This is a genomic window from Pseudomonas sp. IT-P4 (assembly GCF_949767755.1).
In the GTDB taxonomy this organism is placed as follows: Bacteria; Pseudomonadota; Gammaproteobacteria; order Pseudomonadales; family Pseudomonadaceae; genus Aquipseudomonas; species Aquipseudomonas monachiensis.
On the sequence record NZ_CATKPX010000023.1, the window covers coordinates 222,607 to 445,263 of the forward strand.

The 222,657-nt window shown below is 60.4% G+C and carries 210 protein-coding genes, 1 other RNA gene and 4 pseudogenes (1 of these 215 only partly in view); 123 read left to right on the forward strand and 92 right to left on the reverse strand.

Translation table 11 applies throughout. From position 1 onward, the window contains the following. Positions 1-839: the 3' portion of an SDR family oxidoreductase gene (locus ACM6IT_RS07540; RefSeq protein WP_056726847.1), read on the forward strand. The gene continues 19 nt to the left of window position 1, outside the view; 839 of the gene's 858 nt are visible here — the last part of the coding sequence; its start codon lies beyond the left edge, outside the window; its stop codon occupies positions 837-839. A gap of 88 nt (positions 840-927) precedes the next feature. Here the strand turns inward: ACM6IT_RS07540 and ACM6IT_RS07545 are convergent, their stop codons facing one another. From ACM6IT_RS07545 to ACM6IT_RS07570, 6 genes are all read right to left on the reverse strand, one after another. Then, on the reverse strand, positions 928-1,668 hold the full coding sequence (locus ACM6IT_RS07545) for a hypothetical protein (protein ID WP_056726848.1): 741 nt from the start codon (positions 1,666-1,668) through the stop codon (positions 928-930). A 69-nt stretch (positions 1,669-1,737) separates the two neighbouring features. Continuing rightward, on the reverse strand, positions 1,738-2,118 hold the full coding sequence (locus ACM6IT_RS07550; protein ID WP_003229509.1) for a RidA family protein: 381 nt from the start codon (positions 2,116-2,118) through the stop codon (positions 1,738-1,740). A gap of 37 nt (positions 2,119-2,155) precedes the next feature. Beyond that, positions 2,156-4,261, reverse strand: a complete 2,106-nt coding sequence (spoT, locus tag ACM6IT_RS07555; RefSeq protein WP_223541286.1) for a bifunctional GTP diphosphokinase/guanosine-3',5'-bis pyrophosphate 3'-pyrophosphohydrolase — start codon at positions 4,259-4,261, stop codon at positions 2,156-2,158. Positions 4,262-4,318: 57 nt separating this feature from the next. Further along, positions 4,319-4,582: a DNA-directed RNA polymerase subunit omega gene (gene rpoZ, locus ACM6IT_RS07560; protein WP_007921129.1), complete on the reverse strand. Its 264-nt coding sequence runs from the start codon at positions 4,580-4,582 to the stop codon at positions 4,319-4,321. A 167-nt stretch (positions 4,583-4,749) separates the two neighbouring features. Continuing rightward, on the reverse strand, positions 4,750-5,370 hold the full coding sequence (gene gmk, locus ACM6IT_RS07565; protein WP_046038947.1) for a guanylate kinase: 621 nt from the start codon (positions 5,368-5,370) through the stop codon (positions 4,750-4,752). 13 nt (positions 5,371-5,383) lie between these two features. Beyond that, entirely contained in the window at positions 5,384-6,247 is an 864-nt protein-coding gene (locus tag ACM6IT_RS07570) for a YicC/YloC family endoribonuclease (protein ID WP_008047081.1), read from the reverse strand. Between the two features lie 267 nt (positions 6,248-6,514). On the opposite strand from ACM6IT_RS07570, the gene rph reads away from it, so the two are divergent. From rph to gltS, 3 genes are all read left to right on the forward strand, one after another. Continuing rightward, a complete protein-coding gene (gene rph, locus ACM6IT_RS07575; protein WP_056726850.1) occupies positions 6,515-7,237 on the forward strand; it encodes a ribonuclease PH in 723 nt (240 codons plus the stop codon). Between the two features lie 28 nt (positions 7,238-7,265). Further along, positions 7,266-7,634 carry a DUF4870 domain-containing protein gene (locus ACM6IT_RS07580; RefSeq protein ID WP_056726851.1) on the forward strand — a complete coding sequence of 123 codons (369 nt, stop codon included), beginning with the start codon at positions 7,266-7,268 and terminating at the stop codon, positions 7,632-7,634. A 383-nt stretch (positions 7,635-8,017) separates the two neighbouring features. Continuing rightward, complete coding sequence (gene gltS / locus ACM6IT_RS07585) at positions 8,018-9,223, forward strand: sodium/glutamate symporter (protein ID WP_056726852.1); 1,206 nt, start codon at positions 8,018-8,020, stop codon at positions 9,221-9,223. Positions 9,224-9,329: 106 nt separating this feature from the next. Here gltS and ACM6IT_RS07590 read toward each other — a convergent pair whose 3' ends face one another. Next, positions 9,330-10,109: an exodeoxyribonuclease III gene (locus ACM6IT_RS07590; protein ID WP_003176915.1), complete on the reverse strand. Its 780-nt coding sequence runs from the start codon at positions 10,107-10,109 to the stop codon at positions 9,330-9,332. A gap of 80 nt (positions 10,110-10,189) precedes the next feature. Between ACM6IT_RS07590 and pyrE the strand changes: the two genes are divergently transcribed. Further along, on the forward strand, positions 10,190-10,834 hold the full coding sequence (gene pyrE / locus ACM6IT_RS07595; protein ID WP_011336558.1) for an orotate phosphoribosyltransferase: 645 nt from the start codon (positions 10,190-10,192) through the stop codon (positions 10,832-10,834). A gap of 184 nt (positions 10,835-11,018) precedes the next feature. On the opposite strand, the gene argB is transcribed toward pyrE, so the two are convergent. The 4 genes and pseudogenes from argB to coaBC all read right to left on the reverse strand — a co-directional run bounded on the left by argB (position 11,019) and on the right by coaBC (position 15,252). Continuing rightward, positions 11,019-11,924, reverse strand: coding sequence for an acetylglutamate kinase (gene argB / locus ACM6IT_RS07600; RefSeq protein ID WP_008047078.1), 906 nt, complete (start codon positions 11,922-11,924; stop codon positions 11,019-11,021). A 17-nt stretch (positions 11,925-11,941) separates the two neighbouring features. Beyond that, positions 11,942-13,318, reverse strand: a pseudogene (locus tag ACM6IT_RS07605) (phosphomannomutase/phosphoglucomutase); the annotation flags it as partial. A gap of 264 nt (positions 13,319-13,582) precedes the next feature. Further along, positions 13,583-14,038: a dUTP diphosphatase gene (gene dut / locus ACM6IT_RS07610; protein WP_414913546.1), complete on the reverse strand. Its 456-nt coding sequence runs from the start codon at positions 14,036-14,038 to the stop codon at positions 13,583-13,585. Positions 14,039-14,043: 5 nt separating this feature from the next. Next, positions 14,044-15,252, reverse strand: coding sequence for a bifunctional phosphopantothenoylcysteine decarboxylase/phosphopantothenate--cysteine ligase CoaBC (gene coaBC, locus ACM6IT_RS07615; RefSeq protein WP_056726854.1), 1,209 nt, complete (start codon positions 15,250-15,252; stop codon positions 14,044-14,046). Between the two features lie 135 nt (positions 15,253-15,387). Between coaBC and radC the strand changes: the two genes are divergently transcribed. Then, positions 15,388-16,062: a RadC family protein gene (gene radC / locus ACM6IT_RS07620; protein ID WP_414913545.1), complete on the forward strand. Its 675-nt coding sequence runs from the start codon at positions 15,388-15,390 to the stop codon at positions 16,060-16,062. Positions 16,063-16,209: 147 nt separating this feature from the next. Here radC and ACM6IT_RS07625 read toward each other — a convergent pair whose 3' ends face one another. Further along, positions 16,210-17,796: an ABC transporter substrate-binding protein gene (locus ACM6IT_RS07625; RefSeq protein ID WP_414917771.1), complete on the reverse strand. Its 1,587-nt coding sequence runs from the start codon at positions 17,794-17,796 to the stop codon at positions 16,210-16,212. A gap of 445 nt (positions 17,797-18,241) precedes the next feature. Here ACM6IT_RS07625 and rpmB point away from each other — a divergent pair, with 445 nt between their 5' ends. Continuing rightward, entirely contained in the window at positions 18,242-18,475 is a 234-nt protein-coding gene (gene rpmB, locus ACM6IT_RS07630; RefSeq protein ID WP_007975166.1) for a 50S ribosomal protein L28, read from the forward strand. An 11-nt stretch (positions 18,476-18,486) separates the two neighbouring features. Next, positions 18,487-18,642: a 50S ribosomal protein L33 gene (rpmG, locus tag ACM6IT_RS07635; protein WP_003177274.1), complete on the forward strand. Its 156-nt coding sequence runs from the start codon at positions 18,487-18,489 to the stop codon at positions 18,640-18,642. Between the two features lie 111 nt (positions 18,643-18,753). On the opposite strand, the gene ACM6IT_RS07640 is transcribed toward rpmG, so the two are convergent. Further along, on the reverse strand, positions 18,754-19,116 hold the full coding sequence (locus ACM6IT_RS07640; RefSeq protein WP_056726857.1) for a cupin domain-containing protein: 363 nt from the start codon (positions 19,114-19,116) through the stop codon (positions 18,754-18,756). A gap of 224 nt (positions 19,117-19,340) precedes the next feature. On the opposite strand from ACM6IT_RS07640, the gene ACM6IT_RS07645 reads away from it, so the two are divergent. After that, on the forward strand, positions 19,341-20,834 hold the full coding sequence (locus ACM6IT_RS07645) for an aldehyde dehydrogenase (RefSeq protein WP_414917772.1): 1,494 nt from the start codon (positions 19,341-19,343) through the stop codon (positions 20,832-20,834). A 189-nt stretch (positions 20,835-21,023) separates the two neighbouring features. Continuing rightward, the gene (locus ACM6IT_RS07650; protein WP_414917773.1) at positions 21,024-22,166 is read left to right on the forward strand and encodes an MFS transporter; all 1,143 of its coding nucleotides are present in this window, start codon (positions 21,024-21,026) and stop codon (positions 22,164-22,166) included. Between the two features lie 30 nt (positions 22,167-22,196). Here ACM6IT_RS07650 and ACM6IT_RS07655 read toward each other — a convergent pair whose 3' ends face one another. Beyond that, entirely contained in the window at positions 22,197-23,771 is a 1,575-nt protein-coding gene (locus tag ACM6IT_RS07655; protein ID WP_414917774.1) for a phospholipase D family protein, read from the reverse strand. 60 nt (positions 23,772-23,831) lie between these two features. Next, positions 23,832-25,265, reverse strand: a complete 1,434-nt coding sequence (locus tag ACM6IT_RS07660; RefSeq protein ID WP_414917775.1) for a PLP-dependent aminotransferase family protein — start codon at positions 25,263-25,265, stop codon at positions 23,832-23,834. Positions 25,266-25,444: 179 nt separating this feature from the next. On the opposite strand from ACM6IT_RS07660, the gene ACM6IT_RS07665 reads away from it, so the two are divergent. Then, positions 25,445-25,690, forward strand: a complete 246-nt coding sequence (locus tag ACM6IT_RS07665) for a DUF1127 domain-containing protein (RefSeq protein WP_056726862.1) — start codon at positions 25,445-25,447, stop codon at positions 25,688-25,690. Between the two features lie 127 nt (positions 25,691-25,817). Here the strand turns inward: ACM6IT_RS07665 and ACM6IT_RS07670 are convergent, their stop codons facing one another. Next, positions 25,818-27,125: an NAD(P)/FAD-dependent oxidoreductase gene (locus ACM6IT_RS07670; protein WP_414917776.1), complete on the reverse strand. Its 1,308-nt coding sequence runs from the start codon at positions 27,123-27,125 to the stop codon at positions 25,818-25,820. A 147-nt stretch (positions 27,126-27,272) separates the two neighbouring features. Here ACM6IT_RS07670 and ACM6IT_RS07675 point away from each other — a divergent pair, with 147 nt between their 5' ends. After that, complete coding sequence (locus ACM6IT_RS07675) at positions 27,273-27,626, forward strand: YkgJ family cysteine cluster protein (RefSeq protein ID WP_056726864.1); 354 nt, start codon at positions 27,273-27,275, stop codon at positions 27,624-27,626. A gap of 80 nt (positions 27,627-27,706) precedes the next feature. On the opposite strand, the gene ACM6IT_RS07680 is transcribed toward ACM6IT_RS07675, so the two are convergent. Beyond that, entirely contained in the window at positions 27,707-28,195 is a 489-nt protein-coding gene (locus ACM6IT_RS07680; RefSeq protein ID WP_007975155.1) for an Lrp/AsnC ligand binding domain-containing protein, read from the reverse strand. Between the two features lie 157 nt (positions 28,196-28,352). On the opposite strand from ACM6IT_RS07680, the gene dadA reads away from it, so the two are divergent. From dadA to ACM6IT_RS07710, 6 genes are all read left to right on the forward strand, one after another. After that, the gene (gene dadA / locus ACM6IT_RS07685; RefSeq protein WP_223541288.1) at positions 28,353-29,657 is read left to right on the forward strand and encodes a D-amino acid dehydrogenase; all 1,305 of its coding nucleotides are present in this window, start codon (positions 28,353-28,355) and stop codon (positions 29,655-29,657) included. After that, positions 29,629-29,982 carry a RidA family protein gene (locus ACM6IT_RS07690; protein WP_056726340.1) on the forward strand — a complete coding sequence of 118 codons (354 nt, stop codon included), beginning with the start codon at positions 29,629-29,631 and terminating at the stop codon, positions 29,980-29,982. Before dadA ends, ACM6IT_RS07690 begins: the two co-directional genes overlap by 29 nt. 99 nt (positions 29,983-30,081) lie before the next feature. Further along, the gene (gene alr / locus ACM6IT_RS07695; protein ID WP_414917777.1) at positions 30,082-31,155 is read left to right on the forward strand and encodes an alanine racemase; all 1,074 of its coding nucleotides are present in this window, start codon (positions 30,082-30,084) and stop codon (positions 31,153-31,155) included. A 127-nt stretch (positions 31,156-31,282) separates the two neighbouring features. Further along, a complete protein-coding gene (locus ACM6IT_RS07700) occupies positions 31,283-31,831 on the forward strand; it encodes a cupin domain-containing protein (RefSeq protein WP_008023455.1) in 549 nt (182 codons plus the stop codon). A 182-nt stretch (positions 31,832-32,013) separates the two neighbouring features. Further along, positions 32,014-32,436 (forward strand): c-type cytochrome, encoded by a 423-nt coding sequence (locus ACM6IT_RS07705; RefSeq protein WP_033047925.1) that lies wholly within the window; start codon positions 32,014-32,016, stop codon positions 32,434-32,436. Positions 32,437-32,574: 138 nt separating this feature from the next. Next, positions 32,575-34,497, forward strand: a complete 1,923-nt coding sequence (locus tag ACM6IT_RS07710; protein ID WP_414917778.1) for an acetyl-CoA hydrolase/transferase C-terminal domain-containing protein — start codon at positions 32,575-32,577, stop codon at positions 34,495-34,497. Between the two features lie 131 nt (positions 34,498-34,628). On the opposite strand, the gene ACM6IT_RS07715 is transcribed toward ACM6IT_RS07710, so the two are convergent. Both ACM6IT_RS07715 and rep read right to left on the reverse strand, forming a co-directional pair. After that, complete coding sequence (locus ACM6IT_RS07715) at positions 34,629-35,201, reverse strand: xanthine phosphoribosyltransferase (RefSeq protein WP_046038985.1); 573 nt, start codon at positions 35,199-35,201, stop codon at positions 34,629-34,631. Between the two features lie 195 nt (positions 35,202-35,396). Then, complete coding sequence (gene rep / locus ACM6IT_RS07720; RefSeq protein WP_056726343.1) at positions 35,397-37,406, reverse strand: DNA helicase Rep; 2,010 nt, start codon at positions 37,404-37,406, stop codon at positions 35,397-35,399. 264 nt (positions 37,407-37,670) lie between these two features. Here rep and ACM6IT_RS07725 point away from each other — a divergent pair, with 264 nt between their 5' ends. Continuing rightward, positions 37,671-39,344: a putative bifunctional diguanylate cyclase/phosphodiesterase gene (locus tag ACM6IT_RS07725; RefSeq protein WP_056726344.1), complete on the forward strand. Its 1,674-nt coding sequence runs from the start codon at positions 37,671-37,673 to the stop codon at positions 39,342-39,344. 139 nt (positions 39,345-39,483) lie between these two features. Here the strand turns inward: ACM6IT_RS07725 and ACM6IT_RS07730 are convergent, their stop codons facing one another. Then, positions 39,484-40,881 carry a NorM family multidrug efflux MATE transporter gene (locus ACM6IT_RS07730; RefSeq protein ID WP_056726672.1) on the reverse strand — a complete coding sequence of 466 codons (1,398 nt, stop codon included), beginning with the start codon at positions 40,879-40,881 and terminating at the stop codon, positions 39,484-39,486. A 158-nt stretch (positions 40,882-41,039) separates the two neighbouring features. Between ACM6IT_RS07730 and ACM6IT_RS07735 the strand changes: the two genes are divergently transcribed. Both ACM6IT_RS07735 and ACM6IT_RS07740 read left to right on the forward strand, forming a co-directional pair. Continuing rightward, positions 41,040-41,960, forward strand: a complete 921-nt coding sequence (locus tag ACM6IT_RS07735; RefSeq protein ID WP_414913537.1) for a LysR substrate-binding domain-containing protein — start codon at positions 41,040-41,042, stop codon at positions 41,958-41,960. A 140-nt stretch (positions 41,961-42,100) separates the two neighbouring features. Continuing rightward, positions 42,101-43,315, forward strand: a complete 1,215-nt coding sequence (locus tag ACM6IT_RS07740) for an aldose 1-epimerase family protein (protein WP_414913536.1) — start codon at positions 42,101-42,103, stop codon at positions 43,313-43,315. 58 nt (positions 43,316-43,373) lie between these two features. On the opposite strand, the gene ACM6IT_RS07745 is transcribed toward ACM6IT_RS07740, so the two are convergent. The 3 genes from ACM6IT_RS07745 to ACM6IT_RS07755 all read right to left on the reverse strand — a co-directional run bounded on the left by ACM6IT_RS07745 (position 43,374) and on the right by ACM6IT_RS07755 (position 45,781). Continuing rightward, the gene (locus ACM6IT_RS07745; RefSeq protein WP_056726347.1) at positions 43,374-44,867 is read right to left on the reverse strand and encodes a YifB family Mg chelatase-like AAA ATPase; all 1,494 of its coding nucleotides are present in this window, start codon (positions 44,865-44,867) and stop codon (positions 43,374-43,376) included. 173 nt (positions 44,868-45,040) lie between these two features. Next, positions 45,041-45,211 (reverse strand): hypothetical protein, encoded by a 171-nt coding sequence (locus tag ACM6IT_RS07750; protein ID WP_177336484.1) that lies wholly within the window; start codon positions 45,209-45,211, stop codon positions 45,041-45,043. A 36-nt stretch (positions 45,212-45,247) separates the two neighbouring features. Continuing rightward, positions 45,248-45,781 carry a hypothetical protein gene (locus tag ACM6IT_RS07755; protein WP_056726348.1) on the reverse strand — a complete coding sequence of 178 codons (534 nt, stop codon included), beginning with the start codon at positions 45,779-45,781 and terminating at the stop codon, positions 45,248-45,250. 192 nt (positions 45,782-45,973) lie between these two features. Between ACM6IT_RS07755 and ACM6IT_RS07760 the strand changes: the two genes are divergently transcribed. Further along, positions 45,974-46,237 carry a HigA family addiction module antitoxin gene (locus tag ACM6IT_RS07760; protein ID WP_056726349.1) on the forward strand — a complete coding sequence of 88 codons (264 nt, stop codon included), beginning with the start codon at positions 45,974-45,976 and terminating at the stop codon, positions 46,235-46,237. A gap of 11 nt (positions 46,238-46,248) precedes the next feature. On the opposite strand, the gene ACM6IT_RS07765 is transcribed toward ACM6IT_RS07760, so the two are convergent. Next, the gene (locus ACM6IT_RS07765) at positions 46,249-46,773 is read right to left on the reverse strand and encodes a Bro-N domain-containing protein (RefSeq protein ID WP_056726350.1); all 525 of its coding nucleotides are present in this window, start codon (positions 46,771-46,773) and stop codon (positions 46,249-46,251) included. 403 nt (positions 46,774-47,176) lie between these two features. Beyond that, positions 47,177-47,437, reverse strand: a complete 261-nt coding sequence (locus ACM6IT_RS07770; protein ID WP_046038993.1) for an accessory factor UbiK family protein — start codon at positions 47,435-47,437, stop codon at positions 47,177-47,179. Between the two features lie 408 nt (positions 47,438-47,845). Between ACM6IT_RS07770 and glnK the strand changes: the two genes are divergently transcribed. From glnK to sutA, 4 genes are all read left to right on the forward strand, one after another. Continuing rightward, positions 47,846-48,184: a P-II family nitrogen regulator gene (gene glnK / locus ACM6IT_RS07775; RefSeq protein ID WP_002555808.1), complete on the forward strand. Its 339-nt coding sequence runs from the start codon at positions 47,846-47,848 to the stop codon at positions 48,182-48,184. A gap of 35 nt (positions 48,185-48,219) precedes the next feature. After that, a complete protein-coding gene (locus ACM6IT_RS07780; protein ID WP_056726351.1) occupies positions 48,220-49,557 on the forward strand; it encodes an ammonium transporter in 1,338 nt (445 codons plus the stop codon). A 213-nt stretch (positions 49,558-49,770) separates the two neighbouring features. Beyond that, positions 49,771-50,196: a secondary thiamine-phosphate synthase enzyme YjbQ gene (locus ACM6IT_RS07785; protein WP_056726352.1), complete on the forward strand. Its 426-nt coding sequence runs from the start codon at positions 49,771-49,773 to the stop codon at positions 50,194-50,196. A 101-nt stretch (positions 50,197-50,297) separates the two neighbouring features. Beyond that, positions 50,298-50,621: a transcriptional regulator SutA gene (sutA, locus tag ACM6IT_RS07790; RefSeq protein WP_046038997.1), complete on the forward strand. Its 324-nt coding sequence runs from the start codon at positions 50,298-50,300 to the stop codon at positions 50,619-50,621. A 126-nt stretch (positions 50,622-50,747) separates the two neighbouring features. Here the strand turns inward: sutA and ACM6IT_RS07795 are convergent, their stop codons facing one another. From ACM6IT_RS07795 to lptM, 6 genes are read right to left on the reverse strand one after another with little or no spacing between them, the layout of a single operon-like run. Continuing rightward, positions 50,748-51,455 carry an HAD family hydrolase gene (locus ACM6IT_RS07795; protein ID WP_056726354.1) on the reverse strand — a complete coding sequence of 236 codons (708 nt, stop codon included), beginning with the start codon at positions 51,453-51,455 and terminating at the stop codon, positions 50,748-50,750. Next, positions 51,452-52,351, reverse strand: a complete 900-nt coding sequence (gene xerC / locus ACM6IT_RS07800; protein WP_414913532.1) for a tyrosine recombinase XerC — start codon at positions 52,349-52,351, stop codon at positions 51,452-51,454. Before xerC ends, ACM6IT_RS07795 begins: the two co-directional genes overlap by 4 nt. Before the next feature lie 2 nt (positions 52,352-52,353). After that, positions 52,354-53,079: a DUF484 family protein gene (locus ACM6IT_RS07805; RefSeq protein ID WP_414913531.1), complete on the reverse strand. Its 726-nt coding sequence runs from the start codon at positions 53,077-53,079 to the stop codon at positions 52,354-52,356. Positions 53,080-53,092: 13 nt separating this feature from the next. Next, a complete protein-coding gene (gene dapF, locus ACM6IT_RS07810; RefSeq protein WP_056726357.1) occupies positions 53,093-53,923 on the reverse strand; it encodes a diaminopimelate epimerase in 831 nt (276 codons plus the stop codon). A 4-nt stretch (positions 53,924-53,927) separates the two neighbouring features. Further along, positions 53,928-55,175, reverse strand: coding sequence for a diaminopimelate decarboxylase (lysA, locus tag ACM6IT_RS07815; protein ID WP_414913530.1), 1,248 nt, complete (start codon positions 55,173-55,175; stop codon positions 53,928-53,930). Positions 55,176-55,187: 12 nt separating this feature from the next. Beyond that, on the reverse strand, positions 55,188-55,364 hold the full coding sequence (gene lptM / locus ACM6IT_RS07820; RefSeq protein WP_007980804.1) for an LPS translocon maturation chaperone LptM: 177 nt from the start codon (positions 55,362-55,364) through the stop codon (positions 55,188-55,190). Between the two features lie 211 nt (positions 55,365-55,575). On the opposite strand from lptM, the gene cyaY reads away from it, so the two are divergent. From cyaY to rnk, 3 genes are all read left to right on the forward strand, one after another. After that, positions 55,576-55,908 carry an iron donor protein CyaY gene (cyaY, locus tag ACM6IT_RS07825; protein WP_008050853.1) on the forward strand — a complete coding sequence of 111 codons (333 nt, stop codon included), beginning with the start codon at positions 55,576-55,578 and terminating at the stop codon, positions 55,906-55,908. Between the two features lie 4 nt (positions 55,909-55,912). Beyond that, entirely contained in the window at positions 55,913-56,134 is a 222-nt protein-coding gene (locus ACM6IT_RS07830) for a DUF1289 domain-containing protein (RefSeq protein ID WP_056726673.1), read from the forward strand. 227 nt (positions 56,135-56,361) lie between these two features. After that, positions 56,362-56,772, forward strand: coding sequence for a nucleoside diphosphate kinase regulator (gene rnk / locus ACM6IT_RS07835; RefSeq protein WP_008050852.1), 411 nt, complete (start codon positions 56,362-56,364; stop codon positions 56,770-56,772). 6 nt (positions 56,773-56,778) lie between these two features. On the opposite strand, the gene ACM6IT_RS07840 is transcribed toward rnk, so the two are convergent. From ACM6IT_RS07840 to ACM6IT_RS07850, 3 genes are all read right to left on the reverse strand, one after another. Then, positions 56,779-59,622 carry a class I adenylate cyclase gene (locus ACM6IT_RS07840; RefSeq protein WP_414917779.1) on the reverse strand — a complete coding sequence of 948 codons (2,844 nt, stop codon included), beginning with the start codon at positions 59,620-59,622 and terminating at the stop codon, positions 56,779-56,781. A 194-nt stretch (positions 59,623-59,816) separates the two neighbouring features. Further along, complete coding sequence (locus tag ACM6IT_RS07845) at positions 59,817-60,062, reverse strand: TIGR02647 family protein (RefSeq protein ID WP_007980796.1); 246 nt, start codon at positions 60,060-60,062, stop codon at positions 59,817-59,819. 332 nt (positions 60,063-60,394) lie between these two features. Next, positions 60,395-60,679 (reverse strand): hypothetical protein, encoded by a 285-nt coding sequence (locus ACM6IT_RS07850; RefSeq protein ID WP_046039010.1) that lies wholly within the window; start codon positions 60,677-60,679, stop codon positions 60,395-60,397. Positions 60,680-60,803: 124 nt separating this feature from the next. On the opposite strand from ACM6IT_RS07850, the gene ACM6IT_RS07855 reads away from it, so the two are divergent. Next, positions 60,804-61,463 carry a glutathione S-transferase gene (locus tag ACM6IT_RS07855; RefSeq protein WP_056726361.1) on the forward strand — a complete coding sequence of 220 codons (660 nt, stop codon included), beginning with the start codon at positions 60,804-60,806 and terminating at the stop codon, positions 61,461-61,463. Positions 61,464-61,587: 124 nt separating this feature from the next. On the opposite strand, the gene argH is transcribed toward ACM6IT_RS07855, so the two are convergent. Continuing rightward, positions 61,588-62,982: an argininosuccinate lyase gene (gene argH, locus ACM6IT_RS07860; protein WP_008001478.1), complete on the reverse strand. Its 1,395-nt coding sequence runs from the start codon at positions 62,980-62,982 to the stop codon at positions 61,588-61,590. Between the two features lie 461 nt (positions 62,983-63,443). On the opposite strand from argH, the gene ACM6IT_RS07865 reads away from it, so the two are divergent. The 7 genes from ACM6IT_RS07865 to rsd all read left to right on the forward strand — a co-directional run bounded on the left by ACM6IT_RS07865 (position 63,444) and on the right by rsd (position 69,900). Further along, a complete protein-coding gene (locus tag ACM6IT_RS07865; RefSeq protein WP_008048635.1) occupies positions 63,444-64,190 on the forward strand; it encodes a LytR/AlgR family response regulator transcription factor in 747 nt (248 codons plus the stop codon). Positions 64,191-64,328: 138 nt separating this feature from the next. Further along, the gene (gene hemC / locus ACM6IT_RS07870) at positions 64,329-65,270 is read left to right on the forward strand and encodes a hydroxymethylbilane synthase (protein WP_409078186.1); all 942 of its coding nucleotides are present in this window, start codon (positions 64,329-64,331) and stop codon (positions 65,268-65,270) included. Continuing rightward, positions 65,267-66,034 (forward strand): uroporphyrinogen-III synthase, encoded by a 768-nt coding sequence (locus ACM6IT_RS07875; RefSeq protein ID WP_414917780.1) that lies wholly within the window; start codon positions 65,267-65,269, stop codon positions 66,032-66,034. The genes hemC and ACM6IT_RS07875 overlap by 4 nt, the downstream gene beginning before the upstream one ends. A gap of 16 nt (positions 66,035-66,050) precedes the next feature. Further along, complete coding sequence (locus tag ACM6IT_RS07880; protein ID WP_056726364.1) at positions 66,051-67,214, forward strand: uroporphyrinogen-III C-methyltransferase; 1,164 nt, start codon at positions 66,051-66,053, stop codon at positions 67,212-67,214. After that, complete coding sequence (locus tag ACM6IT_RS07885) at positions 67,211-68,449, forward strand: heme biosynthesis protein HemY (RefSeq protein WP_056726365.1); 1,239 nt, start codon at positions 67,211-67,213, stop codon at positions 68,447-68,449. The genes ACM6IT_RS07880 and ACM6IT_RS07885 overlap by 4 nt, the downstream gene beginning before the upstream one ends. A gap of 263 nt (positions 68,450-68,712) precedes the next feature. Continuing rightward, the gene (locus tag ACM6IT_RS07890) at positions 68,713-69,264 is read left to right on the forward strand and encodes a disulfide bond formation protein B (RefSeq protein ID WP_409078185.1); all 552 of its coding nucleotides are present in this window, start codon (positions 68,713-68,715) and stop codon (positions 69,262-69,264) included. 177 nt (positions 69,265-69,441) lie between these two features. Further along, positions 69,442-69,900 (forward strand): sigma D regulator, encoded by a 459-nt coding sequence (gene rsd / locus ACM6IT_RS07895; protein ID WP_223455405.1) that lies wholly within the window; start codon positions 69,442-69,444, stop codon positions 69,898-69,900. Between the two features lie 61 nt (positions 69,901-69,961). Here rsd and ACM6IT_RS07900 read toward each other — a convergent pair whose 3' ends face one another. Continuing rightward, a complete protein-coding gene (locus tag ACM6IT_RS07900) occupies positions 69,962-70,627 on the reverse strand; it encodes an FKBP-type peptidyl-prolyl cis-trans isomerase (protein ID WP_414917781.1) in 666 nt (221 codons plus the stop codon). A gap of 192 nt (positions 70,628-70,819) precedes the next feature. On the opposite strand from ACM6IT_RS07900, the gene ACM6IT_RS07905 reads away from it, so the two are divergent. Continuing rightward, positions 70,820-71,986 (forward strand): AlgP family protein, encoded by a 1,167-nt coding sequence (locus tag ACM6IT_RS07905; protein WP_414917782.1) that lies wholly within the window; start codon positions 70,820-70,822, stop codon positions 71,984-71,986. Here ACM6IT_RS07905 and ACM6IT_RS07910 read toward each other — a convergent pair. Then, positions 71,983-72,447 carry a TIGR02444 family protein gene (locus tag ACM6IT_RS07910; RefSeq protein ID WP_056726371.1) on the reverse strand — a complete coding sequence of 155 codons (465 nt, stop codon included), beginning with the start codon at positions 72,445-72,447 and terminating at the stop codon, positions 71,983-71,985. The genes ACM6IT_RS07905 and ACM6IT_RS07910 overlap by 4 nt on opposite strands. 50 nt (positions 72,448-72,497) lie before the next feature. Here ACM6IT_RS07910 and ACM6IT_RS07915 point away from each other — a divergent pair, with 50 nt between their 5' ends. From ACM6IT_RS07915 to ACM6IT_RS07935, 5 genes are all read left to right on the forward strand, one after another. Beyond that, complete coding sequence (locus ACM6IT_RS07915; protein WP_414917783.1) at positions 72,498-74,408, forward strand: ATP-binding cassette domain-containing protein; 1,911 nt, start codon at positions 72,498-72,500, stop codon at positions 74,406-74,408. Next, positions 74,408-74,989, forward strand: coding sequence for a mechanosensitive ion channel family protein (locus ACM6IT_RS07920; protein ID WP_056726373.1), 582 nt, complete (start codon positions 74,408-74,410; stop codon positions 74,987-74,989). Before ACM6IT_RS07915 ends, ACM6IT_RS07920 begins: the two co-directional genes overlap by 1 nt. Before the next feature lie 131 nt (positions 74,990-75,120). Continuing rightward, positions 75,121-75,753: a homoserine/homoserine lactone efflux protein gene (rhtB, locus tag ACM6IT_RS07925; RefSeq protein ID WP_056726374.1), complete on the forward strand. Its 633-nt coding sequence runs from the start codon at positions 75,121-75,123 to the stop codon at positions 75,751-75,753. 159 nt (positions 75,754-75,912) lie between these two features. Next, entirely contained in the window at positions 75,913-77,811 is a 1,899-nt protein-coding gene (locus ACM6IT_RS07930) for an FTR1 family protein (protein WP_414917784.1), read from the forward strand. A 123-nt stretch (positions 77,812-77,934) separates the two neighbouring features. Next, complete coding sequence (locus tag ACM6IT_RS07935) at positions 77,935-78,390, forward strand: YaiI/YqxD family protein (RefSeq protein ID WP_056726376.1); 456 nt, start codon at positions 77,935-77,937, stop codon at positions 78,388-78,390. Between the two features lie 85 nt (positions 78,391-78,475). Here ACM6IT_RS07935 and elbB read toward each other — a convergent pair whose 3' ends face one another. Then, complete coding sequence (elbB, locus tag ACM6IT_RS07940; protein WP_414913523.1) at positions 78,476-79,144, reverse strand: isoprenoid biosynthesis glyoxalase ElbB; 669 nt, start codon at positions 79,142-79,144, stop codon at positions 78,476-78,478. A 115-nt stretch (positions 79,145-79,259) separates the two neighbouring features. On the opposite strand from elbB, the gene ACM6IT_RS07945 reads away from it, so the two are divergent. After that, positions 79,260-80,495 carry a sterol desaturase family protein gene (locus ACM6IT_RS07945; protein WP_414913522.1) on the forward strand — a complete coding sequence of 412 codons (1,236 nt, stop codon included), beginning with the start codon at positions 79,260-79,262 and terminating at the stop codon, positions 80,493-80,495. Here ACM6IT_RS07945 and ACM6IT_RS07950 read toward each other — a convergent pair. Continuing rightward, positions 80,476-81,108: a DedA family protein gene (locus ACM6IT_RS07950; RefSeq protein WP_414913521.1), complete on the reverse strand. Its 633-nt coding sequence runs from the start codon at positions 81,106-81,108 to the stop codon at positions 80,476-80,478. The genes ACM6IT_RS07945 and ACM6IT_RS07950 overlap by 20 nt on opposite strands. Before the next feature lie 205 nt (positions 81,109-81,313). Here ACM6IT_RS07950 and hemB point away from each other — a divergent pair, with 205 nt between their 5' ends. Further along, positions 81,314-82,327: a porphobilinogen synthase gene (gene hemB / locus ACM6IT_RS07955; RefSeq protein ID WP_056726380.1), complete on the forward strand. Its 1,014-nt coding sequence runs from the start codon at positions 81,314-81,316 to the stop codon at positions 82,325-82,327. An 18-nt stretch (positions 82,328-82,345) separates the two neighbouring features. Next, complete coding sequence (ppk1, locus tag ACM6IT_RS07960) at positions 82,346-84,574, forward strand: polyphosphate kinase 1 (RefSeq protein ID WP_056726381.1); 2,229 nt, start codon at positions 82,346-82,348, stop codon at positions 84,572-84,574. A 57-nt stretch (positions 84,575-84,631) separates the two neighbouring features. On the opposite strand, the gene ppx is transcribed toward ppk1, so the two are convergent. From ppx to ACM6IT_RS07985, 5 genes are all read right to left on the reverse strand, one after another. After that, positions 84,632-86,134: an exopolyphosphatase gene (ppx, locus tag ACM6IT_RS07965; RefSeq protein ID WP_414917785.1), complete on the reverse strand. Its 1,503-nt coding sequence runs from the start codon at positions 86,132-86,134 to the stop codon at positions 84,632-84,634. 172 nt (positions 86,135-86,306) lie between these two features. Continuing rightward, complete coding sequence (locus ACM6IT_RS07970; protein WP_414913519.1) at positions 86,307-87,044, reverse strand: amino acid ABC transporter ATP-binding protein; 738 nt, start codon at positions 87,042-87,044, stop codon at positions 86,307-86,309. Next, complete coding sequence (locus ACM6IT_RS07975) at positions 87,031-87,681, reverse strand: amino acid ABC transporter permease (protein ID WP_056726384.1); 651 nt, start codon at positions 87,679-87,681, stop codon at positions 87,031-87,033. Before ACM6IT_RS07975 ends, ACM6IT_RS07970 begins: the two co-directional genes overlap by 14 nt. After that, positions 87,678-88,346 (reverse strand): amino acid ABC transporter permease, encoded by a 669-nt coding sequence (locus ACM6IT_RS07980; protein ID WP_046039042.1) that lies wholly within the window; start codon positions 88,344-88,346, stop codon positions 87,678-87,680. The genes ACM6IT_RS07975 and ACM6IT_RS07980 overlap by 4 nt, the downstream gene beginning before the upstream one ends. A gap of 22 nt (positions 88,347-88,368) precedes the next feature. Next, positions 88,369-89,154 carry a transporter substrate-binding domain-containing protein gene (locus ACM6IT_RS07985; protein WP_056726385.1) on the reverse strand — a complete coding sequence of 262 codons (786 nt, stop codon included), beginning with the start codon at positions 89,152-89,154 and terminating at the stop codon, positions 88,369-88,371. A gap of 256 nt (positions 89,155-89,410) precedes the next feature. On the opposite strand from ACM6IT_RS07985, the gene ACM6IT_RS07990 reads away from it, so the two are divergent. The 7 genes from ACM6IT_RS07990 to ACM6IT_RS08020 all read left to right on the forward strand — a co-directional run bounded on the left by ACM6IT_RS07990 (position 89,411) and on the right by ACM6IT_RS08020 (position 97,638). Further along, complete coding sequence (locus ACM6IT_RS07990; protein ID WP_414917786.1) at positions 89,411-90,118, forward strand: FadR/GntR family transcriptional regulator; 708 nt, start codon at positions 89,411-89,413, stop codon at positions 90,116-90,118. A gap of 120 nt (positions 90,119-90,238) precedes the next feature. Then, positions 90,239-90,568, forward strand: coding sequence for a thioredoxin TrxA (gene trxA / locus ACM6IT_RS07995; RefSeq protein ID WP_003206727.1), 330 nt, complete (start codon positions 90,239-90,241; stop codon positions 90,566-90,568). A gap of 247 nt (positions 90,569-90,815) precedes the next feature. Beyond that, on the forward strand, positions 90,816-92,075 hold the full coding sequence (rho, locus tag ACM6IT_RS08000) for a transcription termination factor Rho (protein WP_046039047.1): 1,260 nt from the start codon (positions 90,816-90,818) through the stop codon (positions 92,073-92,075). Between the two features lie 197 nt (positions 92,076-92,272). After that, positions 92,273-94,258, forward strand: a complete 1,986-nt coding sequence (locus tag ACM6IT_RS08005) for an acyltransferase family protein (protein WP_414917787.1) — start codon at positions 92,273-92,275, stop codon at positions 94,256-94,258. A 70-nt stretch (positions 94,259-94,328) separates the two neighbouring features. Beyond that, on the forward strand, positions 94,329-95,795 hold the full coding sequence (gene ubiD, locus ACM6IT_RS08010; RefSeq protein WP_056726386.1) for a 4-hydroxy-3-polyprenylbenzoate decarboxylase: 1,467 nt from the start codon (positions 94,329-94,331) through the stop codon (positions 95,793-95,795). After that, positions 95,795-96,763 carry a CDP-6-deoxy-delta-3,4-glucoseen reductase gene (locus ACM6IT_RS08015; protein WP_414913515.1) on the forward strand — a complete coding sequence of 323 codons (969 nt, stop codon included), beginning with the start codon at positions 95,795-95,797 and terminating at the stop codon, positions 96,761-96,763. Before ubiD ends, ACM6IT_RS08015 begins: the two co-directional genes overlap by 1 nt. A gap of 206 nt (positions 96,764-96,969) precedes the next feature. Further along, entirely contained in the window at positions 96,970-97,638 is a 669-nt protein-coding gene (locus tag ACM6IT_RS08020; RefSeq protein ID WP_056726388.1) for a gamma-glutamylcyclotransferase, read from the forward strand. Here the strand turns inward: ACM6IT_RS08020 and glpT are convergent. Beyond that, positions 97,614-98,963 carry a glycerol-3-phosphate transporter gene (gene glpT / locus ACM6IT_RS08025; protein WP_008048696.1) on the reverse strand — a complete coding sequence of 450 codons (1,350 nt, stop codon included), beginning with the start codon at positions 98,961-98,963 and terminating at the stop codon, positions 97,614-97,616. The two genes, ACM6IT_RS08020 and glpT, sit on opposite strands and share 25 nt — an antisense overlap. Before the next feature lie 326 nt (positions 98,964-99,289). Here glpT and ACM6IT_RS08030 point away from each other — a divergent pair, with 326 nt between their 5' ends. Further along, positions 99,290-99,904, forward strand: a complete 615-nt coding sequence (locus ACM6IT_RS08030) for an energy transducer TonB (protein ID WP_414913514.1) — start codon at positions 99,290-99,292, stop codon at positions 99,902-99,904. A 51-nt stretch (positions 99,905-99,955) separates the two neighbouring features. Here the strand turns inward: ACM6IT_RS08030 and ACM6IT_RS08035 are convergent, their stop codons facing one another. Continuing rightward, positions 99,956-100,933 (reverse strand): NADPH:quinone oxidoreductase family protein, encoded by a 978-nt coding sequence (locus ACM6IT_RS08035; protein WP_056726390.1) that lies wholly within the window; start codon positions 100,931-100,933, stop codon positions 99,956-99,958. A gap of 150 nt (positions 100,934-101,083) precedes the next feature. Here ACM6IT_RS08035 and ACM6IT_RS08040 point away from each other — a divergent pair, with 150 nt between their 5' ends. After that, positions 101,084-101,491 carry a flagellar basal body-associated protein FliL gene (locus ACM6IT_RS08040; RefSeq protein ID WP_414913513.1) on the forward strand — a complete coding sequence of 136 codons (408 nt, stop codon included), beginning with the start codon at positions 101,084-101,086 and terminating at the stop codon, positions 101,489-101,491. A gap of 142 nt (positions 101,492-101,633) precedes the next feature. Here ACM6IT_RS08040 and ACM6IT_RS08045 read toward each other — a convergent pair whose 3' ends face one another. Continuing rightward, positions 101,634-102,086, reverse strand: coding sequence for an EVE domain-containing protein (locus ACM6IT_RS08045; RefSeq protein WP_056726392.1), 453 nt, complete (start codon positions 102,084-102,086; stop codon positions 101,634-101,636). A 195-nt stretch (positions 102,087-102,281) separates the two neighbouring features. Between ACM6IT_RS08045 and ACM6IT_RS08050 the strand changes: the two genes are divergently transcribed. Beyond that, the gene (locus ACM6IT_RS08050; protein WP_007982896.1) at positions 102,282-102,437 is read left to right on the forward strand and encodes a hypothetical protein; all 156 of its coding nucleotides are present in this window, start codon (positions 102,282-102,284) and stop codon (positions 102,435-102,437) included. A 35-nt stretch (positions 102,438-102,472) separates the two neighbouring features. Here the strand turns inward: ACM6IT_RS08050 and ACM6IT_RS08055 are convergent, their stop codons facing one another. From ACM6IT_RS08055 to ACM6IT_RS08070, 4 genes are all read right to left on the reverse strand, one after another. Beyond that, positions 102,473-103,078, reverse strand: coding sequence for a 5-formyltetrahydrofolate cyclo-ligase (locus ACM6IT_RS08055; RefSeq protein WP_008048703.1), 606 nt, complete (start codon positions 103,076-103,078; stop codon positions 102,473-102,475). A gap of 86 nt (positions 103,079-103,164) precedes the next feature. After that, positions 103,165-103,343, reverse strand: a non-coding RNA gene (gene ssrS, locus ACM6IT_RS08060) — 6S RNA. Positions 103,344-103,373: 30 nt separating this feature from the next. Then, on the reverse strand, positions 103,374-103,691 hold the full coding sequence (locus ACM6IT_RS08065) for a cell division protein ZapA (protein ID WP_007982900.1): 318 nt from the start codon (positions 103,689-103,691) through the stop codon (positions 103,374-103,376). Next, entirely contained in the window at positions 103,688-103,897 is a 210-nt protein-coding gene (locus ACM6IT_RS08070; protein WP_007940359.1) for a TIGR02449 family protein, read from the reverse strand. The genes ACM6IT_RS08065 and ACM6IT_RS08070 overlap by 4 nt, the downstream gene beginning before the upstream one ends. Before the next feature lie 120 nt (positions 103,898-104,017). Between ACM6IT_RS08070 and ACM6IT_RS08075 the strand changes: the two genes are divergently transcribed. From ACM6IT_RS08075 to gcvH, 9 genes and pseudogenes are all read left to right on the forward strand, one after another. Continuing rightward, entirely contained in the window at positions 104,018-104,575 is a 558-nt protein-coding gene (locus ACM6IT_RS08075) for a YecA family protein (protein ID WP_056726393.1), read from the forward strand. 27 nt (positions 104,576-104,602) lie between these two features. Further along, positions 104,603-105,937: a Xaa-Pro aminopeptidase gene (pepP, locus tag ACM6IT_RS08080; protein ID WP_056726394.1), complete on the forward strand. Its 1,335-nt coding sequence runs from the start codon at positions 104,603-104,605 to the stop codon at positions 105,935-105,937. Next, a complete protein-coding gene (ubiH, locus tag ACM6IT_RS08085; protein WP_414917788.1) occupies positions 105,934-107,121 on the forward strand; it encodes a 2-octaprenyl-6-methoxyphenyl hydroxylase in 1,188 nt (395 codons plus the stop codon). The genes pepP and ubiH overlap by 4 nt, the downstream gene beginning before the upstream one ends. A gap of 58 nt (positions 107,122-107,179) precedes the next feature. Next, positions 107,180-107,266: pseudogene (locus tag ACM6IT_RS08090) on the forward strand (tetrameric acyl-CoA thioesterase); the annotation flags it as partial. Positions 107,267-107,275: 9 nt separating this feature from the next. Beyond that, the gene (locus ACM6IT_RS08095; protein WP_414917849.1) at positions 107,276-108,493 is read left to right on the forward strand and encodes a 2-octaprenyl-3-methyl-6-methoxy-1,4-benzoquinol hydroxylase; all 1,218 of its coding nucleotides are present in this window, start codon (positions 107,276-107,278) and stop codon (positions 108,491-108,493) included. A 180-nt stretch (positions 108,494-108,673) separates the two neighbouring features. Continuing rightward, positions 108,674-109,678 (forward strand): extracellular solute-binding protein, encoded by a 1,005-nt coding sequence (locus ACM6IT_RS08100; protein ID WP_056726397.1) that lies wholly within the window; start codon positions 108,674-108,676, stop codon positions 109,676-109,678. 195 nt (positions 109,679-109,873) lie between these two features. Then, on the forward strand, positions 109,874-111,490 hold the full coding sequence (locus tag ACM6IT_RS08105; RefSeq protein ID WP_056726677.1) for an ABC transporter permease: 1,617 nt from the start codon (positions 109,874-109,876) through the stop codon (positions 111,488-111,490). A gap of 156 nt (positions 111,491-111,646) precedes the next feature. Further along, positions 111,647-112,729: a glycine cleavage system aminomethyltransferase GcvT gene (gene gcvT, locus ACM6IT_RS08110; RefSeq protein WP_414913510.1), complete on the forward strand. Its 1,083-nt coding sequence runs from the start codon at positions 111,647-111,649 to the stop codon at positions 112,727-112,729. A gap of 49 nt (positions 112,730-112,778) precedes the next feature. Then, positions 112,779-113,162, forward strand: a complete 384-nt coding sequence (gene gcvH, locus ACM6IT_RS08115; RefSeq protein ID WP_414917789.1) for a glycine cleavage system protein GcvH — start codon at positions 112,779-112,781, stop codon at positions 113,160-113,162. 107 nt (positions 113,163-113,269) lie between these two features. Here gcvH and ACM6IT_RS08120 read toward each other — a convergent pair whose 3' ends face one another. Then, a complete protein-coding gene (locus tag ACM6IT_RS08120; protein ID WP_414917790.1) occupies positions 113,270-114,409 on the reverse strand; it encodes a DegT/DnrJ/EryC1/StrS family aminotransferase in 1,140 nt (379 codons plus the stop codon). 153 nt (positions 114,410-114,562) lie between these two features. Between ACM6IT_RS08120 and gcvP the strand changes: the two genes are divergently transcribed. Continuing rightward, the gene (gcvP, locus tag ACM6IT_RS08125) at positions 114,563-117,436 is read left to right on the forward strand and encodes an aminomethyl-transferring glycine dehydrogenase (RefSeq protein WP_414913507.1); all 2,874 of its coding nucleotides are present in this window, start codon (positions 114,563-114,565) and stop codon (positions 117,434-117,436) included. 101 nt (positions 117,437-117,537) lie between these two features. Here the strand turns inward: gcvP and ACM6IT_RS08130 are convergent, their stop codons facing one another. From ACM6IT_RS08130 to ACM6IT_RS08150, 5 genes are all read right to left on the reverse strand, one after another. Beyond that, the gene (locus ACM6IT_RS08130) at positions 117,538-117,855 is read right to left on the reverse strand and encodes a DUF2388 domain-containing protein (protein WP_056726402.1); all 318 of its coding nucleotides are present in this window, start codon (positions 117,853-117,855) and stop codon (positions 117,538-117,540) included. 68 nt (positions 117,856-117,923) lie between these two features. Further along, positions 117,924-118,373, reverse strand: coding sequence for an NfeD family protein (locus ACM6IT_RS08135; RefSeq protein ID WP_414917791.1), 450 nt, complete (start codon positions 118,371-118,373; stop codon positions 117,924-117,926). Between the two features lie 8 nt (positions 118,374-118,381). After that, complete coding sequence (locus tag ACM6IT_RS08140; RefSeq protein ID WP_056726404.1) at positions 118,382-119,302, reverse strand: SPFH domain-containing protein; 921 nt, start codon at positions 119,300-119,302, stop codon at positions 118,382-118,384. 85 nt (positions 119,303-119,387) lie between these two features. Then, positions 119,388-121,172: a GspE/PulE family protein gene (locus ACM6IT_RS08145; RefSeq protein ID WP_414917792.1), complete on the reverse strand. Its 1,785-nt coding sequence runs from the start codon at positions 121,170-121,172 to the stop codon at positions 119,388-119,390. 90 nt (positions 121,173-121,262) lie between these two features. Further along, positions 121,263-121,601 carry a hypothetical protein gene (locus ACM6IT_RS08150; RefSeq protein ID WP_056726406.1) on the reverse strand — a complete coding sequence of 113 codons (339 nt, stop codon included), beginning with the start codon at positions 121,599-121,601 and terminating at the stop codon, positions 121,263-121,265. 126 nt (positions 121,602-121,727) lie between these two features. Here ACM6IT_RS08150 and ACM6IT_RS08155 point away from each other — a divergent pair, with 126 nt between their 5' ends. Beyond that, positions 121,728-122,198, forward strand: coding sequence for an Lrp/AsnC family transcriptional regulator (locus ACM6IT_RS08155; protein ID WP_056726407.1), 471 nt, complete (start codon positions 121,728-121,730; stop codon positions 122,196-122,198). Between the two features lie 86 nt (positions 122,199-122,284). Here the strand turns inward: ACM6IT_RS08155 and ACM6IT_RS08160 are convergent, their stop codons facing one another. Beyond that, entirely contained in the window at positions 122,285-123,652 is a 1,368-nt protein-coding gene (locus ACM6IT_RS08160; RefSeq protein WP_414913505.1) for an inorganic triphosphatase, read from the reverse strand. Positions 123,653-123,809: 157 nt separating this feature from the next. Here ACM6IT_RS08160 and argE point away from each other — a divergent pair, with 157 nt between their 5' ends. After that, positions 123,810-124,967, forward strand: a complete 1,158-nt coding sequence (argE, locus tag ACM6IT_RS08165; RefSeq protein ID WP_414913504.1) for an acetylornithine deacetylase — start codon at positions 123,810-123,812, stop codon at positions 124,965-124,967. A gap of 151 nt (positions 124,968-125,118) precedes the next feature. Then, positions 125,119-126,417: an amino-acid N-acetyltransferase gene (argA, locus tag ACM6IT_RS08170; protein ID WP_223541302.1), complete on the forward strand. Its 1,299-nt coding sequence runs from the start codon at positions 125,119-125,121 to the stop codon at positions 126,415-126,417. A 107-nt stretch (positions 126,418-126,524) separates the two neighbouring features. On the opposite strand, the gene tauA is transcribed toward argA, so the two are convergent. Next, on the reverse strand, positions 126,525-127,514 hold the full coding sequence (gene tauA, locus ACM6IT_RS08175) for a taurine ABC transporter substrate-binding protein (protein ID WP_056726411.1): 990 nt from the start codon (positions 127,512-127,514) through the stop codon (positions 126,525-126,527). Positions 127,515-127,876: 362 nt separating this feature from the next. On the opposite strand from tauA, the gene ACM6IT_RS08180 reads away from it, so the two are divergent. The 9 genes from ACM6IT_RS08180 (at position 127,877) to ACM6IT_RS08220 (ending at position 136,877) form a co-directional block, all read left to right on the forward strand. Next, positions 127,877-129,208 (forward strand): OprD family porin, encoded by a 1,332-nt coding sequence (locus ACM6IT_RS08180; RefSeq protein ID WP_414913503.1) that lies wholly within the window; start codon positions 127,877-127,879, stop codon positions 129,206-129,208. A gap of 413 nt (positions 129,209-129,621) precedes the next feature. Continuing rightward, the gene (locus tag ACM6IT_RS08185; RefSeq protein ID WP_223541303.1) at positions 129,622-130,965 is read left to right on the forward strand and encodes an OprD family porin; all 1,344 of its coding nucleotides are present in this window, start codon (positions 129,622-129,624) and stop codon (positions 130,963-130,965) included. Positions 130,966-131,257: 292 nt separating this feature from the next. Next, on the forward strand, positions 131,258-131,896 hold the full coding sequence (locus tag ACM6IT_RS08190; protein ID WP_056726414.1) for a peroxiredoxin: 639 nt from the start codon (positions 131,258-131,260) through the stop codon (positions 131,894-131,896). A 283-nt stretch (positions 131,897-132,179) separates the two neighbouring features. Continuing rightward, the gene (gene ssuE, locus ACM6IT_RS08195; protein WP_056726415.1) at positions 132,180-132,773 is read left to right on the forward strand and encodes an NADPH-dependent FMN reductase; all 594 of its coding nucleotides are present in this window, start codon (positions 132,180-132,182) and stop codon (positions 132,771-132,773) included. Between the two features lie 90 nt (positions 132,774-132,863). After that, positions 132,864-133,859 carry a sulfonate ABC transporter substrate-binding protein gene (locus ACM6IT_RS08200; protein WP_409078180.1) on the forward strand — a complete coding sequence of 332 codons (996 nt, stop codon included), beginning with the start codon at positions 132,864-132,866 and terminating at the stop codon, positions 133,857-133,859. Positions 133,860-133,884: 25 nt separating this feature from the next. Further along, on the forward strand, positions 133,885-135,033 hold the full coding sequence (gene ssuD / locus ACM6IT_RS08205; RefSeq protein WP_056726417.1) for an FMNH2-dependent alkanesulfonate monooxygenase: 1,149 nt from the start codon (positions 133,885-133,887) through the stop codon (positions 135,031-135,033). A gap of 9 nt (positions 135,034-135,042) precedes the next feature. After that, entirely contained in the window at positions 135,043-135,825 is a 783-nt protein-coding gene (ssuC, locus tag ACM6IT_RS08210; RefSeq protein WP_056726418.1) for an aliphatic sulfonate ABC transporter permease SsuC, read from the forward strand. Then, positions 135,822-136,628, forward strand: coding sequence for an aliphatic sulfonates ABC transporter ATP-binding protein (ssuB, locus tag ACM6IT_RS08215; RefSeq protein WP_056726419.1), 807 nt, complete (start codon positions 135,822-135,824; stop codon positions 136,626-136,628). Before ssuC ends, ssuB begins: the two co-directional genes overlap by 4 nt. 33 nt (positions 136,629-136,661) lie before the next feature. Then, positions 136,662-136,877, forward strand: a complete 216-nt coding sequence (locus ACM6IT_RS08220; RefSeq protein WP_007967989.1) for a TOBE domain-containing protein — start codon at positions 136,662-136,664, stop codon at positions 136,875-136,877. Between the two features lie 139 nt (positions 136,878-137,016). Here ACM6IT_RS08220 and ACM6IT_RS08225 read toward each other — a convergent pair whose 3' ends face one another. After that, positions 137,017-137,652 carry a TetR/AcrR family transcriptional regulator gene (locus tag ACM6IT_RS08225; RefSeq protein ID WP_056726420.1) on the reverse strand — a complete coding sequence of 212 codons (636 nt, stop codon included), beginning with the start codon at positions 137,650-137,652 and terminating at the stop codon, positions 137,017-137,019. A gap of 265 nt (positions 137,653-137,917) precedes the next feature. Beyond that, a complete protein-coding gene (locus ACM6IT_RS08230) occupies positions 137,918-139,294 on the reverse strand; it encodes a glutamine synthetase family protein (RefSeq protein ID WP_046039110.1) in 1,377 nt (458 codons plus the stop codon). Between the two features lie 667 nt (positions 139,295-139,961). Between ACM6IT_RS08230 and ACM6IT_RS08235 the strand changes: the two genes are divergently transcribed. The 7 genes from ACM6IT_RS08235 to ACM6IT_RS08265 all read left to right on the forward strand — a co-directional run bounded on the left by ACM6IT_RS08235 (position 139,962) and on the right by ACM6IT_RS08265 (position 148,350). After that, positions 139,962-141,320 carry a glutamine synthetase family protein gene (locus tag ACM6IT_RS08235; RefSeq protein ID WP_056726421.1) on the forward strand — a complete coding sequence of 453 codons (1,359 nt, stop codon included), beginning with the start codon at positions 139,962-139,964 and terminating at the stop codon, positions 141,318-141,320. 59 nt (positions 141,321-141,379) lie between these two features. Continuing rightward, complete coding sequence (locus tag ACM6IT_RS08240; RefSeq protein WP_056726422.1) at positions 141,380-142,744, forward strand: aspartate aminotransferase family protein; 1,365 nt, start codon at positions 141,380-141,382, stop codon at positions 142,742-142,744. Between the two features lie 188 nt (positions 142,745-142,932). Continuing rightward, complete coding sequence (locus tag ACM6IT_RS08245; RefSeq protein WP_056726423.1) at positions 142,933-144,045, forward strand: polyamine ABC transporter substrate-binding protein; 1,113 nt, start codon at positions 142,933-142,935, stop codon at positions 144,043-144,045. Positions 144,046-144,233: 188 nt separating this feature from the next. Continuing rightward, positions 144,234-145,331, forward strand: coding sequence for a polyamine ABC transporter substrate-binding protein (locus ACM6IT_RS08250; protein WP_056726424.1), 1,098 nt, complete (start codon positions 144,234-144,236; stop codon positions 145,329-145,331). Between the two features lie 72 nt (positions 145,332-145,403). Continuing rightward, positions 145,404-146,546 (forward strand): ABC transporter ATP-binding protein, encoded by a 1,143-nt coding sequence (locus ACM6IT_RS08255; protein ID WP_008048747.1) that lies wholly within the window; start codon positions 145,404-145,406, stop codon positions 146,544-146,546. Between the two features lie 35 nt (positions 146,547-146,581). Next, positions 146,582-147,463 (forward strand): ABC transporter permease subunit, encoded by an 882-nt coding sequence (locus ACM6IT_RS08260; RefSeq protein ID WP_172435394.1) that lies wholly within the window; start codon positions 146,582-146,584, stop codon positions 147,461-147,463. After that, the gene (locus ACM6IT_RS08265) at positions 147,460-148,350 is read left to right on the forward strand and encodes an ABC transporter permease subunit (protein WP_414913500.1); all 891 of its coding nucleotides are present in this window, start codon (positions 147,460-147,462) and stop codon (positions 148,348-148,350) included. Before ACM6IT_RS08260 ends, ACM6IT_RS08265 begins: the two co-directional genes overlap by 4 nt. A gap of 63 nt (positions 148,351-148,413) precedes the next feature. Here ACM6IT_RS08265 and ACM6IT_RS08270 read toward each other — a convergent pair whose 3' ends face one another. Then, positions 148,414-149,055, reverse strand: a complete 642-nt coding sequence (locus ACM6IT_RS08270) for an HD domain-containing protein (RefSeq protein WP_414913499.1) — start codon at positions 149,053-149,055, stop codon at positions 148,414-148,416. Positions 149,056-149,326: 271 nt separating this feature from the next. Between ACM6IT_RS08270 and ACM6IT_RS08275 the strand changes: the two genes are divergently transcribed. After that, complete coding sequence (locus tag ACM6IT_RS08275; protein WP_414917793.1) at positions 149,327-150,292, forward strand: GlxA family transcriptional regulator; 966 nt, start codon at positions 149,327-149,329, stop codon at positions 150,290-150,292. Positions 150,293-150,437: 145 nt separating this feature from the next. Here the strand turns inward: ACM6IT_RS08275 and ACM6IT_RS08280 are convergent, their stop codons facing one another. Further along, positions 150,438-152,837, reverse strand: a complete 2,400-nt coding sequence (locus ACM6IT_RS08280; RefSeq protein ID WP_414917794.1) for a penicillin acylase family protein — start codon at positions 152,835-152,837, stop codon at positions 150,438-150,440. 103 nt (positions 152,838-152,940) lie between these two features. Next, positions 152,941-153,522: a DUF6436 domain-containing protein gene (locus tag ACM6IT_RS08285; RefSeq protein WP_414917795.1), complete on the reverse strand. Its 582-nt coding sequence runs from the start codon at positions 153,520-153,522 to the stop codon at positions 152,941-152,943. Positions 153,523-153,618: 96 nt separating this feature from the next. On the opposite strand from ACM6IT_RS08285, the gene ACM6IT_RS08290 reads away from it, so the two are divergent. Continuing rightward, positions 153,619-154,566 carry an alpha/beta hydrolase gene (locus ACM6IT_RS08290; protein ID WP_414917796.1) on the forward strand — a complete coding sequence of 316 codons (948 nt, stop codon included), beginning with the start codon at positions 153,619-153,621 and terminating at the stop codon, positions 154,564-154,566. Positions 154,567-154,642: 76 nt separating this feature from the next. On the opposite strand, the gene ACM6IT_RS08295 is transcribed toward ACM6IT_RS08290, so the two are convergent. Beyond that, positions 154,643-155,395: a DUF2059 domain-containing protein gene (locus ACM6IT_RS08295; RefSeq protein WP_056726432.1), complete on the reverse strand. Its 753-nt coding sequence runs from the start codon at positions 155,393-155,395 to the stop codon at positions 154,643-154,645. Positions 155,396-155,503: 108 nt separating this feature from the next. Here ACM6IT_RS08295 and ACM6IT_RS08300 point away from each other — a divergent pair, with 108 nt between their 5' ends. Both ACM6IT_RS08300 and ACM6IT_RS08305 read left to right on the forward strand, forming a co-directional pair. Next, positions 155,504-156,136 carry a 2OG-Fe(II) oxygenase gene (locus tag ACM6IT_RS08300; protein ID WP_056726433.1) on the forward strand — a complete coding sequence of 211 codons (633 nt, stop codon included), beginning with the start codon at positions 155,504-155,506 and terminating at the stop codon, positions 156,134-156,136. 2 nt (positions 156,137-156,138) lie between these two features. Then, positions 156,139-156,624, forward strand: a complete 486-nt coding sequence (locus ACM6IT_RS08305) for a DUF523 domain-containing protein (RefSeq protein WP_414913495.1) — start codon at positions 156,139-156,141, stop codon at positions 156,622-156,624. A 141-nt stretch (positions 156,625-156,765) separates the two neighbouring features. Here the strand turns inward: ACM6IT_RS08305 and ACM6IT_RS08310 are convergent, their stop codons facing one another. Further along, positions 156,766-157,350 (reverse strand): transporter substrate-binding domain-containing protein, encoded by a 585-nt coding sequence (locus ACM6IT_RS08310; RefSeq protein WP_414913494.1) that lies wholly within the window; start codon positions 157,348-157,350, stop codon positions 156,766-156,768. A 135-nt stretch (positions 157,351-157,485) separates the two neighbouring features. Here ACM6IT_RS08310 and ACM6IT_RS08315 point away from each other — a divergent pair, with 135 nt between their 5' ends. Then, positions 157,486-157,911, forward strand: a complete 426-nt coding sequence (locus tag ACM6IT_RS08315) for a DUF4399 domain-containing protein (RefSeq protein WP_056726436.1) — start codon at positions 157,486-157,488, stop codon at positions 157,909-157,911. Between the two features lie 61 nt (positions 157,912-157,972). On the opposite strand, the gene serA is transcribed toward ACM6IT_RS08315, so the two are convergent. Further along, positions 157,973-159,202 carry a phosphoglycerate dehydrogenase gene (gene serA / locus ACM6IT_RS08320; RefSeq protein ID WP_007976393.1) on the reverse strand — a complete coding sequence of 410 codons (1,230 nt, stop codon included), beginning with the start codon at positions 159,200-159,202 and terminating at the stop codon, positions 157,973-157,975. A gap of 205 nt (positions 159,203-159,407) precedes the next feature. On the opposite strand from serA, the gene ACM6IT_RS08325 reads away from it, so the two are divergent. The 4 genes from ACM6IT_RS08325 to ACM6IT_RS08340 all read left to right on the forward strand — a co-directional run bounded on the left by ACM6IT_RS08325 (position 159,408) and on the right by ACM6IT_RS08340 (position 163,626). Continuing rightward, a complete protein-coding gene (locus tag ACM6IT_RS08325; RefSeq protein ID WP_033052123.1) occupies positions 159,408-160,802 on the forward strand; it encodes an FAD-binding oxidoreductase in 1,395 nt (464 codons plus the stop codon). A 38-nt stretch (positions 160,803-160,840) separates the two neighbouring features. After that, positions 160,841-161,506, forward strand: a complete 666-nt coding sequence (locus ACM6IT_RS08330) for a fumarylacetoacetate hydrolase family protein (protein WP_056726437.1) — start codon at positions 160,841-160,843, stop codon at positions 161,504-161,506. A gap of 169 nt (positions 161,507-161,675) precedes the next feature. Beyond that, positions 161,676-162,602 carry an SdiA-regulated domain-containing protein gene (locus ACM6IT_RS08335; protein ID WP_414917797.1) on the forward strand — a complete coding sequence of 309 codons (927 nt, stop codon included), beginning with the start codon at positions 161,676-161,678 and terminating at the stop codon, positions 162,600-162,602. 106 nt (positions 162,603-162,708) lie between these two features. After that, complete coding sequence (locus ACM6IT_RS08340; protein ID WP_056726439.1) at positions 162,709-163,626, forward strand: SdiA-regulated domain-containing protein; 918 nt, start codon at positions 162,709-162,711, stop codon at positions 163,624-163,626. A gap of 161 nt (positions 163,627-163,787) precedes the next feature. Here ACM6IT_RS08340 and rpiA read toward each other — a convergent pair whose 3' ends face one another. Beyond that, complete coding sequence (rpiA, locus tag ACM6IT_RS08345) at positions 163,788-164,462, reverse strand: ribose-5-phosphate isomerase RpiA (RefSeq protein ID WP_160386169.1); 675 nt, start codon at positions 164,460-164,462, stop codon at positions 163,788-163,790. Between the two features lie 145 nt (positions 164,463-164,607). Between rpiA and ilvA the strand changes: the two genes are divergently transcribed. Both ilvA and ACM6IT_RS08355 read left to right on the forward strand, forming a co-directional pair. Further along, positions 164,608-166,122, forward strand: coding sequence for a threonine ammonia-lyase, biosynthetic (ilvA, locus tag ACM6IT_RS08350; protein WP_008048261.1), 1,515 nt, complete (start codon positions 164,608-164,610; stop codon positions 166,120-166,122). Between the two features lie 40 nt (positions 166,123-166,162). After that, positions 166,163-166,588, forward strand: a complete 426-nt coding sequence (locus tag ACM6IT_RS08355; protein WP_414913490.1) for a DUF2269 domain-containing protein — start codon at positions 166,163-166,165, stop codon at positions 166,586-166,588. A gap of 88 nt (positions 166,589-166,676) precedes the next feature. Here ACM6IT_RS08355 and ACM6IT_RS08360 read toward each other — a convergent pair whose 3' ends face one another. After that, positions 166,677-167,333 carry an HAD family hydrolase gene (locus ACM6IT_RS08360; RefSeq protein WP_056726442.1) on the reverse strand — a complete coding sequence of 219 codons (657 nt, stop codon included), beginning with the start codon at positions 167,331-167,333 and terminating at the stop codon, positions 166,677-166,679. Positions 167,334-167,476: 143 nt separating this feature from the next. Here ACM6IT_RS08360 and ACM6IT_RS08365 point away from each other — a divergent pair, with 143 nt between their 5' ends. Further along, positions 167,477-167,956, forward strand: a complete 480-nt coding sequence (locus ACM6IT_RS08365; RefSeq protein ID WP_003229203.1) for an RNA pyrophosphohydrolase — start codon at positions 167,477-167,479, stop codon at positions 167,954-167,956. A 22-nt stretch (positions 167,957-167,978) separates the two neighbouring features. Further along, complete coding sequence (gene ptsP / locus ACM6IT_RS08370; RefSeq protein ID WP_056726443.1) at positions 167,979-170,258, forward strand: phosphoenolpyruvate--protein phosphotransferase; 2,280 nt, start codon at positions 167,979-167,981, stop codon at positions 170,256-170,258. Between the two features lie 175 nt (positions 170,259-170,433). Here ptsP and ACM6IT_RS08375 read toward each other — a convergent pair whose 3' ends face one another. Beyond that, a complete protein-coding gene (locus tag ACM6IT_RS08375; protein WP_414917798.1) occupies positions 170,434-171,180 on the reverse strand; it encodes an NRDE family protein in 747 nt (248 codons plus the stop codon). Positions 171,181-171,314: 134 nt separating this feature from the next. Between ACM6IT_RS08375 and ACM6IT_RS08380 the strand changes: the two genes are divergently transcribed. From ACM6IT_RS08380 to ACM6IT_RS08390, 3 genes are all read left to right on the forward strand, one after another. Further along, a complete protein-coding gene (locus ACM6IT_RS08380) occupies positions 171,315-172,097 on the forward strand; it encodes a sulfite exporter TauE/SafE family protein (RefSeq protein ID WP_414913629.1) in 783 nt (260 codons plus the stop codon). 97 nt (positions 172,098-172,194) lie between these two features. After that, entirely contained in the window at positions 172,195-173,001 is an 807-nt protein-coding gene (gene lgt, locus ACM6IT_RS08385; RefSeq protein WP_056726446.1) for a prolipoprotein diacylglyceryl transferase, read from the forward strand. 49 nt (positions 173,002-173,050) lie between these two features. Next, positions 173,051-174,022 carry a thymidylate synthase gene (locus ACM6IT_RS08390; protein ID WP_150755062.1) on the forward strand — a complete coding sequence of 324 codons (972 nt, stop codon included), beginning with the start codon at positions 173,051-173,053 and terminating at the stop codon, positions 174,020-174,022. Positions 174,023-174,162: 140 nt separating this feature from the next. On the opposite strand, the gene cadR is transcribed toward ACM6IT_RS08390, so the two are convergent. After that, on the reverse strand, positions 174,163-174,612 hold the full coding sequence (cadR, locus tag ACM6IT_RS08395; protein WP_414917799.1) for a Cd(II)/Pb(II)-responsive transcriptional regulator: 450 nt from the start codon (positions 174,610-174,612) through the stop codon (positions 174,163-174,165). 93 nt (positions 174,613-174,705) lie between these two features. Between cadR and ACM6IT_RS08400 the strand changes: the two genes are divergently transcribed. From ACM6IT_RS08400 to ACM6IT_RS08435, 8 genes are all read left to right on the forward strand, one after another. Next, entirely contained in the window at positions 174,706-176,967 is a 2,262-nt protein-coding gene (locus tag ACM6IT_RS08400) for a heavy metal translocating P-type ATPase (protein ID WP_414917800.1), read from the forward strand. A 16-nt stretch (positions 176,968-176,983) separates the two neighbouring features. Then, positions 176,984-177,847: a LysR family transcriptional regulator gene (locus ACM6IT_RS08405; RefSeq protein WP_414917801.1), complete on the forward strand. Its 864-nt coding sequence runs from the start codon at positions 176,984-176,986 to the stop codon at positions 177,845-177,847. A 187-nt stretch (positions 177,848-178,034) separates the two neighbouring features. Then, positions 178,035-179,111 carry a putative 2-aminoethylphosphonate ABC transporter ATP-binding protein gene (locus ACM6IT_RS08410; RefSeq protein ID WP_414917802.1) on the forward strand — a complete coding sequence of 359 codons (1,077 nt, stop codon included), beginning with the start codon at positions 178,035-178,037 and terminating at the stop codon, positions 179,109-179,111. Continuing rightward, a complete protein-coding gene (locus ACM6IT_RS08415) occupies positions 179,111-180,835 on the forward strand; it encodes a putative 2-aminoethylphosphonate ABC transporter permease subunit (RefSeq protein WP_414913483.1) in 1,725 nt (574 codons plus the stop codon). Before ACM6IT_RS08410 ends, ACM6IT_RS08415 begins: the two co-directional genes overlap by 1 nt. A 38-nt stretch (positions 180,836-180,873) precedes the next feature. Next, positions 180,874-181,899 carry a putative 2-aminoethylphosphonate ABC transporter substrate-binding protein gene (locus ACM6IT_RS08420; RefSeq protein ID WP_414913482.1) on the forward strand — a complete coding sequence of 342 codons (1,026 nt, stop codon included), beginning with the start codon at positions 180,874-180,876 and terminating at the stop codon, positions 181,897-181,899. A 126-nt stretch (positions 181,900-182,025) separates the two neighbouring features. Beyond that, positions 182,026-183,159: a TIGR03364 family FAD-dependent oxidoreductase gene (locus tag ACM6IT_RS08425; RefSeq protein ID WP_414913481.1), complete on the forward strand. Its 1,134-nt coding sequence runs from the start codon at positions 182,026-182,028 to the stop codon at positions 183,157-183,159. After that, positions 183,159-183,722, forward strand: a complete 564-nt coding sequence (locus ACM6IT_RS08430) for a phosphonate degradation HD-domain oxygenase (protein ID WP_414917803.1) — start codon at positions 183,159-183,161, stop codon at positions 183,720-183,722. The genes ACM6IT_RS08425 and ACM6IT_RS08430 overlap by 1 nt, the downstream gene beginning before the upstream one ends. Before the next feature lie 108 nt (positions 183,723-183,830). After that, the gene (locus tag ACM6IT_RS08435) at positions 183,831-184,361 is read left to right on the forward strand and encodes a hypothetical protein (protein ID WP_409078167.1); all 531 of its coding nucleotides are present in this window, start codon (positions 183,831-183,833) and stop codon (positions 184,359-184,361) included. A 12-nt stretch (positions 184,362-184,373) separates the two neighbouring features. Here the strand turns inward: ACM6IT_RS08435 and ACM6IT_RS08440 are convergent, their stop codons facing one another. Together ACM6IT_RS08440 and ACM6IT_RS08445 are read right to left on the reverse strand one after the other, a co-directional pair. After that, positions 184,374-185,750 (reverse strand): GTPase/DUF3482 domain-containing protein, encoded by a 1,377-nt coding sequence (locus ACM6IT_RS08440; protein WP_414913479.1) that lies wholly within the window; start codon positions 185,748-185,750, stop codon positions 184,374-184,376. Next, positions 185,743-187,113 (reverse strand): DUF2868 domain-containing protein, encoded by a 1,371-nt coding sequence (locus ACM6IT_RS08445; RefSeq protein ID WP_414917804.1) that lies wholly within the window; start codon positions 187,111-187,113, stop codon positions 185,743-185,745. The genes ACM6IT_RS08440 and ACM6IT_RS08445 overlap by 8 nt, the downstream gene beginning before the upstream one ends. Before the next feature lie 85 nt (positions 187,114-187,198). Here ACM6IT_RS08445 and ACM6IT_RS08450 point away from each other — a divergent pair, with 85 nt between their 5' ends. After that, positions 187,199-187,711 (forward strand): dihydrofolate reductase, encoded by a 513-nt coding sequence (locus tag ACM6IT_RS08450; protein ID WP_056726458.1) that lies wholly within the window; start codon positions 187,199-187,201, stop codon positions 187,709-187,711. A gap of 115 nt (positions 187,712-187,826) precedes the next feature. On the opposite strand, the gene ACM6IT_RS08455 is transcribed toward ACM6IT_RS08450, so the two are convergent. Next, a complete protein-coding gene (locus ACM6IT_RS08455) occupies positions 187,827-189,218 on the reverse strand; it encodes an L-cystine transporter (protein WP_409078164.1) in 1,392 nt (463 codons plus the stop codon). Between the two features lie 254 nt (positions 189,219-189,472). Here ACM6IT_RS08455 and ACM6IT_RS08460 point away from each other — a divergent pair, with 254 nt between their 5' ends. Next, entirely contained in the window at positions 189,473-190,528 is a 1,056-nt protein-coding gene (locus ACM6IT_RS08460; RefSeq protein WP_414917805.1) for a haloacid dehalogenase-like hydrolase, read from the forward strand. A gap of 85 nt (positions 190,529-190,613) precedes the next feature. On the opposite strand, the gene ilvD is transcribed toward ACM6IT_RS08460, so the two are convergent. From ilvD to ACM6IT_RS08475, 3 genes are all read right to left on the reverse strand, one after another. Further along, positions 190,614-192,455, reverse strand: coding sequence for a dihydroxy-acid dehydratase (ilvD, locus tag ACM6IT_RS08465; RefSeq protein ID WP_409078163.1), 1,842 nt, complete (start codon positions 192,453-192,455; stop codon positions 190,614-190,616). 254 nt (positions 192,456-192,709) lie between these two features. Continuing rightward, the gene (locus ACM6IT_RS08470) at positions 192,710-193,903 is read right to left on the reverse strand and encodes an MFS transporter (RefSeq protein WP_414917806.1); all 1,194 of its coding nucleotides are present in this window, start codon (positions 193,901-193,903) and stop codon (positions 192,710-192,712) included. A 134-nt stretch (positions 193,904-194,037) separates the two neighbouring features. Beyond that, positions 194,038-195,234, reverse strand: a complete 1,197-nt coding sequence (locus ACM6IT_RS08475) for a class I SAM-dependent rRNA methyltransferase (RefSeq protein ID WP_103395796.1) — start codon at positions 195,232-195,234, stop codon at positions 194,038-194,040. Between the two features lie 153 nt (positions 195,235-195,387). Between ACM6IT_RS08475 and ACM6IT_RS08480 the strand changes: the two genes are divergently transcribed. After that, a complete protein-coding gene (locus ACM6IT_RS08480) occupies positions 195,388-196,257 on the forward strand; it encodes an HDOD domain-containing protein (RefSeq protein ID WP_056726464.1) in 870 nt (289 codons plus the stop codon). A 42-nt stretch (positions 196,258-196,299) separates the two neighbouring features. Then, a complete protein-coding gene (gene mutM / locus ACM6IT_RS08485) occupies positions 196,300-197,112 on the forward strand; it encodes a bifunctional DNA-formamidopyrimidine glycosylase/DNA-(apurinic or apyrimidinic site) lyase (RefSeq protein WP_414913474.1) in 813 nt (270 codons plus the stop codon). 136 nt (positions 197,113-197,248) lie between these two features. On the opposite strand, the gene ACM6IT_RS08490 is transcribed toward mutM, so the two are convergent. From ACM6IT_RS08490 to ACM6IT_RS08510, 5 genes are all read right to left on the reverse strand, one after another. Continuing rightward, the gene (locus ACM6IT_RS08490; protein ID WP_003195146.1) at positions 197,249-197,500 is read right to left on the reverse strand and encodes a YfhL family 4Fe-4S dicluster ferredoxin; all 252 of its coding nucleotides are present in this window, start codon (positions 197,498-197,500) and stop codon (positions 197,249-197,251) included. Positions 197,501-197,648: 148 nt separating this feature from the next. Further along, the gene (gene coaD / locus ACM6IT_RS08495; RefSeq protein WP_046039203.1) at positions 197,649-198,128 is read right to left on the reverse strand and encodes a pantetheine-phosphate adenylyltransferase; all 480 of its coding nucleotides are present in this window, start codon (positions 198,126-198,128) and stop codon (positions 197,649-197,651) included. Between the two features lie 115 nt (positions 198,129-198,243). Next, positions 198,244-199,839 (reverse strand): GMC family oxidoreductase, encoded by a 1,596-nt coding sequence (locus ACM6IT_RS08500; RefSeq protein WP_056726466.1) that lies wholly within the window; start codon positions 199,837-199,839, stop codon positions 198,244-198,246. 78 nt (positions 199,840-199,917) lie between these two features. Beyond that, a complete protein-coding gene (locus ACM6IT_RS08505; RefSeq protein WP_414917807.1) occupies positions 199,918-200,463 on the reverse strand; it encodes a twin-arginine translocation pathway signal protein in 546 nt (181 codons plus the stop codon). Positions 200,464-200,491: 28 nt separating this feature from the next. After that, positions 200,492-201,922 carry a coniferyl aldehyde dehydrogenase gene (locus tag ACM6IT_RS08510; RefSeq protein WP_409078160.1) on the reverse strand — a complete coding sequence of 477 codons (1,431 nt, stop codon included), beginning with the start codon at positions 201,920-201,922 and terminating at the stop codon, positions 200,492-200,494. 145 nt (positions 201,923-202,067) lie between these two features. Here ACM6IT_RS08510 and ACM6IT_RS08515 point away from each other — a divergent pair, with 145 nt between their 5' ends. Then, complete coding sequence (locus ACM6IT_RS08515) at positions 202,068-202,739, forward strand: TetR/AcrR family transcriptional regulator (protein ID WP_008048320.1); 672 nt, start codon at positions 202,068-202,070, stop codon at positions 202,737-202,739. A 32-nt stretch (positions 202,740-202,771) separates the two neighbouring features. Then, a complete protein-coding gene (locus ACM6IT_RS08520; RefSeq protein ID WP_056726469.1) occupies positions 202,772-203,626 on the forward strand; it encodes a sulfurtransferase in 855 nt (284 codons plus the stop codon). 55 nt (positions 203,627-203,681) lie between these two features. Here ACM6IT_RS08520 and ACM6IT_RS08525 read toward each other — a convergent pair whose 3' ends face one another. The 9 genes and pseudogenes from ACM6IT_RS08525 to ACM6IT_RS08565 all read right to left on the reverse strand — a co-directional run bounded on the left by ACM6IT_RS08525 (position 203,682) and on the right by ACM6IT_RS08565 (position 214,877). Then, entirely contained in the window at positions 203,682-204,509 is an 828-nt protein-coding gene (locus ACM6IT_RS08525) for an AraC family ligand binding domain-containing protein (protein ID WP_414913471.1), read from the reverse strand. Positions 204,510-204,512: 3 nt separating this feature from the next. Continuing rightward, positions 204,513-205,532 (reverse strand): hydrolase, encoded by a 1,020-nt coding sequence (locus ACM6IT_RS08530; protein ID WP_414917808.1) that lies wholly within the window; start codon positions 205,530-205,532, stop codon positions 204,513-204,515. 73 nt (positions 205,533-205,605) lie between these two features. Next, entirely contained in the window at positions 205,606-207,051 is a 1,446-nt protein-coding gene (locus ACM6IT_RS08535; protein WP_414917809.1) for a M16 family metallopeptidase, read from the reverse strand. After that, on the reverse strand, positions 207,044-208,390 hold the full coding sequence (locus ACM6IT_RS08540; RefSeq protein WP_414917810.1) for a M16 family metallopeptidase: 1,347 nt from the start codon (positions 208,388-208,390) through the stop codon (positions 207,044-207,046). The genes ACM6IT_RS08535 and ACM6IT_RS08540 overlap by 8 nt, the downstream gene beginning before the upstream one ends. 238 nt (positions 208,391-208,628) lie before the next feature. After that, a pseudogene (locus ACM6IT_RS08545) lies at positions 208,629-209,954 on the reverse strand (M16 family metallopeptidase); the annotation flags it as partial. A 30-nt stretch (positions 209,955-209,984) separates the two neighbouring features. Then, positions 209,985-211,310 (reverse strand): annotated as a pseudogene (locus tag ACM6IT_RS08550) (M16 family metallopeptidase); the annotation flags it as partial. Between the two features lie 117 nt (positions 211,311-211,427). After that, complete coding sequence (rsmD, locus tag ACM6IT_RS08555) at positions 211,428-212,039, reverse strand: 16S rRNA (guanine(966)-N(2))-methyltransferase RsmD (protein WP_223541323.1); 612 nt, start codon at positions 212,037-212,039, stop codon at positions 211,428-211,430. Then, the gene (locus ACM6IT_RS08560) at positions 212,039-213,529 is read right to left on the reverse strand and encodes a M16 family metallopeptidase (RefSeq protein ID WP_414917811.1); all 1,491 of its coding nucleotides are present in this window, start codon (positions 213,527-213,529) and stop codon (positions 212,039-212,041) included. The genes rsmD and ACM6IT_RS08560 overlap by 1 nt, the downstream gene beginning before the upstream one ends. Beyond that, the gene (locus tag ACM6IT_RS08565) at positions 213,522-214,877 is read right to left on the reverse strand and encodes a M16 family metallopeptidase (RefSeq protein ID WP_056726476.1); all 1,356 of its coding nucleotides are present in this window, start codon (positions 214,875-214,877) and stop codon (positions 213,522-213,524) included. The genes ACM6IT_RS08560 and ACM6IT_RS08565 overlap by 8 nt, the downstream gene beginning before the upstream one ends. Before the next feature lie 391 nt (positions 214,878-215,268). On the opposite strand from ACM6IT_RS08565, the gene ftsY reads away from it, so the two are divergent. The 4 genes from ftsY (at position 215,269) to rpoH (ending at position 219,436) form a co-directional block, all read left to right on the forward strand. Then, positions 215,269-216,774: a signal recognition particle-docking protein FtsY gene (ftsY, locus tag ACM6IT_RS08570; RefSeq protein WP_414917812.1), complete on the forward strand. Its 1,506-nt coding sequence runs from the start codon at positions 215,269-215,271 to the stop codon at positions 216,772-216,774. Next, positions 216,771-217,442, forward strand: a complete 672-nt coding sequence (ftsE, locus tag ACM6IT_RS08575; RefSeq protein ID WP_007975383.1) for a cell division ATP-binding protein FtsE — start codon at positions 216,771-216,773, stop codon at positions 217,440-217,442. The genes ftsY and ftsE overlap by 4 nt, the downstream gene beginning before the upstream one ends. Then, a complete protein-coding gene (ftsX, locus tag ACM6IT_RS08580) occupies positions 217,439-218,461 on the forward strand; it encodes a permease-like cell division protein FtsX (protein WP_414917813.1) in 1,023 nt (340 codons plus the stop codon). Before ftsE ends, ftsX begins: the two co-directional genes overlap by 4 nt. A 120-nt stretch (positions 218,462-218,581) precedes the next feature. Next, positions 218,582-219,436, forward strand: a complete 855-nt coding sequence (rpoH, locus tag ACM6IT_RS08585; protein ID WP_007975386.1) for an RNA polymerase sigma factor RpoH — start codon at positions 218,582-218,584, stop codon at positions 219,434-219,436. 147 nt (positions 219,437-219,583) lie between these two features. Here the strand turns inward: rpoH and mtgA are convergent, their stop codons facing one another. After that, entirely contained in the window at positions 219,584-220,306 is a 723-nt protein-coding gene (mtgA, locus tag ACM6IT_RS08590) for a monofunctional biosynthetic peptidoglycan transglycosylase (protein WP_056726479.1), read from the reverse strand. A 74-nt stretch (positions 220,307-220,380) separates the two neighbouring features. On the opposite strand from mtgA, the gene ACM6IT_RS08595 reads away from it, so the two are divergent. From ACM6IT_RS08595 to trmB, 4 genes are all read left to right on the forward strand, one after another. Next, entirely contained in the window at positions 220,381-220,752 is a 372-nt protein-coding gene (locus ACM6IT_RS08595; RefSeq protein ID WP_414913466.1) for a DUF423 domain-containing protein, read from the forward strand. 90 nt (positions 220,753-220,842) lie between these two features. Beyond that, positions 220,843-221,043: a sulfur carrier protein ThiS gene (gene thiS / locus ACM6IT_RS08600; RefSeq protein WP_167394879.1), complete on the forward strand. Its 201-nt coding sequence runs from the start codon at positions 220,843-220,845 to the stop codon at positions 221,041-221,043. Between the two features lie 60 nt (positions 221,044-221,103). After that, positions 221,104-221,898, forward strand: coding sequence for a thiazole synthase (locus ACM6IT_RS08605; RefSeq protein ID WP_007975390.1), 795 nt, complete (start codon positions 221,104-221,106; stop codon positions 221,896-221,898). 9 nt (positions 221,899-221,907) lie between these two features. Next, on the forward strand, positions 221,908-222,633 hold the full coding sequence (trmB, locus tag ACM6IT_RS08610) for a tRNA (guanosine(46)-N7)-methyltransferase TrmB (protein ID WP_056726481.1): 726 nt from the start codon (positions 221,908-221,910) through the stop codon (positions 222,631-222,633). Positions 222,634-222,657: the final 24 nt, after the last annotated feature.

Sequence of the window (222,657 nt, forward strand, 5' to 3'; positions counted from 1 at the left end):
TGATCGCCGGCTGCGGTGATGTCGGCAGCCGCCTGGCTACACAATTGCTGGCGGCGGGGTGGGAGGTCCATGGCCTGCGACGCGACGTTTCACGCCTGCCCAAGGGCGTCATCGGCGTGGCCGGTGACCTGTTCAACAAAGACTGCCCGGACACTTGGCCAATCGGCGCCGTGGATTACCTGGTGTATTGCGCGGCGGCCACCGATCACGACGAAGCCGGTTACCGCGCTGCGTATGTCCAGGGCCTGGAGCATGTGCTGGAGTGGCTGGACGACTACGGGCAGGTGCCCAACCGCCTGCTGTTCGTGTCCAGCAGCAGTGTCTACGGTCAGCAGAACGGCGAATGGGTCGACGAGGCCTCACCGGCCGTGGCGGCGGGCTATTCCGGGCGTGTGATGCTCGAAGCCGAGCAACTTGCCCTCAAAAGCGGCATTCCGGCGAGCATCGTGCGTCTGACCGGCATTTATGGTCCGGGCCGTGAGTGGCTGCTGACACAGGTTCGTCGGGGGTATCGCGTGGTAACCGATCCGCCGTTGTATGCCAATCGGATTCATGCCGACGACGCCGCGGGATTGATGGCATGCCTGCTTGAGGCGGATCGGCGTGGCGTAGCGCTGGATGATGTCTACATCGGCGTCGATGACGCGCCGGCAGCGCTGGCGGATGTGGTGGGCTGGTTGCGTGAGTATCTGGGTGTGACCGAGTGGGCCGATGACGACAGCGTGCGTCGCACCGGCAGCAAACGCTGCAGCAATGCACGGGCAAAAGCGTTGGGCTGGACGCCGAAGTACCCGAGTTTCCGCGAGGGGTATGCGGCGATTCTTGAGGGGCGCTGCTGATAGCAAAAGATCGCAGCCTGCTGCAGCTCCTACAGGTGTACATATAACCTTTGTAGGAGCTGCCGAAGGCTGCGATCTTTTCAGGGATTTATTGCTTTTCCAGCAGCCACTTGCGCTCACCCGGGGTGAACGAGGGCATCTCGTCCGCCTGCGCCGTGTTCACGGTCTGGAAAATCTCCAGCTCCTTGCCCTTGCGCGCAAAGATCCAGGCGTTGCCCTGGCCATTGAGTTGCAGCCACATGTTGTCATTGCCGCCACTCATGGATGCGCAATCGCCTGCCAGGCACAACGCATAGCGGTCGCTGCCTGGCAGGCCGGTCACCTGGCCGTCGGCCTGGAATTGAACCGTGTTGCCTTCGCCCGGGCCGTTCACGATTGTCCAGCCGCCGCCCATGTAGGCGGAATACAGCGCACGTTCGAAGCTGGCGCCCATGGGTGCGCCATCCGGTACCTGGATCTGTACGCGGTCGAAGACTTGCTCGGGCTCGTTGTCGCTGGCGGACTGGCTCAGTTGCTTGCCGTCACGCTTGAGCTCACTGGCCGAGCTGCCATAAAAGTCGACTTTCCAGGCGCCGGACTGTTCACCCAGCAGCTTGCCGTCGACATTTTCAAAACCGTTGGTGTAGCGGGCCTGACCGGCCTTGGTGTTGATGTCCCATTCCAGGTTCGGGCCATAGGCCTGGAGCGCTTCACGCAGGGGGACGCCTTTGGCGGCAGCATCGATCGCCACCTGGTTGATCCAGGTGCCGCTGATGTCGCGGTCGGCAGGGTTGCTGGCACATCCGCCCAGGAACAGGGCGAGCAGCGAGAGAGCAAGCGCGTTGCGCATGGGTGGAATCCTTTCAAGCATTCTTTTACAGCAGAGCAGTCGGCGCAGCCCGTGGCTGCGCCGTACGCTTTACTCGATGACCAGGATGGCATCCATTTCAACCTGCGAACCCTTTGGCAGGGCTGCTACGCCGATGGCGGCGCGGGCAGGGTAAGGCTGGTCGAAGTACTTGCCCATGATCTCGTTGACCTTGGCGAAGTGGCTCAGGTCGGTGAGGAAGATGTTCAGCTTGACGATGTCCTTGAACGAACCGCCAGCAGCTTCAGCCACGGCCTTGAGGTTCTCGAACACCTGGACGGTCTGGGCTTCGAAGCCTTCGACCAGCTCCATGGTTTTTGGGTCCAGGGGAATCTGACCCGACATGTAAACGGTGTTGCCAGCCTTGATCGCCTGGGAGTAAGTACCGATGGCGGCCGGGGCCTTGTCGCTGGTGATAACAGTCTTGGTCATTGATGACTCCTTGTAATGAGGTGGCTACGTTTGCGAGCTATGCACGCATGCGGGTGATGCGAATCACCCCGGTCAGGGCGCGCAGTTTCTTGATCACGCGGGCCAGGTGCACACGGTCGTGTACGCTGACCACCAACTGGACCACGCTGATGCGACCATCGCGTTCGTCCATGCTGATTTTCTCGATGTTGCCGTCGGCGGCGTTGACGCTGCTGGCCAACAGGGCGATCAGGCCGCGCTGGTGTTCCAGCTCGACGCGCAGTTCGACGTTGAATTCGCCGGTGACATCCTTGGCCCACGAGAGCTGGATGCATTTTTCCGGGTTGTGGCGGATTTCGCTGATGTTGCGGCAGTTGTCCAGGTGCACGACCATGCCTTTGCCGGCGGACAGGTGGCCGACGATCGGGTCGCCCGGGATCGGCGTGCAACACTTGGCGTAGCTGAGCACCAGGCCTTCGGTGCCGCGAATTGCCAGCGGGCCTTCAGGGCTGGGTAGCTGCTCGCCTTCGCCCAGCAACCGGCGGGCCACCACATAGGCCATGCGATTGCCCAGGCCGATGTCTTCGAGCAAATCTTCGATCAGCTCCAGGCGGTACTCGACGAGCATGGCCTTGACGCGCTCGGCCGGGATTTTCTCCAGCGAGCTGTCGAAGCCGTTGAGGACCTTGTTCAGCAGGCGCTCGCCCAGGCTGATGGATTCGGAGCGGCGCTGCAGTTTCAGGGCATGGCGAATGTGCGTGCGCGCCTTGCCGGTGACCACGAAGTTGAGCCAGGCCGGGTTCGGCCGCGCGCCGGGAGCGCTGACGATCTCGACCGTGGAGCCGCTTTGCAGCGGTTCGGACAGCGGCGCGAGACGACGATTGATACGGCAGGCAATGCAGCTGTTGCCCACGTCGGTGTGAACCGCGTAAGCGAAGTCGACCGCCGTGGAGCCCTTGGGCAGTTCCATGATCCGGCCTTTGGGCGTGAACACGTAGACCTCGTCCGGGAACAGGTCGATCTTCACGCTTTCGATGAATTCCAGCGAGTTGCCGGCGCGTTGCTGCATCTCCAGCACGCCCTTGACCCACTGGCGGGCGCGGGCATGGGTGCCTTTGGGCTGCTCGTCGCCGCTGGATTTGTACAGCCAATGGGCGGCGATGCCGTTGTTGGCCATCTCTTCCATTTCACGGGTGCGGATCTGGATCTCGATCGGAACACCGTGCATGCCGAACAGCGTGGTGTGCAGCGACTGATAGCCGTTGGCCTTGGGGATCGCGATGTAATCCTTGAAACGCCCTGGCAGTGGTTTATATAAGTTATGTACAGCACCCAGCACGCGGTAGCAGGTATCGACCTTGTCGACGATGATCCGGAACGCGTAGACGTCCATGATCTCGTTGAAGGCCCGACGCTTGCCGCGCATTTTCTTGTAGATGCCGTAGAGGTGTTTCTGGCGACCGCTGACCTCGCCCTGGATGCCATCGATGGCCAGGCAGTGGCTTAAGGATTCTTCGATCTTGTTGACGATTTCCTTGCGGTTGCCCCGGGCGCGTTTGACCGCCTGGTAGATCCGCGCGGAACGCATCGGGTGCATGGCCTTGAAGCCAAGGTCTTCGAACTCTATGCGGATGGCGTGCATGCCCAGCCGGTTGGCGATGGGTGCATAGATTTCCAGGGTTTCCTTGGCGATGCGCCGGCGTTTTTCGCCGGACAGCACTTCCAGCGTGCGCATGTTGTGCAGGCGGTCGGCCAGCTTGACCAGGATCACGCGAATGTCGCGGGCCATGGCCATGGCCATTTTCTGGAAGTTTTCGGCTTGGGCTTCGGCCTTGGTCTCGAAGTTCATCTGGGTCAGTTTGCTGACCCCGTCGACCAGTTCGGCCACGGTTTCACCGAACTGCGCTTGCAGCGCTTCCTTGGCAATACCGGTGTCTTCGATCACGTCATGCAGCATCGCGGCCATCAGGCTCTGATGGTCCATGTGCATGTCGGCAAGAATATTCGCAACCGCGAGTGGGTGCGTGACGTACGCCTCGCCGCTACGGCGGCGTTGGCCGTCGTGGGCTTGCTCGGCGTAGAAATACGCTCGGCGGACCAGGTTTACCTGGTCCTTGCCGAGGTAGGCCGATAAGCGATCGGCGAGGGCGTCTATGCTCGGCATGATGTCTCCTGCCGTAAGCTTTTATCCCGCGCCGTGCTACGTCGACCAGGCATAGGCTTAGACGGCCTCGTTGGACTCGTCCTCGAATGCAGCAAAAAGCGGTTCATCTTCAACGATTTCGGCTTCGGCGATAGCTGCGTAGTCGATCAGGCCTTCAGCGATTTCACGCAGGGCGACGACGGTAGGCTTGTCGTTTTCCCATGCTACTTTCGGCTCTTTGCCGCCGGTGGCCAGTTGACGGGCACGCTTGGTAGAGAGCATGACCAGCTCAAAGCGGTTATCCACGTGTTCTAGGCAGTCTTCAACGGTTACGCGGGCCATGGTCTTCCTCGTAGCAAATGCAATATGCGCGCTGCCCGGATGGGCGAGCGGACTCAACAGTTTAAAAAATCACCAGCGTTTAGGGAAGCGCTGATTTTTTGACCAAGCCCTTCAACGCGCTGCAAGTGCCAATGTAAAGCCCTTGCAGCGGTTTTGGGAAGAGCTGATTAACCGAGCAATTCGGCCAGCAATTTGCCGTGACGCTGCTGCTGACGCTTCTGAATCAGCTGATTGGCGCGGAAAATCGCCTTCAGGTCGTGCAGTGCGTGGGCGAAATCGTCGTTGATGATCAGGTAATCGTAGTCGACGTAATGGCTCATTTCGCTGACGGCTTCGCGCATCCGGCCGTCAATGACTTCGTCACTGTCCTGGCCGCGATTGGTCAGGCGCTGGTGCAGGGCCTGCAATGACGGCGGCAGAATGAAGATCGAACGGGCCTGAGGCATCAGCTTGCGCACTTGCTCGGCACCTTGCCAGTCAATTTCCAGAATCAGGTCGTGGCCTTCGTCCAGGGTCTGCTGCAGGTGGCTTTGCGAAGTACCGTAGAGATTGCCGAACACTTCAGCGCGCTCGAGGAAATCCCCGTGTTCGATCATCTTCACGAACTCGCTGCGGTCGACGAAGTGATAGTTCACGCCATTCACTTCACCGGGGCGCATGGCGCGGGTAGTGTGGGAGACCGAGACGCGGATCTCCGGGTTTGCATCGGTCAGGGCCTTGACCAGGCTGCTCTTGCCCGCACCCGAAGGGGCGGAAATGATGTACAGGGTGCCGGTGCTGTGTGTCATGTCGGGGGTAGCCTTACTCAATGTTCTGCACTTGTTCGCGCATCTGCTCGATCAACACCTTGAGGTTGACCGCAGCCTGGGTGCTGCGCGGGTCGAAGGCTTTGGAGCCCAGTGTATTGGCTTCGCGGTTGAGTTCCTGCATCAGGAAGTCCAGGCGCCGACCGGCGGCACCGCCGGATTTGAGCACCCGGCGAACTTCGATGATGTGAGTGCTCAGGCGATCCAGTTCTTCGGCGACGTCGCTTTTTTGCGCGAGCATGACCATTTCCTGCTCCAGGCGCTGCGGATCCATCTCGGCCTTCATGTCGGCGAAGCGGTCGAGGACTTTCTGGCGCTGGGTGGCGAGCATTTGCGGGACCAGTTCGCGCAAGGTCACCACGTCTTCCTCGATGGAGCTCAGGCGCTCGTTGATCAGCCGCGCCAGCTCCGCGCCTTCGCGTTCGCGGCCGGCTTTCAGTTCCTTGAGGCCCTGGTTGAACAGTGCCAACGCTTCGGCGTTCAAGGCTTGCGGGTCGGTGGCGTCGCCTACCAGGACGCCGGGCCAGGCCAGGACTTCCAGCGGGTTCAGCGCTGCCGGGTTCTTGATCAGGCTGGCGATGGTCTCGGCGGCGGCGACCAGTTGCGCGGCGCGCTCCTGATCGATTTGCAGCGCCTTGCCGGTATTTTCTTCGGTGAAGCGCAGGGTGCATTCGAGCTTGCCCCGCGATACTCCCTGGCGCAGGGCTTCACGAACAGCGCCCTCGAGGTCGCGAAAGGATTCCGGCAGGCGCAGGTGGGGTTCCAGGTAGCGGCTGTTGACCGAGCGCAGTTCCCAGCTCAGGGTGCCCTGGACGCCGGCTTTCTCGACGCGGGCGAAGGCGGTCATGCTGTGCACCATGGAGGTACCTCGCAGGCAGATCGGCACAGAACCGAGGTTCCGGGAATCCGATATCAATGAATTAAAGCCGACTGGCAGCAAAGGCGCAGGATTGTAGCGCAGTGGCGCGGATGCGCCCAAACACACAGTGTGACAAAGAGCGGCAGGCCTGCACCGACGCGCGGTGCAGAGCCCTCGGTCGTCGGCGGATTTTTTTAGAAGTGCCCAGTGGCGGCCGTCGGCTCTATAATGCTCCGCAGTTTTCCGTCCCCAGTACAGGTACTCCCTATGATACGTCCAAGTGGTCGCGCTGCCGATCAGCTCCGCTCGATCCGCATCACCCGCAACTACACCAAACACGCCGAGGGTTCTGTGCTGGTCGAGTTCGGCGATACCAAGGTCATTTGCACCGTCAGCGTTGAACCGGGCGTACCGCGTTTCCTGAAGGGCCAGGGCCAGGGCTGGCTGACCGCCGAGTACGGCATGCTGCCGCGCGCTACCGGCGAGCGTAACCAGCGTGAAGCCAGCCGTGGCAAGCAAGGTGGCCGCACCCTGGAAATCCAGCGTCTGATCGGCCGCTCCCTGCGCGCTGCGCTGGACATGTCCAAGCTCGGTGACGTCACCCTGTACGTCGACTGTGACGTGATCCAGGCTGATGGCGGCACCCGCACCGCGTCGATCACCGGTTCCATGGTTGCGCTGATCGATGCCTTGAAAGTGATCAAGAAGCGTGGCGGCCTGAAGGGCGGTGACCCGATCAAGCAGATGATCGCTGCGGTTTCCGTGGGCATGTACAAGGGTGAGCCTGTGCTTGACCTCGATTATCTGGAAGACTCGGCCGCCGAGACCGACCTGAACGTGGTGATGACCAGCGCTGGCGGTTTCATCGAAGTCCAGGGCACTGCCGAAGGCGCGCCGTTCCAGCCTGAAGAGCTGAACGCGATGCTTGAGTTGGCGAAGAAAGGCATGAACGAGATCTTCGAATTGCAAAAGGCCGCACTGGCCGACTGACTGGAATGCCCCAGACAAGGAGGACACCATGAGTGACGAGCAACTGCCGCTGCCTACGCCGAGCCAAGAGGTGCGTCAGTGGGCCATGTTTTGCCACTTGTCCGCCTTGCTGGGGATCTGGATTCCGTTCGGCACGATCATAGGCCCGCTGATTCTCTGGCAGATGAAGCGCGAGATGGACCCGTTCATCGACGCTCAGGGCAAGGAAGCTCTAAACTTTCAGTTAACCGTGGCGATCGCCTCGGCTATCTGCTTCCTGCTGATGCTGGTGATTATCGGGTTCTTCCTGTTTGGCCTGATCGCGATCGGTGCGCTGGTGCTGACGATCATTGCCGGGGTGAAGGCCAATGAGGGGCAGCCTTATCGGTACCCGTTCACATGGCGGTTGATCAAGTAAGCCCAGGACGCTGATGCTGCTTTAAGCGCAGTTCAATACAAATGCCCTGACATGTTGGGGCATTTGTTTTTTTGCAATCAGATTAATCTCTAATGTTGCGAAATTGTTCGATCGCTATTCAATCGACGTCCATTAGTGTAAGTAATATTTCTTACACGTTTAGTCACAAACTGTAAGCCTCAGTACGGCTTGCAGGCTTGGCAATGGGACTTGGCGGTTGATAAGGTTGCTCCAAGTAATATTCATCAAGAAATATTTCGATATATTCGGACCATTGACGGCTTCTGAATCCAATACCAATCAGTGTTGAGATCCTCAACCTGTTCAAAAGGCGTGCCCAGGTAAAAAGTTCGCCACTGAATATATAAACAAGAATACCCAGAATGCTTCAGCTTGATTTTTACGGAACACTTGTCGCTGCCTCTTTAGTGCTTTTGCTGGGGCGCGCGCTTGTCTCTCGTGTCGGTTTTTTACGCACTTATAATATCCCTGAACCTGTAGCCGGCGGCCTGGTGGTTGCCTTGGCTCTTCTCGCCTTGAGAACCCTCGATATTGAAGTTCGCTTTGATACTTCGCTCCAAACGCCCTTGATGCTGGCGTTTTTTGCCACCATCGGTTTGAGTGCAGACTTCGCCAGCCTGAAGAAGGGCGGGCGCGTCGTGGGGATCTTTCTGCTGGCGGTTGTCGGACTTCTGGTGATCCAGAATGCGATGGGCATCGGGCTTGCCACGGCGTTGGGACTCGATCCCTTGATGGGCTTGCTGACAGGCTCGATCACCTTGGCAGGCGGCCACGGTACAGGTGCTGCATGGGGGGCGACGTTCAGCGAGAAGTTCGGTCTGGCCTCTGCCTCTGAACTGGCCATGGCCTCTGCAACGTTTGGCCTGGTGCTGGGCGGCTTGATTGGTGGGCCTGTTGCCCGCCTGCTCATCAGTCGTGTCCAGACACCCGGCTGCGAGCAGGAAAAGCCACGGCTGCCCAAGGGCTTTGAACAACCGAACAAAGAACGCTCGATCACGTCGTTTTCGCTAGTCGAGACACTGGCTTTGATTGCTGTCAGCCTGCTGGCGGGCTCACTCCTGAATGGGTGGCTTCAGGGAACCGCATTTGAGTTGCCGACGTTTGTTTGCGTGTTGTTCGTGGGCGTGCTTTTACGCAACGGGCTTTCGGCGCTTGGCGTGTATCAGGTGTTTGAGCGAGAAGTTTCCGTGCTGGGGAATGTCAGCTTGTCGCTGTTTTTGGCAATCGCTCTGATGTCGCTCAAGTTGTGGGATCTGGCTGCACTGGCGTTGCCGATCTTTATCATCCTGGCTGCGCAAACGTTGGTCATGGCTCTGTTTGCGATTGTTGTGACATTCAGGATGATGGGCAGTAACTACGACGCGGCTGTATTGGCGGCAGGGCATTGCGGTTTTGGACTGGGTGCCACGCCAACGGCCATCGCCAATATGCAAGCGGTGACACAGCGCTATGGGCCTTCTCAGATAGCGTTCCTGGTGGTGCCAATGGTGGGCGCTTTCTTCATCGACATCATTAATGTCATCGTGATCAAGTTGTACCTTGCACTGCCGTTTTTCGCCGCGGTTTGAGGTTCGGGTCGCTGGGAACCCTCTGAATGGAGCGCATAAAAATGCCCGTATCTTGCGATACGGGCATTTTTTCGACCGTCTATCAGACTGCTCAGTGAAAAATCACTTAGATCGTCAGCGTCCAGTCGTAGTCCACGATCAGCGGCGCGTGTTGTGAGAACCGCGGCTGGCGTGGCAGGCGTGCGCTGCGTACAAAGCGGCGCAGGCCCGGCGTCAGCAGCTGGTAGTCGAAGCGCCAACCGAGGTTGAGCATCTCCGCCTGTTCGTTGTCCGGCCACCAGCTGTACTGGTCGCCTTCACGGCTGACTTCACGCAGGGCGTCGACATAACCCATGTTGCCGACAATCTCGTCCATCCAGGCACGTTCAGGTGCCAGGAAGCCCGGAGATTGCTGGCTGTCACGCCAGTTCTTGATATCCAGCTTCTGTTGCGCCACGTACAGCGAGCCACAATAAATGTACTCGCGGCGTTTGCGTCGCTGTTTATCCAGATAACGGGCGAAGTCGTCCATTAGCTTGAACTTCTGGTTCAAGTCTTCATCGCCGTTCTGCCCCGAAGGGAGCAGCAAGGTCGCGATGCTGACCTTGTCGAAATCGGCTTGCAGGTAGCGCCCGTAGCGGTCGGCCGTCTCGAAACCGAGACCGCTGATGACAGCCTTCGGTTGCAGCCGCGAATACAAAGCCACGCCACCTTGGGCGGGAACTTCGGCATCGCAGGCATAAAGGAAGTATCCATCCAGTTGGAAGGCTGGATCGTCCAGTTCAAAGGCGGAGGCGCGGGTGTCCTGCAGGCAGATGACGTCGGCATTCTGTGCCTGCAGCCAACTGAGCAAACCACGCTCGACTGCAGCCTGAATACCATTGACGTTCACACTGATGATCCGCATAAATGGCCCCAAAAATCGCGTGCGTGTATGATACACGGCGTCAAGCTAATTAGCTAAATCCGTGGTATTTGGGGTTTTTCATGCAAGCGTATCAGCGCGATTTCATCCGTTTTGCCATCGATCGCGGCGTTTTGCGCTTCGGTGAGTTCACCCTGAAGTCCGGGCGCACCAGTCCTTACTTCTTCAATGCGGGCCTGTTCAACTCGGGTTCGGCCCTGGCGCAGTTGGGACGTTTCTACGCTGCTGCCATTGCCGAGAGCGGCATTCCCTTCGACGTGCTGTTCGGCCCGGCCTACAAGGGCATCCCGTTGGCGGCGACCACCGCCGTGGCCCTGGCCGAGCATCACAACCGTGACCTGCCATGGTGCTTCAACCGCAAGGAAGCCAAGGCCCACGGCGAAGGTGGCAGCCTGGTTGGCGCACCGCTGACCGGCGACGTTCTGATCATCGACGACGTGATCACCGCTGGCACCGCGATTCGTGAAGTGATGCAGATCATTGCCTCCCAGGACGGCGCCAAGGCCGCCGGCGTGTTGATCGCCCTGAACCGTCAGGAGCGTGGCAATGGCGAGTTGTCGGCGATCCAGGAAGTCGAGCGTGACTTCGGTATCCCGGTCATCAGCATCGTCTCGCTGAACCAGGTGCTGGAATTCCTGGCGGACGACCCGCAACTCAAGCAGCATTTGCCAGCCGTGGAAGCCTATCGCGCTCAGTTCGGCGTTTAACGAGCTCGTCGCAATTCCCGCGTAGGAGCTGCCATAGGCTGCGATCTTTTGATTTTTATTCAAGATCAAAGGATCGCAGCCTTCGGCAGCTCCTACACAGGTGGTGTGCAATGTTCGGGGATCGCAGGCAAAAAAAGACCCCGCTCAGCCAGGCCGAGCGGGGTCTTTTTGTTTGCGCTATCGCTTAAGGACGCTTGCGATTGCTGATCAGGGTGCCCACGCCGGTATCGGTGAAGATTTCCAGCAGGATCGCGTTCGGCACACGCCCGTCGATGATCAGCGAGCTGCCAACGCCGCCCTGGACCGCCTCCAGTGCGCAACGGATCTTCGGCAGCATGCCGCCGTAGATAGTGCCGTCGGCGATCAGGTCGTCGACTTGCTGGGTTGTCAGGCCGGTCAGGACCGTGCCCGACTTGTCCATCAGGCCGGCGATGTTGGTCAGCAGCATCAGCTTCTCGGCTTTCAGCGCTTCGGCGACTTTACCGGCCACCAGGTCAGCGTTGATGTTGTACGACTCGCCGTTGGCACCGACGCCGATGGGCGCGATCACCGGGATGAAATCGCCCTTGACCAGCAGGTTCAGCAGGTCGGTGTTGATGCCGACCACTTCGCCCACGTGGCCGATGTCGATGATCTCCGGGGTGGTCATTTCCGGGGTCTGACGGGTAACGGTGAGCTTCTTCGCGCGAATCAGCTCGGCATCTTTACCGGTCAGGCCGATGGCGCTGCCGCCATGACGGTTGATCAGGTTGACGATGTCTTTGTTGACCTGGCCGCCGAGGACCATTTCCACCACGTCCATGGTCGCGGCGTCGGTGACGCGCATGCCGTCGACGAAATGGCTCTCGATCGACAGGCGCTTGAGCAGGTCACCGATTTGCGGGCCGCCACCGTGAACCACCACCGGGTTGATGCCCACGGCCTTCATCAGCACGATGTCGCGGGCGAAGCCGGTTTTCAGCTCCTCGCTTTCCATCGCGTTGCCGCCGTATTTGATCACCAGTGTCTTGCCGACATAACGGCGGATGTAAGGCAACGCTTCGGACAGGACCTTGGCGGTGTTGGCGGCGGCTTCGCGTTCGAGGGTCATTCAGGGCTCCGGGTGAATCAGAACGGTAGTTGGAGATCAGGTGCAACACGCTTCAACTGGACTTTGAATACGTCCTTGATGCGCTGCAATTCAGCCTCGTCATCGGCCTCGAAACGCAGCACCAGCACCGGAGTGGTGTTGGAGGCGCGTACCAGGCCCCAGCCTTTGGCATAGTCGACTCGCACGCCGTCAATGGTGGTCAGGTCAGCGCCTTCGCCCCACTGCGCATCGTGCAATGCATCAATGATGCTGAATTTGCTCTCTTCGGTCACATGGATATTGATTTCCGGCGTAGAAATATCGTTCGGGAAGGTCGCGAACAGCTCTTCGGCCGATGATTTTTCCTTGCTGAGGATCTCCAGCAGCCGCGCGGCGCTGTAGATGCCGTCGTCGAAACCGAACCAGCGCTCCTTGAAGAAGATGTGCCCGCTCATTTCGCCAGCCAGCAGGGCGCCGGATTGTTTCATTTTCTTTTTGATCAACGAGTGACCGGTCTTCCACATTAACGACCGGCCGCCGTATTCCTTGATCAACGGAATCAGGCGACGGGTGCATTTCACGTCGAAGATGATTTCGGCGCCCGGATTGCGCGCAACGACGTCGCGGGCGAACAGCATCAGCAGGCGGTCCGGGTAGACGATGCTGCCGGTGTTGGTCACCACGCCGACGCGGTCGCCATCGCCGTCGAAGGCCAGGCCGATGTCAGCGTTGGTTTCCTTGACCTTGGCGATCAGGTCCACGAGGTTTTCAGGCTTGCCCGGGTCCGGATGGTGGTTCGGGAAGTTGCCGTCCACTTCGCAGAACAGCGGGATGACTTCGCAGTTCAGCGCTTCGATCAGTTGCGGGGCGATCACGCCGGCCGCGCCGTTACCGCAGTCGACGACCACTTTCAGGCGCCGGGCCAGCTTGATGTCCTGGACGATTTCGGTGGTGTAGCGGTCGAGGATCTCGACCTGGGTGATGCTGCCCTGGCCGCTGCTCAGGTTGTTGGTCTTGAGGCGGTCGTGCAGGGCCTGGATCTGTTCGTTGGCCAGGGTGTCGCCAGCGATGACGATCTTGAAGCCGTTGTAGTTCGACGGATTGTGGCTGCCGGTGAGCATCACGCCGGATTTTCCGGCCAGTACGTTGGCGGCGTAGTAGAGCGCCGGAGTCGGGACCAGGCCGACATCACTGACGTGGCAGCCGCTGTCGGCGATGCCTTTGATCAGTTGTGCGACCAGCTCCGGGCCGGACAGACGGCCATCGCGACCGACGGACACGTTTGGCTCGCCCTGGGCCAGGCTTTGGGAGCCGACGGCGCGGCCGATCCAGTAAGCGGTTTCGGCGTTCAGGAATTCCGGGACTGTGCCGCGGATGTCGTAGGCGCGGAAGATGCTGTCAGGGAACTTGGGTGCGACTTTGGCCGGGGTGTTCATCTGTGGAAATGCTCCATCTCGAAAGTGGCTGGACAGGCCGCCAATTCATTCGGCGGCAGGTTCAAACTGAAGGGTATGACGGCGTTTTCCACAGAGAGTTCGTGGTATGAAAGGGCCATGACGCCCCGGCGGCAGGGGGTTGACCGGGCAATGCCTTGATTTTCGGAGCTAAACCTTGCAGATGGCAATTTGAATTTTGTGGCGAGGGAGCCAGATCCCCCACCACAGAAGAGCGCGTCCGGATCAGCGGGTACCGGTATGGCCGAAACCGCCAGTGCCGCGCTCGGTTTCAACAAACTCTTCAACCATCTCGAAGTGAGCCTGCACCACCGGCACCAGCACCAGTTGCGCCAGGCGCTCGCCGACTGGCATGGTGAATTCGGTCTGACCACGGTTCCAGCAGGAAACCTGCAACTGGCCCTGGTAATCGGAATCGATCAGGCCAACCAGATTGCCCAGTACGATGCCGTGCTTATGACCCATTCCCGAGCGTGGCAGGATCAGCGCCGCGAGGTTCGGATCGCCGATGTAGATCGACAGGCCGGTGGGAATCAGCACGGTTTCACCCGGCTTGATCACGGTGTCCTGTTCCAGCATGGCGCGCAGGTCGAGGCCGGCGGAGCCCGGTGTGGCGTATTGCGGCAACGGGAATTCGGTACCGATGCGGGGGTCGAGGATCTTGGCTTGCAAAGCGTGCATGTAAATTAAACCTGGTTCAGACGTTCGGCGATAAAGGTGACCAGCTGGCGAGCAATCTTGCTCTTGCTGGTCTGGGCGAAAAGTGTGGCGTGAAGCTCGCGGTCGATGACGCTGCAGGCGTTTTCTTCGCTGTTGAAGCCAATGCTTGGGTTGGCGACGTCGTTGGCGACGATCAGATCGAGATTCTTGTCTTTCAACTTGCGTGCAGCGTAATCGAGCAGGTGTTCGGTCTCGGCGGCGAAACCGACGCTGAACGGGCGGTCGGGGCGGGTGGCGATGGTGGCCAGGATGTCCGGGTTACGCACCATCTGTAGCAACAAGCCGTCGCCGTTCGTAGGATCTTTCTTGAGTTTCTGCGGGGCAACAACCTCCGGACGGTAATCCGCGACCGCTGCCGAGGCGATGAACAGGTCGCAAGGGATCGCCGCTTCACACGCTGCCAGCATGTCGCGGGCGCTGACCACGTCGATGCGGGTGACTCGATCCGGAGTCGGCAGGTTCACGGGGCCAGTGATCAGTGTTACGCGGGCACCGGCCTCCACAGCGGCTTCGGCCAGGGCAAAGCCCATTTTTCCGGAGCTGTGGTTGGTGATGTAGCGCACCGGGTCGATGTTTTCCTGGGTCGGGCCGGCGGTAATCAGCACGTGTTTGCCGGTCAGTGCCTGACGCTGGAAGCAGTCGGCGGCGCACTGGGCCAGTTCAAGGGCTTCGAGCATGCGCCCCAGGCCGACATCGCCGCAGGCCTGGCTGCCGGAGGCCGGGCCGAAAGCCTTGATGTCGCGGCTTTCGAGGGTTTGCAGGTTGGCCTGGGTCGCCGGATCGCGCCACATCGCCTGGTTCATTGCCGGTGCAACGGCGACCACGGCGTCGGTGGCCAGCACCAGCGTGGTCAGCAGATCGTCGGCAATGCCTTGGGCCAGGCGGGCGATCAGGTCTGCCGTGGCGGGGGCGATCAGCACCAGGTCGGCCCATTTGGCCAGTTCGATGTGGCCCATGGCCGCTTCGGCCGCCGGGTCCAGCAGGTCCAGGTGGACCGGGTGCCCGGACAGGGCCTGCATGGTCAGCGGGGTGATGAACTCTGCGCCGCCACGGGTCATGACCACGCGCACTTCGGCGCCCTGATCGATCAGGCGGCGAACCAGGTCGGCGCTCTTGTAGGCAGCGATACCGCCGCCTACGCCCAGAACAATGCGTTTCCGATACAGCCGCTGCATAGGCCTGCCTTTCAATTCGTTGGTGACATACGTGGCGAAACCCCCTCCCCAGGATGAATTCGCCCGCAAAAAAGATGGGCTACGATATCACAGCGACCGCTACGGAACAGCGGTGCCCACAGACAGGGAGGTGCTATGAGTATTCGCGATTGGCCGGCGGCGGAACGGCCGCGGGAGAAGTTGCTTGAGCAGGGTTCGGAGAGTCTTTCCGATGCCGAGTTGCTGGCTATCTTTCTACGAACCGGCGTGGCCGGAAAAAGTGCGGTGGACCTGGCGCGACATCTACTGAGTCAATTTGGCGGTCTGCGTTCGTTGTTGGAAGCCGATCTCAAAACGTTCAGTAAGCACTTGGGGCTGGGGCCGGCAAAATTCGCGCAGTTACAGGCAGTACTGGAAATGGGCCGGCGCCATCTGGCCGAACGTTTGCGTCATAGATCGGTGCTGGAAAATCCGCATGCAGTACGTGAGTACCTCAAATCGATGCTGCGCCATGAGCCTCATGAAGTATTCGGTTGCCTGTTTCTGGATTCCAGGCATCAGGTGCTCACGTTTGAGGTGCTGTTCCGCGGTTCTATCGACAACACCAGCGTTCACCCTCGTCAGGTCGTCAAGCGGGCCTTGGCCCACAACGCAGCGGCATTGATCCTCTGCCACAACCATCCTTCGGGCAACACCGACCCCAGTCAGTCCGACCGGGTGCTGACCAAGCGCCTGCAAAAGGCGCTGGAGTTGATTGACGTGCGGGTGCTTGACCATTTCATCATCGGCGACGGCGATCCGTTGTCGATGGCGGAGTATGGGTGGATGTAGGGGTTGTGAAGTTAGCGAAACCCATGTGGGAGCGGGCTTGCTCCGGGCGGCGTTCCGACGAAAGCGGTGTATCAGTCGGCATTGATGGCGACTGACACTCCCTCTTCGCGAGCAAGCCCGCTCCCACAGGGTTTTGTGTGTGGCGGGTTATTTGATGTTGACCTTGGAATAGTCCTGTCGGCCGAACGGGCTGACCGAATACCCCTCGACATCCTTGCGCGTCAGCGCGAACGCAGTCGGATGGGCCAGGGGCAACCACAGCGCCTGCTGCTGGATCTGCGCCTGGGCCTGTTCGTAGAGTTTGCTGCGCACACCTTGCTCGCCGGTGGTCTTGCCGGCGCTGATCAGCTTGTCCAGGTCCTGATTGCAGTAGCGGGCGAAGTTGGTGCCGGACTTGACCGCGGCGCAGGAAAACTGCGGTGTGAGGAAGTTGTCCGGGTCACCGTTGTCACCGGCCCAACCCATGAACAGCAAGTCGTGCTCACCGGCCTTGGCACGGCGGATCAGTTCGCCCCATTCGATCACGCGGATTTCGGCCTGGATGCCGATTTCCGCGAGATCAGACTGAAGCAGTTGAGCGCCCAGGCTTGGGTTGGGGTTAAGCAGGCTGCCGGAAGGGCGAGTCCAGATGGTGGTCTGGAAGCCGTCCTTGAGTCCGGCCTTGGCCATCAAGGCTTTGGCCTTGGCGATGTCGTGAGGGTAACCCGGCAGGCCTTTCGCGTAGCTCCAGGTGTTGGGCGGATACGGACCGTTGGCCGCCTCGGCGGTGTCTTCGAACACGGCTTTGACATAGTTGGCCTTGTCGAAGGCAAGGTTGATGGCTTGGCGGACTTCAGGTTTGTCCAGTGGCGGATGCTGACTGTTGATGCCGACGAATGCGGTCATGAACGCGTCAGTCTTTTCGACTTTCAGCGTCGGCTCTTTCAGCGCTTCCTGTACGTCCAGAGGCTTGGGCGACAGGGCGATCTGGCATTCGTTGCGGCGCAATTTCTGCAGGCGCACGTTGGCGTCCGGGGTGATGGCGAAGATCAGCGGATCTACAGAGGGTTTGCCACCGAAGTATTCGGGGTTGGCTTTGTAGCGAACCGAAGCGTCCTTCTGGAAGCGGGTGAAAACGAACGGACCTGTGCCGATCGGCTGGCTGTTGAGCTTCTCGGGTGTGCCTGCCTTCATCAGTTTGTCGGCGTATTCGGCCGAATAGATCGAGGCGAAGCCCATGCTCAGGGTCGCCAGGAAGGTCGAATCCGGGTGGTCGAGGGTGAAGCGCACGGTCTGCGGATCAAGGGCGTCGATCTTCTTGATCAATGCAGGCAACTGCATCGATTGCGCATGAGGGAATCCGCTCTGGGCGACTTTGTGCCACTCATTGGCCGGGTCGAGCATGCGGTCGAAGCTGAAAATCACGTCTTCGGCGCTCAGGTCGCGCGTTGGGTTGAAATACTCGGTGCGATGGAATTTCACCTGCGGGTGCAACTTGAAGACATACGTCAGGCCGTCGGGGCTGACTTCCCAGCTATCGGCGAGGCTGGCGACCACTTTGCCACTGGCCGTGTCAAAGTCCACCAGGCGGTTCATCAACACATCGGCCGAGGCGTTGGTGGTGGTCAGCGAGTTGTACTGCACCACGTCGAAGCCTTCAGGGCTGGCCTCGGTGCAGACGCTCAGGGCGGCGGCAAAGGCCTGTGGGCTCAGCAGAAGCGGGGCGAGCAATAGCGGTAGGGCAGCGAGGCGCATGGTCGGCTTCCTTTACAGATCGAAGGCCCATCTGCAAGTGCAGTCTGGAAAAGGCTTACCCTAGTGGGCTCTTTTGCAAATGACTATCCCCTTTTTCATTTTGAGGGGACTATAGCGCCTGAATTTGCTGTGAGGCGGGCGAGCAAAATCCTGATTTGGCCGGTTGGCCGATTCTCTGCGACGAGCGGTCGCCATCGATGATAGCCTTTGTCCAAGGCGCTCGGAGCCCGAAAAACAGGGTTTTTGTGAATTCAACGCACACTGAATGTTGTTGCTCCCCAGTCTTTCTGGTATAAAGCAGCGCTCTTTTCTAGGGGCCCGGTTCCTTCACTGTAGGTGTAGCCGGTAAGACCTCTAAAGAAACGCGGCGCCTGGCGCCAAATGACTGAGAGATTAAGCGGCCAACCCATGCCGGGTTGGGCATGTGGTTTTAGAGGGCTGAGGCATGTCTAGAGTATGTCAAGTTACCGGTAAGGGTCCGGTAACTGGGAATAACATTTCCCACGCAAACAACAAAACCCGTCGTCGTTTCCTGCCGAACCTGCAGCATCACCGCTTCTGGGTTGAAGAAGAGAAACGTTTTGTGCGTCTGCGCGTATCTGCCAAAGGCATGCGTATCATCGACAAGCGTGGCATCACTGTCGTGCTGGCCGAACTTCGCCGCGATGGCAAGGTTTAAGGGAGCTAATCATGCGTGAATTGATTCGTTTGATTTCGAGCGCCGGTACTGGTCACTTCTACACTACCGACAAGAACAAGCGTACTACCCCGGACAAAATCGAGATCAAGAAATATGATCCGGTTGTTCGCAAGCACGTGATCTACAAAGAAGGCAAAATCAAGTAATTGATTTTTCCCTCTTACGAAAAAGGCCCGTATCGCGAGATACGGGCCTTTTTTGTTGTGCTTGAAAAAGCGGGTAGCGCTTCAATCTGATCAAGTCACAGCACTTTAGTGCTAAGCCTTCTGTTCAAACGCCACGTAGATCTTGCGGCATGGCTCCAGCACTTCCCAAGTGCCTTTGAATCCGGCGGGGATCACGAAGCGGTCGCCTGCGCGCAGGGTCTTGGCATTGCCGTCTTTGTCACGCAACACCGAAACCCCTTGCTGGATCTCGCAGTACTCGTGCTCGGTGAAGTTCACTGTCCACTGCCCGACTGCACCTTCCCACACGCCAGCGTTCAGCTGGCCACAAGGGCTGTTGTAGTGGTTGTAAACGGCTTGTTCCGGGTCGCCCTTGAGCACTTTGGCTGCGTCCGGGCGGTAGCGTTCGGCGGCGGTGGTGGCCTGGCTGAAGTCGACGACGTTCTGGATATTCATTGTTGTTATCTCCCGTGATTACGTAGAAAGGCTCAAAGTCTATGTTTATTAAAATGAACATCGCAAGGCCGTTTGCCAGCGTTTTGTCAAATATATTGAAACTTCATATGCGGCTGGTTTAGGGTGGTGGATGCCTTGGGCCGAAAAGCAGGCTGGCCGGGCAGAATTCCTGACAGCGCCCGCGAAGAACGCGGGTGTCGTATCAATAAGAGGAGGACACTCGCATGACCACCCTGACCCGTGCCGACTGGGAACAACGTGCCCGCGACCTGAAAATCGAAGGCCGCGCCTATATCAATGGCGAATACACCGACGCCGTCTCTGGCGAGACTTTCGAGTGCATCAGCCCGGTCGATGGCCGTCTGCTGGGCAAGATTGCCAGCTGTGACGCCGCCGATGCCCAGCGCGCCGTGGAAAACGCTCGCGCCACCTTCAATTCCGGTGTCTGGTCGCGCCTGGCGCCGACCAAGCGCAAATCCACCATGATCCGTTTCGCCGGCCTGCTGAAACAGCACGCCGAAGAGCTGGCCCTGCTTGAAACCCTGGACATGGGCAAGCCGATCAGCGATTCCCTGTACATCGACGTTCTTGGCGCGGCGCAAGCCCTGAGCTGGAGCGGCGAAGCCATCGACAAGATCTACGACGAAGTGGCAGCCACTCCGCACGATCAACTGGGTCTTGTGACCCGTGAACCGGTGGGTGTTGTTGGCGCCATCGTGCCGTGGAACTTCCCGCTGATGATGGCGTGCTGGAAACTCGGTCCTGCGCTTTCCACCGGTAACTCGGTGATTCTCAAACCGTCCGAAAAGTCGCCGCTGACGGCGATTCGCATCGCCGAGCTGGCTGTCGAAGCCGGCATCCCGAAAGGCGTGCTGAACGTGCTGCCGGGCTATGGCCACACCGTCGGCAAGGCCCTGGCCCTGCACAACGACGTCGACACCCTGGTGTTCACCGGTTCGACCAAGATCGCCAAGCAACTGCTGATCTACTCGGGCGAATCGAACATGAAACGCGTCTGGCTCGAAGCCGGCGGCAAGAGCCCGAACATCGTGTTCGCCGATGCGCCGAACCTGCAAGACGCTGCCGAAGCCGCAGCCGGTGCCATCGCCTTCAACCAGGGCGAGGTTTGCACCGCCGGTTCGCGCCTGCTGGTGGAGCGTTCGATCAAGGACAAATTTCTGCCGCTGGTGATCGAAGCACTGAAAACCTGGAAGCCGGGCAACCCGCTGGACCCGGCGACCAACGTCGGTGCGCTGGTGGATACCCAGCAGATGAACACTGTGCTGTCTTACATCGAGTCGGGTCACACCGACGGCGCCAAACTGGTAGCCGGTGGCAAGCGCATCCTCCAGGAAACCGGCGGCACGTATGTTGAGCCGACGATTTTCGACGGTGTGAGCAACGCGATGAAAATCGCTCAGGAAGAAATCTTCGGGCCAGTGTTGTCGGTCATCACGTTCGATAGCGCTGAAGAAGCCATCGCCATCGCCAACGACACGCCTTACGGCCTGGCCGCGGCGGTGTGGACTGCCGATATTTCCAAGGCTCACCTCACCGCCCGTGCGCTGCGCGCCGGTAGCGTGTGGGTCAACCAGTACGATGGCGGCGACATGACGGCACCGTTCGGTGGATTCAAACAGTCCGGCAACGGTCGCGACAAATCGCTGCACGCGTTCGACAAGTACACCGAGCTGAAGGCGACCTGGATCAAGTTGTAAGCCTGTGAAGGAAGCCTGTTGAGAAGCAGGCTTCCCTATCGACGCAAACCCCTTGTGGGAGCGGGCTTGCTCGCGAATGCGGTGTATCAGCCAACATTGATGTTGGATGTGATGGCCTCTTCGCGAGCAAGCCCGCTCCCACATTTGTTTGTATGGCCTGAAAAATAATTATCCACAGGAGCGTGGAGCATGCGTTGGGCGACTTATTTCGCCGTTTTGGCATCTGTCCTGAGTGTCGGCCTGGCCCTGGGGGTCAGCATGCCGCTGGTGTCGTTTCGCCTGGAAAGCTGGGGCTACGGCTCGTTTGCCATTGGCGTGATGGCGGCGATGCCGGCCATCGGCGTTCTGTTGGGGGCGAAAATCTCCAGCCATCTGGCAGCACGATTCGGCACGGCCAACCTGATGCGCCTGTGCCTGTGGGCCGGGGCGGTTTCGATCGGTTTGCTGGCGCTGTTGCCGAGCTATCCGGTCTGGTTGGTGCTGCGGCTGATGATCGGGGTGATCCTGACACTCGTATTCATCATCGGTGAAAGCTGGATCAATCAACTGGTGGTCGAGCAATGGCGCGGGCGGCTGGTGGCGCTGTATGGCAGCAGCTACGCCTTGAGTCAGCTGGCAGGACCGGTGTTGCTGGGCTTGCTCGGTACCGAGCATGACTATGGCTTTTGGGTGGGCGTCGGTTTGCTGATGGCTGCTCCGTTCCTGTTGCTGGGCCGCAGTGGCGCGCCGAGGAGCGAGGCCAGCAGCGTGACCTTCAGTGATCTGCTCGCGTTCTGTCGTGGCCTGCCGGCAATTGCCTGGGCGGTTTCGCTGTTCGCCGCGTTTGAGGCAATGATCCTGACGCTGTTGCCGGTCTATTGCCTGCGTCAGGGCTTCACCACGGAGATTGCCCTGGCGATGGTCAGTACGGTGGTGGTCGGCGATGCGGTGCTGCAATTGCCGATTGGTGCGTTGGCCGATCGCTTGTCGCGACGGGCGTTGTTCACCGGCTGTGCGGTGGTCCTGCTGATATCGAGCCTGGCCATCCCGCTGCTGATCGACACGCTGCTGATCTGGCCGTTGTGGGTGCTGTTCGGCGCCAGCGCTGGCGGGTTGTTCACCTTGTCGTTGATCCTGATCGGCGAGCGTTATCGCGATGATGCGCTGGTGCGGGCTAACGCGCACATTGCCCAGCTATGGGGGGTCGGTTGTCTGATCGGGCCGCTGCTGGCGGGTGCTGGCAGCCAGTGGATCAGCGGCCATGCGTTGCCGTTGCTGATGGCGGTAGGGGCCTTGGGCGTGTTGATTGTGGTGTCGCGGCAAGGGGCGTTTGGTACCGCTCAGCCAGCCTGATGAGCACCGGAGAGCTATGGCGGTCGAGTCTTACAGCATCTTCTCCAGCCCAACCGTATTGCTCAGCCAGGCATTGAAGCGCCGCCACCAACTCCCTGGCTCCTTGCTCAGTGTGTGCATTTTTCCGTCGTCTTCGGTGGTCCAGACGATCTGATCGTTTTCCAGTTCCACCTGATAACTCAGGGCCGGTTCCATACCCTGCAGCGCCAGTTCGCGGACCCGTGCGGCCAATTCCGGGCTGTCCACCAGCACGCCGACTTCGGTGTTCCAGAGCACCGAGCGCGGATCGAAATTGAACGAGCCGATAAAGGATTTCTGCTGGTCGAAGATCATCGCCTTGCTGTGCAGGCTGGAGTCAGAGCTGTGATAGGCGCTGCCGGAAAACAGATGTGGCCCGCTACCGCTGCCGCCTCCCTCGCCGGGCTGGCTACGCAACTCGTACAGCTTCACGCCGTGCTCCAGCAGCGCCCTGCGATAGGGCGAGTAGCCACCGTGTACGGCGGGAACGTCCGTGGCTTCCAGTGAGTTGGTCAGCAAACTCACGGAAACGCCGGCATCGGCACGCCCGGTCAGGTACACCAGTCCCGGCTGGCCGGGCACAAAGTAGGCCGAGATCATGATCAGCTCTTTGCTGACGCTGTTGAGTTCAGGTGCCAGTTGCGTGGTCAGCAGCAACTGCGGATCGGGCTCACCCTTGGCCAGTACCTTGCTCGGCGCATCCCACAATGCCTGGTTCCAGGCCCAGATCAGTTCACTGCGCCAGATGTCCAGTCGTGGGTGGGTGGTGAAGGTCATCAGGTGTTTGTAAAGTGTGTGATTCTGTTTGCGCGTTTCCGCCAGGGACTCTTCCAGTCGGGTGCGGGTGTTTTCCAGGTCTTGGGGTGTGGGTTTGCTCGACAGGAATTCGTCGATCGGTTTGCTCAGGGCGCTGTTCCAGTACTGGTCGAAACTGTGCCCGAGTTGCTCGGCGACCGGGCCGACACCGAGCATGTCGATGTCGGTGAAATTCATGTTGGGCTTGGCATCGAAATACTCGTCCCCGAGATTGCGGCCGCCGACAATGGCCATGCAGTTGTCCGCCAGCCACAGCTTATTGTGCATGCGTCGATGCTGTTGCGACAGGTTGAACAGCCGGCCCACGGTGCGCGTCACCCCTGTGCTGCGGCCCAGATTCAGCGGGTTGAACACACGGATCTGGATGTTCGGGTGTGCGGCGAGAGTCGCGATGACCCGGTCCAGGCCATCGCTGGCAGTATCGTCGAGCAGTACCCGCACCCGCACGCCCCGGTCGGCGGCCTTGAGCAACTCCTCGATCAACATGCGCGTGCTGATGCCGTCGTGCACGATGTAGTACTGCAAGTCGAGGCTGCTTTGGGCGTTACGGATCAGTTCGGCGCGGGCGGTGAAGGCCTCGGTGCTGTCCGATAACAGGCGAAAGCCCGATTGTCCCTTGTAGGGAGCGGCTTGCGCCTGGACCGAGCGACCGAATGCGGAGTCTGAGGCCGGCAACGCCTGACTCGGTACGCGCTGTACGTCGAGGTTGGCGCAACCGCTCAGGAACGCGGCGAGTAGCAGAAGAGCAAGCAGGGGCTGTCTGACTCTCACGTAGGATCGTTCCGTTTGGCGGCGCAGATAGGCATATGGACGCTGATTCCCGAAGAAAAGTCAGTCGCTGAGCTGATCGGTTTCCGCCAACAGTTTGATCGCTGTCGCACCGACCTTGCGCACCGCGTCTTCGATCTGCGGTGTTGGCTTGGCAGCGTAGTTCATGCGCAGGCAATTGCGGTACTTGCCCGAGGCGGAAAAAATACTGCCCACGGCAATCTGTACGCCCTGGTCGTGCAATGCACGATTCAGTTTCAGGGTGTCGAAAGCTTCCGGCAGTTCAACCCACAGCATGAAGCTGCCTTGTGGGCGACTGGCGCGGGTGCCGGCCGGAAAGTAGCGGGTCACCCAATCAATCATCGCGTCGCGATTGCGTTGGTATTGCGTGCGCATCCGCCGCAAATGCGGTTCGAAGTGGCCGCCCTTGAGAAATTCGGCGATGGCGATCTGCGGTTGTGGCGCGGTGGATCCGGTGCTGATGTACTTCATGTGCAGCACCCGCTCCAGATAGCGGCCGGGCGCGACCCAGCCGATACGCAGTCCCGGCGCCAGGGTCTTGGAAAACGAGCTGCACAACAGGACGCGACCGTCCTCGTCGAAGGACTTGATCGTGCGCGGACGCGGGTAGGTGTAGGCCAGTTCACCATACACATCGTCCTCGATGATCGCCACGTCATAGCGCTGCGCAAGCGTCAACAGCGCGCGTTTGCGCGACTCGGGCATGACGTAGCCCAGCGGGTTGTTGCAGTTGGGGGTCAACTGTATGACCTTGATCGGCCACTGTTCCAGGGCCAGTTCCAGCGCTTCGAGGCTGATGCCGGTCAGCGGGTCGGTGGGGATTTCCAGGGCTTTCATGCCCAGGCCCTTGAGGGTCTGCATCGCGCCGTGAAAGCTCGGCGAGTCCACTGCGACAATGTCGCCGGGTTCGCAGATCGCGCGAATGCTGGTGGACAGCGCTTCGTGGCAACCGGTGGTGACCACCAGTTCGCTGGCGCTCAGCTGGCAGCCGGAATCGAGCATCAGGCGAGCGATCTGTTCGCGCAGTTCGAGGTTGCCGTGGATGTTGTCGTAATACAGGCCGGGCATGTCCTGCCGCCGGCTGATTCGCGCCAGGTCACGCAGCAGCGGTTTCATGGTCGGACTGTTGATATCCGGCATGCCGCGGCCCAGTTGCACCACGTCTTTGCGCGGTACGGCGCGAATCAGCTCCAGCACTTGATCCCATTGGGAAATGTCCACCGGCCGTTGGGCCGGGCGGCCGACTGCCGGCAAGTCCGGCAGTTCGCGGCTGGCCGGGACGAAGTACCCGGATTTCGGCCGTGGCATGGCCAGCCCGCTGTCTTCCAGCACCCGATAGGCCTGTTGCACTGTGCTCAGGCTGACGCCGTGCTCGACGCTCAGCGCCCGTACCGAAGGCAGCCGGTCACCGGGGCGATAGAAGCCCTGTTCGATACGTGTGCCGAGCAATTCGGCGAGGTTGACGTAAAGGGTCATGGTGCAGCCTCGATAGGGGTGATTCGGTTAACCAGTACAGATTGGGCAAAAAATCAGGATTCAGTGGCGGAATCGGCAGAACTGTATGGGGTTAATACAGTTGCTTTGAATCTGTAATGCTTTTGCGCGCACACGCATCATGGAACCTCTGGCTACCCAAGTAAACAGGAGCATCCAAGATGAACGGTTTGAGCGATGTGCGGCTGACGTTACACAGTCAGGAATTGGCGACCGGACAGAACAACGGCACGCGGGAGGCGGGCATGGGCAATGCGTCGTCCGACCTGAGTCGCTGGGACCGGTTCTGGCGTCGCCTGCACACGCGCAAGGCCTTGCTGGCCCTGACGGCTGACCAGCTCAAGGATATCGGGCTGACACGGGAGCAGGCGCGGGAGGAGGGGCTGAAGCCTTTCTGGCGGATCTGAAATCCATGGTGATTTTCAGGCTCATTCGCGAGCAGGCTCGCTCTCACAGGGGATTTGCGTATGACCACAAATCCAATGTGGGAGCGAGCCTGCTCGCGATGGCGTCAGAACTGCCACAAACAATCCTTCAGACCAACTCTTTAAGCCGATGCCACAACATCCCCAGCGCCAGCAACGGCGAGCGCAAATGCTTGCCGCCGGGGAAAGTGATGTGCGGCACCCTGGCAAACAAATCAAAGCCACCACTGTGCTGCCCGCTGATGGCTTCGGCCAGCAGCTTGCCGGCCAGGTGCGTGGCATTCACGCCATGACCGGAATAGGCCTGGGCGTAGTACACGTTTGGCTGGTCCTTGAGTCGCCCGATCTGCGGCAGGCGATTGGCGCCGATGCCGATCATTCCGCCCCATTGGTATTCGATCTTCACTGCGCTCAGTTGCGGGAAAACCTCGAGCATTTTCGGGCGCATGTACGCGCAGATGTCTTTCGGATCGCGGCCCGAGTAATGGCAGGCACCGCCAAACAGCAGGCGCCGGTCCGCCGAGAGTCGGTAGTAGTCCAGTGCCACCCGTTGGTCACAGACCGCCATGTTCTGCGGCAGCAGGGCGTGAGCCAGTTCTTCGCTCAACGGTTCGGTGGCGATGATGTAGCTGCCGGCGGGCAGGACTTTGCCACTGAGTTCCGGGTTGAGGTTATTGAGGTAGGCATTGCAACCCAGTACCAGGGTTTTGGCGCGCACCGAGCCCTCGGTGGTATGGACCTTGACCTCTGGGCCATAGTCGATGCGGGTCACGGCCGAGTGCTCGAACAGCCGGACCCCCAGTCGTTGTGCCGCTGCGGCTTCGCCCAAGGCCAGGTTCAGTGGATGCAGGTGCCCCGAGCCCATGTCGATCAGGCCGCCGACGTAACGCGTGGAGCCGACCACGGTGTGCATCTCGTTGGCTTGCAGCAAACGGGTTTCGTAGCGATAGCCGAGGCTGCGCAGTTCTTCGGCATCCTCGGCGAAGCCTTCAAGGTCACGGGGCTTGTTGGCGAGGTCGCAGTAACCCCAGGTCAGGTCGCAGGGGATCTGGAAGCGCTCGACCCGTTGCCGGACGATTTCCACGGCTTCCAGGCCCATGAGTTTCATTTGCCGAACGCCTTCGGCACCGATGACGCTGGTGAACTGATCGAGGCCGTGGCCGACGCCACGAATCAGCTGCCCGCCATTGCGTCCACTGGCACCCCAGCCTATTTTGTGGGCCTCAAGCAGCACCACGCTGAGGCCGCGTTCGGCCAGCTCAAGCGCCGTGTTCAACCCCGAAAACCCGCCGCCAACCACACAGACATCGGCCAGCACTTCGCCTTTGAGCGCCGCAAGTTCGGGCTGCGGCAGGCTGCTGGCGGCGTAGTAGGACGCGGTGTGGTTCAGGGCAGGCTGCTGAGCACGGGCATTCATGTGCGTGTTCCTGGTTCTTGCGTTTGGAAAACCTGACGGAGCATAAGCCGGACCTTCCCGGGCGGGCAACATTGGTCGGCTGGTGCTGTCTGGATCGGTGCTTTTGCGTCAGAATCGCGCTCTATTCCGCTATTGGTCACCGCTTCAATGAGTTGCAACAGCCAGACAATCCGCACATTGCGACAGCAGATTCCCTCGTTCGAGTGCGTTCCCGGCTGCCATGATTGCTGCGGGCCGGTGACCACCTCGCCGGAAGAAATGTCGCGCCTGCCGCGCAAGTCCCGCGCCGAACAGGATGCCGCCATGGAAGAGCTCAACTGTGTGCATCTGGGGCCGAATGGTTGCACGGTGTATGACGAGCGGCCGCTGATCTGCCGGTTGTTCGGCACCACCAAGACCTTGCCGTGTCCCAATGGACGCGGGCCGGTGGAGCTGATTCATCCGCGGGTGGAGAAGCAGGTGTTCGAGTACATGGCCAGCACTCGGCAGGTGTTGGTTTAAGAGATCGCAGCCTGCGGCAGCTCCTACAAAAAGCGTGTGTACACCTGTAGGAGCTGCCGCAGGCTGCGATATTTTGATTTTCAATCCGGAATCGGCAAAGTCAGGCTCTCCTTCACCTCTTCCATCACGATATAGCTCTTGGATTCCCGTACATGAGGAAGTTTGAGCAGGATGTCGCCCAGCAACTTGCGGTACGAGGCCATCTCGGAAATCCGCGCTTTCACCAGGTAGTCGAAATCCCCTGACACCAGATGACACTCCAGCACATGGGGCAATTTCAGCACCGCGCGTCGGAACTCTTCAAAAGTATCGCCGGATTTGTAGTCCAGGCTGATTTCGACGAACACCAGCAGACTACCCTTCAGGTGCTGCGGATTGAGCCTGGCGTTGTAGCCCATGATGATCCCTTCGCGCTCCAGACGCCGGACCCGCTCAGTACAGGGCGTGGTCGAGAGCCCGACCTTTTCTCCAAGCTCCGTAAAGGAAATCCGCCCGTCCGCTTGCAGGATCCGCAGGATGTTGCGGTCGATCTTGTCCAGCTCACGTTTGGTCTGAGTGTTGGTACGCATAGGGGATGCGCCTCCGTGAAAAGGGTTTTTGCCGAGAATTGTCGCCAAATATAGGCGCTTATATAGTGAAAAGCACTGGCAAATCTTTTTTACACTGCGCGCATCTAAAGCTCTGAATAACAAACGTCAGCGGTTAGCCGCGATGAGGGATATGAAAATGCGCGTCATGGTCTTGGGTAGCGGCGTCATCGGTACCACCAGTGCTTATTATCTGGCCCGTGCCGGGTTTGAAGTGGTGGTTGTGGACCGGCAGCCAGCTGCTGCCATGGAGACCAGTTTCGCCAACGCCGGGCAGGTTTCGCCGGGTTATGCCTCGCCGTGGGCCGCGCCGGGTGTGCCGCTCAAGGCCATCAAGTGGCTGTTGCAGCGCCACGCCCCCCTGGCGATCAAGGCCACTGCCGACATCGACCAGTACCTGTGGATGGCACAGATGCTGCGCAACTGTACCGCCAGCCGTTATGCGGTGAACAAGGAGCGCATGGTCCGTCTGTCCGAGTACAGCCGCGACTGCCTCGATGAACTGCGGGCCGAAACCGGCATCGCCTACGAAGGCCGCAGCCTGGGCACCACCCAACTGTTCCGCACCCAGGCTCAACTCGACGGCGCCGCGAAAGACATCGCCGTGCTGAAAGAGTCCGGCGTGCCGTTCGAACTGCTCGACCGCGACGGCATTGCCCGCGTTGAGCCGGCGCTGGCCAGTGTCACCGACATCCTCGCCGGTGCCCTGCGCCTGCCGAACGACCAGACTGGCGACTGCCAGATGTTCACCACCAAGCTCGCCGAGATGGCCGCGAGCCTCGGTGTGCAGTTCCGTTTCGGCCAGGACATCCAGCGCCTCGACTTCGCCGGTGATCGCATCAACGGTGTATGGATCGACGGCAAGCTGGAAACCGCCGACCGCTACGTGCTGGCCCTCGGCAGCTACTCGCCGCAACTGCTCAAGCCACTGGGGATCAAGGCGCCGGTGTACCCGCTCAAGGGCTACTCTCTGACCGTGCCGATCACCAACCCGGCGATGGCCCCGACTTCGACCATTCTCGACGAGACCTACAAAGTCGCGATCACTCGTTTCGACAACCGCATCCGCGTTGGCGGCATGGCTGAAATCGCCGGTTTTGACCTGTCGCTGAACCCGCGTCGCCGGGAAACCCTGGAGATGATCGTCAACGACCTTTATCCTCAGGGCGGCGATCTGGCCCAGGCCAGTTTCTGGACCGGCCTGCGTCCGACCACCCCGGACGGTACCCCGATCGTCGGTGCCACACCATTCAAGAACCTGTTCCTGAACACCGGTCACGGCACGCTCGGCTGGACCATGGCCTGTGGCTCCGGTCGCTTGCTGGCAGACCTGATGGCGAAGAAAAAGCCGCAGATCAGCGCCGAAGGCCTCGATATTTCCCGTTATGGCAAAAAAACCCAGGAGTCTGCAAAGCATGTCAGTCCAGCGCCAGCTCACCAATGAGCGCATGAGTCAGATCGTCACCCATAACGGTACGGTTTACCTGGCCGGACAGGTCGGCGATGACATGAATGCCGGGATTGAACAGCAGACCCGCGAAACACTGGCCAACATCGAGCGTTTGCTCGACCTGGCCGGTACCGACAAGCATCATCTGCTGTCGGTGACGATTTACCTGAAAGACATCGACGCGCATTTCGAAGGCATGAACGCGGTATGGGATCAGTGGCTGCCAAAAGGCGTCGCCCCGGCCCGTGCCACCGTTGAATCGAAATTGTGCGAACCGGAAATCCTGGTCGAGCTGTCGGTTGTAGCCGCTCTGCCATAAAGCTTGTCAGAAAGATCCCTCTCCCGGTGCTGTTGGCGGTTCACGCTACCAGCCAGCGCCGGTTTTTCTTCCCGAAAACCCGACCAGAAGTCTGCCGCCATGCGTCCTGCCCGTGCCCTGATCGACCTTCAAGCCTTGCGCAACAACTACCGAATCGCCCGTGAACTCACGGGGGCCAAGGCCCTCGCTGTGATCAAGGCCGATGCCTATGGCCATGGCGCGGTGCGTTGCGCCCAGGCGCTGGAAGCCGAGGCGGACGGGTTTGCAGTAGCCTGCATCGAAGAGGCGTTGGAGCTGCGGGCGGCGGGCATTCGCGCGCCGATCCTGCTGCTGGAAGGTTTTTTCGAAGCCGATGAGCTGGCGCTGATTGTCGAGCATGATTTCTGGTGCGTGGTGCATTCGTTGTGGCAACTCGAAGCCATCGAGAAAGCGGCGTTGAGCAAACCGATCACCGTGTGGCTGAAGCTCGATTCGGGCATGCACCGCGTGGGGCTGCACCCGGCGGATTATCAGGCGGCCTACCAGCGACTGTTGGCCAGCGGCAAGGTCGCGAATGTGGTGCTGATGAGCCACTTTGCGCGTGCCGATGAACTGCACGAGCAAGCCAGTGCCGATCAGGTGGCGGTATTTGAAGCCGCGCGCAAGGGCTTGTCCGCCGAGGTCAGCCTGCGCAACTCGCCGGCGGTGCTCGGTTGGCCGCAGATTCCGAGCGATTGGGTGCGCCCAGGCATCATGCTTTATGGCGCGACGCCCTTCGAAGAGGCCAACGAAGCAGCATCGCGGCTGCAACCGGTCATGACCCTGGAATCGAAAGTGATCAGTGTGCGCGAGTTGCCGGCTGGCGAGCCCGTCGGTTACGGCGCCAAATTCATCACCCCTAAACCGATGCGCATTGGTGTCGTGGCCATGGGTTACGCCGATGGCTACCCGCGTTTGGCACCGACCGGCACGCCAGTGCTGGTTGCCGGGCAGCGCAGCCAGTTGATCGGCCGGGTATCGATGGACATGCTCTGCATCGACCTGACCGATGTCCCGCAGGCCGGCCTCGGTTCGACCGTCGAGTTGTGGGGCAAAAACATCCTCGCCAGTGATGTGGCCATGGCTGCCGGCACGATTCCTTACCAGATCTTTTGCAACCTGCGCCGGGTGCCACTGCTCTATTCCGGGGCTTAGTGCGCAGGGCTCCAGACCGGAAGTCGCCTCGCTGAGCAGGATTCAGGTCAAGGTGTTGTAAATACTGAACGCTGTCGCCATGATAACGCTCACTATTCCAACAATCTGAATCCTGGAGGCGCAAGCTTTGGACGTCGGTGAACGACTGCAATCCATCCGTAGGCTCAAAGGCCTTTCCCAGCGTGAGCTCGCCAAACGGGCGGGGGTCACCAACAGCACGATTTCGATGATCGAGAAGAACAGCGTCAGTCCCTCGATCAGTTCGCTGCGCAAAGTGCTGGGCGGGATTCCCATGTCCATGGTCGAGTTCTTTTCCGAAGAAATCCTGCAGGAAAAACCGACCCAGATTGTCTACAAGGCCAACGAGCTGATCGATATTTCCGATGGCGCGGTGACCATGAAGCTGGTCGGTCGGGCGCACCCGAGCCGGGCCATCGCATTCCTCAATGAAATCTATCCGCCAGGCGCCGACACCGGTGACGAGATGCTCACCCATGAGGGCGAGGAAACCGGCATCCTGGTCGAAGGAAAACTGGAACTGGTGGTCGGTCTCGAAACTTTTGTCCTTGAAGCCGGCGATAGCTACTACTTTGAAAGTACCAAGCCACACCGTTTTCGTAATCCGTTCGATGTGCCGGCGCGACTAATCAGCGCAGCCACACCGGCGAATTTCTAAGAAAAGAGGCGTCCTGCCAGCATCGCAGAGGCGCCCGGGCTGTTTTTCCGTCGCGGCCTAAGACCCCTTCGACTTTGGGGTTGTTTCAGTGCGACGGGCTTACCGCTATACTTGCGCCCGCCTGCGAACCGTGGCCGTAGGCGTGACTAGCCACCATTGAGGGTGAACGCGTGAACCTAATTATGAAAATGCTGGCTGCACCAGCAACCGTATTGGCCCTATGGGCTGTCAGTGTCAGCGCTCAAGCTGCGACCAATGACGATATCGCCAAACGCCTTGAGCCAGTCGGCCAGGTTTGTGTTCAGGGTAAAGAGTGCAAGGGCATGGAAGTGGCCGCTTCCGCTGGCGGCGGTGGTGGTGCGAAAACTCCGGATGAAGTGATTGCAAAACATTGCAACGCTTGCCACGGTTCAGGCCTGCTGGGCGCACCGAAAATCGGTGATGCCGCTGCCTGGAAAGAGCGTGCCGATCACCAGGGCGGCCTTGACGGCATCCTGGCCAAAGCCATTACCGGTATCAACTCGATGCCGCCTAAAGGTACCTGCGCCGATTGCTCCGACGCCGAGCTCAAAGGCGCCATCCAGAAGATGTCCGGCTTGAAATAAGCCTGAGTCTTGCTGCTGGAAAAGCCGCTTTCGAGCGGCTTTTTTGTGCCTGTGATTTAACCCGGATGGCTGTTCATTGCAGCAAAGACCCGGCAAGCTCGGTCCAGGCCCAAGTCATGGAACGTGAGGGAGGATCCGATGGTTCAGTTGTGCTCTATCGAACAGGCAGTCGATGACGTCTTGGCACGGTTGCCGGCGCATATCCACATGGGCCTGCCTCTGGGGTTGGGCAAACCCAATCACTTCGTCAACGCGCTGTATCGGCGGATCGCACAGTCGCCCGAACGACGGCTGACGATCTACACCGCGTTGTGCCTGGGGCGCCCGCCCTTGGGCGATGGTTTGCAAAAGCGCTTTCTCGAACCCTTTGTCGAACGGGTCTTCGGCGACTATCCGGAGCTGGAATTTCTCGCCGACCTGCGCCGCGATAGTCTGCCGGACAACATCCACATCCAGCAGTTCTTCATGCAGCCCGGCAGCCTGCTCAACAGTGCCGCGGCGCAACAGGATTACGTCAGCAGCAATTACAGCCATGCGGCGCGGGACATCAATGCCGCCGGGTTGAATCTGGTGGCGCAGCTGGTGGCCAGCCACGCCGAGCATCCTGACCGTTTGAGCCTGAGCTGCAACCCGGACATCACCCTCGACCTGTTGCCGATGATCGCCAGGCGCCGCGCCGCCGGAGAAACCATCCTGATGGTCGGCCAGGTGCACAACGATCTGCCTTACATGCCCGGCGATGCGGAAGTCGGCATCGACACCTTTGACCTGCTGATCGATGAGAAGGACAACACCACGCTGTTTTCCACGCCAAACATGCCGGTGGGGTGTCAGGACCATTTCATCGGGGTGCACGCCAGCACCCTGGTGCGTGATGGCGGTACCTTGCAGATCGGCATCGGCTCCATGGGCGATGCGCTGACAGCGGCGCTGCTGGCGCGGCAAGCCGACAACGACGGATACAGGGCTTTACTGGCAGACGTAAACCTCAGCCACTGGGCGCAACTGATCGAGCGCGAAGGCGGCATCGCCCCCTTCGCCAAAGGCCTGTATGGCTGTAGCGAAATGTTCGTCAACGGCTTGCTGGTGCTGGCCGATGCCGGGATCGTGCAACGCAAGGTTTATCCGGATGTGGCGACCCAGCAGCAGGCGAATGCCGGCACCCTCGACGAGGCTGCACAAACTGATGGCATCTCGGTGCACGGTGGTTTCTTTCTCGGTCCGCGTAGCTACTACGAGCGCTTGCGCGAATTGCCGCAAAGCAAGCGGCTCGAATTCAACATGACCCGCATCAGCTACATCAACGAGCTCTACGGCCAGGAAGAACTCAAGCGCTTGCAGCGCCTGGATGCGCGGTTCATCAACACCGCGTTCACCGTGACCTTGCTCGGTGCCGCCGTGGCGGATCAGCTCGAAGACGGACGTGTGCTCAGTGGCGTAGGCGGGCAGTACAACTTCGTGGTGCAGGGGCATGCGCTGGCAGGTGCGCGCTCGGTGTTGCTACTGCGCAGCTGGCGTGAGTCCGGCGGCGACGTCAGCTCGAACATCGTCTGGGAGTATGGTCACTGCACGATTCCCCGGCACTTGCGGGACATCGTGGTCACCGAATACGGCATCGCCGATCTTCGTGGCAAGACCGATGCGGCAGTGATCGAGGCCTTGCTCAATATCAGCGACTCGCGTTTTCAGCCGGGATTGATCGAGCAGGCGCAGAAAGTCGGCAAACTGCCCAAGGACTTCCGTCTCGATCCGCGCTTCAGCTATAACAATCCGCAGCGTTTGTTGGCGATTCAGGCGCGGCATCCGCAGCTGTTTCCGGAGTATCCGCTGGGCTGTGATTTCACCGAGGTCGAGCAGGATCTGTTGCGGGCGCTGAACTGGCTCAAGAGCAAGTTCAAGCTGAGTGAGGTGCTGGAGTTGGGCAAGGCAGCGCTGGACGCGCCGGAGCCTGCGTTGTTCCAGGAGCATCTGGAACGCATGCAACTGGCCAGCCCGGAGGGGATGAAGGAGGATTTGTATCAGCGCCTGCTGCTCACAGGCCTCAAGGCGACTGGGCAGTAACTGGTCACCGAAAACAACTGTGGGAGCGAGCTTGCTCGCGATAGCGGTGTATCAGTCAACGAAGATGTCGACTGACACTATGCAATCGCGAGCAAGCTCGCTCCCACAGGGGGATGTGCGTTGTGGTGGCTTTATTCGATAAAGGTCACAACACCGTCGGCCAGCGACTTCACTCGGGCCAGGGACTCTACGCGATAACCCTGCGAGTCCAGTTCCGCACGGCCGCCCTGGAACGACTTCTCGATCACGATGCCCAGGCCCGCCACGGTGGCGCCAGCCTGCTTGATGATCGAAATCAGTGCCTGGGACGCCTTACCGTTGGCCAGGAAGTCATCGATGATCAGCACGCGGTCGCTACTGGTCAGGTGGCGCGGGGAAATGGCCACGGTGCTTTCGGTCTGTTTGGTGAACGAGTACACGGTCGCCGACAGCAGGTTTTCGGTCAGGGTCAGGGACTGGTGCTTGCGGGCGAAAATCACCGGCACACCCAGGTTCAGACCGGTCATGATCGCCGGGGCGATGCCCGAGGCTTCGATGGTGACAATCTTGGTGATGCCCGAATCCTTGAACAGCGTGGCGAATTCGTCGCCGATCAGCTTCATCAGGGCCGGGTCGATCTGGTGGTTCAGAAAGGCGTCGACTTTCAGGACCTGGTCGGAAAGCACGATGCCTTCTTCGCGAATTTTCTTGTGCAATGCTTCCATGAAGCTGTCCTCAGTTGGCTCCAGACACTGTGAAAACTACTGCGCTCGGTAATCCTGCGTTAAAAACAGGCTCGGAATGCTCATTTACAGCCAGTAAACTCCGCTTCCTCGCCTGTTTTTGCCTTGTCTTACCTTCGCTCGCTACGTTTTCACAGCGCCTGGCTATGCCGATGTTCAATTAAAAAGTGGTCAATTCTAGCGCTTTAACATCGCGCGTATATCCGCCAATGCATTGTTGCCACGCACGGCTTTGACTTCGGTCGGTGTGTCGTCGTTGCCTTCCCAGGCCAGATCGTCCGGCGGCAGTTCATCGAGGAAGCGGCTTGGTGCGCAGTCGATGATCTCGCCGTACTGCTTGCGCTTGGCGGCGAAGGTGAAGGCCAGGGTCTGACGCGCGCGGGTAATGCCCACGTAGGCCAGGCGACGTTCTTCTTCGATGGTGTCGGCTTCGATGCTGGAACGGTGCGGGAGGATTTCCTCTTCCATGCCCATGATGAACACGTAGGGGAATTCCAGGCCCTTGGAGGCGTGCAAGGTCATCATCTGCACGCCTTCGGCGCCATCTTCCTCTTCCTGCTGACGCTCGAGCATGTCGCGCAGGACGAGTTTGCCGATGGCGTCCTCGACGGTCATTTCGCCTTCTTCGTCTTTTTCCAGGGTGTTCTTCAGCGCCTCGATCAGGAACCAGACGTTACCCATGCGGTAGTCGGCGGCCTTGTCGCTGGAGCTGTTGGTGCGCAGCCAGTTCTCGTAGTCGATGTCCATGACCATGCTGCGCAGGGCCGAGATCGGGTCTTCGCCGGCGCACTGCTCGCGCACCCGGTCCATGAAACGCTTGAAGCGCGACAGGCGATCGGTGAAGCGGCTGTCCAGATGCTCGCCCAAACCCATCTCGTCGGTGGCGGCGTACATCGAGATCTTGCGCTCGGTGGCGTAGTTGCCCAGCTTCTCCAGCGTGGTCGAGCCGATCTCGCGGCGCGGCACGTTGATCACCCGCAGGAACGCGTTGTCGTCGTCCGGGTTCACGATCAGACGGAAGTAAGCCATCAGATCTTTCACTTCCTGACGTCCGAAGAAGCTGTTGCCGCCGGAGAGGCGATACGGCACCTGGTGATGCTGCAACTTCAGCTCGATCAACTTGGCCTGGTAGTTGCCGCGATACAGGATCGCGAAATCGCTGTACGGGCGGTCGGTGCGCAAGTGCAGGCTGAGGATTTCCATGGCCACGCGCTCGGCCTCGGCGTCTTCGTTGCGGCAACGGATCACGCGGATCTCGTCGCCGTGACCCATTTCACTCCACAACTGCTTTTCGAACTCGTGGGGATTGTTCGAGATCAGTACGTTGGCGCAACGCAGGATGCGGCTGGTGGAGCGGTAGTTCTGCTCCAGCATCACCACTTTCAAGGACGGGTAGTCGTCCTTGAGCAGCATCAGGTTTTCCGGGCGAGCACCGCGCCAGGCGTAGATCGACTGGTCGTCGTCGCCTACCACGGTGAACTGGTTGCGTTTGCCGATGAGCATTTTCACCAGCAGGTATTGGCTGGCGTTGGTGTCCTGGTATTCGTCGACCAGCAGGTAGCGCACCTTGTTCTGCCACTTTTCCAGGATGTCGGCGTGCTCTTCGAACAGCTTCACCGGCAGCAGGATCAGGTCGTCGAAGTCCACCGCGTTGAACGCCTTGAGCGTGCGCTGGTAGTGGGTGTAGACGATGGCGGCGGTCTGTTCCTTGGGGTTGCGCGCGTTTTCCAGGGCCTGGGCCGGCAGGATCAGGTCGTTTTTCCAGGCGCCGATCATGTTCTTGATCTCGTCGACGCCGTCGTCGCCCGAGTATTCCTTCTGCATGATGTCGGTCATCAGGGCCTTGACGTCGGTCTCGTCGAAGATCGAGAAGCCCGGTTTGTAGCCCAGCCGCACGTGTTCCTTGCGGATGATGTTCAGGCCCAGGTTGTGGAACGTGCAGACCGTCAGCCCGCGCCCTTCACCGGCACGCAGCAGGGTGCCGACCCGTTCCTTCATTTCGCGGGCGGCCTTGTTGGTAAAGGTCATGGCGACGATGTACTGGGCGCGAATGCCACAGTTCTGGATCAGGTGCGCGATTTTGCGCGTGATCACGCTGGTCTTGCCGGAGCCTGCGCCGGCGAGCACCAATAGAGGGCCGCCGACGTAGTTCACGGCTTCTTGCTGCCGGGGATTGAGTCGGGACATAGGTAAATTCAGGAGTCAGTCACGAAATGGGCCGGCATTTTAACAGGCTCAGCGAATTGTGCTGCTCTGTCCGACTTGTGACGTAGCGCGCTATCTGTAATTGCCGGTTTTGTTACTTTCACGCAGGATGCGCAACGAATTTGCGGCTAATGTTCGTAATTGCGGATACAAAGGGTTCGTTTTGCTCACTGATGTCATTGTCATTGGTCATCGGAACGGCATAATGCCCGTCGCCTACATCTTTGCAGAGTCTAGGGAGCTAGCTTGTCTACGCCTGTCGAACCCTTGCGTTTGCTGCTACTGGCCGAAGAGCCAGCGTGGGCAGCGTTGTTGCGCGAGTGTCTGGCTCCTATGGGGAGCTCGGCCGTGCTCATCAGCGCGCCGAGTTGGGAGTCGGTCAGCAGCCTGTTCGATGACAACCACAGCGCGGTGTTATTGACCATCCCGCAACTTCAACCGGCGCCGGGCCGTTGCAGCCTGCCGACGGTGTTGTTGCTCGACCATGAGCCGCTGACCCCGCCCGACGGCGTGAGTGACTGGCTGGTGCGCGACCTGCTCGATCCCGGCATGTTGCGCCGTTGCCTGCGTCATGTGCGCGAACGCGGCGTCCTGGAAAACACGCTGCAACGCCTGGCCGAGCAAGATCCGCTGACCGGCATCGCCAACCGTCAGGGCTTCCAGACCCTGTTGACGGCACGCCTGGCGGAAAACGACGGTCGTGGCCTGGCCCTCGGTCATCTCGACCTCGACAACTTTCGTTATGCCAACGACGCCCTCGGCCATCAGGCCGGTGACCGCCTGATCCTGCAAGTGGTGGCGCGGCTCAAGAGCCAGCTTGAGGTCGGCGATCAACTGGCGCGCCTGGGCAGTGATGAATTCGCTCTGCTGATCGACACCCGTCGCGCTCCCCAGCGTGCGGAGTGGATGGCCGAGCGCATCAGCGAAGCGCTGGCCGAGCCTTATTGGGTCGATGGCGAAAGCCTGCTGATCGGCTCCAGCCTGGGCATCGCCTACGCCCGGGCCCAGACCGGCGCGGATCCGCTGATGTGGCATGCGCACATCGCAATGCAGCAGGCCAAAAGCACCCAGGGCTGCACCTTTCACATTTTCAACGAGCGTATCAACCGCAATGCCCGCAGCATCGCCGACCTGGAAACCGAGCTGCGCCGGGCACTGCGTCGCGATGAGCTGGAGCTGCATTACCAGCCACGGCTGAACCTCGAAGACGGGCAAATCGTCGGCCTCGAAGCTTTGGTGCGCTGGCGGCATGCCGAGCGCGGCTTGCTGCCACCGAGCGAATTCGTGCCGCTGGCCGAGCAAAGTGGTCTGATTGTGCCGCTGGGCTACTGGGTGATTTCCCGGGCCCTGCGCGACATGCAGGCGTTGCTTGAACTTGGAATGCCGCCGTTGCACATGGCAATCAACCTGTCGTTCCGGCAGTTCCAGGACAGCCAGTTGCTGTCGACCCTGAGTCGCCTGATTGCCGAGCGCGGTGTCGAGGCGCAGTGGCTGGAGTTCGAGCTGACCGAGACCGCCGTGATGCGCCGCAGCGATCTGGTCAAGCAGACCATGGACGCCCTAGGGCGCCTCGGCGTGCGCTTCTCCCTCGACGACTTCGGTACCGGGTTCTCGTCGTTTGTGCACCTCAACAGCCTGCCGATCACTTTGCTGAAGATCGACAAGAGCTTTGTCGGCGGTATGGAGCAGCGTGAGGAAAACCGCAAACTGGTCCACGCGATGATCAACCTGGCGCACAACCTCAACCTCGAGGTGGTCGCAGAAGGCGTGGAAACGCCGGAGCAACTGGATCTGCTGCGCGGGTTTGAATGCGATCAGGTGCAGGGGTATTTGATCAGCAAACCATTGCCGCTGGCCGAGTTGGTGGAGTACCTGACGTTTGGCTCCAGTCAGCAGCCGATGCTGGAAGTCGTGAGCTGACCGCGACCTTTCAGTTGGTCCAAAACCTGTGGGAGCGAGCTTGCTCGCGATGGCGGTGTATCAGTCGAAATGGATGTTGACTGACCTGGCCTCATCGCGAGCAAGCTCGCTCCCACAGAGGATTTCCCACAGGGGGATCTCAATCTGGCTGAGCGACTGTGAAGCCATTCTGTGACGTCGACTCGCGCCGAATCATCCGCTTCATCTTCCACTCAAACCCCAGCGTCAGGCTCACCGCCGCACACGCCAGCCCCAGCGCAAGGCCCCACCAGACGCCCGTTGGCCCCCAGTCCAGGTGGAACGCCATCCACCACGCCGCCGGTGCGCCAATCAGCCAATAGCAGCCCAGGCCGACGAGGAAGGTGGTCTTGGCATCCTTGAGCCCACGAATGCAGCCCATGGCAATGGTTTGCACGCCGTCGAACAGCTCGAACCATGCCGCCACCGCCAGCAGGCTCACGGCAAGGTTGATGACATCGCGAAACGCCGGGTCGTTGTGGTCGAGAAACAGGCCGACCAACTGATTTGGCAGTAGCCAGAAGACCATGGCGAAACACAGCATCGCCGCCGCCCCGAACGCAATGCCGACCCGCCCGGCCAGCCGTGCATCCAGCAATTGTCCGGCACCGTAGTGCTGGCCGATGCGCATGGTGATCGCATAAGAAATCCCCGCCGGGACCATGAACGCCACCGAGACGATTTGCAGGGCAATCTGATGCGCCCCCAACTGCGTGCTGCCCATGGTGCCCATGCACAGCGCGGCGAAGGCAAACAGCCCGACTTCCACCGCGTAGGTGCCGCCAATCGGTAGGCCCAGGCGCCACAGTTCCTTCAGGTACGGGCGGTTCAGCCGCGACAGACCCTGGCGTAGCGGATAGGCGTTGTAGGCCGGATGCCGACGAATGTGCCAGGCCAGCGCCAGCGCCATGAGATTGGCGACAATCGCAGTCACGAGCCCGATACCCATCAGCCCCGGTTTCGGCAGGCCGAACATGCCGGTGATCAACGCATAGTTGAGCAAAAAGTTGGCAACCGTCCCGCCCACGCTGATCACCATTACCGGTGTTGCGCGGCCGATGGCGCTGGTGAACCCGCGCAGGGCCATGAAGCTCAGATAGCCGGGCAGGGCGAACGGCAGGAAGATCAAAAATTGACCGGCCGCGTTGACGTTGGTTTCGGTCTGCCCGAACAGCAGCAAGACCGGTTTGAGGTTCCACAGCAGCAAACCGGCAACCAGCGCCATCAACCACGCCAGCCACAGCCCGGCCTGGGTCAGCCGGGTAGCCCCGACAATATCGCCAGCACCCTGACGGATCGCCACCAGAGTGCCGACTGCTGCAATCACGCCGATGCAGAAAATCGACACGAACGAATAGGTTGCCGCACCGAGCCCACCACCGGCCAATGCCTCGGGACTCAGGCGCGCCATCATCAGGGTGTCGGTGAGGACCATCAGCATGTGTGCCAACTGCGAGGCAATCAGCGGCCCCGCCAGCCGCAGGATGGCCCAGAGTTCAGTACGTGCTGGATGCTGCATGGTCATCACGCTCGATTATCAAAGGGAACAGGAAAGAACCGATTCTCGGCGCTTTGCGGGGTTTGCACAAAGGGATAAAAAGGATGGATAGCATGATTCAAACTCATGCTGGAGAGTTTCTGCTAGGGTGGGCGAACCCCGCAGTAGGAGCTTTCCCAATGTCCCGTCGTCTTCCTCCCTTGTATGCTCTGCGCGCATTCGAAGCGGCGGCGCGACACAGCTCGTTTACCCGTGCGGCCGAAGAACTGTCGATTACCCAAAGTGCAGTCAGTCGGCATATTCGTACGCTCGAAGAGCATTTTGCCTGCCGCTTGTTTCACCGCAGTGGCCGCAACCTGCAACTGACCGAGTCGGCCCGTTTGTTGTTGCCGGGCATTCGCGAAGGCTTCACCGCCCTGGAGCGGGCCTGCAATACCTTGCGCGCCGAAGACGACATCCTGCGCATGAAAGCTCCCTCGACCCTGACCATGCGCTGGTTGCTGGCGCGCCTCAGTCGCTTCCGTCATCTGCAGCCGGGCAACGAAGTGCAATTGACCAGCGCGTGGATGGACGTCGATTCGGTGGATTTCAACCATGAACCTTTCGACTGCGCCGTCATACTCAGCAACGGGCATTTTCCACCGGACTGGGAAGCGACTTTCCTGTTCCCCGAAGAGTTGATTCCCGTGGGCGCGCCAAATCTTCTGAAGGATCAACCGTGGGACGTTGCGCGTCTGGCCAGTACTGAGCTGCTGCATCCGACTCCGGACCGCCGCGACTGGCGCAACTGGCTGGAGCGCATGGGGCTGGCCGATGAGGTGTCGCTCAAGGGCGGACAGGTATTCGATACCCTGGAGCTGGGCATGATCGCCGCCGCGCGGGGCTATGGCGTGTCCATGGGCGATCTGCTGATGGTGGCGGAAGATGTAGCCCAGGGACGCCTGAGTTTACCTTGGCCGACCGCCGTCGCCAGTGGTGAGAATTATTACCTGGTCTGGCCGAAAACCCGCCCTGGCGGCGAGCGTTTGCGTCGCCTCAGCGATTTCCTGCAAGGCGAGGTCCGGGCCATGGAGTTACCGGATGTCGAACGCCTTGGCTGAATCGATGGCATCGACTCAATTCCGTTTGCCCCCCCATCTACGTATCAATTGTCTTTCTTGGCATTTTCTCGACTTATGTTCTTGCTGAAACGTTTCATCAAGTTTATAAAAATGGCACAACTCCAACAAAGGCGATTGCCATGACCCCACTCAAACTCGTCGTTGCCCTTAGCGCACTGTCCGCTGCCTCCCAAGCACTAGCCTGGGATTACGTCCTGCTCGACACCGACAAGGCCGCCCAGAACTGGCAAGTCACCAGCCAGCAACTCGGCATAAAAACCGATAAACCTTTCAGCGTGACCCTGCGCACCTTGCACGGCGGTCGGCAGGAAGGCGTCAGCATCGTCGACATCGATAACGGCACGATGAAGCTTTCGGTAGTTCCAACTCGTGGCATGAACGTCCTGCAGGCCTCGGTCGGTAACGTGCGCATGGGTTGGGATTCACCAGTCAAGGAAGTGGTCAATCCGTCCTTCATCGAGCTCAACGGCCGTGGTGGCCTGGGCTGGCTGGAAGGCTTCAATGAGCTGGTCACCCGCTGCGGTTACGAGTGGGTCGGCCACCCCGGCATCGACAACGGCGAACTGCTGACCCTGCACGGTCGCGCTGCCAATATCCCGGCCAACAAAGTCACCTTGCACATTGATGAAAAACCGCCGTACGCCATCAGCCTGCGCGGCGAGCTGAAAGAGCAGGCTTTCAAGAAAGTCGACTTCTCGGTCGCGACCGAACTGGTCACCGAGCCCGGCAGCGTAGCGTTCGCCCTCAACGACACCCTGACCAACAACGGCGACTATCCGAAGGAATACCAGGCGCTGTATCACAGTAACTTCAGCACCCCATTCCTGGAGCAAGGCGCCCGCTTCGCTGCGCCGGTGAAACAGGTGTCGCCGTTCAACGATAAAGCCAAAAGCGATTTGCCGGACTGGCAAACCTATCGCGGACCGACCAAGGACTACGACGAAACGGTTTACAACGTAGTGCCTTACGCCGATGCCAAGGGCGATACATTGACCGTCCTGCATAACAAGGCCGGCAGCCTGGGCGTCTCGGTTGGTTTCAACACTCAAACACTGCCCGTGTTCTCCCTGTGGAAAAACACCGATACCCAAGGGCAGGGCTATGTCACGGGACTGGAGCCAGGCACGAGTTTTTCCTACAACCGCCGGTATCAGCGGCCACTGAACCTGGTGCCAATCATTGGGCCGAAGGAGCAGAAACAGTTCCGCATCAGCTACGGCTTGCTGGCGGATAAGACCGCTGTGGATAAGGCGTTGAAGCAGGTCAGCGAGATTCAAGGTGGGCGGGAGACTGAGGTGCGGCAGACGCCGTTGGTTGACCTTACCAAGGGTTGATTTTCGCCGTCTTTGCGAAAAGCCGCTTATTGGCCGGAAAAACGCTTACAAATTTGAGCTACTGGCTTGTTGGCCGATATTGCAGTGCTTCGGCCAAGTGCTCGCGTCTGATTTCATCGACTTGTTCAAGGTCCGCAAGAGTGCGCGCTACTTTGAGCAGTCGATGGGCCGCTCGCAGTGACAAGGTCAGTCGTTCACACGCCGTCTCCAGCCAGGTTTCGTCTGTTGTGGATAACTTGCAGTGTCTGCGCAGGCCCGGCAAGTCGAGAAAGGCATTGGCACAGCCTTGGCGCTTTTGTTGCCGTTCGCGTGCATCGGCAACCAACCCGGCGGCGGTGGCAGTGTCGTCGCCGGGTTTTAACGCAGGATTCAATGCCGTGGCTTCGCGAGCAACCGTCAGGTGCAGATCAATACGATCCAGCAGTGGCCCCGACAGTTTGTTGCGATAGCGCTGAACCATGTCGGGCGTACAGGAACAACGGCCACTCGGTTCGCCAAGATATCCACAGGGGCAGGGATTCATCGCGGCGACCAGTTGAAAGCGCGCCGGAAAGCGTACGCGGTCCTTGGCGCGAGAAATCACGATGTGGCCGGATTCCAGTGGCTCTCTCAACACCTCCAATACCTTGCGATCAAATTCCGGGAGTTCATCGAGGAACAGCACGCCATGGTGAGCGAGGGTGATTTCGCCCGGTTGCGGTTTCGAGCCACCGCCCACCAGTGCCGGTCCTGAGGCGGAGTGGTGTGGCTGTCGGAAGGGGCGCTGTGGCCAGTGGCTCAGTGGTACACAACTGGCGACGGATTGAATTGCTGCGACTTCCAGTGCTTCGCTCTCGGCCAGGGGTGGCAGCAGCCCTGGCAATCGGCTCGCCAATAGCGTCTTGCCTGTACCCGGTGGCCCGCTGAACAGCAGGTTATGCGCACCCGCCGCTGCAATCAGCAGTGCGCGTTTGGCTGCCATTTGCCCCTGGACTTCATTCAAGTCGGGATAGGGTTTGCTGGCGTAGAGCAAACCATTGGAGGCGTAAGGCTCGATGGGTGTGTGCCCATTGAAATGCGCCACCGCCTGCAGCAGATGGTCCACTGCGATGACCTTCAACCCTGACGCCAGGCAGGCCTCTTCGGCATTCGCCTGCGGCACCATCAACCAGCGCCCGGCCTTGCGCGCCGCCAATGCCGCCGGCAGCACTCCACGGACCGGCCGCACTGCACCGGAAAGCGCCAACTCCCCCAGGCACTCCACGTCATCCAGCGTCAGCGTCGGCACCTGCACACTGGCCGAGAGAATCCCCAGGGCAATCGCCAGATCGAATCGCCCGCCATCCTTGGGCAAATCAGCGGGCGCCAGATTCAGCGTGATCCGACGCGCAGGAAACTGCAGCCCCGAATTGATGATCGCACTGCGCACCCGGTCTTTGCTTTCCTTCACTGCGGCTTCAGGTAGACCGACCATCGTCAACGACGGCAAGCCGTTGGCCAGATGAACTTCTACGGTAACGGCAGGCGCTTCCACGCCCACCTGGGCGCGGCTGTGGACGATGGAGAGGGACATGGTCGTTCCTTGAAATTACGGGGAGCCGCTTCCTGCGGTTTTTCAAGGGTAGTCAGGAGATGAGCATTTCGCGTGGTGTCAGGGAAGGTGAATTTTCGCAGGATGTTGCGAGCTATCGCCGGACGGGCGGGCAGCAAAAAACCGCCATTCAAGCGGTTCTTTGGTAAACAGTTTCAGACTCTTTTACCGGCAAGTAAGCCCGGAGGTTCAAGGTCTTTGCCGTGAGCCGCAGCGACATCAAGAAATCGTTGTTGATTGGCTGAAATCTTGCCGCCTAGCCGAAGTGCTTCAGCATGATATTGAATAATGAGTAAAAGCTTGGCTTTTCGCTTTCTTTGAATCATGGACACCTCCTGTGCCTTGGAGTGAGATCGATACTATTAATCGTCCAGGTAAATGACAAGTCGATTGTTCTGGTCGAAGCTGAATCCGAGGTTCTGGTAGTAGGGGACGACATTTGGGCCAGGATCCTGAATCTCTATTTCTTTGCACCCCAGCATTCGTGCATAGGTATCTGTAGCCAGCAGTGCCATCGGAGCGATCAAGCCACGAAGAGGATGAGACCTGTCTGGGTGACCCTGCAAAAGAATGATCTTTATGCAAATAGCGCTTTTACGCGGAGTGGCATAACACAGACCACATAGTTTCTGTTCGTACCAGATGGCCAAATCCAGTCCCTTGGCATCTTTGCACTTCCAGTTCGACACGCTTTCCCATGGGAAGAGTGCAGCTTCCAACCACGGGAGGCAGGCAGTAATCGCAGCTGGAGTTATTGGGTCGAACCTAACCGCCTCGGTGTTGAGTTTCCTGGCCCGAGATTTACAGTCCTTGACGAACATTTTATATGCGAGCTTTCGTGCATCTGATTTGTAAGTCTGGTTTCGAAGTTCGGTGCCTTTTCCTTTTCTTCTCATTGCTGGCGTCTATCGAGTAACAAGGCGAAAAGCGTAAAGAAAAGGGTGAGGACTGATAAATCAGGCCGGAGCGCCGCTTTTTGTAGGACCCTGCCGAGAAAGATGAAGGACGTCGGTGAAAGAGCGTGGATGGTCTTGCCGGATGAAGGTTGCTGCTTATGATCTCGCTGAATGCAGCCTTAGGAGGCGTGAATGAACAGGAATGGGATGCGCCCGATTCATCCTGGCGAAATTCTCAGTGAGGAGTTTTTGAAGCCACTGGGCGTTACAACCGATGCTCTGGCTCGCTCGTTGAACGACCCGGAGGCGGAAATAAGCGATGTTGTGAATCAGCGGAGCGGTGTCAGTGTTGGTCTGGCGCAAAAGCTATCCATCAACCTGAACACCACGCCCGAGTTCTGGCTGAATCTGCAATCGACCTACGAGTTGCGCTCGGCCCAGATCGAGCGTGGTTGAACGTTAAATATTCAAAGCGACTGCAAGACGAGTGAAGCCCGCTTCCACCACGGTTTTACCGGGCGTCTTGCCTGCTCCTGCTCTGTCATCATCTGCGGCACATCCTGCAACCGAATCCACGGCTGGTTGTTCCAGTGCAGCAGGCTCAACGACATTTCCGGCCAGTTGAGCAGGCTCAGTTGCGGGCGTTCGGTTGTGGTGGGGTATTGGGCATCTCGCAGGGCGGGAACAACTTCGTGGGTGAGCCATTCACGCAGAGCTCGGTACTCGGGGCAGTAGTGGTAGACCAGTAATGCGTAGACGCCGGATTCGCTGACCAGCAGGGTGTTTTCGATATGTCCGTGGATGAGGGTTTTGGCTGTTTGGTATTGGTCGGGGTCGAGTTTTCGGACTTGGCGGTCGTTGAGGTAGATGCGTAGCAGTCGCCCTAGGTCGCGGGCGCTGAACCAGGGTTGGTTTTGTATCAGGAGGGCGTGGAGGTGGAGTTTGTGGCGGGTGAAGACTTGCGGAATCAGGTAAGCATCATCTCGATTCATTGATACAGCTCCTTTTGCTTAAGGGCTGCCGGCAATTGTCGCCAAACAATTGGGTGGCAGTTGTACGCGGGTTGGCGAACCGGAGCAAAAGGAACCCGGCAGACCCGGAGATCTCCCACGCACAACCGCCATGACTTGCGTCGATGGTCGTCATGCTCCTTTAGCTTCCGGGTCGCCAAACCCAGTGCTGAACATTCAGCTGAGGGTGAGCTTAGGAACCGGAGATCTGCGGCGCAATCGGACGGCGGTGTGATGTTTGTAGGACGTTGCCGGGATTGTTGCGGGGCTTGCGATCAAAAGATCACAGCCTGCGGCAGCTCCTACAGGTGAAGTGCAAGGTCGTGCCGACCTTCAATCGCGAGCAGGCTCGCTCCCACAGGGGGACTGCATTTCACATCAGAATTTATTCAGTCGGCGGATTCAGCTTCGCTTCCAGCTCCGCCACCTTCGCCTCAAGGCTCTCCAGCCGAGCCCGCGTGCGTGCCAGCACGACCATCTGGCTATCGAATTCTTCCCGGCTCACCAGATCCAGTTTGCTGAAGCCGCTCTGCAGCAGCATTTTGAACTGGCTTTCGATTTCAGCTTTCGGCAGAGGCGTATCGCCGCTGAAGAGGCGGGAGGCGGTGCCGGTGAGGGCGTCGAGGAAGTCTTTTGGCGCGAGCATGGGCAATGTCCTGGAAACAATGACGGGCAGTGTATCACGCAGTGTCTATAGTCATTTGCGCGGGCAAGGGATGCACACTTTTCGCGCATTGGGACGGACGGTGCCGCACCGTTGTTGTGCGTAACCCGGCGAGTGTTGTTGCGATATGGCGGACATCTGCCGGCAAAAGATTGAAAACTATGAGTTTTGTGGAGATGGCAAGGTTTCTGCTTAGATGCTGGTGACCCATGCACTGATGCAGTCACTGTGACGAACGCAGTGCGCCAAGCGAAGCGGGGGAGTGTTTCGTGAGGAGCGTCGGACGGGCAGGTCAGGGCCGACGATGCGTTACAAAGCCAGGCACTGCGCTTAGACTTGAGTCGGGTTTGTTTTCCTGGGGCAAGTCCACCAATTCGGGAGAGAGTTTTCATGAAGCTAGTCACTGCCATCATCAAGCCGTTCAAGCTGGACGACGTACGCGAGTCGCTGTCCGAGATCGGCGTGCAGGGCATTACCGTCACTGAAGTCAAAGGCTTTGGTCGGCAGAAGGGTCACACCGAGCTGTATCGCGGCGCGGAATACGTGGTCGATTTCCTGCCCAAGGTGAAGATCGACGTCGCCATCGACGACAAGGATCTGGACCGGGTAATCGAGGCCATCACCAAGGCTGCCAACACCGGCAAGATCGGTGACGGCAAGATCTTCGTGGTCAATCTGGAACAGGCGATTCGCATCCGTACCGGCGAAACCGATACCGACGCAATCTAAGCCGCCACAAACCCAACGCCCCAGGAGAAAACAATATGACTCTGCGTAAATTCGCAGGGCTAGGAGCCCTGTTGTCCATCGTAATGCCCAGCCTTGCTCTGGCGGCAGACGAAGTGGCGGCCCCAGTCCTCAACTCCGGCGACACCGCCTGGATGATGACCTCGACGGCCTTGGTGCTGTTCATGACCATTCCCGGCCTCGCGCTGTTCTACGGCGGCATGGTTCGGTCGAAAAACATTCTTTCCGTGATGATGCAGTGCTTCGCCATTACCGGTCTGATCAGCGTCCTGTGGGTCATTTATGGCTACAGCATCGCGTTCGACACCACGGGCATGGAGCAGGGCGTCGTCAACTTCAACTCGTTCTTCGGCGGCATGGGCAAGGCATTCCTCGCCGGCATCACGCCAGCCAGCCTGACCGGCCCTGCGGCGCTGTTCCCTGAGGCGGTATTCGTCACCTTCCAGATGACCTTCGCGATCATCACCCCGGCGCTGATCGTCGGTGCGTTCGCCGAGCGGATGAAGTTCTCCGCGATGCTGGTGTTCATGGGCATCTGGTTCACCCTGGTGTATGCGCCGATCGCGCACATGGTCTGGTCCGGCAACGGCGGCCTGATGTGGGACTGGGGCGTGCTCGATTTCGCCGGTGGCACAGTGGTGCACATCAACGCCGGTGTGGCTGGTCTGGTTGCCTGCCTGGTGCTGGGCAAGCGCAAGGGCTTCCCGACCACGCCGATGGCTCCGCACAACCTCGGTTACACCCTGATGGGCGCGGCCATGCTGTGGGTTGGCTGGTTCGGTTTCAACGCCGGTTCCGCCGCTGCGGCCAATGGCACCGCCGGCATGGCGATGCTGGTAACTCAGATTGCTACCGCCGCTGCCGCACTGGGCTGGATGTTTGCCGAGTGGCTCACCCACGGCAAGCCTAGCGCACTGGGCATCGCTTCGGGCGTGGTTGCCGGTCTGGTGGCAATCACCCCGGCTGCCGGCACTGTCGGCCCGATGGGCGCGCTGGTAATCGGTCTGGCGGCTGGCGTGGTGTGCTTCTTCTGCGCCACCACCCTCAAGCGCAAGCTCGGCTATGACGACTCCCTGGACGCCTTCGGTGTGCACGGTATCGGCGGTATCCTCGGCGCAATCCTGACCGGTGTGTTCGCTGCTCCGTCCCTGGGCGGCTTCGGCACCGTGACCGACATTGCCGCGCAAGTGTGGATTCAGTGCAAAGGCGTGGGCTTCACGGTGATCTACACCGCGATCGCTACATACATCATCCTCAAGGTGCTGGATGCGGTCATGGGCTTGCGTATCAACGAAGAAGAAGAGGCGGTCGGCATCGATCTGGCGCTTCACAACGAACGCGGCTACAACTTGTAAGCAAGCGCTAAAAAAACTGCCCGGCTTGCCGGGCATTTTTTTGTCTGGAATTTGTCGTTGAAGGCTGGGCTGAAAGGTTTTTTCCTACAGGTTTTACGATGTTTACGTCGGGTGTTTTTGTGCAGCCAAAGGCTTACAGGATTGAAGGAATATTAGGGCCTTTGTTTTTTCCCAGAGCGCGCTAGAATGCGCCCCGAACGTGCGGAGAACTGTATGTGGCAACAGACTCTGATTACCTTGCGGGCGAGGCCCCGGGGCTTTCATCTGGTAACGGACGAGTTACTCGCCGGCCTGCCTGAACTCAAGGCGTGTCGGGTCGGTCTGTTGCATTTGTTGCTGCAGCATACCTCGGCGTCGTTGACCATCAACGAGAACGCCGATCCGGCGGTACGTCGCGACTTCGAACGATTTTTCAATCGTCTGATCCCACAAGGAACAGACGGCTATGAGCATAACGACGAAGGCCTGGACGACCTCCCGGCGCACTTCAAGGCCAGCGTGCTTGGCTGTCAGCTCAGTTTGCCGATTTCGGCAGGCCAGCTGGCGTTGGGGACCTGGCAAGGCGTTTATCTGGGCGAGCACCGTGATCATGGCGGTGCCCGTAAAGTCCTCGCCACCGTACATGGTGAAGAGGCATAGCCGCTGGTCAGCAGCGGCTGTTGAATTTTTTCCTGCTGCCTTCGACAGAGGGCAAAGCTGGGCTATAACTAATCTGCTTTTCGCAAGTCATGAGGTAGAACATGAGCGACGATGATCTGGAAAACGACGACCTCGAAGTAGGCGACGACGACGAAACCGAAGAAGGTCTGGAAGCAGCGGCGGAAGACGTCGCTGAAGACGACGGCGGTGATGCGCCGGTTCCGGCTGCCAAAGGCAAGGCCAAGGCAGCGGTATCGGTCGATGAATTGCCAAGCGTCGAAGCCAAGAACAAGGAACGCGATGCTCTCGCGCGGGCCATGGAGGAGTTTTTGGCCAAGGGTGGCAAGGTGCAGGAAGTGGAGGCCAATGTGGTCGCCGATCCGCCCAAGAAACCGGACAACAAGTACGGCAGCCGGCCTATCTGAGCCTGCTACCCGCTTGCTGAAAAAGCCCGCCGTCGCTGCGGGCTTTTTCATGCCTGAAACAAAAAAATGAAACCTGTGGTGATCCCTGTGGGAGCGGCGGTGCGGCGATCCCACATTGGTTCTGTGTCAGGCTGAGGCCTTGTTCCACCGCGCCAACAGCGCCGGCAAATCGGTCAGGCTGCGAATCTCCGCATCCGGCAACCGTTCGGCTTCCCAGACCTTGCCCGCCGGGTTGAACCAGATTGCCCGCATTCCCGCCTGCTGCGCACCGGCAATGTCATCGCCCGGATGATCGCCAATGTGCACCGCCGTTTCAGCAGTCGCGCCACCGCGCTGCAAGGCCTCCTGAAACAATCGCGCATCGGGTTTGGCGATGCCGATGTCTTCGGCGCACAACGCAAACTTGAAGTAATCCGCCAGGCCCAGCCGACGCACATCGGCGTTGCCATTGGTGATCACGCCGAGAGCGTAATGGTTGGCGAGAATTTCCAGGGTCGGTTCGACCTCTGGAAACACTTCGATCTGATGCCGGGCATGCAGGAACACTTCAAAGCTCTTGTCCGCCAGATCCGAGGCTTCTGCATGGGTGTAGCCAGACTCTTCGAGTGCATGGAACAGCACCCGCCGACGCAATGCGCTGATGCGGTGCTTGAGGCCAGGCTCGTTGCTCAACACGCGCTCACGAATGGTCCACAGATGCTCCACCGGCACCGCCCCAAGGTTGGGTGCGTACTCGGTCAGCCATTCACGCAAAACGGCTTCGGCGCTGACGATGACGGGGGCGGTGTCCCACAAGGTGTCGTCGAGGTCGAAGGTGATCAACTGAATGCTCATGAATCGTCGCCCTTAATGCGTTTGGCCCTTGGGTGGGCGTTGTCGTAGACCGTGGCCAGGTGCTGGAAGTCCAGGTGGGTGTAGATCTGCGTAGTCTTGATGTCCGAGTGGCCGAGCAGTTCCTGTACTGCGCGCAGGTCCTGGGAGGATTCCAGCAAATGGCTGGCGAAGGAGTGCCGCAACATGTGCGGGTGCAGGTTCTGCCCCAGTTCGCGCTCGCCGGCAGCCTTGACCCGCACCTGGATCGCCCGGGGGCCGAGGCGGCGGCCTTGCTGGCTGACAAACACCGCATCGTCTGCCGGGTTGGCCATCGCCCGCAGCGGCAACCATTGTTCCAGTGCTTCGCGAGCCTTTTTACCCACCGGCAACAGTCGGGTCTTGCTGCCCTTGCCGAGCACCTGGACCATGCCGTCGGCCAGGTCGAGCTGATCGAGATTGAGTCCGGTCAGCTCCGACAGGCGCAGCCCCGAGGAGTAGAACAGTTCCAGAATCGCCTGGTCCCGGCGTGCGAGAAAGTCGTCCTCCACACCACCTTCCAGCAGTTGCAGGGCGCGGTCGGTATCGAGGGTTTTCGGCAGGCGGCGTTCGCCTTTGGGCGGCGCGAGGCCATTGGCTGGATCGTGGTCGCACAGGCCTTCACGGTTCAGGTAGTGATAGAGCCCGCGAACGGCTGACAGCAATCGCGCCAGGCTACGGGACGAGTGGCCTTGGGCATGCAGGCGGGCAACCAGGCTGCGCAGGCGCTGGATGTCCAGCGCCGTCCAGCTGCCGATGTTCTGTTTGATGCACCAGCCCAGCACTTTATCGAGGTCGCGGCGGTAGGCCGACAGCGTGTGTGGCGACACCTGCCGCTCACTGCGCAGGTGTTCGCAGTAAGCGTCCAGTTGTCGTTCCATGTTCAGCGTACCGAGCGCAGGGAGTTGTTGACCCGTGGCAGCACGCGACCCATGACTTCAGCGATGTAGCTCAGGAACAAAGTGCCCACCGAGCTTTTGTAGTGTTGCGGATCACGGCTGGCGATGGCCAGGATGCCGTGGATGCCTTGATGGCTGATGGCAACGACCGCGGTGGAGCCGATCTGCTTGCGCTGTTCTTCGCCGAACAGGAAGTCCAGCTCATGCTCGCGCAGGCTGCCACTGACACTTTTGTCTTCCGAGAGCAAACCGCCGATGGCCACCTGGGCTTCCGCGTGAGTGACCCAGCGGCCCACCGGCATGGCGTTGTCGCCGAGCAGGATGAGGCTGACGAAGGGCACCTGGAATTCCTGGCGCAGGCTGTCTTCGACGCACATCACCACATCTTCCAGGCTGGCGGCGTCCATCAGCGCCAGGATCAGGCGACGGGTCTTTTCGAACAATCGGTCGTTGTCCCGGGCCACGTCCATCAAATGCGACAGGCGATGACGCAGTTCAATGTTGCGGTCGCGCAGGATGGTCATCTGACGCTCCACCAGCGACACGGTATCACCGCGACGATGGGGAATACGCAGGGACGGGAGCAGCTCTTCGTGCTCGACGAAGAAGTCCGGATGAGCCTCCAGGTAAGCGGCAATAGCCGCCGCCTCCAGGCTTTCGGCCGGTGATTCGTCAGCTTGTCGCGCGGGTACCTGAGGCTTGTCGGTCATAGGTTTCGCTCACTCAAAGACGCACTTGTCCTTCATATACGCGCACTGCCGGGCCGGTCATCATCACCGGTTGGCCAGGGCCTGCCCACTCTATGGACAAGCGCCCGCCAGGCAGGTCGATCAATAGCGGCGAATCCATCCACCCCTGGCTGATCGCGGCCACTGCGGCGGCGCAGGCGCCGGTTCCGCAAGCCTGGGTTTCCCCGGCTCCACGCTCCCAGACTCGCAACTGCGCGCGGCTCCGGTCGATGACCTGGAGAAAACCGACATTGACCCGTGCCGGGAAGCGCGGGTGATGTTCGATTTTCGGCCCCAGTTCATGCACCGGCGCGTTGTTGATATCGCTGACCCGCAGCACGGCATGGGGGTTGCCCATGGACACAGCAGCCAGATCGACCGGGGTGCCGTCGACGTCGACCTGATAACTCGTGGCCTGCTCCGGTGCCTGGAACGGAATATCCGCCGGCACCAGGCGCGGGGCGCCCATGTTGACGCTGATCTGGCCATCGTTACGCACGTCGAGCTCGATGACGCCGCTTTTGGTCTCGACGCGAATCAGCCGCTTTGCGGTCAGGCGCTTGTCGAGCACGAAGCGGGCGAAACAGCGCGCACCGTTGCCGCATTGTTCCACTTCGGAACCGTCGGAGTTGAAGATCCGATAGCGGAAATCCACGTCCGGGTTGCTCGGCGCCTCGACGATCAGCAATTGGTCGAAACCGATGCCGGTGTGCCGGTCGCCCCATTGCTTGGCATGCTTGGGCAGGATGTGCGCGTGCTGGCTGACCAGGTCGAGGACCATGAAATCATTGCCCAGGCCGTGCATCTTGGTAAAACGCAGCAGCATGGTTTTACTCCGGCAGCAGGCTTTCGCCAGCAAACAACTCGGCTACCGTTTCACGGCGACGCACTTCAAATGCCTGATCACCGTCCACCAACACTTCTGCGGTACGGCCGCGGGTGTTGTAGTTGGAGCTCATGACAAACCCGTAGGCACCGGCCGAATGCACGGCCAGCAGGTCACCTTCTTCCAGCGCCAGCTGACGGTCCTTGGCCAGGAAGTCGCCGGTCTCGCAGATCGGGCCGACGATGTCGTAGGCGCGGGCAGCGGAGGTGCGCGGGCGCACGGCAGTGACGTCCATCCAGGCCTGGTACAGCGCCGGGCGGATCAGGTCGTTCATGGCCGCGTCGACGATGGCGAAGTCTTTGTGCTCGGTGTGCTTGAGGTATTCGACCTGGGTCAGCAATACACCGGCGTTGGCGACGATGAAGCGGCCCGGTTCGAACACCAGCGCCAAGTCACGGCCGTCGAGGCGCTCGCGCACGGCCTTGATGTAGTCGGCAGCCAGTGGCGGCTCCTCGTCCTTGTATCGCACGCCCAGGCCACCACCGAGATCGATGTGGCGCAGGTAGATGCCGCAATCGCCAAGGCGGTCGACCAGGCCCAGCAGGCGGTCGAGAGCGTCGATGAACGGTGGCAGGGTGGTCAGTTGCGAGCCGATGTGGCAATCGACGCCGACCACTTCCAGGTTCGGCAGCTGCGCGGCACGCACGTACACATCTTCGGCGTCGGCGATGGCGATGCCGAACTTGTTCTCTTTGAGTCCGGTGGAGATGTACGGGTGGGTACCGGCATCGACGTCCGGGTTCACGCGCAGCGAAACCGGCGCGCGAACGCCCAGTTCGGCGGCGACCACTTGCAGGCGTTCCAGCTCGTCGGTGGATTCGACGTTGAAGCAGTGCACGCCGACTTCCAGGGCGCGACGCATGTCGTCACGGGTCTTGCCGACACCGGAGAACACGATCTTGTCGGCGCTGCCGCCAGCGGCCAGTACACGTTCCAGTTCGCCACGGGAGACGATGTCGAAACCGGCGCCCAGGCGCGCCAGGACATTCAGTACGCCTAGGTTGGAGTTGGCCTTTACAGCAAAGCACACCAGGTGCGGCATGCCGGCCAGTGCATCGGCGTAAGCCAGGTATTGGGCTTCGATGTGCGCGCGCGAGTAAACGTAGGTCGGTGTACCAAAGCGTTCGGCGATGGCAGACAGGGCAACACCTTCCGCGAACAGTTCACCGTCACGGTAGTTAAAAGCGTCCATGAGGTTCCCTTATTATTGGTAGACGTCGTGCTTGTGTGCTTTGGAGGCAGGCTGCTGCTGCGACGACTTGGCTTGCTCGACAGGGTCCTGGTCTTCATCGGGCAGGTACAGCGGGCCTTTTTGACCGCAGGCCGACACAAGGCAGGCAACCGCGAGGAGCGCAGCAAGGGAAGAGATCAGGCGCTTCATGGCGAAATCCTTGAAAATGCATTAATTGCGCCGGAGTATACCGGCCACCCGGCAGCTTGCCTATGCAACGGACCGCCCGTCCGGCGGGGCTTGGCCGCAAGCACATCGAACCCACGGGTAGGGCAACTGGTCGTTATCCTTTGCAATCGACGGGGCTCGGTCGTATCTTGCGGCGCTTGAGCCTGATCAGACACTTTTTGAGGTTGCCGTAATGAGTTTGTCCGAAGCGCGTTTCCATGATCTTGTCGATGCCACCCAGCAAACCCTGGAGGACATCTTTGACGAGAGCGACCTGGATATCGACCTCGAAAGCTCGGCCGGTGTGCTGACCGTCAAGTTCGAGAACGGCAGCCAGTTGATCTTCAGTCGCCAGGAGCCGCTGCGTCAGCTGTGGCTGGCGGCGGTTTCCGGTGGTTTTCACTTCGACTATGACGAAGAAAGCGAGCGCTGGATGTGCGACAAGAGCGAAGAGCAGTTGGGTGAAATGCTTGAGCGTATCGTCCAGCAGCAGGCCGGTGTCGAGCTCGATTTCGAAGGCCTGTGAGATCGTGACCCAGCCTGCGCCTGTTCGTGCTCCCAAGCCGCTCTACAGTAACGTCAGTCCGGCGGTGCCATCGCCCTGCAGCGGTGTGTGCCGGCTGGACGAGCAGAAAGTCTGCCTGGGCTGCTTCCGTCACGTCGAAGACATCCGCGAATGGCGTTCGGCCGATGACGAACGTCGGCGGGTGATTTGCGTGCAGGCCTCGAATCGCAAGGCTGGCGCTCTGTAGGAGCTGCCGAAGGCTGCGATCTTTTGGCAGCGCTGAAGATTGCCGAAGAACAAGATCAAGAGATCGCAGCCTGCGGCAGCTCCTACGCCGCCGTGTGGCGGCTTGTATATTTTTTGAGCTGTGATAGTGTCCAGAAACGCCTCAACCCATCGAGGCTGATGAAAACCCCGCCTTTTTCTGGCGGGGTTTTGCTTTTTTCGTGCAGAAGAAAGGAGTCTGCCCAGATCATGACCGCACCTTCCATCACCCTTACCCGTCTGGACGTACAGCGTCTGGAGCGTCTGATCGACAGCCTGGACGACACGCTGCCGGGCGTTATTGCGCTGCAAACCGAACTGGATCGCGCCGATACCCTGGTCGGCCACGATGAAGTGCCGGCGGATGTCGTGACCATGAATTCCCGAGTGCATTGCCGCGAAGAAGGCAGTGGCAAGGACTACCACCTGACCCTGGTGTACCCCAAGGATGCAAATGCCGACGAAGGCAAGGTCTCGATCCTGGCGCCCGTGGGCAGCGCGTTGCTGGGCCTGAAGGTTGGCCAGCACATCGATTGGCCGGCTCCGGGCGGCAAGACCCTGAAGCTGACGTTGCTGGAAGTCGAATCGCAGCCGGCCAATGGCGGCGCGTTCCCGGAGTGAGACCCCTCAGGCCTGATCGAGCGCCTCGTTCAACGCGTGCTCCAGGTCTGCCTTGTAGCGCAGGTACAGATGGGTGGAACTCTGCCCTTCGCCCAGCAGGCCTGACAGGTCGAGATCGGTGATGTAGCAGCGGTAGCGTTCGGTTTCCCGGCGCTGCCCGACGATTTCCCGGGCGACCACGCGGAACAACTGGTCGCCATGTTCCAGCTCGGAAAACTCCCGTTGATTGCAATACAACGTCACCTGCACCTGACCCGGTGCGGCTTTGCCGACGATCGCCTGCACGTCGTAGAACGGCTTGTTCACCGGCGTCTGCGGTGCCGGCCGGGCTTCGATGCGGCGCGCCCGGCCAGGGCCTGACGGCAGCAGCTGGCAATACAGGGTGTCGAGGTTCAAGGGGTGGGCCGCGTCCATCGGCAACAGGGCATCGCGACGGTACTGGATCGATTGCAGGAAACGCTGCAGCGGCACCAGCAGGCTTTGCTCATCGTGCCAGGGCAGGCGTTGCTGCCACAGGGCGTTGAACTCATCGAGCACGTACAGATCAGCCTGATCTTCATTGACCCGGTAGAACACTTGAATGCAGTCCGGCTGGCCCGTTGGCAGGAACAGCGCGAGGTCGTGGTCTTCCAGTGCCTTCGGATCGAGGTGCAACGGACTGTAGCTAGCCATTTCCTTGCCCAGGTAATCGATCAGTGCCGGCAGAGTGGCCAGTGCTATGTGCTGGACCTGGCCTGGCACCAACTCCAGCACGTGGTAGTGCTGCTGGACCTGGATCAGGTAGCGATGATTGAGCCGGCTCAGCAGCAGGTTCTGCGCGGTATCGAGGATTTCCTCGACCCGTTGGGCAATGAACTGCGCGCGGTTATGGCAGAAGCAGCGCACCCTCAGCTTCGGCTGTTGTGATCCGGTTGGCAGGTTGTTGAGGTAGTCGCGGATGCAGTCGAGCAGGGCGTGGGGACCGTCGTAGCGACCGACCAGGACTTCGTTCCAGCTATTGAGCGTGACCTGGTCCAGGGTCAGCACCAGATTTTCCCGGACACCGGCGTAGCTCAGGGAGTCGGTGCGTTCGGTGGTCATGAGGATGTTCAGGTCGCGATGGTGCTTGAGCGGATCGATGCCGACATTCACCAGGATCAGCACTTCACTCGGTACGCTTGCGCGCAACAGAGGTTCCTCGGCGACGGTGGGCAAGGGCAGGGCGATGGTCTGTTGCAGGCTGCCAAGCAGATTGAACAGTTCGAATTCACTCAAGTCGCTGGTGCCGGGGTGCAAGGCCAGGCGGGTGCTGCTGTCGATCACGCCATTGCGGTGGCACCAGGTCAGCAGTTCGAGCAGGTGACGGCTGCGTTTGATCGGCGCGAAATGTTCCCACTCCAGTGCCGTCAGGCTGCCGTTGTACAAGCCCCACTGGCTTTGCCCCGGTTCTTTCTTGTTCGGTGCGTGCACCAGCGTCAGGGTGTCTTCAGCCAGATCCGGGGCGATGCCAGGGTTGATGAATTCGACTTTGCCGGCCTTGCGCTCGAAAGCGGCATACAGGCGACGGCCGAGGACGCTCAGGTCGCGTTTGTTGATACGGCTGACCGTTTGTTCGTGACGGGCAAACTGGGTGAGGAAGCGGTAGCTGTAGTTCAGCTCGTTGACCAGTGCCCGCCGCTCGGAGCCGACCTGGCGGACTTTCCACTGGCTGCGGCTGTCGAGCAGGGTGAGTTGGCGCTGGTCCCAGTGCCATTCATGGGCCAGGCGCTCGAGCAAAGAGCGCTGCCAGCTCTGGGTGCGGCTGTTGCCGGTGAGTTTGCGATTGACCTTCAGGTACAACGCGCGACGCACCAGTTCCAGGCGTTCCGGTTCGTTGCGGGCAATCAGGTATTCCTCGATGCGCCGGTACACCACGACGTATGGATCCAGCTCGTCGAGGTCGAGCCGGTTGGCGAACACCGCCTGCTTGAAGCGCAGGCTCAGGCAATGGACCCTGGGGTGTTCACTGGCATAAACCTCAGTCAGCAGCAGCTTGAGAACCGACTTGTAGGGCGACTCGATGCCCTTGAACAGCTGCCAGAGCCCGGCACCGATAAATTCGCCGGGAGGGATGTAGGCCAGGTTGCCGAGGTCGAGGGTTTCATCGGCACGGATGAAGCGTTTGGAGATCAAGGCATGGGTGTAGCGGTCGTAGCTCGACTCTTCGTAGACCGGCACCAGCCACCAGATCGGTGTGCGCCCGGCGAGCCAGATCGCGGTGCGGTAAAACTCGTCCAGCAACAGGTAGTGCTGGGTAGTGCCGCAATCCTCCGAGCTCAGTTGGGTATCACGCTCACCGCGGACGAAACGGCTCGGATCGATCAAGAAAAAATGCGCTTCGGCGCCCTGGCTGGCGGCCCAGGCTTCCAGCAACTGGCATTTCTTGCGCAGCTCGACGAGTTCGTTTTCGCTCAGGTCCGGCCCATGGCAGACCCACACATCCATGTCGCTCTGGTCAGCCTGCGCCAGGGTGCCGAGGCTGCCCATCAGGAACAGACCATGAATTGGTCTTGGCGGGTTGCTGCCGTGGCGCGGCTTATAGGAAAACGAGCGGGTCAGGCGCTGGGCTTCAGCGAGGACATTGGCATCCGGTTCGAAATTCGACAGCCCGGCCGGCGTACCGCCCGAAACATAGCCGGGCAACAGCGGATGATTAACGTGGAAAAACAGCGGCAGCAAGGTCAGGACCCCTTGCTGGCGGGTCGACAACCCTTCCATGGCGCGAGCCATGCGTCCTTCGTTGAGTTTCAGAAAGCGTGCGCGCAGCTGGCTGAGAACCTTGCGATCGATTCCCTCGTCCAGATCAGGGCGGATTTCGTGGGTGCGCGTCATGTCAGCTCAAACCGGCTCGCAGGGCTCGGACGTGGGGCTCTTCGGATGTGGGGCAGTTTAGCGCCTTGGGGCGAGGACTTTTAAGCTGATTTTGTTTTTCTGGCGTCAGATTTCTAACGATTGGGGGCAGGCATCAGGGGAATGTGCCCGCGGAAATCCCTGGGTCGGGGTCTCCGTGGGCGATGCGGCAGAATTCAGGCTGTTACTTCGGCGTTAAGAATGGTCAGCACGGATTGCACATTTTGCGCGGCGTCACGACCCAGGCTGGTCAGGTAACCGCCGTCAGGTTGGTCGGTCAGTTCTTTTTCAAAGAGGCGTTTGGCGGCGGCAATGTGTTTCGGGGCAGCGGTCTGATGAATTTTCAGACCTTCCTGGGAACTGTCCAGGTTGAAGAGTGCGAGGACTTCCAGTTCGGCAACCAACTCAGGGGTAAGCGACATAAGGACTCCAGACTTTCTAGGAATTGGACGACAGCGCCCCTAAGGTGATCCCACTTGCGCGGCATGTCCAGTGCTCGCGACAGGGTTTTTTGCCTCGGGTAGCCTTCCCCCGGCGGATGGTGGGGCAGCGGGGTGTTTCCAGTGTAGTCAGGTGTCGGGAGACGGCAGGCAGGATTGGCAACAAAATGTGTGTAGCTTGCTTTCCTGTGGCGAGGGAGCTTGTCGGATCGCCGCACCGTCCCGCTCGGCTGCGAAGCAGTCGCAAAGCTTTTGGGGCCGCTTCGCGACCCAGCGGAAGCAAGCTCCCTCGCCACAAGAATCGATTTCGATGCTTACTGCTTTTCCGGCGGCAACTCAGGCAAGGCGCGCAGGGCAGCTTCGTACCATTCGGTGTTGAACGCGCGGTCTTCTTCGAGGATCGCGTCGATTTCTACCGCCAAAACGTGAGCCATCAGGTTGAGAATTTCTTCGCGTTCGTAACCCACCAGTGTCAGCTTGTTGAACGTCGCCTTGGCAGCCGGCGGGTTGTCGCTTTCGATCTGGTTTTCGATGGCCTGGATCAGGGTGCTTTCGGCGAACTCTTCTTCGTCGTTGTCGATATCGGTTGGCTCGCTCATGGCAGGCTCCTAAGGGAAAGGCGGCCAGTTTACCCGCATTCAGCGGCGTGATGCTGCTGGCAAGAATCCCGGCAGCGTTCTATAAACAGGCACTGCCCACCCCGCACGGCCTGGAGGCTATGTGATGTTTAAACTTTATGGATTTTGTGTCAGCAACTACTACAACATGGTCAAACTGGCGTTGCTGGAAAAAGGCCTGCCATTCGAGGAGGTCATGTTCGTCCCGACCCAGACCCCGGAGTCATTGGCGATCAGCCCGCGGGGCAAGGTCCCGGTGCTGGGTGTCGAGCAGGGCTACATCAACGAAACCAGCGTGATTCTCGAGTACATCGAACAAGCCCAAAAGGGCAAGCCACTGCTGCCGAATGAGCCGTTCGAGCGCGCGCAGGTGCTGGCGTTAGCCAAGGAAATCGAGCTGTACATCGAACTGCCGGCGCGTGCCTGCTTCCCGGAAGCATTTTTTGGCATGACGGTGTCGGAGGCGATCAAGGAAAAGAGCAAGGCTGAGTTGCTACTGGGGTTTGCCTCCCTTGCCAGGCACGGCAAATTCGCCCCTTATGTGGCTGGAGAAAGCTTGAGCATTGCCGATCTGTACTTCCAGTACAGCGTGTCATTGGCCAGTGCGGTCGGGCAGAAGGTGTTCGGGATTGATCTGCTGGCAGAAATGCCGGCGGCCAGGGCGTTGCTGGAACGTCTGGGACAGAACCCCAACGTTCAGCGAATTGCGGCGGACCGGGAGGCGGCGATGCCAGCGTTCATGGCGATGATCGCTGCCAAGAAGTAGTTCTGTGGGGTTTTGAAGTCAGGCATCGTCGGAACGCCGCCCGGAGCCGGCTCGCTCCCACAGGATTGGATGTGCGAACACTATCCAGTATGGGGGCGAGCCTGCTCGCGAAGTTTTTGGCGATTTAGCGGCTGGCGAGCAGCGCCTGACCACGAGCCACGGCAGCCTTCACCTGCGCCGGCGCGGTGCCGCCGATGTGGTTACGGGCATTGACCGAGCCTTCCAGGGTCAGCACGGCGAACACGTCCTGATCGATCTGGTCGCTGAACTTGCGCAGTTCTTCCAGGCTCATTTCCGCCAGGTCCTTGCCGCTGTCCACGCCGTACTTCACGGCATGGCCAACGATTTCGTGGCAATCACGGAATGGCAGGCCGCGACGCACCAGGTAGTCGGCCAGGTCGGTGGCGGTGGAGAAACCGCGCAGGGCTGCTTCGCGCATCATCGCGTGCTTTGGCTTGATCGCCGGCACCATGTCGGCAAAGGCCCGCAGCGAGTCGCGCAGGGTGTCGGCGGCGTCGAACAGCGGTTCCTTGTCTTCCTGGTTGTCCTTGTTGTAGGCCAGGGGCTGGCCTTTCATCAGGGTCAGCAGGCCCATCAGTGCGCCGAACACGCGACCGGTCTTGCCACGCACGAGCTCCGGCACGTCCGGGTTTTTCTTTTGCGGCATGATCGAGCTGCCGGTGCAGAAACGGTCGGGCAAATCGATAAACTGGAACTGCGCGCTGGTCCACAGCACCAGCTCTTCGGAGAAGCGCGACAGGTGCATCATCGCGATACTGGCCGCCGAGCAGAATTCGATGGCGAAATCACGATCGGAGACGTTGTCCAGCGAATTGCCGCCAACCGCGTCGAAACCCAGGAGTTGGGCGGTGTATTCACGATCGATCGGATAGGTGGTGCCGGCCAGCGCCGCGCTGCCCAATGGCATGCGGTTGGTGCGTTTGCGGCAGTCGACCAGGCGTTCATAGTCGCGGCTGAGCATTTCGAACCAGGCCAGCATGTGATGCCCGAACGTCACCGGCTGTGCGGTCTGCAGGTGGGTGAACCCCGGCATGATGCTGGCGGCTTCGCGCTCGGCCTGCTCCAGCAGGCCTTTTTGCAGGCGGGTGATTTCGGCCAGGATCAGGTCGATCTCGTCACGCAGCCACAGACGGATGTCGGTGGCGACCTGATCGTTACGGCTGCGGCCGGTGTGCAACTTTTTACCGGTCACGCCGATGCGGTCGGTCAGGCGTGCCTCGATGTTCATGTGAACGTCTTCGAGGTCGATGCGCCAGTCGAACTGACCGGCCTCGATTTCACCCTGGATGGTGTTCAGGCCATCGATGATGCTGTCGCGCTCGGCATCGGTCAGCACGCCGACCTTGGCCAGCATGGTGGCGTGGGCGATCGAGCCCATGATGTCGTGGCGATACAGGCGCTGGTCGAAGGTGACGGAGGCGGTGAAGCGGGCGACGAAGGCGTCGACGGGTTCACTGAAGCGGCCGCCCCAGGACTGATTGGTCTTGTCAGTGCTCATGAATTCGCTCGTATCGGCTTGAAGTAAGAAGGCGTGGAACGCTGGCGCGGATAATAACAGGGTTGCCAATCCTGTCGCTGACACTGGTCGATACGTTTTTTTGGGGGGCGAGAGCCCGGGCCCGGGCAATATCCGCGTATTTTTGCAGAACGATATTTTCCAATTGAGCAATATCGTCCCGGCAACCGTCTACAGTTGGACAGTAGGATCAGCGCACTTCTCGGTGCAGCCGCTGGCTATAAGAAGAGTGGGGTGTTCATATTGCGTATCAGCAAACCCTGTGGCGATGCATCGCCAACGCGGGCCTGGGCCGCCAATCGCCCGGCAGATGAAAATTTAGCCGCCGGACCAACGGCACTTTTTGGCGCTCGCGCTAGTCTTAGCGTGGATCGCGGTGACGGATGTCACTTCACCTGTCTACGCTATCCTTGTGCGAGACTCACGCAGGAATCCAGCGCAATATGAATGTCCTGATCGTTGATGACGAACCCTTGGCCCGAGAGCGCCTGAGCCGCATGGTTGGCGAACTCGAGGGATACAGTGTCCTGGAGCCTAGTGCCACGAATGGCGAAGAGGCGTTGGCACTGATCGACAGCCACAAGCCGGATATCGTGCTGCTCGATATCCGCATGCCCGGCCTGGATGGCCTGCAAGTGGCTGCTCGGTTATGCGAACGCGAAACTCCGCCCGCCGTGGTGTTCTGCGCCGGGCCCGATGAATTTGCCGTGGAAGCCTTACAGGCCAGCGCCGTAGGCTATCTGGTGAAACCTGTGAGAACTGAACAATTACATGACGCATTAAAGAGAGCCGAGCGCCCCAATCGTGCCCAGCTCGCCGCCCTGACCCGCCCTGCCGCCGAAAGCGGCAACGGCCCGCGCAGCCATATCAGCGCCCGAACCCGTAAGGGGATCGAGCTGATTCCGCTGGATCAGGTGGTGTATTTCATTGCCGACCACAAATACGTGACCTTGCGCCACGAAAGCGGCGAAGTGCTGCTCGATGAGCCGCTCAAGGCCCTCGAAGATGAATTCGGTGACCGTTTCGTGCGTATCCATCGCAATGCACTGGTCGCCCGTGAGCGTATCGAGCGATTGCAACGCACACCCTTGGGACATTTTCAGCTATTCCTGAAAGGCCTCAACGGTGATGCGCTGATCGTCAGCCGTCGTCATGTGGCTGGGGTACGCAAAATGATGCAACAGCTTTAAACAGCTGTTCGCAGGCCAATTTTACACCCGATTGCCGGACATCCGGGGCCAGGGAGGCCGAGTAGTATCTGATACAAGTCAAAGTGGATTTGGCTGAGCTGTTATTATCCGCCGTATCTATTCAGTACGGATTGATCCATGTCCTCTCGCCAGATCCGCATCGCCACCCGCAAAAGCGCTCTCGCCCTTTGGCAGGCCGAATACGTCAAAGCCCGTCTTGAAGCGGCTCATCCGGGCCTGCTGGTGACCCTCGTCCCCATGGTCAGCCGTGGTGACAAGCTGCTTGACTCACCGCTGTCGAAAATCGGCGGCAAAGGCCTGTTCGTCAAGGAGCTCGAAACCGCGCTGCTGGAAAATGAAGCCGACATCGCCGTGCACTCGATGAAGGACGTGCCGATGGACTTCCCCGAAGGCCTCGGCCTGTTCTGCATCTGCGAGCGGGAAGACCCGCGCGATGCCTTCGTTTCCAACACCTACACCCGTCTGGATGAGTTGCCCCAAGGCAGCATCGTCGGCACCTCCAGCTTGCGTCGCCAGGCTCAATTGCTGACCCGCCGCCCGGACCTGGAAATCCGTTTCCTGCGCGGCAACGTCAACACTCGCCTGGCCAAGCTCGATGCCGGCGAATACGACGCCATCATCCTCGCCGCCGCCGGCCTGATCCGCCTGGGATTCGAAGATCGCATCAGCTCGGCCATCAGCGTCGACGACAGCCTTCCGGCCGGTGGCCAGGGCGCGGTGGGTATCGAATGCCGCAGCGGCGACAGTGAAATCCATGCGTTGTTGACACCCCTGCATCACCAGGATACCGCCACTCGCGTGACCGCTGAACGAGCCCTCAACAAGCACCTCAATGGTGGCTGCCAGGTGCCGATCGCCTGCTACGCCGTGCTGGAGGGCGAGCAAGTCTGGTTGCGCGGGCTGGTGGGCGATCCGGCCGGTGGCCTGCTGCTCAGCGCACAGGCCCGGGCTCCTCGCGACGATGCCGAGGCGCTGGGTGTGCGAGTCGCCGAAGACCTGCTCAGCCAGGGTGCCGGCGCCATCCTCAAGGCGGTCTATGGCGAGGCTGGTCACGAGTGATCGGCTGGCGCTTGCTGCTGACGCGTCCCGCCGAAGAAGCGGCGGCGCTGAGCAGCCTTTTGGCCGAGCAGGGGATATTCAGTAACAGCCTGCCGCTTTTGGACATCATGCCCATTGCGACCAATGACACAATGCGCCAGGTGATTCAGGCGCTGGATCAGTTCTGCGCCGTCATCGTGGTCAGCAAGCCGGCAGCCCGGATCGGCGTCGAACTGCTCGAGCGGTATTGGCCAACACCGCCCGGTGTGAAGTGGTTCAGCGTCGGCGCGGCGACTGCGCGGATCCTCGAGGATCACGGGCTGGACGTGAGCTTCCCGGCAGAAGGCGATGACAGTGAAGCCTTGCTCGAACTTTCCCGTCTGCGCGAGGCTATCGCACAACCCGATGCGCGAGTGCTGATCCTGCGCGGGGAGGGCGGGCGCGAGTTGCTGGCTGAGCGTTTGCGTGAGCTTGGTGCTAGTGTCGAGTATCTGGAGTTGTACCGCCGGGGGGTGCCGATTTATCCGCCGACACTGCTGCCGCAACGGATCCAGGCGGAACGCCTGAACGGGTTGGTGGTCAGCAGTGGACAAGGTTTTGAGCACCTGCACCAATTGGCCGGCGATGCCTGGCCGCAGTTGGCGCGGTTGCCGTTGTTTGTACCGAGCCCCAGGGTTGCCGAGATGGCGCGTGCCGCCGGGGCCAAAACAGTTGTGGATTGTCGCGGCGCCAGTGCCGCGGCCTTGCTGACGGCGTTGCGGGAGCATCCCGTACCCGTTTTCTGATGCAAAGGATGGATACGTGAGCGAAACAGCCTTGCCTAAAGATGACTCGCGACCGGTGCTTGATGCACCTGTTGATGCTCCTGTTGATGAAGTGTCGCCGCCGCCACCTGCTGCCGAGCAGCGTCGAGGCAATGGTCTGGCCATCATCGCGCTGCTGTTGGGCGCAGCCGGTGTAGCCGTGGGCGGTTGGGGTGTCTGGCAGGTGCGTCACCTGCAGGCCAATAATCAGCAGCAACTGAGCCAGGTGCAGGCGCTGAATGACCAGGCGCAAAGCCTCAAGCTCAACGAAGAGCGCCTGAGCGCACGCCTGGCGCAATTGCCTCCCGCCGATGAGCTGGAAGCACGCAGTCGCCTGGTGATTCAGCTGCAAGGTGATCAGCAGCGGTTGAACCAACGGCTGGAAACCGTTCTCGGCGCCAGCCGCAAGGACTGGCGTCTGGCCGAGGCCGAGCACCTGCTACGTCTGGCCAGCCTGCGACTGTCCGCGTTGCAGGACATCAGCAGTGCCCAGGCACTGGTTCAGGGTGCCGACGAGATACTGCGCGAGCAAAACGACCCGGGCTCCTTTGCCGCTCGCGAGCAGGTGGCCAAGACCCTGATCGCCTTGCGCAGCACCGAACAACCGGATCGCACCGGGCTGTTCCTGCGTCTTGGCGCGCTGCGTGATCAAGTGGCCAGCCTCACCGAGCTGGCACCGGAGTACAAGGACCGAGGTGATTCGTTACTGGGCCTGACTGCCGATGGCGACGGTGCCAGTCGCTGGGCGCAATGGTGGGATCAGATTTCGCGCTACATCCGCATCGATTTCAATGCTGACAAAAACGTTCGCCCACTGTTGGCCGGCCAGAGCCTGAGTCAGGTACGCCTGGCCCTGAGCCTGGCGCTGGAGCAGGCGCAGTGGGCCGCACTCAATGGCCAGGCGGCGGTTTACTCCCAGGTGCTGGACGAGGCGCGGGACATCCTCAAGGGCAACTTCAACCCGGACAACGCGCAAAGCAAAGTCATGCTTGAGCAGGTCGCCGAGTTGAGCAAGCAACCTGTCACCGTCGTCACTCCGGACATGACCGGCACCCTGAGCGCGGTGCAGGGGTATCTGGAGCGGCGCAACGTCAACGCTGAAGATTCGGTCAAGCCACTGGCCAGGCCTGCCGCGAACGCCGCGCCGGAGGCCACGCCATGAGACGCCTCTATGTGATCGTGTTCTTCGTGATCGCTGCTACCGCTGCGCTCGGGTTGGCGATTGCCGAACACTCCGGCTATGTGCTGATTGCCTACAAGACCTTCCGTTACGAGTCGAGCCTGTGGGCTACCTTGGCGCTGGTGGCTGTGCTCTGGCTGGTGATCTGGGGCATCAAGTCGCTGGTCGAACTGGTGATGGCTTCCAGTGGCGTGGTCAATCCGTGGTCGCGGCGCAACCGCAGCCGTCGGGTGCAGGTGGCGATCGAACACGGTCAGCTGGACCTGGCCGAGGGACGCTGGGCCAACGCGCAACGGCACTTGTATCGGGCTGCCGAAGCCGAGCGCCAGCCGCTGCTTTACTACCTCGGCGCTGCCCGTGCCGCGAACGAACTGGGTAATTACGAAGAAAGCGACAACTTGCTGGAGCGCGCCCTGGAGCGTCAGCCTCAGGCCGAGTTGGCGATTGCCTTGAGCCACGCCCAGTTGCAGACCGACCGCGGTGATACCGAAGGCGCCCTCGCCACCCTGCAAGCCATGCGTGAACGCCATCCTCATAACGCACAGACCCTGCGTCAGTTGCAGCGCCTGCTTGCGCAGCGTGGTGACTGGTCGGCAGTGATTCGCCTGTTGCCGGAACTGCGCAAGGACAAAATCCTGCCGGCTGCCGAACTCGCCGAGCTGGAGCGTCGGGCCTGGGGGGCGAACCTGTCCCTGGCGGCGCAACGGGAAGCAGACGGAACTGTGGGGAAGCAATCGCTGGAACGTGCCTGGCAGCAACTGACTTCGGCACAGCGTCAGGAGCCGCAACTGGTGCTCGCGTATGCCGAACAGCTGCGGCAACTGGGGGCTCAGGTCGAGGCCGAAGAAGTGCTGCGCACTGCGCTCAAGCGCAGCTACGACAGTCATCTGGCACGACTCTACGGACTGGTTCGCGGCAATGATCCGGTCCGCCAGTTGCAGGCCGCCGAAGGCTGGCTCAAGGACCATCCGGCTGATCCGGGCCTGCTGCTGACTCTGGGGCGTCTATGCCTGCAAAACAGTTTGTGGGGCAAGGCCCGGGACTATCTGGAAAGCAGCCTGCGTGTACAACGCAATCCGGAAGCCTGTGCCGAGCTGGCACGCTTGCTGGCGCAAATGGGCGATGCCGAGCGTAGCAACCAGCTGTTTCAGGAAGGCCTGGGGTTGTTGGATGAGCGCTTGCTCGCGGCCCCTCTGCCAGCGCCGGTCCGCGCTTGAGCCATTCGTTGGCGCCGGGCTCCGGCGCCTGAGCGATGACCTGTGGCGAGGGAGCAATCGCCCTCGCCGCAGTACGATGATCAGTTGAAATTCAGTCGCCAAATTTCGTCGCAGGAAAAGTCCTACAGCGGGCTACATTTTATCCTCTCGCCTGCGTCGGGATTTCCCTACTCCTGTGCTGAAGTCTCTGTGGGCACTTGCCTTGAAAGGCTGTCGCGCTTTCCTCTACCGTAATGGTCTGTCACTACTTTTACGGAAAAGCCATGTCTTTGGCCTGCTCACGCTCCTTGTTTTTCATGGCTTTCATTGCGGGTGCCCTGGCGATGGGCGTTTCCTACTACCTGGAATATGCAGTCGGCCTGCGACCTTGTGGCTTGTGTCTTGTGCAGCGGTTTTGCCTGGCGCTCCTTACCGGCGTCTGCCTGATGGCTTCGGTCCATGGCCCCGGTCGCATCGGAAACGTTCTGTATTGGTTGCTCAGTCTTTGTTGCAGCCTGGCCGGCACTGTCACGGCATGGCGACAAGTCCTGCTGCAAACCCTGCCGGCGGAACAGGTCGCAGTGTGCTCGACGCATCTGGCGGACCTGTTGTCCAACTCGCCGTGGCTATCGGTCGTACAGCAAATGTTCAAGGGCGCTGCCGATTGTGTGGAAATTTCCTGGACGCTGTTCGATCTGAGTCTCACTGAGTGGAGCCTGCTGTTCTTCGTCGCGATGATGATTCTGGCCATTTACCAGTCGCTGCGACTGGTCTGGAGCGGCTATCAGCGACCACTCAGCGGCGAGTCGTCGCACCGGGCCTTTGCGGGCGATTAAACACTTGTATGAACTTTATCGCCTGCGTACCTTGAAGCCAGTGTCGCGCGGGCATAATCTGGCCCGCACGTGTCATTGGAATTATGTTGCTCGATGACGCTCTGCCTGACCGCCCACCGATGTTACAAGAGGCGAGCGGGCATAGAGCAGCTGACCCACAAGGGAAGAGAGATCACCATGCTCGAAAGTTGTCAGAATGCTCAGGAACGCTGGGGCGGAGTGCACCTGCTGATTGATCGCTGGTTGCAGGAACGACACGAACTGATCGGGGCCTATGACGCTCTCGGCGCAAAGCCTGAGGCGCTGGGTGAGAACCGCAAGCCCTTGCAGGAATTCTGCGGCGTGCTTGTCGATTATGTATCGGCCGGGCATTTCGAGATCTACGAGCAGCTGACGGGGGAGGCCAAGGCCTTCAACGACCAGCGTGGCCTGGAGCTCGCCGAGACGATCTATCCGCGTATCGACGTCATCACCGAAAAGCTGCTCGCCTTCAATGACCTGTGTGATGCAGGAAAGTGTGTTGCCGAAGAGTTCAAGACACTCGGCGGACTGTTGCATGAGCGCTTTGAACTGGAAGACTGCCTGATCGAAGTGCTGCATACCGCCCACAAGGAAACTGATTCGGTTCAGGCCTGAAACACTTCCCTGCAAGATCCCGAAACGGCGTGCCAAGGCACGCCGTTTTCTGTTTGCGTTGTCAGCTGGTGGCTCCGCGCAATTCAACTTCGAACACCAGTGGAGTGAACGGAGCAATCACGTCGCCGGCACCGTCGGCGCCATAGGCTTGAGCCGATGGAATCACCAGTCGCCATTTCGCCCCAACCGGCATGTTCTGCAGCGCGCTGCGCCATCCGGCGATCACGCTGTCGAGACTGAACCATTGTGGCTGACTGCTCTGATCGAACACCGTACCGTCGGGCAAGCGACCGATGTACAGCACCTGCACCTTGCCGTTCGGTCCGGGCTTGGCGCCAGTGCCTGGCGTCAACTCGGTCAGCAACACGCCATCGGCCAGTTCGCGCACGCCGGGTCTGGCTTTTTCCGTGGCGAGAAATCGCTGTTCTTTTTCCAGTGCCATTTCGCTTTGCGGCTCGTCTGACTGCATGGCGATCCGGGCTTCATGCTCGTTCAGTATCTGCTGGATCTGCTCGTCCTTCAGCGCTAGCCGCTTGCCCTGATAGGCCTGCTGCAATCCTTCGACCAGTGCCTGGAGCTGCAGGTCGGGAGCCTCCTGGCGCAAGCGTTCGCCAAGGCTTGCGCCCAGGCTGTAAGCGAGATCGTGGGCTTCATTTTCCTGCGTTTTTTCGGCGGCCTGGGCCACCGAAAAAAACACACACAGCGATAAAAAAAGGTAGCGCGACATGAGCTCTCTCCGACCTGAATTGCGGGCGATTATGCCAGCGAGAATATGCGCAACGGTGAACTGCTTTTGCGCCGAGGCAGAAGTTTTTCAAACCTTTGCAACACAGCGCTTTCGATAGTGTCAACATGCCCTAGCGGCGGTTGCTGCAGAGGTCTAGTATGAGCCGCACTCACTTCAGCCAGGAGGTAAACCATGTCGGCCACCAAGAAGCCAGTAAACACTCCGTTGCACTTGCTCCAACAACTCTCGAGCAGCCTGCTCGAGCATCTGGAAACCGCTTGTTCCGAAGCCTTGGCTGATGCTGAAAAGTTGCTCGCCAAACTGGAAAAGCAGCGCGGAAAAGCGCAAGAAAAACTGCACAAGTCCCGTACTAAATTGCAGGACGCTGCGGCAGCCGGAAAAGCCAAGGCGCAAGCCAAGGCCAAGGGCGCAGTGGCCGATCTTGAGGAACTGCTCGATGCCCTCAAGGATCGTCAATCGGAAACCCGCGGCTACATTCTGCAACTCAAGCGCGATGCTCAGGAAAGCCTGAAACTGGCCCAGGGCGTCGGTCGTGTACAAGAGGCTGTCGGCAAGGTGTTGTCCCTGCGTGCGGCCAAGCCTGCTGCGGCACCTGCGAAGAAAGCCGCTGCCAAACCGGCTGCTGCAAAAGCACCGGCCAAGCCTGCTGCTGCAAAACCTGCAGCTGCCAAGCCAGTCGCTAAAACTGCCGCGGCCAAACCGGCTGCGAGAAAACCGGCTGCTGCCAGCGCTGCAAAACCTGCGGCTAAAACCACGGCTGCCAAACCAGCCGCCGCACGATCTGCCGCTGCAAGAACCGGTGCTGGCAAACCAGCCGTAGCTAAAACCGCCGCTGCAAAACCAGCAGCTAAACCAGCAGCTAAACCGGCTGCAAAACCAGTAGCCAAAGCAGCTGCAAAACCGGCCGCTAAACCAGCTGCCCGGACCGCTGCGGCGAAACCTGCTGCCAAGCCGGCGGCCAAACCCGTCGCTGCAAAACCAGCAGCCAAGCCCGCTGCCAAACCTGCTGTAAAAGCGGCTGCCAAACCTGCTGTAAAAGCGGCTGCCAAACCAGCCGCCAAACCAGCTGCAGCGAAACCAGCAGTCGCCGCCAAGCCGGCCGCTGCCAAGCCAGTTGCCGCCAAACCTGCTGCGGCAAAACCCGCTGCAAAACCAGCGGCCAAACCTGCAGTGAAAAAGCCGGTTGCCGCCAAGCCAGCCACCGCACCGGTTGCCAAGCCAGCCAACCCGGCTCCGGCAGCAACGTCTGCTTTAGCAGCAGCCACCTCGACAGCCACGCCAGCGCCAACGCCGGCCGCCGCATCGATCGCAGCAACCACCCCAACCAGCGCTTCCTAAGTGCCGGTTACCGCGACGCGCAGCTGATGCAGCGCGTCGCGGTGCAGGTGGGCGGCACCCGCCGCCGCACCTTCCAGCCAGGCCGATAGATCGGTCTCGGCATCTTGCGGCCAACTCTGCGCTGCTCTCTCGAGCCGCAACAACAGATGCCGCTCGGCTTCCAGCTCCAGTGCCTTCACTTGTTCACGCAGGTTGTGCAAATCGGCGTCTGCCGTGGCAGCGGCCTTCCAGTGTGTGCGCAAGGCGCGTAACGGCCGCACGACATCGGCGTCCCAAGGAACGGCCACACTTCGCAGTTGTTGCAAGCGCTGCTCATCGCAGGCCACGCCTCGCTGTCCCAACCAGGCAGCACACAGCAACAGACACACGTTGATACCCGCCGACTGCAATTGCAGGCATGCCTGCTCAATACCCGGTCGAGCGTAAGTGTTCAGGGAAAAGCTCCACAGGTCAGAGGACATAGTGCTACTCGCGCCAGTTGCGAGCGAAGCTGGTAGACTCCGCCGCCATTATGATTCGACTTCAGAACCTGACTTTACAGCGTGGCCCGCAACGTCTGCTAGAAGACGCCGAGCTGACCCTGCACGCCGGCCAGAAAGCCGGCCTCATCGGTGCCAACGGCGCCGGCAAATCGAGCCTGTTCGCCTTGCTTCGGGGCGAACTGCACCCGGACTCGGGTGATTGCTTCCTGCCGGCCGACTGGCGTATCGCCCACATGCGCCAGGAGGTCGACCCCCTCGAGCGCCTGGCGGTCGACTACGTGCTCGATGGCGACCTGCGCCTGCGCCAGGTGCAACGCGACCTGGCGGCAGCCGAAGCGGCCCATGACGGTGCCGCACAGGCCCGCCTGCACTCGGAGCTCGACAGCGCCGACGGTTACACCGCCGACGCCCGGGCGCGCAAGTTGCTGGCCGGCCTCGGGTTCACCAACGAGCAGATGGATCGCCAGGTCGGGGATTTCTCCGGTGGCTGGCGGATGCGCCTGAACCTGGCGCAGGCCTTGATGTGCCCGTCGGACCTGCTGCTGCTCGACGAACCGACCAACCACCTCGACCTCGACGCCATCATCTGGCTCGAAGAGTGGCTCAAGAGTTATCCCGGCACCTTGATGCTGATTTCCCACGACCGGGATTTCCTCGATGCCGTGGTCGACCACATAGCCCACGTCGATCAGCGCAAGATCACCCTGTACCGCGGTGGCTACAGCGCCTTCGAGCGCGCCCGTGCCGAACGCCTGGCCCAGCAACAGCAGGCGTACGAGAAGCAGCAGGTGCAACGTGCGCACATGGAAAGCTACATCGCCCGCTTCAAGGCCCAGGCCACCAAGGCCCGTCAGGCCCAGAGCCGGATCAAGGCACTGGAGCGGATGGAAGAGCTGACCGCTGCCCATGTCGATTCGCCGTTCGACTTTGTCTTTCGTGAATCGCAGAAGATTTCCAGCCCGCTGATCGACCTGTCCGATGCCCGCTTGGGTTACGGCGACAAAGCCGTGCTGGAGAAGGTCAAGCTGCAACTGACCCCGGGTGCGCGAATCGGTCTGCTCGGCCCGAACGGTGCCGGTAAGTCGACCCTGATCAAGAACCTTGCCGGTGAGCTTTCGCCTCTGGCCGGCCGCTTGACCCGTGGCGAGAACACCGTGGTCGGTTACTTCGCCCAGCATCAACTCGATTCTCTGGACTCCAAGGCCAGCCCGTTGCTGCACCTGCAGCGCCTGGCACCAACCGAGCGCGAACAGACCCTGCGCGACTTCCTCGGTGGTTTCGACTTCCGTGGCGCGCGAATCGACGAGCCGGTACTGAATTTTTCCGGTGGCGAGAAAGCCCGCCTGGCGTTGGCCTTGATTGCCTGGGACCGACCGAACCTGTTGCTGCTCGACGAACCGACCAACCATCTGGACCTGGAAATGCGCCTGGCGTTGACCATGGCCCTGCAAGAGTTCAGTGGTGCGGTATTGGTGGTTTCTCACGATCGCCACTTGCTCAAAAGCACCACCGACAATTTCTATCTGGTGGCGGACGGCAAGGTCGAGGAGTTCGACGGCGACCTGGAGGACTACACCCGCTGGCTGGTGGAGTATCGCCAGCGCAACGCCCCGGTCAGCAACACGCCGGTCAACCCGGACAAGACCGACAAGAAAGCCCAGCGTCAGGCCGCTGCTGCGTTGCGTCAGCAACTGGCGCCGCACAAGCGCGAGGCTGACAAGCTCGAAGCCGAACTCGGCAAGCTCCACGAAAAGCTGGCGAAGATCGATGCCAGCCTCGGCGACAGTGACATCTACGAGCCGGCGCGCAAGAACGAATTGCGTGACCTGTTGGCCGAACAGGCCAGGCTGAAGGTGCGTGAGGCAGAGCTGGAAGAAGCGTGGATGGAAGCCCTGGAATTGCTGGAAAGCATGCAGGCGGAGCTGGAGGCACTGTCCTGATGGACGCCTTCAAGATGCCGCTACCGGCGGTGTGGGCCGAGCCGATCTGGCTTGGGGTGCAAATCCTGCTGATCCTTCTGGCCGGCTACATCGCCCAGCGTTTCGTCGCCAAATGCCTGACCCGTCTCGGTGAGCGCTATCCGTTTCCGCCGCAGTTGCTGATGCCGCTGCGCGGTGGTCTGCGCTGGCTGATCATGGGTAGTGCGCTGATTTTCGTCCTGGAGCGACTCGGTGTCTCGGCTACGGTGCTCTGGACCGCGTTGTCTGGTTTCGTCGCGGTCGCGGCGGTGGCGTTTTTCGCCATGTGGAGCGTGTTGTCGAACCTGCTGTGCGCGATCCTGATCTTCACCGTCGGCCCGTTTCGCATCGGTGACGTGGTCGAGTTGGTGGACACCACCGACAAGCCCGGCGTCAAAGGCCGGGTGGTGGCGATCAATCTTCTTTACACCACGCTGGTCGAGGCCGAAGAGCTCGGCACCGGCAGCGCGATGGTGCAGGTGCCCAACAGTTTGTTCTTCCAGCGTTCGGTACGGCGCTGGCGCGGGACGGATGTGTTTCCTTCCAGCGGGTTTGAGAAGTAAGGCTTCTGCTGCCTGATACACCGCGATCGCGAGCAAGTCGGCAGTCGCCATGTCCTACAAAAAATCGGTAGTCATTGGCCCAAAGCCGCATTAGCTTAGACGTCTGTCACGAATCTGAGTCGAGGTGTGCAATGGAGCTTCAAACATGGCTGGCGTTTTTTGCCGCCTGCTGGGTCATCAGCCTGTCTCCCGGTGCCGGCGCCATTGCGTCGATGTCCAGCGGCCTGCAATACGGTTTCTGGCGCGGCTACTGGAACGCCCTGGGCCTGCAACTGGGCCTGGCTTTGCAGATCGCCATCGTCGGTGCCGGTGTCGGCGCCATTCTCACGGCTTCGGCCACGGCCTTCTACGCCATCAAGTGGTTTGGCGTGGCGTATCTGGTTTACCTCGCGATCAAGCAATGGCGTGCGCTGCCCAGCGATATGAGCGATGACGCGGCCCTGCGCCAGATCGGCAAGCCGATGGCCCTGGTGTTCCGTGGGTTTCTGGTGAACATCAGCAACCCGAAGGCGCTGGTGTTCATGCTGGCGGTGCTGCCGCAGTTCATCGACCCCCATGCTCCGCTGCTGATTCAGTATCTGGTGATCGGCGTGACCATGGTTTGCGTCGACCTGATTGTCATGGCCGGCTACACCGGCCTGGCGTCTAAAGTGCTTCGTATGTTGCGAACGCCGAAACAGCAAAAACGCATGAACCGCACCTTTGCCGGGCTGTTCATCGGGGCGGCGGCGTTCATGGCGACGTTGCGCAGGGCTGCCGTTTAAAACGGCGACTTACAAGGAAGGCGACCCTGGAGGTCGCCTTTTTCGTTTGGGGGCAATTCCAGAAACCAATGCAATTACGAAGAAGTATCAACAAAGCTTGAGCGAAACCCGTCTGGCGTTAACAATATGTAACTTCGTATTTCCAATTGAGATTCATTCATGATTGCCCCCCCACGTTTCCTGGCCTGGCTGTTGCTGCCGCTGTTGGCTGCGTGCAGCTTTCAACTGCTGGCCGCACCCGCCGAGGGTGCACCGCAGGCGTTGCACTTGCTCGATTACATCGGCACCGATTACCCGGACACGGTGCAGGCGGGCAGCATCACGGACCAGGCCGGATTTCGCGCGCAGCAAGAATCGGTCAAGACGCTGGGAAGTCTGATTACAGCCATGCCGGCCAAGCCGGAAAAAGCTGCGCTGGAGCAAAGCCTGGCCGCGCTGGGAAATTCCATCGGCGCCCGGCAGGAGGGTACCGAGGTCACTCGCCAGGCCAGGCAACTGGGCGCGAAGCTGGCCGTGGCCTATGAAGTCAGCCAGGCCCCGGTGATTACGCCGGACCCGGCGCGTGGCGCGCCGCTGTATGCTCAGCACTGCTCGGTCTGCCATGGCGATGCAGGGGCCGGCGATGGCCCGGCAGGTGTCGGCATGACGCCGCCGCCTTCTGATCTGCGTGACACTACACGATTGGATCGCCTGAGCCTCTACGCGATCTACAGCACCTTGGGCTTGGGCGTCGAAGGGACTGACATGCCGGCCTTTGCCGATCAATTGGATGATCGTCAGCGTTGGGACCTGGCCACCTATATCGCCAGCTTCAGCGTCGACCCGGCGACGGTCAAGGCTGAAAAGACCTACAACATCGCCGACCTGGCTCGTCAGACCCCGGCCGAAGTACAGGCCGTCGAAGGCCCGCAAGCCGCCGCGACCTTCCGTGCCCAGCGGGCGCAACCGCCGCAGGTCAAGCGTGGCCCGGGGCAACTGCTCGACTACACTGCAGCCACTCTGGACAAAAGCATCGCGGCGTATCGTGCCGGTGAGCATGATCAGGCTTATGACTTATCGGTAGCAGCGTATCTGGAAGGCTTTGAGCTGGTTGAGAGTTCGCTGGATAACATTGACGCCAACGTGCGTAAAGACACTGAAAAATCCCTGATGGCCTACCGTCAGTCGTTGCAGGATGGCCTGCCGGTGAGCGAGGTCGAGCAGCGCCTGGAAGTGGCCAAGGACAAGTTGAAGGCATCGGCCGGCCTGTTGGGCAACGAGGGTTTGAGCTGGTCGCTGAGTTACATTTCCGGTCTGCTGATTCTGCTGCGCGAAGGTCTGGAAGCGATCCTGGTGCTGGCGGCGATCCTTGCTTTCCTGCGTAACACGGATCAACAGGCGGCAGTGCGCAGCGTTAACGTCGGTTGGGGCCTGGCGTTAGTGGCGGGGCTGGGCACCTGGGCGCTGGCAGCCTATGTGATTGATGTCAGCGGTTCACAACGCGAATTGCTGGAAGGTGCGACGGCGTTGTTTGCCAGCGTCATGGTGCTGTGGCTGGGCGTGTGGATGCATGACCGTCGTCACGCGGCGGCCTGGCAGGATTACATCAAGACCAGCCTGGTGGGCGGCGGCGGGCGTTTCGGGTTTGCAACCCTGGCGTTCTTCTCGGTGTATCGCGAGCTGTTCGAAGTGATTCTGTTCTACGAAACCCTGTGGTTGCAGGCGGGGCCCGCGGGGCACAACGCGGTGCTGGCCGGTGGGGCCACGGCGCTGGTGTTGCTGATAGGCCTGGCCTGGGTAATTTTGCGCGGTTCGGCGAAGCTGCCGCTGGCGCTGTTCTTCAGCATCAATGCCGGCCTTTTGTGCGCCTTGTCGGTGGTGTTTGCCGGGCATGGCGTGAAAGCGCTGCAGGAAGCCGGGATCTTCGGTACGCGGCCGGTACCGTTCTTTGACTTTGAATGGCTGGGGATCCATGCCGACGCCTATTCGTTGAGTGCCCAGGCTGTGGCGATCATTGCGATTGTCGTGTTGTACGGTCGTAGCCGGGTGGTTGAGAGGCAGCGGGTGCAGGTTTCTTAAACGGCATTCGCTTCGCTCACTTTCGCGGGCAAGCCACGCTCCCACAGGTTTAGCGTTAACCTGTGGGAGCGTGGCTTGCCTCGGGCGGCGTTCCGGCGATGCTTTTAAACAGAGGAAAAACCAATGCGTGTGTGGATCGATGCCGACGCCTGTCCGCGGGCAGCCAAGGATCTGGTGGTGAAGTTCGCCCTCAAGCGCCAGTTCGAAGTGGTGCTGGTGGCCGGGCAGCCGCAGACCAAGCCGGGGCTGGCCCTGGTCAAGCTGATCGTGGTGCCGAGCGGCCCGGATGCGGCCGATGACTACTTGGTGGAACACGCCGTACCCGGTGAGTTGGTGATCTGCAGCGATGTGCCGCTGGCCGATCGTCTGGTGAAGAAGGGCGTGGCAGCGCTTGACCCGAGGGGCAAGGAGTTTGATGCGCAGAACATGGGCGAGCGGCTGGCGGTTCGCAACCTGTTCACTGATTTGCGCGAACAGGGGCAAATGGGCGGTGGCCCGGCACCCTTTGGCGAGCGTGAGAAGCAGGCGTTTGCCAATGCGCTGGACCGGATTTTGACCAGGTTATCCCGCAACGCCTGAAAAGATCGCAGCCTGCGGCAGCTCCTACAGGTATACACCGCCCCTTGTAGGAGCTGCCGCAGGCTGCGATCTTTTGATCTTGTTTTTACGCATCGTTTTCGTGGGTCAGTTCCAGTACCCGGTCCACCAGCTTGTTGATCCCCGATGCCACCTCACTGATCGATTGCGCCAGCATGTACGCCGGGGTGCTCACCAGTTTACGTGCCTTGTCCTCGACGATGTCACTGACCGCGCAATCGGTATGGGTCGCGCCCATCTTGTTCATCGCAGCTGCCGTGTCGGTGTCGTTGCCTATGGTGCAGGTGACGCCAGGGCCGTAGATCTTTGCCGCCAGGGCAGGGGAGATGCACATCAACCCCACCGGTTTACCAGCCTCGGCAAAGGCTTCGGTCAGTGCCAGGACATCCGGTTGAACGCTGCAGCCGGCGCCTTCGATGGCGAAGTTGGACAGGTTCTTGGCCGAGCCGAAGCCGCCGGGCACGATCAGCGCATCGAACTCATCGACGTTCGCGTCACGGATATCCTTGATGTTGCCCCGGGCAATCCGCGCCGATTCCACCAGCACGTTGCGCGATTCGGGCATTTCTTCGCCGGTCAGGTGGTTGATCACATGCAACTGCGCGATGTTCGGTGCGAAACACTGCACCTGGGCACCGCGCTGGTCCAGGCGCAGCAGGGTGATGACGCTCTCGTGGAGCTCGGCGCCGTCGTACACGCCACAACCGGAAAGGATCACTGCAACTTTTTTGCTCATGGGCTTTTCTCCAGATTCATGGCGTTAAATGTCCACTAATTTGTCCTGCGTTGCCATAGGGTTAATTCACGGCTGCACATAGCATCTGTCCTCAAGATTCCGATCAGGGCGCGTCATGGACTTCATTCTGTATGCGGTGCCATTTTTCTTTGTGCTGATCGCTGCCGAGCTGCTGGCCGACCGTTGGCGCGGGGTGAGCAATTATCGGGTGGCGGACGCGATCAACAGCATCAGCACCGGCGTGCTGTCGACCACCACGGGTCTGTTGACCAAGGGGGTGGGGCTGGTGACCTATGGGTTTGCCCTCAAGCACCTGGCACTGTTCGAGCTGTCGGCCGACAGCGCCTGGACCTGGGTGTTTGCCTTTGTCTTCTACGATTTCTGCTACTACTGGCTGCACCGCATGGGCCACGAGCGCAACATCCTCTGGGCCGCCCATTCGGTGCATCACCAGAGCGAGGACTACAACCTGTCCACGGCGTTGCGCCAGACCAGTACCGGCTTCCTGCTGGGCTGGATCTTCTATCTGCCGATGGCGGTGTCCGGCGTGCCGCTGCTGGTGTTCGTCAGCGTCGCGGCGCTGAACCTGCTGTACCAGTTCTGGGTGCACACCCGGCACATTCCCAAGATTGGCTGGTTCGAATGGTTCTTTGTCACACCGTCCAATCATCGGGCCCACCATGCACAGAACGCTCTCTACATGGATCGCAACTACGGCGGTGTGTTCATTATTTGGGACCGTCTGTTCGGTTCGTTCCAGGAAGAAGACGAAAACGAGCCGGTGATCTTCGGCGTGACCACGCCGCTGGCGAGCTGGAACCCCGTGTGGGCGAACGTGCAGTTCTACGCGCAGTTGTGGGCCGATGCGCGGCGTGCCGAAAGCACCTGGGACAAGCTGCGGATCTGGTTCATGCGCACCGGCTGGCGCCCGGCGGACGTGGCGGCCAGATACCCGATGAACAAGCCGGACCTGAGCCAGTTTCGCAAATTCGAGGTAGCACTGGACGGGCGTCAGCAGCTCTACGTCCTCTTGCAGTTCTGCATCTACATCGCGCTGGGCAGTTACCTGATGAATCTTGAGTCGAAGCTGCCAGTCGCCGCCCTGGTGTCGGGCTGGGGAACGGTGGCGTTCGGTCTGTTTGTGCTGGGCGTGGCCCTGGAGAATCGCCCGTGGGCGTTGAAGCTGGAACTGGTGCGGCTGGCGTCGAATCTGCCATTGGCATGGCTGGCCCCGATGGTGGGGCTGTGGCCGGCCAGCGCGCTGGGCTGGGTCGGCCTGCTCAGTTACAGCCTGTTGAGCGGCGTCGGTCTCTACTGTTGCAGGAGCCGCATCACTCGGTTGGCGTCGTAGGGCCTTCGGTGTTGGTTCGCACAGCTTTCAGGGCTTGTTCGTCGGCGTAGACCTGCTTGGCCAGGCGGGCATTCTTGAAGCGCCGACGCAGCCACAGCACGAAGCCCAGGACCAGCAGCGCACCGAGTACCCATAGCTCGTACTTCTTCACACTGCCGAGCATGCCTTCGAGCACGGCGCCGAAATGGTATGCGGCGGCCGCCAGGGCTGTGGCCCAGATCGCTGCGCCAATGCCGTTGAGCAGCAGGTAACGGCCCGGCGGATAACCTGACAGCCCGATGGCCACCGGCATGACCGTGCGCAAACCGTAGACGAAGCGGAAGCTCAGCACCCAGATGTCCGGGTGCTTGCGAATGTGTTCCAGCGCCCGGTCACCCATCATCTGCCAGCGCGGTTTGCGCGCCAGCAGTTTGCGGCCGTGCTTGCGCCCCAGGAAATACCACAGCTGGTCGCCGGCATAGCTGCCGAAGAAGGCCACGACCACCACCAGGTTGATGTCCATGTATCCACGGAACGCGAGGAAGCCCGCGAGTACCAGGATGGTTTCGCCTTCGAAGAACGTGCCTAGAAAAAGGGCAAAGTAGCCGAAGTCATGCAGAAATTGTTGGAGCATTGTCTGGGTGCTGGCGAAATGAACGCGCAGCCTAACCCTTCGGGCACATTCAGGAAAGTGTCCAAATGTGTCTCGACGTGAACATTTCCTACAACGACAATGGAATGCGGCTACCTGTCGCAGCGTGCACATAACTGTCACGCGTTCGTCATAATGGCCGCTTATAACTGTCACGCTCGCACGTCTGCGGGCTCAGGAGTCTGCCGTGAGCTTTACCCCCGCCAACCGTTTGTTCCCCGCAACCCGCCTGCGCCGCAATCGTCGTGACGACTTTTCGCGTCGCCTGGTGCGTGAAAACGTCCTGACCGTCGATGACCTGATCCTGCCGGTGTTCGTACTGGACGGTGAAAACCGTCGCGAAGCGGTGGCTTCGATGCCGGGCGTCGAACGCCTGACCATCGACCTGTTGCTGGAAGAAGCGGCCAAGTGGGTCGAGCTGGGGATTGCGGCGCTGGCGCTGTTCCCGGTGACACCCGCGGAACTCAAGTCCCTGGACGCCGCCGAAGCGTGGAACCCCGAAGGCATCGCCCAGCGCGCGACCCGTGCGCTGCGTGCGCGATTCCCTGAGCTGGGCGTGATCACCGACGTTGCCCTGGACCCGTTCACCACCCACGGCCAGGACGGCATTCTTGATGAAGAAGGCTACGTGCAGAACGACATCACCGTCGACGCACTGGTCAGGCAAGCCCTGTCCCACGCCGAAGCCGGCGCTCAGGTCGTGGCGCCATCGGACATGATGGACGGTCGCATCCAGGCGATCCGCGAAGCCCTCGAAGTGGCCGGTCACGTCAACGTGCGGATCATGGCCTACTCGGCCAAGTACGCCAGTGCCTATTACGGCCCGTTCCGCGATGCGGTCGGTTCGGCGCTGAACCTGGGCAAGGCCAACAAGGCCTCCTATCAGATGGACCCGGCCAACAGCAACGAAGCCTTGCACGAAGTGGCGGCGGACTTGTCAGAAGGTGCAGACATGGTCATGGTCAAGCCGGGCATGCCGTACCTGGACATCCTGTGCCGGGTAAAAGAAGAATTCAAAGTGCCGACGTTTGTTTATCAAGTCAGCGGCGAATACGCCATGCACATGGCGGCGATCCAGAATGGCTGGTTGAGCGAAGGGGTTATCCTCGAGTCCTTGACCGCTTTCAAACGTGCAGGGGCTGATGGCATCCTGACGTACTTTGCCGTTCGTGCCGCTCAATTGTTACGAGAGCAAAAATAGCCCTCCCAGGAACATTCGATGAATACCGAAGTACTCACTGAAGTTGCCGTAAAAGACGCTCAACCTGTGGTGGAGCAAGTCGACGAGACCCCGCCGGAGCTGGAGCCAGCTCCGCCCGCGGCGGTCGTCGAAACCGCCGTGACAGCGCCAGCGCCAGCGCTGGCCATTCCCGGCCTGGATGACAGCAGCCTGTACATCCACCGCGAGCTCTCGCAACTGCAGTTCAACATCCGCGTGCTGGAGCAGGCGCTGGACGAGTCCTATCCATTGCTGGAGCGGCTGAAGTTTCTGTTGATCTTCTCCAGCAACCTGGACGAGTTCTTCGAAATTCGGGTCGCCGGCCTCAAGAAGCAGATCACCTTCGCCCGTGAACAGGCCGGCGCCGATGGTCTGCAACCGCATCAGGCGCTGGCGCGCATCAGCGAACTGGTCCACGGTCACGTCGATCGCCAGTACGCGATCCTCAACGACATTCTGTTGCCGGAACTGGAAAAACATCAGGTCCGCTTCATCCGTCGCCGTAACTGGACGACCAAGCTCAAGACCTGGGTCCGCCGCTATTTCCGTGACGAGATCGCACCGATCATCACCCCGATCGGCCTCGACCCGACGCACCCGTTCCCGTTGCTGGTGAACAAGAGCCTGAACTTCATTGTCGAACTCGAAGGCATCGATGCCTTTGGCCGCGATTCCGGCCTGGCGATCATCCCGGCGCCACGCCTGCTGCCGCGCATCATCAAGGTGCCGGAAGAAGTTGGCGGCGCTGGCGACAACTATGTATTCCTGTCGTCGATGATCCACGCTCACGCCGATGACCTGTTCCAGGGCATGAAGGTCAAGGGTTGCTACCAGTTCCGCCTGACCCGTAACGCCGACCTGGCGCTGGACTCCGAAGACGTCGAAGACCTGGCCCGCGCCTTGCGCGGCGAACTGTTCTCCCGTCGCTATGGCGATGCGGTGCGTCTGGAAGTGGCCGACACCTGCCCGAAGCACCTGTCCGATTACCTGCTCAAGCAATTCAACCTGAGCGAGTCGGAGTTGTATCAGGTCAACGGTCCGGTGAACCTGACGCGACTGTTCAGCATCACTGGCCTGGACAGCCAGCGCGAGCTGCAATACCTGCCGTTCACCCCGCAGATTCCGAAACTGTTGCAGAACAGCGAGAACATTTTCAGTGTGATCAGCAAGCAGGACATCCTGCTGCTGCACCCGTTCGAGTCGTTCACCCCGGTAGTCGACCTGCTGCGCCAGGCCGCCAAGGACCCACACGTTCTGGCGGTGCGCCAGACCCTGTACCGCTCCGGCGCCAACTCGGAAATCGTCGATGCGCTGGTGGATGCTGCGCGTAACGGCAAGGAAGTCACGGCGGTGATCGAATTGCGTGCGCGGTTCGACGAGGAATCCAACCTGCAACTGGCCAGCCGTCTGCAAGCGGCCGGTGCGGTGGTGATCTACGGCGTGGTCGGCTTCAAGACCCACGCCAAGATGATGCTGATTTTGCGGCGCGAGGCCGGTGAAATCGTGCGTTACGCGCACCTCGGCACCGGTAACTACCACGCCGGCAACGCCCGCCTGTATACCGACTACAGCCTGCTGACCTCCGACGACGCCTTGTGCGAAGACGTCGGCAAACTGTTCAGCCAGTTGATCGGCATGGGTAAGACGCTGCGCATGAAGAAACTGCTGCACGCGCCGTTCACCCTGAAGAAGGGCATGCTCGACATGATTGCCCGGGAAACCCAGTTCGCCCTCGACGGCAAACCGGCGCACATCATTGCCAAGTTCAACTCGCTGACCGATCCGAAGATCATCCGCGCGCTGTACAAGGCCAGCCAGTCAGGCGTGCGCATCGATCTGGTGGTGCGTGGCATGTGCTGCCTGCGGCCGGGCATCGCCGGGGTTTCCCACAACATCCATGTGCGCTCGATCATCGGCCGCTTCCTGGAGCACACCCGGGTCTTCTATTTCCTCAACGGTGGCGACGAGCAGATGTTCCTGTCCAGTGCCGACTGGATGGAACGCAACCTCGACAAGCGCGTCGAGACTTGCTTCCCGGTGGAGGGCAAGAAGCTGATCATGCGGGTCAAGAAAGAGCTGGAGTTGTATCTGACCGATAACACCCACAGTTGGAGCCTGCAGTCGGACGGTCGTTACATCCGTAACACACCGACCGGCAACCAGAACCCGCGCAGCGCCCAGGCGACGTTGCTGGAGCGTTTGGGCAGTCCGATCCTGGCGGTTCGTTAACTCGGAACCTGTGGGAGCGGCACAAAAAAGGCCTTCCGAAGAAGGCCTTTTTCAATTTCAGCGAGCGGTCAACACGATGTCGACGCGGGTCAGCCATTGCGCTTCGATTTCGAAGTCGGCCTGGGTCAGCTGGTTTTCGTCCAGCCAGTTCTCCGGGAACACCACTTCGAGGCTATTGCCGTGGGCGTTCAGCTCCACCTGGGGCATTTGCTGGGTGCCACGGATGTGGTGGAACAGGATCGCAAAGCGCAGCAGCACGCACAGGCGAATCAGCTTGATGCCGTCATCGCCGAAATCGGCGAACTTGTCCTTGGGAATGTTGCGTCGGTGGCCGCGTACCAGCAGTGCGAGCATCAACTGGTCTTCGCGGGAGAACCCGGCGAGGTCCGAGTGCTCGATCAGGTAGGCGCCGTGCTTGTGGTACTGGTAGTGAGCGATGTCCAGGCCCACCTCATGGACCTTGGCCGCCCAGCCGAGCAGTTCGCGCCAGACGCCGTCTTCCAGGTCCCAATCCTCGGCCACCTGGTCGAACGCATGTAGTGCCTTGCGCTCGACCCGTACCGCCTGTTCCTGATCGACGTGGTAGCGCTCCATCAGCGAAGTGAGCGTACGTTCGCGCACGTCTTCGTGATGATGACGGCCCAGCAGGTCATAGAGCACGCCTTCGCGCAGGGCGCCTTCGCAGTGGTCCATGCGTTGCAGTTCGAGGGAGTCGAAGATGGCTTCGAGGATCGCCAGGCCCGCCGGGAAGATCGCCCGGCGATCCGGTTTGATGCCTTCAAAATCGATTTTTTCGACGTCGCCCAGCTTGATCAGTTTGCGCTTGAGCCAGGCCAGGCCTTCGGCGTTGACCTCGCCGGTACCATGGCCGCCGGCCGTCAACGCCAGACCGATGGCGCGGATGGTGCCCGAGGAGCCGATGGCTTCATCCCAGGTCAGGCGGTGCAGGGCGTGCTCGATGCTCATGATCTCCAGCCGCGCCGCAGTGTACGCCTGGGCGTAACGGGCCGGAGTGATCTTGCCGTCCTTGAAATAGCGCTGGGTGTAGCTGACGCAACCCATCTGCAGGCTTTCGCGCAGCAGCGGCTCGAAGCGCTGGCCAATGATGAATTCGGTACTGCCGCCACCGATGTCGGCCACCAGGCGCTTGCCGGGGGTATCGGCGAGGGTGTGGGACACGCCGAGGTAGATCAGGCGCGCTTCTTCACGGCCGGAAATGACTTCCACCGGGTGGCCGAGAATTTCTTCGGCGCGACGGATGAATTCGGCGCGGTTGCGGGCTTCACGCAGGGCGTTGGTACCCACGATTCGCACGGCGCCGGTGGGCATGCCGCTGATCAGTTGGGCGAAGCGCTTGAGGCAGTCGAGCCCGCGCTGCATCGATTCTTCGTTGAGATGGCGCTCTTCGTCGATGCCGGCGGCCAGCTGAACCTTCTCCCCGAGACGCTCGAGAATACGGATCTCGCCGTTCTGGGCCTTGGCCACGACCATGTGAAAACTGTTGGAGCCCAGGTCGATTGCGGCGATCAGGGACAGATTCTTGGCTTTGGATTGCGGCATGGTCTGGGGTCTCGGTCGATAACCTCGACATCGTGCCACGATCAAAGGCTGGCGCCAACGCGTAGGAGCTGTCGAAGGCTGCGATCTTTTACCTCAGGGGCATTCGTGGCGTTGCAGATGGCCTCTTCGCGGGCAAGCCCGCGAAGGCGGCCTCAAAGGCATTCAATATCCTTCAGCCTGCTGCTTCCACCGTCCCGATGAAATTCGCCAGTTCCGCCGTCTGGGGGTTGGCGAACAGTAGTTTCGGATCCCCAACCTCATGCACCTTGCCCTGGTGCATGAACACCAACTTGTCCCCAACCTCCCGGGCGAAGCGCATTTCGTGGGTGACCATGATAAGCGTCATGCCTTCGCTGGCCAGTTGTCGGACCACGCTCAGCACTTCATTGACCAGTTCCGGGTCCAGCGCCGAGGTGATTTCGTCGCACAGCAAAACCTTCGGCGACATCGCCAGTGCCCGGGCAATCGCCACCCGCTGTTGCTGCCCACCGGACAGCCGATCAGGAAAGGCATCGAACTTTTCCCCCAGCCCGACCCTTTCCAGCATCTGCCGCGCCAATTCGGCGGCCTTGGCTTTCGGCACTTTCTGCACCACTTGCGGCGCGAGCATGACGTTCTCACCCACGGTCAGGTGCGGGAACAGGTTGAACTGCTGGAACACCATGCCGACTTTCTGCCGCAGGCTGCGCAGGTCGGCGCGGGCGGCGTCGAGGTACTCGCCGTCGACTTCGATCACGCCGTCGTTGATCGACTCCAGGCCGTTGAGGGTGCGCAGCAAAGTGGACTTGCCCGAGCCGCTGCGACCGATGATCGCCACCACCTGGCCTTCCTCGATGCTCAGGTCGATGCCTTTGAGCACATGGTGATCGCCATAATATTTATGCAGGGCGGAAATTCTAAGCAGAGGCATGCAGTCTCCTTTCCAGGTAGCGCGCACTGAGCGACAAGGGGTAGCAGAGCAGGAAATAGCCGAGGGCGACGAGGCCGTAGACCATGAAGGGTTCGAAGGTGGCGTTGGCGAGCATGCCGCCGGTCTTGGTCAACTCGGTGAAGCCGATGATCGAGGTCACGGCGGTGCCTTTGACCACCTGCACCGAAAACCCCACTGTCGGCGCCACGGCGATGCGCAGGGCCTGAGGCAGGATCACATGGCGCAATTGCTCCAGAGGGGTCAGCGCCAGACTCGATGAGGCTTCCCATTGGCCGTTTGGAATCGAATCGACGCAACCGCGCCAGATCTCCGCCAGATAAGCGCTGGTGAACAACGTCAGTGCAATCGCCGCCGCCATCCACGGCGAAATCTCTATCCCGGCCAATGCCACGCCGAAAAACACCAGGAACAGCTGCATCAATAGCGGTGTGCCCTGGAACAGTTCGATGTAGGTACGGGCGAAACTACGCGGCAGGGATTTTTTCGAGATACGCATGACCATGATCAGCAAGCCAATCAGCCCGCCGCCAATGAACGCCACCAGTGACAGCGCCAGCGTCCATTGCAGTCCCATGAGCAGGTTGCGCACGATGTCCCAGAAGGTGAAGTCGCTCATCGGCTGCTCCTTGCAATGAAGCGGTGGCCTATCCAGTTCAGCAACTGGCGGATCAGCAGCGCCATGCACAGATAGAGCAAGGTAGTCAGGGCATAGGTTTCAAAGGCGCGGAAGTTGCGCGATTGAATGAAGTTGGCGGCGAAGCTCAGCTCCTCCGTCGCAATCTGCGAACACACCGCCGAGCCGAGCATGACGATGATGATCTGGCTGCTCAGGGCCGGCCAGACCTTGCCCAGGGCCGGTAGCAGCACCACATGGCGGAACGCCTCGAAGCGCGTCATCGCCAGTGCCGCCGCGGCTTCCAGCTGACCCCGGGGGATCGCCTGGATGCCGGCGCGGATGATCTCGGTGGAATAGGCGCCGAGGTTGATGACCATCGCCAGCACCGCCGCCTGCCATTCGGAAATTTGCACGCCCAGGGACGGCAAGCCGAAGAAGATGAAAAACAACTGCACCAGGAATGGCGTGTTGCGGATCAACTCGACGTAGACCGCGAAAATTCCCGCGAAAGGCCGAATGTTCCACGCCCGCACCAGCGCCCCGACGATGCCCAGTCCCACGCCGAGCACAGCGCCGATGGCGGTCAGCTCAAGGGTGAACAACGCACCGCGCAGCAACAGGTCGGTGTTGTTCACCACCGGCAGGAAATCGAACTGATAAGCCATAAAACGTCTCCAGCACGCCGAATCAGAGATCGGCCGGCAACGGCTCTTTCAGCCAGGTCAGGGCGTTCTTTTCCAGCGCGCCGTCACTCTTGGCGGTCACGAGGATCTGGTTGACCTTGTCCAGCAGCGCCGGCTCGTTCTTGTTGACGCCGACGTAGACCGGCGAATCCTTGAGCTTCACTTTCAGCGCCGGCACGCGTTTCGGGCTTTTCTCGCTGATCGCGACCATCACCACGTTGCCACTGGCGATCAGGTCGACTTGCCCGGCCAGGTACGCGGCAATGGTCGAGTTGTTGTCTTCGAAACGCTTGATGGCCACGCCTTCGGGGGCGACCTTGGTCAGCTCGATGTCTTCGATGGCACCACGGGTGACGCTGATGGTTTTGCCCTTGAGATCGTCCAGGCCCTTGATGTCGGCGTCTGGCGGACCGAACACGGCGAGGTAGAACGGTGCGTAGGCACGGGAGAAGTCGATGACTTTTTCGCGCTCCGGGTTCTTGCCGAGGCTGGAGATCACCAGGTCGACCTTGCCGGTGGTGAGGAACGGGATGCGGTTGGTGCTGTTGACCGGGGTCAGTTCGAGCTTGACCTTGAGCTGATCGGCCAGCAGTTTCGCGGTGTCGATATCGAGGCCGCGGGGTTTCATGTCCGGGCCGACCGAGCCGAAGGGCGGGAAGTCCTGGGGCACGGCCACCTTGAGGACGCCGCGCTTGACCACATCCTCCAGACCGTCGGCGTGGGCGGGTGCCTGGTTCAGCATCAGGCTGGCAAACAGGGCGGCGAGGAGGGCGCTGTAACGCTGGGTCATGGCAAATCTCCGGATCGGCAAGAAGTGATTTCTGCGGATCGACAGAGCATGGGCCATGCCAACATGGGGTCTTGAGGGCGCCAGGGCGCGGTTTTGCTGGTGTCGTACGGTCTTACTGGTCTGAACAGTCGGGTTGCGTTTCGCACCCCGATGGCGCAGCCGTGAAAATCACCGAACCCCCATGGGGCACGACTTGCCGGGCGTCTCGAATAGCTTTACAACTGAGCGCACATTGGCCTGGTTCGTCTGGAAAACCATGAACTCGATCTCCCGCGCCGTACCTGAAGTGGCGCTGCAAGCCATCCGTAAACTGATTACCGAACAGGGCTTCGGGCCGGGGGATGCCTTGCCTTCGCAACGGGACCTGGCGGTGCAACTGGGGGTCAGTCGGGCGTCGCTGCGCGAGGCGTTGTCATCGCTGAGTGCGCTGGGGGTCATCAGCATCCAGCCGGGCAAAGGCGTATTCGTGCAGTCGCCGGTGGAGCTGCCGCGTGGCGATGCAGCGCCGGGCTGGCCGTTCGCGGCGCAGGCTGCGCCGCTGGACATCTTCCAGTTGCGCTATGCGCTGGAAGGGTTTGCGGCGGGGTTGGCGGCCGTAACCTTGAGCACCGACGAACTGGATGCGCTGGAAGAGAATGTCGCCGCCATGCGTAACGAACTGAAGTCCGGCGACTTCGAAGCCGCGGCCCGCCTGGATTTCGAATTCCACCGCCGCATCCTGCTGGCCAGCGGCAATCAGGCGATGCTGAGCATCCTGACTGCCAGCGCCGACATCTTCCTGGAGAGTCAGAAGCTACCGTTCATCCGGGTCGAACGTGCCATGGAAACCTGGCAGGAACACCGTAAAATCCTTCGTGCGCTGGCCCGTCGAGCGTCTGGCGCCGCGCAAAAGGCTATGCAAGAGCACGTACGCAATGCCGCGCTGCGTACCGGAATCGCGTTCATCGCTCCCGTCGCTTCATGACCTGAGCTATACCCAAACTCATGAATCACCATAGCGAGACTCAATCATCTGCACCTTCCTGAACGAGGGAAGGACCGCTATGATGGGCCACGTTTTTTTGCTTACAACCTGGAGAATTCCATGAGCAGCGATCTTATCAAACACGTTAGCGACGCTAGCTTCGAGGCCGACGTACTCAAGGCCGAAGGCGCTGTACTGGTCGACTACTGGGCTGAATGGTGCGGCCCTTGCAAAATGATCGCTCCGGTTCTGGACGAAATTGCCGAGACTTACAAAGGCAAGCTGACCGTTGCCAAGCTGAACATCGACGAGAACCAGGAAACCCCGGCCAAGCACGGCGTGCGCGGTATCCCGACCCTGATGCTGTTCAAGAACGGCAACGTTGAAGCGACCAAGGTCGGCGCACTGTCGAAGTCGCAACTGGCTGCCTTCCTCGACGCCAACATCTAAGCGTCGCTGCAAAGTGTCCTGAAAAAGCCCCGCAAATAGCGGGGCTTTTTGCGTATTCAGGGCTAGACGCTCCTAAACTCAGGTGGTACATTCGGCCCCGCACTGGTTTCTCCATTGCCCCCTGCTAGCCGTCGCCGACGCACTCCTTTTCGAATAAGTACGCGATCCTGTCGCCTTCTCTGCGGCGCGGCCTCATTAAGCCAAAAGCTTAATTTCCCCCCTCCATAAATGATTACGTCATTCCTATATGAATCTGACTGAACTCAAGCAAAAGCCGATTACCGAACTGCTCGAATTGGCCGAACAGATGGGCATAGAAAATATGGCCCGTTCGCGCAAGCAGGACGTGATTTTCTCCCTGCTCAAGAAGCACGCGAAAAGCGGTGAGGAAATCTCCGGTGATGGCGTGCTGGAGATTCTCCAGGACGGCTTCGGCTTCCTGCGCTCCGCTGACGCTTCCTATCTCGCCGGCCCAGACGATATCTACGTCTCGCCGAGCCAGATCCGTCGCTTCAACTTGCGCACCGGTGACACCATCGTTGGCAAGATCCGCCCTCCAAAGGAAGGCGAGCGTTATTTCGCGCTGCTCAAGGTCGACACGATCAACTACGACCGTCCGGAAAACGCGAAGAACAAGATTCTCTTCGAGAACCTGACCCCGCTGTTCCCGACCGTGCGCATGAAGATGGAAGCCGGTAACGGCTCCACCGAAGACTTGACCGGTCGTGTCATCGACCTGTGCGCCCCGATCGGCAAAGGCCAGCGCGGCCTGATCGTTGCACCGCCGAAAGCCGGCAAGACGATCATGCTGCAGAACATCGCGGCGAACATCGCACGTAACAACCCTGAAGTTCATCTGATCGTATTGCTGATCGATGAACGTCCGGAAGAAGTGACCGAAATGCAGCGCACCGTGCGCGGCGAAGTGGTTGCCTCGACGTTCGACGAGCCGCCAACCCGCCACGTGCAGGTTGCCGAAATGGTGATCGAGAAGGCCAAGCGCCTGGTCGAGCACAAGAAAGACGTGGTGATCCTGCTCGACTCCATCACCCGTCTGGCCCGTGCCTACAACACCGTGATCCCGAGCTCCGGCAAGGTACTGACCGGTGGTGTCGATGCCCACGCCCTGGAGAAACCGAAACGTTTCTTCGGCGCCGCGCGGAACATCGAAGAAGGCGGCTCGCTGACCATCATCGCCACCGCGCTGGTTGAAACCGGCTCGAAGATGGACGAAGTGATCTACGAGGAATTCAAAGGCACCGGCAACATGGAACTGCCGCTGGATCGCCGTATCGCTGAAAAGCGCGTCTTCCCGGCCATCAACATCAACCGTTCCGGCACCCGCCGCGAAGAGTTGCTGACTGCCGACGACGAGCTGCAGCGCATGTGGATCCTGCGCAAGCTGCTGCACCCGATGGATGAAGTGGCTGCCATCGAGTTCCTGGTCGACAAGCTGAAAACGACCAAGACCAACGACGAATTCTTCCTGTCGATGAAACGCAAGTAACATCGCCCGTTGAGTTCAAGAGAATGGCGCCCCGGTGGGGCGCCATTTTTTTTGCCCGCACTTTTTTGCCCGGGCCATGAGAGGTTTTTGATTGGCCAAGGTCAGTTACTTGGCAATTCAACCAGGCGCGTTTGCAGTCATCTCCGGGGACGATGCCCAAGCGCGCTGAAAACAACGACCTGAATGGTTTAATGTTTATGAGCTCACTGGCTTATCGACGGGATATCGACGGCTTGCGCGCAGTGGCGGTGATCGCTGTCGTGCTGTTTCATTTTGGTGTTCCGGGGTTTACCGGCGGCTTTGTCGGCGTGGACGTGTTTTTCGTGATTTCCGGTTACCTGATCACCTCGATCATCTGGAATCAGCGCCAGGCCGGGCAATTCAGCTTTGTCGATTTCTGGGCCCGGCGTGCGCGGCGGATTTTGCCGGCGTTGTTCGCGATGATCATCGCGGTGCTGGCGGTCGGCTGGTTTTTGCTGGCACCGAAGGATTACGAAGAGCTGGGGCGATCGGTGCGTTACCAGGTGATGTTCGTGTCCAACATCCTGTTCATGCGCCAGGACGGCTATTTCGATGTCGCCTCCGATCTCAAACCCCTGCTGCACACCTGGTCGCTGGCCGTGGAGGAGCAGTTTTACATCGTCTTCCCGTTGCTGCTGACACTGCTGTCGAGCCGTCTCAAGCATCGGCGACTGACGCTGTTCGGCGTATTGCTGCTGTCCTTTGGCTTGAGCGTGTGGGCCGTCGCCCATCATCCGGAAAAAGCCTTCTTCCTGTTGCCGATGCGTGCGTGGGAGCTGTTGGCCGGAGCGATGCTGGCGGTCGCGCCCAAGTCTGCGTGGCGTCTCAAGCCGATGGCGGCGCAGTGGCTGAGCCTGCTGGGCATGGTGCTGATCCTGCTGGCGGTGTTCGGTTATGACAAGGCCACGCCATTCCCGGGCGTTGCTGCGTTGTTGCCGGTGCTGGGTGTGGTGCTGCTGATTCTGGCCAACGGTCATCGTGAAACCTGGATTGGTCAGTTTTTGAGCAGTCGGATAATGGTCGGCCTCGGCCTGGTTTCTTATTCCTGGTACCTGTGGCACTGGCCGGTGTTCGTATTCTCCCGCTATGCCAGCGTCGGTGAGCCGAGTGCTTTCGACAGTGCCGGGTTGATTCTGCTGACGCTGTTGCTGGGTTATCTGTCCTGGAAATTTGTCGAAACCCCGTTTCGTGAGCGTCGCCTGCTTGCCGGACGCCGGCAGATCCTGCTCGCCAGCGCATGCGGTGTCCTGGTGCTCGGCCTGGCCGGGCAGACCTTGCGCTGGACCGACGGCTTGCCGTGGCGTCTGTCTGACCAGGCCTTGCAATACGCCAAGGCTCGCGAATGGCGACCGGAGCTGATGGCCTGCCTGGCCGATGACAAGACGCCGGATGACAAGTTGTTCTGCCGTTATGGCGCACAAAATCGCCTGCCCCCAGCGCTTGTCTGGGGCGATAGCCATGCCACGGCGTTGATTCCGGTTTTCGACGAGGGTGCCAAGGCCCATGGCGTCAACGTGATCCTCGCCAGTTCTGCTGGTTGTTTGCCAGTCGATGGCCTGGAGCACGATGCGCGTTGTGCGCGGTTCAACCGGCGCGTTGAACAGGCCTTGATGCCGCAAGCTGTCGGCGATGTGGTGTTGGTCGCGCACTGGAGCCTGTACCTCTATGGCGACGGCAAAGGTGACTTGGGCCACGCACTGAAAAGCGCTGACGGGCACTACGACCGCGCCAGCGCCGAACAACGTCTGGCCGATGGCTTGCGTGCACGAGTCGCGCAATTGCGTGCAGGCGGGCATCGGGTCTGGCTGGTAAAAGAGGTGCCGTTGCAGGCCTTCAGCCCTCCGTATCGCCTCACCCGCCTGGCAATGCTGGACCGCCCGGTCGACGATGTCGGGCTGGCGCTCGCAGAGCACCACAAGCGCCAGGCATTCATCAGTCAATTGTTTGCACAACTGGCGCAAGACCCGGCGGTACAGGTGGTGGACCCGGCGCCAAGGCTGTGTGACGCGAGCGGCCTGTGCCGCGCCGAACGCAGCGGCTACTCGTTGTACACCGATGACAATCACCTCTCGGAAGTCGGTGCGCGGTTCGTGGCGCCGATCCTCGAACCGCTGTTTGTCAGTCTGCAGCCGGGGCAAACCCGGGGTAATGCATCCAGATAAGCAGCGATAAGCTGCCAGCGGCCAGCAGAGCAGGTAGGATGTACGCCTATTTTTCGGGTGCCATCATCAAATGAAATTCAAGGATCTTCGGGATTTCGTGCAGCAGCTTGAGCAGCGCGGAGAGTTGAAACGCATCCAGATCCCCGTCTCTCCAGTGCTGGAGATGACCGAGGTGTGTGATCGCACACTGCGTGCCAAAGGCCCGGCGCTGTTGTTCGAAAAGCCGACAGGCTATGACATCCCGGTGCTCGGCAACCTGTTCGGCACCCCCGAGCGGGTCGCCATGGGCATGGGTGCCGAGTCGGTCAGCGAGCTGCGCGAAATCGGCAAGCTGCTTGCGTTCCTCAAGGAGCCCGAGCCGCCGAAAGGCTTGAAGGATGCCTGGTCCAAGCTGCCGATCTTCCGCAAGATCATTTCGATGGCGCCGAAAGTCGTCAAGGACGCGGTGTGCCAGGAAGTGGTCATCGAAGGCGACGACGTCGACCTGGCCATGCTGCCGGTACAGACCTGCTGGCCGGGCGATGTCGGCCCGCTGATCACCTGGGGCCTGACCGTCACCAAGGGCCCGAACAAGGATCGCCAGAACCTCGGCATTTATCGTCAGCAGGTGATTGGTCGCAACAAAGTCATCATGCGCTGGCTGAGCCACCGTGGCGGCGCGCTGGATTACCGCGAGTGGTGCGAGAAGCACCCGGGCCAGCCGTTCCCGGTTTCCGTGGCCCTGGGTGCGGACCCGGCGACCATCCTCGGTGCCGTGACCCCGGTGCCCGACAGCCTTTCCGAATACGCCTTCGCCGGCCTGTTGCGCGGTAACCGCACTGAGCTGGTGAAGTGCCGCGGTAACGACCTGCAAGTGCCGGCCACCGCCGAAATCATCCTCGAAGGCGTAATCCATCCGGGCGAGATGGCCGATGAAGGCCCATACGGCGACCACACCGGTTACTACAATGAAGTCGACAGCTTCCCGGTGTTCACCGTCGAGCGCATCACCCATCGGATCAAGCCGATCTATCACAGCACCTACACCGGCCGTCCGCCGGATGAGCCGGCGATCCTCGGCGTGGCGTTGAACGAAGTGTTTGTGCCGATCCTGCAGAAGCAGTTCCCGGAGATTACCGATTTCTACCTGCCACCCGAAGGCTGCTCGTACCGCATGGCCATCGTGACCATGAAGAAGTCGTATCCGGGCCACGCCAAGCGGGTAATGCTGGGTGTCTGGTCGTTTTTGCGACAGTTCATGTACACCAAGTTCGTTATCGTCACCGACGACGATATCAACGCCCGGGACTGGAACGACGTGGTCTGGGCCATCACCACGCGCATGGATCCCAAGCGCGACACGGTGATGATCGACAACACGCCGATCGACTACCTGGACTTTGCCTCGCCGGTGTCCGGCCTGGGGTCGAAAATGGGCCTCGATGCCACGCATAAATGGCCGGGCGAAACTACCCGCGAATGGGGCCGGGTCATCGTCAAGGACGATGCCGTGACCCAGCGGATCGATGCCATCTGGAATCAGTTAGGAATAGATTGATGCGTGTAACCTTGCAGCCCTCCGGAGCAGTGCTTGAGATATTGCCCGGCGAGCGGATTCTCGATGGCGCACGACGTCTGGGCTACGAATGCCCGCAAAGCTGCCGCAACGGCAATTGCCATGTGTGCGCGGCGCTGCTGGTGGAAGGCCGGGTCGAGCAGACCGGCGATGTGCGCGACCATGGCGAGTTCTACACTTGCATAGCGGAGCCGCTGGAAGACTGCATCGTGCTGTGGGATGGCGTGCTCGCGCTGGGAGAACTGCCGGTGCGCAGCGTGTCGTGTCAGGTCATTGAGTGCAAGGAAGTGGGCGGCGACACCTGGCGCGTGCGTCTGCGGGCTCCGGCCGGTAAACCACCGCGCTACCACGCCGGCCAGTACTTGATGATCGAGCGCGAGAACGGCGAAAAGTCCGCCTTCTCCCTCGCCTCGGCCCCGCATGCGGGGCGCGACCTGGAAATCCACGTACTGGCGCGCGAATCCAGTGCGCTGAGCCTGATCGAACAGCTCCAGCGCAACAGCATGGTGCGGGTCGAATTGCCGTTTGGCGATACTCACCTGGAGGAGTTGCCGGACGGTCCTCTCGTGCTGATCGCCGCTGGTACCGGCATGGGCCAGATCCACAGTCTGATCGAGCATTGCCGGGCCTCGGGGTTCAAGCACCCGGTGCATCTGTATTGGGGCGTGCGTCGTCCTGAAGATTTTTATCAAATCGAGCATTGGGACGAATGGCTGAAGCTGCCCAACCTGTTCCTGCACAAGGTCGTCAGCGATCAATGCGGTTGGGGAGGGCGGTGCGGCATGTTGCATGAAGCGGTCTGTGAAGACTTCCCTGACCTCAAGCCGCTGCACGTGTACGCCAGCGGCTCTCCGGCCATGGTCTACGGCACGCTGGATGCGCTGGTGGAAGCGGGGATGGACGCCCACCAGATGCGCGCCGACGTTTTTGCGTATGCGCCGCGGTCTTGAGCCGCGCTCTTTCGTTATAACTCTATATATAGCCAATCGGCATTTATAAACTTTTATAAATGTCGGTAGGTTATATGTCGTACAGGCATTTAAATAAGTACGGTGCCATGGCATTCAAATTGCCTTAAAACTTATGTGCCTTATTGTTACAGCTGTGCGTTCTATTAAGTAATTCTTCACTCGCGGGGAGCTGAACGCTATTCGCCATGAGCGCCATTGAATCTGCTTTTTTGAATCTGGCTTACCCTCCGCGGCTCGATCTGGGGCCGCAGCTCACGCACGAACAACTGCTCGGCTCGATGCAATCGACCATGGCGCGCCACAAAGGTGGGCCGGTCTGGTTGTTTGCGTATGGTTCGCTGATCTGGCGCCCTGAGTGCACGGCGGTTGAGCGGGTTCGCGGCCGGGTGCATGGCTACCATCGCGGGTTGTACCTGTGGTCCCACGAACATCGCGGCACACCGGAAATGCCTGGCCTGGTGTTTGGCCTGGATCGCGGCGGTTCTTGCAGCGGTTTCGCCTATCGCTTGCCCGAAGAGCAACTCGAAGCCTCGCTCTACGCACTATGGCAGCGCGAGATGCCTTTCCCTTCCTACCGCCCGCACTGGCTCAACTGCCGTCTCGAAGATGGCAGTCAGGTTCAGGCATTGGGATTCGTTCTGGAGCGACACCTGCCCAGCTATGCCGGCAACCTGCCGGACCATGTGCTGAGCCATGTGTTCGAAAACGCCTGCGGGCGCTACGGCACCACTCGCGATTATGTCGAGCAGACCGCGCACGCCCTGCGCAGCCACGCCATGCCAGACCGGAATCTGGAGGCGCGGCTCAAGCGCTGTAAATCAACGGCCGATCAAGCGAGTGCTTCGCGGCCCTGACTGGCGATTTGTTTGTGCCGTAGCGTCGGGGCCAGGAAGGCCATAGCCAGCAGGCAGGCGCCGACCAGCAGCACGAAGCCGCCGTCCCAGCCGAAATGGTCCACGGTGTAGCCCATCGCTGCACTGGCCGCGACCGAACCGCCCAAGTAGCCGAACAGACCGGTAAAGCCCGCCGCCGTACCGGCAGCTTTCTTCGGTGCCAGTTCCAGCGCCTGCAGGCCGATCAGCATTACCGGGCCGTAGATCAGGAAGCCGATGGAAAGCAGCGCGATCATGTCGACCATCGGATTACCGGCAGGGTTGAGCCAGTAAACCAGCGTCGCAACCGTCACCAGCGCCATGAACACCATGCCGGTCAGGCCACGGTTGCCCCGGAAGATCTTGTCCGACATCCAGCCGCACAGCAGCGTGCCCGGGATACCTGCCCACTCGTAGAAGAAGTACGCCCACGAGGTTTTATCCACAGTGAAGCCCTTGGCCTCCTTGAGGTAGGTCGGCGCCCAGTCCAGCACACCGTAACGCAGCAGATAGACAAAAACGTTGGCCAGGGCGATGTACCAGAGCATTTTGTTGCGCAGCACGTATTTGACGAAAATTTCCTTGGCGCTGAATTCCTCTTCGTGGCTGGCGTCGTAGCCTTCCGGGTAGTCGTTCTTGTATTGCTCGATCGGGGGCAAGCCAACCGATTGCGGGGTGTCGCGCATGGTCACAAAGGCAAACACCGCTACTGCCAGCGCCACGGCTGCCGGCACGTAGAACGCGGCGTGCCAGTCATTGAACAGGCCCATGCCGATCAGGAACAACGGGCCGATCAGGCCACCACCGACGTTATGCGCCACGTTCCATACGGACACCACGCCGCCACGTTCCTTCTGCGACCACCAGTGCACCATGGTTCGACCACTCGGCGGCCAACCCATGCCCTGCGCCCAGCCGTTGATGAACAGCAGAATGAACATCATGGTCACGCTGGACGTCGCCCAGGGTGCGAAACCGAAAATGAACATCACTCCGGCCGACACCAATAGGCCGAACGGCAGGAAGAAGCGCGGGTTGGAACGGTCGGACACCAGGCCCATCAGAAACTTCGACAGGCCGTAGGCAATCGCGATGGCAGACATCGCCAGGCCCAACTGACCACGGGAGTAACCCTCGTCGATCAGGTACGGCATGGCCAGGGAGAAGTTCTTGCGCAGCAGGTAGTAACCGGCATAGCCGATGAAGATACCGGCGAAAATCTGCCAGCGCAGGCGTCGGTAGGTGCTGTCTATTTTTTCTTCAGGCAATGGAGCCTGATGTGCGGCAGGACGAAAGAAAGCAAACATTCAAGAGCTCCAGGTTTCTTGTTTTGACTGCGGATACGAATGTTACAGTTTCGTTACCGAAAATAGCACCGGTTCTCATCGGCAAAACAGCGGAAATGTTGGATATCGCGCGTTCCTTTATGAACATGTCGGTCAGATGTAAGTGAGGGGCGTTGTAGGAAGCGTTACCTGTTTGGTTGGCAGGCGCTTGATGTGCCTGAAATAGGGCAGGTCTTTAGGAAAGGCCCTTCGTTTAAAGCAGAAGTCATGGCGTTATGCCGAATGACTCAGCGCCTTAACCTTTGTGCTGTTGCCAGGTCTGGCGTTGCAGGCGAAGGGAGAGGGACATGCGGTGGTGGGTATGCGTGCTGTTGTTGGTGGTGTCCCTGGATGTCAGGGCCGGGGAGGTGTTCCTGATACCCGAGAATAATCCGAAGCCGGTTTATCCAATGGCGCTGCATAGGGCGGGTGTCACCGGCATGGTGCGTATCAGCATGACTGTGAAGGCCGATGGATCAGTCAGTAATGCCGTGATTGCGCAAAGTGCGCATCCCGAACTCGAAGAGGCGTCATTGGCCGCAGTCAACCAATGGCGATTCAAGCCGTGGACAATTACCAAGGATCAGCCTGCACAAATCATCGTGGTCGCACCTATGGAGTACAGGCTGGACAGAGATCATCCCTTCCACGTCAACAAGGAATTGGAGCGGCTGAAATGCAGTGCTATCGCACGGGCATCGTTGAACATCGCCACTTCCTCGTGGGTGGACCTGCCGGTTTTCAGCTGGACTCGCAGTTACCTGACCCACTCGCTTTCACCGACGCAATTGCCGGAAGAGAAACGTCTGGCTCTGATCGCCAGGCTCAATGCCAGCGTGCGTTCGATTGTGCAGCGGTGTAGCGCACATCCGGCGAGTCGGTATGTGCGGTTTTTGCCGGAGGAGATTCGGGTGTTGCTTTGACGGCAAGAAAGAGCGCGGCTAAATGGCCGCGCTTTTATTGCAGATAGAGATTCAGCGAACCTGCACCACCACTTTCCCCACCGCTTTACGCTGGCCAAGGTCATTGATCGCCTGCGCCGCATTGCTCAGCGGATACACCTGAGACACCAGCGGCTTGAGCTTGCCTTCGGCAAACCAGCCAAACAACTGCTGGAAGTTTGCCGCATTGTCTTGCGGCTGACGTTGGGCGAACGAGCCCCAGAACACGCCGAGCACCGCCGCGCCCTTGAGCAGGGCCAGATTGACCGGCAATTCGGGAATGCGCCCGCTGGCGAAGCCGACCACCAGCAGGCGGCCGTTCCAGGCGATGGCGCGGATCGCCTGGTCGAACAGGTCGCCGCCGACCGGGTCGTAGATCACGTCGGCACCCTGGCCGTCGGTCAGGCGCTTGATTTCGTCCTTGAGACTGGTTTCGCTGTAGTTGATCAGTTCGTCGGCACCGGCGGCCTTGGCCACGGCGAGTTTCTCTGCGCTGCTGGCCGCGGCGATCACCCGGGCGCCCATGGCTTTGCCGATTTCCACCGCCGCCAGGCCGACACCACCGGAGGCACCAAGCACCAGCAGGGTTTCGCCCGGCTGCAGGTTGCCGCGCTGCTTGAGGGCGTGCATCGAGGTGCCGTAGGTCATGCTGAAGGCGGCGGCAGTGTTGAAGTCCATCGATGGCGGGATCGGCAGCGCGTTGTAACCCGGCACAGCGACCTGCTCGGCAAAGCTGCCCCAGCCGGTCAGGGCCATGACCCGGTCACCGACTTTCAGGTGGCTGACCTTTTCGCCCACTGCGCTGACCACGCCGGCTGCTTCACCGCCCGGTGAAAACGGGAAGGGCGGCTTGAACTGGTATTTACCCTCGATGATCAACGTGTCGGGGAAGTTCACCCCGGCGGCGTGCACGTCCAGCAGGATTTCGTTCTTCTTTGCGACAGGACTGGCGACGTCTTCCAGCACCAGCGATTCGGCAGGGCCGAAGGCTTTGCACAGCACGGCTTTCATCAGGGCTATTCCTTTGGGAGTGATGGCCGATAAGTGTAGGTGTGTGGGTCGATGGGTCAACGAGCATGCCCGACCCTGATAGTCAGCCATAAGCTTGTGCTGGCGTGGCGGGTCGTTATGCTAGGCCGCTAACCGGATAAGGAGCGAATTGTGAAAGCGTGGATCATGTTGATGCTGGCCCTGTCTCTGCCTGTGGCAGCGGTGGCCGAAGAAGCCAGGGAAGATGCAGCGCCGAAAGTCAGTTACATCACCCTGAGCCCGCCGTTCGTGGGTAACTACGGGCTGGATGGCACGCCGAAACTGAAGGTCTACAAGGCCGATGTGGCGTTGCGGGTAACCGGTGACGAAGCCGCCAAGGCGGTGAAGGCCAATGAGCCGTTGATCCGCAATCAATTGGTCGCGCTGTTCGCCCAGCAGACCACCGAGACGATGAACAATGTCGAGGCCAAGGAAAAGCTGCGTCAGGAAGCGCTGAAGCAGACCCAGCAGATCATGAGTGATGAAACCGGTAAGCCGGTGGTTGAGGATTTGTTGTTCAACAACCTGATCATCCAATAAGACTCTCGCTGTCCTGACGGGCCTCTTCGCGAGCAAGCCCGCTCCCACAGGGTTCCGTGGTGGACTTATGATCATGTTCCAACACAAATCCACTGTGGGAGCGGGCTTGCCCGCGAAGGCGTTCTGAAAGACGCTGCAAATCCTACGGCTTGAGCGCAACCACCGCTGCCCACTGCTCCGCCGTCACCGGCATCACCGACAGCCGCGAGCCTTTCTGCACCAGCGGCAAGCCGGCCAGCGCCGTCTGCTGTTTCAGATAATCCAGTTTCAGCACCCGGGCAAAGGTCTCGACATGCTCGACATCGATCGCGCTCCAGGCGTTTTTGTCCGGGGTGGCCTTAGGGTCGAAATAATGGCTCTCTGGCTCCAGCGCCGTCGGGTCCGGGTACGCGGCTTCGACAATCTTGCCGATTCCGGCGATGCCCGGCTCAGGGCAGCTGGAATGATAGAAAAAGAACTCATCCCCCACCGCCATGGTCCGCAGGAAATTGCGTGCCTGATAGTTGCGAACCCCGTCCCAGCGCGCTTTGCCGAGCTTTTCCAGCCCCTTGATCGAGAGTTCGTCGGGCTCGGACTTCATCAGCCAATAGGCCATGTCTGTTGCTCCTTGCGTGGTGATTGAGCAGCTTGTAGGCGATTTTATGACAAACCGACAGTCGGTTGACGTCAGCATTTGCGCAGCGGTTCACGTTGTCGCAAAATGCCGGCCTTTAGAGCTTGACGCTGCTGCACGGCCTACAAACGGAAACCGCTGCTGTCATCGTGTTGATGTGCCTTTGGGGGGCAATCGATGAAACGCAAACCGGATTTACTATGGATTTTGGTCATTTTGTTTGGCCTTGGCGTCGTGACCACTGGCTATGCCCAAAGCCTGTGGGCCAACAAGACCGATGCACCGGTCGAACTCGCCCAATTGCAGCAACAGTCGACCGCCTTCAAGCGCTGATCCTGTTGCCTCGGCGCCACTGATCGAAGTGGCGTCTAGCCTGCGTAATACCAGGCCTTGTCTGTCACCGTTCCTTGCAGCGGCACATCCCAGCTCGCCTGAGCCAATCGCGCCACTTTCTGACATTCATGGGCCAGCCCCAACAGCGTCGGCTTGCGCCAGTCGTTTCGTCGCGCCAGGTAGGCCAGGCTGCGGTCGTAGAAGCCACCGCCCATCCCCAGGCGCCCGCCGACATCGTCAAAACCCACCAATGGCAACAGCACCAGATCCAGTGCCCAGATCTTGCGCTGCCGGGCGAGGTTGGCCCGTGGTTCGAGAATACGGAAGCGGTTGGGTTTGAGTTTTTCCCCGGGTCGGATGCGCTGGAACACCATTTTGGTTCGCGGCCAGGCGCTCAGCACCGGTAGATAGGTGGCCTTGCCCCGGCGTTGCGCGGCGCGCAGCAACAGGCGCGGATCGATTTCACCGTCGGTGGGCAGGTAGAGCGAGATGTGCCGGGCGCGGCGGAACAGCGGTTGCTGGGCCAATTGCTTGTACAGTCCGCGAGCGGCCTGGCGTTGCTGACTGGGAGTCAGTGCGCGGCGGGCCTTGCGCAGCATGCGTCGAAGTTGCGGGCGGGGGAGCAGCGCAGGTTCGGTCATGTATTCGGGCTTCAACAATGCGGATACGTGAAGCGTACCCGTAAAAACGCCAATGCCGGTATCAAAACCGGCATTGGACTGAAATCAGGCTCCCCGAATGTGCCGCTGTCGACTTAGCCCTTGAACCCGAAAGTTCAAGGTGGAAGATGCAGTAGGCTTTAAGGCTTTCCGTCTAGCGGACATGCACACCAGCCCAACGTGCAACCTCCAGGGTATAGCAAATCGGCTCAGGGACATCGCCAACTGGCAAGCACCCCAGGGAGTGAGGGGATTATACCGCAAGCGGCGGCGCGAATCAGCCTTTGGTGACGTCCGGATCGGTGGCGAGCGCCAGATCGACGCGATCGAGCAGGTCACGCACCTGTTCGCGGGTCGATCCGCTGGCCTGGATATCCGGGCGTTCTTCCTTGTGCAGCAAGTCGTGGGTGATGTTCAGCGCGGCCATCACGGCGATACGGTCGGCACCGATGACCTTGCCGCTGCTGCGGATCTCGCGCATCTTGCCGTCCAGATAACGGGCTGCGCTGACCAGGTTACTGCGCTCTTCCTGAGGGCAGATGATCGAATACTCTTTGTCGAGGATCTGCACGGTGACGCTATTGCTTGAACTCATGAGTCTTGCTCCAGGGCCTTGAGGCGCGAAATCATCGATTCGACCTTACGCCGGGCGATTTCGTTTTTTTCAATGAGGTGCGCGCGTTCCTCGCGCCAGGTCTTTTCCTGAGCTAGTAAGAGTGCGTTTTGACTCTTAAGTTGCTCGACTCGGGTAATCAGCAGCTCGAGTCTGGCCATCAGCGCTTGCAGGTCGGTGTCTTCCATATTGTCCACTGTGTCTGACGGGGTAGCTGGCGGACAGCCTTTAATAGTCTTGGCGAGTCTGTCGATGTAGGATACAAGGCCTTCATTCTAGACATAGCGCCGTCTGGCGCCTAGCTGCCCATGACCATTCAGAATTCCCCGTACCAAGCCTTCGCCACCCTGCTGACTTCCAGCGGTCACAACGTCTCGCCCGCTGAACTGCACGGGCTGTTGCTCGGCCGCAGCTGCGCCGGCGCCGGTTTCGACGCCGAAGGCTGGCTGATCGACGCCGCTGAACTGCTCGAAAGCGAGCCGCAGGACAACGTTCGCAACGCCCTGACCGGCCTGCAAGAGATGGTAAAAGGCGAACTCACCGGCGATGACGTGACCGTCGTTCTGCTGCTGCCGACTGACGACGCCCCGCTCACCGAGCGTGCCGCTGCACTGGGCGAGTGGTGCCAGGGCTTCCTCAGTGGCTTTGGCTTGAACTGCCGTGACAGCAGCGCCCTGAGCACCGAGGCCACCGAGGTGTTGCAGGATCTGGCGGCCATTTCCCAGGTGCAAGATGCCCTGGAAGAGTCCGACGACGGCGAAAACGACTACATGGAAGTCATGGAGTACCTGCGCGTCGCACCGCTGCTGCTGTTCTCCGAGACCAAAAAAGACGTGCAGGTCGCTGCCAAACCGTCTTTGCACTAATCGTAAGACAGGGAAAACCATCTGCCCATGATTCATATCCCGAAATCGGAATACAGCCGTCGCCGCAAGGCCCTGATGGCGCAGATGGAACCCAACAGCATCGCCATCCTGCCCGCCGCCGCGGTCGCAATTCGTAACCGCGACGTCGAGCACGTCTACCGCCAGGACAGCGACTTCCAGTACCTCAGCGGTTTTCCCGAGCCTCAGGCCGTACTGGTGCTGATGCCGGGGCGCGTGCATGGCGAATACATCCTGTTCTGCCGCGAACGCAATGCCGAGCGCGAGCTGTGGGATGGCCTGCGTGCCGGGCAGGAAGGCGCAATTCGCGACTTCGGCGCCGACGACGCCTTTCCAATCACTGATATCGACGACATCCTGCCAGGCCTGATCGAAGGCCGTGACCGGGTGTATTCGGCGATGGGCAGCAACCCCGAATTCGATCGCCACCTGATGGAGTGGATCAACGTGATCCGCTCCAAGGCCAACCTCGGTGCCCAGCCGCCGAACGAATTCGTTGCCCTGGATCATCTGCTGCACGACATGCGCCTGTATAAATCGGCGGCAGAGGTGAAAGTGATGCGCGAGGCGGCGCGGATTTCCGCCCAGGCGCATGTACGGGCCATGCAGGCCTGTCGCGCCGGGTTGCACGAATTCAGCCTGGAAGCCGAGCTCGATTACGAATTTCGCAAGGGCGGGGCGAAGATGCCAGCCTACGGGTCGATCGTCGCGGCGGGGCGTAACAGCTGCATCCTGCATTACCAGCAGAATGACGCGTTGCTCAAGGATGGGGATATGGTGCTGATCGACGCCGGTTGCGAGATCGACTGCTACGCCAGTGATATCACCCGGACCTTTCCGGTCAGCGGTAAGTATTCTGCGGAACAGAAAGCGATTTACGAATTGGTGCTGGCTTCCCAGGAAGCCGCCTTTGCCGAAATCGCCCCGAACAAGCACTGGAATCAGGCACACGAAGCAACGGTCCGGGTCATTACCGCCGGGCTGGTCAAACTGGGCCTGCTGCGGGGCGACGTTGATGAACTGATCGCCAGCGAAGCCTACAAGGCGTTTTACATGCACCGCGCCGGCCATTGGTTGGGCATGGATGTGCATGACGTCGGCGAATACAAGGTCGGCGGCGAGTGGCGCGTACTGGAAGTCGGCATGGCGCTGACCGTGGAGCCGGGGATCTATATTGCCCCGGACAACCAGAATGTTGCGAAGAAATGGCGTGGCATTGGCGTGCGCATCGAGGACGACGTAGTGGTCACCAAAACCGGCTGTGAAATATTGACGAACGGCGTGCCGAAAACCGTCGCCGAGATCGAGGCCCTGATGGCCGCCGCGCGGACACAGGCAGCATGAGTCGAGTCAACCTGGCAATCATTGGTGGCGGGCTGGTCGGTGCAAGCCTGGCGCTGGCGCTTCAGGCCGGGGCCAAGGCCCGGGGCTGGAAGATCGTGTTGATCGAACCGTTCGCCCCTGGCGACAGCTATCAACCGAGTTACGATGCCCGTTCCTCGGCGTTGTCCTTCGGCTCGCGGCAGATCTATCAACGGCTGGGCGTCTGGCAGGAAGTCTCGCGCCGCGCCGAGCCGATCAAGCAGATTCATGTTTCCGACCGTGGTCGGTTCTCGACGGCGCGGCTGTCGGCGATGGAAGAGGGTGTTCCAGCGCTGGGTTATGTCGTTGAAAACGCCTGGCTCGGCCAATGCCTGTGGCAAGGCCTGGACAAGGACGTGATCAGTTGGCGCTGCCCGGCGGAAGTCACCCGCATGGAGCCGCTGACCGATGGCTATCGCCTGACCCTGAATGATGAAACCACCCTGGAATGCGACCTCGCGGTGCTCGCCGATGGCGGCCGTTCCGGCTTGCGCGAGCAGTTGGGGATCGGTATCCGCAAGCGTCCGTACAACCAGAGCGCGCTGATCGCCAACATCACCCCGAGCGAAGCCCACAACGGCATGGCCTTCGAGCGTTTCACCGACGAAGGCCCGATGGCGTTGCTGCCGCTTCCGGATAATCGCTGCGCACTGGTCTGGACCCGCCTGGGCATGGACGCGCAACGCCTGGCGGCCCTGGATGAGCGCAGCTTCCTCAGCGAGTTGCAGGGTGTGTTCGGTTATCGCCTCGGCACATTGAAGCAGGTGGGTGCGCGGCATCTGTATCCACTGACGCTGGTCGAGGCTGAAGAACAGGTGCGCCCGCATCTGGCGATTCTCGGCAACGCAGCGCACAGCCTGCATCCGATCGCCGGCCAAGGGTTCAACCTGTCCCTGCGCGATGCCCAGGCTTTGGCCGATGCCTTGCTCGCCAGCGAAAACCCTTTGGGCGACTTCGCCACGTTGCAGGCCTATCGCGAACGCCAGCGACTCGATCAGGACCTCACCGTGGGTTTCTCCGATCAGGTTACGCGCCTGTTCGGCAGCACCCAGCCGCTGGTGTCCCTGGGGCGCAACATCGGCTTGCTCGGCCTGGATCTGCTGCCACCGGCCAAACGCTGGTTTGCCCGGCAGGCGATGGGGTTGGGTACGCGACCGGATGCGTGACTGGCTGATCCGCGGATTCGGCAAGGCACGATCGATAAAAATACCTGCCTGCAGGTTCGGCATTCATGACGGCTCTTGCCACTGGGTGGCGCGGGTCGGGAAAACCCTTTACGTGCGGCTCAAGCCGCAAGAGAGACAGGCTTAAAGCATGGAAATGCGCGCAGATCTGCTGATTGTCGGGGCCGGAATGGTCGGCAGCGCCCTGGCGCTGGCGTTGCAGGACAGCGGGCTGGAAGTCCTGCTGCTGGACGGCAGCCCCATGAGCGTCAAACCGTTCAACGCTCAGGCTGCGTTTGAACCGCGGGTGAGCGCCTTGTCGGCCGCCAGCCAGCGGATTCTCGAGCGACTGGGTGTGTGGGACGGCATCGCCGGGCGGCGCAGCAGCCCCTACACCGACATGCAGGTCTGGGATGGCAGCGGCACCGGGCAAATCCACTTCTCGGCGACCAGCGTGCATGCCGAGGTACTGGGACATATAGTCGAGAACCGCGTGGTGCAGGATGCCTTGCTCGAGCGCCTGCACGATTGCGACCTGGGGTTGCTGGCCAATGCTCGCCTGGAGCAGATGCGCCGCTCCGGCGATGATTGGCTGCTGACCCTGGCCGACGGCCGCACCCTGCGCGCGCCGCTGGTGATCGCGGCGGATGGCGCCAACTCGGCGGTGCGACGCCTGGCCGGTGTGGCGACCCGCGAATGGGATTATCTGCACCATGCCATCGTTACCAGCGTGCGTTGCGCCAGGCCGCATCAGATGACGGCCTGGCAGCGCTTCACCGATAACGGTCCGTTGGCGTTTCTGCCCCTTGAGCGCGACGGCCAACAGGATTGGTGTTCGATCGTCTGGTCGACCACACCCGGCGAAGCCGAACGCCTGATGGCGATGGATGAACAAGGTTTCCGCAAGGAGCTGGAGCGGGCCTTTGAAGGTCGGCTCGGCGAGGTGCTTAGCGCTGACCCGCGCCTGTGTGTGCCTCTGCGCCAGCGGCATGCCAAGCGTTATGTGGCTGAAGGCCTGGCATTGATCGGCGACGCGGCCCACACCATTCACCCGTTGGCCGGGCAGGGGGTGAATCTCGGGTTCCTTGATGCCGCCGTGCTGGCCGAAGTGTTGCTGCAAGCGACAATACGTGGCGAACGCCTGGCGGATGTGAAGGTCCTCAGCCGTTACGAACGTCGGCGCATGCCCCACAACCTGGCGCTGATGGCGGCGATGGAAGGCTTCGAGCGCTTGTTCCAGGCCGATCCGTTGCCGGTGCGCTGGTTGCGTAATACCGGGTTGAAAATTGTGGAGAAGATGCCGGAAGCCAAGGCGTTGTTCGTGCGTGAAGCGCTGGGGTTGACCGGGGATTTGCCGGCGCTTGCCAAGCTCTGAGATTTTCGTTGAGGCTTATGGCCTCATCGCGAGCAAGCTTGCTCGCGATGGCGGCAGTTCAGTCACCTCATATTCCAGCTCAAGCAACATCTGGTAACTCCTCCACGGCCAGCTTCGATTGAGAAGCTAAATGTGAGTCCTTATCATTTGTCCTCATTTTTCAATCGAGAGACCGCTCCCATGTTGGCACCGAAGCGTCTACTGACTGCACTGGCCTTGACCCTGATCGGCAGCACCGCCGCCCAGGCCGCTGACGAAGTGGTGGTCTACTCCTCGCGAATCGACGAGCTGATCAAGCCAGTATTCGATGCCTACACCGCCAAGACCGGCGTGAAAGTGAAGTTCATCACCGACAAGGAAGCGCCGCTGATGCAGCGGCTCAAGGCCGAGGGCGCGAATACGCCGGCCGACCTGCTGCTGACCGTCGATGCCGGTAACCTCTGGCAAGCCGAGCAGATGGGCATCCTCCAGCCGTTCACCTCGAAAACCATCGACACCAATATTCCCCTGCAATACCGGGCTGCCTCCCATGCCTGGACCGGCCTGAGCCTGCGGGCGCGGACCATCGCCTACTCCACTGATCGGGTGAAGCCGGGTGAACTGACCACCTACGAAGCGCTGGCCGACAAGCAATGGGAAGGCCGCCTGTGCCTGCGCACGGCGAAGAAGGTCTACAACCAGTCCCTGACCGCGACCATGATCGAAGTGCACGGCGCCGGGAAGACCGAGGAAATCCTCAAGGGCTGGGTCAGGAACCTGTCCACTGACGTGTTCTCCGACGACACCGCCGTGCTGGAAGCGATCAACGCCGGCCAGTGCGACGTCGGTATCGTCAACACCTACTACTACGGCCGCCTGCACAAGCAGAAGCCAGACCTGCCGGTGAAGCTGTTCTGGCCGAACCAGGCTGACCGTGGCGTACACATCAACCTGTCGGGTATCGGCCTGACACAACACGCGCCACACCCGGAAGCGGCCAAGGCCCTGGTGGAGTGGATGACCACTCCTGAAGCGCAGAAAATCTTTGCCGACGTGAACCAGGAGTTCCCGGCGAACCCGGCCGTGCAGCCATCGGCTGAAGTCGCCGCGTGGGGCAAGTTCATCGCTGATACCTTGCCTGTGGAAATCGCCGGCAAGCGCCAGGCCGAGGCGATTCGCCTGATGGACAAGGCTGGCTGGAACTGAGTTCATAGGCTGTTGCTGGTAAAGTAAGGCCGAGCACTATCCCTGTGGCGAGGGAGCTTGCTCCCGCTTGACCGGGCTGGCGCTCCAGTGCGCAGCACTCACAAAATCTGCGCGGGTTTCCGCGTTTTGGGGCTGCTACGCAGCCCGGCGGGAGCAAGCTCCCTCGCCACAAACTGTATTTTCTAGAGAACTTCCTTGGCCCATCCCGCCCAACGCCGCTGGTATCCCGTCGTCTTCGCCATCGCTGCGCTGGTCCTGTTGCCCCTGAGCGTCCTGCTGCTTTCCTGGCAAACCATCGATCAACAGATCTGGTCCCATCTCTGGGACACACAGATGCCGCGGTTGCTGGGCAATACACTGACCCTGGTGCTAGGCGTCGGTGTCGGCGTGACCGCCCTGGGTGTCAGCCTGGCCTGGCTCACCAGCCTTTGCGAATTCCCCGGCCGGCGCTGGCTGGACTGGGCGCTGATGCTGCCCTTCGCGATCCCTGCCTATGTGTTGGCCTTCGTCTTCGTCGGCCTGCTGGATTTCGCCGGCCCCGTGCAAACCCTGCTGCGCGAGTGGTTTGGCAGTGGTCTGCGGCTGCCGCGCGTGCGCTCCACGGGTGGGGTGATTGTGGTGCTGGTGCTGGTTTTCTATCCCTATGTCTATCTGCTGGCGCGCACCGCCTTCCTCGCCCAGGGCAAGGGCCTGATGGAAGCCGCGCGAGTCCTTGGCCAGTCGCCCTGGCAAGCGTTCTGGCGGGTGGCGTTGCCCATGGCGCGACCAGCCATCGGTGCGGGCGTGGCATTGGCTTTGATGGAAACCCTGGCGGACTTCGGCGCCGTGTCGGTGTTCAACTTCGATACCTTCACCACGGCCATCTACAAGACCTGGTACGGTTTTTTCAGCCTGTCGTCCGCCGCGCAACTGGCCAGCCTGTTACTGCTGGTGGTGATGCTCGTGCTCTACGGCGAACGGCGTGCCCGTGGGGCCAACCGGGCGAGCAACGAGCGACCACGGGTCAAGGCGCTGTATCACCTGCGAGGCATCAAGGCACTGGCGGCCACGACGTGGTGCGGTCTGGTGTTCGCCTGCGCCTTCGTTATCCCGATGCTGCAATTGGCGGTGTGGTTCTGGTTGCGCGGGCGCTTCGATCTCGACGAGCGCTACACCGGGTTGATCGTCCATACCTTGTACCTGGGGGCGATGGCGGCGTTGATCACCGTCAGCGTCGCCTTGTTACTGGCGTTTGCCCGACGACTGGCACCCACCCGGGTCATTCGTTCCGGGATCAGTCTGGCCAATCTGGGTTATGCCTTGCCTGGTTCGGTGCTGGCGGTGTCGATCATGCTGGCGTTCAGTTACCTGGATCGCGAGCTGGTGATCCCGTTCTCGAGCTGGCTCGGTGGCGCGGGCAAGCCACTGCTGCTGGGCAGCCTGTCGGCGTTGTTGCTGGCCTATCTGGTGCGTTTCATTGCGGTGGCCTACGGTCCGCTGGAAAGCAGCCTGGCGCGTATAAGGCCATCTTTGCCCGAAGCGGCACGTAGCCTTGGCGTCAGTGGGCCACGACTGTTTTTCAAAGTGTATCTGCCATTATTGCTACCCGGCACGTTGAGCGCCGCGCTGCTGGTGTTCGTCGACGTGCTCAAGGAAATGCCCGCGACCTTGCTGATGCGCCCGTTTGGTTGGGACACGCTGGCAGTGCGAATCTTCGAAATGACCAGCGAAGGCGAATGGGCGCGGGCGTCTTTGCCGGCCTTGACCCTGGTGCTGGTCGGGCTGTTGCCGGTCATCGGATTGATCCGGCGCTCGGCGCATCGAAACAGCTAGGTGTCAGTCCTACACCTTGCGGCTACAATGCGCGGCATTCGGTGCGGTCAGTCTGACAGACCAGGTAGCTGAAATCGGCTGAAGGCCCTTTGTTTCAAGGCATTCAGTCCGTGCAGCACCTGCCCGCGCCTTCGCCACGCCCGGAAGGAGAAACCCATGGGACAGCGTACGCCTCTGTATGACCTTCATCTCGCACTCGGCGCGAAGATGGTCGATTTTGGCGGTTGGGACATGCCTCTGCATTATGGATCGCAGGTCGAGGAGCACCATCAGGTGCGCCGCGATTGCGGTGTCTTCGATGTATCCCACATGACCGTAATCGATGTCGGCGGCACCCAGGCCAAAGCCTGGCTCCGGCATTTGCTGGCCAATGATGTCGAACGCCTGCACAGCCCCGGCCGTGCTTTGTACAGCACCATGCTCAACGAGCAGGGCGGGATCGTCGATGACATGATCGTCTACCGTCTCGATGAGGGTTATCGCCTGGTGGTCAACGCCTCCACCCGCGATCAGGACATGGCCTGGATGCAAGCGCATCTCGACGGTTTCGACGTGCAACTTCGCGAGCGTTCCGAATTGGCGATGCTGGCCATCCAGGGCCCTCACGCCCGGCAGAAAATTGCCGAACTGGTCAGCCAGTCCCGCGGCAACCTGATCCAGCTCCTCAAGCCCTTCGAAGGCCTGCCCGATGGTGACTGGTTCATCGCGCGCACCGGTTATACCGGCGAAGACGGCCTGGAAATCATTCTGCCGGCCGATCAGGCGCCAGGCTTTTTCAACGATCTGGTCGGTGCCGGGATTTCTCCCATCGGCCTTGGCGCGCGGGATACCTTGCGGGTCGAAGCCGGCATGAACCTTTATGGTCAGGACATCCAGCAGGATATTTCACCCTTGGCCTCCAATATGGCCTGGAGCATTGCCTGGGAGCCCGCCACCCGGAAGTTCATCGGGCGCAAGGCGCTGGAAGCCGAGCAGGCCGCCGGCATACAGCACAAACTGGTAGGGCTGGTCCTTGAGGAGCGCGGTGTTTTGCGTGCTCATCAGGTGGTTCGTATCGCTGATGTTGGCGAAGGGGAGATCACCAGTGGTAGTTTCTCTCCTACGCTAAGCAAGTCGATTGCACTGGCGCGCGTGCCGATGGCAACAGCCGACCGCGCTGAAGTGGAAATCCGTGGCAAGTGGTACCCGGTCCGGGTGGTCAAGCCGACCTTCGTACGCCACGGCAAAACCTTGATCTAATCTTTTCCAGCGGTTAACGACCGCTGACAATTTCCTGAGGACACAGAACATGAGCAATATCCCTGCCGACCTGCGTTTTGCCGAAAGTCACGAATGGGCACGTCTGGAAGCCGATGGCACCGTCACCGTGGGCATCAGCGATCACGCGCAGGAAGCGCTGGGTGATGTGGTGTTCGTCGAGCTGACTGAAGTCGGCAACGTGTTTGCTGCCGGTGATCAGTCGGGTGTCGTTGAATCGGTTAAAGCCGCTTCCGACATCTACTCCCCGATTGCCGGTGAAGTGATCGCGGTCAACGAAGAACTGAGCGCTTCGCCGGAACTGCTCAACAGCGACCCGTACGGCGCGTGGATCTTCAAGCTCAAGCCAGGCAACGCTGCAGACCTGGAAAAACTGCTGGATGCCGCCGGCTACAAGGCTGCCATCGGCGAGTAATGCTCGCCCCGTAGGAGCTGCCGAAGGCTGCGATCTTTTGATCTTGTTTTTAACATCAAAAGATCGCAGCCTTCGGCAGCTCCTACAAAGGCCGAATCAAGGTTGAGTCAAGGCCGCAAGATGGCCTTCACGGCCGCCACCGAACGCTCGACATCCGCTTTGCTCATCGCCGTGAACATCGGCAGCGAGACAATCAGCCGACCGACCCGCTCAGCGACCGGGAACATGCCCTCCTTGAAGCCGCACTCGCGGTACAGGCTCAACAGGTGAATCGGTGGGTAGTGATAGCCGATCCCGACACCCAATGCCTGCATCTGCTCCATGAAAGTCGCCCGCGCCGGTTTGCCATCCGTGCGTTCCGGTAATACCAGCTGGAACAGATGCCAGTTACTGTTCTCGAAATCCGCTGGCGGCAGTTGCGCTCCGTACTGCGCTTCGAAATCCTCGCCAAAACAGGCGAAATAGTGCCGGGCCAGGTCACGGCGATGAGCGGTGATGGCTTCGATATGAGCAAATTGCCCCAGGCCAATGGCCGCGGCGACGTCGGTCATGTTGAACTTGCCACCCAGCACGTCGACATCCAGGCCATCGAAGCCGTTGCGGGTAACGCCCTGCAGCCGGTATTTCTCTGCAAGTCGTACTTCTTCGGCCGTATTCAGCACCAGGCAACCGCCCTCGGATGAGGTGACGTTTTTGTTCGCCTGGAAACTGAAGGACACGAAATCCCCCGTCGAGCCAATGCGTTGACCGTTCCAGCTGGAGCCCAATGCCTGGGCCGCATCTTCGACAATCCGCAGGCCGTGCTTTTTCGCCAGGGCGTACAACCGCGTCATGTCCACCGGCAAACCGGCGAGGTACACCGGGATGATGGCTTTGGTGCGGGGGGTAATCGCCGCTTCCAGTTGATCGAGATCGATGTTGCGGGTTACCGGGTCGATGTCGGCAAACACCGGGGTGGCGCCGACTTCCAGGATGACGTTGGCGGTGGCCACCCAGGAAATCGGCGTGGTGATCACTTCATCGCCCGGCCCGACCCCGGCAATCCGCAAGGCGATTTCCATGGTGCAGGTGCCGGAATTGAAGGTGCGCACCGGGCGCCCGCCAAAATACTCCGAGAGTTGCGCTTCGAAGGCCTGGACCTTTGGGCCGCTGGTGATCCAGCCCGAGCGCAATACGTCGCCGACGGCGGCAATCGTGGCTTCATCGATAGTAGGTTTGGAAAACGGCAGGAAAGGCAGTTGGCTCATGGATACAGTCACCGATCAGCGGACATTGGGCAGGCGGCGGACATGATGATCCGGATTGCTCGAGCGCGCTACGCCATCCACCGGGAGATCGACTGCTATGCTGGTTTGACCGTGTTGCATCGACGCTGAGCGCCAGTCAAGAGAGAGCCCGTCATGTCCCAGTTGCCGTCCCTGAGCCAGTTACGCGACCCCAATGCCTTTCTGCGCCGCCACCTCGGGCCCGATGCCGCCGAGCAGCAGGCGATGCTCGACAGCCTCGGCCTGGGCAGTCGGGTCGAATTGATCGAGCAGACGGTGCCGCCGGGCATCCGTCTCAACCGGGCGCTGGATCTGCCCCCGGCACTCGATGAAGAGGCCGCGCTGGCCAAGCTGCGCGGTTATGCCGAACAGAACCAGGTCTGGACCAGCCTGATCGGCATGGGCTACCACGGCACCCTCACACCGGCCGTCATTCTGCGCAACGTGCTGGAAAATCCCGGCTGGTACACCGCGTACACCCCTTATCAACCTGAGATCGCCCAAGGGCGGCTCGAAGCGCTGCTTAACTTCCAGCAACTGACCATTGACCTGACCGGCCTGGAGCTGGCCAATGCCTCACTGCTTGATGAGGCCACCGCCGCGGCGGAGGCCATGGCCCTGGCCAAGCGGGTCGCCAAGTCCAAAAGCAACCTGTTCTTTGTCGACGAAAACTGCCACCCGCAAACCATTTCCGTGGTGCAGACCCGTGCTGAAGGTTTCGGCTTCGAGCTGATCGTTGACGCTGTGGATAACTTGAAGCAGCACCAGGTGTTCGGCGCATTGCTGCAATACCCCGACACCCACGGTGAAATCCACGACCTGCGGCCGCTGATCGATCATCTGCACGCGCAACAGGCCCTGGCCTGCGTCGCCACGGATTTGCTGAGCCTGTTGATGCTGACCCCGCCAGGTGAACTGGGTGCCGATGTGGTGTTCGGTTCGTCCCAGCGATTTGGCGTGCCCATGGGCTACGGCGGGCCTCACGCGGCATTTTTTGCCAGCCGCGATGAATACAAACGGGCAATTCCCGGGCGGATCATCGGTGTTTCGAAAGATGCGCGGGGCAACACCGCCTTGCGCATGGCCCTGCAAACCCGCGAGCAACACATCCGCCGGGAGAAGGCCAACTCCAACATCTGCACGGCCCAGGTGCTGCTGGCCAATATCGCCAGTTTCTATGCGGTCTACCACGGCCCCGAAGGGCTCAAGCGGATCGCCCAGCGGGTTCATCGGCTGACCTGCATCCTGGCCGCCGGGCTAGAGCGCAACGGTATCACCCGGATCAACCGGCACTTCTTCGACACCCTGACGCTGGAAGTCGGCGGAGCCCAGACCGCGATCATCGAAAGTGCCCGGGCCGCACAGATCAACCTGCGCATTCTCGGGCGCGGCCAACTGGGCTTGAGCCTTGACGAGACCTGCGACGAAGGCACCGTGGCGAAGCTGTTCGATGTGTTCCTGGGGGCCGATCACGGGCTCAGCGTCGATGACCTGGATGCCGAGGTCTTGCCTGGCGGTATTCCCGAAGGGCTGGTGCGAACTTCGCCTTATCTGCGCCATCCCGTGTTCAGCGCCCATCACAGCGAAACCGAGATGCTGCGCTACCTCAAGCAACTGGAAAACAAGGACCTGGCGCTCAATCAATCGATGATCCCGCTGGGCTCCTGCACCATGAAGCTCAATGCCACCAGCGAGATGATCCCGATTACCTGGCCGCAGTTCGCCAACCTGCACCCGTTCGTGCCCAAGGAACAGGCCGCCGGTTATGGGCTGATGATCGAAGAGCTGGAGCGCTGGTTGTGTGCGATCACCGGTTTCGACGCGATCTGCATGCAACCCAACTCCGGTGCCCAGGGTGAATACGCCGGGCTACTGGCAATCCGCAAATACAATGAGAGCCGGCAACAGGGCGGCCGCGATATTTGCCTGATTCCTTCGTCGGCTCATGGCACCAATCCCGCGTCGGCGCAGATGGCCGGGATGCGCGTGGTGATCGTCGAGTGTGACGAGGCGGGCAACGTCGACCTGGATGACCTCAAGGAAAAAGCCGCACAGGCCGCAGACAAACTCGCCTGCCTGATGGCGACCTATCCTTCGACCCATGGCGTGTATGAGGAGGGAATCAGCGAAATCTGTGAAGTGATCCACCATCACGGGGGGCAGGTGTACATGGATGGCGCCAACCTCAATGCTCAGGTCGGGTTGGCACGACCGGCAGATATTGGCGCCGATGTCTCGCACATGAACCTGCACAAGACCTTCTGCATTCCCCATGGTGGCGGTGGGCCGGGCATGGGGCCGATTGGTGTTCGGGCGCATCTGGCGCCGTTCGTGGCCAACCATCCGGTGGTGCCGATCGACGGCCCGCTTCCACAAAATGGCGCCGTCAGCGCAGCACCCTGGGGCAGCGCAAGCATTCTGCCGATCAGCTGGATGTACATCGCGATGATGGGGCCGCAGTTGGCGGACGCCAGCGAAGTGGCGATCCTCGCCGCGAATTACCTGGCGCGGCATTTGTCCGGTGCCTTTCCTGTGCTCTACACCGGGCGCAACGAGCGGGTGGCCCATGAATGCATCCTCGACCTGCGTCCGCTCAAGGCGTTGACCGGCATTACCGAGGAGGACGTGGCCAAGCGCTTGATGGATTACGGCTTCCATGCCCCGACCATGTCGTTTCCGGTGCCGGGGACGCTGATGGTTGAACCGACCGAAAGTGAGTCGAAGGCGGAGCTGGACCGGTTCATCGGGGCAATGCTGAGCATCCGCGCGGAAATCAACGAGGTGCAGAACGGCAATTGGCCGGCTGAAGAAAACCCGTTGAAAGGTGCGCCGCATACGTTGGCCGATATCACCGGCGTGTGGGAGCGGCCATACAGCATCGTGCAAGCGGTCACGCCAGACGCGCACACCAAGGCGCACAAATACTGGCCGGTGGTGAACCGGGTGGACAACGTGTATGGAGACCGGAACCTGTTTTGTGCCTGTGTGCCGGTGGATGATTACCGCTGACATTTCAGGCTGTTCCCACAGGGGTATCAGTGAACATGAGGTTGTGTTCGCAAAGCAAAAAAAATGCCGCTCATATGAGCGGCATTTTTCATTCGCAACGCTTACTCCGAAGCCACGGCATTCTTCGCCAGGATCGCGTTTGCCAGCTCCATGTCCGTGGCTTGCAGGCCCGGGTTGTCGGCGCGGACTTTCTGCATGGCCGCTTCCAGGTACGGGCCGCGGATACTGCCATCACTGGCGACGAAGCTGCTGGCATCGTCCTGGGCTGCGACAACCAGCTTGTTATCCTTGGATGTCAGATAGCTCGAACCGGTGGTTGCGCCGGAGGTGAGAACGTTACGCCAAAAAGTATCGGCCATCGCCGAACCGACAGGCAAAGACAACAGCGCGACGGTAGCGACAGCAAGTTTGAAACGCATGACAGGGTGACTCCACTGGGTTGACTACGCGGTTGGATTGCCAACCCCCAATCGAGTTCCGTGGTCGCCTAATCCGCCGCTTCGACCAGCAGGATTGCGCCTTGCTGGCCGACCACCCGCACGCGACTGCCAATGCCAGCATCCGGCCCTCGGGCCATCCACACGCCGTCGGCCACCTTGATTTTGCCGCGACCGTCGACAATCGCTTCATGCACCACAAAGGTTCTGCCGATCAGATCCTGACCGCGCAGGTTCAGGTGCGGCTGATCGCTCGGGCGCGCCGCCGTGCGCTGACGTCGCCACCAGTACAACGCGGTGGTGATCGACAGCAGGCCGAACAGCAGAAACTGCCATTCCCAGGACAGGTCCGGCAGCAGGAAGGTCAAGACGCCCACGGCGGCCGCAGCCATGCCGATCCACAGCAGGTAACCGCCGGCGCCGAACACCTCAAGAATCAACAGCACCGTGCCCAGCGCCAACCAGTCCCAGAACGAAAGGTGCTGCAAAAATGCCCACATGGCGCGCCTCAGGCTTTCTTGTTATCGAAAGTGGCCTTGACGATTTCGCCAATGCCGCCCACCGCGCCAATCATCGAACTGGCCTCCAGCGGCATCAGGATCACCTTGCTGTTGTTGGCCGAAGCCAGCTTGCCCAGCGCATCGATGTACTTTTGCGCGACGAAGTAGTTGACCGCCTGCACGTTGCCGCTGGCGATGGCTTCGGACACCACTTTGGTCGCCTGTGCTTCTGCCGCGGCTTGCCGCTCGCGGGCTTCGGATTCCAGGAACGCGGCCTGGCGACTGCCTTCGGCTTCGAGGATCTGTGCCTGCTTCTTGCCTTCCGCGGTCAGGATCGCTGCGGCGCGCAGGCCCTCGGCTTCGAGGATCTGTGCACGCTTGATCCGTTCGGCTTTCATCTGCCCCGACATCGCCGCCATCAGGTCGGCGGGTGGGCTGATGTCCTTGATCTCGATCCGGGTGATCTTGATGCCCCACGGCGCGGTCGCTTCGTCGACAGTGCGCAGCAGTTTTTCGTTGATCCCGTCACGCTGGCTGAGCATGGCGTCGAGTTCCATCGAGCCGAGCACGGTGCGGATGTTGGTTTGCAGCAGGTTGCGGATGGCGTGTTCGAGGTTGTTGACCTCATAGGCCGCCTGGGCCGTGTTGACCACCTGGAAGAAGCACACGGCGTCGATTTGCACCGTGGCGTTGTCGGCGGTGATGACTTCCTGCGGCGGAATATCCAGCACGCTTTCCATCACATTCATCTTGCGGCCGATGCGGTCCATGACCGGAATGATGACGTTCAGACCCGGCTTGAGCGTGTTGGTGTAGCGACCGAAACGCTCGACTGTCCATTCAAAGCCCTGGGGCACGACCTTGAAACCCATGAACAGAATGGCGACCACCAGGCCGACAAAAAGCAAAAGCACACTACCGATCTGCATAACGATTCCTTGTTGATGTGTGGATCTGTGGAGTTTCAATCGCTGGAGTGTAGCTGTGCCGATGCCGGATAAGTACAGCCGGGTCTCAGTTCTGCTCGCTCTGGGGTGTCACGCGCAGAACCTCCTCGATGGTCGTCAGCCCGGCGCCGACTTTTTGCGCTCCTGACAGCCGCAGGCTGCGCATGCCTTCCTTGAATGCCTGGCGCCGCACGGCCAGCAGGTCGGTATCAGGACTGATCAGCGCTTTGATGCCATCGCTCAACTGCATGATTTCGTAGACCCCGGCGCGACCGCGATAACCGGTGTCGCGGCACTCCACGCAACCGATGGCTCGCTGGGCATTGGTCGGCAAGGGTGCTTGCCAGGGGCGGGTCAGGGTTTGCCAGTCGTCTTCGCCCAGCGTCAGCGGCGCCTTGCAGTGCGAGCACAGGGTTCGCACCAGTCGCTGGGCCATGACGCCAAGCACCGTGGCCTTGATCAGGTAGTGCGGCACGCCGAGCTCCAGCAGGCGGCTGATGGCGCTGGGTGCGTCGTTGGTGTGCAGGGTCGACAGCACGAGGTGCCCGGTGAGCGCGGCCTGGATCGCCATCTCTGCAGTTTCGAGGTCGCGGATCTCGCCGATCATGATGATGTCCGGGTCTTGCCGCATCAGCGCGCGCACGCCGGCGGCGAAGGTCAGGTCGATGTTGTGCTGGACCTGCATTTGGTTGAACGCAGGCTCGACCATTTCGATCGGGTCTTCAATGGTGCAGAGGTTGACCTCCGGCGTCGCCAGTTTTTTCAGGGTGGTATAGAGGGTGGTGGTCTTGCCCGAACCCGTCGGCCCGGTGACGAGGATGATGCCGTGGGGCTGGCGGGTCATGTCTTGCCAGCGGCGCAGGTCGTCGGCGGAGAAACCAAGCTGGTCGAAATCCTTGAGCAATACTTCCGGATCGAAGATCCGCATGACCATTTTTTCGCCGAAGGCCGTGGGCAGTGTCGACAAGCGCAGTTCGACCTCTCCGCCGTCCGGGGTCTTGGTTTTCACCCGGCCGTCCTGGGGTTTGCGTTTCTCCGCGACGTTCATGCGCCCCAGGGTTTTCAGGCGACTGACGATGGCCATGGTGACCTGGGGCGGGAATTGATAGACGTTGTGCAGCACGCCGTCGATGCGAAAACGCACCGTGCCTTGCTCGCGCCGGGGCTCGATGTGGATGTCGCTGGCACGCTGCTGGAACGCGTACTGGAACAGCCAGTCGACGATGTTGACGATGTGTGCGTCGTTGGCGTCGGGCTCCTGGTCGCTGGCGCCGAGGTTGAGTAACTGTTCGAAATTGCCGAGGGTACTGACTTGCGGGTCGGCGCTGTTCGCCCCAGTGACCGATTTGGCCAGGCGGAAGAATTCGACGCTGAAGCGCTGGATGTCCACCGGGTTGGCCACCACGCGCTTGATCGGCAGCTTGAGCACATGGGTCAGGTCAGCTTCCCAACCGCTGACATAAGGTTGGGCGCTGGCCACGGTGACCGCCTCGCGGTCGATCGATACCGCGAGGATCTTGTGGCGCTGGGCGAAGGCATAGGACATCAGCGGGGTCACGGCAGCGACATTGATTTTCAACGGGTCGATGCGCAGGTAAGGCTGGCCGGCCTGCCGGGATAGCCACAAGGTCAGGCTCTCGAGGTCCAGCGGTTTGCCGGGACGGCTGAGATCGTCCAGCTGTTGGCTGGCAATGAACTCCAGCGGATGCATCTGGCCAAGGGAAGCGTTGCGGCGACGGGCATTGAGCGCGTGTTCGGCCGAATCCTGACTGATAAAGCTCTGGGCGACCAGTTCGCGCAGCAGGTCATTGAGATCCAGCCAGCGGTCCTGAAAGGCGAGATGTACGGACATGCGGGCTCCTTTTGAACGACAGTGCGCAAAGGATAGCCGTGGCCCGGCTGACAGCTGGGCCACTACCCGACAAAGCCGTTTCGGCGTTTTTCAGCCCGCCGCTTGAGCCGCTTCGGCCCATGGGGAATCAGCTTCTTGCAGCTCCACCGAGCAAACGCTGATCAGGTTACGAAGTTTTTCCGCAATCACTTGCGCGCGGTGCCAGCTCAAACCGTCGATGACGATCTCGATGTTCAGCCAGTCGTCCTGGCGCTGTGCGTTGACCTGTTCCGGGGTGAGCAGTTGCAAAGCGAACAGATTGAGGGCACGACACAGCAGGTCCGGTTCTGCCTCGGCCAGCATTTGATAGCGAACCCGGCAATGGGCGTTACCGACGTTCCAGACATCGGAACGGGCAGGTGGGGTGTTTACGGCTTCGAGATACGGCATGGTCTGGCTCCAAAATCATTGGAGAAATGTTTACATCCTGTGCCGGGTATTTCTTCTCTATGATTGGCTGTATTGCAGAATTGAAGAATAAATCAATTCACTTGTCAGTCGATTAAGGGTTTTTTTATGCAAAGCGAACTGGACAGCTACGACCGCAAGATCCTCGCCTTGCTGCAAGAGGATGCTTCGCTTTCCAGCGCACAGATCGCCGAACAGGTGGGGCTCTCGCAATCGCCGTGCTGGCGGCGGATTCAGCGGATGAAAGAGGAGGGCATCATTCGCGCTCAGGTGACCTTGCTCGACCGCAAGAAAATCGGCCTGAACACGCAGATCTTCGCGGAGGTGAAACTCAATGCCCACGGGCGTTCGAACTTCACCGAATTCACCGAGGCGATTCGCGGCTTTCCGGAGGTGCTGGAGTGTTACGTGCTGATGGGGGCGGTGGATTTCTTGCTGCGGATTGTCACGGCGGACATCGAGGCCTACGAGCGTTTCTTTTTCGAGAAACTGTCGATGGTGCCGGGGATTCAGGAGGTGAATTCGATCGTGGCGTTGTCGGAGATCAAGTCGACGACCAGTTTGCCGGTGGTGCGATAAAGCAAAAAGATCGCAGCCTGCGGCAGCTCCTACATTCGGATGGAGTACACCCGTAGGAGCTGGCGAAGCCTGCGATCTTTTCGGTATTACAGGCGCAGTAACATTTTCCAGGCACGGTTCTGATACACCGCAATCGCCTGCTGCTTGCGCGCATCCAGGACTTCGTCGGTGATCGATTCGTTAGCCAGTTGCGCCAGTTTGTTCAGCTCGCCGTAGAGGCGATCCATTTCCGGGATCTCCAGCACGTTACGCGCATGGTGCAGCCAGACCTGGATGCGTTCGATGCGCGGCAGTTGCTCGGCCAGGTCTTCCGGTTGTTGCTGGTAACGTTGCAATTGCAACGAAGTGGCCTCTTCGCCCAAAAGGCGCGGCAACCAGCTGCCCAGTTGCGCAGCGCCCTGGCGATTGCCACGGGTGTTGCGGTCGGCGGCCCAGGTGCGGGCCAGCAGCCAGCGCGAGCTGGTCAGGGAGAACAGGCCCCAGCGCGGGTCTTCGAGCTCTTCGAGGAACTGCTCGGGCGCGGCTTTGCGCACGTCTTCATCTTCCAGACCGGCCTGGACCAGCGGGCGCCAGTCTTCCAGCAAGGCATCAAGGGCGATACGCAGGTCGTGGGTCGACTGACGCGGAGCGGCCTGGCCCAGGCTGCTGATCAGCGCGCGCATTTCCGCGAGACATTCGATCCAGTCCTGCAACAGGCGCCAGTGACCATTGAAGCGATACTGCTCGGCCAGACGCTGGCTGCTGCCCAGCAAATGCCAGCTCAGCGCGGCGAACGCGTCGTCCAGCGGCGTTTCGGCGGTGATCTGCGGCGCCGGCAGGCTCAACGAATAGCTGTGGGCGTCGTACAGGCGATAACCGCGCTCGGCCTTGCTGATGTCGCAAGGCATCAGGGCCAGTTTCTCGGCCAGCTCGGCGGCCAGTTCCAGCAGGGCTGCCGGCTCGCCTTCGCGCAGTTCCAGTTCCAGCTCACAGATTTCTTCTTTCTGCTTGCCAACCACGACGTGACCCAGGTCCAGCGCGGCTTCGATGACCACTTTGGTCTTGCCGCGACCCCAGGCGATTTCCGCGCGTTCGCGGACGAAGTCGGTGGTGAAGATTGGCTTCAGGGTCTTCTTGTCCAGCTCGGCCAGTTCCTCGGGCCAGCATTCGCCGTCGAGTTTCTTCAAGTCGAGCTTGGCCTTGGGCAGGGGCCAGTTGAATTCATTACGCTCGGACAAGCCGGCGACGCTCTGGCCGCGGGTCTTGAGGGTCTGAATCACTTCTTCGCCATCCTTGCGCAGGCGCAGGGCGACTTTGGCCTGGGCCAGGTCGCGCTCGGGCGTGTCGAAGTACTGATTCATCAACTCACGGCGTTCCCAGCCACTTTTGTTGCGTTTTTTCAGTAACGGGTGCTCGCGCAGGGCGGCGAGGGTTTCGCGGCTGACGCGGAGTTTGATTTCGGTTTCTTTCTGCATGGCCGGAAAATCCAGGATCGGGAGCGCAGCCGGGGGAATGTGTGGCTGCCAAGGTCGTGCAGTGTACAGGACTCACGGTTAGTACGCGCCGAGACGGTTTATTCCTGTCATCGGTTGGTTCTATGATGGACCTCAATTCGGGTGCCGGGAGTCAGCGATGCCATTGCCATCGATGAAAGAACAATTCGCTGCGTTGATCGCCGCACCGTCGGTCAGTTGCACGCAGCCCAGTCTCGATCAAACCAACCGCCCGGTTATCGATCTGCTGGCGACGTGGCTCGGTGAGCTGGGTTTCACCTGCGAGATCCAGCAGGTCAGCCCTGGCAAGTTCAACCTGCTGGCCAGTTTCGGCTCCGGCCCCGGCGGCTTGGTGCTGGCCGGGCACAGCGACACCGTGCCGTTCGACGGCGCGCTGTGGCAAACCGACCCGTTGAAGCTGACTGAAGTCGACGGTCGTTGGATTGGCCTGGGCAGTTGTGACATGAAGGGTTTTTTCGCCCTGGCCATCGAGGCGGTCAAACCGCTGCTCGATCAACCGTTCAAACAGCCGTTGCTGATTCTCGCCACCTGCGATGAAGAAAGTTCGATGTCCGGTGCCCGCGCGCTGGCCGAAGCGGGGCGACCGCTGGGGCGGGCGGCGGTGATCGGCGAGCCGACCGGGCTCAAGCCGATCCGCATGCACAAAGGCATCATGATGGAACGCATCGACATTCTCGGGCAGAGCGGTCATTCCTCCGACCCGCGCCTGGGCCACAGCGCCCTGGAAGCCATGCACGATGCCATCGGTGAACTGCGTGGCCTGCGCCTGTTGTGGCAGCGCGAATTCCGCAATCCGCAGTTTGGCGTGCCGATGCCAACGATGAATTTCGGCTGCATCCATGGCGGCGACAACCCCAACCGCATCTGCGGCCAGTGTTCGCTGGAATTCGATTTGCGCCCGCTGCCCGGCATGGACCCCAAAGTCCTGCGCGCCGAGATCCTGCAGAAGCTCAAGCCGGTTGCCGAGCGGCATCAGGTCAAGATCGATTACGCGCCGTTGTTCCCTGAAGTGCCGCCGTTCGAGCAGGCTGAGGACGCCGAGTTGGTACGCCTTGCCGAAAAGCTCACCGGTCACAGCGCCGAAGCAGTGGCGTTCGGCACCGAAGCACCTTATCTTCAGCGCCTTGGCTGTGAAACGCTGGTGCTTGGCCCGGGTGATATCGCTTGCGCCCACCAGCCGGGAGAATACCTCGAAATGTCACGTTTGCAGCCTACGGTGCATCTATTAAGGCAACTGATCGAACACTATTGCCTGGCACCGGCGCCGTTCGTATAAAGGGCGGGCATTTAAATTGCCGGTACCCCAACCCGTATTCATGAGGAGAGCGCGCGTGTCGCCAAGCCTGTTCCGACGATAACCATCAGCCCGCTGTGCGTTTTTCTGTTTCGCCCTTTTTTCGGCTGCTATTTATTACAGGCCCAGGTTCATGCCCGAATACGTCAATTGGCTTCGTCACGCTTCGCCTTACATCAACGCCCACCGCGATTGCACCTTTGTCGTCATGCTGCCCGGCGACGGCGTTGAGCATCCGAACTTCGGCAATATCGTCCACGACCTGGTGCTGTTGCACAGCCTGGGTGTGCGTCTGGTACTGGTTCACGGTTCCCGCCCGCAAATCGAAGCGCGCCTCACGGCCCGCGGCCTGACCCCGCATTACCACCACGGTATGCGTATCACCGATGCCGCGACCCTGGAGTGCGTGATCGACGCAGTTGGCCAGTTGCGCATTGCCATTGAGGCTCGCCTGTCGATGGACATGGCTTCGTCGCCGATGCAGGGCTCGCGCCTGCGGGTGGCCAGCGGCAACCTGGTGACGGCACGGCCGATCGGCGTGCTTGAAGGCGTCGACTATCACCATACCGGCGAGGTGCGCCGGGTCGACCGCAAGGGCATCAACCGTTTGCTGGACGAGCGCTCCATCGTGCTGCTGTCGCCGCTGGGCTATTCGCCGACCGGGGAAATTTTCAACCTGGCCTGCGAAGACGTCGCCACCCGCGCGGCCATTGATCTGGGCGCGGACAAGCTGCTGCTGTTTGGCGCCGAACTGGGCTTGATCGACGAAAACGGGCGCCTGGTGCGCGAATTGCGTCCGCAACAGGTGCCGGCGCATTTGCAGCGCCTGGGCAGTAACTATCAGGCGGAACTGTTGGATGCCGCTGCCGAAGCTTGTCGTGGCGGTGTGGCCCGTAGTCATATCGTCAGTTATGCCGAGAACGGTGCACTGCTGACCGAACTGTTCACCCGTGACGGCGGCGGTACGCTGGTGGCCCAGGAGCAGTTCGAAGTGGTGCGCGAAGCGGCCATCGAAGACGTCGGCGGACTGCTGGATTTGATCAGCCCGCTGGAAGAGCAGGGCATCCTGGTGCGCCGTTCCCGCGAGGTGCTGGAGCGCGAGATCGAGCAGTTCAGCGTGGTCGAGCGCGAAGGCATGATCATCGCCTGTGCGGCGCTGTATCAGATTGCCGATTCGGATGCCGGTGAACTGGCGTGCCTGGCGGTGAATCCGGAGTATCGCCATGGCGGTCGCGGTGATGAATTGCTGGAGCGCATCGAGACCCGCGCCCGGGCTCAGGGTTTGAAGACTTTGTTCGTCCTTACCACCCGTACCGCTCACTGGTTCCGCGAGCGTGGTTTTGTGCCGAGCAGCGTTGACCGTCTGCCGTCGGCGCGGGCGTCGCTGTACAACTATCAGCGTAATTCGAAGATCTTCGAAAAAGCCCTTTGAGGTTTGAACGACTTTTGTAGGAGCTGCCGCAGGCTGCGATCTTTTTGATTTTGCTTTTTCAATATCAAAAGATCGCAGCCTGCGGCAGCTCCTACAGGAACCTTGTGTTACTCCTGCACAAACTTCGCACTGACATACGGCGAATAGTCCGCCAGCACCGTCTCCACCTTCCCTTGCTCCTTCAAGAATTTCGCCGTCTCGCCAATGGCCTTGGCCGTGCCGCCGTCCAGTAGCGCGGTGCTCTGTTGCGCCTTGGCATCCGGGAATGCGGATCCGGCCAGTAACTCCGGCACATCGGCGGCATTGGCACCGGTCAGTTTGGCGATTTTCTGCACGGGCTCCGAGTCCACCGTCCAGTCGGCTTTATGCGCTGCGTAGTCGGCAAAGGCGTCGAGGGTGACCTTGGCGAATCTGGCCACCACCTCCGGGTGCTTCTCGGCGTAATCCTTGCGCGCCACCCAGACTTCAAAGGTGGGTGCACCCCATTGGCCTACCTGCGCAGCGTCGGTCAGGGTCTTGCCAGTCCTGCGGATTTCTCCCAGGGCGGGCGACCAGACAAACGCGCCATCAATATCACCACGCTTCCAGGCTGCTGCGATTTCCGCCGGCTGCAGGTTCACCACTTTGACTTGCGAACTGTCCAGGCCCCAGTGCTTCAGCGCACCAAGCAGGCTGTAGTGGGAGGTTGAAACGAAAGGCGTGGCGATGGTCTTTCCGATCAGATCTTGCGGTTTCTCGATGCCGCTGCCGTTGCGCACCACCAACGCTTCGGCCGCGTTGATCTGGGCCGAGACGATGAACGCGACAATCGGCAGGTTGCGCGAGGCGGCAGCGGCCAGCGGACTGGAGCCGAGATTGCCGATTTGCACATCACCGGAGGCAATCGCCGTGACCACTTCCGGGCCGCTGTTGAAGCGTCGCCAGTCGATGGGCTGGCCAATGGTTTTTTCATAAAGGCCATCGGCCTGGGGGACTTTGCTGGGGTCGATTCCGGTTTGATAGCCGACAGTGAGGTTTGCTGCCTGGGCGGCGAAAGAAAATGCGAGAGATACACAAACTGTAACAATTGGTCCGGATAGTGCGCGTTTGGTCGTCATGGGGCCGCCTTTCGGTAAAGGATTTGTTTCCGAATTGCGTAAAAAACTAATCGATCTAAAAAAAAAAAAATAAATACTTTTTAGGAATTAGCTTATGAGCCGAACCCTCTGTTCTGGGGGATCTGTAAATCGGGCGCTAAATTCCTAAACGGTATTAGAAAAGAATCGGGTAATTCTTTTCAGGTTCATGACGAACTCATGACCCGGCAGGGACCAAAAAACGGGGATTAGACTATGGTCGTAGACACACATGGTTACGATTGACTTGTGGGTCACGGTCTGGCGCTAATCGCGAATCTTAGGATTTCGGGCGACGACTCGAGACCAGGAATACAAGAATTAGAATCGAGAGGAGCTACACAATGAACAAGTCCACCTTGGCTTTGGCCGTGGCCGTAGGGGTTTTGGCGCAGCAGGCAGGCGCCGCAGGTTTCCTGGAAGACAGCAAGGCGTCCATCAGTTCCCGGACCATGTATTACAACAACGATAACCGTGAAGGCGGTGCGGATCAGAAAGAGTCCGCGGAAGGCCTGAAATTCGATTATCTGTCCGGTTTCACCCAAGGCACTGTCGGTTTCGGTATCGACGCCCAGGCACTGCTGGGTATCCACCTGGACGGCGGCAAGGGTCACCACCCGGACAACAACACCTTCTTCCCAAGCGACACCGATGGTTCGGCCGTGCACGAATGGAGCCGTGCGGCGGCCAACGTCAAGGCGCGCTTCTCGAAGACCGAAGCCCACCTGGGTGGCGCTCTGGCACCCAACTTGCCGATCCTGGTCGCGAACGACAGCCGTCTGCTGCCGCAGACCTTTGAAGGCGGCACCATCACTTCGAAAGAAATCGACAACGTGACCTTCAACGCAGGTCAGTTGGAGCATTCGGCGGGTCGCGCTTCTTCGAACTCCACCGGCCTGGCCGTGGCTGGCGGTACAGAGGACAGCAACAAGTTCTACTACGGTGGTGCTGACTGGAAGGTCACCAAGGACCTGACCCTGCAGTACTACCACTCGAATCTGAAGGACTACTACAAGCAGGACTTCCTGGGCTTGGTCCACGTGTTTACGATCGACGCCAAGCAGTCCTTCAAGACTGATATTCGCTACTTCGACAGCAGCTCCGACGGCAAGAACGGTGATCCGGGTTTCCGTTTCAACAACAACAACGGTTTCGCCAAGACCCCGGGCGAGGTCGACAACAAGACCTGGAGCGCCATGTTCACCTACACCCTGGGTGGCAATGCCTTCCTGGTCGGTCATCAGCGCGTCAGCGATGACGGTGGTTTTGTCTACCTGAACCAGGGCAACGTGGTCGATGGCAATGGCCGTCCGGAAGGGAACGGCGGCGCCAGCTTCTACCTGTTCACCGATTCCATGATCAACGGGTTTGTTCGTGCCGGTGAAAACACCACCTTCGGTCAATACTCCTATGACTTCGCCGGACTGGGCGTGCCGGGCCTGAAAACTTCGATCGCCTACCTGCATGGCGACAACATCAAGGCTACCAACGGCAGCGGCCCTGATGGCTCCGAGTGGGAACGCGACATGCGGATCGACTACACCATCCAGCAGGGCACGCTCAAAGGTTTCGGCGTAACGCTGCGTAATGGCGTCTACCGTGGCAGTGAAGTCTCCAACAACCCTGATGTTGACCAGACTCGTCTGATCTTCAACTACACCTACAGCTTCCTGTAACAAGCCTTGAGAAAAAAACCTCGCCCGCTGGCGAGGTTTTTTTTGTTCGTTCTTTTATATTCCATAAAGATCTTTGCTGATTATTTATTATTCTTTTTGGTTTTTAAATATCCCGCTTAAAGTGCGCCTGTCCGCCACTCATCCCTGAGCCCGGATTTGGCAGTTTCGTCCCTCGATATTTGCTCAGGTTCAGGATTCGGCCTTGCCGCCGATACCTCGGATCTGTCGTGGGAAGCCATATTCCTAAGCGGAATTAAAAACTATCAAAAAATTCTTTTTGGCTTTAAGGCCATGTATCCTGCGGCCCGCAAAACGACCGGCCTAGACGGTTTGCCGCGAATTAATGCATTCAGGATCCCGGGCAATCGATTCGGGACCAGGAACATCAGAACTAGAAACGAGAGGAGCGAAACATGAACAAGTCCACCTTGGCCATGGCTGTGGCCGTCGGGGTTTTGACCCAGCAGGCAAGCGCCGCGGGTTTTATCGAAGACAGCAAGGCAACACTGGGGCTGCGTAACTTCTACATCAATACCGATTACCGTGACGGTACTGGCCCGAACAAAAACGAAGAATGGGGCCAAGGCTTCGATCTACGTTTCATCTCGGGTTACACCCAGGGCACCGTCGGCTTCGGTATCGATGCGATCGGCCTGTTGGGCGTCAAACTGGATTCCGGTGGCGGCACCAACGGCGCGAGCAACAACTCGTATGGCGGCACCGTGTTCCCGAGCAAGTCCAACGGCGAAGCGGTTGATGACTTCTCCAGCCTGGGTTTGACTGCCAAAGCCAAGATCTCCCAGACCGAGCTGAAGCTGGGTACCTTGCAGCCCAAGCTGCCGGTGATCGTGACCAACGACGGTCGTCTGTTGCCGCAAACCTGGCAGGGTGGCCAGATCTCCTCGAACGACATCAAGGACCTGACCTTGATCGGCGGTCAGATCGAGCAGGTAAAAGGTCGTAACTCGAGCAACAATGAACAGTTGTCTATCTCTGGCGCCAACAGCCGTTCCGCTGCAGGCCGCGACAGCAACAAGTTCATCTATGCCGGTGGCGACTACAAGATCACCAAGGACCTGACGGCCCAGTACTACTACGGCACCCTGGAAGAGTTCTACAAGCAACACTTCCTGGGTCTGGTGCACAACTGGGCCATCGGCCCTGGCGTGCTGAAGTCTGACTTGCGTTACTTCAACAGCTCCGACGACGGTGCCAACGGTCACGATCCTCTGTACTACACCACTGGCAACTACAGCGGTGCAGCCAACGGCAAGGGCAAGGTCGACAACAACCTGTACAGCGGCCTGTTCCTGTACTCCGTTGCCGGTCACACCTTCGGTGGCGGTTATCAGGTCAGCAACGGCAGCAGCGATTTCCCTTGGCTGAACCAGGGCGACGGTTCGTCGAACTACACCATCACCGATTCGCAAATCCAGAAGTTCGGCCGTGCTGGCGAGCGTACCTGGCTAGCACGCTACTCCTATGACTTCGCCAAGGTCGGCGTACCTGGCCTGACGGCTGGCCTGGTGTACCTGCGCGGTGACAATATCGATACCGTTAACGCCAAGGGGGGCGAGGCGGCCAATGGTGCCTCTGAGTGGGAGCGCGACCTGACCGTGGGTTACGTCGTTCAGTCCGGCGCGCTGAAGAACCTCGGCCTGATGTGGAAAAACGCCACGTGGCGCACCGACCTGCCGAACACCCGTTCGCAGGACGAAAACCGCCTGATCGTCAGCTACTCGATCCCGCTGTTGTAATAAGCGCTCGCGTAACCGAGACAAAAAAGCCCCGCCCGGTATTGCACCGGGCGGGGCTTTTACATTTTCAAGACGGGTTCACCCCCGTAATCCCGCCTTGAACTTCCCTCTTTGCAGCAACTCAAGGCCTTCTCGAACCTTGGGGGCGATGTTCGGCCGGTTGCGCGGGCACGTCCAGTGAACAGATATTTAATATTTCTTTATGATCTAAATAAATCGATATTTATTCTTTTTAATAGATAAAAAACACAGGCACAGTTGAACCCATCAAGCACTTACAAGGAGCAGCACCATGGGTCTCAGACTTGGCGATATCGCCCCCGATTTCGAACAGAACTCCAGCGCAGGCACCATCCGTTTCCATCAGTGGCTGGGCGATAGCTGGGGCGTGCTGTTTTCCCATCCCGCGGACTTCACACCGGTGTGCACGACTGAGCTGGGCTTCACCGCGAGGCTCAAGGATGAGTTCGCCGCGCGCGACGTCAAGGCCATCGCTTTGTCAGTGGACCCGGTGGAGTCGCACCACAAGTGGATCGAGGACATCAACGAAACCCAGGGCACCGTGGTCAACTTTCCGATCCTGGATGACGCCGACCGCAAGGTCTCGGACCTCTACGACCTGATCCACCCCAACGCCAACGACACCCTGACCGTGCGCAGTCTGTTCGTGATCGACCCGAAGAAAAAGGTCCGGCTGACGATTACCTACCCGGCGAGCACCGGCCGCAACTTCAATGAAATCCTGCGGGTGATCGACTCGCTGCAACTCACCGACAACTACAAGGTGGCCACGCCGGCCAACTGGCAAGACGGTGATGAGGTGGTGATCGTACCGTCGCTCAAGGATGAAGATGAAATCAAACAGCGCTTTCCCAAGGGCTATCGGGCGGTCAAGCCTTACCTGCGTCTGACGCCGCAGCCCAATCGTTGAAGGTCAGAAGATCGCAGCCTGCGGCAGCTCCTACGTGCATACGTCGATCCCTGTAGGAGCTGCCGCAGGCTGCGATCTTTTCAAGGCACCCACAAAGCAGGGGATTTCAGGCCGTTTCGACGGCCTGTTTTTTTGCCTGGAAGAAACCGGTTTATATATTTCTTTTATGCATAACCAAATGAATAAATATGATTTATGGATATATTAATCAGCTGTTAAGGTCACTCCATCGAAGCGAGATCGCAAACCGCGAATCGCCAACACCGTGCAAGGAATCGTCTGAATGTTGGTTGTCTCACTCGGTGGCAGTCCCAGTCAGCGCTCTCGTTCCGGGGTGCTGCTGGATCGCTCCCAGCGTTGGTTGCAAGGGCAGGGCGTGGAAGTAGTGAGTTATCAGGTGCGGGACTTCCCGGCCGAGGACTTGCTGCACGCACGCTTCGACAGCCCCAAGGTGATCGACTTGTTGCAACAGATTGAAAATGCCGATGGCCTGCTGATCGCCACACCGGTTTACAAGGCATCGTTTTCCGGAGCACTGAAAGTCGTGCTGGATCTGCTGCCCGAACGCGCCTTGAGCCACAAGGTGGTTCTGCCGATGGCCACTGGCGGCAGCATCGCCCATATGTTGGCAGTGGATTACGCGCTCAAGCCGGTGCTGTCGGCATTGAAGGCCCAGGAAATGCTGCAAGGCATTTTCGCCGTCGACAGCCAGATCGCCTACGGCGAAGGCAGCGCCCAGGCGCAGTTGGCACCGGAGCTGGAACAACGACTGAATGAATCGCTGGAGCTGTTTTTCAGCGCCATGGCGCGACGGCCCAAGCCGCTCGACCCGAACCTGTTGAATGATCGTTTGTTGAGTGCTCGCTGGAGCATTTGAACCTCACCAAAAAATTGAAGTACTGGCCTTACTCGCCCGCCAACGGGCAAGCAGGTGCAGCCAAAACCCAACTGCAAAAAGGAGAGCGCCATGCGCCCTGTCATTTTGCGTCGTGGTCTGGTCGCTCTGTTTGCTGCGGCTTTGACCTTCGGCGCCATTACTCAAGCTCAGGCGCTTTCTACCCGGGAAGGCGTGCTACGAATCGGCTATCAGAAATACGGCACCCTGGTGCTGCTCAAAGCCAAGGGCACCCTGGAAAAACGTCTCGCCGCCCAAGGTGTGGACGTGCAATGGACGGAATTCCCCGGTGGCCCGCAACTGCTTGAAGGCCTGAACGTCGGCTCCATCGACTTCGGTGTTACCGGCGAAACGCCTCCGGTGTTTGCCCAGGCAGCGGGTGCCGATCTGCTCTACGTCGCCTATGAACCGCCAGCGCCGCACAGTGAGGCGATCCTGGTGCCGAAGGACTCGGCGATCAAGTCGGTGGCGGACCTCAAGGGCAAGAAAATCGTGCTCAACAAGGGCTCCAACGTGCACTACCTGCTGGTGCGTGCGCTGGAAGATGCCGGCCTCAAATACACCGACATCCAGACCGTATTCCTGCCGCCGGCCGATGCCCGCGCCGCGTTCGAGCGTGGCAGTGTCGACGCCTGGGTGATCTGGGACCCGTACCAGGCCGCTGCCGAACAACAGCTGCAAGCGCGCACCCTGCGCGATGGCCAAGGCATCGTCGACAACCATCAGTTCTACCTGGCAACCAAGCCTTATGCGCAGAAAAATCCCGAGGTGATCAAGACACTGGTGGAAGAAGTGCGCGCGGTAGGCGAGTGGTCCAAGGCTAACCCGCAAGAGGTGACCCAACAGGTTTCACCGCTGCTCGGCCTGCCAGCGGACATCACCCTGACCTCGGTGAAACGCCAGGGCTATGGCGCGCTGTTCCTCACCCCGGAAGTGGTCGCCGCACAGCAGAAAATCGCCGACAGCTTCTACCAGCTCAAGCTGATTCCCAAGCAGTTGAGCATTAAAGACGTGATCTGGACGCCGCCGGCTGCCGTTGCCCAAAGCTCAGTAACCAAAGCCCAATAATTCGATTCCCCAAGGAGACCACTCCATGAGCCTCAATATTTTCTGGTTCCTGCCTACCCACGGCGACGGCCATTACCTTGGCACCGCCGAAGGCGCTCGCGCCGTTGACCACGGTTATCTGCAACAAGTGGCGCAAGCGGCGGATCGTCTGGGCTTCGGCGGTGTGCTGATTCCTACCGGTCGCTCCTGCGAAGACTCGTGGCTGGTGGCGGCATCGCTGATTCCTGTGACCCAGCGCTTGAAGTTCCTGGTTGCCCTGCGCCCGGGGATCATTTCCCCGACGGTGGCGGCGCGTCAGGCTGCGACCCTGGATCGACTGTCCGGCGGTCGTGCGTTGTTCAATCTGGTGACGGGTGGGGATCCGGAAGAGTTGGCGGGCGATGGTCTGTTCCTGAGCCACGAAGAGCGCTATCAGGCCTCGGTGGAATTCACCCGCATCTGGCGTCGGGTACTGGAAGGCGAAACCGTCGATTACGACGGCCAGCACATCAGCGTGAAGGGGGCGAAATTGCTCTATCCGCCGATCCAGCAACCGCGTCCGCCGCTGTACTTCGGCGGTTCCTCTGAAGCCGCCCAGGATCTGGCCGCCGAACAGGTGGAAATGGTCCTGACCTGGGGCGAACCACCGGCCGCCGTTGCGGAAAAAATCGAACAGGTCCGTGCCAAGGCCGCCAGGCTTGGTCGCACCGTACGCTTCGGCATTCGCCTGCATGTGATCGTGCGTGAAACCAACGCCGAAGCCTGGCAAGCGGCGGACAAATTGATCTCGCATCTGGACAACGAAACCATCGCCCGTGCCCAGGCTTCGCTGGCGCGTTTCGATTCGGTCGGTCAGCAACGCATGGCTGCGCTGCATGGCGGAAGCCGTGACAACCTGGAAGTCAGTCCTAACCTGTGGGCCGGCGTCGGTCTGGTGCGCGGCGGTGCCGGTACGGCGCTGGTGGGCGATGGTCCGACCGTGGCCGCCCGCGTGAAGGAGTACGCGGACCTGGGCATCGATACCTTCATCTTCTCCGGTTATCCACACTTGGAGGAGTCGTACCGGGTGGCGGAGTTACTGTTCCCGCACCTCGATGTCGAGCGTCCTGAACTGCCGAAGAGCGCCGGTTACGTCAGCCCGTTCGGCGAGATGGTCGCCAACGACATTCTGCCAAAAGCCGCGTCCCAGAGCTGAGGCGCGATCATGAAGAAAATCATCCACAGCCTGGCGCCCTGGGCGTTGCCGGTGTTGTTGCTGGCGGTGTGGCAGTTGAGTGTGTCGGCGGGCTGGTTGTCGACACGAATCCTGCCGGCACCCATCGCCGTCATCGAGGCCGGCGTGAGCCTGGTGCGCAGTGGCGAAATCTGGACGCACTTGGCGATCAGTGGCTGGCGTGCCGCGCTGGGCTTCACCATCGGTGGTGGCATCGGCCTGACCCTTGGCTTCATCACTGGTCTGTCGAAGTGGGGCGAGCGCTTGCTCGACAGTTCGGTGCAGATGATCCGCAACGTGCCGCACCTGGCGCTGATTCCACTGGTGATCCTGTGGTTCGGCATTGATGAGTCGGCAAAGATTTTCCTGGTGGCGCTGGGCACCTTGTTCCCGATTTACCTCAACACCTATCACGGCATCCGCAATGTCGACCCGGCGCTGGTAGAGATGGCGCGTAGCTATGGCCTGAGCGGTTTCAGCCTGTTCTGGCAGGTGATTTTGCCGGGGGCGCTGCCTTCGATTCTGGTTGGCGTACGCTTCGCGCTGGGCTTCATGTGGCTGACGTTGATCGTCGCGGAAACCATTTCCGCGAGTTCCGGCATCGGCTATCTGGCGATGAATGCCCGGGAGTTCTTGCAGACCGACGTGGTGGTGCTGGCGATTCTGTTGTACGCGGTGCTCGGCAAACTGGCAGACCTCGCGGCCCGTGGACTTGAACGAGTGTGGCTGCGCTGGCATCCGGCGTATCAGGTTGCGAGGGGAGGTTCGGTATGACTGCCCAACAGCCTCCACGCCTGCTGCGCGGGACTCCGCTGGTGGTGCGCAAGTTGCAAAAAACCTTCGGTGCGCGGCAGGTGCTGCGCGAGATCGACCTGCACATTCCGGCGGGCCAGTTTGTCGCTGTGGTCGGTCGCAGTGGTTGCGGCAAAAGTACCCTGTTGCGCTTGCTCGCCGGCCTCGATCAACCAAGCGGCGGTGAGTTGTTCGCTGGTGCCGCGCCATTGAGTGATGCGCGGGAGGATACGCGGCTGATGTTCCAGGAAGCGCGTTTGCTGCCCTGGAAAAAGATCATCGACAACGTCGGTCTGGGCCTCAAGGGGAACTGGCGGCCGCAGGCGCTTGAAGCTTTGGAAGCGGTGGGCCTGGCCGATCGTGCCCACGAGTGGCCGGCCGCGCTGTCCGGTGGGCAGAAGCAACGCGTGGCATTGGCTCGTGCGTTGATTCATCAGCCGCGCCTGCTGTTGCTCGACGAACCTTTGGGTGCGCTGGATGCCCTGACCCGAATTGAAATGCAGCAACTGATCGAACGGCTCTGGCAGCAGCACGGCTTCACGGTGTTGCTGGTGACCCATGACGTCAGTGAAGCCGTGGCGATTGCCGATCGGGTGATCCTGATCGAAGACGGCGAAGTCGGCCTCGACCTGCACGTGGAACTGCCGCGCCCTCGGGTTCGTGGTTCCCATCGGCTGGCGGCGCTGGAAACCGAAGTGCTAAATCGCGTGCTGGCGCTGCCCGGCCAACCGCCGGAACCGGAACCTGTTTCACCCTTGCCTACGCAATTGCGCTGGGCTCAATAACTCAAGTCTTACCCAACGACAGGAATCAACATCATGACTATCAAGGCCATCAACGTTCGCAACCAGTTCAAGGGCTCCATCAAGGAAATCGTCCTCGGCGACGTGCTGTCGGAAATCGACGTGCAGACCGCGTCCGGCATTGTCACTTCGGTGATCACCACGCGTTCGGTGAAAGAGCTGGAACTGGCGGTCGGCAGTGAAGTGATCGCGTTTGTGAAATCCACCGAGGTGTCGATCGCCAAGTTGTAAGGCAGATGCGTAAACAACAACCCCGAAGGGTTTGAGCCCTTCGGGGTTTTTTATTCGTTAAAATCAAAAGATCGCAGCCTTCGGCAGCTCCTACTGGAATACGCATTCCGATGTAGGAGCTGCCGAAGGCTGCGATCTTTTAAAGCGCCACACGCTTGGGCAAATACGGCGGCAAATACAACCCCACATAAGCATCAAACACCCGCATCCCTTCCTCGGCCATGCGCGGCGTAATCTGCCCGTGCTGCTGCACCGAGCGCGCATACACCCGGTCGCCCAGTTCCATGGCCAGGGCAAACACATCGACATCACTGGGCAACGTCGGCAGCTCGAAGTGATGGTCGAACAGCTTGTGCATCAGGTCGCCCAGTTCGATGTCGTGCTGGCGGTCGGCCTGGGTGACTTCAGTCAGACCGTGCTGGGCCAGAATGAGTTGGCGGGCGGCGGCGTCTTCTGCGTAGATGTCGAGCATGCGTTGTTCCACCAGTCGCGACAGATCGCGCCAGCCATTCAAGGCGAGATGGTCGATGGGAGCTTGCAGGCAGGCGCGGAAGGCCGCATGGACGTCGGCGGTCAAGGCTTCGAGCAAAGCCGGCACGCTGGCGAAGAAGTGGTAGACCGAGGAGGGCGGAATCTCCGCGCGCTCGGCGACGCTGTAGATCGACAGACTGGCCACACCCTCGGCAGCCAGCAGCGTGCGGGCGGCATCGAGTATCGAATCGATCCGGGCCTGGCTGCGTGCGCGGGGTTTGCGGGGGGTGGCTACGCGTGTCATTGGAGTCTCCTGCGGGGCAGCGGGCATTGTACGCAGAGCGGGCAGATGTTCCATATCCCCTGTGGCGAGGGAGCTTGCTCCCGTTGGGTCGCGAAGCGGCCCCAAAACGGCCGATGCGGTGTGCCTGACAGAACCGACTGCGGATTAAAGGGAGTCCTTCGGCCTCCAGCTGGAGCAAGCTCCCTCGCCACGGGGTTTGATGGCACCCATAAAAAAACGCCGCCGGTTTTTACAGCCGGCGGCGTTTCCTTTTTACTGCAACCGATTAAACGGTATGCAGGTACCAGTTGTACTCGAGGTCGGAGATGGAGTGTTCGAACTCCTCCAGCTCACTCTCTTTGCACGCGACGAAGATATCGATGTATTTCGGATCGATGTACTTGGCCATGACTTCGCTGTCGTCCAGCTCGCGCAGTGCATCGCGCAGGTTGTTCGGCAGGCTCTGCTCGTTCTGCTCGTAGCTGTTGCCTTCGACCGGGGCGCCAGGCTCGATCTGGTTGGTCAGGCCGTGGTGCACACCCGCCAAAACCGAAGCCATCAGCAGGTACGGGTTGGCATCGGCGCCGGCTACACGATGCTCGATGCGCACGGCGTCGGAAGAACCGGTCGGTACGCGAATCGCCACAGTACGGTTATCCAGGCCCCAGCACGGCGAGTTCGGCACGTAGAACTGTGCGCCGAAACGACGGTAGGAGTTGACGTTCGGGCAGAGAAAAGCCATCTGCGCCGGTAGGGTCTCGAGCACACCGCCGATCGCGTGACGCAGTGCGGCGTTCTGCTCGGGATCCTCACTGGCAAAAATATTCTTGCCGTCTTTGTCGAGAATCGAAATGTGGACGTGCAGACCATTACCCGCCTGGCCTGGGTAAGGCTTGGCCATGAAGGTGGTGTCCATTTCATGGTCGTAGGCGATGTTCTTGATCAGGCGCTTGAGCAGGACCGCGTAGTCGCAGGCCTTGATCGGGTCAGCCACGTGGTGCAGGTTCACTTCGAACTGCGCCGGGGCACTTTCCTTGACGATGGCGTCGGCCGGGATGCCTTGCTCTTTTGCACCTTCCAGAATGTCCTGGAGGCAGTCGACGTATTCGTCGAGGTCGTCGATCAGGTAGACCTGAGTCGAGTGCGGACGTTTGCCGGAAACCGGCGAGCGAGGTGGTTGCGGACGACCGTTCACGTTCTCCTGGTCGATCAGGTAGAACTCCAGTTCGAACGCGGCACAGATGGTCAGGCCCATTTCGTCGAACTTGCGTACCACATTGGCCAGCACTTCACGCGGGTCGGCGAAGAATGGCTCGCCTTCGAGTTCGTGCATGGTCATCAACAGTTGCGCGGTCGGGCGCTTCTGCCATGGCTCGTTGCATAGGGTATCGGGGATTGGATAGCAGATTCGGTCAGCATCACCGATGTCCAGGCCCAGGCCGGTGCTTTCCACCGTCGAGCCATTGATATCCAGAGCAAATAGAGAGGCCGGCAGGTTGATGCCTTTCTCGTAAACCTTGTGGAGGCTGGTGCGTTCGATGCGCTTGCCGCGCACCACACCATTCATATCCGCAATCAGAAGGTCAACGTACAGAACCTCAGGATGTTCCTTAAGGAACGCGTTCGCTTCGTTAAGCTGAACGGCACGCGGGGGTACCGACATGATGCAACACCTTTGTTGTTAAAAATATCAATCATTGATCTTTTCAGATTCCAGTCAACCCGAACGGCATGCCGAAGTCAAGCGAGGCCTTTTTTGCCCTAAAAAAGCGCCCGTGTGGCTTTTTTGAGGCACTTTGGGGCGTTTTTATGCCTTTGGCCTCCATGGCGCCCGCAGGCTTGAGCGGGCCGTGTTGTATTTTTTACGGGGGTGTTGTGTAAAAAAATGAACAAGGCTAAGCTCGAATCAAACCCATAACAGCAATAATACCGGGGTGCTTCATGTCTCGCCTGCCGATAATCGGCGTCACCGACTGCTCAAGACAGGTCGGTCGGCATGTTTATCACATCAGTGATGACACGTCCGTCCGTTGCGTGGTCTCAGCGGTTCTGGTGATCCTCCCATCCGTGACGGTTCAACCGTCCCCGTCCGATATTCTGGACGGTCGTGATGGCACCCCCATTACGGTTACTCCATTCAATATAGAACCGATTCACAATAGCGGCCTGACCATCGTTCAGGGCACCGCTCGCGATTCTGCACGCCCGGCTTCTGCAGCCGTGTCGGCAAGCACGATAATCTGCCGCGCAAACGCTCTACAACGCGACGCCGATGCGTCAAACAACGCCTGACCTTAAAAGGGTCAGACAACTCAAGCCTAGAGGCATTTATGAGTAACAACCTCGACCAGCTCACCGATTGGTTGAAAAACCACAAGATCACAGAAGTCGAATGCATGATCGCCGACTTGACCGGGATTACCCGGGGCAAGATTTCGCCGACCAACAAATTCATCGCCGAAAAAGGCATGCGCCTGCCAGAAAGTGTGTTGTTGCAGACAGTGACCGGCGATTACGTCGAAGACGACATCTATTACGAGCTGCTCGACCCGGCCGACATCGACATGATCTGCCGTCCAGACCAGGGCGCGGTGTACCTGGTGCCGTGGGCCATCGAGCCGACCGCCATCGTCATCCACGATACCTACGACAAGCAAGGCAACCCGATCGAGCTGTCGCCGCGCAACGTGCTCAAGAAAGTCCTGAAACTCTATACCGACAAAGGCTGGCAGCCGATCGTGGCGCCGGAAATGGAGTTTTACCTGACCAAGCGCAGTGACGACCCGGACTACCCGCTGCAACCGCCGATCGGCCGTTCCGGTCGTCCGGAAATCGGTCGCCAGTCGTTCTCCATCGAAGCGGCGAACGAATTCGACCCGCTGTTCGAAGACGTCTACGACTGGTGCGAATTGCAGGAACTGGACCTCGATACCCTGATCCACGAGGACGGCACGGCGCAGATGGAAATCAACTTCCGTCACGGCGATGCCCTGTCCCTGGCCGACCAGATCCTGGTGTTCAAGCGCACCATGCGCGAAGCCGCGCTCAAGCACGACGTGGCCGCGACCTTCATGGCCAAGCCGATGACCGGCGAGCCGGGCAGTGCCATGCACTTGCACCAGAGCATCATCGACATCGAGACCGGCAAGAACATCTTCTCCAATGAAGACGGGACCATGAGCCAGTTGTTCCTGCACCACATCGGTGGTCTGCAGAAGCTCATTCCCGAACTGTTGCCGCTGTTCGCACCCAACGTCAACTCGTTCCGCCGCTTCCTGCCGGATACTTCGGCGCCGGTGAACGTGGAGTGGGGTGAAGAGAACCGCACCGTGGGCCTGCGGGTACCGGATGCGGGGCCGCAAAACCGACGGGTGGAAAACCGCCTGCCCGGCGCCGATGCCAACCCGTACCTGGCGATTGCCGCGAGCCTGCTCTGCGGTTACATCGGCATGGTCGAAGGCCTGAACCCGAGTGCGCCGGTGGTGGGGCGAGGCTATGAACGCCGCAACCTGCGCCTGCCGCTAACCATCGAAGACGCACTGGAACGCATGGAAAACAGCGCGACCATCGAGCGGTACCTGGGCAAAAATTTCATCACTGGCTACGTTGCGGTCAAGCGGGCCGAGCATGAAAACTTCAAGCGCGTGATCAGTTCGTGGGAAAGGGAATTCCTGCTCTTTGCCGTCTGATACGCCGGGCGCCGCCGCTGCCTGGCGGCGCCTTCACCTGATTGTTTTAGGAGATTCGTATGACCAGCAACAATCCGCAAACCCGTGAATGGCAAACCCTGAGCAATGATCACCACCTGGCTCCGTTCAGCGACTTCAAGCAGCTGAAAGAGAAAGGCCCGCGGATCATCACCAACGCCAAGGGCGTTTACCTCTGGGACAGCGAAGGCAACAAGATCCTCGACGGCATGGCCGGCCTGTGGTGCGTCGCGATTGGTTATGGTCGCGATGAACTGGCCGATGCCGCCAGTAAACAGATGCGTGAACTGCCTTACTACAACCTGTTCTTCCAGACTGCGCACCCACCGGTACTGGAACTGGCCAAGGCCATCGCCGACATTGCGCCAGAAGGCATGAACCATGTGTTCTTCACCGGCTCCGGCTCCGAAGGCAACGACACCATGCTGCGTATGGTTCGTCACTACTGGGCGATCAAGGGCCAGCCGAACAAGAAAGTCATCATCAGCCGCAAGAACGGCTATCACGGTTCCACCGTGGCCGGCGCGAGCCTGGGCGGCATGACGTACATGCACGAACAGGGCGACTTGCCGATCCCGGGTATCGTACACATCGCCCAGCCGTACTGGTTCGCCGAAGGCGGCGACATGACCCCGGAAGAATTCGGTATCTGGGCGGCCAACCAGCTGGAAGAAAAGATTCTGGAAGTCGGCGTCGACAACGTCGGTGCCTTTATTGCCGAGCCGATCCAGGGCGCCGGTGGCGTGATCATTCCGCCAGAGACCTACTGGCCGCGCATCAAGGAAATCCTCGCCAAGTACGACATCCTGTTCGTGGCTGACGAAGTGATTTGCGGTTTCGGTCGTACCGGCGAGTGGTTTGGTGCCGATTTCTACGACCTCAAGCCAGACATGATGACCATCGCCAAGGGCCTGACCTCGGGCTACATCCCGATGGGCGGCCTGATCGTGCGTGATGAAGTGGTGGATGTGCTCAACGAAGGCGGCGACTTCAACCACGGCTTCACTTACTCCGGTCACCCGGTAGCCGCTGCGGTGGCGCTGGAAAACATCCGCATCATGCGCGACGAGAAGATCATCGAGCGTGTACATGCAGAAACGGCACCGTATTTGCAAAAGCGTCTGCGGGAACTGAACGATCACCCGCTGGTGGGTGAAGTTCGTGGCGTGGGTCTGCTGGGGGCCATCGAACTGGTCCAGGACAAGGCCACGCGCAAGCGCTACGAAGGCAAGGGCGTCGGCATGATCTGCCGTCAGTTCTGCTTCGATAACGGCCTGATCATGCGCGCCGTCGGCGACACCATGATCATCGCTCCGCCACTGGTGATTACACCGGCGGAAATCGATGAACTGGTGACCAAGGCTCGCAAGTGTCTTGACCTGACCCTGAGTGCATTGCAGGGCTAAGTGCTAGGCTCTGAGCGGAAGTCCAAAGTTCTGCAAATGAACCAGGAACTTTCGCTCGGAACTGGTCAGAAAGCGTGGCCGTTCCTTGAAAGACCGATGTGGATCTTGCCAGACTAGCCGCGGTTCCAGTTGCCCGGGTTCGGTCGCTGAACAAGTGGTTCAAAAAAGAAAAATTTGGAGCATTACGCATGAAGGCACTAGGTAAAAAGCTCGCTGGCAAGACTCTGCTTGCCATGTCCGTGATGGGTTTGATGGCGGGCGCGGTTCAGGCCGATGACAAAGTACTGCACGTGTACAACTGGTCCGACTACATCGCACCGGATACCGTCAAGAAGTTTGAAGACGAGTCGGGCATCAAGGTTGTCTATGACGTCTTCGACAGCAACGAAACCCTGGAAGCCAAGTTGCTGGCAGGCAAGTCCGGTTACGACATCGTTGTACCGTCGAACAACTTCCTGGCCAAGCAGATCAAGGCTGGCGTCTACCAGAAGCTGGACAAGTCCAAGCTGCCTAACTGGAAGAACCTGAACACCGACCTGCTCAAGGCCGTTTCCGTGAGCGACCCGGGCAACGAACACGCCTTCCCGTACATGTGGGGTTCGATCGGTATCGGCTTCAACCCCGAGAAGGTCAAGGCTGCGCTGGGTGCCGACGCGCCGACCAACTCCTGGGACCTGCTGTTCAAACCTGAAAACGCCGCGAAGTTGAAGTCGTGCGGCATCAGCTTCCTCGATTCGCCAACCGAGATGATTCCGGTGGCGTTGCACTACCTGGGCTATCCAACCGACAGCCAGGACAAGAAACAACTGGCCGAAGCCGAAGCGCTGTTCCTGAAAATCCGCCCTTCGGTAGGTTACTTCCACTCGTCCAAGTACATCTCCGACCTGGCCAACGGCAACATCTGCGTGGCTGTGGGTTACTCGGGTGACATTTACCAGGCCAAGTCCCGCGCGGAAGAAGCCGGTGGCAAGGTGAAAGTCAGCTACAACATTCCAAAAGAAGGTGCCGGCAGCTTCTACGACATGGTCGCCATCCCTAAAGATGCCGAAAACGTCGAAGGCGCCTACAAGTTCATGACCTTCCTGCAGAAGCCGGAAATCATGGCTGAAATCACCAACGCCGTGCGTTTCCCGAACGGTAACGCGGCTGCAACTGCGTTGGTCGATAAAGACATCACCAGCGACCCGGGCGTTTACCCACCGGCGGACGTGCTCGCCAAGTTGTACGCGATTGCCGACTTGCCGGCCGCGACCCAGCGGATCATGACCCGCAGCTGGACCAAGATCAAATCCGGTAAATAAGCCGGTTTTATGCAACAACCTGTTGTCGCCACCCGCGCGGTGTCGACAACAGGTGTAATTAAATGACAGAAAGTTTTGCTGGAACGGTTTTTCGAGGGTAAGTTGCGCGCCGGTTTTGTTGCCGGGCAACCACGGTTGTCATGTAACGCGGGGCAACTTGGGCCCAACTAATTTCAGAGGACCTCCACTTGCCTATTTTTTCTTTGTTGCGCAATGCCATGCTGGCGGGCGCCGGGTTGACGCTGGCTGTCAGTGCCCAGGCCGCCGGTACCGTGCATATTTATAACTGGTCGGACTACATCGGCGAGACCACCTTGGCCGACTTCCAGAAAGAAACCGGTATCAAGCCGGTTTATGACGTCTTCGATTCCAACGAAACCCTGGAAGGTAAATTGCTGGCCGGGCGTACCGGCTACGACGTGGTCGTGCCGTCGAACCACTTCCTCGGCAAACAGATCAAGGCCGGGGCATTCCAGAAGCTCGACAAGTCGCAGCTGCCGAACTATTCGAACCTCGACCCGGTGCTGCTCAAGCGCCTGGAGCAGAACGATCCGGGCAACCTGTACGCCGTGCCGTACCTGTGGGGCACCAACGGCATCGGTTACAACGTCGACAAGGTCAAGGCTGTGCTGGGCGTCGATACGATTGATTCGTGGGGCGTGCTGTTCGAGCCGGAGAACATCAAGAAGCTGCAAAGTTGTGGCGTCGCGTTTCTCGATTCCGCCGATGAAATGATGCCGACAGTGCTCAACTACATGGGCCTGAATGCCAACAGCACCAACCCTGAAGATTACAAAAAGGCCGAAGAGAAGTTGCTCGCAGTACGGCCTTACGTGACCTACTTCCACTCCTCCAAGTACATCGCGGATCTGGCCAACGGCGATATCTGCGTGGCGATCGGTTTCTCCGGCGACATCTTCCAGGCCAAGAACCGCGCCGAAGAAGCCAAGAAAGGCGTGAACATTGCCTACTCGATTCCGAAAGAGGGCGGTGCACTCTGGTTCGACATGCTGGCGATTCCGAAGGACTCGGCCAACGTCAAACAAGCCCACGCCTTCATCAACTATTTGCTCAAGCCTGAGGTGATTGCCCAGGTCAGCGATTACGTCGGCTATGCCAACCCTAACCCGGGGTCGGACAAACTGATGGAACAGTCCATTCGCACCGACGAAGCGGTTTATCCACCGCAAGAGGTGCTCGACAAGACCTACGTGTCGATCGAGTTACCGCCGAATATTCAACGTTTGATGACCCGCAGCTGGACCAAGGTCAAGTCGGGTAAATAGCCTCAAGGCTCAAACTATCCAAGGTTGGCTCACCTTGAGCGAACTGCACTCTTTTTTCTGGGAGTTTCGTAAATGGCAGTTGCCTCCGGCGCCTATAAGAAAGCCCTCGAGGGCGACCAGCAACCTAAACAGGTGCTGGTCAAAATCGACCGGGTCACGAAGAAGTTCGACGAGACGATTGCCGTGGACGATGTGTCCCTGGAAATCAAGAAAGGCGAAATTTTCGCCCTGCTCGGCGGTTCGGGATCGGGCAAATCCACTTTGCTGCGCATGCTCGCAGGTTTCGAACGGCCCACGGAGGGACGCATTTTCCTCGATGGCGTAGACATCACAGACATGCCGCCCTACGAGCGGCCGATCAACATGATGTTCCAGTCCTACGCCCTGTTCCCGCACATGACCGTGGCGCAGAACATCGCTTTCGGCCTCAAGCAGGACAAGATTCCCGCGGCAGAAGTCGACGCCCGCGTGGCCGAAATGCTCAAGCTGGTGCAGATGAGCCAGTACGCCAAGCGCAAGCCGCATCAATTGTCCGGCGGTCAGCGTCAGCGTGTGGCCCTGGCCCGTTCCCTGGCCAAGCGTCCGAAGCTGCTGCTGCTCGACGAACCGATGGGCGCACTGGACAAGAAGCTGCGTTCGCAGATGCAGCTGGAGCTGGTGGAGATCATCGAGCGCGTCGGCGTGACCTGCGTCATGGTGACCCACGACCAGGAAGAGGCCATGACCATGGCCGAGCGCATCGCGATCATGCACCTGGGCTGGATCGCCCAGATCGGCAGCCCGATCGACATCTACGAAACCCCGACCAGTCGCCTGGTCTGCGAATTCATCGGTAACGTGAACATCTTCGAGGGCGAAGTCATCGACGACGCCGAAGGCCACGCGATCATTACCTGCAAAGATCTGGATCGCCAGATCTACGTCGGCCACGGCATCAGCACTTCGGTGCAGGACAAGTCGGTCACCTACGCGATCCGTCCGGAAAAACTGCTGGTCACCGCCGACATGCCGACCTGCCAGTACAACTGGTCCAGCGGCAAGGTGCACGACATCGCCTACCTGGGCGGGCACTCGGTGTTCTACGTCGAACTGCCAAGCGGCAAGCTGGTGCAGTCGTTCGTGGCCAACGCCGAGCGTCGCGGGCAGCGTCCGACCTGGGGTGATCAGGTCTACGTGTACTGGGAAGACGACAGCGGCGTGGTGCTTCGCTCATGAACATGCGCAAACTCAAGCGTCGACTCAATCGAATAATTCCCGGTGGCCGTCAAATGGTCATCGGGGTTCCCTTCATCTGGCTGTTCCTGTTCTTCATGCTGCCGTTCTTCATCGTACTGAAGATCAGCTTCGCAGAAGCGGACGTGGCCATTCCGCCCTACACCGAAATCTACAGCTACGCCGAGCAGAAGCTGCAGTTGCTGCTTAACCTGGGCAACTACGCGATGCTGGCCGGTGACGAGCTGTACATCGCCGCATATCTCGGCTCGCTGAAGATGGCGCTGTTCAGCACCATCCTCTGCCTGGTGATCGGCTACCCGATGGCCTACGGCATCTCCGTTGCCCGCAAGGAAGTGCAGACGGTGCTGGTGCTGTTGATCATGATGCCGACCTGGACTGCGATCCTGATCCGCGTTTACGCGTGGATGGGCATCCTCAGCAACAACGGCCTGCTCAATGGGTTCCTGATGAGCATGGGCTGGATCGACGAGCCGCTGCAGATCCTCAACACCAACCTGGCGGTCTACATCGGCGTGGTTTATTCCTACCTGCCGTTCATGATCCTGCCGCTGTACGCCAACCTGGTGAAGCACGACCAGAGCCTGCTGGAAGCTGCGTCGGACCTGGGTTCGAGCACCTTCAACAGCTTCTGGAAAATCACCGTGCCGCTGTCGAAAAACGGCATCATCGCCGGCTGCATGCTGGTGTTCATCCCGGTGGTGGGCGAGTTCGTGATCCCGGAACTGCTCGGCGGTCCGGAAACCCTGATGATCGGTAAAGTGCTCTGGCAAGAGTTCTTCAACAACCGTGACTGGCCGGTGGCGTCTGCCCTGGCGGTAGTGATGCTGGCGATCCTGATTGTGCCGATTATCCTGTTCAACCGCAGTCAGGCCAAGGAAATGGAGGGTAAAGAATGAAGCGCTTCCGTTTCTCCAGCCTGATGCTGGTACTGGGTCTGTTGTTCATCTACCTGCCGATGCTGATTCTGGTGATCTACTCGTTCAACGCCTCCAAACTGGTAACGGTGTGGGGCGGCTGGTCGATCAAGTGGTACGTCGGCCTGCTCGACAACAGCCAACTGATGGGTTCGGTGGTGCGTTCGCTGGAAATTGCCTGCTACACGGCGGTGGCGGCGGTGGCATTGGGCACACTGGCGGCGTTCGTCCTGACGCGCATTACGCGCTTCAAGGGCCGTACCCTGTTCGGTGGCCTGGTCACCGCGCCGCTGGTGATGCCTGAGGTGATCACCGGTCTGTCGCTGTTGCTGCTGTTCGTGGCCATGGCGCAGATGATCGGCTGGCCGCAGGAACGCGGCATCGTCACCATCTGGATCGCCCACACCACGTTCTGTGCGGCCTATGTGGCGGTGGTGGTTTCGGCGCGCTTGCGCGAGCTTGACCTGTCCATCGAAGAGGCAGCCATGGACCTCGGTGCTCGGCCGTGGAAGGTGTTCTTCCTGATCACCATCCCGATGATCGCGCCATCGTTGGCGGCGGGCGGCATGATGTCGTTCGCGTTGTCCCTCGATGACCTGGTGCTGGCGAGCTTCGTGTCGGGCCCGGGTTCCACGACCCTGCCGATGGAAGTGTTCTCGGCGGTCCGTCTTGGGGTCAAACCCGAGATCAACGCCGTGGCCAGCCTGATCCTGCTGGCGGTGTCCATTGTGACTTTCATGGTCTGGTTCTTCAGCCGTCGTGCCGAAGAAAGCCGTCGTCGTGCGATCCAGCAGGCGATCGAAGAAGCGGCAGCCGACTCGTGGAAGCAACCGGACGTGCGTCGCGCACAGGCACCGGAAGCGGCTTGAGCCTGAAATCGGGTAGGCCACAGTTCTGTGGTCTACCCGGACCTCTCACAGGTTCTTTGGCGGTCAGGAAATCCAAGGAGATTTGCGGATGACCTCGACGAAGTTCATCGGCTTGAACCCCGGCTCCTGATCCACCAGCACATCGGTCTTCACATTGCCGAACGTGGTCTGCGGACGATGGCGCAAGCCGTCGGCAAACGCGCAGATGATGCACTCCTTGAACCCCTCGCCCCGTGGATGCGCATGCACCACCGCTTCGCGCTGCGAGCTGGAAAACGCTGCGTAGTCCATGCCCAGCACGTCCATCTCGACGCCAGCCGTGACCAGCGCCACGGTGGGCCGCAAATGCCGGGGCACGCCCGGCGTGGTGTGCAGGGCAATCGATAGCCAGACCTGTTCGATGTCGTCATCGCTTAACCCGTAGGGCTTGAGGAACGCCGCTGCGGCGTTGGCACCATCGACTTCGAAGCGCTCGTTGTCGCTGCGATAACCTTGTACCAGGCCCAGGTCATGGAACATCGCGCCGACGTACAGCAACTCCGGGTTGTAGGCCAGTCGCTTGCGCTCACCGCTCAGTGCGCCGAACAGGAAGACCCGGCGCGAGTGGTGGTAAAGCAGGTCGGATTCGATGTCGCGAATGTATTCGGTGGTGGCCCTGGCCAGTGCACTGTCGGGGATCTGGATGCCGGCGATGGTGCTGCTCATGGAGTTTTCCTCGTCGTGAACGCCTTGGCGGCGCTGAGGGTTTCAGTCTGTTCCGGCCCCCGAAGCCGGACAATCGATCCATGGCTGCGATCCCGGCCAATGAGCGTGCATATCGCGCCAACCTCGCTTGTTATGTGTGGATTGGCTAGGGTTGCTGGTGAGCAGCTAGAAAAGATCGCAGCCTTCGACAGCTCCTACATGGCATTGCGCTCACCTGTAGGAGCTGCCGAAGGCTGCGATCTTTTTTCAACGTTGAGGATGAACTTGAACCATGCAGAAAACCGTAGCCATCGTGGTGTTCGCCGGCGTCCAGTCACTGGATGTCACCGGTCCCATGGATGTGTTTTCCGAGGCCAATCGCTTCCTTGCCCCGCAGGATCACTATCGTCTGGAGGTGATCGGCGTCGAGCGCGGGATGATGGCGTGCTCCAACGGTTTGGCACTCAATGCCCATCGGCATTTCAGCGAGGCGCTGGAGCCATACGACCTGTTGCTGGTGGCCGGCGGGCCGCAGTTGCCGTTCATGAGTTTCGGTATGGCATTCGATGGCTGGTTGCGCGATGCCTGTGCCCGGGCCAAGCGCTTTGGCTCGATCTGCAATGGCGCGTTCATGCTCGCCCGGGCCGGATTGCTGGAGGGGCGCACGGTCACCACGCACTGGCAGGACGCATCGGATCTGGCGGTGTTGTGTCCCACGTCCCGGGTGGAGGCGGATCGACTGTATGTCGAGGACGGCGAGCTGTTCACCTCGGCCGGGGTCACCGCGGGTATCGATCTGTCGCTGTATCTGTTGGGTCGGGATCACGGGCCGGAAGTGGCGCTGAATGTCGCCAAGCGGCTGGTGGTGTTTACCCAGCGTTCGGGCGGGCAGTCGCAATTCAGTCCGTTCCTCACGCCGCACGCCGAAACGGATTCAGTGGTGGCGATGGTGCAGCATTACGTGCTGGCCAACCTGACGGGCGACCTGACGATCGCCGACCTGGCCAATGCCGCCAACATGAGCGCGCGGAACTTCTCCCGGGTGTTTGCCAGGGAAGCGAAAATCACCCCGGCCGAGTTCGTCGAGCGTGCGCGAGTGGATGCGGCGAGGACGCTGCTGGAAAGTACCCGCGCGCCGCTCAAGACCGTGGCCTATCAATGCGGATTTCGCGATGCCCAGCACATGCGCAGTGTGTTCAATCGCCGATTGGGGGTGACGCCGCAGCAGTTCAGGTTGAATTTTGCGGCGATGGTTTGAGCTGACATTTTTATTGCCTGTGAGGGACCCTTCGCGGGCAAGCCCGCTCCCACAGGGTTCTCTGGTGTTCACACAATTTGTGTTCGACACAGATCCCTGTGGGAGCGAGCTTGCTCGCGATGAGGCCAGTCCAGCCAGCAAAAATCTATGGCACAGCCCGCGCCGGCAACAGCTTCAACGTACTGCGCGTGTTGGCCGTGACTTCTTCATCATTGAGATGCGCCTGGAAGTACATCCCCTCGATGTAGGCCTCGGCCTGATCATCATAGTGACTGTCGAACAGTACGCCGCTCTGGCCGACCGGGTTGACGGTCAGGCTGTGGGTCGGGTCGGCGAAGTCGATCAGGCGTCGGGTCGAGGGGCCATAGGTGACGGGCCAGGGTGCCGGGCCAATTTTCGCCGAGAGGTTGTTCGGCACTTCATGGCTGCCCGGTGCGGCGAAGGGGCCGACATTGAAGAACAGGTCCAGCGGCTTTTGCTGCCCCAGCGGATGGCCATGGGTCAACGTGTGCGCGTTGCCCCACTGCCATTGCGAGGCGTCGGCGCCGAGTGTGCTCTTGAGGTGCGCGAGGCTGGCTTGCCAGGCGGCCTTCACCGTATCGGCACGGGTTTCCTTGCCGAGGGTGCTGCGGTTGTCCCACCACGGTGAATCGGCGCTGGCGGCCAGGCGGGGGAGCGCGGCGTCGATCACCCGGGTCGAGAGCAGCGTTTCGAAGAAGTCGTTACCCAGTTCATCGCGCATCGTCGCGTCAGCCAGGTTGAACAGGAGTTGGTTGAACAGCGTGGCGCTGGTCGAGTCGAGGGGGTAATCGCCTTGCCACTGGGCCAGTTGCTCCACCAGTTTGAGCTCGGCGGGATCGCTCACCACTTCGCGCAATACTGGCAACAGTGGTGCCAACAGGCGCGGGCCGTAGGCGGTGGTGGTGCCCAGTTGCAGCTTCTGGCTGTTTTCCAGGTCCCATTTGACCGCTTTGTCACTGAGCTGGCGATTGAGTTGCTGGCCGCGATCGGCAAGGTTGTAGTAGCCGGGAATCTCCATGCCGGTCGGCGACACTGGCTGGAAGTTGGCCGAGACGATGTAGCCCCGGGCCGGGTTTTCTTCCTGGGGGTTGGCCGTGAACGGGTAAAAGCCGTCCTTGTCCGCCTCGGCGGTGCTGCCGTCGAGGATGAACCACGGGCGTACACCCGTCGGGCGTTTAGGCAATTGCGCCGCCGCCCACCAGCCGATGTCACCCTTGGCATTGGCCCAGACAACGTTCAGGCCCGGGGCCTGGATTTTTGCCGAGGCATTGCGGGCCTTGGCCAGGGTGTCGGCGCGATTGAGCTGGTAGAAGCCCTCCAGGATCGGGTTCTGGCTTTCGAGAAACGCCCACCACATGGCAATCGGCGTTTTTCCGGCGCCGCTGCCCAAGGCATCGTTGACGATCGGGCCGTGGGGCGACTGGCGCAACACCAGGGTGACTGGCGCCTGGCCCTTGACCGCGATCTGCTGCTCGCTGGTCGTCATGTCCACCCATTTGCCGCGATACCAGACCTGATTGGGGTTGTCCGGGTTGACCTTCTCGGCGATCAGGTCGAGGTCGTCGTTCTGGAACATGGTGATGCTCCAGCCGAAGTCGCTGTTCATGCCCAGGGAGGCAAACGGCATCAGGGCCTGATAGTGGCCGTAGAGTTCAAAGCCCGGCGCCGAGAGCTGTGCTTCGTACCACACCGACGGCGCGGAAAAACGGATATGCGGATCACCCGCCAGCAACGGCTTGCCGCTTTGGGTCCGGCTGCCCGCGACGACGCAGGCGTTGCTGCCCTCGAACTGTGGCAGGCCGTTGTCAGCCAGGGCTTGCTCGCTCAGGCGGGCGAGGGCGTTGAGGTCTTTCCAGTCGGCGCTGGCCAAGGGGGTGCCGGTCCCGTTGAGCACGCCCTTTGGCTGCCAGTCGAGATCGAAGATGTTCAGGTATTCAGGCCCCAGTTGATCGCGAACGAATGTCAGCAAGGGTTCGGTACGAAATGCCGCGGCAAAACTGTAGGCCATGTAGCCGGCGATGCTGATGGTGTCCTGGGCCGTGAACGGGCGTTTTGGAATGCCCAGCACATCGAACTCCACGGGTTTGGCGTGGCTGTCCTGATACTGGTTGATGCCGTCCAGATAGGCTTGCATGGCGATGAAGGAGGGCGACTGCTTGTCGAGATTCGCCAAGTAGGTTTCGGCACGTTCGCGAATGCGCAGGCTGCGCATCAGTTTGTCGGTATCGAGCAGTTTCGGCCCCAGCACTTCGGCCAGTTCGCCACGGGCCAGGCGACGCAGGACTTCCATCTGGAACAGGCGGTCCTGGGCATGCACATAGCCGAGGGCACGGTACAGGTCGGTTTCATTGTCGGCGCGGATGTGCGGGACGCCGCGCTCGTCGTAGCGCACGGTGACGGAGCCTTGCAGGTGTTGCAGTTCCACCATGCCCTGGCGTGACGGCTGCTTGCTGTAGAGGTACCAACCGGCCCCGGCGGCCAGCATGACGATCAACAGAGCGAAAGCGGTCAGGCTGCGTTTCATGGAGACTCCTTGTTGTTATTGTGATTCCTGGCGCCAATGTGTAACACGTTGCGCCGATTTGGCGCATCGCCCATAGGAGGGATTCGTATTACTGCGTCTTTCCCTATTTGCTTGGCTCGACAAGCCACGGGCAGTAACACCCCACCGCCAGTGTGTGCGTGGCACTCACCGCACGTCCCTCATCCAGCGCTTGCAGGATCGGTTCGATAAAGCTGTTGCTCGAATTGCAGGTCAGGCCTTCGCTGTAGGGGCCGAAATACGCCAGTTTGCCGCTGCGATCCCAGATCGCCACGGCCGGGCTGGCGGGGATCTGTTCGGAGCCGGGCAGGACGTCGATGGTTTTCAGGCTGTTCAAGGTGCCCGGCAATTGGCCATGGCTACCGGGTTTTTGCACGGCATAGAATTCCACGCCTTGGGGAATGTAGCGCTCGACCAGTTCGGTCAGGTGTTGTTGGTTGCCGACATTGCACGGGCAGGCCGGGTCCCAGAAGTGCACCAGGCGGATGGCGCCAGGGCCGGCGAGGGATTCGGGAAGGCGCAGCGGATCGCCGGAAAACATCGCGGTGTGCTCGCTGAACGCCCGCAGGTAACGCCCCTGGAACCAGTCGTAGGCCGCCCACAATGCGCCGGCACACACCACGGCGAGCAGGCTGGCAAACAGGGTGGCGCGAAGGGGCGAGCGCATCGGTTCAATCCTCGAAGGTCGGCTAGCTTGCCATGCTTGCCGCGACAGATGAATATCGCAGGCCTATAAAGTCCGTTTCACGTTCTGGAATCGTCCATGCCGGCTACTTTCGACCCTGATTTTCTACGTGCAAGCCTGCTGCCATTGGCGGCCGGGCAGCCGTTGTCGGCGCAGGCGCTGGCTTACCAGCGATTCTACGGGCTGGATTTTGCCTCGCGTCAGGTGCGCAGTGGCCTTGGGCGATTCGAGGTCGACGGTTATGAGCTGGTCAGCCAGTTCTGGTGGCCCGAGCGGGCAAAGGCGACGTTGTTTGTCATCCACGGTTTCTACGACCACACCGGGCTCTACCGGCATGTGATCGAATGGGCGCTGGACCAGGGCTTTGCGGTGATTGCCTGCGACTTGCCGGGGCATGGCTTGTCCAGTGGCGAACGGGCGAGCATCAAGGATTTCGCCGAGTACCAGGACACGCTGCAAGGTCTGTTCAGTGAGGCGCAGTCTCTCGACCTGCCGCAGCCGTGGCACCTGTGCGGGCAGAGCACCGGCGGGGCGATCGTGATCGATCATGTGTTGAATGCGGGGGCGAGCAGCCCGGCCCAGGGGCAGGTGATTCTGCTGTCGCCGCTGGTGCGGCCGCGGGCGTGGGGTTGGTCGCAGCTGAGTTATTACCTGCTCAAGCCTTTCGTCAAAGCCATCGCCCGACGTTTCAGCGAGAACTCCAGCGACCCGGCCTTTCTGCCGTTCCTGCAAGCCGATCCGTTGCAGCCGCTGCGTCTGCCGACGGCCTGGGTGGGCGCATTGGCGCGCTGGATCAAGCGCATCGAGGCCGCTCCCGTGAGTGCCCGCCGGCCGCTGATCGTGCAGGGACAGGCCGACATGACGGTGGATTGGGAACACAACCTGGAAGTGTTGCGGGGCAAGTTTGATCGGCCGCAGGTGCTGATGCTTCCCGAGGCGCGGCATCATCTGGCGAATGAGACGCTGGTGATGCGAGAGGAGTATTTCGGCTTCTTGACCAGGCGGATGAGCCGGCAATATCGATGAGTCAAGATCGAAAGATCGCAGCCTTCGGCAGCTCCTACCGAGCGTTTGTAGGAGCTGCCGAAGGCTGCGATCTTTTTTACTGGGTCAGGTTCGAATTGCTCTGCCCCACCGCCAACCCTGCCCGGATTGCTGCCAATGCGGCTTGATAATAAGCCTGGCCTTCCGAAGATTCAGCAAAGGTCGCGAACTCTTCCAGTTCGTTGTCCGACAGGTCGCGATAGACATACAGCAGCGTGTTGTTCAGGTCGCTGCCGATCTGGTCCATCAGGCGCTGGCGTTGGCCGTTGAGCATGCCTTGGGCCTGACCGGCACCGAGCAACCCGGGGATCATCGAACTCAAGCTGTCGGCGGCGACGCCAGCAATCGCCAGGCTGACTTCCGCGCCGGCCTCGCGTGCGGGCAGGGCTTGTGCCAGGTGGCCGATGATCAGCATGCGGCTGTCACTGGCCTGCATCTTCGGCAGGCCCTTGGCGTTTTTCGCCAGTTGGTCGCGACGGGTCGCCAGCAGCTCGGCGGCGACGACTTTCTTGCCCAGGGGTGACTGGAAAAACGTCAGCGCGGGCTTGGGGTTGGCGAGGTTCTTGCGCAATTGCGCTTCGGCGCGCTGGTCCATGGCCTGGGCGGAAAAACGCTGATTGCTGTTACTGACCAGTGCCTGAAATACCGCTGGAGGCAGGCTGCCCTGGTAGCGTTGCTGAGCGGCCGAGAGGGCGTCGCTGAAATGCGCGCGTTGTTCCGGCCAGCCGGCGACCTTGTACAACAGGTCATGGCCGTCTGCCCAGGCGGGCATAACGCAGAACATCAGCAGTGATAAAAGCAAACGGCGCATAGGGACTCCTGTCAGCAGGCGACTATTCTCCGTGCGGCACTCCTGCTTGTCGAGAATTCGTATCAACCCGCTGCGCGGCGCTGTCGGATTTCCGGGCACAGGAATACTATGCGCGCCATGCAAATATCCTCTGATCACCCGCTGCTGCTACGAATCGTCGACGACCTGGCCGAGCACGGCTGGTCGCAGCAGAATATTTTCCTGCCTCTGGATCTGACCCGGGCGCTGGCGGCCGAGTGTCGCAAACGTGCTGCCGAGGGTGAACTGGCTCCGGCCGCCGTCGGCCGTGGACCGTTTTCGGAGATCCGCGAAGGGATTCGTGGCGACCATATCCAGTGGATCGACCCCGGCCAGGCCGAGGCGTGCGACAGCTACCTGAGTTTGATGAACAGCCTGCGCGAGGCGATCAATCGCGGTCTGTTTCTCGGCCTGGAGGATTTCGAAAGCCATTTTGCGATGTACCCGCCCGGTGCGTTCTACCTGAAGCACGTCGACCGCTTTCGCGATGACGACCGGCGTATGGTTTCGGCGGTGGTTTACCTCAATGACGCCTGGCTTCCCGAACTCGGCGGCCAGTTGCGCATGTACCTCGACAATGATCGCGTCCACGACGTGCAACCTGTAGGCGGCTGCCTGGTGGTGTTTCTCTCCGGAGAGGTGCCCCATGAAGTCCTGCCCGCGACCCGGGATCGCCTGTCGCTGACCGGCTGGTTCCGCCGGCGCGGCAACGAGCCGTTCTGATCATGCAGAAAATTCTCGTCAGCCGCTGCCTGTTGGGCCACCGCGTCCGTTACGACGGCGGGGCCAGCGGGCCGTTCGATCAGCTTCAGCAGTGGCTTGATGAGGGGCGGGTCGTGCCGTTGTGCCCCGAGGTGGCCGGTGGATTGCCAACACCTCGGGCGGCAGCGGAAATTCCAGGCGGGCAGGGCGTGCAAGTCCTCGATGGCCAGGCGTTGGTGATCACCACCGAGGGTGAGGACGTCAGTTCGCAGTTTCTGTCGGGGGCGTATCAGGCACTGGAGCTGGTACAAAAGCACGGCATCCGCATCGCCGTCCTCAAGGCCAACAGCCCGTCCTGCGGCAATCTGCTGACCTATGACGGGACGTTCAGCGGTGTGAAGGTCAGTGGCGAGGGCGTGACGGCGGCACTGCTCAAACGCCACGGGGTGCAGGTGTTCAGTGAGCTGGAGTTGCCGCAAGCGGCGCAGGCGTTGGCAACGCTGAACTGACAGCCGACACAAAACCAAATGTGGGGGCGGGCTTGCTCGCGAAGGGGGAATGTCAGTCGAAAGAGATGCTGACTGACGCACCGCCTTCGCGAGCAAGCCCGCTCCCACAGGTTTTGCATTCACTTGGGCTTCAAGGTGGGCTCAAGGCTTCGGCACCACACCCGCATCCGCCCCCAACCACTTCTGCTCCAGCGCTTGCAGTCGTCCGTCATCCTTGATCCGCTGCAAGGCGTTTTCCAGGCTGGCATGGAACGCCGGATTACCCTTCTGGAACGGAATCGCCAGGCTCACGGCCGGGTTGGTTTTGGGCGTCTCTTGCGTCAGCGATTGCACCAGTAAAATGGAGCGCGGCTCTTCTTTCTGCGCGATCAGTTGCGCATGGGTTTGAATGTAAGGCTCGCTGAAGTCGAAACGATCCTTGAGATCCGGGGTCACTGCTATGTGGTTGATAGCGATGTCGTATTTGCCGCTTTCGACGCCGGTCAGCAGATCGCTGCCGTCGGTGACGACAAAGTCGGCCCGGACATCGAGTTCACTTGCCAGCAGTTGGCCCAGCTCGACTTCGAAGCCGGTGAGCTTATCGTCATCCTTGAAATTGAACGGGGGAGTGTTGGCTTCAACGGCAATGCGCAATTCGCCCCGGTCGTTGACGTCATCAATCAGTTCGGCATGAGCCAAAGGGCTCAGAAGGGGTAGCAGGCAGATCAGGCCAGGCAGAAAGCGCATGGTCACTCCTTTGAATTTATTATCGCGACCCTCTGATTCAGGCTCGCTTTGCTATGGTTGTCGAGTGCCTTCGACAACGAATGGCCATGAAGTTGTCATGGTCACGCGGATTTTACGGAAAAACTGGAGAAGAGAATGAAAACCTTTATGTCACGTGCTGCTTTGGCTGGCCTGTTGATGGGTGTTTCGGTGCTGGCCAGTGCTGCAACGCCGGCTCCGAAAGGCGCCGAAGTGTCCATCGTGTCTCCCAAGGATGGCGCGACGGTTCCCCAGACGGTCGTGGTCAAGTTCGCGGTCGAGAACGTTGCCTTGGCACCGGCGGGCGATACCACCAAGAACACCGGTCACCACCACTTGCTGATCGATGTCGACGAGCTGCCCGCCGCCGGTGCGCCGATTCCCAAGGATGCCAACCACATGCATTTCGGCAACGCGCAGACCCAGGCTGAAGTAACGCTCACGCCGGGCAAGCACACCTTGCAGTTGGAACTGGGCGATAGCAACCACATGCCGTTCGATCCGCCGATCGTTTCCGAGAAGATCACCGTCAACGTCAAGTAACGTTGTGGCGTGAATGAAAAAGGGAGCCCGAAGGCTCCCTTTTTTGTCGCTCAGGTCGTGATCAGAACAACACACGACTACGGATGGTGCCTTTGACGTGTTGCAGCTTCTCTTGCGCCAGATCCGAGTACTCGGCGTCGACGTCGATTACCACGTAACCGACTTTCTCGTTGGTCTGCAGGAACTGACCGGAGATGTTGATGCCGTTTTCGGCGAAGACCTTGTTGATCTCGCTGAGCACGCCCGGGATGTTTTCGTGGATGTGCAGCAGGCGGTGCTTGCCAGGGTGAGCCGGCAGGGCCACTTCCGGGAAGTTCACGGACGATACCGAAGTACCGTTGTCGCTGTACTTGACCAGTTTTTCCGCCACTTCCAGACCGATGTTGGCCTGGGCTTCAGCGGTGGAACCGCCGATGTGCGGGGTCAGGATCACGTTGTCCAGGCCACGCAGCGGGCTTTCGAACTCTTCGTCGTTGGAGCGTGGCTCCACCGGGAATACGTCGATGGCCGCGCCGATCAGGTGCTTGTCCTTGATGGCTGCCGCCAGGTGGTCCAGTTCGACCACGGTGCCGCGGGCGGCATTGATCAGGATGCCGCCTTTCTTGATGGCGCGGATTTCCTTCTCGCCCATCATCCACTGGGTGGCGGCGGTTTCCGGAACGTGCAGCGAAACGATGTCGGACATCGCCAGCAGCTCGTGCAGGTTGCCTACCTGAGTGGCGTTACCCAATGGCAGCTTGGTGATGGTGTCGTAGAAGTACACCTGCATGCCCAAGCCTTCCGCCAGGACCGACAGTTGAGTGCCGATCGAGCCGTAGCCGACGATGCCCAGCTTCTTGCCACGGATCTCGAAGGAATTGGCCGCGCTCTTGATCCAGCCGCCACGGTGGCAGGAAGCGTTCTTCTCAGGGATGCCGCGCAGCAGCAGGATCGCTTCGGCCAGCACCAGCTCCGCTACGGAACGGGTGTTGGAGTACGGTGCGTTGAACACCGCGATGCCGCGTTCGCGGGCCGCGTCCAGGTCGACCTGGTTGGTGCCGATGCAGAAACACCCTACAGCCACGAGCTTCTTCGCGTGATCGAAGATCTCTTCGGTCAGTTGAGTGCGGGAGCGAATGCCGATGAAGTGAGCATCAGCGATCTTTTCCTTGAGCTGGGCTTCCGGCAGAGAACCCGTGAGGTACTCGATGCTGGTGTAGCCCGCCGCCTTGAGGACGTCGACAGCCGATTGGTGGACGCCTTCGAGAAGAAGGAACTTGATCTTGCTCTTATCGAGAGAAGTCTTGCTCATCTGCGTAAACCTGTGTCCCGGAGAAAAAATGGCAGGAAGTAGCCAGCAGATGCTGACCCGGACGGCAGGAAAGCCGTCACCGCAGAACAGCCCTTGGGCACTATCCTGCGGGGTCGTTATGCTAGCATATGCACCCCGCTAAACACTCATTCCTGCGACGTGAAGCGTTCTCAGGATGACCATGAATTGTTCGAGAGTTCTGTCGATGACCAATCCTGCCCTGATTGAAGAGCTGAAGACCCTGGTTGAGCCTGGCAAGGTGCTGACCGATGCCGACTCCCTGAATGCTTACGGAAAGGATTGGACCAAGCATTTCGCCCCGGCCCCGACCGCCATCGTGTTCCCCAAGACCACCGAGCAGGTCCAGGCTATTGTCCTGTGGGCGAACAAACACAAGGTGGCGCTGGTGCCGTCCGGCGGTCGTACCGGTCTTTCCGCAGCAGCGGTGGCGGCCAATGGTGAGGTCGTGGTGTCCTTCGACTACATGAACCAGATCCTCGACGTGAACCTCACTGACCGCACGGCCGTTTGCCAGCCGGGCGTGGTCACCGAGCACCTGCAGAACGTCGCCGAAGAGAAAGGCCTGTACTACCCGGTGGACTTCGCTTCGGCGGGTTCGAGCCAGATTGGCGGCAATATCGGCACCAATGCCGGCGGGATCAAGGTGATTCGCTACGGTATGACCCGTAACTGGGTCGCCGGCATGAAAGTGGTCACCGGCAAGGGTGACGTTCTGGAACTGAACCGCGACCTGATCAAGAACGCCACCGGCTACGACATGCGCCAGCTGTTCATCGGTGCCGAAGGTACCCTCGGGTTCGTGGTCGAAGCGACCATGCGCCTGGACCGCGCACCGAAAAACCTCACTGCAATGGTCCTCGGTACCGCCGATTTCGATTCGATCATGCCGGTGCTGCACGCCTTCCAGAGCAAGCTTGACCTGACCGCCTTCGAATTCTTCTCCGACAAAGCCCTGGCCAAAGTCATGGCTCGTGGCGATGTGCCGGCGCCGTTCGAATCCGATTGCCCGTTCTACGCGCTGCTGGAATTCGAAGCGACCACCGAGGAAGTGGCCAACCACGCCCTGGAAACCTTCGAGCACTGCGTCGAGCAGGGCTGGGTACTGGACGGTGTGATGAGCCAGAGCGAAACCCAGCTGCAGAACCTGTGGAAGCTGCGCGAATACATCTCCGAAACCATTTCCCACTGGACACCGTACAAAAACGACATCTCGGTCACCGTATCGAAAGTCCCGGCATTCCTGAAGGAAATCGACGCCATCGTCGGCGAACACTACCCGGATTTCGAAATCGTCTGGTTCGGCCACATCGGCGACGGCAACCTGCACTTGAACATCCTCAAGCCGGATAACCTGAGCAAGGATGAGTTCTTCGCCAAGTGCGCGACAGTCAACAAGTGGGTGTTCGAAACCGTCGAGAAGTACAACGGTTCGATCTCCGCCGAGCACGGCGTGGGCATGACCAAGCGTGACTACCTGACCTACAGCCGCTCGCCTGTCGAGATCGAATACATGAAGGCGGTCAAGGCGGTGTTCGACCCGAACGGCATCATGAACCCGGGCAAGATTTTCGCTGTTTGATTTTCGAACTTTAAGAGCCAACGAAGCAGGAGTCGGTAATGAGCTATCAGCACCAGTATGTCGACGGTACGCGCATTCACTTCCCGTTGGGGAAAGTGGTGTGCATCGGCCGTAACTACGCCGAACACGCCAAGGAACTGGACAATCCGGTGCCGACCGAGCCGCTGCTGTTCATCAAGCCGGGCAGTTGCGTGGTACCGCTGGAAGGCGGTTTCAGCATTCCGACCGAGCGCGGTTCGGTGCATTACGAGGCGGAAATCGCGGTCTTGATCGGCAAGCCGTTGTCGACCAAGCCGAGCCGTGAAGAAGTGCTCGACGCCATCTCCGGTTTCGCTCCGGCCCTGGACCTGACCCTGCGCGACAAGCAGGCCGAGCTGAAATCCAAGGGTTTGCCCTGGGAAATCGCCAAGTCCTTCGACGGCGCGGCAGTGCTTGCTCCGTTCGTGTCCGGCAGCACCTTTGCCGACCTGACCGATATCGGCATTCGCCTGACCATCAACGGTGAAGTGCGCCAGGACGGCAACAGCAGCGCGATGCTCAACCCGATCGTGCCGATGATCCAGCACATGGCCGGCTGCTTCTCGCTGCAGGCTGGTGACGTGATCCTCACCGGCACGCCAGTGGGCGTTGGTCCGCTGAACGTCGGTGACGAGATCGTTCTGGAATTGCCCGGCGCCAGCAGTTTCACCAGCAGCGTTCGCTAGTCCAGGCACCGCCAAACCCACATTGATTTTTCCGTGGTCTTCAAAAGGCTCACCCTGGCATTTCCCGTTTTTTTCACATCCAGTCTGGATAATTTCAGGGCTATTGGCCTCTGAGCCGGCCCCAAACTGTGCTATTACCCTAGCCTGAATTTCTGGAACGCATTCCTCGATGGCCACTCCTCCTCTTTCCACGCTTGAACCTGTTCGCCGTTCGCGCTTCGCCCTGCGCTGGCACACCTGGCTGCTGCTGGTGGCGGTTGTTGCCTACGGCGTCGCATTTGCCATGCACTGGGATTCTCGTGGCGTGCTCTGGGTGAAAGAGCAATTCAAGAGTCCGGCCGAGCGTCAGGCGAGTATCTGGCTTCCGGGCTATCGGGCGGTGATCGATGCCAAGCCGTTGCCGGGCATGGAGAAGGATGAAGCATCGGACGTGGCCTACGACCCTCAGACCAAGACCCTGTTTTCGGTCATGGGCAAGAACCCGTTCCTGGTCGAATTGAACTTGCAGGGCGATGTGCTGCGCAAAATGCCGTTGGTCGGCTGGAGCAACCCTGAGGGCATCACCGTGCTGGGCGACGGCCGGCTGGCCATTGTCGATGAGCGAGAGCATCTGATCGCTATCGTCAAGGTCGATGCCGATACCCGTGAATTGAATATGGCCGACTTCCCGAAATACGACCTCGGGCCTTCCAAAGACCAGAACAAGGCGTTCGAGGCTGTCACCTGGGACCCGAGCAATCAGCAACTGTTGCTGGGCGAAGAGCGCCCGCCGGCATTGTTTGCCTGGAAAGGTGACGGCAAGGTTCTGACCGGCGACAAGCTGAAGCTGGCCAGCCATGCACTGGATATGCGCAACCTGTCTGCCCTGGCCGTCGATCCACGGACCGGCCACATGCTGGTGTTGTCCGCTGACTCGCACCTGCTGCTGGAGCTGGACAAGAAGGGTGAGCAGGTCAGTTTCATTACCCTGCTGCGTGGCTTCAACGGTCTGAAAAATACCATTCCCCGTGCCGAAGGCGTAACCATGGATGAAGCGGGCACGCTGTACATGGTGAGTGAACCGAACCTGTTTTATCGCTTCGAAAAACAGAAGTAACCAGCGCCTGCGCTGATGGCCTGTACGTAAAAGGCCAACGGCCATTAAGCTTCAGTTCAGACGGGCGTGATATTTCATCCGCCTGTTTTGACCCGAGCCCACCCGAATGCGTCGATTTGCCCGTCCCAAATCCCTGATTCTGATTCTGTTGGTGGTCTTGCTGATCGCGTTGATAGCGATCGCCCAGTACATGCGCCTGTTCGAGCGCACCTGGTTCAATCTGCATACGCTGTGGCAGCCGGTGAGTTCCCGGTCCATGGGGCTGGACCAGTACCAGGTCGTGACCGAAGCGCAGGTGATCGATGGCCTGGCCGACAACGTTTCGGCGCTGACCTACGATCCCGTGCGCAAAAGCCTGTTCACCGTCACCAACAAACGGAGCGAGCTGGTCGAGTTGTCCCTCGACGGCAGGATCTTGCGTCGTGTGGCGCTGGTCGGTTTCGGTGATCCGGAGGCGGTGGAGTTCATCAGCGAAGACATCTACGTGGTCACTGATGAAAGCCAGCAGCGGCTGATCAAGATTCGTCTGGAGCAGGACACCACCTTCGTCGATGCGGCAGACGCCGAGCAGATGACCATTGGCGTACACATGGGCGGCAACAAGGGCTTCGAGGGCCTGGCCTACGACTCTGTGGGCAAGCGCCTGTTCGTCGCCAAGGAGCGCAACCCGATGCTGATCTACGAGGTGCACGGTTTTCCGCGCTTCAATCCTGAAGAATCCTACTCGGTGCACGTGATCAACGACCCCAAACGTGATGCCGGGATGTTCGTGCGGGATCTGTCGAGCCTGCAATACGACGAGCGCAGCGGGCATTTGCTGGCGCTGTCGGATGAGTCGCGATTGATTCTGGAGCTGGATGTGGGCGGGCGTCCGCTGAGCACAATGTCATTGAGCAAGGGGCGCCATGGCCTGCAAAAAACCGTGCCGCAAGCGGAGGGGCTCGCCGTGGACGACGACGGTGCGTTGTACCTGGTGAGTGAGCCAAACCTGTTCTACGTGTTCAAGAAACCCACGCAACTCTAACCAGCACCCCAAAACAAATGTGGGAGCGGGCTTGCTCGCGAAGGCAATCTGTCAGTTGACATCTCTATCGACTGACACGACCCCTTCGCGAGCAGGTCGGATCGCCGCACCGCCGCTCCCACAGGTATTTCGTCTGCCCGCAAACAGGTGGGCAAACTGGCTTACTCGGCGCGCAGTGTCTTCACGCCTTCGCTCGTACCCAGCAACAACAGATCCGCCGGACGTGCCGCGAACAAACCGTTGGTGACCACGCCGACGATCGCATTGATCTGCGTTTCCAGTTCCACCGGATTGGTGATCTGCATGTTGAACACGTCGAGGATGATGTTGCCGTTGTCGGTCAGCACGCCTTCACGGTAAACCGGGTCGCCGCCGAGCTTCACCAGTTCGCGGGCCACGTGGCTGCGGGCCATCGGGATCACTTCCACCGGCAGCGGGAAAGCACCGAGGACCGGCACCAGTTTGCTGGCGTCGGCGATGCAGATGAAGGTCTTGGCCACGGCCGCGACAATCTTCTCGCGGGTCAGGGCCGCGCCGCCGCCCTTGATCAGGTTCAGGTGCTCGTCGCTTTCATCAGCGCCGTCGACATAGAACTCCAGGTCGCTGACGGTGTTCAGTTCGTACACCGGAATCCCGTGGCCCTTGAGGCGTGCGGCGGTGGCTTCGGAGCTGGCGACAGCGCCGTCGAATGCGCCCTTGTGCTTGGCCAGCGCGTCGATAAAGCAATTGGCGGTGGAGCCGGTGCCGACCCCGACGATGCTCTTGTCGTCGAGTTTCGGAAGGATGAAGTCGACGGCGGCCTGAGCCACTGCCTGTTTGAGTTGATCCTGGTTCATGCGGGCTCCGGGGTGCCGAGGAGGGGACGAAAGGCCGGCATTATAGCCCTAAGCGGGGCTAAAACCTCTGCATTCGTATGGTCGTACAGTTGAAAGCCGGGTTAGACTCCTTGGTCCTGCCCAACCCGCTCAGTGATGCTTTCCGATGCTTGAACAGTACGTCAAAAAGATCCTCACCTCGCGCGTTTATGACGTTGCCGTAGAAACCCCGCTGCAGACTGCCCGCCAGCTCTCCGAGCGGCTGGGCAACAGCATTTGGCTCAAGCGCGAAGACTTGCAGCCGGTGTTCTCGTTCAAGATTCGCGGCGCCTACAACAAGTTGACCCAGTTGAGCGACGAAGAACGCGCTCGCGGCGTGGTCACCGCGTCGGCGGGCAACCATGCCCAGGGCCTGGCCCTGGCGGCCAAGGTGTTGGGCGTGAAAGCGACCATTGTCATGCCCAAGACTACCCCGGAGATCAAGGTCGAAGGCGTGCGCTCCCGTGGTGGCAAAGTGGTGCTGCACGGCGATTCGTTCCCGGAAGCCCTGGCCTACTCGCTGAAACTGGTCGACGAAAAAGGCTACGTCTACATTCACCCGTACGACGACCCCCACACCATTGCCGGGCAGGGCACCGTGGCGATGGAGATTCTGCGCCAGCATCCGCAGCCACTGGATGCGATTTTCGTCCCGGTGGGCGGCGGCGGCCTGATCGCCGGCATCGCCGCTTACGTGAAGTACCTGCGCCCGGACATCAAGGTCATCGGCGTCGAACCGGATGACTCCAATTGCCTGCAAGCCGCCATGGCGGCGGGTGAGCGTGTGGTACTGCCGACCGTAGGCCTCTTCGCCGACGGCGTGGCGGTGGCCCAGATCGGTCAGCACACCTTTGACATCTGCAAAGACCATGTCGACGAAGTGATCACCGTCAGCACCGACGAAATCTGTGCGGCGATCAAGGATATCTACGACGATACCCGCTCGATCACCGAACCTGCCGGCGCCTTGGGCGTGGCCGGGATCAAGAAGTATGTCGAGCAGCGCGGCGTCAGCGGCCAGACCTTCGTGGCCATCGACTCCGGGGCCAACGTTAACTTCGATCGCCTGCGCCATGTTGCCGAGCGTGCGGAGCTGGGTGAGGGCCGCGAAGCAATCATCGCCGTGACCATTCCCGAGAAACCGGGCAGCTTCAAGGCGTTCTGCGAGGCCATCGGCAAGCGTCAGATCACCGAATTCAACTACCGCTACAACACCGGCAGCGAAGCGCACATCTTTGTCGGCGTGCAGACCCACCCGGAAAACGACCCGCGCAGCGCGTTGATCGCCAGCCTGAGCGAGCAGGGTTTCCCGGTGCTGGACCTGACCGACAACGAACTGGCCAAGCTGCACATCCGCCACATGGTGGGTGGGCGTGCGGCGCATGTGGTCGATGAAGTGATCCTGCGTTTCGAATTCCCGGAGCGTCCGGGTGCGCTGTTCAACTTCCTCAACAAGCTCGGCGGGCGCTGGAACATCTCGATGTTCCACTACCGCAACCATGGCGCGGCCGATGGCCGTGTCGTCGCGGGCCTGCAAGTGCCTCACGACGAGCGCCACCTGGTGCCGGCGGCGCTGGAAGAAATCGGTTACCCATACTGGGACGAAAGCGACAACCCGGCTTATCAGCTGTTTCTTGGCTGAACGGCTACGCTGACGGGCAAGGAAATAAGGAAATCTGACAATGGAAACGTTAACTGCCCTGAAAGCGGCGCACATGGTGGCAACGGTTGTACTGCTGGCCTGTGCGCTGGGGCTGGGAGCCTGGGTTTTGCTTGCGCGGCGCAAGGGTGACGCGACGGCGGGTAGTCGAACCTTGCAGCGGCCAAGGGTATTTGTCTGGCTGCTGATGGGCCTGGCGCTGCTGAGCATGCCGTTTACCGGCTGGTGGATGGTGCACCTGGTGGGCTGGCCGCTGGGGCAAGCCTGGTTGCTGGTGTCGAGCGTGCTGTACACCGTGGCGGCGCTGGCGTGGTTCTGGCTGCTGGTGCGGCTGAACAAGCTGCGCAAGACGCCGGGTGGTGTGGGGAAATTCACCTTTGCCTTGGCGTTGTTCAGTTTTGTCTGTCTTGTGGCCATTGCCGGGTTGATGGGTGCCAAGCCTGTTTGACCCAAAAAGATCGCAGCCTTCGGCAGCTCCTACAGGTGTGCGCGCGATACCTTGTAGGAGCTGCCGAAGGCTGCGATCTTTTGATTTATCAATCGCGCAACGAAATCACCGGCCAACCCCGCTTCTCGGCCTCGGCTCGCAGATTCGGGTCCGGATCAACCGCCACCGCATGAGTCACCTGCTCCAGCAACGGAAAATCATTCATCGAGTCGCTATAGAAGTAACTGTCTTCCAGCGTAAACCCGGTTTCCTCCAGCCAGCGATTCAAGCGCGTCACCTTGCCCTCGCGAAAGCACGGCACGTCGGTGCTGCGCCCGGTGTAGCGGCCGTCGACCATTTCGCATTCGGTGGCGATCAGGGTTTCGACACCCAGGCGCTCGGCAATCGGCCCGGTGACGAAGCGGTTGGTCGCAGTGATGATCACCAGTTTGTCGCCGGCCGCGCGGTGCTTGGCCAAAAGCTCGATGGCTTTGGGCAGCAGGATCGGTTCGATGCAGTCGCGCATGTAATCGCTGTGCCATTGAGCCAGCGTGGCCATTTCGGTGCGGCCGAGGACTTCCAGGCAGAAGTTCAGGTAAGCGGCGTTATCCAGTTTGCCGGCCAGGTAATCCTGGTAGAACGCATCGTTGCGTGCCTTGTAGGCGACGGCGTCTAGAAAGCCGCGCTCGCACAGGTAATCGCCCCAAGCGTGATCGCTGTCACCGCCCAGAAGGGTGTTGTCCAAATCGAATAAAGCCAGGCGCATTACAGTTACCCGCTGAAAAGTCAGTAAAAAGGCGACAAGAATACGGTCTTTTCACAAGAGTGCACATAAGGTAGGAACCTTCGTTGCCGCCTTCACAACCTTTGTGGAACAATGCGGCGACATGCGTTTGCGAGGTTGTTGCCGTGATCGACCCCGATGGTTTTCGCCCCAATGTCGGGATCATTCTGACGAATGACGCCGGCCAGGTGCTATGGGCTCGCCGAATCAATCAAGATGCCTGGCAGTTTCCGCAGGGGGGAATCAACCCCGAAGAGACGCCGGAAGACGCCTTGTACCGCGAGCTGAACGAAGAAGTGGGCCTTGAACGCGAAGATGTTGAAATTCTCGCCTGCACCCGGGGCTGGTTGCGCTATCGTTTGCCGCAACGTCTGGTACGTACCCACAGCCAACCGCTGTGCATCGGCCAGAAACAGAAATGGTTTCTCCTGCGCCTGATCTCCAACGAGCAGCGGGTGCGGATGGATTTGACCGGTAAACCGGAATTCGATGGCTGGCGCTGGGTCAGCTATTGGTATCCGTTGGGCCAGGTGGTGACATTCAAGCGCGAGGTGTATCGACGCGCTCTCAAAGAGCTTGCCCCGCGCCTTTTAGCGCGCGACTGACGACGGAGTTCGACCCCGAGCCATGCTCAATACGCTGCGCAAGATCGTCCAGGAAGTTAACTCCGCCAAGGATCTCAAGGCGGCGTTGGGGATTATTGTGTTGCGCGTCAAAGAGGCCATGGGCAGCCAGGTCTGCTCGGTCTACCTGCTTGATCCGGAGACCAACCGCTTCGTGCTGATGGCCACCGAGGGCTTGAACAAGCGCTCGATCGGCAAGGTCAGCATGGCGCCCAACGAAGGTCTGGTGGGTCTGGTCGGCACGCGTGAAGAACCCCTGAACCTCGAAAACGCCGCGGACCACCCGCGCTACCGCTACTTCGCCGAAACCGGTGAAGAGCGCTACGCCTCGTTCCTCGGTGCGCCGATCATTCACCACCGCCGCGTCGTCGGCGTGTTGGTCATCCAGCAAAAAGAACGTCGCCAGTTCGATGAGGGTGAAGAAGCCTTCCTCGTGACCATGAGCGCGCAGCTCGCCGGTGTTATCGCCCACGCCGAAGCCACCGGTTCGATCCGTGGCCTCGGTCGCCAGGGCAAGGGCATCCAGGAAGCCAAGTTCGTCGGCGTGCCGGGTTCGCCGGGTGCCGCGGTTGGTACGGCGGTAGTCATGTTGCCCCCGGCCGATCTGGACGTGGTGCCGGATAAGGCCATTTCTGACATCGACGCCGAGCTCAAGCTGTTCAAGACCGCCATCGAAGGCGTACGCGCCGACATGCGCGCGTTGTCGGCCAAGCTCGCCACCCAGCTGCGCCCCGAAGAACGGGCCTTGTTCGACGTCTACCTGATGATGCTCGACGATGCCGCGCTGGGCAGCGAAGTCACCACCGTGATCAAGACCGGCCAGTGGGCCCAGGGCGCGTTGCGCCAGGTGGTCACCGATCACGTCAACCGCTTTGAATTGATGGACGACGCTTACCTGCGTGAGCGTGCCTCCGACGTCAAGGACCTCGGCCGTCGCTTGCTGGCTTATTTGCAGGAAGAGCGCCAGCAAACCCTGGTCTACCCCGACAACACTATTCTGGTCAGCGAAGAACTGACGCCGGCGATGCTCGGCGAGGTGCCGGAAGGCAAGCTGGCCGGCCTGGTGTCGGTGCTCGGTTCCGGTAACTCCCACGTCGCCATCCTCGCCCGCGCCATGGGCATTCCGACCGTGATGGGCCTGGTCGACCTGCCGTACTCCAAGGTCGACGGCATCCAGATGATCGTCGACGGCTACCACGGCGAGGTCTACACCAACCCGAGTGAAGTGCTGCGCAAGCAGTTCGCCGAGGTGGTCGAGGAAGAGAAACAACTGGCCCTGGGGCTGGATGCGCTGCGCGACCTGCCGTGCGTGACAGTCGATGGCCACCGCATGCCGCTGTGGGTCAACACCGGCCTGCTGGCGGATGTGGCGCGCGCGCAGAAGCGCGGTGCCGAAGGCGTGGGTCTGTACCGCACCGAAGTGCCGTTCATGATCAACCAGCGTTTCCCGAGCGAAAAGGAACAACTGGCGATCTACCGCGAACAGCTGTCCGCGTTCCACCCGCAACCGGTGACCATGCGAACCCTGGACATCGGCGGCGACAAATCGCTGTCGTACTTCCCGATCAAGGAAGACAACCCCTTCCTCGGCTGGCGCGGCATTCGCGTCACCCTTGATCACCCGGAAATTTTCCTGGTGCAGACCCGCGCCATGCTCAAGGCCAGTGAAGGCCTGAACAACCTGCGCATCCTGCTGCCGATGATTTCCGGCACCCACGAGCTGGAGGAAGCCCTGCACCTGATCCACCGTGCCTGGGGTGAAGTGCGTGACGAGGGCTGCGACGTACCGATGCCGCCGATTGGCGTCATGATCGAGATTCCGGCGGCGGTGTACCAGACCAAGGAACTGGCGCGGCAAGTGGACTTCCTGTCGGTCGGCTCCAACGACCTGACCCAGTACCTGTTGGCCGTGGACCGCAACAACCCGCGGGTGGCCGACCTCTACGATTACCTGCACCCGGCGGTGCTTCAGGCGCTGCAGAATGTGGTGCGTGATGCCCACGCCGAAGGCAAGCCAGTGAGTATCTGCGGTGAAATGGCCGGTGATCCGGCGGCGGCGGTGCTGTTGATGGCGATGGGGTTCGACAGTTTGTCGATGAACGCCACCAACTTGCCGAAAGTGAAGTGGATGCTGCGCCAGATCAACCTGAGCAAGGCCAAGGAACTGCTGGCAGAGCTGATGACCATCGACAACCCGCAAGTGATTCACAGCTCGTTGCAGCTGGCGCTGAAGAACCTCGGGTTGGCGCGGATGATCAATCCGGCAGCAATCAAGCCCCTCTAAAACGCTGACGGCCCCTGTGGCGAGGGAGCTTGCTCCCGCTGGAGTGCGAAGCGCTCCTAACTCCGGCTAATGCGGTTTTTCAGAAAAACTGTGGTAGCTGGATTGCGACTGCTTCGCAGCCGAGCGGGACGGTGCGGCGATCCGACAAGCACCCTCGCCACAGGGCCACGTCAGATCAAATTTTGAGTTCCACTTCTCCAAGATGCCCACCAAACGGCCCGAAACTCCTTTCGACCATATGCAGCGCCCCATCCGCCTGCACAATCAACGCCGTACTCGCCCGCGTTCCATAGCTCTGGCTGGCAATGAACACGCTCGACAGCAACGTCTCGGTGGCCAGTCCGACACCGGTATCCGGCAACTCGGCAAACGGCGCGGTCTGTGCATCGCTCAATAACGCCAGCAGCGCCTGCGGCTGCGGATCATCCAGCACCTCGCTCAATGCAGCCTTGGCCTTGAGCAACTTCGGCCACGGCGTATCCAGCCCGGCGTTCGACACGCCGTAGACTCCCGGTTGCAGCATCACGGCTTGCGTTTCCCGGGCGTTGAAGTGCCAGAGCTCGTTCCTGTTGCCAACCAGTAGATTGAAACCGCCATATTCAAGCGAACGTCGGACAACGTCGGCCAAATAGTCATCAATCGAGCAGTCGCCATTGAGAAATCGCGCGACCAGCTCCCCACGAGACTTGCGCCCCGGTGGCCGATGGGGATCGCGGATGTTGGTCAGCGCCGCAAAACGGCCGTTGGCACCGACACCGAGCCAGGTGCCACCAGCCTCGAGGTCGCGCCCCGCATGTACGTGCGGCGCTTCGGGCCATGGCGCCAGAGGCAGGCTGGGGCGGGCGTAGAATTCATCGCGATTGGCCGCCACGACCAGCGGCTGGGCATGACCCGGTCGCCAGGCAAAAACAATCAGGCACATCAGGCTGTCCTTGTGTGTTTTTTGCTCACTCTACGCAGACATCGCTCATCGATCCATCGCCTTGCGCAGTGGAGCTTGAGGCCATGCATCCGTTACCATGCCGCTCCGGTTTTGGGGATGCGGGCGGGACGACCATGGAATTTCTGCTCTATCTGGCGCTCGGCGCCTGTGCAGGTGTACTCGCCGGGCTGTTTGGCGTGGGTGGCGGGATTATCATAGTCCCGGTGCTGGTGTTCAGCTTCAAGGCCCAAGGGTTCGATCCGTCGATCCTCACGCACCTGGCAGTGGGTACGTCCCTGGCGACGATCATCTTTACCTCGGTAAACGCGGTACGCGAGCATCATCGCCGTGGCGCCGTGCGTTGGCCGATCTTCATGTGGATGACCGTCGGTATTCTGCTCGGAGCCGGGTTCGGCGCGCTGACGGCCGAAGCGATTTCCGGCCCCAACCTGCAGAAGCTCATTGGTGTATTCGCCCTGGTGATCGCCGCTCAGCTGGCGCTGGAGATCAAACCCCAGGCCAGCCGAACCGTGCCGGGCAAACTCGGTCTGACCGTGGCCGGCAGCGTGATTGGCTGGGCTTCGGCGATTTTCGGCATTGGCGGCGGTTCGTTGACCGTACCATTCCTGACCTGGCGCAGCGTGCCGATGCAGCAAGCGGTGGCCACTTCATCGGCCTGCGGTCTGCCGATTGCCCTGGCCAGTGCACTAAGTTTCATGATTCTGGGCTGGCACGATCCGTTGCTCCCGGCCCATAGTCTCGGTTTTATCTATTTGCCGGCGTTGCTGGGCATTGCCCTGACCAGCATGGTGTTCGCCCGCTTGGGCGCGCGATTGGCCCACAGGTTGTCGCCGAAGTTGCTGAAACGGCTGTTTGCCGCTTTGCTGTTCTGCGTCGGCCTGAACTTTCTAGTCTGAAGCATCTGCTCTGACGGGCAGCGCAATCCTGGCTTAATCCTGAGGTGGCAGCGTCGCCCGGGAATTTTTAAGATTTGAACTCTAACGAGGAGTCGCAATGCTGCCTTACCCGCAGATCGACCCGGTGGCCCTGGCCATCGGTCCGCTGAAAATCCACTGGTACGGCTTGATGTACCTGATCGGCATTGGCGGCGCCTGGCTGCTGGCGTCCCGCCGCCTGAACCGCTTCGACCCGACCTGGACCAAGGAGAAACTCTCCGACATGGTGTTCTGGATGTCGATGGGGGTGATCGTCGGCGGACGTCTGGGTTATGTGCTGTTCTACGATCTGAGCGCTTACCTGGCCAACCCGATGCTGATTTTCGAAGTGTGGAAGGGCGGCATGTCGTTCCACGGCGGTTTCATCGGCGTGATGCTGGCGGCATTGTGGTTCGGCAAGAAGAACAACAAGTCGTTCTTCCAACTGATGGATTTCGTTGCGCCGATGGTGCCGATTGGCCTGGGCGCCGGGCGTATCGGCAACTTCATCAACGCCGAGTTGTGGGGCAAGGCGACCGATGTGCCATGGGCGATGGTCTTTCCGACCGATCCGGCGCAACTGGCGCGTCATCCGTCGCAGCTGTACCAGTTCGCCCTCGAAGGCGTGGCACTGTTCCTGATTCTCTGGCTGTTCTCGCGCAAGCCACGGCCGACCATGGCGGTATCGGGGATGTTCGCGCTGTTCTATGGCATCTTCCGTTTCATCGTCGAGTTCGTCCGCGTACCGGACGCCCAGTTGGGCTATCTGGCCTGGAACTGGCTGACTATGGGCCAGGTGCTGTGCGTGCCGATGATCGTCGGCGGGCTGTTCCTGATCTGGCTGGCGTATCACCGCGCCCCGGCAACTCCAGCGGCAGCCGTATAAAATTCGAACCCCGGGGCTACGGTCCCGGGTTCAAGGACACAGGTAATTCATGAAGCAATATCTCGAACTGGTCGCCCACGTCATCAAGAACGGCACCAAACAGGCCAACCGTACCGGCGTGAACACCATCAGCTTTCCCGGTGCGATGCTGCGTTATGACCTGCAGGAAGGTTTCCCGGCGATTACCACGCGCAAGATGGCGTTCAAGTCGGCCATCGGCGAAATGTGCGGATTCCTGCGTGGCGTGAACAACGCTGCCGAATTCCGCGCCCTGGGCTGCAAGGTCTGGGACCAGAACGCCAACGAAAACGCCCAGTGGCTGGCCAACCCGTTCCGTCAGGGCGAAGACGACCTCGGCGAAATCTACGGCGTGCAATGGCGCAAATGGCCTGCGTACAAGCAGATCCCGGTCAGCAACCCGGCTGCCATCGAGCAGACCCTGAAGCAAGGCTATCGCCAGATTGCCGAAGGCGAAGAAGACGGCCAGGCCTATGTGGTGCTCTACAAGGCCATCGATCAGGTTCGCCAGTGCGTCGACACCATCATCAAGGACCCGGGCAGCCGCCGCATCCTGTTCCATGGCTGGAACTGCGCGCAGCTAGATGAAATGGCCTTGCCACCGTGCCACCTGCTCTACCAGTTCCACCCGAATGTCGAGACCAGGGAGATTTCCCTGACCCTCTACATCCGCTCCAACGACCTGGGCCTGGGCACGCCGTTCAACCTCACCGAAGGTGCTGCGCTGTTGAGCCTGATTGGTCGCCTGACGGGCTACACGCCGCGTTGGTTCACCTATTTCATCGGTGATGCCCACGTCTACGAAAACCACTTGGACATGCTCAACGAACAGCTCAAGCGCGAGCCGTTCCCGATGCCGAAACTGGTGATTTCCGACCGTGTGCCGGAGTTTGCCAAGACGGGTGTTTACCAGCCGGAATGGCTGGAGCTGGTGGAACCGGGGGATTTCTCGCTGGAAGGGTACGAACACCATGCGCCGATGACCGCGCCGATGGCGGTCTGAAATACGACGCTTAACCAATGTGGGAGCGGGCTTGCTCGCGAAAGCGGTCTGTCAGTGAAATCTATATCAATTGACACGGCCCCTTCGCGAGCAAGTCGAATCGTCGCACCGCCGCTCCCACATTGGGTTTTGCGGTGTGCTTAGTGGCCGTGACTACGGCCAACATGAGAATGCTCCACCTCCGTCGCCGCCACCCCGCCGCTCACTTCCAGGCGCTGCAAAATCCCGCATTGATCGATACCCGGCCCCTCGCCGCAGCGTTGGCGCAGGTCGAGCAGCTGTGTCTGCAAGGCCAGCAAGCCGTCGATCCGCGCCTTCACATGGTGGATGTGCTCGTCGATCAGCGCATTAACGCTTTCGCACTGATCCTGCGGACTGTCGCGAAACGCCAGCAGGCTGCGGATTTCTTCAAGTGTCATGTCGAGGGTGCGACAGTTGCGGATGAATGTCAGGCGCTCGGCGTGGGCCTGGGTATAGACGCGATAATTGCCGTCACTGCGGGCCGGTTCCGGCAGAAGGCTCTCGCGCTCGTAGTAGCGGATCGTTTCCACGGCGCAGTCCGTGAGTTTCGCCAATTCTCCAATTTTCATGACGCCAATCTCCAAAACTCCGGAATGGGTGCTTGACCCTATAGTGGCTACAGGGTCTTTACTTGGCAACAGGCACTCTTATGGACGCAACCAATGAGCGATTCCCTGCATTCCCACAAACCCGAGGCTGGACACGAGCACAGCCACAAGCTCAAACCCGTGAAAAAACATGACCACGGCGGTCATGGCGACGCCTGTTGTTCATCTAAAGCGGCAGCGCCTGCGCTGGTAAAACTGAGCGAATTGCCGACGCCCGGGGCCCGACTGAGCCGTTTTCGCATCGAGGCGATGGACTGTCCAACCGAACAGACGCTGATCCAGAATAAGCTAAGCAAACTGACCGGCGTGCACCAGTTGGAGTTCAATCTGATTAATCGGGTGCTCGGCGTGACCCACGATTTTCCTGGAGTCGAGCCGATCGTCGAGGCCATCAAGTCCTTGGGCATGCAGGCCGAACCGCTGGAACAGGGTGCTGAAGCCCCGACGCCGGCGCCTGGGAAAAAGCCGTGGTGGCCCTTGGCGTTATCCGGTGTTGGTGCATTGCTGGCAGAAGTTATCCACTTCACCGGCTTCGCGCCGAACTGGGTGGTGGCGGTTATAGCGCTGGTCTCGATCCTCAGCGGTGGCCTTGGTACATACAAAAAAGGCTGGATTGCCCTTAAAAACCGCAACCTGAACATCAACGCCCTGATGAGCATTGCCGTGACCGGCGCGGTGCTGATCGGCCAGTGGCCGGAAGCGGCGATGGTGATGTTCCTGTTCACCGTGGCCGAGTTGATCGAAGCCAAATCCCTCGACCGTGCGCGCAATGCCATCAGCGGTTTGATGCAAATGACCCCGGACACGGCAACGGTGTTGCAGGCTGACGGGAGCTGGCTTGAGCAGGATGTCGAAAACATCGGGCTTGGCGCGCGGGTACGGGTGCGCCCCGGTGAGCGTATCGGCCTGGACGGTGAAGTGCTGTCCGGTCGCTCGACCATCGACCAGGCGCCAATCACCGGTGAAAGCCTGCCGGTGGAAAAAACCGTCGGCGACAAAGTGTTCGCCGGGACCATCAATCAGGCAGGTTCGCTGGAGTACGCGGTGACCGCCGTGGCGGATAACTCGACCCTGGCCCGCATCATCCACGCCGTCGAGCAGGCCCAAGGGGCGCGGGCGCCGACCCAGCGTTTCGTCGACAGTTTCTCGAAAATCTACACCCCGGCGGTGTTTGTCCTGGCCCTGGCCGTGGCGGTGATCCCGCCATTGTTCATGGGCGAGTTGTGGTTCGACTGGATCTACCGGGCGCTGGTGCTGCTGGTGGTGGCCTGCCCCTGTGCGCTGGTGATTTCCACGCCGGTGACCATCGTCAGCGGCCTCGCGGCGGCGGCGCGCAAAGGCATTCTCGTCAAGGGCGGCGTCTATCTGGAGGGCGGTTACAAGCTCGATTACCTGGCCCTGGACAAGACCGGTACCATCACTCACGGCAAACCGGTGCAGACCGACTACCTGTCGCTGGACCCGACCGCCGACGACTCGGCGCCCGCCATTGCCGCCGCGCTGGCCGGGCGCTCGGATCACCCGGTCTCCCTGGCCATCGCCAAAGCGGCTGTGGATAACCAGACCGCGATGCTGATTGTGGATAACTTCGAAGCGCTTGGCGGGCGCGGGGTGCGCGGCGAGATCAACGGCCAGCTCTACCATTTGGGCAATCATCGACTGGTGGAAGATCTGGGCCTGTGTTCGCCGGCGCTGGAGGAAAAGCTGTTTGCCCTGGAAAAACAGGGAAAATCGGTGGTGTTGCTGCTCGATTCGTCCGGCCCGTTGGCGCTGTTTGCCGTGGCGGACACGGTAAAGGAGTCAAGCCGCGAGGCTATCCGGCAGTTGCATGACCTGGGCATCAAGACCCTGATGCTCACCGGCGATAACGTCCACACCGCGCAAGCCATTGCCGTGCAAGTCGGCATCGACGAAGCCCGGGGCGACCTGTTGCCAGGCGACAAATTGCAGGCTGTCGAGGCTCTTTACGCCCAAGGGCATCGGGTCGGCATGGTCGGCGATGGCATCAACGACGCCCCGGCCCTGGCGCGTTCCGAAATCGGCTTCGCCATGGCCGCCGCGGGTACCGATGCCGCAATAGAAACCGCCGATGTCGCCCTGATGGACGACGATCTGCGCAAAATCCCGGCGTTCATTCGACTGTCTCGGCAGACCTCGACCATCCTCAAACAGAACATCGCCCTGGCTTTGGTGATCAAGGCGATCTTTCTTGGGGTAACCTTCGCCGGGGTCGCTACCATGTGGATGGCGGTGTTCGCCGACATGGGCGTGAGTCTGCTGGTTGTGTTCAACGGTTTGCGCCTGCTGCGCAAGTAAAGGATGAGGGGCGGGTGTGCTGAGTGCCGAGCTGAAGGCGTTTTACATGGTGGCCCGCCTGGGCAGCATTACCCAGGCTGCCAAAAAGCTCGGCCTGAGCCAGCCGACGGTGACGACGCAGATCCGCAACCTCGAAAGTCAATATTCGGTCGAGCTGTTCTACCGTGGCGGCCGGCGTCTCAGCGTCAGCGAGGAGGGCGCGCGGCTGCTGCCGATGGTCAAGGAGCTGATGCAGCAGGAAGCCGACATCGAGTTTTTCCTGCGTAACTGCGGTCAGGTCCAGGGCACGTTGCGCATAGCCGCCACGGCGCCGTATTACATTCTCGACCTGGTGAAAACCTTCCGCGAACGCCTGCCGCAGGTTGAGGTTTCGGTGGAAATCGGCAACTCCCAACAGGTGCTTGAAGCGCTGGAGGATTACCGGGTCGATGTCGCGGCCTCGTCGCAGTTACTTGACGACGCGCGACTGGTTCGCCGGGTGCTCGGTAGCGATCCGCTGGTGCTGGCGGTGCATCGCGATCATCCGCTGGCGGTTCACGATCACGTGCCGCTCGGCGCCTTGGCCGGGCACACCTTGCTGATGCGCGAACCGGGCTCGACCACCCGTCGTTTGACCGAAGAGTTGCTGCTCAGCGCTGGCGTGTGTTTCGGCCCGCTGCTGGAGATCGGCAGCCGCGAATCGATTCGCGAAGCGGTGCTGCGCAACATCGGTATCAGCATCATTGCCCGACAGGAAGTGCCCCATGATCCGCAACTGCGAGTGCTGACCATCGAGAATGCACCGCAGATACCCGAATACCTGTATTGCCTCAAGGAGCGCAAAAACGCGCGGCTGCCGGCGGCGTTTCTGGGGTTGGCGCAGGAAATGGCTCCGGCTTGAATTAAAAGATCGCAGCCTTCGGCAGCTCCTACAGGGGAATGTGTTCTGTGTAGGAGCTGCCGAAGGCTGCGATCTTTTTTCCAACCAAAATCCTTGAATACCACTATCGGCAGTTTTTGCCTTACTGCCACATGACGGACTCATTACAACTCTAGGATGGCCCCCATCTGCCAGATGAGGTCCGTCCATGAACAACTCGATTGCAACTGCCCTGACCAACCCCGGTGCACCGATGAAAGTGCGCGGCGTACAGAAGCGTTTTGGCGCCTTCACCGCGTTGGATAACGTGTCCCTCGACGTGGCGGCTGGCGAACTGGTGTGCTTGCTGGGCCCGTCGGGTTGCGGAAAGACCACGTTGCTGCGTTGCATCGCCGGTCTGGAAAAGCAGGACAGCGGCGAGTTGTACCTCGGTGATCGTGACGTTTCCCACCTGGCGCCCCAGGCGCGGGACTACGGCATTCTGTTCCAGTCCTACGCGTTGTTTCCCAATCTCACCGTCGAAGCGAACATTGCCTACGGCCTCGCCGGCAGCGGTCGCGACGAGGTGCGCCGTCGTGTCGGCCAGATGCTGGAACTGGTTGGCCTGAGTGGCAGCGAGAAAAAGTATCCCGGTCAATTGTCCGGCGGCCAGCAGCAGCGGGTTGCCCTGGCTCGCGCCCTGGCCCCGGCACCTTCGCTGTTGCTGCTGGACGAGCCGATGTCGGCCCTCGATGCCCGGGTGCGCGAGCATCTGTGTACCGAGTTGCGCCAACTGCAACGCAACCTTGGCATCACCACCTTGATGGTCACCCACAATCAGGACGAGGCCATGCTGATGGCCGATCGCATCGCCGTGATGAACAACGGCAAGGTCGAGCAGTACGCCACGCCGCAGGAAATCTACAACCGCCCGGCCACGCCGTTTGTGGCGGAGTTCGTCGGCCAGGGTAATTGGCTACCCTTCCAGCGCAGCGGCGACAGCCACGCCCAGGTCGGCGGGATGAACATGCGTCTGGCCGATGGCAGCGCCAAGACCGCGTCGGGCCGCTTGTTCTGCCGTCCGGAAGCGATCAACGTCAACCCGCTGGTGCACGAGGAAAACCTGTTCCCGGCCAAGGTTCGCGAGATCACCTTCCTCGGCAACCGCTGCCGCATGAGCTTTGAACTCGATCATTTGCCGGGCCACGCCTTGCTGGCTGAACTGGCACCGGAAGCCATGCCGCGCCTGGGCGCCCAGCAGATCATGGTCGCCTTGCCGCCGCGCAGCCTGCAGGTATTTGCCTGATGAGCGCGAACATCGCCCTGCCGCTGCCGCACAAGCAGGTTCGGCAAACCACCCGCGCCGAGGTTGGTGACCGGTTGTTCGTGGTCGGTGGCAAAGTCCTCATGCTGGTGTTGTTGGGCGTTGCCGTATTGATGCCGTTGCTGGCGATCTTCTGGCGCGGTTTCAGCGCCGAAGCCGGGCAGGGCGGTGGCTGGGTCGCAGCAAAAGAGCTGGTGAGCAGCGAGAACTTCCATTGGTTGCTCGGTAACAGCCTGAAGGTTTCCCTCAGCGTCGCGGCCATTGTCGTACCGCTTGCCTACCTGTTTGCCTACGCCCTGCAACGCACCTTGATTCCGGCCAAAGGCATCTGGCGCGGTATTTCGCTGTTGCCATTGATGGCGCCGTCGATGCTGCCGGGGATTGCGCTGGTTTACCTGTTCGGCAACCAGGGCATGTTGCGTGGCCTGCTTTCGGACAACATCTACGGCTTCTGGGGCATTGTGCTCGGCGAAGTCATCTACACCTTCCCACACGCCTTGATGATTCTGCTGTCGGCCCTGTCCCTGGCCGATGCGCGACTGTTCGATGCTGCCTCCAGCATGGGAGCCAGCCCGGCCAAAGCCTTCCGCAGCATCACCTGGCCGGCGACCCGACAGGCTGTGTTCGCTGCGTTCTGCCTGGTGTTCACCCTGACCATCACCGATTTCGGCGTGCCCGTGGTGGTTGGTGGCGACTATCAAGTGCTGGCGCTGGAAGCCTACAAGGCGGTGGTCGGCCAGCAACAGTTCGGTCGCGGGGCGTTGATCGGCATGGTGCTGTTGCTGCCGGCGCTCTTCAGTTTCGGGGTCGATGCCTGGTTGCGTCGGCGCCATGGCGACTCCATGAGCGGTCGCGCCCAAGTGTTCAAGCCTTTGCCGTCGAAGCTGCGCGACAGCTGCTACCTGGTCATCGTCCTGCTGATCTGCGCCGCGTTGCTGCTGGTGTTCGGCATGGCGGTGTTCTCGTCCTTGGTGAAGTTCTGGCCGTACAACCTGTCGCTGTCGCTCAACCACTATCAGTTCAACGAAACCGCCGGCGGTGGCTGGCTGGCCTACGGCAACAGCCTGAAGATGGCCCTGGGCACGGCGTTGATCGGCAGCCTGCTGATTTTCACCGGCGCCTACCTGATGGAAAAAACCAAGGGCCAGCGCGGCCTGAACCTGAGCTTGCGCATGCTCAGTTTCGTCCCGATGGCGGTACCGGGACTGGTGCTTGGGCTGGGTTACGTCTTCTTCTTCAATCTCACTGGCAACCCGCTGCATGTGCTGTACGGGACCATGACCCTGCTGATCGTCTGCACCATTGCTCACTATTTGACCACCGCACAAATGACCGCCACCACCGCGCTGCGTCAGCTCGACGCCGAGTTCGAAGCCGCCGCGCTGTCGCTCAAGGCGCCGCTGTATCGCCATTACCTGCGGGTCACCGTGCCTATCTGCCTGCCGGCACTACTGGACATCGTGCGCTACCTGTTCGTCTCGGCCATGACCACCGTTTCGGCGGCGATCTTCCTCTACAGCCCCGACACCATCCTCGCGGCGGTGGCGGTACTGAACATGGACGACGCCGGCAACGTCGGCGGTGCGGCAGCGATGTCGACGCTGATCCTGATTACCTCGGCGGGCGTGTCTCTGCTGCTGGCCTGGGCCTCGCGCGGTTTGCTGCGCCGCTCCCAAGCCTGGCGGCAGACGGCGCCCGGTCATTGAATCTGCACAACCCCTCAACTCAAAAACAGGAAAAGATCATGTTCAAGCCTATGGCCCTGGCCGCTGCTGTCCTCACCGCTTTCAGCCTGAACGCCTTTGCGGCGAAAACCGAGTTGACGGTGTACACCGCCCTCGAAGCCGAACAACTGAAGACCTACAAAGAAGCTTTCGAAAAGGCCAACCCGGACGTCGAAATCAAATGGGTGCGTGATTCCACCGGCATCATCACTGCCAAACTGCTGGCCGAAAAAGCCCGTCCGCAGGCTGACGCCGTGTGGGGCCTGGCAGCTTCCAGCCTGGCGATCCTTGATCAGCAAGGCATGCTGCAAAGCTATGCACCGAAAGACCTGGGCAAGATCGGCGCCAACTACCGCGACGCGGCCAACCCACCAGCCTGGGTCGGCATGGACGTCTGGGCCGCGACCATTTGCTTCAACACCGTCGAAGCCGAGAAGCAGGGCCTGAGCAAACCCGTGAGCTGGCAGGACCTGACCAAGCCTGAGTACAAAGGCAAGATCGTCATGCCGAACCCTGCCTCGTCCGGCACCGGTTTCCTCGACGTCAGCGCCTGGCTGCAAACCTTCGGCGAGAAGCAGGGTTGGGCCTACATGGACGGCCTGCACCAGAACATCGGCCAGTACGTTCACTCCGGTTCCAAGCCTTGCAAACTGGCGGCGGCTGGCGAATTCCCGATCGGTATTTCCTTTGAATACCCGGCCGTTCAGCTGAAACGCCAGGGCGCACCGCTGGACATCATCCTGCCGAAGGAAGGCCTGGGTTGGGAGATCGAAGCGACTGCGGTGATCAAGGGTACTGCCCACGAAGAAGCGGCGAAGAAACTGGCTGACTTCTCCGCCAGTCCAGAGGCGATGGAGCTCTACAAGGAAAACTTCGCCGTGCTCGCCCAGCCTGGCATCGCCAAGCCGCAGACCGAACTGCCGGCTGACTACGAACAGCGCCTGATCAAGAACGACTTCGCCTGGGCTTCGAAGAACCGCGACGAGATCCTGACCGAATGGCGCAAGCGCTATGACGGCAAGTCAGAGAAAGTGGCGGCCAAATAACTGACTCAAACCTTGTGGCGAGGGAGCTTGCTCCCGTTCGGCTGCGCAGCAGTCGCTAAATTGCGAGGACCGCTTCGCGCTCCAGCGGGAGCAAGCTCCCTCGCCACAAACAGCGGGACTGCCTCCATGACACAACACAACGACATGCTGATCGTCGGCGCCGGCATCCTGGGTTTGTCCCACGCCTATGCCGCCGCCAAACGCGGTCTGAAGGTCAGGGTTTTCGAGCGCAGCGAAACGCCTGTTGGCGCTTCGGTGCGCAACTTCGGCCAGGCACTGGTCACCGGCCAACCGCCAGGACCAATGCTGGAACTGGCCCGCGCCAGTCGCGGAATCTGGGGCGACTGGGCGCAGCTCGCCGGCCTGCAACTCAAGCGCAATGGCTCGTACCTGTTCGCCCGCAACGAGGCGGAAGAGCAGTTGCTGGAAGCTTTCTGCGACGGCCGCGCCGTCGAACACGGTTACCGCGTCCACCTGCTGCGCGGCGCCGCGCTACGCGATTTGTACGGCGGTCAGTTCCGCCATCACCGCGCGGCCTTGCATGGTATGGACGATCAGCAGCTGTATTCCCGCGAAGCGATTCCGGCGCTGATCGACTTCCTGCGTCGCGACCTGGGCGTCAAGTTTCACTTCTCTACCCTGGTGCGCGATATCGAGCCGGGTCGCCTGCACAGCACCGCCGGCAGCTTCAGTGCCGAGCAGATCATCGTCTGCTCCGGCCACGATTATCAGACGCTGCTGGCCGAACAGATCGCCGAACTCGAGCCGCAAATCTGTCGCCTGCAAATGCTTCGCGCGCGCCCGCAAATCAACCTCAACCTGCAACACGCGCTGCTCACCGGTTTGAGTTGCGTGCACTACGGCGCCTTCGCCGACTTGCCGGAGGCCGGGGCGGTACAGGCAGAAATTCTGCGGTACGCACCGCATCTGCACGAAAACGGTATCCACCTGCTGATCAGCCCGACGCCCTATGGTGAATTGATCATTGGTGATTCGCACCATTACGGCAGCGATCCGTCACCCTTCAATGCCGAGCAGATTGACGACTGGATGATCGAGCTGGCCGAGCAGACCCTGGGCTGCAAGGTACAAGTGGTCGAGCGCTGGCAGGGGGTCTATGGTTCACGGGGACCGGGACCGTTCTCGTTTCTGCGCCCGGCAAAAGGCCTGAGCGTGGCGTTGATGCATACCGGTGTCGGCATGAGTGTCGGGCCAGCGATGGCTGAACGAAACATCGCAGCTGTGTTGGGGGAAATCTGATGGCGCGCAATGAACAAGTCGTCGCCGAAGTATTCAGTCTGTACGAGCGTTTTGGTGACAGCGATTACATCGGTGAACCGGTGTCGCAGATCGAGCACATGTCCCAGGGCGCTGAGCTGGCCATTGCCGAAGGCTTCGATGATGAAGTGATTCTGGCGGCGTTCTTTCACGACATCGGGCATATCTGCGCTGAAAGCGCGGAGAACATGGGCGGCTTAGGCGTGGTCAGTCATGAGCGTCTGGGTGCGGATTATCTGCGCCGCGCCGGTTTCAGCGAGCGCATGGCGCGTCTGGTCGAATACCACGTGCAGGCCAAGCGTTATCTGACGCTGAAAGAGCCGGGGTACTACGAGCGTCTGAGTGAAGCCAGTCGCCGAACCCTGGAATATCAGGGCGGGGTGATGACAGAGGCCGAGGCGCAGGCGTTCGAAAAAGACCCGTTGTGCGCGGTGAGTTTGCGCATGCGCCAGTGGGATGAGCTGGCCAAGGAGACGAACGTATCGCTTCTGGATCTCGACATTCTGAAGCGCAAGGCTTTGGCCCTTTTGCCTCAGGCGGCTTAAACGACCAGTGCAGATGAAACTCCCTACGGGAAAAGGAGACCATTCGCGCAGAGTGTTTCAGTGAGACGGGATAGCTTGATCGGCCCCAAATTGAAGAGAGCTATCCCTATGCGTTATTTGAAAGTCACCGCGCAGGACCGGAGCGCGAACGGCCGGGCCGATACCGTACTCCTGCATTTTTTCGAGGAAACCCACGGCGGCGAAGACAAGCTCATCCACAAGGCTTACGCGCTGGATATCACCGCCGATGGCAAGGTCGATTTCCAGGCTGGCGATGTAAACAACGACGGCAAGGAAAACACCAAGGACGAGCGTTTGCTCAAGTCGTTTGCGGACGCCTTTTTGCGGCTCAACTGGTTCAATTGCGGGAACATCTGGGCACGCTATCTGAAGATATTCGTCGAAGACTTTGCCAAGGATGGTTCGCCAGACACCGTACGCCTGCACTTTCATGACGGCGTCGGTAAACCGCAGGATGAAACCATCGCCTACACCGCTTCGGCCTACGACACCAACAATGACGGCGAACTGGATTGGTTGATCCATTTCGACATGGATAACGACGGTGATCAGGATGCGGTGGACCAGAAACTGGTTTCGTTGCTGAGCACTACATACCTGAAATTCAAATGGCGTTGACGATAAAGCGCATTAAAGTCGCTGCGCCAAAACCTCAATCTGTTCCTGCCGCTCCGCCTGATTCAATTTTGGATGAGGGTTGAGCGACGACCACTGCGGGTGCGCCCGGGCCTTGTTCAACGCTTCGGGCAGCTTGCCTTCGCGCCAGCTCTTGTCCTGGGGGGTGGCCACTTGGATGCTGTCCATCGCCGCATGCCCCCGGGCATTGAGCGCTTGCAGCAATTGCCGTTGGCGCAAGGCCAACAGGCGCAGCACGTTGTCATCCACCGTCAATTCACGCTGGCCCTTGATTTTACCGAGCAAACGGCTGCCGTAACTGCGCGCGGTTTGCAGGGCGCCGCCAGCGATGGCCCCGGCGAGTGCCGCCGCGCCCAGGGTGATGCCACCCACCAGCAGATCAACCCCGGCCCCGGCGGCCGCGCCGGCTGCGATTCCGCCACCGACTCGCACGCCCAATTGTTTCAGGGTTTCCGGATTGAACAAGTCGTCGCCCCAACGGCCGTCGAGCAGCGGCAAATCACTGGCGGCGGCATCCTGTGGGCGGAAGGCGTAGAGCTTGAGCAGGGCCTCGACGCAACGCTGCTCGCGCTGGCGTACGGCTTTGCGTAGTTCGCTGATCGCCTGTTGTTCCTGCTCGGCCTCACTGACCACACCGCGTCGGCAGGCCGCGCAATCGATCAATAATTCGGCAATCAACCGCGCCGCACTTTGCTGGCGAGCCAGACGCTGGGCTTGCTGGTCGGCGATCAGGCGTTCGAGCTGCGGCCGGGCGGATTCCAGCAACAGGGCGAGACTTTCATAGAGTCGACGCTCGCCATCCTCCGGCGGCGCGACGCTGTCAAAGCGCACCAAGGCATGCAAGCCAAGCCGCGCCAGTGCTTCACGCCATGCCGGCTCGCGGTGGTTGGCGCTGCTGACGAAGTTCAGCACCGGCAGCAAGGGTTTGCCACAACTGGCCAGCACTTCCAGTTCGTCGCGATACTTGGCCAACACCGGCTCCCGGGCGTCGATCACATAGAGCCCGGCGTCCGACGCCAGCAACTGGCGCAGCACCTTGGCTTCCTGTTCGAAGCGTTGCCGGGCTTCGCTGCCATCGAGGAAACGAGCCAGCCGCGCCGGGCCGTCGAGGCGTTCGCCAGGCCGCTCCAGGCGTTCGAGGTAGTCGAGCAGGGCGATGGCGTCTTCCAGACCGGGAGTGTCGTAGAGGTCGAGCAAGGGCTCGCCGTCCACCGACAACCGTGCACCTTCGACGTGCCGCGTGGTGCTGGGGCGATGGGACACTTCACCGAAGCCGACGTCGCGGGTCAGGGTACGCAGCAACGAGGTTTTGCCGACGTTGGTGTGGCCGACCACGGCGAGTTTCAGCGGCTGCTTCCAGGTATCAGTCATGACCCGTCTCCAGCCAGTTCATCGGTGCACAATCGGCAAACGGCAGCTCAAGCTGTTGCAGCGCCACGTGCCAGTCGCCCAGGCGTTCAGCGTCCAGTGCTTCTCCGGGTGGTGCCTGCAACAACCACACGCGGGTGGCGCTGGCACTGCGCGCCAGTTCGGCAATCAAGGCCAGGCTGCCGCGATCCGGCGAACGCCGTGGATCGCACGCAATGGCCAGGCGCGCGGGGGGAAAGCGACTCAGTTGTTCGAGGAGTTTGTGTCTCGATTCGCGGCTGTCGAGGATGCCGGCGTTGCTGACGGTTTTCGGCAATTGCGGTGGCCACGGGCGGTCGTCGTCCAGTTCGATGGCGACCAATAGAGCACCATCACTTTGTTGTTCACTGACGCCGCTTTCCACGCGATGCAGTTGGGCCGGTGCTGCATCGCTGACGCCGAGGCGCTCACTGGTGGGCATCAAGCGTTCGCGCAGTTCTGCGTAACCAGGCAGGTTCAAATCCAGGCGCAGCGCCGCCTGCCCGGATTTCCAGCGCCACAGGCAAAACAGCGCGAGCAGCAGGCGCGGCAAAACGCCGTAGACCAGCAGAACGCCCACCAGCCACGCGGCCCAGGCCTGGCGGGCGCTTTCGATGTTGAGGGCGGCGTCGCCACTGGCGCGGATCATCTCCTCGGTGGGCACGCTGAAGCCGAGCAGGGCCGGCAGCGCGCCGAGGGCCTGGGTCACGGCAATAAAAGTATCGGCGCCGAGGATGGTGGTTTCCCAGACGAAGCCGTAGCGCCGGGTCGCCATCAACGCCAGCAGGATCACCAGCGCGCTGAGCATCGCCAGCAACCACAAGCTGTTGACCAGCACACCGATTGCCCAGCGGTTGAGTTTCTGCCGTTGCAACAACAGCAGCAGAGCCGGCGCCAGTTGTGCGGCTTTGGCGTCCCGGGCGAGTTTTTCGCTTAGCCACAGCCACAGGCGTCCGAGGCTGGCGCCGTGTTCACCGGCAAACACCAGGCCCAAGGCCCAGCTCAGCAGCAGGATCAGATTGAGCCCGAGCAAGCTGCCCAAGGCCCAGAACACATTCACCGGGTGCAGGCCGTCGCCCATGGCGGCAAAGGCCAGGCCGGCCCCGCTGATCACCGCCAGCACCGCCATGACGATCAGCGCCAGTCGCGCGCCTTGCAGCCAGTGTTTGAGGGCCGTAACCAGGCCATCGCGTTCAGCCAGCCACAGGGCCCGGCGTTGAATGCGCAACGGTAAATCGCCGCCGGTGCTGCGGGCCAGTCGGTTGGCTTCAAGGTCTTCCAGAGGGCCGGCGTACTCTTCGCGCAGGCGGATGGTTTCTGTCAGCCAGAGGGTATTGAGTTCAGTCACGCGGCATCCCGTCGCTTAATTGAGCAGTGAGCATAACCGCTGTGGCGCTTATCGGCGAAAGCGAGGCTCTGGTATCCTCGCCGGCATGACTAAATCACTCCCCCTCAGCCTGATCGCAGCCCTCGGTGAAAACCGTGTGATCGGCGTCGACAACAGCATGCCCTGGCACTTGCCGGGGGACTTCAAATACTTCAAGGCCACGACGCTCGGAAAGCCGATCATCATGGGTCGCAAGACCTGGGATTCCCTCGGTCGCCCGTTGCCGGGCCGTTTGAACATCGTGGTCAGCCGTCAGGCGGATCTGGTGCTGGAAGGCGCGGAGGTTTATCCGTCGCTCGAAGCCGCTGTGGTTCGCGCCGAAGCATGGGCGAAGGAACAGGGCGTTGATGAGCTGATGCTGATTGGCGGGGCGCAGTTGTATGCGCAAGGGTTGGCGCAGGCTGATCGGTTGTACCTGACCCGCGTGGCGCTGAGCCCGGAAGGGGATGCGTGGTTTCCGGAGTTTGATTTGAACCAGTGGAAACTGGTGTCGAATGTGCCGAACCCGGCCGAAGGCGACAAACCGGCGTACAACTTCGAAGTCTGGGAAAAAGCCTAAAGATCGCAGCCAGCGGCAGCTCCTACAGGATCAGCGCATTCACTGTAGGAGCTGGCGAAGCCTGCGATCTTTTGATCTTTCTTTGCCACGAAAAGATCGCAGCCTGCGGCAGCTCCTACGCGTGAGCCAACGCCGAATGCTCATCCGCATCCAGCAATTCTTTATCAGTCTGCTGCATCACCTGACTGGTAATCGCCCCCGCCGTCATCGAGCCACTGACGTTCAACGCCGTACGCCCCATATCAATCAGCGGCTCGACCGAAATCAGCAACGCCACCAGTGACACTGGCAAGCCCATCGCCGGCAACACGATCAACGCCGCAAAGGTCGCACCGCCGCCAACCCCGGCCACACCGGCCGAACTCAGCGTGACAATCGCCACCAGCGTCGCGATCCACAGTGGGTCCAGCGGGTTGATGCCCACGGTCGGCGCCACCATCACCGCCAACATCGCCGGGTACAGGCCGGCGCAACCATTCTGGCCAATGGTTGCGCCAAACGAAGCGGCGAAACTGGCGATGGACTGCGGGATACCCAGGCGACTGGTCTGCGCTTCGATGCTCAATGGAATCGTCGCAGCGCTCGAACGGCTGGTGAAGGCAAACGTCAGCACCGGCCAGATCTTGCGGAAGAAGCGTAGCGGATTGATCCCGGCGGCCGACACCAGCACGCCATGTACCACGAACATCAGGCCCAGGCCGATGTAGGACACCACCACGAAACTGCCGAGCTTGATGATGTCTTGCAGGTTCGAACCGGCGACCACTTTGGTCATCAGCGCCAGAACACCGTACGGGGTCAGCTTCATCACCAGGCGCACCAGGCGCATCACCCAGGCTTGCAGGGTGTCGATGGCGTTGATCACTTTCTGACCTTTCTCGACATCATCCTTGAGCAATTGCAGGGCCGCGACACCGAGGAACGCGGCGAAGATCACCACGCTGATGATCGACGTCGGCTTGGCCCGCGCCAGATCGGCGAACGGGTTTTGCGGAATGAACGACAGCAACAGCTGCGGCACATTCAGGTCGGCGACCTTGCCGGCGTAGTCGGTCTGGATGGTTTGCAGGCGCGCCATTTCCTGGGTACCGGCCACCAGGCCTTCGGCGCTCAGGCCGAACAGGTTGGTCAGACCGATGCCGATCAAGGCCGCGATGGCCGTGGTGAACAGCAGCGTGCCGATGGTCAGGAAGCTGATCTTGCCCAGCGATGAGGCGTTGTGCAGGCGGGCCACGGCGCTGAGGATCGAGGCGAACACCAGCGGGATCACGATCATTTGCAGCAGTTGCACATAACCGTTGCCCACCAGATCGAACCATCCGATCGAGGTTTTGAGGACCGGGTTGCCGGCACCGTAAACGGTGTGCAAGGCCACGCCGAACGCCACGCCCAGCACCAGTGCGAGCAGGACTTTTTTCGCCAGGCTCCAGGTGGTGTGGCGGGTTTGCGCCAAGCCAAGGAGCAGGGCGAGGAACACCAGCAGATTGAGAATCAGCGGCAGATTCATTGGAACTCCCATTAAACTTTTGCCAACTGCCTTCCAGGACAGCTGCGAACCGGCAAGCCTAACAGCTTGAAAACTAATGAATTAATATCAAAAACGCATGGTTTCCGTCGTTTTTGGAATAAGCCGATGTCGCTGTCAGAAATGCAGCTGGCGCGAAAGGGACGCAGGCGGTCGCTGACAGACGGGGACTGTCACACTTATTTGTTAGCGTCGATCTCCTTTATTCAGGGTCTTTTTATAAGGGAAGCATGCCAATGAAGTTCGCACCGAAATTGCTGGCTGCAGCACTTTGCCTGGGCCTTGCCGGCCAGGTGCTTGCAACGGATCTGAAACACTGGCCCGCCGATCAGGCCAAGGCGCTGGAGGCGATGATCGCCGCCAACGCCAACAAGGGTAACTACGCGGTGTTCGACATGGACAACACCAGTTACCGCTACGACCTCGAAGAGTCGTTGCTGCCGTTCATGGAGAACAAGGGCCTGATCACCCGCGACAAGCTCGATCCCTCCCTGAAACTGATGCCGTTCAAGGACACCGCCGACCACAAGGAAAGCCTGTTCAGCTACTACTACCGCCTCTGTGAAGTCGACGACATGGTTTGCTATCCATGGGTCGCCCAGGTGTTCTCCGGCTTTACGCTCAAGGAGCTCAAGGGTTACGTCGACGAGATGATGGCGTCGGGCAAACCGGTGCCGGCCACCTATTACGAAGGCGACGTGGTCAAGAAACTCGACGTCAACCCGCCGAAGATCTTCACTGGCCAGCAAGAGCTCTACAACAAGCTGATGGAGAACGGCATCGAGGTCTACGTGATGACCGCTGCCTCCGAGGAACTGGTGCGCATGGTCGCGTCCGATCCGAAGTACGGCTACAACGTCAAACCGCAGAACGTGATCGGTGTGTCGCTGCTGCTCAAGGACCCGAAAACTGGCGAGCTGACTACCGCGCGCAAGCAGGTCACCGCCGGCAAGTATGACGAGAAGGCCAACCTCGGCCTCGAACTGACCCCGTACCTGTGGACCCCGGCAACCTGGATGGCCGGCAAGCAGGCGGCAATCCTGACCTACATCGACGAGTGGAAAAAACCGGTGCTGGTTGGCGGCGATACCCCTAGCAGCGACGGCTACATGCTGTTCCACAGTGTTGACGTGGCCAAGGGCGGCATCCACCTGTGGATCAACCGCAAGGACAAGTACATGACCCAGATCCAGGGCATGATGGCCAAGAACGCCGCGGCCCAGGCCAAGGAAGGGTTGACGGTGACGGCTGACAAGAACTGGGTGATCGTCAAGCCTGAAGATATCCAGTAAGACGACACCGCTCCCACAGTTGACCGAGTTGATAATAAAAATGCCCCGCACTTGGCGGGGCATTTTCATGTTCGACGGTTAAAACTCAGAGCCCGTCGAGCATCGCCTTGTTACGCACAGCACCCTTGTCGGCACTGGTGGCCAGCAGGGCATAGGCTTTCAGCGCAGTGGTCACTTTGCGCGGACGCACTTCCACCGGCTTCCAGCCTTTCTTGTCCTGCTCAACCCGGCGTGCAGCCAGTTCTTCATCGCTGACCAACAGGTTGATCGAGCGGTTCGGAATGTCGATCAGCACTTTGTCGCCGTTCTGCACCAGGCCGATTGCGCCGCCGGCAGCGGCTTCAGGCGAAGCGTGGCCGATGGACAGGCCGGAGGTGCCGCCGGAGAAACGACCGTCGGTGAGCAGGGCGCAGGCTTTGCCCAGGCCTTTGGATTTCAGGTACGAAGTCGGGTAGAGCATTTCCTGCATGCCCGGGCCGCCTTTCGGGCCTTCGTAGCGAATGATGACGATGTCGCCTTCTTTCACTTCGTCAGCAAGGATGCCGCGCACGGCGCTGTCCTGGCTTTCGAAGATCTTGGCGTTGCCTTCGAACACGTGGATCGACTCGTCGACACCAGCGGTTTTCACCACGCAACCGTCAAGAGCGATGTTGCCGTAGAGAACGGCCAGGCCGCCTTCTTGCGAGTACGCGTGCTCGACACTGCGGATGCAGCCGTTTTCACGGTCGTCGTCCAGGGTTTCCCAACGGGTCGACTGGCTGAACGCTGTTTGCGTCGGGATGCCCGCAGGACCGGCCTTGAAGAAGTGGTGCACGGCTTCGTCGGTGGTCTGGGTGATGTCCCACTTGGCGATGGCTTCTTCCATGCTGCGGCTGTGCACGGTCGGCAGCTGGGTATGCAGCAAGCCGCCACGGGCCAGCGAACCGAGGATACTGAAAATCCCGCCGGCACGGTGCACGTCTTCCATGTGGTACTTCTGGATGTTCGGCGCGACCTTGCACAGTTGCGGCACGTGACGGGACAGACGGTCGATGTCGCGCAGGTCGAAATCGATCTCGGCTTCCTGGGCGGCGGCCAGCAAGTGCAGGATGGTGTTGGTGGAACCGCCCATGGCGATGTCCAGGGTCATGGCGTTTTCGAACGCCTGGAAGTTGGCGATGTTGCGCGGCAGTACCGACTCGTCGTTCTCGCCGTAGTAACGCTTGCACAGCTCGACGATGGTGCGGCCGGCCTGCAGGAACAGCTGCTCGCGGTCGCTGTGGGTGGCCAGGGTCGAACCGTTGCCCGGCAATGCCAGGCCCAGGGCTTCGACCAGGCAGTTCATCGAGTTGGCGGTGAACATGCCGGAGCACGAACCGCAGGTCGGGCAGGCGCTGCGCTCGTACTCGGCGACTTTCTCGTCAGAAGCGCTGGAGTCGGCGGCGATCACCATGGCGTCGACCAGGTCGAGGCCGTGGGAGGCAAGTTTGGTCTTGCCGGCTTCCATCGGGCCGCCGGAGACGAAGATCACCGGGATGTTCAGGCGCAGGGACGCCATCAACATGCCGGGGGTGATCTTGTCGCAGTTGGAGATACACACGATCGCGTCGGCGCAGTGGGCGTTGACCATGTACTCGACGGAGTCGGCGATGATCTCGCGGCTCGGCAGCGAATAGAGCATGCCGTCGTGGCCCATGGCGATGCCGTCATCGACAGCGATGGTGTTGAATTCCTTCGCCACGCCGCCGGCGCGTTCGATCTCGCGGGCGACCAGTTGGCCCAGGTCCTTGAGGTGTACGTGACCCGGTACGAACTGGGTGAACGAGTTGGCAATGGCGATGATCGGCTTCTTGAAGTCGTCATCTTTCATCCCCGTGGCGCGCCACAGTGCGCGGGCACCGGCCATGTTGCGGCCGTGGGTGGATGTTTTCGAGCGGTAATCAGGCATGAAGCACTCCGGGCGGCTAATCAGGTATCAAAAGGGAAGTGAGCTTCTATTGACGTCTGGAACACTCAGAAATGGCCGCGTGTCCGGAAGTTGCCGATAACTTTGCGGGATCGCCGCGCGCTTCAGCTTGAGCTCATAAACCCGCCGGGGATGACTGGCGATGAATGTTCGCGATTCTACACGGCTGGCGGCTGGAGGGAATGCTCGCAAGCATGGAGAGAGCGTTCACATGACGTGTGGGCAAACTCTCGGCGTCATGCCTCGCTGATGGGGTGGCGCTGATTGATCACAGTGTTCAGCCCTGCCCCCATGGCACTCAGAATCAAAAAGCACACTGCAAGGGCAGTAATCAGGTGGTCACTGGCCATGTTGATCACGGCACTGATCAGGCCGCCACACATGAAAATAAACAGACTGCCGGCAGAAGTCGCGGTACCGGCATGTTGCGGGTAGAGGCCCATTGCCCTGGAGTTGGCGATGGGCCGGGAAATGGTGGTGCCGGCAGTGCAGATCAGCATGGGGATCAGCACTGTTGCGGCGGACAGGCCGAATTGCAGGTTCAGCCAGAGCATCACCAGCCCCGACAGGGCGATCAGGCCCAGGCCTGTGATGATTTGCGTGGAGCCTTCCAGATGGCGATGCAGGATGCTCGCAACAACCCCGCCGATTACATAAGCCGAGCCATACAGCAACAGCGCCCAGGCGAACTGATAGGCCGAAAGGTCCAGGTGTTCCATGAAAATGATCGGCGAAATGACGATGAACGAAAAATGGCAGGCGAAGGCGAGGGCAGAGATCAGCCAGTAGCCGGTAAATCGGATGTCGGAAAGGAGCATCCAGTACGCGCCGAAAAATCGCCGGGACTGCCGCTCGCTACTTCGGCTTTCTTTTAGCAGGAACCACGATCTCAGCCAGACAATGGCTGCCAGGGTGATGAATACATAAAAGCTGCCCTGCCAATCCAGATGCAACTGCAACCATGTACCCATCAGCGGAGAACTGGAGATGAAAATCCCGCCGGCGGTCGTCGTCCAGATGCGCAGTCGTTCCAGCTCGCGGCCGCTGAACAGATCCTGGATCAATGCCTGAGACAAGGCAAACGATCCGCAGCCCACTGCCTGAACCACTCGAAAGCCCAAAAACCAGGTGAAATCGGTGGCGAACAGGCAACCTGTTGCTCCCACCGCGGCAAGTGCCATCCCCCCCAGTAACAGCTTTTTGCGGCCGAACATGTCGGACAACGGCCCGATCAGCAGCAGTGAGCACGCCAGGCCGATGGCAAAGATGCTGACGGATAGGGCGATATCGGAAGGTGTGGTACGAAAGTGGTCGGAAAGGGCGGGGAAGGAGGGAAGGACCACGTCGAGAGGGAAAACGGCGAGCAGCGTCATGGCCATCAGCAGCAGGATGAACGACGACTTTTCTTTGGCATGCAGGGTGTTGGTCATCAATCAACGCGCTCGGTCCGTGAAGGGGGAGACGAGAGTTGATTTGATGCGGTTGCAAGTCAATGCAGGTGGCGCGGGACTTTTCTGAAACTGTTGTAGGAGCGAGCTGACTCGCTCCTGCACGCAGGTTTTGGTTAGCTGTTAGGCAACAACCGGCAAGTAATGCTCTTGATGTACCGCGTCTCGGCAATGGCCGGATGCACCGGATGATCCGGGCCCTGACCACCACGTTCCAGCATCTGAATGTTGCGGTCCAGGTGACGGGCGCTGGTCAGCAGAATGTTCTGCAGGTCGTCTTCCGGCAGGTGCATCGAGCACGATGCGCTGACCAGGATGCCGTCCTTGGTGAGCAGGCGCATGGCTTGTTCGTTCAGGCGGCGGTAGGCGCCTTCGCCGTTCTTCATGTCTTTCTTGCGCTTGATGAACGCCGGCGGGTCGGCCACGATCACGTCGAAGCGTTCCTCGCTGGCTTTCAGCTCTTTGAGGGCTTCGAACACGTCGCCTTCGATGCAGGTCATTTTCTCGGCGAAGCCGTTCAGCGCGGCGTTGCGCTCGACACCGTCGAGGGCGAAGGCCGAAGCGTCGACGCAGAACACTTCACTGGCGCCGAACGCGGCAGCCTGCACGCCCCAGCCGCCGATGTAGCTGTAGAGGTCGAGCACGCGTTTGCCTTTGGCGTACGGCGCCAGGCGTGCGCGGTTCATGCGGTGGTCGTAGAACCAGCCGGTTTTCTGACCCTGGATGACCGGGGCTTCGAATTTCACGCCGTTCTCTTCGAGGGCAACCCACTCCGGCACCAGGCCGAATACGGTTTCTACGTAGCGGGTGAGGCCTTCTGCGTCACGGGCAGCGGAGTCGTTCTTGAACAGGATGCCGCTCGGCTTGAGCACTTGGGTCAGCGCTGCAATCACGTCGTCTTTATGGGCTTCCATGGTCGCCGAGGCGATCTGTACCACCAGGATGTCGCCGAAACGGTCGACCACCAGGCCTGGCAGCAGGTCGGAATCACCGTAGACCAGGCGGTAGAACGGCTTGTCGAACAGACGATCGCGCAGGGACAGGGCCACGTTCAGGCGGTGCACCAGCAGCGACTTGTCCAGCGGCAACTTGATGTCGCGCGACAGCACACGGGCGCAGATCAGGTTGTTCGGGCTCATGGCAACGATGCCCAGCGGCTTGCCGCCGGCGGCTTCGAGGATCGCCTGGTCGCCGGCCTTGAAACCGTGCAAAGGCGTTGCGGCTACATCGATTTCGTTGCTGTAGACCCACAAGTGACCGTTGCGCAGACGACGGTCGGCGTTGGCTTTGAGGCGCAGGCTAGGCAGGGACATGTCGTCGCTCCGGAAAAAAGAGCGGGAGTATAGCGTGTTGAGCCCCAGGATTGGCCTGCAAGTGGACATGTGGCGAGGGTTGTCTTGCGATTTGGTATGTCGGATCCAACTTCATAAAGGTTAGAATCACCGTCTGACCCAGAGTGTGCACAAATGTCCCAAGAGCTGACTTCCGAACAGATCCAACAAGCCCTGCAGGGCATCAGCGTACCGGCCCAGCCGCAAATCATGGTGGATTTGCAGATGGAGCAATACATGCCCGATCCGGACCTGGAAGTCATTGCCAAACTGATCTCCCAGGATCCGGGACTTTCCGGGTCCCTGCTGAAGATCGTCAATTCGCCGTATTACGGGCTGAGCAACAAGATTGCTTCGATCCAGCGCGCGGTGAATCTGCTGGGCAGCCGTTCGGTCATCAACCTGATCAATGCGCAGTCGATCAAGGGCGAGATGAATGACGACACCATTGTCACCCTGAACCGTTTCTGGGACACCGCTCAGGACGTGGCCATGACCTGCCTGACCCTGGCCAAGCGCATCGGCATAGAGAACGGCGATGAAGCCTATGCCCTGGGCCTGTTCCACGATTGCGGCGTGCCCTTGATGCTCCAGCGCTTCCCCGACTACATGGGCGTTCTGGAGCAGGCCTATGCCAACGCCAGCGCCGAATGCCGGGTGGTGGACACGGAGAACCAGGTGTTCAATACCAATCACTCGGTGGTCGGGTATTACACGGCCAAGTCCTGGCGCCTGCCGGAACACGTGAGCGCGGCGATCGCCAATCACCACAATGCCCTGGCGATCTTCAGCGATGAATCTTCGCGCAACAGTTCGTTGAAGAACCTGTTGGCGATCCTGAAGATGGCCGAGCACATTTGCGCGTCGTACCGGGTGCTGGGCAATCAGACCGAAGATCACGAGTGGAACAGCATCGCGCCGCTGGTGCTCGATTATGTCGGCCTCTCGGACTACGACTTCGAGACCCTCAAGCAGACGATCCGCGACCTCGGCACTCATCGCTGAGTGTCGGAACCTTCCAGGCCATGCGCCTGAGCCGAGAGCACCATGCCTGAATTGCCAGAAGTCGAAACCACCCGTCGCGGCATCGCGCCGTACCTGGAGGGTCAGCGTGTCAGCCGGGTGATCGTGCGTGACCGGCGCTTGCGCTGGCCAATTCCCGAAGACCTCGATGTGCGGTTGTCCGGGCAGCGCATCGTGCTGGTGGAACGACGCGCCAAGTACCTGCTGATCAATGCCGAAGTCGGCACCTTGATCAGCCATTTGGGTATGTCAGGCAATTTGCGGCTGGTGGAAGCCGGGCTGCCGGCGGTCAAGCATGAGCATGTGGACATCGAACTGGAGTCGGGCCTGGCCCTGCGTTACACCGACCCGCGACGCTTCGGCGCAATGCTCTGGAGCCTCGACCCGTTCAATCACGAATTGCTGATCCGCCTGGGCCCTGAGCCACTGACCGACCTGTTCGACGGCGAGCGTCTGTTCCAGCAGTCCCGCGGACGTTCGATGGCGGTCAAGCCGTTCATCATGGACAACGCGGTGGTGGTGGGCGTGGGCAATATCTACGCGACTGAAGCGTTGTTCGCCGCCGGGATCGATCCGCGCCGCGAAGCCAAGAGCATTTCCCGTGCGCGTTACTTGAAGCTGGCCATCGAGATCAAGCGCATCCTGGCCGCCGCCATCGAACGCGGCGGTACAACGTTGCGGGACTTTATCGGCGGTGATGGTCAGCCTGGTTATTTCCAGCAGGAACTGTTCGTGTACGGCCGTGGCGGTGAACATTGCAAGGTCTGTGGCACGGGCTTGCGGGAAGTGAAGCTCGGGCAGCGCGCCAGCGTGTTTTGCCCGCGTTGTCAGAGCTGATACGTCAGTTAGATTTTCAGTGAGGCTGATGACGCCTTCGCGAGCAAGCCCGCTCCCACACTGGATCTGCGTCGTTCACAAAACCCCTGTGGGAGCGGGCTAGCTCGCGAAGGCGGCCTGACAGGCGCCGAATGGCTTAAGCCTTCCCGGTAATTTTCCGGTACTTCTCCATCAACTGCTCTTCAGTCTCCGGATGAGCTTCGTCCAGTGGAATGCAATCCACCGGGCAAACCTGCTGGCACTGCGGTTCGTCGTAGTGGCCGACACACTGGGTGCACAGGTTCGGGTCGATCACGTAGATCTCTTCGCCTTGGGAAATGGCGGCGTTCGGGCACTCGGGTTCGCAGACGTCGCAGTTGATGCAATCGTCGGTGATGATCAGGGACATGCTAACTCCAGCCGGGGCGGCAAGCCCGGGCGCAATAAACCAATGCGCACAATTGTGCCGCATTGGCGCCCGCAGTGCACGCGGGCGCGATCAAGTGCAGAAAGGTGCAGGCTGCGAAAGCTGAAAAGATCGCAGTCTGCGCCAGCTCCTACTTCTTGAAGCGTTCGGTCAGTGCATCCGCCACCACAGGGTGCACGAACTTGGTGATATCGCCGCCCAAGGCTGCAATTTCACGGACCAGCGTCGAGGAAATGAACGAATAACGCTCGGACGGGGTCAGGAACAGGCTTTCCACGTCCGGCGCCAACTGGCGGTTCATGTTGGCCAGCTGGAATTCGTATTCGAAGTCCGACACCGCACGCAAGCCACGCAGGAACACATTGGCGTTCTTCTCTTTGGCGAAGTGCGCCAACAGCGTCGAGAAGCCGACGACTTCAACGTTCGGCAGATGTTTAGTGACCTCGCGCGCCAGTTCTACCCGTTGTTCCAGAGGAAACAGCGGGTTTTTCTTCGGGCTCGCGGCGACGGCGATGATCACGTGATCGAACAGGCGCGAGGCGCGTTCGACCAGATCGCCATGGCCCTTGGTAATAGGGTCGAAGGTACCTGGGTACAACACTCGGTTCATCGCGTCGTCCTGGCGGGAATCCGTTGGGGAGTCGGATGGTATCGCAGCCTTCCCGGTCGGCCAAGTCGCCTGTTGGGTAAGAAAGCACTATAGACGATGGGAATATTCGTCATTTTCATGGATTTTTTAAACGTTCGGCCAGGGAAGTCGCCAGTTGTGCCGTCAGTCCGTAGACCGACAACTGCGGATTGGCGCCAATGCTGGTGGGGAACAGCGAGCCGTCGTGAATCGACAGATTGCCCAGTTGGTGATGTCGGCCGAGGCTGTCGGTCACCGCGATTGTCGGGTCTTCTCCCATGGCGCAACCGCCCATCACATGGGCACTGCCCAGGCGTGTGCGATACAACTCCAGGCTCAGGCTGTCGATCAGCGTGCGCGCTTCGGCGAGGGTCTTCACGTAGCGGGCGTCGGCGTGCATCGGCATCACGGCCTTGGCGCCACCGGCAAACTGGATCTCGGCCATGGTATGGAACGCCCGACGCAATCCATCCCAGGCGTAGGGTGATAGCTGGTAATCCAGCACCGGCGTGTCATCGCTGCGCAATTCGACGCTGCCACCGGGGCTGTCCGGGTGAAAACCGTCCCGCAGCAACGCCAGCATGGCGTGGGTATGGGCCAGATTGGCCATGTGCTGCGAGTTTTCCTGGCCGAAACCACCGAGCAGTGTCGTGGCCAGCGCCGGATGCAGGGGCGGGACTTCCAGTTTGTAGGACATCTTGCCCGTGGTGCCGTCCTGCCACTGGAAATGGTCGGAATAGATCGACTGCGGCGCGCCGTAGAAAGGGTTGACCACTTCGTCGAACAACGCAGCGGACATGTTCACCGGGTGCAGGAATGTGCGTTTGCCCAGGCGCTTGTGCGGATCGGGTGCTCCGGAACGCATCAGCAGGGCCGGGCTGTTGATGCCGCCACCGGCCAGCACGAAATGCCGCGCCTTGACCGTGATGGTGCGTCCGGTCGGTGCGACGCAGCGTTCATCCATCGCCGAACATTGCAGGCCGATGACCTTGTCGCCGCTGATGTTGAGTTTTTCGGCGCGGGCCAGGTAAAGCAGCTCGCCGCCTTTTTCCAGGGTTGCTGGAATGGTGGTGACCATCATCGATTGCTTGGCGTTGGTCGGGCAGCCCATGCCGCAGTAGCCGAGGTTCCAGCAGCCGCGAACGTTGCGCGGGATGACGTGCCATGAGTAATTCAGTGCTTCGCAGCCCTTGCGGATCACATCGTTGTTGGCGTTGGGTGGCACCATCCACGGCGCGACGCCCAGGCGTTGCTCCATTTTCTCGAACCACGGCGCCATTTCCGCCGGGCTGTGACCCTTGACGTTGTGCTCTTTGGCCCAGTGTTCCAGGGTCGGCTCCGGAGTGCGGAAACTGGAAGTCCAGTTGATCAGCGTGGTACCGCCCACTGCCCGGCCCTGGAGGATGGTGATCGCGCCGTCCTTGCTCATGCGGCCGATGCCTTCCTGGTAAAGGCTGGCGTAGGCCTGGTCTTCCAGCAGCTTGAAGTCGCTGCTGGTCTTGAGCGGGCCTTCCTCGATCAGCAGCACCTTGTATCCGGCGGCACTGAGGATTTCGGCGGTGGTGCCGCCGCCGGCACCGCTGCCGATGATCGCCACGTCCGCTTCGAGTGTCAGGTCCTGGGTCAGTTGCGAGCCGTTGTAGGTTTTCCAGCCTCGGGCCATGCCTTCGCGGAACGGATCGGGTACGGGCATCTTCGGGTTCTCTTTTTATTATTGAGGTACAGGGTCAAGTGTGGGAGCGAGCCTGCTCGCGATAGGGGCGACTCGATTTCAGACCGTAGGCGGCCCGGGATACCCGCAATGCGCCCACGATTCCTTGCGGCCGTACCAGGCCATCATCACCAGCTGCAGCAAGGAACTGTGGCCCATGCGCAACAGGCTCAACGAGCTGTTTTCCCAGCGGTTCAGAAACTGCCGGATATCATCGGCGCTGGCATTTTCCCAGCTGCCCCAGATCCCGGTCAGCGGTCCGCGGGTCACGGCCATGCCCAGCACATCGAACAGTTGCTGGGTCAGCTTGAGCATCTCCGGCGACAGGTGGGCGAGGTTGTAGTCCAGGCTTTTCAGTGTGCCCTCGACAGCCTCGGGCATCCGTTCGGTGGTCGCGGCACCCTCGAGCATGACCGGAATCAATGCCCGCAAGAACAGCAGGTCGCCGCTGCGCAACGTGACAAAACCATTGGCCGGAACGCTCGACGAGCAACCGCTGAGGCTGGCTCCGAGCCCGGCGGTGGCAAGGAAGGCTGTGGCGCCGAGGCTGAATTTAAGCAGCCCGCGCCGTGACAGCGCGGGTGTATCGGACAGGCTGGGGATCATTATTGTTATTACCCGACGGTGATGATCGTTAGCGGATGAACAGCTTCTGGATCAGCTTCTGAATCGACTTGCCGTACGGCGGGTAGATCAACTTCGCGGCGTTGAACCGTTGTTTGATCAACACGCCTTTGGCCTTGCTGAAGGTCAGGAAGCCTTCATGGCCGTGGTAGTGGCCCATGCCCGAGGCACCGATGCCGCCAAACGGCATGTCGTCCTGGGCGACGTGCAGCAGGGTGTCGTTCAGGCACACGCCGCCGGAATGGGTTTCGTGCAGCACGCGCTGTTGTTCGCGCTTGTCGTAGCCGAAGTAATACAGCGCCAGTGGGCGAGGGCGCTGGTTGATGTAGGCAAATGCCTGGTCCAGATCCTTATACGGCACGATCGGCAGCAGCGGCCCGAAGATTTCGTCCTGCATCACCGTCATCTCGTCCGTGACGTTGAGCAGCAGGCTATGGCCCATGCGGCGGCCCTGGCCCTGGTCGAACAGCGGCATCAGCAGCGCACCCTTGCTGGTGGCGTCGCTGACGTAACCGTTGAGACGCGCCAGTTGTCGCTCATTGATGATCGCGGTGTAGTCCGGGTTGTCGGCCAGTGTCGGATAGAACCCGCGGACGGCTGTGCGATAGGCTTCGACGAAACTTCCGACGCGATCCTCCGGCACCAGCACATAGTCAGGGGCCACGCAGGTCTGGCCGGCATTCAGGGTCTTGCCGAAGGCGATGCGCTCGGCGGCGTCCTTGAGCGGCACGTCGTGAGAAACAATGGCCGGGGACTTGCCGCCCAGTTCCAGGGTCACCGGGGTCAGGTTTTGCGCAGCGGCGCGCATCACGTGTTTGCCAATGCTGGTGGCGCCGGTGAACAGCAGGTGATCAAACGGCAGGCGTGAAAACGCCACGCCCATATCCGCCTCGCCCAGGACCACGCAAACCAGGTCTTCGGGGAAGATTCGCGCCAGCAGTTGCTTCATCAGCAAGCCGGTCGCGGGGGTCGACTCACTGAGTTTGAGCATTACCCGATTGCCCGCCGACAGCGCGCCGACCAACGGTCCGATGGCCAGGTACAGCGGATAGTTCCACGGCACGATGACCCCGACCACGCCCAGCGGTTGGTAAACCACTTTGGCCGAAGCCGGCTGGAAGGCGGCGCCCACCTTGCGTCGCGAGGCGCGCATCCAGCCCTTGAGGTGTTTGCTGGCGTAATGGATGCCGTGCAGGCTGGGCATCAGTTCGGCGAGCAGGGTTTCATCGGCGCTGCGATGGCTGAAGTCCTGGCTGATCGCATCGATCAGGGCCTGGCGTTCATTGTTCAATAAATCCTTTAGTGCCTTGAGCCATTGCTGGCGCTGCGCGGCCGGTGGCATCGGGTTGGCGGCGTAGGCGGCACGCTGTGCGTCGAACAGGGCCTGAAGCTCTTCCAGCGGCTGCTGTAGGTTCTGCAGGTAGGAAATTTCAGCAGTCATGGTCGGCTCCGGATTTATTGTAATGAAGCACTTTTTAGAGTCTATGCTCTAAAAAGTCAAATGACATCCTGGAACAGCTTGGTTTTATCCGCTCGCGGATAGATCTAAGATGCCCGTCAACGCACTCTGAATTAAAGCTCAAGCCATGGCCCCACGGATCAAAACCAGCGAGCGCATCGTGCAGAACAGCCTGGAGCTGTTCAATCAGCAGGGCGAGCGCAGCATCAGCACCAACCACATTGCTGCCCACATGGAAATTTCCCCGGGCAACCTGTACTACCACTTCCCGAACAAGCAGGCGATCATCGCCGTGCTGTTCAGCGAGTACGAAAGCCTGGTGGACAGCTTCCTGCGCCCGCCCCAGGGCCGCGCCGCCACGGTGGAAGACAAACGCTTCTACCTCAAGGAGCTGCTGTCGGCGATGTGGCGCTACCGGTTTCTGCATCGCGATCTCGAGCATCTGCTCGACAGCGATCCGGACCTTGCCGACCGCTATCGACGCTTCTCCCAGCGCTGCCTGATCCAGGGTTCGGCGATCTACGAAGGTTTCGTCGCCGCCGGCATCCTGAAGATGGACAAGGTGCAGATCGAGTCCCTGACGCTCAATGCCTGGATCATCCTCACGTCCTGGGTGCGCTTCCTGTGCACCACGCGGGAGAACTCCAGCCACTTGAGCGAACAGGCCATTAAACGCGGGGTGTATCAGGTGCTGGTGCTGGAAGCCGGGTTCGTCACGGATGAGGCCCGTGATGCGGTCAGCGCCTTGTTCGAAGAGTTTTACGTGCCCCTCGCCCAGGCGCTGGAAGAAGTACAGTAGGATCAAGTTCGAGTTAATCACAGGAGCCCGCTATGCCCATTGCGCAACTGATCAGCCCGCAAGCACTGGACCTGAAAAAGGACCAGCCGGGGCTGGTGATTCTGGATTGTCGTTTTGCCCTCGAAGACCCGGATTACGGTCAGCGCAGCTATGCCGAAGGGCACATCGCCGGTTCGAGCTATGCCGACCTCGAGCGTGATCTGAGTGGTGCCGTGGTCAAGGGCGTGACCGGGCGTCATCCGTTGCCCGAGCCGGCGCAACTGATCGAGCGCCTGCAAGCCTGGGGCATCAATGCCGATAGCGAAGTGGTTCTGTATGACGACGGTCCGGGAGCCTATGCGGCGCGGGCCTGGTGGTTGCTGGCATGGCTGGGCAAGCGCGACGGTGTATTCATCCTCGATGGCGGTCTCAAGGCCTGGCACGCGGCCGGTTTGCCGCTGAGCCTGGATGCGCCGGTGATCACCCCTGGATCCTTCACCGGCAGTCCTGACACGGCGTTGCTGATCAGTGCCGAGCAGCTGCAAAAGCGCCTTGCACGGCCGGAACTGACCCTGCTTGATGCCCGCGCACTGCCGCGTTTCAAGGGTGAAATGGAACCAATCGATCCGGTTGCCGGGCACATTCCCGGTGCCCAGTGTGCGGCGTTTACCGACAACCTGGACAGTGACGGGCGCTTCCTGCCAGCCGATCAGCTCAAGCAGCGCTTCGCCGCGAAATTGGGCGATCGCTCACCGAGTGATCTTGTAGCGTATTGCGGTTCCGGTGTGACGGCGTGCCACAACCTGTTTGCGCTGTGTCTGGCCGGTTATCCGTTGGGTTCGTTGTATGCCGGGTCGTGGAGCGAGTGGATCAATGAGCCTGCGCGGGGCATCGCCACCGGCGAATGAGACAAAAGAAAGATCGTCCGAACGCGGCCCGAGCCTTCGGACGATCTTTTTGTTTCTAAAGCCGCGCACTGCGATACGCCCCCGGTCCAACCCCATACACCTGCTTGAACTGTCGGCTCAGATGGCTCTGGTCGGCAAACCCCAGTTGCATCGCAACTTCCAGCGGCAAACAACCACTTTGCAGCAAGGCCCGCGCCCGGGCGATGCGTTGTTGCATCAGCCAGGTGTGTGGCGGCATACCGGTGGCCCGACGGAACACCCGGGCGAAATGGAATGGCGAGAGGTTGACCGCCGCCGCCAGCGCCTCCAGGGAGGGTGGTTCTGCCAGTTGTGCGTGCAGCAGTTCCTTGGCCAATGTCACCGCCCGGTGTTCTTTCCCGGGTTTTCCAGCGTTCGGAACCGCCGCATGACGCTGCAACAGCGACAGCATCAGTTCGCGCCAGACCGTTTGTTGCTGCAATGCGGTGGCGGGGCTTTCCAGTAAACGGTGAAGCTGGCAGAAACCGTTCACCAGATCCCGATCGCGATACAGCGTGGCGCCGAACGCCGGCAAGTGATGGGTCGGCAGTTCGAGTTCGGCCAGTAGCGAAGTTATCTGCCCGCTGTCTGGATAAAACGCCCGGTACAGCCAGCCATCCTCGGTGCCTTTGTGGCCGGTGTGCAGTTCATCGGGGTTGATCAGCACCAGCGTGCCGCTACCCGCCAGGTGTTCGGCGCCGCGATAGCGATAACGCTGGGCGCCGGCCATGATCATGCCGATCACATAGCCGTCATGCACATGGGGGGCAAAGCGATGATCGATGTAGCGGGCGGACAACAACTCGACCCCGGCCAGTGGCGGGGTTTGCCAGAAGTGGATTGACTCGCCTTGTTCAGCATCCATGATTCAAGTGCGCCCTGCGGCGGCCAGCCACTCGGGGATGCGCCGTTCCAGGTAGTAACCCGGTTGCCTGAGCGTGCCGTCGACGAAGCCGACATGCCCGCCCTTGGCTTGCAGTTCGAATTGCGTGCAAGCGGACAACTCGTCGACTTGCGGCAGGCTGTGGGGAAAAACGAAGGGGTCGTCGGCGGCCTGAATCATCAAGGTCGGCGTACGAATTTCACCAAGGAAATAGCGGCTGGAGGCGCGGCGATAGTAATCCTCGGCATCGGCGAAACCGTGCAGTGGTGCGGTGACGCGTCCGTCGAAATCCCAGAACGTGCGCATGTTTTCCAGGGATCCGAGGGCCGCCAGGGCTGCCAGGCCGTCCTCGCGTCCGTCGTGCTGGAACTGTCGCTGTTTGTTCTTGATGTAAGCGACCATCTCACGCATGAAATGCGCCTGGTAAACCTTGGAAAAGCCTTGGCCGATACGGTCGGCGCACTGGTCCAGGCGGAACGGCACCGACACCGCCACGGCGCCCATCAAATTACTGTCGCTACCGGTTTCGCCCAAATGCTTGAGCAGGACATTACCGCCCAGGGAGTAACCCACCGCATACAGTGGCGCCAGAGGCCGTTTGGCCCGCAAGTGTTTGATGGCTTCGGCCAGGTCTTCACTGGCACCGGAATGGTAACTGCGCGGCAGCAAATTGGGTTCGCCCGAACAACCGCGCCAGTTCAGCGCGACGCTTGCCCAACCTCGGTCGTCCAGGGCCATTTGCATGCCAGCGACATAAGGCGAATTCGAGGAGCCGGTGAGCCCGTGCAACACCAGTACCAGGGGGGCGTTGGCGCTGTGTGGGCCATGCCAGTCGAGGTCGAGGAAGTCGCCGTCTTCAAGCCACAGGCGTTCGCGTTCGCGGTCGATGTGCACGGTTTTACGCCACAGCGGCCCCCACAAGGTTTGCAAGTGCGGATTGCCGATGCCGAAGGCAGGGGTAAAGGACGGCGGTGGCGCCAGGGCGGGGTGCGGTTGCACAGTCATTCTCGGTGGAGGTGTTCATGAGTCTGCCCGAAGACGCGGCGGGGCAGCGCCGCGACTGCGTCATCATGGCTGTCTAACTTGCCACAATCTCGCCAGGCATGCGACACATGGCATTGGTTGCGCTTTCGCTCGGAGCTGGCAGCGGTTGTTGATCTGTCTTCGGCCCCAGGATGACAACGCGCCATTGGTCGGCGTGGTGATGCCGGTTGAGCGCGCTTTTGATTGAAGCAGGGCTCAGTTTCAAGGCTTCTTGCGTGGCAAAGTCGAGGTCCAGCGGCAGATTGTGCACGCTGATGGCGTACAGCTCTCTCAGAATCTGCATATTGGTAGCACTGTCCAACGGCGCGCTACCGGTCAGTTGCTGTTGGCTGTCTTCGAGTTCCTGTCGAGTTGGCCCTTGGGCGAGGAAGTCGCTGAACATTGTTTTGATATGGGCCAGCACGGCATCGGCCTGCTCTGGTCGGGTCTGCAATTTGATAGTCAGCAACCCTTGTGCCTGAAAGTCTGAGAGGTCGGCTTCAACGCGATAGGTCAGACCTCGGCGTTCACGCAGTTCATGGGTCAGTCGGTTGGTGAAAATCCGCATGGCCATCTGTAGCGCGACATAGTCCGGACTGCTTTGCAGGACACTTGGCTGGGTAAGACGCAGGTAAGCCTGGGTCGATGGTCGCTCAATGCGCAGCAGACCTGGAGCGCCTGGGCTTGTCACTGGCAGGGTCGCGGCAATGGCCGGTCCCAGGGGCAAGGCCGCGGATATCTGCGCACCGATGCGCTGGGCTTCTTCCTCGGTGAGGTCGCCGACCAGTGTGATCTGGGCATTGCCCGCGGCATAAGCCTGGCGATGAAAGTCTTGCGCCTGGGTGCGGGTGATGGAGGCAAGCCCGGCCCGGGTTCCATAGAGGGACTGAGCATAACCGTGGCCGGGAAACATCTGGCCGAGATTGGCTTCTCGGGCTTGAGCGGCATGGGACTGATCTTCAAGGTCCAGAAAGTACTGAAATTGGGATTTCACCTCAGGCAGGGATTCTTCCGGCAACAGCGGCTTGCCGAGTACTTGGGCGAACAGCTCCAGGGCTGGAGTGCGCCGTGATTCGTCACTCAGGCTACGCAGGGAAAACCAGGTCCGGTCCTGGTTGATACCCAAATTCATCCTTGCACCCAGATTATCGAACGTCGCCTGTATGGCGTTGACGTCCTTGCCAGCCACTGCCTCATTCAAAAGGCTATAAGTGACTGCGGCCAGGCCGGGTTGAAGCGGTGTGTGGGCGCTGCCGGCGGCAAAGCTCACAAGGGCATCGAACATCGGCAGGCCAGGGGTGCGGATGAACAGGATCTTCGTTCCGCCGAGGGTTTTGTAACCCTTGATCGGCAGTGTGCGGTGGGTCGTCGGGGTCTGGGGTTCATTGAGCGATTGCAGCGCTGGTTTCCGGGGCGCCGTGGTTGCGGCGACAGGGGCCTGGGCACTCAACAGCATGCCGGCCAGGATCAATCCATTGATGAGGCCTTGGAACTTATCCATTGTTTTTCTCCGGCAGGATTTTCGCGGTACTCAGGCGCTCACGCGTCAGGTAAGTCTTTGCGACTTGTTGAATATCCAGGGGAGTGACCTTGGTCAGCTCATCCGTATCCTGATCCGCCAGCCGCCAGTCCAGACCGATGGTTTCCAACAGGCCCAAGGTATTGGCCTGCCCTTCCAGTTCATCCTGCGCATAAACCGTGTTAGCGATCACAAGGTTTTTTGCGCGCTCCAGGTCTGCCGGTTCCGGTGCCTTGCTCTTCAGTGATTCGATCACTTGCCAGAGACGGGCGAGGGCTTCGTCAGCGTCATTGAGCTTGTCCGGGTTGAGCTGGGTGCTGATGGTCAGCAACGAATCACCACGATTGAAGGCGTCGTACTCTGAGCGGGCCTCAGTGAATATCGCTTCGCTCAGTTGCAGTTGCTGTTTGATCCGCGCGCTACTGGATCCGGCCAGTAACATATTAAGCAGGCGCAGGGCATGGGCAGTCCGACGATCCGGTGCCGTGGCCAGGCTTGGCGCGTTGAAGCTCATGATCAGGTGCGGGGAGGCTATCGGTGCATACAGGGTCAGTGACCGTTCACCGGCAGAGGCCAGCTCGACGGGGGCATGGGCCACGGGTGTCGCGCGCCGCTCAAGATGGCCGAAGTGCTGCTGTGCAAGGGCCTTGATCCGCTCAGGCGTTACATCGCCAACAACCACCAGCGTCGCATTGTTTGGCGAATACCAGGCCTGATACCACTGCCGCAATTGCACGGCGTTCATGCGTTGCAAATCGTGCATCCAGCCAATCGTCGGGGTGCGATAGCCGCTGGCCGGGTAGGCAATGTTGTTCAGTCGCTCGCGAGCCGAAGCGGTGATTCGATCATCAACGTGCATCCGGCGCTCCTCCTGAATGACCTTGAGCTCCGGAGTGAAGTCCTGTTCATTGAGCTCGGCCGTACTCATCAGGTCAGCCAGTATTTCGAAAGCGACGCCAGTGCGGCCGGACGGCAGGGTCTGGTAAAAAGCTGTGTAGTCAGGGTAGGTGGATGCGTTATGACTGGCGCCCAGTTTATCCAGTATCACCGCGAACTCTCCGGCGCAGGCCTTGCTGCTGCCTTTGTAGACCATGTGTTCGAGGGCGTGGGACAGGCCCGACTGGCCGGGCGGTTCGTAGCTTGCACCGACCTTGATCCAGAGTTGGGCGGTGACGATGGGGGAGCGGTGGTCCTCGCGCACGACAACCTTGAGGCCGTTATCCAGTACGAAGTCTTGCGTCGCAGGGGGTGTCGCCGCGCTGGCCATGAGCGGCAGCCAGACGATAAAGGGCAGCACAAGCGTGCTGCATGAGATGTTCATCCGTGTTCATCCTCAGTGGTTTGCAGTTAATTGCGCAAACCACTGTGGATGATCCGTAAGGACGTCAGGCGGTAACTATGTAGTGCACTTCACGACCGGTTTGGGGTGGTCGTCTCGCGGGAATCAGAGGTGCGTTGCTCGCAGCTTGTCTGGAAATACCGTGCACCACAGCCGGTCCGCAAGGGACAGGAAACAATTGATGGCAGGTCCATTATTAATGTTCCGGAACCCCCAGCGGTTACTCGAAAGGGTTATCAGTAGGGGCCGGTAACGGCTTTTGCGGCACGGTCGGGCCAGCACTGACGATGACCATCTTTTCCATGCTCAGGTGTTTGTTCATGGCGGCCTTGACCTGCTCGACGGTCAGGGCCTGGGACTGTTGCATGAAGTCTTCCAGGCGACTCAACGGCAAATTAAAGTAGCCGATGACCGCCAGTTGAGCGACGATATCGGCGTTGCTCGCGGTGGACAGCGGGAAGCTGCCGGCCAATCCGCGCTTGGCATCGTCAAGCTCTTTTTCGGTCGGGCCGTTCTCAAGGTAGTCGGCCAGCACGTCCTGCACCAGTTTCACGGTGCCTTCGCTCATTTCGGCGCGGGTTTGCAGTTCGATCATGAACGGGCCACGCACCTGCTTTGGGGTGAGGCTCGAATACACGCCGTAAGTCAGGCCGCGTTTCTCGCGCACTTCGCTCATCAAGCGGGTGCCGAAGCCGCCGCCACCGAGAATCTGGTTACCCATGGACAACGCCGCGTAATCCGGGTCGTAGCGGTCGATGCCCAATTGCGCGAGTATCAGGTTGGTCTGCTTGGACGGGAACTCGATATGGCCGACGCTGGCCTTGGGCTCGACCGGTTGCGCGATTTTCGGCAAGGCCGGCCCTTTGGGCAGGGCGCTGGAAACCTGGGCAGCAATCGCTTCGGCTTCCGCGCGGGACAGGTCGCCGACCAGTGCGATCCCAACGTTACCGGCTGTATAGGCTTTCTCGTGGAAAGTACGCAGTTGCGCCAAAGTAATCGCCGGTACGGTTTCCGCCGTGCCGTAGCTGGAATGAGCGTACGGATGATCACCATACAAGCGGCTCATCAGTTCCAGGTTCGCCAATTTACCGGGGTCCTGCTTGTAATATTCGAAATGGGTGAATATCAGATTCTTCATGCGGGTTAACGAGTCGGCCGGGAAGGTTGGTTTGCCCACGACTTCAGCGAACAGCTTCAGGGCCGGCTCGCGCTTGTCCTTGGCACTCAGGCTGCGCAGCGTAGCGACTGCCATGTCGTTATAAGTGTCGTTGCCGAAATTGGCGCCAAGGTCTTCGAAGCCCTGGGCAATGGCACTGGCGTCTTTGCCGGCCACTCCTTCGCCGAGCATGGCGTTGGTCAATAGCGCCAGACCGAGTGCGTTGCCGTCGTGGCTGCTGCCGGCGGCGAAGGTCAGGCGCATGTCGAACATCGGCAGTTCATGGGCTTCAACAAACAGCACCTTGGCACCGTTGGCTGTGTTCCAGGTTTGTACGTCAAGTTTGCGGGAGCTCGGTACTTTGCCGTCGAGCATCGCCAGTGATTCCACCGGCATGTTGGGGTCATCAGGACCGTCAGTCTCATGAGTTGTTTCCTCGGGCAAGGCATGGGCAACACTCACGCGAGAGCGGGTGAAAAATGTGTGGGCCGCTTTCTGGATGTCCTCGGGAGTTACCTCCTGCAGACCGGCAAGTTCAATATCCATCAGCTTCCACGACAGGCCGATTGTTTCCAGCTGTCCGATGGTGTGAGCCTGACTGTTGATCAAGTCTCGTTCGTAGACCAGTTGAGCGATCGCTCGAGCGCGCGCCCGCTCGATTTCTTCAGCAGAAGGCGCAGTGATTTTGAGCTGTTCGAGCAGTCGCCACAGGCCGGCTTCAACCTGCTCTATGGTTTTGTGTTTCCGGACGTTAGGTGTCGCTGACAAGGTGAACAAGCTGTCGCCTCGGGTGTAGGGGGCGTAATCCGAAGATGCATAGGTAACAAGCTCTTCTCCACGTTGCAGGAGCGCCGGGATACGGGCGCTATAACCACCATCAAGCAGGGACGCAATCAGCCGCAAGGCGTTTACCGAGTGTTTGTCTTCGGCGGTGGCTATACCGGGCACGTTGAAGGCCATGAGTATTTCCGGTTCCCGGGTCTGTGTGTGCACTGTAATCCTGCGTTCGCCTGGCTCTGCCAGTTCCAGCGGAATCTTGACTGGGGGGATGTCACGACTTTGGATCGGCCCGAACCAACGCTGGGCCAGAGTGACGACCTCTTCCGGTGTCACATCACCCACCACAACTAGCGTGGCATTGTTCGGCGCATACCAGGATTGGTACCAGTGACGCAGCTCTTCGATCTTCATGCGCTCAAGATCGGCCATCCAGCCAATGGTTGGCGTTCTGTAGCCGCTGCTGGGGAAAGTGATGGTAGAGAAGAGTTCTCGCGCCCTGCTCATCGAGCTGTCGTCGACACGCAGGCGGCGTTCTTCCTTGATGACTTCGATCTCTTTATTGAACTCTTCGGCTGGCAGGTGTGCGTTCACCATGCGGTCGGCTTCGAGTTCGAAGGCCACGCCAAGGTAGTCGCGGGACAGCAACTGGTAATAAACGGTAGCGTCGTCGCTGGTGAAGGCATTCTCCTCAGCGCCGAGGCTGCGCAATATTATCGATGCTTCACCGGGTCGGGTTTTATTGCTGCCCTTGAACACCATGTGTTCCAGGGCGTGGGATAGCCCCGATTGCCCCGGATGTTCATAGCTGGAACCGACTTTGTACCAGAGCTGGGAGATCACCACAGGTGCTCGATGATCTTCGCGAACGATGATCTTCAGGCCATTTTCGAGAGTGCACTCATGCGTAGGGGTTGGAGTTCGTTCAGTCATTGGCTTGTTCATCCATTGGTTATTCATTGCATCCATGCGAGACATTTCGCACGTCAACGATGATCCAGGAGCAGAGGAACAAGCCACCTCAGATGTGTTGCGTTTTAAGAAGCCGCCGTGGTGCCGGGCAAGCCATCGGCCTGCCCGTGCGCTTTACTCGGCAGGGTTTTCAGTGCTGCGCTGCCACAATGAGTAATACACGCGCCCGGATTTCTGTTCCCGGTGCAGGCGCCAGTTCTCCGGCAGGCCCAGGGTCGACGGCGCCGACTCGCTTTCGGTGTACACCCAGGCGTCTTCGGCCAGCCATTGGCGCTCTTCGAGCAACTTGCAGACGGTGGGCAGCAGGTCCTGGTTGAACGGCGGGTCAAGGAACACCAGGTCGTAGGCCGTTGCGGTCTGGGTTTCCAGGTAGCGCAGGGCGTCGGCGGTCTGGACCTGGCCGTTGGTGCAACGCAATGTGCCCAGGTGTTCCTTCAGGCTGGACACCGCGATGCTGCTGGCGTCCAGCGCCTGACCCATGGCTGCGCCGCGGGACAGGGCTTCGAGGAACAGCGCGCCACTGCCGGTGAACGGGTCGAGTACCTTGGCACCGGGTACATAAGGTGCGAGCCAGTTGAACAGGGTTTCACGCACTCGGTCCGGCGTCGGGCGCAGGCCCGGGGCGTCGGGGAAGCTCAGCTTGCGGCTGCGCCATTCACCGCCGATGATGCGCAACTGGTTTACGCCGTTGTGGACGTTTTTGGCGGGTTTTTTAGGGTGGGCCATTAATGCTCCGGAACCCCGAGCGGCTGCTCGGAAGGTTTATCAGTAGGGGCCGGTAACGGCTTTTGCGGCACGGTCGGGCCAGCGCTGACGATGACCATCTTGTCCGTACTCAGGTGTTTGTTCATTGCGGCTTTGACCTGCTCGACGGTCAAGGCCTGGGACTGTTGCATGAAGTCTTCCAGGTGACTCAGCGGCAAGTTGTAAAAACCGATGGCGCCCAGCTGACCGACGATATCGGCGTTGCTGGCGGTGGACAGCGGGAAGCTGCCGGCCAGTTCGCGCTTGGCGTCGTCCAGCTCTTTTTCGGTCGGGCCGGTATTAAGGTAGTCGGCCAGTACATCCTGCACCAGTTTCAGGGTGCCCTCGCTCATCTCGGCACGGGTTTGCAGGTTGATCATGAACGGGCCGCGTGCCTGCATCGGGGTGAAGCCCGAATACACGCCGTAAGTCAGGCCACGCTTTTCGCGCACTTCACTCATCAAGCGGGTGCCGAAGCCGCCGCCACCGAGAATCTGGTTGCCCATGGACAACGCCGCATAGTCCGGGTCGTCGCGATCGATGCCCAGTTGCGCAAGCATCAGGTTGGTCTGCTTGGACGGGAACTCGATATGGCCGACGCTGGCCTTGGGCTCGACCGGTTGTGCGATTTTCGGCAAGGCCGGGCCTTTGGGCAGGGCGCTGGAAACCTGGGCGGCAATCGCTTCAGCTTCCGCGCGGGACAGGTCGCCGACCAGCGCGATCACCACATTACCGGCTGCGTAGGCTTTCTCGTGGAAAACACGCAGCTGTGCCTGGGTGATCGCCGGGACGGTTTTCGCCGTGCCATCGCTGGCGTGTGCGTACGGGTGATCACCGTACAAGCGGTTCATCAGTTCCAGGCTCGCCAGTTTGCCGGGGTTCTGTTTCTGGTATTCAAAACCGGCGAGCATCTGGTTCTTGATGCGGGCTAGCGAGTCGGCAGGGAAAGTCGGCTTGCCGATGACTTCGGCGAACAGCTTCAGGGCCGGTTCGCGCTGGTCCTTGGCACTCAGGCTGCGCAGCGAAGCGATTGCCATGTCCTTATAAGCGCCGTTGCCGAAATCGGCACCCAGGCCTTCGAAGCCCTGGGCAATGGCACCGACGTCCTTGCCGGCCACACCTTCGTTGAGCATGGCGTTGGTCAACACCGCCACGCCCGGTGTATCGCCGTCCTGGCTGCTGCCGGCAGCGAAGATCAGGCGCATGTCGAACATCGGCAGCTCATGGGCTTCGACAAACAGCACCTTGGTGCCTTCGGCGGTGTTCCAGGTCTGCACGTCCAGCTTGCGGTGTTGCGGTGCCTTGCCGTTGAGTTCGGTCAGCGATTGCAGTTTCTGGCTGGCCTTGGCCTTGTCCAGGGCTTCGCTGGCATTGGTTTCACCGGAGCGCGACAGATAGAACGCGGCGGAGCCGATAACGGCGACGGCGACCAGGCCGATCAGGGCCAGGCGGGAGGGTTTACGCTCACTCATGAGTCGTCTCCAGAGGCAATACATGGGCGACGCTGAGACGTTCGCGGGTGAAGTACAGCTTGGCGGCTTTCTGGATGTCTTGCGGCGTGACGCTTTCCAGATCGGCCAGTTCGGTGTCCATCAGTTTCCATGACAGGCCGACCGTTTCCAGTTGGCCGATGGCGGTGGCCTGGCTGGTGATCGAGTCGCGCTCGAAGACCAGGCCGGCGATGACTTGTGCGCGTACGCGTTCCAGTTCTTCGGCGGTTGGCGCCGTGGTTTTCAACTGGTCGAGCAGCTTCCACAAACCGGCTTGCGCCTGGGCGATGGTCTTGTGTTTCTGCGAGTTTGGCGATGCCGACAGAGTGAAGAGGCTGTCGCCACGGGTGTAGGCGTCGTAACTCGACGAGCCGCCGGACACCAGTTCTTCTCCGCGTTCCAGTTGCGTCGGGATGCGCCCGCTGTAGCCGCCGTCGAGCAGCGCCGAGATCAGACGCAGGGCATTGACCAGGCGCTTGTCTTCGGCGGTGGCGATGCTCGGCACGTTGAAGGCCAACATCAGGCTGGGCAGTTGGGTCTGTACGTGCAGAGTGATCTGGCGCTCGCCTGGTTCGGCCAGTTCCAGCGGTTTTTTTGCGGCGGGCACATCACGCTTGGCGATCGGGCCGAAATAGCGTTGGGCCAGGGTTTTGACTTCGTCCGGAGTGACATCGCCAACCACCACCAGCGTAGCGTTGTTGGGCACGTACCAGGTTTCGTACCAGTGGCGCAGCTCTTCGACCTTCATCCGCTCAAGGTCGGCCATCCAGCCGATGGTCGGCGTGTGATAGCCGCTGGCCGGGTAGGCCATGGCCTTGAAGCGCTCGTAGGCCTTGGCCATCGGCTTGTCGTCGGTACGCAGGCGACGTTCTTCCTTGATGACCTCGATTTCCTTGGCGAACTCGTCGGGCGGCAGGCGCAGGCTGGCCATGCGGTCGGCTTCCAGCTCGAAGGCAACGCCCAGGCGATCACGGGCCAGCACCTGGTAGTACGCGGTGAAGTCGTCACTGGTGAATGCGTTTTCTTCGGCGCCGAGGTCGCGCAGGATCAGCGAGGCTTCGCCGGGGCCGACTTTCTCGCTGCCCTTGAACATCATGTGCTCCAGAGCGTGGGACAAACCGGTATTACCCGGCGTCTCGTAGCTGGAGCCGACCTTGTACCAGACCTGGGAAACCACCACGGGCGCACGATGGTCTTCGCGCACGACCACCTTCAAGCCATTGTCGAGAGTGAATTCGTGGGTGGGTTGCGGGTCGGCAGCCAAGGCCGAAAGGGGCAGGCAAACTGTGCTGAGCAGCAGGCCTGCGGCGCGGCGGGCAAGAGCATTCATTCGTTTTCAAACCTTTGGGGCTGCCCGCTTGGTCTTAGCGTCAGCGGGCGAGAGGTAGGGCGTGTCATCAATCATTACCAGTACTGGTAATGATTGATGACACGCCCTAGGATACTGATCCGTTTTAGCGGCGGCCACGCCTATCAGGCCTTTATGCTTGATCAGGTTGAATGGGTTTGCGACGGAAGGTGGATGTTTATCAACTGAATTCCGCGTTTTCGCCGATTTTGCTGCTTTAGTCCTATGAGAAATCGATTCCTTGAGGCGCCGATGAGCACCTCGACAAAATGTTGCGCGTGAACAAGCTGGGTGAAACATAGTCTGTTCTGCATCGAATATTTATTTGCCGGGGCGCCATTGGCGCGTCGCTACCGTGAGATAGCCGTCCTCCATGTTTGGTTCCAACGACGACAAGAAGACCCCAGCTGCGGCTGGCGAGAAAAAAAGCCTGTTCGGATGGCTGCGCAAAAAGCCGCAGGAACCCGTCGTCGAACAGCCACAAGCCATTCCTGAACCAGCGCCGACGCCGGTCCCGGTAATAGAAGAAGCGCCCGCGTCGGTTGCTTTGCCGATTGCCGAGCCGTTGCAGCAACCCAAGGTTGAAGCCGCTCCCGAACCCGTCAGCGAAATCGTCACCGAACAGCCGTTGGCCCCGACGGCCGAGCCGTGGTTGACCCTGCCGGTGGCCGAAGAACCCGTGGCATTGGTCGAAAATGACCTGGCTCCTCACGTGACACCACCGATTCCGGCTCCGGTAGCGTTTACGCCTGCACCGGCTCATGTGCCTGTGGTCGAACCTATTGTTGAACCAGTCGTCGTAGCCGAGCCTGTGCCTGTTGTCAGCCAGCCAGAGGTTCCGGTATTCGTTGCTCCGGTTGCTCAAGCACCGGCACCCGCTCCGATTCCTGAGCCGATCGCGGTACCCGTTGAAGCTCCGGCGGAACTGGTACGCACCGAAGAAACCAAAGCCGGTTTCTTCGCCCGCCTCAAGCAGGGCCTGTCCAAGACCAGCGCCAGTATCGGCGAAGGCATGGCCAGCCTGTTCCTGGGCAAAAAGGTTATTGATGACGAGCTGCTCGAAGACCTCGAAACCCGTTTGCTGACCGCCGACGTTGGTGTTGAAGCCACCTCGGTGATCATTCAGCGTTTGACGCAGAAGGTAGCGCGCAAGGAGCTGGCCGACGCCGATGCCCTGTACAAATCCCTGCAAGCCGAGCTGGCAGCGATGCTCAAGCCTGTCGAGCAGCCGCTGAAAATCACCTCGCAGAACAAGCCGTTCGTGATTCTGGTCGTCGGCGTCAACGGTGCCGGCAAGACCACTACCATCGGCAAGCTGGCGAAGAAACTGCAGCTGGAAGGCAAGAAAGTCATGCTCGCCGCCGGCGATACCTTCCGTGCGGCGGCGGTGGAGCAATTGCAGGTCTGGGGTGAGCGCAACAAGATCCCGGTGATCGCGCAGCACACTGGCGCCGACTCGGCTTCGGTGATCTTCGACGCCGTGCAGGCCGCCAAGGCTCGTGGCATCGATGTCCTGATCGCCGACACCGCCGGCCGCCTGCACACCAAAGACAACTTGATGGAAGAGCTGAAAAAGGTTCGCCGGGTGATCAGCAAGCTCGATGCCGACGCACCTCACGAAGTGCTGTTGGTGCTTGACGCCGGCACCGGCCAGAACGCCATCAACCAGGCCAAGCAATTCAACCAGACCGTTGAACTGACCGGCCTGGCGCTGACCAAGCTCGACGGCACCGCCAAGGGCGGGGTGATTTTCGCCCTGGCCAAGCAATTCGGCCTGCCGATCCGCTACATTGGCGTCGGCGAAGGCATCGACGATTTGCGTACCTTTGAAGCAGAACCCTTTGTCCAGGCATTGTTTGCCGAACGGGAGCGTTCATGATTCGTTTCGAACAGGTCGGTAAGCGCTACCCGAACGGTCACGTCGGCTTGCATGAGCTGAGCTTTCGAGTCCGCCGTGGCGAGTTCTTGTTTGTCACCGGCCATTCCGGTGCCGGTAAATCCACGCTGTTGCGCCTGTTGCTGGCGATGGAGCGCCCGACCAGCGGCAAGCTGCTGCTCGCCGGGCAAGACCTGAGCACCATCAGCAACGCGCAGATTCCTTTCTTGCGCCGACAGATCGGTGTGGTGTTCCAGAATCACCAGTTGCTGTTCGATCGCACGGTGTTCAATAACGTCGCGTTGCCTTTGCAGATCCTGGGGTTGTCCAAGGCCGAGATCGCCAAGCGCGTGGACTCGGCACTGGAGCGCGTGGCGCTGTCGGATAAAACCGATCTGTACCCGGGCGACCTGTCCACCGGTCAGCAGCAGCGCGTCGGCATCGCCCGCGCCATCGTCCATCGTCCGGCCTTGCTGCTGGCGGATGAACCGACCGGTAACCTCGACCCGCGTCTGGCCGCCGAGATCATGGGCGTGTTCGAAGACATCAATCGCCTGGGTACCAGCGTGCTGATCGCCAGTCACGACCTGGCCCTGATCGCCCGCATGCGCCATCGCATGCTGACGTTGCAACGCGGTCGATTGATCGGTGACGGGGAGGCCGCGGTATGAGTGCAACACGTAGCCCCAAGGTTTCCGAGCGTGTGGCCCCGAAGGCCGCCGATCCGCAGCCGAAAAAGAAAAAACGCGATGATGACGACGGGCCGGACTTTGCCACGTTGTTCCGCGCCTGGATCGAAAGTCATCGTGCCAGTCTGGTGGACAGCCTGCGCCGCCTGGGCAAGCAGCCCATCGGCAGTTTCTTCACCTGCATGGTGATGGCGGTGGCCCTGAGTTTGCCCATGGGGCTGTCACTTTTGCTAAGTAACGTCGAGCGCCTCGGTGGCTCCTGGCAGCGTGCGGCGCAGATTTCCCTGTATCTGGACCTTGAGGCCAAGCCGGCCGAAGGTGAATCTCTGCGCGATCAGATCAAGGGCATGCCTGGCGTCGCCGAGGCCGAATATGTTGGCCGGGATCAGGCGCTGGAAGAGTTCCAGCAACAGTCCGGGCTGGGCGAGGCGCTCAAGGAATTGCCTGAGAACCCGTTGCCGGGCGTGGTCCTGGTGACGCCGAACGAAGTCGACAAGCCGGCCCTTGAAGCATTAAGACAAAAACTATCCGAGTTGCCGAAGGTACAACAGGCGCAACTTGATTTAGTCTGGGTCGAGCGTCTGGCAGCCATCCTCAAGCTGGGTGACCGTTTTGTCTTCGGTCTGACCGTGCTTCTGGTTTCTGCATTACTTTTGGTGATAGGCAATACCATTCGTCTTCATATTGAAAACCGCCGCACAGAGATAGAAGTGATTAAACTGGTTGGCGGCACTGACAGCTATGTGCGCAGGCCCTTTCTGTATATGGGCGCGTTGTATGGCTTCGGTGCGGGGATTCTGTCCTGGGGCGTCCTGGCGTTCGGCCTTGATTGGCTGAACGACGCGGTGGTAGGGCTGGCCGGTTTGTACGGCAGTGATTTTGCACTGGCTGGAGTGCCAGTTGCCGACGGTCTGTCTCTCTTGCTTGGCGCGGTGCTGTTGGGGTATATCGGTGCATGGATTGCAGTCGCACGCCACCTGAGGGAGCTTGCGCCTAAGTAGTATCATTTTGCTCGTATTGACCTTTCAGCGTTTTTGGGTTTTAGGGAACTTGTCTTTCGGTTTCCGGTCAATTTTCGCAGTGCTGAACTGCACGAGTTTGTAAGTCGGAGGTTTTTTCGTATGACCAATTCTTTGCAACCTGCATATGCTCTGGTCCCGGGTGCGAACCTGGAGGCCTATGTGCACACCGTCAACAGCATTCCATTGCTGTCGCCGGAGCAGGAGCGTGAACTGGCCGAGAGTCTCTATTATGAGCAGGATTTGGGGGCGGCTCGGCAGATGGTGCTCGCCCACCTGCGTTTTGTCGTACATATCGCCCGTAGCTATTCCGGCTACGGCCTGGCCCAGGCTGACCTGATCCAGGAAGGCAACGTCGGCCTGATGAAGGCCGTGAAGCGCTTCAACCCGGAAATGGGCGTGCGCCTGGTGTCCTTTGCCGTGCACTGGATCAAGGCGGAAATCCACGAGTTCATCCTGCGCAACTGGCGCATCGTGAAAGTCGCGACCACCAAGGCCCAGCGCAAGTTGTTCTTCAATCTGCGCAGCCAGAAGAAGCGTCTGGCCTGGCTGAACAACGAAGAAGTCCATCGTGTAGCGGAAAGCCTGGGTGTAGAGCCTCGGGAAGTGCGCGAGATGGAAAGCCGCCTGACCGGCCATGACATGGCCTTCGACCCGGCTGCCGAAGCGGACGACGACAGTGCTTTCCAGTCGCCGGCCAACTATCTGGAAGACCACCGGTACGACCCGGCCCGTCAACTGGAAGATGCCGACTGGAGCGACAACTCCAACCACAACTTGCACGAAGCGCTGGAAGTGCTGGACGACCGCAGCCGTGACATCCTCTACCAGCGCTGGCTGGCGGAAGAAAAAGCCACGTTGCATGACCTGGCGCAGAAGTACAACGTGTCGGCCGAGCGTATTCGTCAGCTTGAGAAGAGTGCGATGAACAAGCTCAAGTTGTCGATCGCTGCGTAATCGGCGAGCAGGCAATAAAAAACGCCCCGGTCATTGATCGGGGTGTTTTGTTTTCAGGCTCAAAAGATCGCAGCCTTCGGCAGCTCCTACATAGGATTGCGTACCCCAGTAGGAGCTGCCGAAGGCTGCGATCTTTGATTTTTTCAGTTACTGCGCCCAAGGCGCCCGACGCGAATCGTTCAGCCCGACCAGATAGCTGTCGCCGCCCAGTTGGCTCATCTGTCGCCGAATCCAGCCTGCGCGTCGCGCCACGTAAGCGGTCGGATGGCTCGCACTCCACACGCGAGGATTGGGCAATACCGCAGCCAACAAGCTCGATTGCTGGCGGCTGAGGTTCTTGGCGCTCACACCAAAGTGATGCCGGGCCGCCGCTTCGGCGCCAAACACGCCGTCATCCCACTCGACACTGTTGAGGTACACCTCAAGAATTCGCTGCTTGGGCCAGAGCACTTCGATCAGTCCGGTGAACCAGGCTTCCAGGCCTTTGCGCAGCCAGCTGCGGCCAGACCACAAGAACAGATTTTTCGAAACCTGCTGGCTCAGGGTGCTGGCGCCACGGATCGAACCGCCGCGCTCGTTATGGGCAAACGCCGCCTGAATCGCACCGATATCGAAGCCCCAGTGCTCCGGGAATTTCTGGTCTTCGCCGGCAATCACCGCGACTTTCAGGTCATCGGAGATCTCGTCCCAGGGTTTCCAGGTCCGTTGCAGGTCGATGGGTTCGCCGTCAAACCAGGACTCGATCTTGCGCTCGACCATTAGCGTCGTCCCCGGCGGCGGCACCACGCGAAAGATCAGCACCAGCAATACGCTGCCACCCATGAACCAGAGCACGGCCTTGGAGAAATGACGGAAATAGATACGCAGCATAGAGATGGCTTGGCCGAACCCGTTGAGCGGGCCATTATACAGACCCTTTGGATCGAAACTGACTGGAGTTCTGCATGCTGCGTGGCTTTGTGATGCTGGCCGCTTTTTTCGGCTTCACCGGTGTCGGCCTCGGGGCCTTTGCCGCCCATGGCCTGAAGAGCCGCCTGAGCGCCGATTACCTGGCGATCTTCCACACTGGCGTCACCTATCAACTGGTGCACGCCCTGGCGTTGCTCGGTGTTGCAGCGCTGGCCACGCAAATTCCCGGTCGACTCGCCACCTGGGCCGCTGCATCGTTTGCCATCGGTATCCTGCTGTTCTCCGGTAGCCTGTATGTATTGGCGCTGACGGGCATCGGCAAGTTCGGCATCATCACCCCGTTCGGTGGTCTGGCCTTTCTGGTGGGCTGGTTTTGCCTCGGACTTGCCGCCTGGCGCCTGAGCTGACTTAACGGTCCATTTCATGACGAATGGCTTGGGTCGGCCTGACTGATCGGGCTAGAATGCCAGCCCCTAAAAATGATGGCGGCATCCGGCATGCGCATTCAGTTGAACGGCGAATCCCTTGAACTGCCCGACGGTGAAACCGTTGCGGCCCTGCTGACCCGTCTGGACCTGACCGGACGTCGGGTGGCGGTCGAACTCAATCTGGATATCGTCCCGCGCAGTCAGCATGCAGACACCACATTGAATGACGGCGACAACGTCGAAGTGGTGCACGCCATCGGCGGCGGCTAGCAGCCTCGGCCCAGTGGCCACAGAATTCAGCAAGTACCTCACCCCTACAGAGGATTTCCCATGAGCATCGTTCGCAGCGACAAGCCTTTCGTCCTGGCCGGTCGTACTTACCAGTCGCGTTTGCTGGTCGGTACCGGCAAGTACCGTGACATGGAAGAAACCCGCCTGGCCATCGAAGCCTCGGGTGCCGAGATCGTTACCTTCGCCGTGCGCCGCACGAACCTTGGCCAGATCGAGGGCGAGCCGAACCTGCTCGAAGTGCTGTCGCCGGATCGCTACACCTTCCTGCCGAACACCGCCGGTTGCTACGACGCCATCGAAGCCGTGCGCACCTGCCGCCTGGCCCGTGAGCTGCTCGATGGCCACAACCTGGTGAAGCTGGAAGTGCTGGCCGACCAGAAAACCCTGTTCCCCAACGTGATCGAAACCCTCAAGGCCGCCGAAACGCTGGTCAAGGAAGGCTTCGACGTCATGGTCTACACCAGTGATGATCCGATCATCGCCCGTCAGTTGGCGGAAATCGGCTGTATCGCGGTGATGCCGCTGGCCGGTCTGATCGGCTCTGGTCTGGGGATCTGCAACCCGTACAACCTGCAGATCATCCTCGAAGAAGCCAAAATCCCGGTGCTGGTGGATGCCGGTGTCGGTACTGCTTCCGACGCTACCATTGCCATGGAACTGGGTTGTGATGCGGTGCTGATGAATTCGGCCATCGCCCACGCCCAGCAGCCGGTCATGATGGCTGAAGCCATGAAACATGCGATCGTCGCAGGCCGCCTGGCTTACCTCGCCGGCCGCATGCCGAAAAAACTCTATGCCAGCGCCTCTTCGCCGCTGGATGGTCTGATCAAGTAAGAGCCATTGATGACTGAATCGAACGACACGCCAATCCAGACGGAAGAAGGCGACGAGCGCCAACACCGCCGCATCAAGAGCTTCGTGATGCGCGCCGGGCGCATGACCGAAGGCCAGCAAAAGGGCCTGGAGCAGGGCACTCCGCTGTTCGTGCTGCCGCTGGCCGACGCGCCGGTGGATTTCGACCAAGTGTTCGGTCGCTCGGCACCGCGCTCGCTGGAAATCGGTTTCGGTATGGGCCATTCGCTGCTGGAAATGGCCGCCGCTTCGCCGGATCAGGATTTCATTGGCGTCGAGGTTCACCGTCCGGGTGTCGGGGCGCTGCTCAATGGCGTGCTGACGCAAGGCCTGACCAACCTGCGGGTCTACGATTGTGATGCCATCGAAGTGCTCAACCGTTGCGTGGCCGATAACAGCCTCGATCGCCTGATGCTGTTTTTTCCGGATCCGTGGCACAAGAGCCGTCACCACAAGCGCCGTATCGTTCAGGCGTCCTTCGCTGAACTGGTGCGCAGCAAGTTGAAAGTCGGCGGCATTCTGCACATGGCCACCGATTGGGAGCCGTACGCCGAATACATGCTGGAAGTGATGAACGTTGCGCCGGGTTACCGCAACCTCGCCGAAGACGGCAAGTGCGTACCGCGCCCGGCCGAGCGGCCGATCACCAAGTTCGAACGCCGTGGCGAACGTCTTGGGCATGGCGTGTGGGATTTGAAGTTCGAGAAGCAGTCCTAAGCATCACCCAATACAAACTGTGGG

What these genes read in the sequence shown, in the direction of transcription:
- ACM6IT_RS08035 (WP_056726390.1), bottom strand. Translation starts at nt 100,933, where the DNA reads ATGAAAGCCGTGCTGTGCAAAGCCTTCGGCCCTGCCGAATCGCTGGTG.
- ACM6IT_RS07645 (WP_414917772.1), top strand. Translation starts at nt 19,341, where the DNA reads ATGACCACCCTGACCCGTGCCGACTGGGAACAACGTGCCCGCGACCTG.
- ACM6IT_RS07710 (WP_414917778.1), top strand. Translation starts at nt 32,575, where the DNA reads ATGGTTCAGTTGTGCTCTATCGAACAGGCAGTCGATGACGTCTTGGCA.
- ACM6IT_RS08270 (WP_414913499.1), bottom strand. Translation starts at nt 149,055, where the DNA reads ATGAGCAGCACCATCGCCGGCATCCAGATCCCCGACAGTGCACTGGCC.
- ssuC (WP_056726418.1), top strand. Translation starts at nt 135,043, where the DNA reads ATGAAGAAAATCATCCACAGCCTGGCGCCCTGGGCGTTGCCGGTGTTG.
- ACM6IT_RS07715 (WP_046038985.1), bottom strand. Translation starts at nt 35,201, where the DNA reads ATGGAAGCATTGCACAAGAAAATTCGCGAAGAAGGCATCGTGCTTTCC.
- ptsP (WP_056726443.1), top strand. Translation starts at nt 167,979, where the DNA reads ATGCTCAATACGCTGCGCAAGATCGTCCAGGAAGTTAACTCCGCCAAG.
- dapF (WP_056726357.1), bottom strand. Translation starts at nt 53,923, where the DNA reads ATGCTGCTGCGTTTTACCAAGATGCACGGCCTGGGCAATGATTTCATG.
- ACM6IT_RS07770 (WP_046038993.1), bottom strand. Translation starts at nt 47,437, where the DNA reads ATGCTCGCGCCAAAAGACTTCCTCGACGCCCTCACCGGCACCGCCTCC.
- coaBC (WP_056726854.1), bottom strand. Translation starts at nt 15,252, where the DNA reads ATGCAGCGGCTGTATCGGAAACGCATTGTTCTGGGCGTAGGCGGCGGT.
- ACM6IT_RS08505 (WP_414917807.1), bottom strand. Translation starts at nt 200,463, where the DNA reads ATGATCCCCAGCCTGTCCGATACACCCGCGCTGTCACGGCGCGGGCTG.
- ilvA (WP_008048261.1), top strand. Translation starts at nt 164,608, where the DNA reads ATGCTTGAACAGTACGTCAAAAAGATCCTCACCTCGCGCGTTTATGAC.
- ACM6IT_RS07625 (WP_414917771.1), bottom strand. Translation starts at nt 17,796, where the DNA reads ATGCGCCTCGCTGCCCTACCGCTATTGCTCGCCCCGCTTCTGCTGAGC.
- rnk (WP_008050852.1), top strand. Translation starts at nt 56,362, where the DNA reads ATGACCGCACCTTCCATCACCCTTACCCGTCTGGACGTACAGCGTCTG.
- ACM6IT_RS07935 (WP_056726376.1), top strand. Translation starts at nt 77,935, where the DNA reads ATGCGTGTGTGGATCGATGCCGACGCCTGTCCGCGGGCAGCCAAGGAT.
- ACM6IT_RS07755 (WP_056726348.1), bottom strand. Translation starts at nt 45,781, where the DNA reads ATGAGAAGAAAAGGAAAAGGCACCGAACTTCGAAACCAGACTTACAAA.
- ACM6IT_RS08380 (WP_414913629.1), top strand. Translation starts at nt 171,315, where the DNA reads ATGGAATTTCTGCTCTATCTGGCGCTCGGCGCCTGTGCAGGTGTACTC.
- ACM6IT_RS08520 (WP_056726469.1), top strand. Translation starts at nt 202,772, where the DNA reads ATGCCCATTGCGCAACTGATCAGCCCGCAAGCACTGGACCTGAAAAAG.
- rpoZ (WP_007921129.1), bottom strand. Translation starts at nt 4,582, where the DNA reads ATGGCCCGCGTAACCGTTGAAGACTGCCTAGAACACGTGGATAACCGC.
- ubiD (WP_056726386.1), top strand. Translation starts at nt 94,329, where the DNA reads ATGAAATTCAAGGATCTTCGGGATTTCGTGCAGCAGCTTGAGCAGCGC.
- ACM6IT_RS07975 (WP_056726384.1), bottom strand. Translation starts at nt 87,681, where the DNA reads ATGAGCGACTTCACCTTCTGGGACATCGTGCGCAACCTGCTCATGGGA.
- ACM6IT_RS08415 (WP_414913483.1), top strand. Translation starts at nt 179,111, where the DNA reads ATGAGCGCGAACATCGCCCTGCCGCTGCCGCACAAGCAGGTTCGGCAA.
- trmB (WP_056726481.1), top strand. Translation starts at nt 221,908, where the DNA reads ATGACTGAATCGAACGACACGCCAATCCAGACGGAAGAAGGCGACGAG.
- ubiH (WP_414917788.1), top strand. Translation starts at nt 105,934, where the DNA reads ATGAGTCGAGTCAACCTGGCAATCATTGGTGGCGGGCTGGTCGGTGCA.
- mtgA (WP_056726479.1), bottom strand. Translation starts at nt 220,306, where the DNA reads ATGCTGCGTATCTATTTCCGTCATTTCTCCAAGGCCGTGCTCTGGTTC.
- ACM6IT_RS08440 (WP_414913479.1), bottom strand. Translation starts at nt 185,750, where the DNA reads ATGACTGATACCTGGAAGCAGCCGCTGAAACTCGCCGTGGTCGGCCAC.
- rpmB (WP_007975166.1), top strand. Translation starts at nt 18,242, where the DNA reads ATGTCTAGAGTATGTCAAGTTACCGGTAAGGGTCCGGTAACTGGGAAT.
- ACM6IT_RS08295 (WP_056726432.1), bottom strand. Translation starts at nt 155,395, where the DNA reads ATGCGCCGTTTGCTTTTATCACTGCTGATGTTCTGCGTTATGCCCGCC.
- ACM6IT_RS07950 (WP_414913521.1), bottom strand. Translation starts at nt 81,108, where the DNA reads ATGCTCCAACAATTTCTGCATGACTTCGGCTACTTTGCCCTTTTTCTA.
- pepP (WP_056726394.1), top strand. Translation starts at nt 104,603, where the DNA reads ATGATTCATATCCCGAAATCGGAATACAGCCGTCGCCGCAAGGCCCTG.
- ACM6IT_RS07930 (WP_414917784.1), top strand. Translation starts at nt 75,913, where the DNA reads ATGATTGCCCCCCCACGTTTCCTGGCCTGGCTGTTGCTGCCGCTGTTG.
- dut (WP_414913546.1), bottom strand. Translation starts at nt 14,038, where the DNA reads ATGCACGCTTTGCAAGCCAAGATCCTCGACCCCCGCATCGGTACCGAA.
- rpoH (WP_007975386.1), top strand. Translation starts at nt 218,582, where the DNA reads ATGACCAATTCTTTGCAACCTGCATATGCTCTGGTCCCGGGTGCGAAC.
- tauA (WP_056726411.1), bottom strand. Translation starts at nt 127,514, where the DNA reads ATGACGACCAAACGCGCACTATCCGGACCAATTGTTACAGTTTGTGTA.
- ACM6IT_RS08140 (WP_056726404.1), bottom strand. Translation starts at nt 119,302, where the DNA reads ATGCAGATCGGTAGTGTGCTTTTGCTTTTTGTCGGCCTGGTGGTCGCC.
- ACM6IT_RS07550 (WP_003229509.1), bottom strand. Translation starts at nt 2,118, where the DNA reads ATGACCAAGACTGTTATCACCAGCGACAAGGCCCCGGCCGCCATCGGT.
- ACM6IT_RS08150 (WP_056726406.1), bottom strand. Translation starts at nt 121,601, where the DNA reads ATGCCGTATCTCGAAGCCGTAAACACCCCACCTGCCCGTTCCGATGTC.
- ACM6IT_RS07855 (WP_056726361.1), top strand. Translation starts at nt 60,804, where the DNA reads ATGTTTAAACTTTATGGATTTTGTGTCAGCAACTACTACAACATGGTC.
- ACM6IT_RS08160 (WP_414913505.1), bottom strand. Translation starts at nt 123,652, where the DNA reads ATGCAGAAAGAAACCGAAATCAAACTCCGCGTCAGCCGCGAAACCCTC.
- argH (WP_008001478.1), bottom strand. Translation starts at nt 62,982, where the DNA reads ATGAGCACTGACAAGACCAATCAGTCCTGGGGCGGCCGCTTCAGTGAA.
- ACM6IT_RS07920 (WP_056726373.1), top strand. Translation starts at nt 74,408, where the DNA reads ATGGACGCCTTCAAGATGCCGCTACCGGCGGTGTGGGCCGAGCCGATC.
- ACM6IT_RS07780 (WP_056726351.1), top strand. Translation starts at nt 48,220, where the DNA reads ATGACTCTGCGTAAATTCGCAGGGCTAGGAGCCCTGTTGTCCATCGTA.
- ACM6IT_RS08475 (WP_103395796.1), bottom strand. Translation starts at nt 195,234, where the DNA reads ATGTCCCTGCCTAGCCTGCGCCTCAAAGCCAACGCCGACCGTCGTCTG.
- ACM6IT_RS08240 (WP_056726422.1), top strand. Translation starts at nt 141,380, where the DNA reads ATGACCAGCAACAATCCGCAAACCCGTGAATGGCAAACCCTGAGCAAT.
- radC (WP_414913545.1), top strand. Translation starts at nt 15,388, where the DNA reads ATGAGTATTCGCGATTGGCCGGCGGCGGAACGGCCGCGGGAGAAGTTG.
- glpT (WP_008048696.1), bottom strand. Translation starts at nt 98,963, where the DNA reads ATGTTTGCTTTCTTTCGTCCTGCCGCACATCAGGCTCCATTGCCTGAA.
- ACM6IT_RS08425 (WP_414913481.1), top strand. Translation starts at nt 182,026, where the DNA reads ATGACACAACACAACGACATGCTGATCGTCGGCGCCGGCATCCTGGGT.
- ACM6IT_RS08055 (WP_008048703.1), bottom strand. Translation starts at nt 103,078, where the DNA reads ATGACCGAACCTGCGCTGCTCCCCCGCCCGCAACTTCGACGCATGCTG.
- ilvD (WP_409078163.1), bottom strand. Translation starts at nt 192,455, where the DNA reads ATGCCTGATTACCGCTCGAAAACATCCACCCACGGCCGCAACATGGCC.
- ACM6IT_RS08045 (WP_056726392.1), bottom strand. Translation starts at nt 102,086, where the DNA reads ATGGCCTATTGGCTGATGAAGTCCGAGCCCGACGAACTCTCGATCAAG.
- argE (WP_414913504.1), top strand. Translation starts at nt 123,810, where the DNA reads ATGCCATTGCCATCGATGAAAGAACAATTCGCTGCGTTGATCGCCGCA.
- ACM6IT_RS08005 (WP_414917787.1), top strand. Translation starts at nt 92,273, where the DNA reads ATGAGCTCACTGGCTTATCGACGGGATATCGACGGCTTGCGCGCAGTG.
- ACM6IT_RS08285 (WP_414917795.1), bottom strand. Translation starts at nt 153,522, where the DNA reads ATGCGCTCGCCCCTTCGCGCCACCCTGTTTGCCAGCCTGCTCGCCGTG.
- ftsX (WP_414917813.1), top strand. Translation starts at nt 217,439, where the DNA reads ATGAGTGCAACACGTAGCCCCAAGGTTTCCGAGCGTGTGGCCCCGAAG.
- ACM6IT_RS08015 (WP_414913515.1), top strand. Translation starts at nt 95,795, where the DNA reads ATGCGTGTAACCTTGCAGCCCTCCGGAGCAGTGCTTGAGATATTGCCC.
- ACM6IT_RS07650 (WP_414917773.1), top strand. Translation starts at nt 21,024, where the DNA reads ATGCGTTGGGCGACTTATTTCGCCGTTTTGGCATCTGTCCTGAGTGTC.
- ACM6IT_RS07805 (WP_414913531.1), bottom strand. Translation starts at nt 53,079, where the DNA reads ATGACCGACAAGCCTCAGGTACCCGCGCGACAAGCTGACGAATCACCG.
- ACM6IT_RS08360 (WP_056726442.1), bottom strand. Translation starts at nt 167,333, where the DNA reads ATGCGCCTGGCTTTATTCGATTTGGACAACACCCTTCTGGGCGGTGAC.
- gcvP (WP_414913507.1), top strand. Translation starts at nt 114,563, where the DNA reads ATGTCCCAGTTGCCGTCCCTGAGCCAGTTACGCGACCCCAATGCCTTT.
- ACM6IT_RS08070 (WP_007940359.1), bottom strand. Translation starts at nt 103,897, where the DNA reads ATGGAAGACACCGACCTGCAAGCGCTGATGGCCAGACTCGAGCTGCTG.
- ACM6IT_RS07850 (WP_046039010.1), bottom strand. Translation starts at nt 60,679, where the DNA reads ATGAGCGAGCCAACCGATATCGACAACGACGAAGAAGAGTTCGCCGAA.
- ACM6IT_RS08510 (WP_409078160.1), bottom strand. Translation starts at nt 201,922, where the DNA reads ATGACTGCTGAAATTTCCTACCTGCAGAACCTACAGCAGCCGCTGGAA.
- ACM6IT_RS08540 (WP_414917810.1), bottom strand. Translation starts at nt 208,390, where the DNA reads ATGAACATCTCATGCAGCACGCTTGTGCTGCCCTTTATCGTCTGGCTG.
- ACM6IT_RS07970 (WP_414913519.1), bottom strand. Translation starts at nt 87,044, where the DNA reads ATGCCTCTGCTTAGAATTTCCGCCCTGCATAAATATTATGGCGATCAC.
- ACM6IT_RS08130 (WP_056726402.1), bottom strand. Translation starts at nt 117,855, where the DNA reads ATGCGTTTCAAACTTGCTGTCGCTACCGTCGCGCTGTTGTCTTTGCCT.
- ACM6IT_RS08560 (WP_414917811.1), bottom strand. Translation starts at nt 213,529, where the DNA reads ATGAGTGAGCGTAAACCCTCCCGCCTGGCCCTGATCGGCCTGGTCGCC.
- ACM6IT_RS07765 (WP_056726350.1), bottom strand. Translation starts at nt 46,773, where the DNA reads ATGAATCGAGATGATGCTTACCTGATTCCGCAAGTCTTCACCCGCCAC.
- ACM6IT_RS08315 (WP_056726436.1), top strand. Translation starts at nt 157,486, where the DNA reads ATGAAAACCTTTATGTCACGTGCTGCTTTGGCTGGCCTGTTGATGGGT.
- mutM (WP_414913474.1), top strand. Translation starts at nt 196,300, where the DNA reads ATGCCTGAATTGCCAGAAGTCGAAACCACCCGTCGCGGCATCGCGCCG.
- ACM6IT_RS08325 (WP_033052123.1), top strand. Translation starts at nt 159,408, where the DNA reads ATGACCAATCCTGCCCTGATTGAAGAGCTGAAGACCCTGGTTGAGCCT.
- ACM6IT_RS07795 (WP_056726354.1), bottom strand. Translation starts at nt 51,455, where the DNA reads ATGAGCATTCAGTTGATCACCTTCGACCTCGACGACACCTTGTGGGAC.
- rph (WP_056726850.1), top strand. Translation starts at nt 6,515, where the DNA reads ATGATACGTCCAAGTGGTCGCGCTGCCGATCAGCTCCGCTCGATCCGC.
- lgt (WP_056726446.1), top strand. Translation starts at nt 172,195, where the DNA reads ATGCTGCCTTACCCGCAGATCGACCCGGTGGCCCTGGCCATCGGTCCG.
- ACM6IT_RS07900 (WP_414917781.1), bottom strand. Translation starts at nt 70,627, where the DNA reads ATGTCGCGCTACCTTTTTTTATCGCTGTGTGTGTTTTTTTCGGTGGCC.
- rpmG (WP_003177274.1), top strand. Translation starts at nt 18,487, where the DNA reads ATGCGTGAATTGATTCGTTTGATTTCGAGCGCCGGTACTGGTCACTTC.
- argA (WP_223541302.1), top strand. Translation starts at nt 125,119, where the DNA reads ATGCCCGAATACGTCAATTGGCTTCGTCACGCTTCGCCTTACATCAAC.
- ACM6IT_RS07915 (WP_414917783.1), top strand. Translation starts at nt 72,498, where the DNA reads ATGATTCGACTTCAGAACCTGACTTTACAGCGTGGCCCGCAACGTCTG.
- ACM6IT_RS08420 (WP_414913482.1), top strand. Translation starts at nt 180,874, where the DNA reads ATGTTCAAGCCTATGGCCCTGGCCGCTGCTGTCCTCACCGCTTTCAGC.
- ACM6IT_RS08300 (WP_056726433.1), top strand. Translation starts at nt 155,504, where the DNA reads ATGCGCGCCATGCAAATATCCTCTGATCACCCGCTGCTGCTACGAATC.
- ACM6IT_RS08450 (WP_056726458.1), top strand. Translation starts at nt 187,199, where the DNA reads ATGACTAAATCACTCCCCCTCAGCCTGATCGCAGCCCTCGGTGAAAAC.
- ACM6IT_RS08525 (WP_414913471.1), bottom strand. Translation starts at nt 204,509, where the DNA reads ATGGATGCTGAACAAGGCGAGTCAATCCACTTCTGGCAAACCCCGCCA.
- ACM6IT_RS08265 (WP_414913500.1), top strand. Translation starts at nt 147,460, where the DNA reads ATGAAGCGCTTCCGTTTCTCCAGCCTGATGCTGGTACTGGGTCTGTTG.
- ACM6IT_RS08330 (WP_056726437.1), top strand. Translation starts at nt 160,841, where the DNA reads ATGAGCTATCAGCACCAGTATGTCGACGGTACGCGCATTCACTTCCCG.
- ACM6IT_RS07675 (WP_056726864.1), top strand. Translation starts at nt 27,273, where the DNA reads ATGAGTTGCAACAGCCAGACAATCCGCACATTGCGACAGCAGATTCCC.
- ACM6IT_RS08100 (WP_056726397.1), top strand. Translation starts at nt 108,674, where the DNA reads ATGTTGGCACCGAAGCGTCTACTGACTGCACTGGCCTTGACCCTGATC.
- ACM6IT_RS07740 (WP_414913536.1), top strand. Translation starts at nt 42,101, where the DNA reads ATGACCCCACTCAAACTCGTCGTTGCCCTTAGCGCACTGTCCGCTGCC.
- argB (WP_008047078.1), bottom strand. Translation starts at nt 11,924, where the DNA reads ATGACCCTCGAACGCGAAGCCGCCGCCAACACCGCCAAGGTCCTGTCC.
- cadR (WP_414917799.1), bottom strand. Translation starts at nt 174,612, where the DNA reads ATGAAAATTGGAGAATTGGCGAAACTCACGGACTGCGCCGTGGAAACG.
- ACM6IT_RS08460 (WP_414917805.1), top strand. Translation starts at nt 189,473, where the DNA reads ATGAAGTTCGCACCGAAATTGCTGGCTGCAGCACTTTGCCTGGGCCTT.
- gltS (WP_056726852.1), top strand. Translation starts at nt 8,018, where the DNA reads ATGCTTCAGCTTGATTTTTACGGAACACTTGTCGCTGCCTCTTTAGTG.
- ACM6IT_RS07640 (WP_056726857.1), bottom strand. Translation starts at nt 19,116, where the DNA reads ATGAATATCCAGAACGTCGTCGACTTCAGCCAGGCCACCACCGCCGCC.
- rep (WP_056726343.1), bottom strand. Translation starts at nt 37,406, where the DNA reads ATGTCCCGACTCAATCCCCGGCAGCAAGAAGCCGTGAACTACGTCGGC.
- ACM6IT_RS07890 (WP_409078185.1), top strand. Translation starts at nt 68,713, where the DNA reads ATGTCTTTGGCCTGCTCACGCTCCTTGTTTTTCATGGCTTTCATTGCG.
- trxA (WP_003206727.1), top strand. Translation starts at nt 90,239, where the DNA reads ATGAGCAGCGATCTTATCAAACACGTTAGCGACGCTAGCTTCGAGGCC.
- ACM6IT_RS08190 (WP_056726414.1), top strand. Translation starts at nt 131,258, where the DNA reads ATGGGTCTCAGACTTGGCGATATCGCCCCCGATTTCGAACAGAACTCC.
- ACM6IT_RS08515 (WP_008048320.1), top strand. Translation starts at nt 202,068, where the DNA reads ATGGCCCCACGGATCAAAACCAGCGAGCGCATCGTGCAGAACAGCCTG.
- gcvT (WP_414913510.1), top strand. Translation starts at nt 111,647, where the DNA reads ATGGGACAGCGTACGCCTCTGTATGACCTTCATCTCGCACTCGGCGCG.
- thiS (WP_167394879.1), top strand. Translation starts at nt 220,843, where the DNA reads ATGCGCATTCAGTTGAACGGCGAATCCCTTGAACTGCCCGACGGTGAA.
- ppk1 (WP_056726381.1), top strand. Translation starts at nt 82,346, where the DNA reads ATGAATACCGAAGTACTCACTGAAGTTGCCGTAAAAGACGCTCAACCT.
- ACM6IT_RS07580 (WP_056726851.1), top strand. Translation starts at nt 7,266, where the DNA reads ATGAGTGACGAGCAACTGCCGCTGCCTACGCCGAGCCAAGAGGTGCGT.
- ACM6IT_RS08305 (WP_414913495.1), top strand. Translation starts at nt 156,139, where the DNA reads ATGCAGAAAATTCTCGTCAGCCGCTGCCTGTTGGGCCACCGCGTCCGT.
- ACM6IT_RS07910 (WP_056726371.1), bottom strand. Translation starts at nt 72,447, where the DNA reads ATGTCCTCTGACCTGTGGAGCTTTTCCCTGAACACTTACGCTCGACCG.
- ACM6IT_RS07545 (WP_056726848.1), bottom strand. Translation starts at nt 1,668, where the DNA reads ATGCGCAACGCGCTTGCTCTCTCGCTGCTCGCCCTGTTCCTGGGCGGA.
- ACM6IT_RS07905 (WP_414917782.1), top strand. Translation starts at nt 70,820, where the DNA reads ATGTCGGCCACCAAGAAGCCAGTAAACACTCCGTTGCACTTGCTCCAA.
- ACM6IT_RS08410 (WP_414917802.1), top strand. Translation starts at nt 178,035, where the DNA reads ATGAACAACTCGATTGCAACTGCCCTGACCAACCCCGGTGCACCGATG.
- rho (WP_046039047.1), top strand. Translation starts at nt 90,816, where the DNA reads ATGAATCTGACTGAACTCAAGCAAAAGCCGATTACCGAACTGCTCGAA.
- ACM6IT_RS07680 (WP_007975155.1), bottom strand. Translation starts at nt 28,195, where the DNA reads ATGCGTACCAACACTCAGACCAAACGTGAGCTGGACAAGATCGACCGC.
- ACM6IT_RS08255 (WP_008048747.1), top strand. Translation starts at nt 145,404, where the DNA reads ATGGCAGTTGCCTCCGGCGCCTATAAGAAAGCCCTCGAGGGCGACCAG.
- ACM6IT_RS08065 (WP_007982900.1), bottom strand. Translation starts at nt 103,691, where the DNA reads ATGAGTTCAAGCAATAGCGTCACCGTGCAGATCCTCGACAAAGAGTAT.
- spoT (WP_223541286.1), bottom strand. Translation starts at nt 4,261, where the DNA reads ATGCCGAGCATAGACGCCCTCGCCGATCGCTTATCGGCCTACCTCGGC.
- ACM6IT_RS08135 (WP_414917791.1), bottom strand. Translation starts at nt 118,373, where the DNA reads ATGTGGGCATTTTTGCAGCACCTTTCGTTCTGGGACTGGTTGGCGCTG.
- ACM6IT_RS08145 (WP_414917792.1), bottom strand. Translation starts at nt 121,172, where the DNA reads ATGTCCGTACATCTCGCCTTTCAGGACCGCTGGCTGGATCTCAATGAC.
- ACM6IT_RS08470 (WP_414917806.1), bottom strand. Translation starts at nt 193,903, where the DNA reads ATGACCAACACCCTGCATGCCAAAGAAAAGTCGTCGTTCATCCTGCTG.
- cyaY (WP_008050853.1), top strand. Translation starts at nt 55,576, where the DNA reads ATGAGTTTGTCCGAAGCGCGTTTCCATGATCTTGTCGATGCCACCCAG.
- rsd (WP_223455405.1), top strand. Translation starts at nt 69,442, where the DNA reads ATGCTCGAAAGTTGTCAGAATGCTCAGGAACGCTGGGGCGGAGTGCAC.
- ACM6IT_RS07570 (WP_008047081.1), bottom strand. Translation starts at nt 6,247, where the DNA reads ATGGTGCACAGCATGACCGCCTTCGCCCGCGTCGAGAAAGCCGGCGTC.
- ACM6IT_RS07785 (WP_056726352.1), top strand. Translation starts at nt 49,771, where the DNA reads ATGTGGCAACAGACTCTGATTACCTTGCGGGCGAGGCCCCGGGGCTTT.
- ACM6IT_RS07990 (WP_414917786.1), top strand. Translation starts at nt 89,411, where the DNA reads ATGAACTCGATCTCCCGCGCCGTACCTGAAGTGGCGCTGCAAGCCATC.
- ACM6IT_RS07885 (WP_056726365.1), top strand. Translation starts at nt 67,211, where the DNA reads ATGAGACGCCTCTATGTGATCGTGTTCTTCGTGATCGCTGCTACCGCT.
- ACM6IT_RS08355 (WP_414913490.1), top strand. Translation starts at nt 166,163, where the DNA reads ATGGAAACGTTAACTGCCCTGAAAGCGGCGCACATGGTGGCAACGGTT.
- ACM6IT_RS08430 (WP_414917803.1), top strand. Translation starts at nt 183,159, where the DNA reads ATGGCGCGCAATGAACAAGTCGTCGCCGAAGTATTCAGTCTGTACGAG.
- ACM6IT_RS08535 (WP_414917809.1), bottom strand. Translation starts at nt 207,051, where the DNA reads ATGGATAAGTTCCAAGGCCTCATCAATGGATTGATCCTGGCCGGCATG.
- ssuB (WP_056726419.1), top strand. Translation starts at nt 135,822, where the DNA reads ATGACTGCCCAACAGCCTCCACGCCTGCTGCGCGGGACTCCGCTGGTG.
- ACM6IT_RS08400 (WP_414917800.1), top strand. Translation starts at nt 174,706, where the DNA reads ATGAGCGATTCCCTGCATTCCCACAAACCCGAGGCTGGACACGAGCAC.
- ACM6IT_RS08280 (WP_414917794.1), bottom strand. Translation starts at nt 152,837, where the DNA reads ATGAAACGCAGCCTGACCGCTTTCGCTCTGTTGATCGTCATGCTGGCC.
- sutA (WP_046038997.1), top strand. Translation starts at nt 50,298, where the DNA reads ATGAGCGACGATGATCTGGAAAACGACGACCTCGAAGTAGGCGACGAC.
- ACM6IT_RS08235 (WP_056726421.1), top strand. Translation starts at nt 139,962, where the DNA reads ATGAGTAACAACCTCGACCAGCTCACCGATTGGTTGAAAAACCACAAG.
- ACM6IT_RS08050 (WP_007982896.1), top strand. Translation starts at nt 102,282, where the DNA reads ATGAAACGCAAACCGGATTTACTATGGATTTTGGTCATTTTGTTTGGC.
- ACM6IT_RS08020 (WP_056726388.1), top strand. Translation starts at nt 96,970, where the DNA reads ATGAGCGCCATTGAATCTGCTTTTTTGAATCTGGCTTACCCTCCGCGG.
- ACM6IT_RS08155 (WP_056726407.1), top strand. Translation starts at nt 121,728, where the DNA reads ATGCAAAGCGAACTGGACAGCTACGACCGCAAGATCCTCGCCTTGCTG.
- serA (WP_007976393.1), bottom strand. Translation starts at nt 159,202, where the DNA reads ATGAGCAAGACTTCTCTCGATAAGAGCAAGATCAAGTTCCTTCTTCTC.
- ACM6IT_RS08375 (WP_414917798.1), bottom strand. Translation starts at nt 171,180, where the DNA reads ATGTGCCTGATTGTTTTTGCCTGGCGACCGGGTCATGCCCAGCCGCTG.
- ACM6IT_RS07730 (WP_056726672.1), bottom strand. Translation starts at nt 40,881, where the DNA reads ATGCAGCATCCAGCACGTACTGAACTCTGGGCCATCCTGCGGCTGGCG.
- ACM6IT_RS07985 (WP_056726385.1), bottom strand. Translation starts at nt 89,154, where the DNA reads ATGACCCAGCGTTACAGCGCCCTCCTCGCCGCCCTGTTTGCCAGCCTG.
- ACM6IT_RS08490 (WP_003195146.1), bottom strand. Translation starts at nt 197,500, where the DNA reads ATGTCCCTGATCATCACCGACGATTGCATCAACTGCGACGTCTGCGAA.
- ACM6IT_RS07705 (WP_033047925.1), top strand. Translation starts at nt 32,014, where the DNA reads ATGAAAATGCTGGCTGCACCAGCAACCGTATTGGCCCTATGGGCTGTC.
- ACM6IT_RS08310 (WP_414913494.1), bottom strand. Translation starts at nt 157,350, where the DNA reads ATGCGCTTTCTGCCTGGCCTGATCTGCCTGCTACCCCTTCTGAGCCCT.
- ACM6IT_RS08200 (WP_409078180.1), top strand. Translation starts at nt 132,864, where the DNA reads ATGCGCCCTGTCATTTTGCGTCGTGGTCTGGTCGCTCTGTTTGCTGCG.
- ssuD (WP_056726417.1), top strand. Translation starts at nt 133,885, where the DNA reads ATGAGCCTCAATATTTTCTGGTTCCTGCCTACCCACGGCGACGGCCAT.
- ACM6IT_RS08245 (WP_056726423.1), top strand. Translation starts at nt 142,933, where the DNA reads ATGAAGGCACTAGGTAAAAAGCTCGCTGGCAAGACTCTGCTTGCCATG.
- ACM6IT_RS08185 (WP_223541303.1), top strand. Translation starts at nt 129,622, where the DNA reads ATGAACAAGTCCACCTTGGCCATGGCTGTGGCCGTCGGGGTTTTGACC.
- rhtB (WP_056726374.1), top strand. Translation starts at nt 75,121, where the DNA reads ATGGAGCTTCAAACATGGCTGGCGTTTTTTGCCGCCTGCTGGGTCATC.
- ACM6IT_RS08030 (WP_414913514.1), top strand. Translation starts at nt 99,290, where the DNA reads ATGCGGTGGTGGGTATGCGTGCTGTTGTTGGTGGTGTCCCTGGATGTC.
- ACM6IT_RS07980 (WP_046039042.1), bottom strand. Translation starts at nt 88,346, where the DNA reads ATGGCTTATCAGTTCGATTTCCTGCCGGTGGTGAACAACACCGACCTG.
- ACM6IT_RS08435 (WP_409078167.1), top strand. Translation starts at nt 183,831, where the DNA reads ATGCGTTATTTGAAAGTCACCGCGCAGGACCGGAGCGCGAACGGCCGG.
- ACM6IT_RS08605 (WP_007975390.1), top strand. Translation starts at nt 221,104, where the DNA reads ATGAGCATCGTTCGCAGCGACAAGCCTTTCGTCCTGGCCGGTCGTACT.
- lysA (WP_414913530.1), bottom strand. Translation starts at nt 55,175, where the DNA reads ATGGACGCTTTTAACTACCGTGACGGTGAACTGTTCGCGGAAGGTGTT.
- elbB (WP_414913523.1), bottom strand. Translation starts at nt 79,144, where the DNA reads ATGAGCAAAAAAGTTGCAGTGATCCTTTCCGGTTGTGGCGTGTACGAC.
- ssuE (WP_056726415.1), top strand. Translation starts at nt 132,180, where the DNA reads ATGTTGGTTGTCTCACTCGGTGGCAGTCCCAGTCAGCGCTCTCGTTCC.
- ACM6IT_RS07590 (WP_003176915.1), bottom strand. Translation starts at nt 10,109, where the DNA reads ATGCGGATCATCAGTGTGAACGTCAATGGTATTCAGGCTGCAGTCGAG.
- pyrE (WP_011336558.1), top strand. Translation starts at nt 10,190, where the DNA reads ATGCAAGCGTATCAGCGCGATTTCATCCGTTTTGCCATCGATCGCGGC.
- ACM6IT_RS07735 (WP_414913537.1), top strand. Translation starts at nt 41,040, where the DNA reads ATGTCCCGTCGTCTTCCTCCCTTGTATGCTCTGCGCGCATTCGAAGCG.
- gcvH (WP_414917789.1), top strand. Translation starts at nt 112,779, where the DNA reads ATGAGCAATATCCCTGCCGACCTGCGTTTTGCCGAAAGTCACGAATGG.
- ACM6IT_RS07660 (WP_414917775.1), bottom strand. Translation starts at nt 25,265, where the DNA reads ATGACCCTTTACGTCAACCTCGCCGAATTGCTCGGCACACGTATCGAA.
- ACM6IT_RS08220 (WP_007967989.1), top strand. Translation starts at nt 136,662, where the DNA reads ATGACTATCAAGGCCATCAACGTTCGCAACCAGTTCAAGGGCTCCATC.
- ACM6IT_RS07745 (WP_056726347.1), bottom strand. Translation starts at nt 44,867, where the DNA reads ATGTCCCTCTCCATCGTCCACAGCCGCGCCCAGGTGGGCGTGGAAGCG.
- rsmD (WP_223541323.1), bottom strand. Translation starts at nt 212,039, where the DNA reads ATGGCCCACCCTAAAAAACCCGCCAAAAACGTCCACAACGGCGTAAAC.
- ACM6IT_RS08530 (WP_414917808.1), bottom strand. Translation starts at nt 205,532, where the DNA reads ATGACTGTGCAACCGCACCCCGCCCTGGCGCCACCGCCGTCCTTTACC.
- ftsY (WP_414917812.1), top strand. Translation starts at nt 215,269, where the DNA reads ATGTTTGGTTCCAACGACGACAAGAAGACCCCAGCTGCGGCTGGCGAG.
- ACM6IT_RS07690 (WP_056726340.1), top strand. Translation starts at nt 29,629, where the DNA reads ATGTCAGTCCAGCGCCAGCTCACCAATGAGCGCATGAGTCAGATCGTC.
- lptM (WP_007980804.1), bottom strand. Translation starts at nt 55,364, where the DNA reads ATGAAGCGCCTGATCTCTTCCCTTGCTGCGCTCCTCGCGGTTGCCTGC.
- ACM6IT_RS07665 (WP_056726862.1), top strand. Translation starts at nt 25,445, where the DNA reads ATGAACGGTTTGAGCGATGTGCGGCTGACGTTACACAGTCAGGAATTG.
- ACM6IT_RS07845 (WP_007980796.1), bottom strand. Translation starts at nt 60,062, where the DNA reads ATGTCGCTTACCCCTGAGTTGGTTGCCGAACTGGAAGTCCTCGCACTC.
- ACM6IT_RS07945 (WP_414913522.1), top strand. Translation starts at nt 79,260, where the DNA reads ATGGACTTCATTCTGTATGCGGTGCCATTTTTCTTTGTGCTGATCGCT.
- ACM6IT_RS08500 (WP_056726466.1), bottom strand. Translation starts at nt 199,839, where the DNA reads ATGCCCGTACCCGATCCGTTCCGCGAAGGCATGGCCCGAGGCTGGAAA.
- alr (WP_414917777.1), top strand. Translation starts at nt 30,082, where the DNA reads ATGCGTCCTGCCCGTGCCCTGATCGACCTTCAAGCCTTGCGCAACAAC.
- gmk (WP_046038947.1), bottom strand. Translation starts at nt 5,370, where the DNA reads ATGACACACAGCACCGGCACCCTGTACATCATTTCCGCCCCTTCGGGT.
- ACM6IT_RS08480 (WP_056726464.1), top strand. Translation starts at nt 195,388, where the DNA reads ATGTCCCAAGAGCTGACTTCCGAACAGATCCAACAAGCCCTGCAGGGC.
- ACM6IT_RS07840 (WP_414917779.1), bottom strand. Translation starts at nt 59,622, where the DNA reads ATGACGCGCACCCACGAAATCCGCCCTGATCTGGACGAGGGAATCGAT.
- ACM6IT_RS08075 (WP_056726393.1), top strand. Translation starts at nt 104,018, where the DNA reads ATGACCATTCAGAATTCCCCGTACCAAGCCTTCGCCACCCTGCTGACT.
- ACM6IT_RS07670 (WP_414917776.1), bottom strand. Translation starts at nt 27,125, where the DNA reads ATGAATGCCCGTGCTCAGCAGCCTGCCCTGAACCACACCGCGTCCTAC.
- ACM6IT_RS08335 (WP_414917797.1), top strand. Translation starts at nt 161,676, where the DNA reads ATGGCCACTCCTCCTCTTTCCACGCTTGAACCTGTTCGCCGTTCGCGC.
- ftsE (WP_007975383.1), top strand. Translation starts at nt 216,771, where the DNA reads ATGATTCGTTTCGAACAGGTCGGTAAGCGCTACCCGAACGGTCACGTC.
- ACM6IT_RS08275 (WP_414917793.1), top strand. Translation starts at nt 149,327, where the DNA reads ATGCAGAAAACCGTAGCCATCGTGGTGTTCGCCGGCGTCCAGTCACTG.
- ppx (WP_414917785.1), bottom strand. Translation starts at nt 86,134, where the DNA reads ATGCCGCAATCCAAAGCCAAGAATCTGTCCCTGATCGCCGCAATCGAC.
- coaD (WP_046039203.1), bottom strand. Translation starts at nt 198,128, where the DNA reads ATGAACCGAGTGTTGTACCCAGGTACCTTCGACCCTATTACCAAGGGC.
- ACM6IT_RS08595 (WP_414913466.1), top strand. Translation starts at nt 220,381, where the DNA reads ATGCTGCGTGGCTTTGTGATGCTGGCCGCTTTTTTCGGCTTCACCGGT.
- glnK (WP_002555808.1), top strand. Translation starts at nt 47,846, where the DNA reads ATGAAGCTAGTCACTGCCATCATCAAGCCGTTCAAGCTGGACGACGTA.
- dadA (WP_223541288.1), top strand. Translation starts at nt 28,353, where the DNA reads ATGCGCGTCATGGTCTTGGGTAGCGGCGTCATCGGTACCACCAGTGCT.
- ACM6IT_RS08225 (WP_056726420.1), bottom strand. Translation starts at nt 137,652, where the DNA reads ATGACACGCGTAGCCACCCCCCGCAAACCCCGCGCACGCAGCCAGGCC.
- ACM6IT_RS08565 (WP_056726476.1), bottom strand. Translation starts at nt 214,877, where the DNA reads ATGAATGCTCTTGCCCGCCGCGCCGCAGGCCTGCTGCTCAGCACAGTT.
- xerC (WP_414913532.1), bottom strand. Translation starts at nt 52,351, where the DNA reads ATGGAACGACAACTGGACGCTTACTGCGAACACCTGCGCAGTGAGCGG.
- ACM6IT_RS08120 (WP_414917790.1), bottom strand. Translation starts at nt 114,409, where the DNA reads ATGAGCCAACTGCCTTTCCTGCCGTTTTCCAAACCTACTATCGATGAA.
- ACM6IT_RS08180 (WP_414913503.1), top strand. Translation starts at nt 127,877, where the DNA reads ATGAACAAGTCCACCTTGGCTTTGGCCGTGGCCGTAGGGGTTTTGGCG.
- ACM6IT_RS07760 (WP_056726349.1), top strand. Translation starts at nt 45,974, where the DNA reads ATGAACAGGAATGGGATGCGCCCGATTCATCCTGGCGAAATTCTCAGT.
- ACM6IT_RS08230 (WP_046039110.1), bottom strand. Translation starts at nt 139,294, where the DNA reads ATGTCGGTACCCCCGCGTGCCGTTCAGCTTAACGAAGCGAACGCGTTC.
- ACM6IT_RS08095 (WP_414917849.1), top strand. Translation starts at nt 107,276, where the DNA reads ATGCGCGCAGATCTGCTGATTGTCGGGGCCGGAATGGTCGGCAGCGCC.
- ACM6IT_RS08455 (WP_409078164.1), bottom strand. Translation starts at nt 189,218, where the DNA reads ATGAATCTGCCGCTGATTCTCAATCTGCTGGTGTTCCTCGCCCTGCTC.
- ACM6IT_RS07750 (WP_177336484.1), bottom strand. Translation starts at nt 45,211, where the DNA reads ATGATTCAAAGAAAGCGAAAAGCCAAGCTTTTACTCATTATTCAATAT.
- rpiA (WP_160386169.1), bottom strand. Translation starts at nt 164,462, where the DNA reads ATGAACCAGGATCAACTCAAACAGGCAGTGGCTCAGGCCGCCGTCGAC.
- ACM6IT_RS08390 (WP_150755062.1), top strand. Translation starts at nt 173,051, where the DNA reads ATGAAGCAATATCTCGAACTGGTCGCCCACGTCATCAAGAACGGCACC.
- ACM6IT_RS08290 (WP_414917796.1), top strand. Translation starts at nt 153,619, where the DNA reads ATGCCGGCTACTTTCGACCCTGATTTTCTACGTGCAAGCCTGCTGCCA.
- ACM6IT_RS07865 (WP_008048635.1), top strand. Translation starts at nt 63,444, where the DNA reads ATGAATGTCCTGATCGTTGATGACGAACCCTTGGCCCGAGAGCGCCTG.
- ACM6IT_RS08340 (WP_056726439.1), top strand. Translation starts at nt 162,709, where the DNA reads ATGCGTCGATTTGCCCGTCCCAAATCCCTGATTCTGATTCTGTTGGTG.
- hemC (WP_409078186.1), top strand. Translation starts at nt 64,329, where the DNA reads ATGTCCTCTCGCCAGATCCGCATCGCCACCCGCAAAAGCGCTCTCGCC.